Annotated in this window: 202 protein-coding genes, 5 tRNA genes, 1 other RNA gene, 2 pseudogenes and 2 riboswitches (1 of these 212 cut by a window edge); of the genes and pseudogenes, 139 read left to right on the forward strand and 71 right to left on the reverse strand. The window is 65.0% G+C overall.

What is annotated here, in order from left to right; genetic code table 11:
* From ftsX to J2808_RS02855, 5 genes are all read left to right on the forward strand, one after another.
* Nucleotides 1-77, forward strand: partial view of a permease-like cell division protein FtsX gene (gene ftsX / locus J2808_RS02835; protein WP_309811276.1) — the end only. The gene continues 838 nt to the left of window position 1, outside the view; only the last 77 of its 915 coding nucleotides appear in the window; its start codon lies beyond the left edge, outside the window; it ends in the stop codon at nt 75-77.
* Between the two features lie 27 nt (nt 78-104).
* Nucleotides 105-1,511, forward strand: coding sequence for a peptidoglycan DD-metalloendopeptidase family protein (locus J2808_RS02840; RefSeq protein ID WP_309811279.1), 1,407 nt, complete (start codon nt 105-107; stop codon nt 1,509-1,511).
* A gap of 87 nt (nt 1,512-1,598) precedes the next feature.
* Nucleotides 1,599-2,069 (forward strand): SsrA-binding protein SmpB, encoded by a 471-nt coding sequence (gene smpB / locus J2808_RS02845; RefSeq protein ID WP_309811281.1) that lies wholly within the window; start codon nt 1,599-1,601, stop codon nt 2,067-2,069.
* 105 nt (nt 2,070-2,174) lie between these two features.
* Nucleotides 2,175-2,543: a transfer-messenger RNA gene (gene ssrA / locus J2808_RS02850) on the forward strand.
* Between the two features lie 229 nt (nt 2,544-2,772).
* On the forward strand, nt 2,773-3,753 hold the full coding sequence (locus J2808_RS02855; protein ID WP_309811284.1) for a S1C family serine protease: 981 nt from the start codon (nt 2,773-2,775) through the stop codon (nt 3,751-3,753).
* Nucleotides 3,754-3,756: 3 nt separating this feature from the next.
* Here the strand turns inward: J2808_RS02855 and J2808_RS02860 are convergent, their stop codons facing one another.
* The 11 genes from J2808_RS02860 to J2808_RS02910 all read right to left on the reverse strand — a co-directional run bounded on the left by J2808_RS02860 (nt 3,757) and on the right by J2808_RS02910 (nt 12,530).
* Nucleotides 3,757-3,894, reverse strand: a complete 138-nt coding sequence (locus J2808_RS02860; protein ID WP_190989671.1) for a hypothetical protein — start codon at nt 3,892-3,894, stop codon at nt 3,757-3,759.
* A gap of 81 nt (nt 3,895-3,975) precedes the next feature.
* Entirely contained in the window at nt 3,976-4,344 is a 369-nt protein-coding gene (locus J2808_RS02865) for a hypothetical protein (RefSeq protein ID WP_309811290.1), read from the reverse strand.
* 68 nt (nt 4,345-4,412) lie between these two features.
* Nucleotides 4,413-4,853 carry a fluoride efflux transporter FluC gene (locus J2808_RS02870; protein WP_309811292.1) on the reverse strand — a complete coding sequence of 147 codons (441 nt, stop codon included), beginning with the start codon at nt 4,851-4,853 and terminating at the stop codon, nt 4,413-4,415.
* 13 nt (nt 4,854-4,866) lie between these two features.
* Nucleotides 4,867-5,265 carry a fluoride efflux transporter FluC gene (locus J2808_RS02875; protein WP_309811840.1) on the reverse strand — a complete coding sequence of 133 codons (399 nt, stop codon included), beginning with the start codon at nt 5,263-5,265 and terminating at the stop codon, nt 4,867-4,869.
* Nucleotides 5,266-5,293: 28 nt separating this feature from the next.
* Nucleotides 5,294-6,010, reverse strand: a complete 717-nt coding sequence (locus J2808_RS02880; protein WP_309811295.1) for a metal-dependent transcriptional regulator — start codon at nt 6,008-6,010, stop codon at nt 5,294-5,296.
* Nucleotides 6,011-6,041: 31 nt separating this feature from the next.
* Nucleotides 6,042-6,800, reverse strand: coding sequence for a class I SAM-dependent methyltransferase (locus J2808_RS02885; protein ID WP_309811299.1), 759 nt, complete (start codon nt 6,798-6,800; stop codon nt 6,042-6,044).
* Between the two features lie 92 nt (nt 6,801-6,892).
* Nucleotides 6,893-8,314 (reverse strand): aminotransferase class V-fold PLP-dependent enzyme, encoded by a 1,422-nt coding sequence (locus J2808_RS02890; protein WP_397427968.1) that lies wholly within the window; start codon nt 8,312-8,314, stop codon nt 6,893-6,895.
* A 35-nt stretch (nt 8,315-8,349) separates the two neighbouring features.
* Nucleotides 8,350-8,463: riboswitch (SAM riboswitch) on the reverse strand.
* 157 nt (nt 8,464-8,620) lie between these two features.
* The gene (hisN, locus tag J2808_RS02895; RefSeq protein ID WP_309811302.1) at nt 8,621-9,433 is read right to left on the reverse strand and encodes a histidinol-phosphatase; all 813 of its coding nucleotides are present in this window, start codon (nt 9,431-9,433) and stop codon (nt 8,621-8,623) included.
* A 54-nt stretch (nt 9,434-9,487) separates the two neighbouring features.
* A complete protein-coding gene (rsgA, locus tag J2808_RS02900) occupies nt 9,488-10,603 on the reverse strand; it encodes a ribosome small subunit-dependent GTPase A (protein ID WP_309811304.1) in 1,116 nt (371 codons plus the stop codon).
* Complete coding sequence (aroA, locus tag J2808_RS02905) at nt 10,587-11,987, reverse strand: 3-phosphoshikimate 1-carboxyvinyltransferase (protein ID WP_309811307.1); 1,401 nt, start codon at nt 11,985-11,987, stop codon at nt 10,587-10,589. The genes rsgA and aroA overlap by 17 nt, the downstream gene beginning before the upstream one ends.
* A gap of 6 nt (nt 11,988-11,993) precedes the next feature.
* Nucleotides 11,994-12,530: a DoxX family protein gene (locus tag J2808_RS02910; RefSeq protein ID WP_309811310.1), complete on the reverse strand. Its 537-nt coding sequence runs from the start codon at nt 12,528-12,530 to the stop codon at nt 11,994-11,996.
* Nucleotides 12,531-12,853: 323 nt separating this feature from the next.
* On the opposite strand from J2808_RS02910, the gene J2808_RS02915 reads away from it, so the two are divergent.
* Nucleotides 12,854-13,645, forward strand: a complete 792-nt coding sequence (locus J2808_RS02915) for a sigma-70 family RNA polymerase sigma factor (protein WP_397427969.1) — start codon at nt 12,854-12,856, stop codon at nt 13,643-13,645.
* Nucleotides 13,642-13,902, forward strand: a complete 261-nt coding sequence (gene rsrA / locus J2808_RS02920; protein ID WP_309811314.1) for a mycothiol system anti-sigma-R factor — start codon at nt 13,642-13,644, stop codon at nt 13,900-13,902. Before J2808_RS02915 ends, rsrA begins: the two co-directional genes overlap by 4 nt.
* A gap of 120 nt (nt 13,903-14,022) precedes the next feature.
* On the opposite strand, the gene J2808_RS22235 is transcribed toward rsrA, so the two are convergent.
* The 5 genes from J2808_RS22235 to J2808_RS02940 form a co-directional block, all read right to left on the reverse strand.
* Nucleotides 14,023-14,097, reverse strand: coding sequence for a 50S ribosomal protein bL37 (locus J2808_RS22235; protein WP_104061284.1), 75 nt, complete (start codon nt 14,095-14,097; stop codon nt 14,023-14,025).
* A 111-nt stretch (nt 14,098-14,208) separates the two neighbouring features.
* Nucleotides 14,209-14,823 carry a PadR family transcriptional regulator gene (locus J2808_RS02925; RefSeq protein ID WP_309811317.1) on the reverse strand — a complete coding sequence of 205 codons (615 nt, stop codon included), beginning with the start codon at nt 14,821-14,823 and terminating at the stop codon, nt 14,209-14,211.
* Nucleotides 14,823-15,665: a DUF4097 family beta strand repeat-containing protein gene (locus tag J2808_RS02930; protein ID WP_309811320.1), complete on the reverse strand. Its 843-nt coding sequence runs from the start codon at nt 15,663-15,665 to the stop codon at nt 14,823-14,825. The genes J2808_RS02925 and J2808_RS02930 overlap by 1 nt, the downstream gene beginning before the upstream one ends.
* 159 nt (nt 15,666-15,824) lie before the next feature.
* Nucleotides 15,825-16,424 carry a GDSL-type esterase/lipase family protein gene (locus tag J2808_RS02935; RefSeq protein ID WP_309811322.1) on the reverse strand — a complete coding sequence of 200 codons (600 nt, stop codon included), beginning with the start codon at nt 16,422-16,424 and terminating at the stop codon, nt 15,825-15,827.
* A gap of 120 nt (nt 16,425-16,544) precedes the next feature.
* The gene (locus tag J2808_RS02940) at nt 16,545-20,342 is read right to left on the reverse strand and encodes a multifunctional oxoglutarate decarboxylase/oxoglutarate dehydrogenase thiamine pyrophosphate-binding subunit/dihydrolipoyllysine-residue succinyltransferase subunit (RefSeq protein WP_309811325.1); all 3,798 of its coding nucleotides are present in this window, start codon (nt 20,340-20,342) and stop codon (nt 16,545-16,547) included.
* Between the two features lie 472 nt (nt 20,343-20,814).
* On the opposite strand from J2808_RS02940, the gene J2808_RS02945 reads away from it, so the two are divergent.
* From J2808_RS02945 to J2808_RS02965, 5 genes are all read left to right on the forward strand, one after another.
* Nucleotides 20,815-22,149: a hemolysin family protein gene (locus J2808_RS02945; protein ID WP_309811327.1), complete on the forward strand. Its 1,335-nt coding sequence runs from the start codon at nt 20,815-20,817 to the stop codon at nt 22,147-22,149.
* Nucleotides 22,146-23,216 carry a hemolysin family protein gene (locus J2808_RS02950; RefSeq protein WP_309811329.1) on the forward strand — a complete coding sequence of 357 codons (1,071 nt, stop codon included), beginning with the start codon at nt 22,146-22,148 and terminating at the stop codon, nt 23,214-23,216. Before J2808_RS02945 ends, J2808_RS02950 begins: the two co-directional genes overlap by 4 nt.
* A gap of 129 nt (nt 23,217-23,345) precedes the next feature.
* Nucleotides 23,346-24,332, forward strand: a complete 987-nt coding sequence (locus J2808_RS02955; RefSeq protein WP_309811331.1) for a metal ABC transporter solute-binding protein, Zn/Mn family — start codon at nt 23,346-23,348, stop codon at nt 24,330-24,332.
* On the forward strand, nt 24,329-25,144 hold the full coding sequence (locus J2808_RS02960; protein WP_309811334.1) for a metal ABC transporter ATP-binding protein: 816 nt from the start codon (nt 24,329-24,331) through the stop codon (nt 25,142-25,144). Before J2808_RS02955 ends, J2808_RS02960 begins: the two co-directional genes overlap by 4 nt.
* Complete coding sequence (locus tag J2808_RS02965) at nt 25,144-26,019, forward strand: metal ABC transporter permease (RefSeq protein WP_309811336.1); 876 nt, start codon at nt 25,144-25,146, stop codon at nt 26,017-26,019. The genes J2808_RS02960 and J2808_RS02965 overlap by 1 nt, the downstream gene beginning before the upstream one ends.
* A gap of 22 nt (nt 26,020-26,041) precedes the next feature.
* On the opposite strand, the gene J2808_RS02970 is transcribed toward J2808_RS02965, so the two are convergent.
* A complete protein-coding gene (locus tag J2808_RS02970) occupies nt 26,042-26,530 on the reverse strand; it encodes a Fur family transcriptional regulator (RefSeq protein WP_309811847.1) in 489 nt (162 codons plus the stop codon).
* Nucleotides 26,531-26,642: 112 nt separating this feature from the next.
* Between J2808_RS02970 and J2808_RS02975 the strand changes: the two genes are divergently transcribed.
* Nucleotides 26,643-27,299, forward strand: a complete 657-nt coding sequence (locus tag J2808_RS02975) for an MBL fold metallo-hydrolase (RefSeq protein ID WP_309811338.1) — start codon at nt 26,643-26,645, stop codon at nt 27,297-27,299.
* Between the two features lie 4 nt (nt 27,300-27,303).
* On the opposite strand, the gene J2808_RS02980 is transcribed toward J2808_RS02975, so the two are convergent.
* Nucleotides 27,304-28,383, reverse strand: a complete 1,080-nt coding sequence (locus tag J2808_RS02980; protein ID WP_309811341.1) for a PLP-dependent cysteine synthase family protein — start codon at nt 28,381-28,383, stop codon at nt 27,304-27,306.
* Nucleotides 28,384-28,494: 111 nt separating this feature from the next.
* Between J2808_RS02980 and J2808_RS02985 the strand changes: the two genes are divergently transcribed.
* The 3 genes from J2808_RS02985 to J2808_RS02995 all read left to right on the forward strand — a co-directional run bounded on the left by J2808_RS02985 (nt 28,495) and on the right by J2808_RS02995 (nt 31,005).
* A complete protein-coding gene (locus J2808_RS02985) occupies nt 28,495-29,349 on the forward strand; it encodes a sulfurtransferase (RefSeq protein WP_309811344.1) in 855 nt (284 codons plus the stop codon).
* A 73-nt stretch (nt 29,350-29,422) separates the two neighbouring features.
* Nucleotides 29,423-30,580, forward strand: coding sequence for an NAD(P)-dependent alcohol dehydrogenase (locus J2808_RS02990; protein WP_309811347.1), 1,158 nt, complete (start codon nt 29,423-29,425; stop codon nt 30,578-30,580).
* Nucleotides 30,577-31,005 carry an HIT family protein gene (locus tag J2808_RS02995; RefSeq protein WP_309811350.1) on the forward strand — a complete coding sequence of 143 codons (429 nt, stop codon included), beginning with the start codon at nt 30,577-30,579 and terminating at the stop codon, nt 31,003-31,005. Before J2808_RS02990 ends, J2808_RS02995 begins: the two co-directional genes overlap by 4 nt.
* Nucleotides 31,006-31,062: 57 nt before the next feature.
* Here the strand turns inward: J2808_RS02995 and hrpA are convergent, their stop codons facing one another.
* From hrpA to benA, 7 genes are all read right to left on the reverse strand, one after another.
* Nucleotides 31,063-35,013 carry an ATP-dependent RNA helicase HrpA gene (gene hrpA, locus J2808_RS03000; protein ID WP_309811353.1) on the reverse strand — a complete coding sequence of 1,317 codons (3,951 nt, stop codon included), beginning with the start codon at nt 35,011-35,013 and terminating at the stop codon, nt 31,063-31,065.
* Between the two features lie 13 nt (nt 35,014-35,026).
* A complete protein-coding gene (locus J2808_RS03005; RefSeq protein WP_309811355.1) occupies nt 35,027-37,969 on the reverse strand; it encodes a helix-turn-helix transcriptional regulator in 2,943 nt (980 codons plus the stop codon).
* Nucleotides 37,962-39,410, reverse strand: a complete 1,449-nt coding sequence (locus tag J2808_RS03010) for an MFS transporter (protein ID WP_309811358.1) — start codon at nt 39,408-39,410, stop codon at nt 37,962-37,964. The genes J2808_RS03005 and J2808_RS03010 overlap by 8 nt, the downstream gene beginning before the upstream one ends.
* Before the next feature lie 144 nt (nt 39,411-39,554).
* Complete coding sequence (locus J2808_RS03015) at nt 39,555-40,385, reverse strand: 1,6-dihydroxycyclohexa-2,4-diene-1-carboxylate dehydrogenase (protein WP_309811850.1); 831 nt, start codon at nt 40,383-40,385, stop codon at nt 39,555-39,557.
* A 2-nt stretch (nt 40,386-40,387) separates the two neighbouring features.
* Entirely contained in the window at nt 40,388-41,440 is a 1,053-nt protein-coding gene (gene benC, locus J2808_RS03020; protein ID WP_309811359.1) for a benzoate 1,2-dioxygenase electron transfer component BenC, read from the reverse strand.
* Between the two features lie 28 nt (nt 41,441-41,468).
* A complete protein-coding gene (benB, locus tag J2808_RS03025; RefSeq protein ID WP_309811362.1) occupies nt 41,469-42,005 on the reverse strand; it encodes a benzoate 1,2-dioxygenase small subunit in 537 nt (178 codons plus the stop codon).
* A 27-nt stretch (nt 42,006-42,032) separates the two neighbouring features.
* Nucleotides 42,033-43,400: a benzoate 1,2-dioxygenase large subunit gene (gene benA / locus J2808_RS03030; protein WP_309811365.1), complete on the reverse strand. Its 1,368-nt coding sequence runs from the start codon at nt 43,398-43,400 to the stop codon at nt 42,033-42,035.
* Between the two features lie 298 nt (nt 43,401-43,698).
* On the opposite strand from benA, the gene J2808_RS03035 reads away from it, so the two are divergent.
* The 3 genes from J2808_RS03035 to catA all read left to right on the forward strand — a co-directional run bounded on the left by J2808_RS03035 (nt 43,699) and on the right by catA (nt 46,650).
* The gene (locus J2808_RS03035) at nt 43,699-44,613 is read left to right on the forward strand and encodes a LysR substrate-binding domain-containing protein (RefSeq protein ID WP_309811367.1); all 915 of its coding nucleotides are present in this window, start codon (nt 43,699-43,701) and stop codon (nt 44,611-44,613) included.
* Entirely contained in the window at nt 44,610-45,719 is a 1,110-nt protein-coding gene (locus J2808_RS03040) for a mandelate racemase/muconate lactonizing enzyme family protein (RefSeq protein ID WP_309811370.1), read from the forward strand. The genes J2808_RS03035 and J2808_RS03040 overlap by 4 nt, the downstream gene beginning before the upstream one ends.
* Before the next feature lie 70 nt (nt 45,720-45,789).
* Nucleotides 45,790-46,650 (forward strand): catechol 1,2-dioxygenase, encoded by an 861-nt coding sequence (catA, locus tag J2808_RS03045; protein ID WP_309811373.1) that lies wholly within the window; start codon nt 45,790-45,792, stop codon nt 46,648-46,650.
* 114 nt (nt 46,651-46,764) lie between these two features.
* Here catA and J2808_RS03050 read toward each other — a convergent pair whose 3' ends face one another.
* Nucleotides 46,765-46,932, reverse strand: coding sequence for a hypothetical protein (locus tag J2808_RS03050; protein ID WP_309811375.1), 168 nt, complete (start codon nt 46,930-46,932; stop codon nt 46,765-46,767).
* A gap of 81 nt (nt 46,933-47,013) precedes the next feature.
* Between J2808_RS03050 and J2808_RS03055 the strand changes: the two genes are divergently transcribed.
* The gene (locus tag J2808_RS03055; protein WP_309811378.1) at nt 47,014-47,982 is read left to right on the forward strand and encodes a GlxA family transcriptional regulator; all 969 of its coding nucleotides are present in this window, start codon (nt 47,014-47,016) and stop codon (nt 47,980-47,982) included.
* On the opposite strand, the gene J2808_RS03060 is transcribed toward J2808_RS03055, so the two are convergent.
* The 6 genes from J2808_RS03060 to J2808_RS03085 form a co-directional block, all read right to left on the reverse strand.
* Nucleotides 47,979-48,278, reverse strand: a complete 300-nt coding sequence (locus J2808_RS03060) for a protealysin inhibitor emfourin (protein WP_309811381.1) — start codon at nt 48,276-48,278, stop codon at nt 47,979-47,981. The two genes, J2808_RS03055 and J2808_RS03060, sit on opposite strands and share 4 nt — an antisense overlap.
* Before the next feature lie 53 nt (nt 48,279-48,331).
* Nucleotides 48,332-49,336 (reverse strand): M4 family metallopeptidase, encoded by a 1,005-nt coding sequence (locus J2808_RS03065; RefSeq protein ID WP_397427970.1) that lies wholly within the window; start codon nt 49,334-49,336, stop codon nt 48,332-48,334.
* Between the two features lie 232 nt (nt 49,337-49,568).
* Nucleotides 49,569-49,641: transfer RNA gene (locus J2808_RS03070), tRNA-Arg, on the reverse strand.
* Nucleotides 49,642-49,776: 135 nt separating this feature from the next.
* On the reverse strand, nt 49,777-51,333 hold the full coding sequence (locus tag J2808_RS03075) for a ferredoxin--NADP reductase (RefSeq protein ID WP_309811382.1): 1,557 nt from the start codon (nt 51,331-51,333) through the stop codon (nt 49,777-49,779).
* On the reverse strand, nt 51,330-52,202 hold the full coding sequence (locus J2808_RS03080) for an FAD:protein FMN transferase (RefSeq protein WP_309811385.1): 873 nt from the start codon (nt 52,200-52,202) through the stop codon (nt 51,330-51,332). The genes J2808_RS03075 and J2808_RS03080 overlap by 4 nt, the downstream gene beginning before the upstream one ends.
* A 3-nt stretch (nt 52,203-52,205) precedes the next feature.
* On the reverse strand, nt 52,206-52,670 hold the full coding sequence (locus tag J2808_RS03085; RefSeq protein ID WP_309811389.1) for an FMN-binding protein: 465 nt from the start codon (nt 52,668-52,670) through the stop codon (nt 52,206-52,208).
* A gap of 171 nt (nt 52,671-52,841) precedes the next feature.
* On the opposite strand from J2808_RS03085, the gene argS reads away from it, so the two are divergent.
* From argS to J2808_RS03200, 23 genes are all read left to right on the forward strand, one after another.
* On the forward strand, nt 52,842-54,491 hold the full coding sequence (gene argS / locus J2808_RS03090; protein WP_309811392.1) for an arginine--tRNA ligase: 1,650 nt from the start codon (nt 52,842-52,844) through the stop codon (nt 54,489-54,491).
* A 5-nt stretch (nt 54,492-54,496) separates the two neighbouring features.
* Nucleotides 54,497-55,987 carry a diaminopimelate decarboxylase gene (lysA, locus tag J2808_RS03095; protein WP_309811395.1) on the forward strand — a complete coding sequence of 497 codons (1,491 nt, stop codon included), beginning with the start codon at nt 54,497-54,499 and terminating at the stop codon, nt 55,985-55,987.
* Nucleotides 55,988-57,304 carry a homoserine dehydrogenase gene (locus tag J2808_RS03100; RefSeq protein ID WP_309811397.1) on the forward strand — a complete coding sequence of 439 codons (1,317 nt, stop codon included), beginning with the start codon at nt 55,988-55,990 and terminating at the stop codon, nt 57,302-57,304.
* Nucleotides 57,305-58,411 (forward strand): threonine synthase, encoded by a 1,107-nt coding sequence (gene thrC, locus J2808_RS03105; protein ID WP_164199008.1) that lies wholly within the window; start codon nt 57,305-57,307, stop codon nt 58,409-58,411.
* Between the two features lie 2 nt (nt 58,412-58,413).
* Nucleotides 58,414-59,388: a homoserine kinase gene (gene thrB, locus J2808_RS03110; RefSeq protein ID WP_309811404.1), complete on the forward strand. Its 975-nt coding sequence runs from the start codon at nt 58,414-58,416 to the stop codon at nt 59,386-59,388.
* A 299-nt stretch (nt 59,389-59,687) separates the two neighbouring features.
* Entirely contained in the window at nt 59,688-61,880 is a 2,193-nt protein-coding gene (gene rho, locus J2808_RS03115) for a transcription termination factor Rho (protein ID WP_309811407.1), read from the forward strand.
* Nucleotides 61,881-62,074: 194 nt separating this feature from the next.
* A complete protein-coding gene (gene prfA / locus J2808_RS03120) occupies nt 62,075-63,148 on the forward strand; it encodes a peptide chain release factor 1 (RefSeq protein WP_309811410.1) in 1,074 nt (357 codons plus the stop codon).
* Nucleotides 63,149-63,168: 20 nt separating this feature from the next.
* Nucleotides 63,169-64,038, forward strand: a complete 870-nt coding sequence (prmC, locus tag J2808_RS03125; protein ID WP_309811413.1) for a peptide chain release factor N(5)-glutamine methyltransferase — start codon at nt 63,169-63,171, stop codon at nt 64,036-64,038.
* Nucleotides 64,039-64,053: 15 nt separating this feature from the next.
* A complete protein-coding gene (locus J2808_RS03130; RefSeq protein WP_309811416.1) occupies nt 64,054-64,941 on the forward strand; it encodes an L-threonylcarbamoyladenylate synthase in 888 nt (295 codons plus the stop codon).
* Nucleotides 64,938-65,711, forward strand: coding sequence for a WecB/TagA/CpsF family glycosyltransferase (locus J2808_RS03135; protein WP_309811421.1), 774 nt, complete (start codon nt 64,938-64,940; stop codon nt 65,709-65,711). Before J2808_RS03130 ends, J2808_RS03135 begins: the two co-directional genes overlap by 4 nt.
* The gene (locus J2808_RS03140) at nt 65,708-66,667 is read left to right on the forward strand and encodes a glycosyltransferase family 2 protein (protein ID WP_309811424.1); all 960 of its coding nucleotides are present in this window, start codon (nt 65,708-65,710) and stop codon (nt 66,665-66,667) included. The genes J2808_RS03135 and J2808_RS03140 overlap by 4 nt, the downstream gene beginning before the upstream one ends.
* Nucleotides 66,664-67,776 (forward strand): MraY family glycosyltransferase, encoded by a 1,113-nt coding sequence (locus J2808_RS03145; RefSeq protein ID WP_309811427.1) that lies wholly within the window; start codon nt 66,664-66,666, stop codon nt 67,774-67,776. Before J2808_RS03140 ends, J2808_RS03145 begins: the two co-directional genes overlap by 4 nt.
* A 93-nt stretch (nt 67,777-67,869) precedes the next feature.
* Nucleotides 67,870-68,352: a hypothetical protein gene (locus J2808_RS03150; RefSeq protein ID WP_309811430.1), complete on the forward strand. Its 483-nt coding sequence runs from the start codon at nt 67,870-67,872 to the stop codon at nt 68,350-68,352.
* Entirely contained in the window at nt 68,345-68,683 is a 339-nt protein-coding gene (locus J2808_RS03155) for an AtpZ/AtpI family protein (RefSeq protein ID WP_309811432.1), read from the forward strand. Before J2808_RS03150 ends, J2808_RS03155 begins: the two co-directional genes overlap by 8 nt.
* An 81-nt stretch (nt 68,684-68,764) precedes the next feature.
* A complete protein-coding gene (atpB, locus tag J2808_RS03160) occupies nt 68,765-69,565 on the forward strand; it encodes a F0F1 ATP synthase subunit A (protein ID WP_309811437.1) in 801 nt (266 codons plus the stop codon).
* A gap of 77 nt (nt 69,566-69,642) precedes the next feature.
* Complete coding sequence (gene atpE, locus J2808_RS03165) at nt 69,643-69,846, forward strand: ATP synthase F0 subunit C (RefSeq protein ID WP_009356484.1); 204 nt, start codon at nt 69,643-69,645, stop codon at nt 69,844-69,846.
* A 53-nt stretch (nt 69,847-69,899) separates the two neighbouring features.
* The gene (locus J2808_RS03170) at nt 69,900-70,451 is read left to right on the forward strand and encodes a F0F1 ATP synthase subunit B (protein ID WP_309811438.1); all 552 of its coding nucleotides are present in this window, start codon (nt 69,900-69,902) and stop codon (nt 70,449-70,451) included.
* A complete protein-coding gene (locus tag J2808_RS03175) occupies nt 70,451-71,278 on the forward strand; it encodes a F0F1 ATP synthase subunit delta (RefSeq protein ID WP_309811441.1) in 828 nt (275 codons plus the stop codon). Before J2808_RS03170 ends, J2808_RS03175 begins: the two co-directional genes overlap by 1 nt.
* 83 nt (nt 71,279-71,361) lie before the next feature.
* Nucleotides 71,362-72,999, forward strand: coding sequence for a F0F1 ATP synthase subunit alpha (atpA, locus tag J2808_RS03180; protein ID WP_309811855.1), 1,638 nt, complete (start codon nt 71,362-71,364; stop codon nt 72,997-72,999).
* A gap of 76 nt (nt 73,000-73,075) precedes the next feature.
* Nucleotides 73,076-73,969, forward strand: a complete 894-nt coding sequence (locus J2808_RS03185; RefSeq protein ID WP_309811444.1) for a F0F1 ATP synthase subunit gamma — start codon at nt 73,076-73,078, stop codon at nt 73,967-73,969.
* An 80-nt stretch (nt 73,970-74,049) separates the two neighbouring features.
* The gene (gene atpD / locus J2808_RS03190; RefSeq protein WP_309811447.1) at nt 74,050-75,504 is read left to right on the forward strand and encodes a F0F1 ATP synthase subunit beta; all 1,455 of its coding nucleotides are present in this window, start codon (nt 74,050-74,052) and stop codon (nt 75,502-75,504) included.
* 1 nt (nt 75,505) lies between these two features.
* Nucleotides 75,506-75,790: a F0F1 ATP synthase subunit epsilon gene (locus tag J2808_RS03195; protein WP_131131695.1), complete on the forward strand. Its 285-nt coding sequence runs from the start codon at nt 75,506-75,508 to the stop codon at nt 75,788-75,790.
* 10 nt (nt 75,791-75,800) lie between these two features.
* Nucleotides 75,801-76,232 (forward strand): DUF2550 domain-containing protein, encoded by a 432-nt coding sequence (locus J2808_RS03200; protein WP_309811452.1) that lies wholly within the window; start codon nt 75,801-75,803, stop codon nt 76,230-76,232.
* A 155-nt stretch (nt 76,233-76,387) separates the two neighbouring features.
* Here the strand turns inward: J2808_RS03200 and J2808_RS03205 are convergent, their stop codons facing one another.
* Together J2808_RS03205 and nucS are read right to left on the reverse strand one after the other, a co-directional pair.
* Nucleotides 76,388-76,591, reverse strand: a complete 204-nt coding sequence (locus J2808_RS03205) for a cold-shock protein (RefSeq protein WP_011692441.1) — start codon at nt 76,589-76,591, stop codon at nt 76,388-76,390.
* A 306-nt stretch (nt 76,592-76,897) separates the two neighbouring features.
* On the reverse strand, nt 76,898-77,593 hold the full coding sequence (nucS, locus tag J2808_RS03210; RefSeq protein WP_309811500.1) for an endonuclease NucS: 696 nt from the start codon (nt 77,591-77,593) through the stop codon (nt 76,898-76,900).
* Nucleotides 77,594-77,630: 37 nt separating this feature from the next.
* Between nucS and J2808_RS03215 the strand changes: the two genes are divergently transcribed.
* A complete protein-coding gene (locus tag J2808_RS03215) occupies nt 77,631-77,999 on the forward strand; it encodes an ATP/GTP-binding protein (protein ID WP_309811503.1) in 369 nt (122 codons plus the stop codon).
* Between the two features lie 77 nt (nt 78,000-78,076).
* Nucleotides 78,077-78,877 carry an alpha/beta hydrolase gene (locus J2808_RS03220; protein ID WP_309811505.1) on the forward strand — a complete coding sequence of 267 codons (801 nt, stop codon included), beginning with the start codon at nt 78,077-78,079 and terminating at the stop codon, nt 78,875-78,877.
* A gap of 46 nt (nt 78,878-78,923) precedes the next feature.
* Here the strand turns inward: J2808_RS03220 and J2808_RS03225 are convergent, their stop codons facing one another.
* Nucleotides 78,924-80,234 (reverse strand): AI-2E family transporter, encoded by a 1,311-nt coding sequence (locus tag J2808_RS03225; protein WP_309811507.1) that lies wholly within the window; start codon nt 80,232-80,234, stop codon nt 78,924-78,926.
* 217 nt (nt 80,235-80,451) lie between these two features.
* Here J2808_RS03225 and J2808_RS03230 point away from each other — a divergent pair, with 217 nt between their 5' ends.
* The 9 genes from J2808_RS03230 to J2808_RS03270 all read left to right on the forward strand — a co-directional run bounded on the left by J2808_RS03230 (nt 80,452) and on the right by J2808_RS03270 (nt 90,163).
* On the forward strand, nt 80,452-82,158 hold the full coding sequence (locus J2808_RS03230) for a hypothetical protein (RefSeq protein WP_309811510.1): 1,707 nt from the start codon (nt 80,452-80,454) through the stop codon (nt 82,156-82,158).
* 58 nt (nt 82,159-82,216) lie between these two features.
* A complete protein-coding gene (locus J2808_RS03235) occupies nt 82,217-83,221 on the forward strand; it encodes a tetratricopeptide repeat protein (protein ID WP_309811514.1) in 1,005 nt (334 codons plus the stop codon).
* Nucleotides 83,221-84,318, forward strand: a complete 1,098-nt coding sequence (locus tag J2808_RS03240; protein WP_309811517.1) for an NADH:flavin oxidoreductase/NADH oxidase — start codon at nt 83,221-83,223, stop codon at nt 84,316-84,318. Before J2808_RS03235 ends, J2808_RS03240 begins: the two co-directional genes overlap by 1 nt.
* Nucleotides 84,319-84,329: 11 nt before the next feature.
* Nucleotides 84,330-84,641 carry a DUF3253 domain-containing protein gene (locus J2808_RS03245; RefSeq protein WP_309811521.1) on the forward strand — a complete coding sequence of 104 codons (312 nt, stop codon included), beginning with the start codon at nt 84,330-84,332 and terminating at the stop codon, nt 84,639-84,641.
* Between the two features lie 99 nt (nt 84,642-84,740).
* Entirely contained in the window at nt 84,741-85,535 is a 795-nt protein-coding gene (locus tag J2808_RS03250; protein WP_309811524.1) for an ABC transporter ATP-binding protein, read from the forward strand.
* Nucleotides 85,517-87,088 (forward strand): transporter, encoded by a 1,572-nt coding sequence (locus J2808_RS03255; RefSeq protein ID WP_309811528.1) that lies wholly within the window; start codon nt 85,517-85,519, stop codon nt 87,086-87,088. The genes J2808_RS03250 and J2808_RS03255 overlap by 19 nt, the downstream gene beginning before the upstream one ends.
* A gap of 44 nt (nt 87,089-87,132) precedes the next feature.
* The gene (nagB, locus tag J2808_RS03260; RefSeq protein ID WP_309811531.1) at nt 87,133-87,915 is read left to right on the forward strand and encodes a glucosamine-6-phosphate deaminase; all 783 of its coding nucleotides are present in this window, start codon (nt 87,133-87,135) and stop codon (nt 87,913-87,915) included.
* A 122-nt stretch (nt 87,916-88,037) separates the two neighbouring features.
* Nucleotides 88,038-88,379 carry a DUF3039 domain-containing protein gene (locus J2808_RS03265; RefSeq protein ID WP_309811535.1) on the forward strand — a complete coding sequence of 114 codons (342 nt, stop codon included), beginning with the start codon at nt 88,038-88,040 and terminating at the stop codon, nt 88,377-88,379.
* Complete coding sequence (locus J2808_RS03270) at nt 88,379-90,163, forward strand: DEAD/DEAH box helicase (RefSeq protein ID WP_309811536.1); 1,785 nt, start codon at nt 88,379-88,381, stop codon at nt 90,161-90,163. Before J2808_RS03265 ends, J2808_RS03270 begins: the two co-directional genes overlap by 1 nt.
* A 93-nt stretch (nt 90,164-90,256) precedes the next feature.
* On the opposite strand, the gene J2808_RS03275 is transcribed toward J2808_RS03270, so the two are convergent.
* Nucleotides 90,257-90,889 carry an isochorismatase family protein gene (locus J2808_RS03275; RefSeq protein WP_309811539.1) on the reverse strand — a complete coding sequence of 211 codons (633 nt, stop codon included), beginning with the start codon at nt 90,887-90,889 and terminating at the stop codon, nt 90,257-90,259.
* Entirely contained in the window at nt 90,889-92,217 is a 1,329-nt protein-coding gene (locus J2808_RS03280) for a nicotinate phosphoribosyltransferase (protein WP_309811541.1), read from the reverse strand. Before J2808_RS03280 ends, J2808_RS03275 begins: the two co-directional genes overlap by 1 nt.
* A 111-nt stretch (nt 92,218-92,328) precedes the next feature.
* Between J2808_RS03280 and clpS the strand changes: the two genes are divergently transcribed.
* From clpS to J2808_RS03300, 4 genes are all read left to right on the forward strand, one after another.
* Nucleotides 92,329-92,712: an ATP-dependent Clp protease adapter ClpS gene (gene clpS / locus J2808_RS03285; protein WP_309811544.1), complete on the forward strand. Its 384-nt coding sequence runs from the start codon at nt 92,329-92,331 to the stop codon at nt 92,710-92,712.
* Entirely contained in the window at nt 92,705-93,271 is a 567-nt protein-coding gene (locus J2808_RS03290) for a DUF2017 domain-containing protein (protein WP_309811546.1), read from the forward strand. Before clpS ends, J2808_RS03290 begins: the two co-directional genes overlap by 8 nt.
* Nucleotides 93,272-93,407: 136 nt before the next feature.
* Nucleotides 93,408-94,415 (forward strand): glutamate racemase, encoded by a 1,008-nt coding sequence (gene murI / locus J2808_RS03295; RefSeq protein WP_309811857.1) that lies wholly within the window; start codon nt 93,408-93,410, stop codon nt 94,413-94,415.
* Nucleotides 94,412-95,209 (forward strand): MBL fold metallo-hydrolase, encoded by a 798-nt coding sequence (locus J2808_RS03300; protein ID WP_309811549.1) that lies wholly within the window; start codon nt 94,412-94,414, stop codon nt 95,207-95,209. Before murI ends, J2808_RS03300 begins: the two co-directional genes overlap by 4 nt.
* A gap of 12 nt (nt 95,210-95,221) precedes the next feature.
* On the opposite strand, the gene J2808_RS03305 is transcribed toward J2808_RS03300, so the two are convergent.
* The gene (locus J2808_RS03305) at nt 95,222-95,542 is read right to left on the reverse strand and encodes a globin domain-containing protein (protein ID WP_309811553.1); all 321 of its coding nucleotides are present in this window, start codon (nt 95,540-95,542) and stop codon (nt 95,222-95,224) included.
* A gap of 98 nt (nt 95,543-95,640) precedes the next feature.
* Between J2808_RS03305 and rph the strand changes: the two genes are divergently transcribed.
* Nucleotides 95,641-96,399 (forward strand): ribonuclease PH, encoded by a 759-nt coding sequence (rph, locus tag J2808_RS03310; protein ID WP_309811555.1) that lies wholly within the window; start codon nt 95,641-95,643, stop codon nt 96,397-96,399.
* Between the two features lie 2 nt (nt 96,400-96,401).
* Nucleotides 96,402-97,079, forward strand: coding sequence for an RdgB/HAM1 family non-canonical purine NTP pyrophosphatase (rdgB, locus tag J2808_RS03315; protein WP_309811860.1), 678 nt, complete (start codon nt 96,402-96,404; stop codon nt 97,077-97,079).
* A gap of 96 nt (nt 97,080-97,175) precedes the next feature.
* On the opposite strand, the gene J2808_RS03320 is transcribed toward rdgB, so the two are convergent.
* Nucleotides 97,176-97,946 (reverse strand): VTT domain-containing protein, encoded by a 771-nt coding sequence (locus J2808_RS03320; RefSeq protein WP_309811862.1) that lies wholly within the window; start codon nt 97,944-97,946, stop codon nt 97,176-97,178.
* A 118-nt stretch (nt 97,947-98,064) separates the two neighbouring features.
* Between J2808_RS03320 and J2808_RS03325 the strand changes: the two genes are divergently transcribed.
* From J2808_RS03325 to J2808_RS03345, 5 genes and pseudogenes are all read left to right on the forward strand, one after another.
* Nucleotides 98,065-98,475 (forward strand): GntR family transcriptional regulator, encoded by a 411-nt coding sequence (locus J2808_RS03325; RefSeq protein WP_309811557.1) that lies wholly within the window; start codon nt 98,065-98,067, stop codon nt 98,473-98,475.
* Nucleotides 98,472-99,403 (forward strand): annotated as a pseudogene (locus tag J2808_RS03330) (ATP-binding cassette domain-containing protein). The gene J2808_RS03325 and the pseudogene J2808_RS03330 overlap by 4 nt, the downstream one beginning before the upstream one ends.
* Entirely contained in the window at nt 99,400-100,086 is a 687-nt protein-coding gene (locus J2808_RS03335; protein ID WP_309811560.1) for a hypothetical protein, read from the forward strand. Before J2808_RS03330 ends, J2808_RS03335 begins: the two are co-directional and overlap by 4 nt.
* Before the next feature lie 113 nt (nt 100,087-100,199).
* A complete protein-coding gene (locus J2808_RS03340) occupies nt 100,200-101,213 on the forward strand; it encodes a 3'-5' exonuclease (protein WP_309811561.1) in 1,014 nt (337 codons plus the stop codon).
* 55 nt (nt 101,214-101,268) lie between these two features.
* On the forward strand, nt 101,269-101,787 hold the full coding sequence (locus tag J2808_RS03345; protein ID WP_309811564.1) for a DUF4395 domain-containing protein: 519 nt from the start codon (nt 101,269-101,271) through the stop codon (nt 101,785-101,787).
* Here the strand turns inward: J2808_RS03345 and J2808_RS03350 are convergent.
* Nucleotides 101,774-102,853, reverse strand: coding sequence for an ADP-ribosylglycohydrolase family protein (locus tag J2808_RS03350; protein ID WP_309811567.1), 1,080 nt, complete (start codon nt 102,851-102,853; stop codon nt 101,774-101,776). The two genes, J2808_RS03345 and J2808_RS03350, sit on opposite strands and share 14 nt — an antisense overlap.
* Nucleotides 102,854-103,032: 179 nt before the next feature.
* Here J2808_RS03350 and J2808_RS03355 point away from each other — a divergent pair, with 179 nt between their 5' ends.
* The 4 genes from J2808_RS03355 to J2808_RS03370 all read left to right on the forward strand — a co-directional run bounded on the left by J2808_RS03355 (nt 103,033) and on the right by J2808_RS03370 (nt 109,902).
* Nucleotides 103,033-103,998: an aquaporin gene (locus J2808_RS03355; protein WP_309811569.1), complete on the forward strand. Its 966-nt coding sequence runs from the start codon at nt 103,033-103,035 to the stop codon at nt 103,996-103,998.
* Nucleotides 103,999-104,076: 78 nt separating this feature from the next.
* The gene (locus J2808_RS03360) at nt 104,077-105,282 is read left to right on the forward strand and encodes an exonuclease SbcCD subunit D (protein WP_309811572.1); all 1,206 of its coding nucleotides are present in this window, start codon (nt 104,077-104,079) and stop codon (nt 105,280-105,282) included.
* Entirely contained in the window at nt 105,279-108,458 is a 3,180-nt protein-coding gene (locus J2808_RS03365; protein ID WP_309811574.1) for an SMC family ATPase, read from the forward strand. Before J2808_RS03360 ends, J2808_RS03365 begins: the two co-directional genes overlap by 4 nt.
* Before the next feature lie 148 nt (nt 108,459-108,606).
* Nucleotides 108,607-109,902: an MFS transporter gene (locus tag J2808_RS03370; RefSeq protein WP_309811865.1), complete on the forward strand. Its 1,296-nt coding sequence runs from the start codon at nt 108,607-108,609 to the stop codon at nt 109,900-109,902.
* Between the two features lie 90 nt (nt 109,903-109,992).
* On the opposite strand, the gene J2808_RS03375 is transcribed toward J2808_RS03370, so the two are convergent.
* From J2808_RS03375 to J2808_RS03385, 3 genes are all read right to left on the reverse strand, one after another.
* Nucleotides 109,993-110,640: a phosphoribosyltransferase gene (locus J2808_RS03375; RefSeq protein WP_309811577.1), complete on the reverse strand. Its 648-nt coding sequence runs from the start codon at nt 110,638-110,640 to the stop codon at nt 109,993-109,995.
* Between the two features lie 81 nt (nt 110,641-110,721).
* Nucleotides 110,722-111,549 carry an alpha/beta fold hydrolase gene (locus J2808_RS03380; RefSeq protein ID WP_309811579.1) on the reverse strand — a complete coding sequence of 276 codons (828 nt, stop codon included), beginning with the start codon at nt 111,547-111,549 and terminating at the stop codon, nt 110,722-110,724.
* Between the two features lie 273 nt (nt 111,550-111,822).
* Entirely contained in the window at nt 111,823-113,202 is a 1,380-nt protein-coding gene (locus J2808_RS03385) for an amino acid permease (RefSeq protein ID WP_309811582.1), read from the reverse strand.
* A gap of 257 nt (nt 113,203-113,459) precedes the next feature.
* On the opposite strand from J2808_RS03385, the gene J2808_RS03390 reads away from it, so the two are divergent.
* From J2808_RS03390 to J2808_RS03410, 5 genes are read left to right on the forward strand one after another with little or no spacing between them, the layout of a single operon-like run.
* Nucleotides 113,460-114,170 (forward strand): NUDIX hydrolase, encoded by a 711-nt coding sequence (locus tag J2808_RS03390; protein WP_309811584.1) that lies wholly within the window; start codon nt 113,460-113,462, stop codon nt 114,168-114,170.
* Nucleotides 114,167-115,489, forward strand: coding sequence for a quinolinate synthase NadA (gene nadA / locus J2808_RS03395; RefSeq protein ID WP_309811587.1), 1,323 nt, complete (start codon nt 114,167-114,169; stop codon nt 115,487-115,489). The genes J2808_RS03390 and nadA overlap by 4 nt, the downstream gene beginning before the upstream one ends.
* Before the next feature lie 35 nt (nt 115,490-115,524).
* Complete coding sequence (locus J2808_RS03400; protein WP_309811589.1) at nt 115,525-117,354, forward strand: L-aspartate oxidase; 1,830 nt, start codon at nt 115,525-115,527, stop codon at nt 117,352-117,354.
* On the forward strand, nt 117,347-118,219 hold the full coding sequence (gene nadC, locus J2808_RS03405; protein ID WP_309811592.1) for a carboxylating nicotinate-nucleotide diphosphorylase: 873 nt from the start codon (nt 117,347-117,349) through the stop codon (nt 118,217-118,219). The genes J2808_RS03400 and nadC overlap by 8 nt, the downstream gene beginning before the upstream one ends.
* Nucleotides 118,220-118,226: 7 nt before the next feature.
* Nucleotides 118,227-119,384, forward strand: coding sequence for a cysteine desulfurase family protein (locus J2808_RS03410; protein WP_309811596.1), 1,158 nt, complete (start codon nt 118,227-118,229; stop codon nt 119,382-119,384).
* A gap of 86 nt (nt 119,385-119,470) precedes the next feature.
* Here J2808_RS03410 and J2808_RS03415 read toward each other — a convergent pair whose 3' ends face one another.
* From J2808_RS03415 to J2808_RS03425, 3 genes are all read right to left on the reverse strand, one after another.
* Nucleotides 119,471-119,962 (reverse strand): GtrA family protein, encoded by a 492-nt coding sequence (locus J2808_RS03415; protein ID WP_309811598.1) that lies wholly within the window; start codon nt 119,960-119,962, stop codon nt 119,471-119,473.
* Between the two features lie 17 nt (nt 119,963-119,979).
* A complete protein-coding gene (locus J2808_RS03420) occupies nt 119,980-120,831 on the reverse strand; it encodes a fumarylacetoacetate hydrolase family protein (RefSeq protein WP_309811601.1) in 852 nt (283 codons plus the stop codon).
* Nucleotides 120,832-120,919: 88 nt separating this feature from the next.
* On the reverse strand, nt 120,920-121,582 hold the full coding sequence (locus J2808_RS03425; RefSeq protein ID WP_309811603.1) for a DUF1684 domain-containing protein: 663 nt from the start codon (nt 121,580-121,582) through the stop codon (nt 120,920-120,922).
* Between the two features lie 103 nt (nt 121,583-121,685).
* On the opposite strand from J2808_RS03425, the gene J2808_RS03430 reads away from it, so the two are divergent.
* Both J2808_RS03430 and J2808_RS03435 read left to right on the forward strand, forming a co-directional pair.
* A complete protein-coding gene (locus J2808_RS03430) occupies nt 121,686-122,495 on the forward strand; it encodes a hypothetical protein (RefSeq protein ID WP_309811606.1) in 810 nt (269 codons plus the stop codon).
* Between the two features lie 71 nt (nt 122,496-122,566).
* Complete coding sequence (locus J2808_RS03435; protein ID WP_309811609.1) at nt 122,567-123,373, forward strand: transglutaminase-like domain-containing protein; 807 nt, start codon at nt 122,567-122,569, stop codon at nt 123,371-123,373.
* 23 nt (nt 123,374-123,396) lie between these two features.
* Here J2808_RS03435 and J2808_RS03440 read toward each other — a convergent pair whose 3' ends face one another.
* The 8 genes from J2808_RS03440 to bcp form a co-directional block, all read right to left on the reverse strand.
* Nucleotides 123,397-123,867 (reverse strand): MarR family winged helix-turn-helix transcriptional regulator, encoded by a 471-nt coding sequence (locus J2808_RS03440; protein ID WP_309811612.1) that lies wholly within the window; start codon nt 123,865-123,867, stop codon nt 123,397-123,399.
* Nucleotides 123,867-124,976: an LLM class flavin-dependent oxidoreductase gene (locus J2808_RS03445; RefSeq protein WP_309811615.1), complete on the reverse strand. Its 1,110-nt coding sequence runs from the start codon at nt 124,974-124,976 to the stop codon at nt 123,867-123,869. Before J2808_RS03445 ends, J2808_RS03440 begins: the two co-directional genes overlap by 1 nt.
* A gap of 111 nt (nt 124,977-125,087) precedes the next feature.
* Entirely contained in the window at nt 125,088-128,309 is a 3,222-nt protein-coding gene (locus J2808_RS03450; protein WP_309811618.1) for an efflux RND transporter permease subunit, read from the reverse strand.
* A 102-nt stretch (nt 128,310-128,411) separates the two neighbouring features.
* A complete protein-coding gene (locus tag J2808_RS03455; RefSeq protein ID WP_309811622.1) occupies nt 128,412-129,914 on the reverse strand; it encodes a malate:quinone oxidoreductase in 1,503 nt (500 codons plus the stop codon).
* Between the two features lie 79 nt (nt 129,915-129,993).
* Nucleotides 129,994-131,667: an ABC transporter substrate-binding protein gene (locus J2808_RS03460; RefSeq protein ID WP_397427972.1), complete on the reverse strand. Its 1,674-nt coding sequence runs from the start codon at nt 131,665-131,667 to the stop codon at nt 129,994-129,996.
* Between the two features lie 198 nt (nt 131,668-131,865).
* Nucleotides 131,866-132,531: a fasciclin domain-containing protein gene (locus J2808_RS03465; protein WP_309811625.1), complete on the reverse strand. Its 666-nt coding sequence runs from the start codon at nt 132,529-132,531 to the stop codon at nt 131,866-131,868.
* Nucleotides 132,532-132,767: 236 nt separating this feature from the next.
* Nucleotides 132,768-132,849: transfer RNA gene (locus J2808_RS03470), tRNA-Leu, on the reverse strand.
* Nucleotides 132,850-133,005: 156 nt separating this feature from the next.
* Nucleotides 133,006-133,479: a thioredoxin-dependent thiol peroxidase gene (gene bcp / locus J2808_RS03475; protein ID WP_309811628.1), complete on the reverse strand. Its 474-nt coding sequence runs from the start codon at nt 133,477-133,479 to the stop codon at nt 133,006-133,008.
* Nucleotides 133,480-133,574: 95 nt separating this feature from the next.
* Between bcp and J2808_RS03480 the strand changes: the two genes are divergently transcribed.
* Nucleotides 133,575-134,030, forward strand: a complete 456-nt coding sequence (locus J2808_RS03480) for a MarR family winged helix-turn-helix transcriptional regulator (protein ID WP_309811870.1) — start codon at nt 133,575-133,577, stop codon at nt 134,028-134,030.
* 90 nt (nt 134,031-134,120) lie between these two features.
* Nucleotides 134,121-135,287 carry an acyltransferase family protein gene (locus J2808_RS03485; RefSeq protein ID WP_309811873.1) on the forward strand — a complete coding sequence of 389 codons (1,167 nt, stop codon included), beginning with the start codon at nt 134,121-134,123 and terminating at the stop codon, nt 135,285-135,287.
* A 112-nt stretch (nt 135,288-135,399) separates the two neighbouring features.
* Here J2808_RS03485 and J2808_RS03490 read toward each other — a convergent pair whose 3' ends face one another.
* From J2808_RS03490 to J2808_RS03505, 4 genes are all read right to left on the reverse strand, one after another.
* Nucleotides 135,400-136,191, reverse strand: a complete 792-nt coding sequence (locus tag J2808_RS03490; RefSeq protein WP_309811631.1) for an alpha/beta fold hydrolase — start codon at nt 136,189-136,191, stop codon at nt 135,400-135,402.
* Nucleotides 136,192-136,424: 233 nt separating this feature from the next.
* Nucleotides 136,425-136,500: transfer RNA gene (locus J2808_RS03495), tRNA-Lys, on the reverse strand.
* Between the two features lie 115 nt (nt 136,501-136,615).
* The gene (locus J2808_RS03500) at nt 136,616-137,707 is read right to left on the reverse strand and encodes a PQQ-dependent sugar dehydrogenase (RefSeq protein ID WP_309811633.1); all 1,092 of its coding nucleotides are present in this window, start codon (nt 137,705-137,707) and stop codon (nt 136,616-136,618) included.
* Nucleotides 137,708-137,792: 85 nt separating this feature from the next.
* Nucleotides 137,793-138,941, reverse strand: a complete 1,149-nt coding sequence (locus tag J2808_RS03505; protein WP_309811634.1) for a sunset domain-containing protein — start codon at nt 138,939-138,941, stop codon at nt 137,793-137,795.
* A 300-nt stretch (nt 138,942-139,241) separates the two neighbouring features.
* Here J2808_RS03505 and ilvD point away from each other — a divergent pair, with 300 nt between their 5' ends.
* The 12 genes from ilvD to J2808_RS03565 all read left to right on the forward strand — a co-directional run bounded on the left by ilvD (nt 139,242) and on the right by J2808_RS03565 (nt 156,328).
* The gene (ilvD, locus tag J2808_RS03510) at nt 139,242-140,963 is read left to right on the forward strand and encodes a dihydroxy-acid dehydratase (RefSeq protein ID WP_309811636.1); all 1,722 of its coding nucleotides are present in this window, start codon (nt 139,242-139,244) and stop codon (nt 140,961-140,963) included.
* Between the two features lie 424 nt (nt 140,964-141,387).
* Complete coding sequence (locus J2808_RS03515) at nt 141,388-143,295, forward strand: acetolactate synthase large subunit (protein WP_309811639.1); 1,908 nt, start codon at nt 141,388-141,390, stop codon at nt 143,293-143,295.
* A 2-nt stretch (nt 143,296-143,297) separates the two neighbouring features.
* Nucleotides 143,298-143,810 (forward strand): acetolactate synthase small subunit, encoded by a 513-nt coding sequence (gene ilvN, locus J2808_RS03520; protein WP_028271611.1) that lies wholly within the window; start codon nt 143,298-143,300, stop codon nt 143,808-143,810.
* A 98-nt stretch (nt 143,811-143,908) separates the two neighbouring features.
* Nucleotides 143,909-144,934 (forward strand): ketol-acid reductoisomerase, encoded by a 1,026-nt coding sequence (ilvC, locus tag J2808_RS03525; protein ID WP_309811644.1) that lies wholly within the window; start codon nt 143,909-143,911, stop codon nt 144,932-144,934.
* 124 nt (nt 144,935-145,058) lie between these two features.
* Nucleotides 145,059-146,648: a phosphoglycerate dehydrogenase gene (gene serA, locus J2808_RS03530; protein WP_309811647.1), complete on the forward strand. Its 1,590-nt coding sequence runs from the start codon at nt 145,059-145,061 to the stop codon at nt 146,646-146,648.
* Between the two features lie 204 nt (nt 146,649-146,852).
* Nucleotides 146,853-149,648 carry an ABC transporter permease gene (locus tag J2808_RS03535; protein ID WP_309811650.1) on the forward strand — a complete coding sequence of 932 codons (2,796 nt, stop codon included), beginning with the start codon at nt 146,853-146,855 and terminating at the stop codon, nt 149,646-149,648.
* Nucleotides 149,645-150,400, forward strand: a complete 756-nt coding sequence (locus J2808_RS03540; protein WP_309811652.1) for an ABC transporter ATP-binding protein — start codon at nt 149,645-149,647, stop codon at nt 150,398-150,400. The genes J2808_RS03535 and J2808_RS03540 overlap by 4 nt, the downstream gene beginning before the upstream one ends.
* A gap of 32 nt (nt 150,401-150,432) precedes the next feature.
* A complete protein-coding gene (gene metG / locus J2808_RS03545) occupies nt 150,433-151,992 on the forward strand; it encodes a methionine--tRNA ligase (RefSeq protein ID WP_309811654.1) in 1,560 nt (519 codons plus the stop codon).
* A 265-nt stretch (nt 151,993-152,257) separates the two neighbouring features.
* The gene (locus J2808_RS03550; RefSeq protein WP_309811656.1) at nt 152,258-153,076 is read left to right on the forward strand and encodes a hypothetical protein; all 819 of its coding nucleotides are present in this window, start codon (nt 152,258-152,260) and stop codon (nt 153,074-153,076) included.
* 118 nt (nt 153,077-153,194) lie between these two features.
* The gene (locus J2808_RS03555) at nt 153,195-153,962 is read left to right on the forward strand and encodes a class F sortase (RefSeq protein ID WP_309811658.1); all 768 of its coding nucleotides are present in this window, start codon (nt 153,195-153,197) and stop codon (nt 153,960-153,962) included.
* 75 nt (nt 153,963-154,037) lie between these two features.
* Nucleotides 154,038-155,090 (forward strand): 3-isopropylmalate dehydrogenase, encoded by a 1,053-nt coding sequence (locus J2808_RS03560; RefSeq protein WP_309811660.1) that lies wholly within the window; start codon nt 154,038-154,040, stop codon nt 155,088-155,090.
* A gap of 125 nt (nt 155,091-155,215) precedes the next feature.
* Nucleotides 155,216-156,328, forward strand: coding sequence for a branched-chain amino acid aminotransferase (locus J2808_RS03565; RefSeq protein WP_309811663.1), 1,113 nt, complete (start codon nt 155,216-155,218; stop codon nt 156,326-156,328).
* Between the two features lie 129 nt (nt 156,329-156,457).
* Here the strand turns inward: J2808_RS03565 and J2808_RS03570 are convergent, their stop codons facing one another.
* On the reverse strand, nt 156,458-157,057 hold the full coding sequence (locus tag J2808_RS03570) for a hypothetical protein (RefSeq protein ID WP_309811666.1): 600 nt from the start codon (nt 157,055-157,057) through the stop codon (nt 156,458-156,460).
* Between the two features lie 134 nt (nt 157,058-157,191).
* On the opposite strand from J2808_RS03570, the gene J2808_RS03575 reads away from it, so the two are divergent.
* Genes J2808_RS03575 through J2808_RS03590 form a run of 4 tightly spaced genes read left to right on the forward strand, consistent with a single transcriptional unit; the run spans nt 157,192 to nt 161,119 of the window.
* Nucleotides 157,192-157,989 (forward strand): MBL fold metallo-hydrolase, encoded by a 798-nt coding sequence (locus tag J2808_RS03575; protein ID WP_309811669.1) that lies wholly within the window; start codon nt 157,192-157,194, stop codon nt 157,987-157,989.
* A gap of 42 nt (nt 157,990-158,031) precedes the next feature.
* Nucleotides 158,032-158,808, forward strand: a complete 777-nt coding sequence (locus J2808_RS03580) for a fumarylacetoacetate hydrolase family protein (protein ID WP_309811673.1) — start codon at nt 158,032-158,034, stop codon at nt 158,806-158,808.
* A gap of 59 nt (nt 158,809-158,867) precedes the next feature.
* On the forward strand, nt 158,868-160,382 hold the full coding sequence (gene gltX / locus J2808_RS03585) for a glutamate--tRNA ligase (protein WP_309811675.1): 1,515 nt from the start codon (nt 158,868-158,870) through the stop codon (nt 160,380-160,382).
* Nucleotides 160,382-161,119 (forward strand): HAD family hydrolase, encoded by a 738-nt coding sequence (locus J2808_RS03590; RefSeq protein WP_397427973.1) that lies wholly within the window; start codon nt 160,382-160,384, stop codon nt 161,117-161,119. The genes gltX and J2808_RS03590 overlap by 1 nt, the downstream gene beginning before the upstream one ends.
* A gap of 89 nt (nt 161,120-161,208) precedes the next feature.
* Here J2808_RS03590 and J2808_RS03595 read toward each other — a convergent pair whose 3' ends face one another.
* Entirely contained in the window at nt 161,209-165,894 is a 4,686-nt protein-coding gene (locus J2808_RS03595) for a carboxypeptidase regulatory-like domain-containing protein (protein ID WP_309811681.1), read from the reverse strand.
* 201 nt (nt 165,895-166,095) lie between these two features.
* Here J2808_RS03595 and J2808_RS03600 point away from each other — a divergent pair, with 201 nt between their 5' ends.
* The 5 genes from J2808_RS03600 (at nt 166,096) to J2808_RS03620 (ending at nt 171,992) form a co-directional block, all read left to right on the forward strand.
* Entirely contained in the window at nt 166,096-167,988 is a 1,893-nt protein-coding gene (locus J2808_RS03600) for an O-antigen ligase family protein (RefSeq protein WP_309811684.1), read from the forward strand.
* A gap of 177 nt (nt 167,989-168,165) precedes the next feature.
* Nucleotides 168,166-168,237, forward strand: a tRNA-Gln gene (locus tag J2808_RS03605).
* A 144-nt stretch (nt 168,238-168,381) separates the two neighbouring features.
* A tRNA-Glu gene (locus J2808_RS03610) sits at nt 168,382-168,454 on the forward strand.
* 197 nt (nt 168,455-168,651) lie between these two features.
* Entirely contained in the window at nt 168,652-170,367 is a 1,716-nt protein-coding gene (locus J2808_RS03615) for a dynamin family protein (protein ID WP_309811687.1), read from the forward strand.
* Complete coding sequence (locus tag J2808_RS03620) at nt 170,364-171,992, forward strand: GTPase (RefSeq protein ID WP_309811690.1); 1,629 nt, start codon at nt 170,364-170,366, stop codon at nt 171,990-171,992. The genes J2808_RS03615 and J2808_RS03620 overlap by 4 nt, the downstream gene beginning before the upstream one ends.
* A 5-nt stretch (nt 171,993-171,997) precedes the next feature.
* On the opposite strand, the gene J2808_RS03625 is transcribed toward J2808_RS03620, so the two are convergent.
* Both J2808_RS03625 and J2808_RS03630 read right to left on the reverse strand, forming a co-directional pair.
* Nucleotides 171,998-172,537, reverse strand: a complete 540-nt coding sequence (locus tag J2808_RS03625; protein ID WP_309811693.1) for a DUF1697 domain-containing protein — start codon at nt 172,535-172,537, stop codon at nt 171,998-172,000.
* A gap of 62 nt (nt 172,538-172,599) precedes the next feature.
* On the reverse strand, nt 172,600-173,319 hold the full coding sequence (locus tag J2808_RS03630; RefSeq protein WP_190989795.1) for an IclR family transcriptional regulator: 720 nt from the start codon (nt 173,317-173,319) through the stop codon (nt 172,600-172,602).
* Between the two features lie 115 nt (nt 173,320-173,434).
* On the opposite strand from J2808_RS03630, the gene leuC reads away from it, so the two are divergent.
* The 6 genes from leuC to J2808_RS03660 all read left to right on the forward strand — a co-directional run bounded on the left by leuC (nt 173,435) and on the right by J2808_RS03660 (nt 180,032).
* A complete protein-coding gene (gene leuC, locus J2808_RS03635) occupies nt 173,435-174,889 on the forward strand; it encodes a 3-isopropylmalate dehydratase large subunit (RefSeq protein ID WP_309811697.1) in 1,455 nt (484 codons plus the stop codon).
* A gap of 9 nt (nt 174,890-174,898) precedes the next feature.
* The gene (gene leuD, locus J2808_RS03640; protein ID WP_309811701.1) at nt 174,899-175,501 is read left to right on the forward strand and encodes a 3-isopropylmalate dehydratase small subunit; all 603 of its coding nucleotides are present in this window, start codon (nt 174,899-174,901) and stop codon (nt 175,499-175,501) included.
* A gap of 227 nt (nt 175,502-175,728) precedes the next feature.
* On the forward strand, nt 175,729-177,054 hold the full coding sequence (gene murA, locus J2808_RS03645) for a UDP-N-acetylglucosamine 1-carboxyvinyltransferase (protein ID WP_309811707.1): 1,326 nt from the start codon (nt 175,729-175,731) through the stop codon (nt 177,052-177,054).
* A gap of 10 nt (nt 177,055-177,064) precedes the next feature.
* Nucleotides 177,065-177,832 carry a lysophospholipid acyltransferase family protein gene (locus J2808_RS03650; protein WP_309811708.1) on the forward strand — a complete coding sequence of 256 codons (768 nt, stop codon included), beginning with the start codon at nt 177,065-177,067 and terminating at the stop codon, nt 177,830-177,832.
* Entirely contained in the window at nt 177,829-178,881 is a 1,053-nt protein-coding gene (locus tag J2808_RS03655; RefSeq protein WP_309811711.1) for an NAD(P)H-dependent glycerol-3-phosphate dehydrogenase, read from the forward strand. The genes J2808_RS03650 and J2808_RS03655 overlap by 4 nt, the downstream gene beginning before the upstream one ends.
* Nucleotides 178,882-178,883: 2 nt before the next feature.
* Complete coding sequence (locus tag J2808_RS03660; protein ID WP_309811714.1) at nt 178,884-180,032, forward strand: D-alanine--D-alanine ligase family protein; 1,149 nt, start codon at nt 178,884-178,886, stop codon at nt 180,030-180,032.
* Nucleotides 180,033-180,184: 152 nt separating this feature from the next.
* Here the strand turns inward: J2808_RS03660 and J2808_RS03665 are convergent, their stop codons facing one another.
* Nucleotides 180,185-180,685 carry a DUF3515 family protein gene (locus tag J2808_RS03665; protein WP_309811718.1) on the reverse strand — a complete coding sequence of 167 codons (501 nt, stop codon included), beginning with the start codon at nt 180,683-180,685 and terminating at the stop codon, nt 180,185-180,187.
* 180 nt (nt 180,686-180,865) lie between these two features.
* Between J2808_RS03665 and thiL the strand changes: the two genes are divergently transcribed.
* Genes thiL through rsmD form a run of 4 tightly spaced genes read left to right on the forward strand, consistent with a single transcriptional unit; the run spans nt 180,866 to nt 185,760 of the window.
* Nucleotides 180,866-181,837 carry a thiamine-phosphate kinase gene (gene thiL / locus J2808_RS03670; protein ID WP_309811877.1) on the forward strand — a complete coding sequence of 324 codons (972 nt, stop codon included), beginning with the start codon at nt 180,866-180,868 and terminating at the stop codon, nt 181,835-181,837.
* A 22-nt stretch (nt 181,838-181,859) separates the two neighbouring features.
* Nucleotides 181,860-182,855 (forward strand): DAK2 domain-containing protein, encoded by a 996-nt coding sequence (locus J2808_RS03675; protein ID WP_309811720.1) that lies wholly within the window; start codon nt 181,860-181,862, stop codon nt 182,853-182,855.
* A complete protein-coding gene (locus tag J2808_RS03680) occupies nt 182,845-185,127 on the forward strand; it encodes an ATP-dependent DNA helicase RecG (RefSeq protein ID WP_309811723.1) in 2,283 nt (760 codons plus the stop codon). Before J2808_RS03675 ends, J2808_RS03680 begins: the two co-directional genes overlap by 11 nt.
* A gap of 9 nt (nt 185,128-185,136) precedes the next feature.
* A complete protein-coding gene (gene rsmD, locus J2808_RS03685; RefSeq protein ID WP_309811725.1) occupies nt 185,137-185,760 on the forward strand; it encodes a 16S rRNA (guanine(966)-N(2))-methyltransferase RsmD in 624 nt (207 codons plus the stop codon).
* 49 nt (nt 185,761-185,809) lie between these two features.
* Here rsmD and J2808_RS03690 read toward each other — a convergent pair whose 3' ends face one another.
* Nucleotides 185,810-186,598, reverse strand: coding sequence for a spermidine synthase (locus J2808_RS03690; RefSeq protein WP_309811728.1), 789 nt, complete (start codon nt 186,596-186,598; stop codon nt 185,810-185,812).
* Nucleotides 186,598-187,827: an aminotransferase class I/II-fold pyridoxal phosphate-dependent enzyme gene (locus tag J2808_RS03695; RefSeq protein ID WP_309811731.1), complete on the reverse strand. Its 1,230-nt coding sequence runs from the start codon at nt 187,825-187,827 to the stop codon at nt 186,598-186,600. The genes J2808_RS03690 and J2808_RS03695 overlap by 1 nt, the downstream gene beginning before the upstream one ends.
* Before the next feature lie 43 nt (nt 187,828-187,870).
* On the opposite strand from J2808_RS03695, the gene coaD reads away from it, so the two are divergent.
* The 5 genes from coaD (at nt 187,871) to mutM (ending at nt 190,974) form a co-directional block, all read left to right on the forward strand.
* Nucleotides 187,871-188,371: a pantetheine-phosphate adenylyltransferase gene (coaD, locus tag J2808_RS03700; protein ID WP_309811733.1), complete on the forward strand. Its 501-nt coding sequence runs from the start codon at nt 187,871-187,873 to the stop codon at nt 188,369-188,371.
* 124 nt (nt 188,372-188,495) lie between these two features.
* A complete protein-coding gene (locus J2808_RS03705) occupies nt 188,496-189,020 on the forward strand; it encodes a YceD family protein (RefSeq protein ID WP_309811736.1) in 525 nt (174 codons plus the stop codon).
* Between the two features lie 36 nt (nt 189,021-189,056).
* The gene (rpmF, locus tag J2808_RS03710; RefSeq protein WP_056738282.1) at nt 189,057-189,260 is read left to right on the forward strand and encodes a 50S ribosomal protein L32; all 204 of its coding nucleotides are present in this window, start codon (nt 189,057-189,059) and stop codon (nt 189,258-189,260) included.
* A gap of 20 nt (nt 189,261-189,280) precedes the next feature.
* Nucleotides 189,281-190,009, forward strand: a complete 729-nt coding sequence (gene rnc, locus J2808_RS03715; protein ID WP_309811744.1) for a ribonuclease III — start codon at nt 189,281-189,283, stop codon at nt 190,007-190,009.
* A gap of 8 nt (nt 190,010-190,017) precedes the next feature.
* Nucleotides 190,018-190,974: a bifunctional DNA-formamidopyrimidine glycosylase/DNA-(apurinic or apyrimidinic site) lyase gene (gene mutM / locus J2808_RS03720; protein WP_309811747.1), complete on the forward strand. Its 957-nt coding sequence runs from the start codon at nt 190,018-190,020 to the stop codon at nt 190,972-190,974.
* 56 nt (nt 190,975-191,030) lie between these two features.
* Here the strand turns inward: mutM and J2808_RS03725 are convergent, their stop codons facing one another.
* From J2808_RS03725 to J2808_RS03735, 3 genes are read right to left on the reverse strand one after another with little or no spacing between them, the layout of a single operon-like run.
* Nucleotides 191,031-192,029 (reverse strand): NAD-dependent epimerase/dehydratase family protein, encoded by a 999-nt coding sequence (locus J2808_RS03725; protein ID WP_309811880.1) that lies wholly within the window; start codon nt 192,027-192,029, stop codon nt 191,031-191,033.
* Nucleotides 192,026-194,743, reverse strand: coding sequence for an alpha/beta fold hydrolase (locus J2808_RS03730; RefSeq protein WP_309811750.1), 2,718 nt, complete (start codon nt 194,741-194,743; stop codon nt 192,026-192,028). Before J2808_RS03730 ends, J2808_RS03725 begins: the two co-directional genes overlap by 4 nt.
* Nucleotides 194,737-195,759 carry a 3-oxoacyl-ACP synthase III gene (locus J2808_RS03735; RefSeq protein ID WP_309811754.1) on the reverse strand — a complete coding sequence of 341 codons (1,023 nt, stop codon included), beginning with the start codon at nt 195,757-195,759 and terminating at the stop codon, nt 194,737-194,739. Before J2808_RS03735 ends, J2808_RS03730 begins: the two co-directional genes overlap by 7 nt.
* Nucleotides 195,760-196,062: 303 nt before the next feature.
* Between J2808_RS03735 and smc the strand changes: the two genes are divergently transcribed.
* Both smc and ftsY read left to right on the forward strand, forming a co-directional pair.
* Nucleotides 196,063-199,653: a chromosome segregation protein SMC gene (smc, locus tag J2808_RS03740; RefSeq protein WP_309811757.1), complete on the forward strand. Its 3,591-nt coding sequence runs from the start codon at nt 196,063-196,065 to the stop codon at nt 199,651-199,653.
* Between the two features lie 54 nt (nt 199,654-199,707).
* Nucleotides 199,708-200,910, forward strand: coding sequence for a signal recognition particle-docking protein FtsY (ftsY, locus tag J2808_RS03745; RefSeq protein ID WP_309811761.1), 1,203 nt, complete (start codon nt 199,708-199,710; stop codon nt 200,908-200,910).
* Nucleotides 200,911-200,974: 64 nt separating this feature from the next.
* On the opposite strand, the gene J2808_RS03750 is transcribed toward ftsY, so the two are convergent.
* Nucleotides 200,975-202,183 carry an MFS transporter gene (locus tag J2808_RS03750; RefSeq protein WP_309811883.1) on the reverse strand — a complete coding sequence of 403 codons (1,209 nt, stop codon included), beginning with the start codon at nt 202,181-202,183 and terminating at the stop codon, nt 200,975-200,977.
* Nucleotides 202,184-202,443: 260 nt separating this feature from the next.
* Between J2808_RS03750 and J2808_RS03755 the strand changes: the two genes are divergently transcribed.
* Together J2808_RS03755 and J2808_RS03760 are read left to right on the forward strand one after the other, a co-directional pair.
* Nucleotides 202,444-203,802, forward strand: coding sequence for an ammonium transporter (locus tag J2808_RS03755; protein WP_309811765.1), 1,359 nt, complete (start codon nt 202,444-202,446; stop codon nt 203,800-203,802).
* Complete coding sequence (locus J2808_RS03760) at nt 203,799-204,137, forward strand: P-II family nitrogen regulator (RefSeq protein WP_056349123.1); 339 nt, start codon at nt 203,799-203,801, stop codon at nt 204,135-204,137. Before J2808_RS03755 ends, J2808_RS03760 begins: the two co-directional genes overlap by 4 nt.
* Nucleotides 204,138-204,224: 87 nt before the next feature.
* Here J2808_RS03760 and J2808_RS03765 read toward each other — a convergent pair whose 3' ends face one another.
* Nucleotides 204,225-205,628 carry a glucose-6-phosphate dehydrogenase gene (locus J2808_RS03765; RefSeq protein ID WP_309811771.1) on the reverse strand — a complete coding sequence of 468 codons (1,404 nt, stop codon included), beginning with the start codon at nt 205,626-205,628 and terminating at the stop codon, nt 204,225-204,227.
* Between the two features lie 88 nt (nt 205,629-205,716).
* Here J2808_RS03765 and ffh point away from each other — a divergent pair, with 88 nt between their 5' ends.
* A complete protein-coding gene (ffh, locus tag J2808_RS03770) occupies nt 205,717-207,297 on the forward strand; it encodes a signal recognition particle protein (RefSeq protein ID WP_309811774.1) in 1,581 nt (526 codons plus the stop codon).
* 103 nt (nt 207,298-207,400) lie between these two features.
* A complete protein-coding gene (locus tag J2808_RS03775) occupies nt 207,401-208,135 on the forward strand; it encodes an alpha/beta hydrolase (protein ID WP_309811776.1) in 735 nt (244 codons plus the stop codon).
* Here J2808_RS03775 and thiC read toward each other — a convergent pair.
* Nucleotides 208,118-209,914: a phosphomethylpyrimidine synthase ThiC gene (gene thiC / locus J2808_RS03780; protein WP_309811778.1), complete on the reverse strand. Its 1,797-nt coding sequence runs from the start codon at nt 209,912-209,914 to the stop codon at nt 208,118-208,120. The genes J2808_RS03775 and thiC overlap by 18 nt on opposite strands.
* A 42-nt stretch (nt 209,915-209,956) precedes the next feature.
* Nucleotides 209,957-210,064: riboswitch (TPP riboswitch) on the reverse strand.
* A gap of 155 nt (nt 210,065-210,219) precedes the next feature.
* Here thiC and J2808_RS03785 point away from each other — a divergent pair.
* The 19 genes and pseudogenes from J2808_RS03785 to J2808_RS03875 form a co-directional block, all read left to right on the forward strand.
* Nucleotides 210,220-211,095, forward strand: a complete 876-nt coding sequence (locus J2808_RS03785) for a VOC family protein (RefSeq protein ID WP_309811782.1) — start codon at nt 210,220-210,222, stop codon at nt 211,093-211,095.
* 114 nt (nt 211,096-211,209) lie between these two features.
* Nucleotides 211,210-211,647, forward strand: a complete 438-nt coding sequence (locus J2808_RS03790; RefSeq protein WP_309811784.1) for a hypothetical protein — start codon at nt 211,210-211,212, stop codon at nt 211,645-211,647.
* A 211-nt stretch (nt 211,648-211,858) separates the two neighbouring features.
* Nucleotides 211,859-212,275 (forward strand): 30S ribosomal protein S16, encoded by a 417-nt coding sequence (rpsP, locus tag J2808_RS03795; protein ID WP_309811787.1) that lies wholly within the window; start codon nt 211,859-211,861, stop codon nt 212,273-212,275.
* Nucleotide 212,276: 1 nt separating this feature from the next.
* Nucleotides 212,277-212,519, forward strand: coding sequence for an RNA-binding protein (locus J2808_RS03800; protein ID WP_056349097.1), 243 nt, complete (start codon nt 212,277-212,279; stop codon nt 212,517-212,519).
* A 113-nt stretch (nt 212,520-212,632) separates the two neighbouring features.
* The gene (gene rimM, locus J2808_RS03805) at nt 212,633-213,178 is read left to right on the forward strand and encodes a ribosome maturation factor RimM (RefSeq protein WP_309811886.1); all 546 of its coding nucleotides are present in this window, start codon (nt 212,633-212,635) and stop codon (nt 213,176-213,178) included.
* On the forward strand, nt 213,179-214,015 hold the full coding sequence (gene trmD, locus J2808_RS03810; RefSeq protein ID WP_309811791.1) for a tRNA (guanosine(37)-N1)-methyltransferase TrmD: 837 nt from the start codon (nt 213,179-213,181) through the stop codon (nt 214,013-214,015).
* A gap of 252 nt (nt 214,016-214,267) precedes the next feature.
* On the forward strand, nt 214,268-214,627 hold the full coding sequence (gene rplS, locus J2808_RS03815; protein ID WP_131682513.1) for a 50S ribosomal protein L19: 360 nt from the start codon (nt 214,268-214,270) through the stop codon (nt 214,625-214,627).
* A gap of 84 nt (nt 214,628-214,711) precedes the next feature.
* A complete protein-coding gene (gene lepB, locus J2808_RS03820; RefSeq protein ID WP_309811792.1) occupies nt 214,712-215,389 on the forward strand; it encodes a signal peptidase I in 678 nt (225 codons plus the stop codon).
* Complete coding sequence (gene lepB, locus J2808_RS03825; RefSeq protein WP_309811793.1) at nt 215,389-216,300, forward strand: signal peptidase I; 912 nt, start codon at nt 215,389-215,391, stop codon at nt 216,298-216,300. Before lepB (J2808_RS03820) ends, lepB (J2808_RS03825) begins: the two co-directional genes overlap by 1 nt.
* A 2-nt stretch (nt 216,301-216,302) precedes the next feature.
* Complete coding sequence (locus J2808_RS03830) at nt 216,303-217,040, forward strand: ribonuclease HII (RefSeq protein WP_397427974.1); 738 nt, start codon at nt 216,303-216,305, stop codon at nt 217,038-217,040.
* 77 nt (nt 217,041-217,117) lie between these two features.
* Nucleotides 217,118-217,444 (forward strand): DUF2469 domain-containing protein, encoded by a 327-nt coding sequence (locus J2808_RS03835; RefSeq protein ID WP_111909356.1) that lies wholly within the window; start codon nt 217,118-217,120, stop codon nt 217,442-217,444.
* A 129-nt stretch (nt 217,445-217,573) separates the two neighbouring features.
* Entirely contained in the window at nt 217,574-217,930 is a 357-nt protein-coding gene (locus J2808_RS03840; RefSeq protein WP_309811796.1) for a YraN family protein, read from the forward strand.
* Nucleotides 217,931-218,182: pseudogene (locus J2808_RS03845) on the forward strand (magnesium chelatase domain-containing protein); the annotation flags it as partial.
* A gap of 21 nt (nt 218,183-218,203) precedes the next feature.
* Nucleotides 218,204-219,619, forward strand: coding sequence for a recombinase family protein (locus J2808_RS03850; protein WP_309811797.1), 1,416 nt, complete (start codon nt 218,204-218,206; stop codon nt 219,617-219,619).
* A complete protein-coding gene (locus J2808_RS03855) occupies nt 219,616-220,062 on the forward strand; it encodes a hypothetical protein (protein WP_309811798.1) in 447 nt (148 codons plus the stop codon). The genes J2808_RS03850 and J2808_RS03855 overlap by 4 nt, the downstream gene beginning before the upstream one ends.
* Nucleotides 220,063-220,208: 146 nt before the next feature.
* Complete coding sequence (locus J2808_RS03860) at nt 220,209-220,466, forward strand: hypothetical protein (RefSeq protein ID WP_309811799.1); 258 nt, start codon at nt 220,209-220,211, stop codon at nt 220,464-220,466.
* Nucleotides 220,467-220,708: 242 nt separating this feature from the next.
* Complete coding sequence (locus J2808_RS03865) at nt 220,709-222,697, forward strand: AAA family ATPase (protein ID WP_309811800.1); 1,989 nt, start codon at nt 220,709-220,711, stop codon at nt 222,695-222,697.
* Between the two features lie 826 nt (nt 222,698-223,523).
* Nucleotides 223,524-224,387 (forward strand): hypothetical protein, encoded by an 864-nt coding sequence (locus J2808_RS03870; protein WP_309811801.1) that lies wholly within the window; start codon nt 223,524-223,526, stop codon nt 224,385-224,387.
* Between the two features lie 155 nt (nt 224,388-224,542).
* Nucleotides 224,543-226,385 (forward strand): galactose oxidase-like domain-containing protein (locus tag J2808_RS03875; RefSeq protein ID WP_309811802.1); only part of this gene is annotated, 1,843 nt, incomplete at its 3' end.

Raw genomic sequence — 226,385 nt, forward strand, 5'->3', positions numbered from 1 at the left:
CGGCCCTGCTAATCCTTGGCGCATCCTTGGCAGGAATTTCGTCTCTCTTGACCTTACGCAGATATTTGAAGGTCTAGGCTGTGCAAACCGAACAAGGAATCCTGATGAACGCATTGCACCGAACTGCGCCCCGACACCGGGCCGAAAGCCTGGCACCTGCACGCCGCCGAACTGGCATACTCAGCGGCGTCCTGGCGCTGCTTCTTGCCGCAAGCCTGGGCGCGTCTGCCCCGGTGGCGCACGCTGATGAACTCGAAGACAAACGCGCCGCCCTCGAAGCCGAAGCTGCCCGCGTGCAGCAGTCCCTCGAGTTCGTGGACTCCCGCATCGCGAAGGCAGCCGGTGACCTGGTGATCTACCAGGGGCAGTTGCCCGGTGCCCAGCAGGCGCTCCTGGAAGCTCAGGGACGTGTCGCCAGTGCCGTCAAGGAAGTGGAAGCACTGACCGCGCGGGTAGATCTTGCGCAGCAGAACAAAGCCAAAATCACCCAGCAGCTTGAGGCCGATAAGCAAAAAATCGCCGACACCAAGAAGCTGATCGGCCAGATCGCCACGCAGGCCTACAAGTCCGGCGGCGTACCCTCGAACCTGACACTGTTTTTCGGTGCCAACAACGGCGGCAGCCTCACAGAGACCATGGACCTTGCGGACCAGGCCATGCGGAGCCAGAACGCCGCCATGGACAAGCTGTCACAGCAAAGTGCCACCAACGTGAATTCCCAGGCCCGGCTCGAAGCCGTCGAGGCGGAGATCAGGGACCTCAAGGCCAAGGCAGACGCCGCCCTGGAAAAGGAGAAAGCTGCCCGCGACGAGGCTGCTGCAAAGAAGGCGCAGGTTGACAAGCTGATCGCCGATACCACCCGCCTCGACGCCGAGCTCCAGGCGGCCAAACCCGGTATCCAGAGTCAGTTGGCGGCCGTTGAGGCCAGCCAGAACGCCGTTGCCAACGAAATTGCCGAACGCGACCGCAGGCTTCGAGAAGCCTGGGAGGCGGAACAGCGCCGCATCGCGGCGGCAGCTGCCGCCGCTGCCCGCGCGCAGGGCCAGGCCGCTAAGCCTTACGCTCCGGTGACCGGATCGCCGTCGGCCTTTGGCTTGCGGCACCCGTTCTCGGGTGGCGTGCCCATCACCTCCGGCTTCGGCTGGCGCTCCACCCCGCCGGGAACCATCGATTTCTACGGTCAGGGTGGCTACGTCCACACCGGCATCGACTTTGGAGCCGCCTGCGGCACCCCCGTCTATGCGGCGGCGGCCGGCGAGGTCTTCTCCACAGGCTGGAGTTCCGCCGACGGCGGCGGCTGGCGCGTGAAGCTGTCCCATGGAGTGGTCCAGGGCAATTCCCTGACAACGATCGTTTACCACAACAGCAGCGTGGTGGTCTCCAACGGCCAGCAGGTATCGCAGGGCCAGCTCATTGCCTACTCCGGCAACACCGGCAACTCAACGGGCTGCCACGCACACTTTGAAACCTGGCTCAACGGTGCTGCCGTCGACCCGATGCAGCTGCTGTAACGCCGGTCCGCGCCTGCCGTACACTGGTATGACTCCGCGCCGGACCGGCCGGAGCCAACCAGGATCCAAGAACTGAGGAGTTCCACCGTGCCCAAAGAAAGTGGCCGTAAAGTGGTGGCCACCAACCGCAAGGCCCGGCATGACTACCACGTGCTGGACACCTACGAGGCCGGCATTGCCCTGATGGGCACCGAAGTAAAATCTCTGCGCGAGGGGCACGCGTCCATGGTGGACGGATTCTGCACCTTCTACAACGACGAGTTGTGGATGGAAGGCATCCACATCCCGGAGTACAACCAGGGCAGCTGGACCAACCACGCCGCCCGCCGCAGGCGCAAGCTGCTGCTGCACCGCGAGGAGCTCATCAAGATCTCCCACAAGGTCAGGGAGTCCGGCTTCACCATCGTCCCGCTGCAGCTGTACTTCGTCGACGGACGGGCCAAGGTGGAAATCGGCGTCGCCCGCGGTAAGCGCGAATACGACAAGCGACAGACCCTGCGCGAACAGCAGGACAACCGGGAAGCGCTGCGCGAGATCCGGGAACGCAACCGCCGCTAGCGTGCATGCCGCCGGTAGGAATGATTTCTGCCGGACATGCGTTATGATGAATAGTCCGGCAGGGATTGGTGCTTGCACCGCCCAGTCGGTTTGATAACAAAATACGGGGATGATCGGTTTCGACGATGTTAGTCGCGACAGGTGAAGCGGGCCGAGGATGCAGAATTATCTCGTAAACGCTGTCTGCAAACCAATAAGTGCCGAATCAAAACGCACTGACTTCGCTCTCGCTGCCTAAGCAGTAAGACAGTCCGTCAGCCCGAGGTTGCTATTGCCCCGGATCCTGGCGTCATTTAGATAGCCACTGCTGTTTACCTCCGTCATCGGGGTAAACGGGACTCTTAGATGACTGGGCCCGGATCAGCCAGCTGTTTGCAGCATGGCTGGGGCCGAGAAAATCCGACGCAAACTGCGCCCGGAGAAGCCCTGACAACACGACATCGGACGGGGGTTCAATTCCCCCCATCTCCACATTTTGAATGTCGCAAGACATTACCAGAAGACCCGGACCTCGTGTCCGGGTCTTCTGGTATTTAAGGCCGGCGGCATACCATCCGGCCCGCAGCCGTCGTAAGCCGCTGTTCACCGACGGCGTAGCCGGTGCGGGACTACCCGCCGCCATGCCGTGGTTGTCCACAATAGGATCCGGCGCAGCGCTGATGTCTGGAAGCCGGAGTCATACAAGGCAGCCAGGAGGTGCGCCATGGAATCGGCCCGTAGACCCCATGCAGAAGAGTACGACGACGGTGCGCTGGACTCGTATTCGGCAACAGTGATGCGCGTGGCTGAGGCGGTCACGCCGCACGTTGCAGCCATTGAGATGACCAGCAACCGGCGGAACGGCCGGTTCCGCGTGGGTGCCGGCTCCGCGGTGCTTTTCACCGAAGACGGTTATCTCCTGACGAATTCGCACGTGGTGGCGGGCACGCACCAGGGCCATGCCGCCTTTGCCGACGGCAGCCGGACCGACCTTGAATTGGTGGGAGTGGATCCGTTGTCCGACCTTGCCGTGGTTCGCGGGAGGGCACCAAGAGTTGCGCCGGCTCAGTTCGGCGATGCCGAGACCTTGCGCGTGGGCCAGTTGGTCATCGCCGTGGGAAATCCGCTCGGACTGGCGGGTTCGGTCACAGCGGGTGTGGTCAGTGGCTTGGGCCGGGCCATTCCCGTGTGGCAAGGCAGTAACCGGCGGGTGATCGAGGACGTCATCCAGACCGATGCTGCCCTCAATGCCGGCAGCTCCGGCGGCGCCCTGGCCGATTCGCACGGAAGGATCGTGGGAATCAACACCGCCGTGGCCGGCGCCGGGCTTGGCCTGGCTGTACCCATCAACGCCACAACACGGCGGATCATCTCCGCGCTGCTGAAGGACGGCCGGGTCAGGCGGGCGTACCTCGGTGTTGTCAGCACTCCCAGCAGGCTCGGCGCCAGTGCGGTGATCAGGACCGGTCAACGGGACGGACTGAGGGTAGTGGAAGTGCTCGCGGGATCACCCGCGGACCGGGCCGGCCTTCAGGCGGGTGACTTCATCCTGACAGCCGGAAGCCGCCCCGTCAGCAACGCCGAAAGCCTTCAGAAGCTGCTGTTCGCCGACGCGATCGGCCAGCCGCTGCCGATCAGGGTGCTGCGGGACGGCAAGGAACTGGATCTTGTGGCACTACCGGAAGAAATGGCAGCAAACGGATAACTGCTACCGGCGCTTCTTCAGGTGCGCCACCGGATCCTGTGCGCCTTCGATCGGGTTCTTCGCCTTTTTCTCCGCGCGTTTTTCCTTGATGGTCTTGACTGGCTTTTTGTTCAGCTGCTGGTGTGGTGACTTGTCCGGCATTGCGTGCTCCTTACGACGCGGGACGGGATGCGTCCCACTTCGTAAAATACGCCTGATCGGCGCCGAATGAAATGCCCGGAATCAGGCCGGAGCGGAGACGTCGGCGATGCCCACAAAACGGGTCCCGACGCCGTCGAACTCGCTCCTGATGAAGCCCGTCCGGGGCCTCGGCACCTCATCCGGAGAGTGGTGTTCGCACACGACATAGGTGAAGTCCGGCCACCACTTCTTGGGACGCGCCGCTTCCTCGTAGCCGCAAACAGCGCATTCGAGGTGCACCCATACCGGGCGCTTGCCCGTGCGGTTGGCCCGCGACTGGACCAGCCAGGCCGGCGGGTTGTCCAGGATTTCGCCCAGCTCCGCCTCGGTGAGGCGTTTGGGGATGCCATGGCGCTGGGCCATTTCCATCGGTACATCAAGGGCAATTGCCGCGTCGCGTCTGCTAATCATCAGAGTCAACGATACGGGACGGGACCAAACCCGCCGGTTTGAACGCCGTCGCCACAGGGGTGGCCGGACTACGATGCGAGGGCCATGCCCACAGCCGCCGCGGCAAAGCCTGCAACCAGGTTGGCGCCGACATTGAGCACGGCGGCACCGAACCGTGACTCGCTCACAAGCCGGACCGTTGCCGTCGTCCAGGAACTGAAGGTGGTCAGCCCGCCGGCCAGACCTGTCGCGACGGCGCTCTGCCACTCGGGCGCCATGCCGAGTCTTCCCGTGATCCCGATGGACAGACCGATAATGAGGCAGCCCGTGACGTTAACCACCAGGGTGGCCCACGGCCAGTGCCGGGGCGTGCCGTCGCCGGCGCTTCCGCTGATACCGGCGCGACCGGTGCGTTCGGGGCGACTGCCAAGACCGGGCCGCCACGTGTGGTGGGCAAACCAGCTGTCGACGGCGAAACGCAACAGGGCTCCAGCCACACCGAAGACTCCCACCAGGACAGCACCGGTCACGGGACTGCGCCCATTACGAAGCCACCCGGTCAGCCATGAGCCGGCCTGTTCGCCAGCCTCCGGCCGCAGCGCCCAAACCTAGCAGCAGCGACAACCCCAGGTAGACAACCCATACCGGATGATCGCCGGCCCGCGCCAGTTGGTCAATCGAAAAAACCACCGCCGAAAATGTGGTGAAGGAACCCAGCAGCCCCGGTCCCAGGCCGGCCCGGAGCCAGAAGGCGGTGTGCGGCCGGGCGATCCACAGGGTGGTGAGGGCAGCCAGGACGAAACTCCCGGCAACGTTGATGCCCAGGGTGGTCCACGGTACGGCTCCGGCAGCGTCGGGGAAGGCGAGCCCCAATCCGTAACGAAGCTCAGTACCAGCCAATCCGCCAGCCGCCACGGCAAGCCAGGCGCGCCAGTCCGGCATGCCGGAGCTTGTCACGCAGCCGCGCCTGTCATTCAGCAGTGCCCAGGGTACAACCGTCGTGCGGGTGGTCGCTGTGGACCCAAAGCGCGGCCGTCACTTCATCGGCGAGGTCAAAGTCCTGCGTCTTGCCGGCGTTGCTGATCCGCACCACCAGGGCCCCGCCGAAAGGCTTGCGGCCCAAGACCTGAACATCTGCATCGAGGTCGATTCCCTCGGCTGAAAGGTAGCGGAGCAGGTCCGGATTCTCGTCGCTGATCCGGGTGATCCGGCCCGTGTGCCCGGTGTCGAGTTCACCAAGCAGGTGCGCCTCGGGCATGAGGACTGCCCCGTCCGCCGTCGGGATCGGATCCCCGTGCGGGTCACGCTGTGGGTCGCCCAGTTTTGCCGCCATACGCTCAATAAAAGTGTCCGAGACGGCATGCTCAAGGAGTTCGGCTTCGTCATGGACTTCGTCCCAGCGGTAGCCGAGTTCCTGCACGAGGTAGGTCTCAATGAGCCGGTGGCGGCGGACCATGGACAGTGCCAGCCGGATGCCGGCGGCTGTGAGGGTGATGGCGCTGTACGGTTTGTGGTCCACCAGGCCCTGGTCCTTGAGCTTGCGGACCATCTCCGAGACCGAGGAGTTGGCCACGCCGAGGCGCTGCGCCAGCTGGGAGGACGTGATGGGTTTGTCCTGCCACTCCGTGAAGCCGTAGATGACCTTGACGTAGTCCTCGATGGAGGAGGAGGGGGCGCTGGTCTTCACGATTCCAAGCCTACCCGGTGGTCCGCGGCGCTCACGCCTTGCGGGCCCGCCACGTCAGGGTCAGGTACGGCAAGCTGATGTCGTCTCCGGCGTTATGCCCCAGATGCTCGTGCAGGTACCAGTCGAGGTTTGCCAGGACCTTGCTCCGGGTGGCTTCGCCGGCACGCAGATAGTAGCTGCGTGACTTTGTCAGCTCCATGATGTCCGACGTGCTGAGGCAGTCCTCCCAGCGGGTCACATGGCTCTCAAGGCCCTTGAATTCCGGCCCCACCACTGGCCGGAAGCCAGGTTTGTAGACGTCGCCGGCATGCATAATGCGCGACATCCTGTGCACCCACGGCACCGACGTGTCCAGCTGGTTCCAGATCAGCCCCAGTGTTCCGCCGGGGCGGAGGATCCGCGCCAGTTCGGTACTGGCGGGCAGCGGATCGCACCAGTGCCACGCCTGGGCAACGCTCACGACGTCGAACGCTGAGTCCGCGAGGCCGGTGGCCTCGGCTGTTCCCTGGGTTGCCGCGACCGCCGGGTAATGGGTCCGAAGCTGTTCGAGCATGTCGGGGGACGGGTCCACAGCCGAGACGGCGAGGCCGCGTTCCAGGAGTAGTGCGGCGAACTTGCCGGTGCCGGCACCCACATCAACGGCATCGCGGGCTCCTGCCGGGACCAGCCAATCCGCGGAATCACCCGGGTAGCCCGGACGTACGCGCTGGTAGTGTTCGCCGCCGTCCTGGAAGCTCTGTCCGAGCTCCAGGCGGCGTCCGTGGTCGAGCTTTGGGCCACCCCGTGCCACGTGCGGCCTCCTTCAGCTGATGTCCATGGGTATCCTTCGAATTTACCGCATGGCCGGGCAGCGTCAGTCAGTGGCAGGGTCAGGGGCCGGGCTCAGTCGTCGAGGCAGGGAGCCGCGCCTGCGGTTCCGGGCGTGTTCGGTGCCCAGGCCGGATAAGTGCGGGTGTCGTTGGCCGGAACCCAGCGGCCGGAATCCACCACGTAGTCCCAGCCCAGGCCCGTGCGGCGGAGCTGTTCGAGGCCGGCGAGGAGCCGCTGGGCGTCTTCCAGCCGGGAGCCCACGCCGAAGCTGGCGCGCAGTGATCCCGACGGGAGGCCGAGTCGCTTCAGCAGCGGGTGCGCGCAGAAGCGGCCGTCCCGAAGGCCCACGCCGTGCTCGGCCGACAGATATGCGGCCACCAGTCCGGCGTCGTAACCCGCCACCGAGAAGTTCACTACACCGATGGTGCCGGTGCCGGGGTCGGTGTCCGAGAAGATCTGGTGGACGGTAACGCCGTCGATGTTCTGCAGGCCTTCCACCAGATGGGACCTGATGGCCGACTCGTGGGCGTGCCAGCGGTCCTGGTCCAGTGATGCGATGACCTCAGTGGCGCGGGCCAGTGTGGCCGCACCAAGGACGTTGGGTGAGCCCCCCTCGTGGCGGGCCGGGCCGGTGGCCCAGCTGACGCCGTCGAGCCTTGCTTCGCGCACGGCGCCGCCGCCTGCCAGGTGCGGAGTGCCGGCGTCGAGCCAGTCGGTGCGCCCCACCAGGACTCCGGCGCCGAACGGTGCGTACAGCTTGTGGCCCGAGAAAGCGAGGTAATCGACGTCGTCCGCGCTGATGTTGATGCGTCGGTGCGGGGCGAGCTGGGCGGCGTCCACCACGATGCGGGCGCCGTAATCATGGGCCAGCGCAGCGAGGGCACGGATCGGGAGGATCTCGCCGGTCACGTTGGAGGCGCCGGTGACAGCGAGCAGGCTCACCTGGCCCTGCTGAAGTTCGGCACGGAGTGCCTCGATGGTCCCCGCGATGGTGGGCGCGGCCACAACGCTCCGGTGCGGTACGCCCTGCCACGGCAGCAGGTTGGCGTGGTGTTCGATGTCCAGGTAGAGGACGTCGCCGGCAGGACGGCCGTCTGTGTGCGGCAGGCAGCCAGCGAGCAGGTTCAGCGAGTCAGTGGTGTTGCGCGTGAAGATGACGGAATCGTCCCTCCGCCCGCCCACGAAGTCCCGGACGATGTCGCGGGCGTTTTCGTAGACGGATGTGCTGATCTGTGACGCATAGCCGGCACCGCGGTGGACACTGGCGTAGTACGGCAGGATCTCGTTGAGGTAGGCCGACACCACTGAGAGGGCGGGGGCGGATGCGCCGTAGTCAAGGTTGGCGTACCGGACGTGCCCGCCCTGGATCAGCGGTGCCTGGATTTCCGCGCCGGTGACGGCGGACAGGGGGCGTCCTGCAATGGCGGCCAGTTCGCTGGAAAGAGCTGTGCTGTCGGGGTTCTGGATGGCGGGGGAGACGGTGGCAGTTGTCACGGAGACCTCACTTGAATAGGACTCCCGGTCCCGGGAATCCGCGCTTGCCGGGTCCGTTCCGGACCGGCCTGGTCGTCACCCGGGGCACCCCACCGCGAATGGAGGGTTGCCGGCCAGCAAACCGGGGTTTAGCGCTGGCACTCGTGACCTGTTAAAGAGCGTAGGACATTGCCGGGGCAGCGGAAAAGCCCGGCCGAATGTTAAGGACTTTGTTACGTGCATTTCGGCATCCGCATATTTGCCGAAGATACAACGGCGGGCACCCCCTTCAGGGGGCGCCCGCCGTCGATAATTCGGCAATCTGATCTAAAGCAGGTCGTCCAAGCCCGGGTTCAGCCGCTTGAGGACCTCGGAGTGCAGGATCGAGTTGGTGGCCAGCGCGTTGCCACCGAACGGACCATCCTGTCCCTCAAGCGACGTGAATCGGCCGCCGGCCTCCACCACGATGGGAACCAGGGCTGCCATGTCGTACAGGTTCAATTCGGGCTCGCAGGCAATGTCAACGGAGCCTTCAGCCACCATGCAGTAGGACCAGAAGTCACCGTATGCGCGCGTACGCCAGACGTCGTCGGTCAGGCCCAGGAACTCATCCAGGTTGCCGCGTTCCTTCCAGCCGCCCAGGCTCGAATAAGACAGTGACGCATCCGCAAGGTTGGACACATTTGAGACGCGGAGCCGGGTTGCCGCGGCGAGGGACCTGCCCATGTAGGCGCCGGCACCCTTTGCGGCCCACCAGCGCTTGCCGAGCGCGGGCGCACTGACTACACCCACGACGGGTTCGCCCTCGTCCACGAGGGCGATCAGGGTGGCCCAGACAGGGACGCCGCGGACAAAGTTCTTGGTGCCGTCGATCGGATCGATGATCCAGCGGCGGGAGCCGTGGCCCGAGCTGCCGAATTCCTCACCGAGCACGGCGTCCCGGGGGCGCGAGCGGGACAGCTGGCCTCGGATGGCTTCCTCGGCCGACTTGTCCGCGTCAGTGACCGGCGTCAGGTCTGGCTTGGTCTCGATGTGCAGGTCCAGCGCCTTGAAGCGGCTCATGGTCTGGTCATCCACGGAATCGGCCAGCACATGGGCCAGGCGCAGGTCATCGTTGTAGCTCGAAGCGGGTTGGATCATGTCTCCAAACTACCGTCTAACGGCCACGCGGGCGGGGACGTCGGCCCTAGGCCTCTAGCCTATGCTGCCCAGTTCCTTGGTTTCCTGGCCCACGAGGCGGGGATCGGTGCCCAGCAGCCGCCGCAGGGACGCGAGCCGGGCCGGGCCGGTGGGGCCCGCGTGGCCGGCAGCCACCCAGGCATCCACTCCGCAGTTGACGGCCGCGGTGTTGTGCTTGCAGCCACGCTCGCAGGCATCCGTGCCGGGCTCCAGGTCCGGGAAGGACCTCAGGATCCGGTCCGGGTCCACATGGGCGAGGCCGAAGGAGCGGATGCCAGGGGTGTCGATGATCCAGCTTCCGGCGGGAGCTCCCGTCAGCTTCAGGGCAAGGGCCGACGACGACGTGTGGCGGCCGCGGCCCGTCACCGCGTTCACGCCACCGGTAGCCCGTTCGGCCCCGGTGAGCGCGTTGACCATGGTGGACTTGCCCACGCCGGAATGACCCAACATCACCGAAACCTTGCCCACGAGGTGCGCGCGGAGCTGCGAAACCGCATCACTGTCCAGGCGGGCCGAGAGGCCGTCGTCGGAGCGGGCATCAATACCTGAGGCCTCGGAATCCGACGTGCGGCTGATGATCACCGGGAAGTCCAGGTGCTCATAGTTGGACAACAGCTCCGCGGGATCCTTGACGTCCGCCTTGGTGACGAGCAGCAGCGGCTCAATGCCGGCGTCGTACGCTGCCACCAGGGCGCGGTCGATGAATCCGGTGCGTGGCTCCGGGTTCGCGGCGGCCACCACCACCACCAGCTGATCGGCGTTGGCCACCACAGCACGCTCGATGGGATCCGTGTCATCTGCGCTGCGGCGCAACAATGTGCGGCGGTCCTGGATCCGGACCAGCCTGGCCAGGGTGTCGGGCTCGCCGGAGACGTCCCCCACGAGGGAAACGAAGTCGCCGGCCACCACGGGGGAACGGCGCAGTTCACGGGCCCGTGCGGCAATGATGATCCGCTCATCGCCCGAGTCCTCACCCACGACGGCGGTGTACCGGCCGCGGTCCACGGTGATGATGCGGCCCGTGACGGCGTCGTCGTGGCTGGGGCGGTCCTTGGTGCGCGGCCTGGAGCCTTTTTTGCTGGGTCGGACCCGGACGTCGGACTCGTCCCAGGAATCAGTGCTGCGAGCCACCGCTGGAACCTTCCGTTCCGGCACCGGACTCGGGGCCCTGTGCCAGCATGTCCGCCCACATCTGCGGGAACTCAGGCATGGTCTTGGCAGTGGTGGCGATGTCCTGCACTTCGATGCCCGGCACGGCCAGGCCCAGGATGGCTCCGGCCGTGGCCATTCGGTGGTCCGCGTACGTATGTACCACGCCGGCGCGCAGCTTGGCCGGGCGGATCACCAGCCCATCGCTGGTTTCCTCGGCATCACCGCCGAGCCGGTTGATTTCGGTGACCAACGCTGCCAGCCGGTCAGTCTCATGGCCACGCAGGTGGGCGATGCCGGTCAGCCGCGACGGTCCGCTGGCCAAGGCACACAGTGCCGCCACCGTGGGGGCGAGCTCGCTTGTCTCGTCAAAATCCGCACCCTGGATCTCGGGTCCGCCCGTCACGGTCAGGACGCCATCAGCCAGGCTGACTTTTGCGCCCATTTCCGGGAGGATGCTGCGCCAAAGATCTCCAACCTGGGTGGTGCCGGTGGGCCAATTCGGGATCCGCACCGTCCCGCCGGAAGCCAGGGCCGCAGCCAGGAACGGGCCCGCATTGGAGAGGTCCTGTTCGATGCGCTGATCAAAAGCACGGATGGGTCCCGGGGCCACTACCCAGTGGTTGGGGACGGAATTGTCCACAGACACACCCACTCCGCGCAGGACAGCCACGGTCATGTTGATATGGTCCAGGCTGGGCACCGGCCCGCCCGCATGTTCCAGGTGGAGCCCGTCGGTGAACCGCGCACCCACCAGCAGGAGGGCCGAAACAAACTGTGATGACGCGCTGGCGTCGATCACCAGGTGGCCGCCGCGGACTTCCCCAGTGCCTTCAACGGTGAACGGCAGTGCGGAGGGGGTCCCGCCGTCGTCCGCTGTCAGGTCCACACCGAGCGCTTGCAGCGCCTCGATGATGGTGCCCATGGGGCGCTTGCGGGCGTGGGGGTCACCGTCGAAAACGCTGGCACCCTTCCGCAGCGCCGCGAGCGGCGGCACGAAGCGCATGACCGTTCCCGCCAGGCCGCAATCGATGTGCGTCCGTGACGACGGTGCCTCCGGGCTCAAGGGTATGACTTCAAGGTCCGGCCCAAACGCGCCGTCGCCCGGCACCTCGGTAATGGTGGCGCCCAACTGGCGGAGGGCATCAATCATCAGGGCAGAGTCGCGCGAATGCAGGGGCGCCCGCAGCCGGGACGGGCCGTCAGCCAGTGCGGCCAGGACAAGGAACCTGTTGGTCAGGGACTTTGAACCCGGCACCGTAACCGTGGCATTGATGGGACGGTCGGCAAACGGCGCGGGCCAGTACGGGACGGCGTCGGCGGATCTGGTTGAGTCGGTGGCTGCAGGCGGGGTGGAACCGGTCATCCGTCCTTACGCTCCCGTTGCATGCTCTACTGCGCGGCGCACGGCCTTGTCCGCCTTGTGGATCTGCTTGCCGGTGGTCTTCTTGGCGCCGGCCGCGGTCTTCCGGGCATCGGCTGCAAGGTGCTCGGCACGCCAGGCCAGGCCCGGCTTGCCGGCGGTATCCACGGAGGCCAGCAGGGCGCCGCCACTCAGGGAAACGTTCTTAAGGAGCTGGTTCCGGCGCGCTTCGCGGCCTTCTTTGGTGCTGATGTCCGCGCTTCGCCATTCCACAAACGTGTTAAGAAGCGAGATGACGGTCAGCAGGGTCGCCGAGAGGCGGCTGAACTTGCCCAGGCCGAACAGGACGCCGGCACCCACCTGCGTGCCGCCGATAACCCGCGCCAGCATCTTTTCGTCAGCCTGAAACGGCAGGGAGGCGGCGGCCTTCTGCAGCAGGGGTGAGAGCTGCGTGGCGGTGTCGTCTGCGTTCTTGAGCTTATCCAGCCCGGCGATAATGAAACTGGAAGCCAGCATGGGGCGGGCGAGCGTGCGGACAAAGGACATGGGTTTCCTCCTGGGTGGACGAACCGCGTCGAATGCGGCGAAGTCCGTTCTAGTCTTGCACTTTTGAGGAATATTTGCCTGCCGCCGGAGGTTATGAATTGCGGGTCCGTCGAACAGCGGCCGGCCGTGGGGATGTCCGGCCAGATATTTACCTGGCGTGAGTTGGCCTGACTCATATTCGCCTGAAGAGAGTGGAGTTGCCCTTGAGGTTACTGAAGGACGGACTGGAGACGTCCGGCCCCGTAGCAATGCAGGCTCTGGAATCCGATCCTCCGGAGTACGGTACGCCGCGTGCCAAAGCCGTCACAGTAGACTTGAGCGCAATGAGTACCGTTGATCCGGCCGTTGAGGCCACGTATGAGGCCTCGCGACGCAACGAAAAACGTGGCGGCGATGCGCAGTCCGATGCGGCTGCGTCCGGGTCTGGCCAGAAGGAACCTGAAACCGAGGCGGCAGCGCCGGAACCTGGGGCGTCCGAGCAGGCCGTGGACACCGCCACTGAGACAGCCGAAGAACGCCGGATCCGTTTCGAGCGCGACGCCATGCAGTACGTGGACCAGCTCTACTCGGCTGCCATGCGCATGGCCAGGAATCCCTCAGACGCTGAGGACCTCGTGCAGGAGGCCTACACCAAGGCGTTTTCCGCTTTCCACCAGTACAAGCCGGGTACGAACCTCAAGGCGTGGCTGTACCGGATCCTGACGAACACGTACATCAATCTTTACCGCAAGCGCCAGCGCGAGCCGTTGCAGTCGAACTCGGACACCATCGAGGACTGGCAGTTGGCCCGGGCGGAGTCGCACACATCCCGCGGCCTGCGGTCCGCCGAGGCCGAGGCACTGGACCACTTGCCCGATTCGGACGTCAAACGGGCGCTGCAAGCCATTCCGGAGGAGTTCCGGCTGGCCGTGTATTTTGCCGACGTCGAGGGCTTCGCGTACAAGGAAATTTCGGACATCATGAACACGCCCATTGGTACCGTGATGTCCCGGCTTCACCGCGGCCGGAAAATGTTGCGGGACCTGCTGGCGGACTATGCCGCCGAACGAGGATTCAAAGGCGCCGTCGAATCACAGGACACGGCCGCGACCACAAAACAGGAGAACAGGAAATGAACGACTGCCAGGGATTGGGCGACTGCGATGACGCCCGGATGCAACGGATCTACGAGTACCTCGACGGAGCACTGACCCGCGAGGACATCACGGAAATCAAGCACCACCTTGACGACTGTCCTGAATGCACCGAAGAGTATGACCTGGAGTGCGTCATTCGCAACCTGGTCAAGCGGTCCTGCACCGAGGCTGCGCCGGCCAACCTGAAGAACGCGATCCTGGACCGGATCCACTCAATCCGGCCCGTGGACGCCTGACCTGGGCGGACATCCGCCCGGTGTGGCGGCCTGACACCTCATTGCAGGCATAGACGAAGGACCCCGGAAGCCGAGTGGCTTCCGGGGTCCTTCGCTTAAACCGATACTCCAAGCATTTGCTTAGGCGTTGGGGCGCTTCCCGTGGTTCGCGCCGCCACGCTTACGGTCACGACGTTTACGTGCACGCTTGCTCATAGCTGGCCTCCTTAAATGTTGTTACTCAAAAGAGCTGCCCTCAAGTCTCCCACACCATGGGACACGCTGCGAAACGCGAAACGCCTCCCGTAAACAACGGCGACCTGCGGCTTAGCCCGGCAGCGAGTTGCGGATGGAGATGCGCGCCTGGTCCAGCACGGTCCTGACGGTTTCCAGGGTGACGGGGCTGAGTGGGTGCCGGCTGGCTTGCAGGCGAAGTTCCACGCGGAGATCGTCCCGGAACGCCTGGAGCAGCATCTCGGCTTCCTTGAGTTCGCGAACCCCCTCGGAGGGCTGCCGGGTGCCAACCTTCCTGAAGTCGGCGGCGCGGGCCGTGGACCGGGCCGCTTCGGCGGTGGCGGCCAGATCGGCACGCAGCCCACGCATATTGGCGCGGATGTCCGCGCGCAGGTTGTCCGCCAGCCGGCGGACCGAGGCGGAGATGTCGTTTTCGACGCCGGCGAGTTCGTCCCGCCGCTTGTTCAGCTCCGCGAGCCCCGCCTCCGTGATGCGGTAGTTGGTGCGGCGGCCCGCTGACTCGGTGGCCACGAGCCCCTCCTCCTCCAGCTTCCCCAGGCGCGGATAGATGGTTCCTGCGCTGGGGGAGTAGGTGCCGCCGAAACGCTCACTGAGCGCCTTGATCAGTTCATAGCCATGCTTGGGCCCGGACTCCAGCAGGGCCAGAAGGTACAGCCGAAGCGCACCATGGGCGAACACCGGGGGCATTAGTGCCCAGCTTCCGGCTTTTGTGTTTCCTCGTTCCGGGCCGGCTGTCCGTGGAAGATGGACGTCTTGCCGGAAACGGAGTTGGTCCGGACCAGCATGAGCTTGCCGTCAGGGCCGGCAATGGTTTCCACCTTGCCGCCGGGTTGTGAGTACTGATGGTCATCGATCACTACGACGCCGCTGGCTGATTTCGCCACGATGTCCACGCCGACGTCATGGGGCAGCCGGATGGTGACGTCGCCCGAGACGGAATTGGCGCCGAAGTCATTGGTGAAGCTGAGCAGGTCGAAACTCAGGTCACCGCTGACGGTGTTGGCCCGGATGTTGGTGAACCGGCCGGACGCTGTCACCTCGCCGGAGACGCTCTTGGCGGTCAGGACGCCGTCGTGGTTCCGGGCGATGACCTCGCCGCTGACGGTGTTGACGTCCAGTTGCCCGGACGTACCATCTGCCATGACGGAACCCGAAACGGTGTTGAGCCGGGTGTGGCCGCTGACGCCGGAGACCAGACCGTCCCCGCTGACCGTGCCGGCTTCCACGTCGACGCCGGCAGGCACGGCGATGCTGATGACTGCCGAATTGTTGCTGTTGTGGTTGACCGTGCCCATCAGGTTTTTGAACCAGCCCTGCGGGCCGTGGAGCTGGTGGCGGACCTCGAGCCTTCCCTCGGTCAGCGAAACGGCCACGGGATCGCCCTGAACCTCGTTGATTTCCACGCGGGCAAAGGAATCGCCGTGCGTGACGACATCGAACCTCCCGCGGACCATGCCGAGCTTCAGGGACCTGACGTTATCGACGTCAATGACCTGCGGGCCGGTGACGGTCCAGTTGTTCTCTGACATGCATCCTCCAAGACCGCGATATATCGTGACTGACTACCTCAAGATACAACGCGGCCGGGGGCGGGTCAAGATATATCGCGATACAGCCCGATGGAGGTTGCCTTGAGTGCGGGAGGGTTAGCCGAAAAGCGACGTTAGGTGAGGGAGCGTTCGGGGGTGCTACTCGGGCGCGTCCATCTTCAGCCACTGGAACCAGCCACGGTGCAGGACAAGCCACGCCATCAGCCCATACCCGGCCTGCCCGGGAGTGCCGTTATTAGCGGCGAGGTCCTGCCGCCACTGTTCGTGGTTCAGGAGCGGGGAGAAGGTGTCCACGTACAGGTGCTTACGCCGGGTGGTGACGTCCGCGAAGGCGGTGTTCAGCTCGGCAAGGCGGCGGTTCTGGGCAGGATCCAGCGTGGGGGGCGGCCCCACCACAAAGACTTCGATCCGGTTCTGCGACGCCGTATCGAGGATGTTGGCCAGGTTCAGGCGGCTGCGGGCCGTCGAGAGGCCGAACTCGATGTCGCGGCCCGAAAGGCCGATCACGAGGCGGTTCTCGTGGTTGTCACCGAATCGGCGGCCGGCTTCTTCCAGCCAGCGGGCAGCGAGGCCCTCCGTGCCTTCCTGGGGACAGGGGAGGGCGTAGCTTTCCATGGCCAGGCCGTCCTGCGGAGTGCGGGCCAGCACGCGGCCCAGCCAGCCGAGCGCCCTGGGATCGCCCAGCCCGGCCAGCAGTTCATCTCCAACAGCTGCGAGCCGCAGCTTCCTGTCTTCCACAAGTCCCTCTTAACGTCCGTGCCGGCTGTTGCCAGTCGGCGTGGCTATGGTCCATCCCATTAAACAGAACTGCCCGGCCGGAGTCTGGTATTTCGACGTCCGGCCGGGCAGCCACTGGTACTACTTCCGTGCAAATGCCTGCTTCAGGAGCGTATCCTGCTCGGCGGCGTGCCGCTTCATGGAGCCGGCAGCCGTGGAGGCCGAGGCAGGCCGCGACACCAGGCGGACGCGCCGGTCCAGCGCCTCCGGGAGGTGCAGGCCCATAAACGGCCACGGTCCCTGGTTGGCGGGCTCGTCCTGTGCCCAGACAACCTCGGCGTTCGGGTACTTGGCCAGTTCCGCCGCGATTTCCTCGTGCGGCAGCGGGTACAGCTGCTCCACGCGGACAATCGCGGTGGTCTTGTCATCGGTCTTCTGCCGGGTGGACAGAAGGTCGTAGTAGAGACGGCCGGATACCAGCAGTACGCGTTCGACGGCGTCTGCGGCCAGTTGCTCATGGTCACCGATGACGGGGCGGAAGGTGCCGTTGGTGAAGTCCTCCACGGACGAGGCGGCAGCCTTGAGGCGCAGCAGCTGCTTCGGCGTGAAGATGATCAGCGGCTTGCGCGGGCGGCTGTAGGCCTGGCGGCGCAGAAGGTGGAAGTGCGATGCCGCTGTGGTGGGGTTGGCGACGATCATGTTCTCTTCGGCGCACATCAGCAGGAAGCGTTCGATCCGGGCCGAGGAGTGGTCCGGGCCCTGGCCTTCGTAGCCGTGCGGCAGCATCAGGACCAGGGAGGAGCGCTGGCCCCACTTCTGTTCGGCCGAGGAGATGAACTCATCGATGATGGTCTGCGCGCCGTTGACGAAGTCACCGAACTGCGCTTCCCACAGCACCAGGGCATCCGGGCGTTCCACCGAGTAGCCGTATTCGAACCCCATGGCGGCGTATTCGGACAGCAGGGAGTCGTAGATCCACAGCTTGGCCTGGTCGTCCGAAAGGTTGCCCAGGGGCAGCCATTCGTTGCCGTTGGCGCGGTCGTGGAACACGGCGTGGCGCTGCACGAACGTGCCGCGGCGGGAGTCCTGGCCGGCGAGCCGGACGGGGACGCCTTCCATGATCAGCGAGCCAAAGGCGGCGATCTCGCCGAAGCCCCAGTCGATGCCGCCTTCACGCGACATCTGCTCGCGCTTCTCGAGCAGCTGCTTGAGCTTGCCGTGGACGGTGAAGCCCTCGGGGATTTCGATGTGTGCGTGGCCGATCCGTGCCAGCATTTCCGCCGAGATGGCGGTGGAGGCCGGGGCGTTGGTGGCGAGATCGGTCTGCTGGGCGATGGGACGTTCAAGGTCCGAGACGGCGGCGGAATCCGCGGTGATGATCGGGATGGGCGACGTCTGGGCTGCGTGCGTTTCGGCGAAGACCCGCTCCAGGCGTTCCTGGTAGTCGCGGAGCAGCTGCTCTGCCTCTTCCTCGGTGATGTCGCCGCGGCCGATGAGGGCCTCGGTGTACAGCTTGCGGACGGAGCGCTTGGCTTCGATCAGGTTGTACATCATGGGCTGGGTCATCGAGGGGTCGTCGCCCTCGTTGTGGCCACGGCGGCGGTAGCACACCATGTCGATCACAACGTCCTTGTGGAAGCGCTGGCGGAACTCGTAGGCGAGCTGGCCAATGCGGACCACGGCCTCGGGATCGTCACCGTTCACGTGGAACACCGGTGCCTGGATCATCTTGGCGACGTCCGTGGAGTACGTGGACGAGCGCGATGAGGACGGGGCGGTGGTGAAGCCCACCTGGTTGTTGACCACCACGTGGATGGTGCCGCCGGTTCGGTAGCCGCGGAGCTGGGACAGGTTCAGCGTTTCGGCAACCACGCCCTGGCCTGCGAACGCAGCGTCGCCGTGGACCATGATGGGCAGGACCGGGAAGGCCGTGCCCTGGTCCAGGCGGTCCTGCTTGGCGCGGACGATGCCCTCGAGCACGGAGTCGACTGCCTCGAGGTGGGACGGGTTGGCGGCAAGGTAAACCTTGGTCTCGTTGCCGTTTTCGGAGGTGAACGTGCCTTCGGTACCGAGGTGGTACTTCACGTCGCCGGAACCCTGCACGGAGCGGGGATCCTGGGTGCCTTCGAATTCGCGGAACACCTGGGCGTAGGTCTTGCCTGCGATGTTGGTCAGCACATTCAGGCGGCCACGGTGGGCCATGCCGATCGCGACCTCGTCCAGGCCATCGTCAGCGGCGTCGGAAATGATGGCGTCCAGCAGCGGAATCAGGGATTCGCCGCCTTCGAGGGAGAAGCGCTTCTGGCCGACGAACTTGGTCTGCAGGAAGGTTTCGAAGGCCTCTGCGGCGTTGAGCCTGGACACAATGCGCAGCTGCTCTTCACGGCTGGGCTTCGAGTACTCGTGCTCCAGCTGGTCCTGGAACCACTTGCGCTCGTCCGGTTCCTGGATGTGCATGTACTCGATACCCGTGGTGCGGCAGTACGCGTCGCGGAGAACGCCGAGGATGTCGCGGAACTTGAGCATGGGTGCCCCGCCGAAGCCGCCGGTGGGCCACTCTCGGTCCAGGTCCCAGAGCGTCAGCCCATAGGTCAGGACGTCGAGGTCCGGGTGCTTGCGCTGGACGTACTCCAAAGGATCGGTGTCAGCCATCAGGTGACCGCGAACGCGGTAGGAGTGGATGAGCTGCTGGATCCGGGCAACCTTGTTGATTTGGTCTGCGGGATCCACCTGCAGGTCGGGGCTCCAGCGAACGGGCTCGTACGGGATACGCAGCGACTCGAAGATCTCGTCGTAGAAGTTCTGGGCGCCGAGGAGCAGCTGGTGCACCAGCTTCAGGAACTCGCCGCTGCCGGCACCCTGGATGACGCGGTGGTCATAGGTGGAGGTCAGCGTGAGGACCTTGCTGATGGCGTTGTGCGCGATGATCTTTTCGCTGGCACCCTGGAACTCGGCCGGGTAATCCAGTGCGCCGACGCCGATGATGGCGGCCTGGCCCTTGGAAAGGCGCGGCACGGAGTGGACGGTGCCGATGCCGCCGGGGTTGGTCAGGGACACGGTGGTGCCCGAGTGGTCATCAGCGGTCAGCTTGCCGTTGCGGGCGCGCTTGATCAGGTCCTCGTAGGTGTGCCAGAACTCGGAGAAGTTGAGGGTCTCCGCCTTCTTGACGTTCGGCACCATCAGCAGGCGGGTTCCGTCCGGCTTGGGCATGTCAATGGCGATGCCGAAGTTGACGTGGGCCGGCTGGACGGCAACAGGCTTACCATCAATTTCGTCGTAGTAGACGTTCATGGACGGGAACTGGGCGAGCGCCCGGATGACGGCGTAGCCAATCAGGTGCGTGAAGGAAACCTTGCCGCCGCGGGCGCGGGCAAGGTTGGAGTTGATGACAACGCGGTTGTCGATCAGCAGCTTGGCCGGGATGGCACGGACACTCGTGGCCGTGGGGACCTCGAGGCTGGTGACCATGTTGGTGGCAATGGCCTTGGCCGGTCCCCGGAGGACGGAGACGACGTCTTCTTCGGGGGCCGTCGGTGCCTTGACGTTCTTGGGCAGCTGCGCGGGAATGGGCTGTGCGCTGCTACCGGGCTCGGCCTTCTTCGCGCCATCGCGGGCGACCGTTGCGGGGGCTTTTTTGGCCGCTGCCGGGGCGGCGGCGGGTGCTGCAGGCTGTGCGGCCGGCGACGGTGCCGGGGCAGGTGCTGCAGGCGCCGCAGACGGAGCTACGGCAGGCATTTCACGTGTGGCGGGGTTGGCTGCGGCGGTTGCCGTGCTCCCGTTGGAAGACGATTCGCTGCCCGAGTCGAAGGATTCGAACAAAGGCCACCACTTAGTGTCCACAGTGTTCTTGTCCTTTTGGTACTGCTCGTACAGTTCGTCCACGAGCCACTCGTTTCCGCCAAATTCCTCTGGTAGACGGTGGCTAGGCTGCTCTGGCACTTGAATTACGCCTCTTCCATGAGTTTGGTTTTCTCTGGCCGCCAAGGTGCCTTAGCACAACAATCGAACCAGTCTCTGCGTCCTGAACCCGGACCTTTGCCAGTCTAATGAGCATTCTGTGTTAACTGCCAATAACGGTGACCCAAATCATGGAATGACGCAGAGATCACGAAATATGGCAGACCCGGGCCGTCCACGACCACACGGAAGGCGCAATCCGCTCCTGTAGACTGACCTTCTTATGGACAGTAAATCTAGGTGCCGGCCTGGGGGCTGTCAGCGGAACATAAACAACAGTTTCGCGCAGTCCACCCGCAGAGCCGGCAAACCCCGAACACGCGCCCATCACTCTCCCCCGGTTCACTCCGGCGGAGCCCTTAGGGAAACAGCGTCGGCTTCGGCCGACCATCCTCCGCCGGGCAGTTTCCCCCGGACCCACTCCGCTTCCCCCGGCCTTCAGGCGGGATGCTGAATGGAGTGGTTGCTCCTCGCAGCAGGCCTCCTGCTGATCGCCGGCACTGGCTTTTTTGTGGCCGTCGAGTTTTCCCTGATTGCCCTTGACCAGGCCACGGTCCAGAATGCCATCGACAACGGTGACACCGGCGCCGTGCCGCTGCTCAAGTGCCTGAAATCCCTCTCAACCCAGCTTTCCAGCTGTCAGCTCGGCATCACCCTCACCACGCTCCTGACGGGCTACGTGATGGAACCCTCCGTGGGACGCCTTCTCGAAGGCCCGCTGGCCGCCGCCGGAATTCCCGACGTCGCCGCGGCATCAGTCTCGCTGGTCATTGCGATGGTGCTGGCGACCCTGCTGTCCATGCTGCTCGGCGAACTGGTGCCGAAAAACATGGCCATCGCGCTGTCCTTTCCCATGGGTAAGGCGCTGGCGCGGCCGCAGCTGATTTTTACGGCCATCTTCAAGCCCGCCATCGTCCTGCTTAACGGCTTCTCCAACAAGGTCCTGAACGTCTTTGGCCTTGAGGCCAAGGAAGAGATTTCGGGCGCCCGCACGCCGGCCGAGCTCGCCTCCCTGGTGCGGCGCTCCGCCGCCATGGGAACGCTGGACGCCGGGACCGCGAACTTTGTGGCGCGCACCCTGAATTTCTCTGCCCGGACCGCAGCGGACGTCATGACACCCCGCATCAGGGTGGAAACCATCGATGCCGACCAGCCGGTCTCGGACATCCTGGACGCCGCACGGCGCACCGGGTACTCCCGGTTCCCGGTCATCGGGGACTCCGCCGATGACATCAAGGGACTGGTCCACGTCAAGAAGGCAGTGGCCGTGCCCTGGGACCGGCGCGCCAACCTGGAGGCCGGTGCCATCATGACGGACGTCCTCAGGGTGCCCGAAACCATCCACCTGGATGCGCTCCTGGCCGAGCTGCGGGAAGGAAACCTGCAGCTCGCCGTCGTACTCGATGAATACGGCGGAACCGCCGGCATCGCCACCCTCGAGGACCTCGTGGAGGAAATCGTGGGCGAAGTGTCCGACGAGCACGACAAGGTCCGTCCGGGACTGCTGCAGAGCGCTTCCGGGGACTGGTACTTCCCGGGACTGCTGCGGCCTGATGAACTATCCGAGCAGATTCCGGGGCTCACCGTCCCGGATGAGGCTGCCTACGAGACCGTTGGCGGCTACGTCATGAGCGAACTGGGCCGCATTGCCGCCGTCGGGGACACCGTCCCGGTGGGCGGCGGCATGTTGAGCGTGACGCGCATGGATGGCCGAAGGATCGAGCGGATCTGCTTCCACCCCGTTGCCCCTGCGCCTGAACCCGCTGCGGATGACAGGAGCACGCCATGAGTGACTGGGCAGGCATAGCCTGGCTGGTTGTCCTCCTGCTGGGCAACGCGTTTTTTGTCGGCGCCGAGTTTGCGGTGATGTCAGCGAGGCGCAGCCAGATCGAACCCCTCGCCGACGCCGGTTCCAAGCGGGCACAGACAACCCTGCGGGCCATGGAAAATGTGTCGCTGATGCTGGCCTGTGCACAGTTGGGCATCACCGTGTGTTCGCTGCTGATCCTGCAGGTGGCCGAGCCCGCCATCCACCATCTGATGGCTGCTCCGCTGGAGGCCGTTGGGCTGCCCGTGGAGATCGCCGACGTGGTGGCGTTTGCCATTGCCCTGATGGTGGTGACATTCCTCCACGTGACGTTCGGTGAGATGGTGCCAAAGAACATCTCGGTGTCCGTGGCGGACAAAGCTGCCCTGCTGCTCGCCCCGCCCCTGATGTTTGTGGCCCGGCTGGTGAACCCGGTCATCTTCGCGCTGAACTGGTCCGCCAACCACATCCTCAAACTCATGCGGATCGAACCCAAGGATGAGGTGAACTCGTCCTTCACTCTCGAAGAGGTCCAATCGATCGTGCAGGAATCCACCCGCCACGGGCTGGTGGATGACGACGCCGGGCTGATCACCGGTGCCCTGGAGTTCTCCGAATACACGGCGGCGGACATCATGGTGCCGGTGGAGAAACTGGTCATGCTGAAGGAAGCCACCACGCCGGTGGAGTTCGAAAAGGCTGTCAGCCGGACCGGCTTCTCGAGGTTCCCGATGGTGGACGGGGACGGCATTCTCTCTGGCTATCTCCACGTGAAGGATGTGCTCTCCATCCCGGACGGGGACTACCAGCACCCCATCGCCGAGAGCAGGATCCGCTCACTGGCCAACCTGGCCCTGGGCGACGAAGTTGAAACGGCCATGTCGGTCATGCAGCGCACCGGTTCGCACCTGGCCCGCGTCATCGGCGCGGACGGGCAGACCCATGGAGTCCTGTTCCTCGAGGACGTGATCGAGCAGCTCGTCGGCGAGATCCGGGACGCCACGCAGGCCACCGGCATCAGGCGGCTGGGCCAGCCCAACGGTGACTAGCCACGCGGGATGACGAAGCCGGGCCGGGACGAAAGTCCAGGCCCGGCTTTTCTAAATAGGAATCATTCCCATTTAGGCGTAGACTTTTTGGAGTCGAAAAAGTCCGTCCCATCCTGATCTGAGGTTTCCGTGCGCCACCCCGCTGCCATTCGAACGTCCCTTGCGGCCCTCGCAGGCTTTAGCCTCCTGCTGACCGCGTGCAGCCCAGGCGGCGGGCCGGTCCAGTCCGGGACAGAGGCGGAGGCGGGTGCCATCGAAGTTGTGGCCTCCACCAACGTGTACGGCGACATTGCCGGGCTGATCGGCGGCGATCATGTCAACGTCACCTCCATCATCACCAAGACCAGCCAGGATCCCCATTCCTATGAGGCCACCGCCCAGGACCGGCTGGCGGTCTCCAAGGCAGAAGTAGTCATCGAGAACGGTGGCGGCTATGACGAATTCCTCCACAAGATGGCCCATGACAGCAATATTCCGCACGGCAACATCCTGACTGCCGTGGAAGTGGCGGGCCTGGCGCCGGAGGAAGAGCCCAGCGAATCGGCCGCTGCGCACGACGAAGCGGGTCACGACCACCAGCACGGCGAATTCAACGAGCACGCCTGGTACAGCCTGGATGCCATGGGCAAGCTGGCAGATTCGCTGGCGGCCAAGCTGGGCGAACTGGAACCCGGATCCGCCGCCCAGTTCACCGCCAACGCCGCCACTTTCAAGGCCGGGGTGGATGGCCTGAGCGCCAAGCTCGCCGCACTGAAGGCCAAGGGTGCAGGCTCACCCGTAGCTGTGACGGAACCTGTTCCCGTCTACCTGCTCGAAGCTGCCGGGCTGGAGAACCGGACGCCGGCGGACTACACCGCAGCGATCGAGGAAGGCTCGGACGTGCCGCCTGCCGTCTTGAAGGCGGCAACCGATTTGGCAGGCTCACCGGACATCAGGTTCCTGGCCTATAACGAACAGACAGAGGGACCGCAGACGGAGGCGCTGAAGAAAGCGGCCGAAGCAGGCGGGGTTCCTGTGATTGATTTCAGCGAAACCCTGCCGGAAGGCAAGACGTACCTGCAGTGGATGACGGACAATGTGGACAACGTCAGCAAAGTTTTGGAGAAAAATAGTTGAAACCGGTGGTGAGCCTCCGCGGGGCGTCCCTGCAGTTCGGCAAACGGACGCTCTGGGAGGATCTCGACCTGGACATCCGGCCCGGCGAGTTCTTCGCCGTCCTGGGTCCTAACGGCAGCGGCAAGACCAGCTTCCTTAAAGTACTGCTTGGCCTGCAGGACCTGCAGTCCGGCAGCGCCACCCTGGGGGACCGGCCGGTGGAACGGGGGAGCAGCCTGATCGGCTACATCCCGCAGCAGAAATCGTTCGCTCCGGACACACCCATGCGGGCCAGGGACCTGGTGGGGCTCGGGGTGGACGGGCACCGCTGGGGCCTGCGGCTGGGAATGTCCAGGGTTAACGGCAGGATCGATGAACTCCTCGAACTTGTGGGCGCTACCGACTATGCCAAGGTTCCAGTGGGGCAGCTCTCCGGTGGCGAGCAGCAGCGACTCCGTGTGGCGCAGGCACTGGCCACCGACCCCCAGGTCCTCCTCTGCGACGAACCCCTGTTGTCCCTGGACCTGCATCACCAGCAGGCCGTCAGCGCCTTGATCAACAAGCAGTGCCATGACCAGAACAGTGCCGTGGTGTTTGTCACGCACGAAATCAACCCCATCATCGATTACGTGGACCGGGTGCTCTACCTGGCCGGCGGCCGGTTCCGGGTGGGAACACCGGAGGAAGTCATGACCACGGAGGTCCTCTCCGAGCTCTATGGCAGCCATGTGGAAGTCATCCACGCGAACGGGCGCATCGTCGTCGTCGGCCTGCCCGACGCAACCACTCACCACCACGCCGATGTCCACGCAACGGTGGGGGAGGTTGCCTGATGGATGCGGACAGCATCATTGCAGCAATCTTCAGCTTCGAGAACTACGGCGAACTCCTGGTCCTCGTCCAAAACTCCATCTGGGCAGGTGCCGTCCTTGGCCTGCTCGGCGGGCTGGTAGGCACCTTCGTCATGAAGCGGGACCTGGCCTTTGCCGTCCACGGCATCTCGGAACTGTCCTTCGCCGGCGCGGCCTTCGCGCTCCTGATCGGCTCGGACATAGTGTTCGGCTCTCTGATCGGTTCGGTGGCGGCGGCGCTGCTCCTGGGACTGATGGGGGTCAGGGCGCGGGACAAAAACTCCATTATCGGGGTGATCATGCCGTTTGGGCTGGGCCTGGGCATCCTGTTCCTCTCGCTCTACGAAGGCCGGGCCGCGAACAAGTTCGGCCTCCTCACGGGCCAGATTGTTTCTGTGGACACCGTGCAACTGCAGGTCCTGGCGGGCGCTGCCGTGGTGGTCATCGCCGCGCTGGTGCTGATCTGGCGGCCGTTGAACTTCGCCAGCGTTGACCCGGAACTGGCTGAAGCCCGCGGTGTGCCGGTCCGGACCCTTGCAATCGTTTTTATGGTGCTCCTGGGCGTGAGCGTGGCGCTGTCCATTCAAGTGGTGGGGGCGCTGCTGGTGCTGGCTTTGCTCATCACACCGGCGGCGGCGGCACTGCGGGTCACGTCCTCGCCCGTGGCGTTGGTGGTACTCAGCGTCATTTTTGCCGTCACGGCCACGGTGGGCGGAATCCTGCTGGCCCTGGGCGGACGTATCCCGATCAGCCCCTACGTCACCACGCTCTCATTCCTGATCTACGTGGTGTGCCGCGTCATTGGCAGTGTCCGGGCTAAGAGGGGCATCAACGGGCGGCTGGTGCACGCCCGCTGATCCGCCGGGAGCGCCGGAGCCGTCAGAGTTTTCCGGCGGCCCGGAGGGCAGTGCAGTCCGGGCACAGGCCGAAGATTTCCACGGTGTGTGCCACTTCGGTGTAACCGTGTTCGGCGGCAGTCCTCGCCGCCCACGTCTCCACGGCCGGGGCCTCGACTTCCACTGCTTTGCCGCAGTTCCGGCACAGCAGGTGGTGATGGTGCCCGGTTACGGCGCAGCGCCGGTAGACGGCCTCGCCTTCGCCGTTGCGCAGCACGTCCACCAGACCGTCGTCGGCAAGGGACTGCAGGATGCGGTAGGCCGTGGCCAGGGATACCGAGACGCCTTTGTTCTGCAGGATGCGGTAAAGCTCCTGCGTGCTGACGAAGTCATCCAGCTCGTCGAGGGCGGTGCTGACGGCGACACGCTGCTTGGTGACGCGCTGCTCTTTGCCTGGGTTGGATCCGGCCCCCGTGCCGGCGCCGGATGGAGCGTTCGACGGCGTCGCGTCAGCTTTGGTGCCGAACGGCATGGAAATACTCGCTTCCCTAAGGGACGGTGGCAAACATCAAGATTACCAGCCGGGACAGTCGGGCCGGCTGCGCCCCTTGGACACTCCCGGAGCGTGACCCTAGGCTGGCGCTATGAAGCTGACGAAATACACCCACGCCTGCGTCCGGCTCGAAAAGGACGGCCAGGTTCTGGTGCTTGATCCCGGAACCTTTTCCGAGACAGCCGAAGCCTTGGACGGTGCGCACGCCGTCCTCATCACGCACGAGCACGGGGACCACGTGGATGTGCCGGCCATGGTCACTGCGCTGGGCGCCGCCGACGGCCTGGCGGTGTTTGCACCGGCCGGAGTGGCCGCCCACCTGCGGGAGGAGGCGCCGCAAGCGGCTGAACGGATCCACGCGGTCGAACCCGGCTCCACGTTTGACGCAGCCGGATTCAGCATCCGAAGCTACGGCGGGCAGCACGCCCTTATCCACCCGCAGATTCCTATCGTGGCCAACATCGGATACCTGGTGGACGGCAACGTTTACCACCCAGGGGATTCCTTCATCATCCCGGATGGACTCAGCGTCCAGACGCTTCTCGTTCCCATCCACGCTCCATGGAACAAGGCGGGCGAAGTGGTGGACTTCGTGATTGGGGTCCGCGCGCCGCGGGCCTTCCAGATCCACGACGGTCTGCTGAACGGGACAGGCCTGAAAATGGTGGAAGGCCATGTTGCCCGGCTGGGCGGCAAATACGGCACCACCTTCACACACCTCGCCCCGCGGGAATCGGTGGAAGTCTGATCGGCTATGCGTTCCAGATACCGGTCTCGAAGAACCGGCGGATGACGTCCTCATGCGGCTCGGGGTCCAGGCCCTGGGCTGCGAGCCAGGCCGGATTGTAGTAGTTGCCCGCATAGCGGTCGCCGCCGTCGCACATCAACGACACAATGCTGCCGCGCTGTCCTTCAACGACCATGTCCGCCACGAGTTGCCAGACACCCCACAGGTTGGTGCCGGTGGACGGTCCGGCGTGCAGGCCGGCGAGGGTGTGCAGGTGCCGCATGGCCGCGATGGAGGCGGCATCGGGAACCTGGATCATGTGGTCGATTACGGCGGGCACAAAGCTCGGCTCCATCCGCGGGCGGCCGATGCCTTCGATCCGTGAGGGCAGGCCGGTGCTGGCTCCACCCGCAGTGTTCAGCCAGCCGGGGTAAAACGCGGAATTCTCGGGGTCTACCACCGCGAGGCGGGTGTCGTGGCCGCGGTAGCGCAGGTAGCAGCCGATGGTCGCGCTGGTGCCGCCGGTCCCGGCACCCACCACGATCCAGCGGGGGACGGGGTGTTCCTCCAGCGCCAGCTGCCCAAAGATGGACTCCGCGATGTTGTTGTTGCCGCGCCAGTCCGTGGCCCGTTCCGCGTAGGTGAACTGGTCCATGTAGTGTCCCTTGGATGTGGCAGCAACGTCAGCCGCCGCGGCATAGACCTCCGAGGCGTGGTCAACCAGCAGGCAGGAGCCGCCGAACTGTTCGATCAGCGCGATCTTCTCCGGGCTCGTCGTGCGGGTCATGACTGCGACGAACGGCAATCCCAGGAGCTGCGCGAAGTATGCCTCAGAGACCGCGGTGCTGCCGCTGGATGCCTCCACGATGGTGGTACCTTCGCGGATCCAGCCGTTGACCAGGCCGAAGAGGAACAGCGAGCGGGCCAGCCGGTGCTTGAGGCTTCCCGAACGGTGTGTGGATTCATCCTTGAGGTACAGCTGGACGCCCCAGTGCTCCGGGAGCGGTACCGAGTACAGATGGGTATCGGCGGACCGGTTGCTTTCTGCGTTGACTTTCCTGATGGCCTCGTCAGCCCATGCCCGGGCCGGGCTCGCATTCTTCACCGGACCAACTCTAGCTGCGACAGGGCGCCTGGCCCTCCGTGCCAGGTGCCAGCCCGAAGCTAGAGTTGGATCAGCGGCTGAACCTCATCAGCACAATTGCCAAGGAGAACAATGGGTCCACTGATGGATGTCCCTACCCTGGAGGCCCGGCTGGCCTCGGGCCATCGCACCGTCCTGCTGGACGTCCGCTGGGCCTTGGGTGACCCGCATGGCCGTGAACATTACCTTGAAGCGCACCTTCCCGGCGCAGTTTTTGTTGACCTTGCCACTGAGCTTGCGGCGCCTGCAGCTCCGGAGCGCGGACGCCACCCGCTTCCACCGACGCCGGAATTCCAGGCCAGCGCCCGACGCTGGGGGATCAACAACGGCGATGTTGTGGTGGCCTACGACAACAGCGGCAACATGGCTGCGGCGCGCGCCTGGTGGATGCTTCGCAACGCTGGGTTCCCGGAGGTGTATTTGCTCGACGGCGGCCTTGCTGCCTGGCAGGACGCCGGACTGCCGCTGGAATCCGGAAACGGGGACGCCGTACCGGGCAATGTTGCCCTCACAGAGGGCGGCATGCCTGCCATTGATGGAGCCGCGGCAGCGGACTGGGCCCAAACGGGCATCCTCCTGGATGCCCGGGCCGGCGAGAGATACCGGGGCGAATTCGAACCCGTTGACCCCCGCGCCGGGCACCTTCCGGGCGCTTTGAGTGCCCCGACTACGGAGAACGTGGACGGATCCGGGCGTTTCCTGCCGGCGTCCGAGCTGCGGCGCCGGTTCGAAAATTTGGGCGTCGGCGACAACGTTCCCGTGGCCGTGTATTGCGGCTCGGGGGTGACCGCGGCGCACGAGGTGGCTGCCCTCGAAATCGCAGGATTCCGGGCCGCGCTGTACCCGGGCTCGTTCTCGGAGTGGTCGAACAATCCTGCCCTTCCCGTGGCAACTGGAAGCACGCCCGGTACACCAGCAGGGCAATGACGGCGCTGCCCTGACGGCCGGGCCGACGGGCCCGAGTGGAAATGCCGCGGCCTGCGAGGGTAGCGTCGCAGGTATGACCCCAGGACGCCCCGTACCGCCGCCCCTTGCCCGCCCGGTTTTGCCCGCCGCTACCCCTGCGTCCGCTCAGGGCGCCGGACTGATGGCGGCCGCGTACGGCGCAGTCTCCGAAGACAGTGGCCTCGTGCCCCTGACGCTTGCCCGCCGGGCCCCGAAAGCCGACGACGTCGAGATCGCCGTCGAATTCTGCGGCCTGTGCCACTCGGATGTGCACGCCACACGCGGTGAATGGGGGAACCAGAAATATCCGCTCGTCCCCGGCCACGAAATCGTGGGAACGGTCAGCCGCGTCGGTTCCGCCGTGGATGAGTTCGCTCCGGGCGACCGTGTGGGCGTCGGTTGCATGGTTGATTCCTGCCGCGAATGCGACAGCTGCCTGGACGGCCTGGAACAGTACTGCGAAAACGGGCTGACCGGGACCTACGGCGCGAAGGATCCGCGTAACGGCGATGCCATCACGCAGGGCGGCTACTCGTCCGCCATGGTAGTGGACCGCCGCTACGTGGTCCGCGTCCCCGCGAACCTGGACCCGGCCGCCGTCGCCCCGTTGCTCTGCGCAGGAGTCACCACGTTCTCTCCCTTGCGGCACTTCGACGTGGAGCCAGGCGACGTGGTGGGCGTTGTGGGCCTCGGCGGACTGGGCCACATGGCCGTGAAGCTGGCCAAGGCCATGGGGGCCGTGGTCAAGGTCTTCACCACTTCCGAAGGCAAGGTGCCGGCCGCGCTGGAGCTCGGAGCTGACGAAGTGATCCTGTCCCGCGACGAGGACGCCATGGCCGCCGCGAACCGCAGCATCGACCTCATCATCGACACCGTGGCGGCTCCCCACGATCTCAACCCGTTCTTCCGCACCCTGCGCGTGGACGGTGCGCTGTTCCAGCTGGGCCTGCCTTCCGAGGCCATGCCTCCGGTGAATCCGGGGGCCCTGATCAGGCGGCGGATCGCGTATGCAGGTTCGCTGATCGGCGGCATCGCCGAAACGCAGGAGATGCTCGACTTCTGCGCCGAGCATGGAGTGGTGGCGGACATCGAACTGGTTCGCGCCGACCAGCTGAATGAGGCCTACGACCGAATGGTGGCAGGCGACGTCAAATACCGGTTTGTGCTGGACACCAGCACCCTGCAGGCTCCGGCCGAGGAGGCAGACGCATGAGCACCCTGTTCACCAAGATCATCAACGGCGAGATCCCCGGACGCTTCGTCTGGCGGGAGGCCGATGTTGCGGCCTTCCTGACCACCGGTCCGCTCGCCGACGGGCACACCCTGGTTGTCCCAACCGAAGAGGTGGACCGCTGGACGGACGCTTCCCCCGAAACCCTCGCAAAGGTGATGGAAGTGGCCCGCCGAATCGGCGCCGTCCAGCTGGAGATCTTCCCCGCTGAGCGGGCCGGCCTGATTGTGGCCGGGTACGAGATCAACCACCTGCACGTCCATGTGTGGCCGTCCCGGAGCATGGCTGACTTCGACTTTGCCTCGGCGGACCACAACCCGGACCCGGCAGTGCTGGATGCGAACGCGGAAAAGCTCCGCGCCGGGCTCCGGGCAGCGGGCTACGGGGAGTTTGTGCCCGCAACATAGGCCTGACGCCCGCGCTGGACCTTGCGCTGGCGCCGGCCGGCCTGACCTTCGACTCGTCTAGGCCGGTGCGAGTGCCTTGTTCAGGACGGCCCTGATCCGCTTTTCGGAGACGGAGTAGGCGGTTCCAAGTTCGACGGCGAAGAGGCTCACCCGTAGCTCTTCAATCATCCAGCGGACCTGGGTCAGCTCGGCACCCACCCGCCGCCCGGGCAGCAGGGCCGACACTGCGTCGTCGTAATCGTCTTCCAGACGCTGGACGGCGGCCATGTTCAGGGCATCCCGCTGGACGTTGCCGGGGAGGCGTTCGAGGCGTTTCTCGATGGCGGCCAGGTATCGGGGGAGCTGGCTCAGCTGGGCGAAGCCGGTGCGGGCCACGAATCCGGGAAACACCAGCTGTTCGAGCTGGCTTTTGACGTCGTTGAGCGCACTGATCAACGCCAGGCTGGTGGTTCCCTTCAGCTGCTTTTCGATCCGCCGGGTGCTTGCGAGGATGCGCTCCACCACGGCCGTTACGGTGAAGACGGTATCGATCAGTTCGGCGCGGACCTGCTCATAGAGGGCGTCAAAGGACTCGCGGTCCCACGGGAGGTCCGGTGGGGTCAGCTTGTCCACGGCGGCCAGTGCGCAATCGGCGATCAGTGCGGACACAGAACCGTGCGGGTTCTGGCTGAACGTGAGCTTTTCGGTGTTATTGAGGTGCTCCAGGACATAGCGGTCTGGCGAGGGAACGCGCAATGCCAGGAGCCGGATCACGCCGCCACGCATTGCTGCCAGCTGTTCCGACGACGTCTGGAACACCCGAAGTGCCACGGACGTTCGGTCGTCCACCAGCGCAGGGTAGCCGGTGACAGTGTGGCCATTAACGAGGTTGCTCACCTGCCGCTGGACAGTCCCGAAGGTCCACTCGGTCAGCCCGCTCTGCTCCCTGAAACCCGTGCCGGCGCCATTTCCGCCGGCGGAAGCAGCGGGTATGGTTCCGCCGGCTTTTCCGGGCGGCGCGGATTTCGCGCGTGACTGCGGAGCAGTGGTGCCGGGCGTCGCGCCCAGGGACTCCGCGATGGCGCGGCGCGTTGCCGGAGCCAGGCGCTCCTGCAGGGCTGCGAGGTCCTTGCCCTCGTCCAGCACCTTGCCCTTGCTGTCCACCACCTTGAAGCTCACGCGCAGGTGGGACGGCACGGCATCCCAGTTCCAGGACCCGGACGGAATGACGTGTCCGCGGATCCGGCGCAAAGCCAGCTCCAGGGAGGCTTCCAGCTCGTCCGTGGCGGGATCAAAGTCCGACTCGAGGGCAGCAACGGCCTGGCGGGCCACATCGGGCGCAGGCACAAAGTTCTTGCGGACCTGCTTGGGCAAAGACTTGATCAGGGCTGCAACCAGTTCGGCGCGCTGGCCCGGAATCAGCCACCGGAAGGCAGCATCATCGAGCTGGTTGAGGAAGAGCACCGGCACTTCGGCCGTAACGCCATCGGACGGGTTGGGCGGTGAACCGGGCGCCACCGGATGGAACTCGTAGGTGAGCGGCAGCTCGAAGCCCTTGTGCAGCAGCGTCTTCGGGTAGGCGGTTTCGTCCAGGTCATCGGCGTCGTCGTTAAGCAGCAGTGACTTGTCATAATCCAGAAGGTCCGGATTCTTCTGCCGGGCGTCCTTCCACCACTTGTCGAAGTGCCGCTCGGACACCACATCAGGGCCGATCCGCGCGTCGTAGAACTCAAACAGCGTTTCGTCGTCCACCAGCAGGTCGCGTCGGCGCATCCTCGCCTCGAGTTCCTCCACCTCGAGGAGGAGGGCACGGTTGCGGTGGAAGAACTTGTGGTGGGTCTTCCAGTCGCCTTCCACCAGGGCATGCCGGATGAACAGCTCCCGGGCCAGGACGGGATCCACGCGGCTGTAGTTGACCCGGCGCTGGGGGATGATGGGCACCCCGTACAGGGTGACCTTTTCGTACGCCATGACCGCGCCCATTTTGGTGGACCAATGCGGCTCACTGTAGGTGCGCTTCACAAGGTCCGGTGCCACCTGTTCGGCCCAGACGGGATCGAACTTGGCGGCCACCCTCGCCCAGAGACGGCTGGTCTCCACCAGCTCTGCCGCCATCACGAACGTGGGGGACTTCTTGAACAGCGCCGAACCGGGGAAGATAGCGAAGCGGCTGCCACGGGCGCCTGCATACTCGCGCTTGCGGTCATCGAGCATGCCGATGTGGCTCAGCAGCCCGGAGAGCAGGCTGATGTGGATACCATCGTAGTTGCCCACGGGATCGGCCAGCCGTTTGTTGTCAAGGCTGATGCCCAGCGGCCTAGCCAGCTGGCGGAGCTGCGCGAACAAGTCCTGCCATTCGCGGACGCGCAGGTAGTTGATGAACTCGTTGCGGCAGAGCCGGCGGAACTGGGTGGAGGAAAGCTCCTGCTGCTTCTCCTGGATGTAATTCCACAGGTTCAGGAAACCAGTGAAGTCCGAATTCTCGTCGCGGAAGCGGGCATGCTTCTCCGCGGCGAGCTGCTGCTTGTCCGTGGGACGCTCACGCGGGTCCTGGATGGTCAGCGCCGCCGCCAGGATCATCACTTCGCGGACGCAGCCGCGCTTGCCGGCCTCCACAATCATCCGGCCCAGCCGGGGATCCACCGGCAGTTGGGCGAGCTGCTGCCCGACGGCGGTCAGCCCGCCGCTCTTGGCGTCACCGGCCCTGACGGCACTCAAGGCCCCGAGCTCGCGCAGGAGCGTAACGCCATCGTTGATTGCCCTGGAATCCGGCGGCTCCACAAACGGGAAATTCTCCACGTCCTTCGGCCCGCGGGCCACGCCCATGGCGGTCATCTGCAGGATAACGGCGGCGAGGTTGGTGCGGAGGATCTCGGGATCCGTGAACAGCGGCCGCGATTCGAAGTCATCCTCCGAGTACAACCGGATGGCGATGCCGTCCGACACGCGGCCGCACCGGCCGGACCGCTGGTTCGCGGAAGCCTGGGATACGCGCTCAATGGGCAGCCGCTGGACCTTGGTGCGGTGCGAGTAGCGCGAGATGCGAGCGGTGCCGGTATCGATGACGTATTTAATGCCCGGAACCGTCAGCGATGTCTCAGCCACGTTGGTGGCCAGGATAATGCGGCGTTTGCTGCCCGGGTGGAAGACCTTGTGCTGCTCCTGCAGGCTGAGCCGGGCGAAAAGCGGCAGGACCTCGGTCCCGGCCAGCCGCCGGTTGGACTGGATCCTCGCGTTGAGGGCGTCGGCGGCGTCCCGGATTTCGCGCTCACCGGAGAAGAAGACCAGGATGTCGCCGGGCGCCTCGGCGGCGAGTTCGTCCACGGCGTCGCAGACGGCGTCCAGTGGATCGCGGTCTTCCTCCAGTTCGTCGTCGGACGAGTTGTCTTCATCATCGCCTGATACGGCGCCGCCCGCTGGCTGGGAAAGCGGCCGGTACCGGATCTCCACCGGGAACGTGCGCCCGGACACTTCGATGATGGGGGAGGGGGCCTCATCGGAGCCGAAGTGTTTGGCGAAGCGCTCCGGATCGATGGTGGCCGAGGTGATGATGATCTTCAGGTCCGGCCGCTGCGGCAGGATGCGCTTGAGGTAGCCCAGGATGAAGTCGATGTTCAGGCTACGCTCGTGTGCTTCGTCAATGATGATGGCGTTGTATTTACGCAGCAGCTTGTCGCGCTGGATCTCTGCCAGCAGGATGCCGTCGGTCATGAGCTTGACCTTGGTGGCGCGGCTGACTTCGCCAGTGAACCGCACCTGGAAGCCGACCTCCTGGCCGATCTCCACACCGAGTTCCTCGGCGATGCGTTCCGCGACCGTGCGGGCTGCGAGCCGCCGCGGCTGGGTGTGGCCGATCAGGCCGTTGTCGCCCAGGCCCAGTTCGAGGCACATTTTGGGGATCTGGGTGGTCTTGCCGGAGCCGGTCTCGCCGGCGATGATGGTCACCTGGTTCGCTGCAATGGCAGCCATCAGGTCCTCACGGCGCTCGGAAACGGGCAGCTCGGCAGGGTAGGAGATATGAAATGTCATGGCTGCAGCCAGTCTACTGGGGCGACGCCTGGTTCCGGTCCTCGCCGGGCTGCTCCGAAACGCCCGAATAGACGGCGGCCAGCCCCGAACGCGATGTGACGTTGAACTTGGCGTAGATCCGGGTCAGGTGGTACTGGACGGTCTTGACTGAGACGTACAGTTCCGCGGCGGCTTCCTTGTTGCTGGACCCGGCAGCTACCAGGTCCGCCACCGCTTTCTCCTGTTCCGTGAGTTCGGCATGCGGGACTGCAGCCAGAAGCGGGGCCGGGACCGACGACGGCCTCCCTGGCTCCGGCCGGCTGAGCGCGCCGGCACGGGGAGCGCCGCGGCTGCCTGCCCCCGAGGGAACTCCGCTGGCGCGCATCTCGCGGGAGCAGCGCTCCACGTACGCGCGGGCACCCAGTACCTCAAAAAGGTCACGGGCTTCCGCAAGCATGGTGGCTGCTTCACGCCTTTTTCCCGCCCGCCGGAACGACTGGCCGTAGGCGAACTTGACCCGGGCACGGGCGTAGGGCAGGGGCAATCCGTCCAGTTGCCTGAGTCCGCCCAGGAAACTGGTCCGGGCCGCGTCCAGGTCACCGCTCGCAGCATGGATCCTGCCACGGACATATGCGAGCCGCGCCAGGGTGGACCGGTGTGCGCGCTGCCCGGCAAGCTGCTCGAGGGGGACCAGGAAGGCGTCGGCTTCGTCCACCCGCCCGGTCATGACAAGCGCGTTGGCATAGTGGTCCTGCCAGGGCCAGAAACCCGGTTCGTCGATCCCCGTGGTGCGCGGCATCCGCAGCACGGGCACCAACGCCCGGAGGACGCCGTCGTAGTCTGCCTTGGTCTCCGCCACCTGGGCCTGGGCGAGGCAATAGGGCAAGAGCATCACGGGATAGCTGTCCGCCGGCGCGGCACCCTGTTCCAGATGACCTGCGGCGGCATCCCAGTCGCCCCGGATGGCATGGATCTGGGCTCCGGTCCAGTGGATCAGCGGCCGCAGCAACTCCATCCCGGATTCCTCCTGGGCGGAAGCGGCACTTTGGACGGTTCGGAGGGCGTCATCCCACGCCCCCAGCGCGAAGTCTGCCCGGGCCAGCCACCCCTGGGCCCACAGGGCGATGCGTTGTGAACCATGGGCGAAATCAGTGGATGCGGCCCCGGCGAGGGTATCCCGCGCTGTTTCCACGTTGTCCAGGGCCAGGTCCAGCCAACCCTTTCCCATGTCCCGCCTCATTCGCTGGGCTCCCTGCCACAACTGGCCGCTCTCATTCCGGTAGCTCAGTTGCGCCTCGTCGATGCGGCCCATGGCGCCCAGCCCCAGGCCCTCAATGGCCCGGGCTTCAACGGCTGCCGGACTGTCCGGTGCTGCGAGCTGGCGCGCGCGCTCGGCCCACATCACCAGGTCCCGGCCGTGGAAGCGGGCCAGGGCGTGCAGGACCTGGCGCTGGCAGATTCCGGCGGCCGTCTCCGGCGCGGTGGCGGGGTCGACGGCGGTCCAGGCCTTTTGGAGCAACGCGTCGGCCTGTGCGGGGCGGCCACGAAGGATGGCAAGGTATCCGCGGACGGCGTCACTAAGCGGCCCGGGGGCGAACGAGTCCAGCGTGTCCAGGGCGGTCAGCGCCCTGGCAAGGTCGCCGGCCCCCAACATGGCGTCCACGGTCCTGATGACCAGGGATTCGCGGGCCGCCGGCTGCGGGTGAAGGCGCGCCGCCTGGGTGTACGCCTCCGCGGCAGGACGCCAGGCGCCCTGGGCGGCGAACCCTTCGGCGGCCGCTTCCAGTTCGGCGGACAGCACGGCGTCCGGCAGCAGCGCGGCAGCTGCCCGGTGCCGGAGCCGCTGCGCCTCGGAAGCCATGATCCGTGACGCGGCCGTGTGCAGTTCGGAACGAAGCGCCGGCCCGAGGTGCTGATAGACGGCAGACCGCAGGACGGGAAGAGGAAACTCGAGCCTGGTTTCGGCTTCCGCCGTACTCAGCCGCAGCAGGCCGGCGGCGGCTGCCGAATCGACGGCTGCCACGGCATCCTTGATGCCGGCCAATTCCACCGCCACGGACAACTGCGAGCACCTGCCCAGGACAGCCGCGGCCTGGGTCAGCGCCATGGCATCGGCCGACAGCTGTTTGAGGGCGGCCGCGGTGGACGCCACGCAGCTGGCCGGTGCGGGCAGTGAATCGTGGTTGGCATACCAGGCTGATTGCGGGAATTCTGCCAGCAGGGACCGGACCAGGCTTGGGTCACCACCGGTGTGGTCAACCAGCGCGCGTGCCGCCGGCATGCTCAAGCCATGGCCGGGCCCGGCACGCCACATCGCCTGGACTTCCGCCGGGGTGAGGGCCCCGAGGACGATGGTGTGTGCGCCCGGAAACCGCAGCAGGCCTTCCAGTGCTTCGTTTCGCTCAGGCAGTTCCCTGTTTCGCTCAGGCCGGTCCGCAGGGTGATCCGGTTCGGGATCGAGGGTCAGAATGGTCAGCATCGGGAGCTGTCCAGCCCTGCGCAGCGCGTACAGGAGTACCCGGAGCGAGGCTGCATCTGCCAGTTGGATGTCGCTGACACACAGGATCAGGACGTGGCCGGGCGCCGTCACTGTGTCGATGAGGGCCAGGAGCCGGTCTCCGAATTCGCTCACTGTGCCCGGACTGCCGGCGTGGCCTCGGGGCCCGGCATTGTGCTGCGCGAGCAGCTGCTCAACCATCCCGAACGGAATGTGCTGCTCAGCCGCTGCGCCCGCTGCCCGGAGCACGGTGGCGTCCTGGCCGGCGGTCATATGGCTGGCGGGTCCACGGCGGTCTCCTTGGGGGGCGGTGCCCGCGCGCAGCAGCGACTCCACGAGCCGGGTCTTGCCCATGCCGCGGCCGCCGCTGATCACGGCAAGCGTAGGCAAACCGGAACGGGCGGCGCCCAGCAGCCCAAGCAATTGCCTGGTCTGCTGGGCGCGTTCGTCCGCTGCCGGTCCTGTGCTGGTGTCAGACATGGTTCCCAACACTAGCGGACGGGCTGACTGTTTCCGGTGCCTTGGCCGGGACGGTTATTGCCCGCGGGCTGCGGACCACCATGGTGACGCAGCCGCCGATCAGCGCCACTGCGGCGAACACCAGGAATGCCACGTTGGTGGGAGCCTGGGCACTGATCAGGAAGCCGCCCACGAGCGGTCCAAAAATCCCGCCGAGCCTGCCGAAACCGGCGCACCATGCCACTCCTGCCACCCGGGCAGGAGTGGGATAGAAGTTGGAGACAAAGCCGTACACCAGGACCTGCGTTCCCAGGCTGCCTACACCGGCGAAGGCAACGGCCGCCAGCAGGAGAGGCAGCGGGAAGCTCAGGGTGAGGAGGACCAGGGCCACGGCAGCGATCACAAAGGTAGTGGACACAATCGCCCTGGGTCCGAACCTGTCCGCAAACTTCGAGGCGACCAGGCCGCCCACCACGGCGCCGGCGTTCAGCGCCAGCAGGAACGTCAGGGAATAGGTCTTGCCATAGCCGTGCTGGCCCATGATCTCCGGCAGCCAGGTGTTCAGTCCGTAGGTCAGCAGCAGTCCGCAGAAACTCATCAGTCCGAGCAGGACGGTGGGCTTGCGGTAGGTGCCGGAGGCCAGTGCCGCGAATCCGGTGAGCGGGCTGCCATCCCTGCGCAGGGCAGGCGGTGGCGGCGTGACGGCGAGGGGGCGCAGGCCGGAAGCGCCGCCGTCGGACGCGGTTCCGGAAGCCGCCGCAGCCGCCATGCCGTCGGGTGTGCTGACCTCCAGGGCAATGCCTGTCCTGGCGGAAAGCCGGATGGCCTCGTCGGTGCGGCCGCGGGCCTGCAGCCAGCGCGGAGATTCGGGCAGTTTCCAGAGCGCCAGGGGGAACAGGATGACCAGGGGCAGCGCGCCGATCAGGAACAGGCCGCGCCAGTCGGTGACTCCGTTGAGCACAATTGCGAGCAAGGAGGCCAGGAGTCCGCCTGCGGGCACCCCCGAATACACAATCGCGTTGTAGAAATTGCGTTTGCCGGCAGGCGCGAACTCCGCCACGACGGCGCCGGCTGTGGCCACCAGCGCGCCTACCCCGATCCCGGTGAGGAAGCGGAGGATGCCGAACGCGGGGACGCTCGTAGCCAGCGACGTGAGCGCCATGCCAACGGAGAACCACACGATGTTGATCAGCATCATTTTGCGGCGTCCCAGGAAGTCGCCGACGGCGCCGGCCGTGAGCGCGCCCACCAGAACGCCCATCAGGGCGTAGCTGCCCAAGGCGCCGGCCTGGGCGGCATCGAGTGCCCCCAACTGGCTGGGATCGCGAAGGAGGGCCGGCACCACCGTCCCGTAGACCACGAGGTCGTAACCGTCAAAGATCAGGGCTGTGGCCGCAATGGCCATCACCCAGCGAACTGTCCTGGTTCCGGTGACATCACCGGATAGGGGGAGTGCTTTCATTGCGGGCTCCATTGCCTTGGGCCGCGTCGTCGCGGCCGGTGGGTACTGCGGATGAAACCGGGTAGCGCTAACTGTCGTTATGAAGGTTCAAAACGACAGTTAGCGCTACTAAGTTGGGGGCATAGCTGGGCTTGCCGTGGTTCTCTAGCCCAGGTCGCCGCCGGCGACTGCCAGGACGCTTCCGGTGATGTACGACGCCTCATCGGAAGCCAGGAAGGCGATAGGCCCTGCCTGTTCGTCCAGGGTCCCGTAGCGCTTCATCAGGGATGAATCGATGGTCTGGTCCACAATTTGCTGATACCAGGCCTTCTCCCTGTCGCTGTCCGGCTGGGGGCCGCGCACCACCTTACGTGGCGGCGCTTCGGTGCCGCCTGGCGCGGTGGCGACCACGCGGATTCCATGCGGGGCAGCTTCCAGGGCCAATGCCGCGGTGATGGCCTTCACCCCACCCTTGGCGGCAGCGTACGGGACACGGTTAACACCGCGGGTCGCTACCGAGGCGACGTTAACGATCACGCCGCCTTGCTGGCTGATCATGTGCGGCAGGATGGCCCGGCAGGCCCACAACGTGGGGAAGAGGGACCGCTGGATTTCCTTGGTGATCTCCTCCGGTCCGTAGTGTTCGAAGGGCTTGGCCCAGATAGTGCCGCCCACGTTGTTAATGAGGACGTCGATCCGGCCGCGCAGCTTGAGCGCTTCCTCGACGGCGGCGCTGGCACCTTGGAAGGTTTCCAGGTCCGCGGTAACCCCGACGGCGGTTGTTCCGTCTGTTGCTGCGCTTGCGGCCAGTTCCGCAGCCACCTCGTGGACCAGCTCAGCCCGGTCCACCAGGACAGTGTCTGCCCCCTCGGCGGCGACGCGTGCTGCCACGGCACGTCCGATTCCCTGGGCAGCACCCGTCACCACTACAACCTTCCCGGCGAACCGGCCCGGGCTGATGGCCCGGGCACCGGTGCCTTCCCGCGCACCGGTCACGCTCAAGCGCCGGCCCCGGCGAGGGCAGGCGCCGGCGCCGTGCTGCCGACGGCGAACCGCTCGTAGTAGAAGTTCGTCGGGGTGATGCCCTGTGTGTCCCAGTACTTACGGACAGCGTCCACCATGGCGGGCGGGCCGCAGAGGTAGACGTCCACGTCGCCGTCGTTCAGTTGCCCGGCGGTGATGTGCTGTGTCACGTAACCTTTGTTCGGGGCGGAGCTTTCGGGGTCGGCCACGCAGTAAGCGAACGTGAAGTTTTCGATCGCGTCGGCGTACTGCTGCAGCTTGTCCAGCTCCACGAGGTCCTTGTCGAACGTGACGCCGTAGACCAGGTGCACGGGGTGGGCGGGTGCTTCGGCCAGGCCGGTGGCGATCTTGTCCAGCATGGACAGCAGCGGGGCGATGCCGGTGCCGCCTGCGAGCATGAGGGCGGGCCGCTTGATGTCGCGGAGGAAGAAGCTCCCCATCGGGCCTGTCAGCGGGATTACGTCACCGACGGCCGCACGTTCCTTGAGGTAAGTGGTCATGGCTCCGTCCGGGGCCGTGCGGACGAGGAAGCGCAGCTCGTCCGCTGCGGGGCCGCTGCTGAACGAGTAGGACCTCACAGCATCGGTGCCCGGGACCGCAAAGTTCATGTATTGGCCGGGCAGGAAGTTCAGGCCCCCGCGGTTCTCGACGGTCAGGGTGAGGGCTGCGGTGTTGTCCGCAAACCAGCTGAGCTCCTTGACAGTGGCCTGGAACGTCGTCGCTCCTACCTTGGCCATCTCCGACGTGCCGGAAATCTGCAGGACAAGGTCTGTCTCCGGGACCATTTGGCAGGGGAGGCAAAAGCCCTTCTCGGCTTCATCCTCGGTGAGGGCCTCGTCAATGTAGTCGCCGCCGTCGTATTTTCCCGATTCGCAGAACGCTTTGCAGGTGCCGCAGGCGCCGTCGCGGCAGTCGAAGGGGATGTTGATCCGGTTTTTATAGGCTGCGTCGGCCACGGTCTCGTACTTGTTTGCCGTCACAAACCGGGTGACGCCGTCCTCAAAGCTGAGGGCAATCTGGTAACTCATGGGAACTCGATTCGACTCGTTCGAAAAATCAGATGTGGTAGATGTCCACGATGTGGTGGATGTAGTCGTTTTTCAGGACGACCTTTTTCTTTCGGATCACGGGCTGCGTGCCGGAGTAGTCGATCGTGTAGAACGACGTTCCGAAGTACGGATCGATGTTCTGGTAGCGGTAGTAGAGCGTGTGCCAGTTGAAGCGGATGTCCACCTGGTCGCCGTTCCATTCGATGACCTCAACGTTGGTGATGTTGTGGCCGGTCCGCGGTTCGGGCAGGCTGGTCGCGCTGGAGCGGTCGGTCTTAATACGGAACACGCGGTCCTCGAGGCCACCACGGTTGGCGTAGTAGATCAGCGAAATCTCGCGCTGCGGATCGCTGGTCAGTTCGTCGTCGTCCGCCCAGGCAGGCATCCAGAATTCGGCTTCGGGGTGGTAGCAATCAAGCCAGCGGTCAAACTCGCGGTCGTCGAGGAACCGAGCTTCGCGGTAAAGGAAGGCGCGGATTTCTTCCAGCGTGACGGGGCCGGCTGGTACGGCGACGGGCGTGACGACGTCGGTGGTCTGGGTCATGGGATTCTCCTCGGTCTCGGTGCCGGACTAGTTCCGGGCTGCAGCGTCTGCAGCTTCGGCGGACACGGCCTGGCGCATGGTCTCTACCCAGTAGCCGTGCTGGATGGGGTAGAGGCCTTCGTCTTCAGTCCGGAGACCACTGGAGATGGGCTCGAGGCCGATCTTGGCCGCGTTCTCGTCCGGGCCAGTGATCTGGTGCGTGACGCCGCGGCTGAGGTCGTTCCACGGCGCTGCTGTTGCCATGTAGGTCTTCTGGCAGGAGCGGAACTCCTCCAGGTCATCCGGGGTTGCCATGCCGGAAGCGTTGAAGAAGTCCTCGTACTGGCGGATGCGGTTGGCGCGGTTCTGGTCGCTTTCACCCTTGGGTGCGATGCAGTAGATGGTCACTTCGGTCTGGTCCACCGAGATGGGCCGGAAGTGCCGGATCTGGGAACCGAACTGGTCCATCAGGTACACGTTCGGGTAGAGGCAGAGGTTGCGGGAAATGTTGATCATCCAGTCAGCCTTGGCCTCGCCGTACTGCTCCACCAGCTCGTCGCGGCGGTCGAACAGCGGGCGGTTGGACGGGTCCAGCCATTCGGTCCAGAGCAGCAGGTGGCCGTGGTCGAAGGAGTAGTAGCCGCCCTTCTGCTTGGCCCAGCCGCCGGCGTCCATGTTTTTGGTTTCGTTGGCCGACTCGCCGGTGGTGCGGCGGGCGGTGGTGGCTGCGTAGTTCCAGTGCGTCGCGGACACGTGGTAGCCGTCGGCGCCGTTCTCGGCCTGCAGCTTCCAGTTGCCGTCATAGGTGTAGGTGGATGCGCCGCGCAGGACTTCCAGGCCTTCCGGGGATTGGTCCACGATCATGTCGATGATCTTGGTGGATTCGCCGAGGTGCTCCTCGAGGGGCTTGACGTCGGGGTTGATGCTGCCGAAGAGGAACCCGCGGTAGTTCTCGAACCTGGCGACCTTGGTCAGGTCGTGGGAGCCATCTTTGTTGAACTGCTCCGGGTAGCCGGCGTCGCGCGGGTCCTTGACCTTGAGCAGCTTGCCGGTGTTGTTGAACGTCCAGCCATGGAACGGGCAGGTGAACGTGGTGCGGTTGTCCGTCTTGCGCCGGCACAGCATGGCGCCGCGGTGGCTGCAGGCGTTGATCAGGGCGTTCAGTCCGCCCTGCTTGTCACGGGAAATGATGATCGGCTGGCGTCCGATGTACGTCGTGAAGTAGTCGCCCACGTTCGGGACCTGGCTTTCGTGGGCCAGATACACCCAGTTGCCCTCGAAGATGTGCTTCATCTCGAGTTCGAAGAGGGCTTCATCGGTGAAGATGCTCCGCTTCGCGCGGAACACGCCGTTCTCGTGATCCTCCACAAGGGCTTGGTCAAGGTGGGCACGAATGCCCGCCAGCGTCTCTGTCATGTTGGCTCCTCTCGGTATCGGGCTGCATCGCCCGGTCAGCAGGCGGTATCGCCCGGTTGCCGGGCTGCGTTGCCCGTGGACCGCCAAAATGAACGGCGGCCAAACTGAATGCAACCAACTCTGTCAGTGAGTGGCGGGCATCACACTAGGTGTTTACCTAGGCTCGCCTAGGGTCCCATTGAGACTTTAGGAGTCTGAAATGCTGTGAATTGTGTATTTGTTGAATACTAAATTTCCCCCTACGCTGTTGCCCAGCGACGACTTATGTTGTCCAGACCACACGGAAGGAGCGCCGGGAATGGAACTGCGGCATTTGCGCTATTTCGTTGCGGTGGCCGACACCTGTCACTTTGGCCAGGCTGCCGAGCGCCTGGAGATGGCCCAGCCGCCGTTGTCCCATCAGATCAGGCAGCTTGAAGCAGAGCTGGGCGCCGAACTCTTTGCGCGCACCACCAGAAGCGTGAGCCTGACCCCGGCAGGGGAGGCCTTTCTTATTGATGCGCAGCGCATTCTGCATAACGTCGAGGAGGCTGCCCGGCGCGTGCGGCGGTTCGCGGACGGAAAGGCCGGGACACTTCGCATCGGGCTGACGGGGACAGCGTCCTATGCCCAGCTGCCCATCCTGGCTCGGCTCGTCAAGGAGCAGCTGCCGGACGTCGTCCTGGATATCCATACAGAACTGCTGACACCCGCCATCGAAATGGCACTGGCCTCCGGTGACCTCGACGTCGGTGTGCTCCGGCCGCCGGTCCACGATGCGTCGCTGAACCTGCGGACCATAGCGCGCGAACAGTTCGTGGTTGCGTTACCGGAAGGGCACCGGCTCGCCGGCGCCGGCACCCTGGGTATCGGCGAGCTCCGGGCAGAGGGCTTCGTGACGTACCCGGCAGCTTCCCGCTCGGTGATCCGCGACGCCGTGGTGCGCGCCTGCCAGGCGGCGGGCTTCTACCCCCGGGTTGCTCACGAATCCAACAAAACGTCCACGCAGCTTTCCCTCGTTGCCGCCGGACTCGGGATCGCCGTCCTGCCGGAATCCGTCCGGGGAATCGCGCTCGCCGGTGTGCAATACAGGGCAGTCACGGGCGCGGACGACGTCGAGCTGGCGCTGGCATGGTGCCGCGGCGGCGAGTCGCCGCTGGTCGACTCATTCCTCGCCACCCTCGATGACAACAACCTATTTCTTGACTCAAGCTACTCCGGAGGACATCCGTGAAAATTACATCCATTGAGGCGATTCCATTCGCCATTCCCTACCTGAAGCCCCTGCGGTTCGCCAGCGGCGAGGTGCACACCGCCCTCCACGTTCTGGTGCGCGTGACGAGCGACGAAGGGATTGTGGGTGTAGCGGAGGCGCCGGCCCGGCCTTTCACGTACGGCGAGACGCAGGAATCCATCGTGGCGGTCATTCAGACGCTGTTCGCACCGCAGCTGTTAGGAATGTCCATCCTGGACCGCGAAGCAATGCATGCCGTGATGAACCGGACCGTCGGAAACCCAACGGCGAAGTCTGCGGTTGACATGGCTGTGTGGGATGTTATCGGGCAGACCCTCGGGCACCCGGTCTCGGCGCTGCTCGGCGGCTTCACCGACAGCATGCGGGTCAGCCACATGCTCGGCTTCGCTGAACCGGCCAAGATGGTGGCCGAAGCTGAGCGCATGCGCGACACGTACGGAATCACCACCTTCAAGGTAAAAGTCGGCCGCAGGCCCTTCGGCCTGGATGTCGACGTCTGCCGCGCCCTCCGTGAGGAGATGGGCGGAGACATCGACCTGTACATCGACGGCAACCGTGGCTGGACGCCGTCGGAATCCCTGCGTGCCCTCAACGCCATGGCGGACCTGGACCTCACACTGGCCGAAGAGCTGTGCCCCGCGGATGATGTCCTCGGCCGCAAGTGGCTGGTGGACCACTGCAACGTACCGTTCGTGGCGGACGAGAGTGCCACGAAGCCCGGCGAAGTAACCCGCGAACTGCTCAGCGGCGCGGCCAATGCCGTGAGCATCAAAACGGCGCGGACCGGCTTCTCGCACTCCCAGCGGGTGCTTTTCCAGTGCGACGGAATGGGCGCCGAAGTGGTGATGGGCAACCAGATCGACGGCCAGATCGGCACCCTCTGCACCGTCACATTTGGCGCCGCTTTCGAGTCCACCACGCGGCGGGCAGGGGAGCTGTCCAACTTCCTGGACATGAGCGATGACCTGCTGGCCGAGCCGCTGGAAATCGTCGACGGCCGGCTGTCCGTCCGCGAGGTCCCCGGCATCGGCCTGGACATCGACCCGTGGAAACTTGCCAAGTACCGCGTTGACCAAAGCAACTAAGACCAAATCCAACCCAACAAATTAGGCGCCGACCCCGCTGTCGGTGCCGCATGACGAAAGAGAGTCGACGATGACAAGCCTGACCGAATTTGACGCCAAAGCGGCAGAATCCGGCAATGCAGCAACCGAGCGCTTCCGCGACAGCGGCAAGACTGCAGCGATTGAGGTTCCCAAGGAACGCGTTTCCCTCCTTGCCAATGAGGTCCTGTCCGCGGTCTACGAGACCGTCCGCAAGCACAAGGTGAGCTATGACGAGTTCAACGCCCTCAAAGCATGGCTGATCAACGTGGGCGAGGACGGCGAATGGCCGCTGTTCATGGACGTCTGGGTGGAGCACGTCATCGAGGAAGTCTCCACGGAGGACCGCGAAGGAAACAAGGGCAGCATCGAAGGCCCGTACTACATTCCCGGTTCGCCGGAACTTGCGACGCCGGCAACCCTGCCCATGCGCGAGGATGAGGGCGGCACGCCGCTGCTGTTCCAGGGCCAGGTCCGGGCGGTTGACGGCACTCCGCTCGCCGGTGCCAAGATTGAAATCTGGCACGCTGACGACAACGGTTTCTACTCGCAGTTTGCCCCGGGTTTGCCCGAGTGGAACCTGCGCGGAGCCGTCATCGCCGATGCCGATGGTAACTTCGCGCTCAACACCGTGCAGCCGGCGCCTTACCAGATCCCCACTGACGGTGCCTGCGGCAAGCTGATTGCAGCGGCGGGCTGGCACGCCTGGCGTCCGGCACACCTGCACCTGAAGGTCACGGCCCCCGGCCACCAGCTGCTGACTGCCCAGCTCTACTTCGACGGCGACCAGCATCTCTCCGACGACATCGCCTCGGCAGTCAAGCCCGAACTCGTACTGAACCCCAGCGAGCGCACCGACGCAGCAGGCAACGAGGTCACCTACGACTTCGTCCTGGACGCAGCACGCTCCTAGTGTGACCGCAGCGGGCCCGGTGTGACCGCACAGGAAAGGACCCGGTTCTTCAGAACCGGGTCCTTTGTTGATTGATTCTGCTGTTTGCCCGCTGGCTTTCAGTGGGTCCTGCCGTCAGAAGATGCGCAGTGTGTAGTTGGTGCTGGGCAGGTCCAGGGCGGACCAGGCCTGGTCGGAGGTGACGGGCGGGGTGTGGCCGCGGCCATCGCGCAGGAGCGCTGAGACGGTCGCTGCGACAGCGACGAGGAGGAGGACTACGAGGATGATTCCGAAGGTTTCCATGCCTCTATGGTTCTCCGATTGCCATCCAATCAACAGTGGCAGAAATGACCAAAAAGGGTAAATTTCTGCCATAATGGAAGCATGCTGAAATCAGTGGCAGTCATCGTTGTCCCCAACTTTTCGATCTTCGAATTCGGCACGGCGTGTGAGGTCTTCGGTATCGACAGATCCGGGCGTGGCAGTGGCGTCCCGTCCTTCGACTTCCGGGTCTGCACGCCCGAGCCCGGTAACGTCAGGATGAAGTCGGGCCTCTCCATGAACGTGAGCCTGGGCCTGGAGGCCGCGGCTGATGCAGACTTGGTAATCATGACTCCGTTCGGTCGGGACGAAGACGTCCCCGAGTCCGTAATGGAAGCATTGCGCGCCGCGGACGCCCGCGGAGCGTGGGTGATGTCCATCTGTTCGGGGGCATTCGCCCTTGCCCGCGCAGGTCTTTTGAACGGTCGGCGTTGCACCACCCATTGGCACTACTCCCATGAGCTCGCAAGCCGGTATCCGGACGCTCAGGTTGATGAGAATGTGCTCTATGTGCAGGACGGCAACCTGATCACCAGCGCCGGCACCGCTGCGGGGATAGATGCCTGCCTTCACCTGGTCCGGGTTGAGCTGGGCGCAAATGTTGCCGCTGCGATTGCCCGCGACATGGTGGTTCCACCGCACCGCGACGGCGGCCAGGCGCAGTTCATCGACCGGCCCATGCCCGCTTGCGGATCAGCGCCGATGGAAGAGCTGCTCCGCTGGATGGTGGAGAACCTGGACCGGGAGCACACCGTGGGTGACCTCGCCACCCGGGTGCACATGTCGGCCAGGACCTTTGCCCGCCGGTTCCGCTCCGAAACCGGGGCAACGCCAGCGGCCTGGCTGAACTCCCAACGGGTCCTCCGGGCGCAGGAGCTGTTGGAGTCCACGGACCTGAATATTGACGAGGTCGCCAGGGAGTCTGGCTTCGGCCATCCGGTCCTGTTGCGGCACCATTTTGCCAAGGTGCTCGATACGAGCCCTCAGTCCTACCGCCGGGCATTTCGGGGCCAGCTGGAGGCCGTGGTCTAGCGGGAGTCTTCGGCTGCTGCCCTGGTGCTGTCGACGAGCACCCGCCACGGACCAGTGACCCTCTGCTCCGGCAGGGCCGCGCGCCGTTGGCCCGCCCGGATCGAATAGATAAACCGGTCCGGCTGGCTTCCCTCAGCCTCGGCGGCTGCTGCCCGGACAGTCTTGGGTACTGCATCCCAAGGGCACGCCTCGACGATGGGCTGCCACTCACTCTTGGCGCGCTCCGTCTCTGCTGTCACGGTCCACACCCGTGTCAGCGCGGCGATACCGCCGGTACGCTCCACACTTATTTTCATGGCCAGATTCCAGGGCTTCTCACAGCCCGGCTGGCCGGCAGCCGGGCATTGGCTTAAAGCTTGACCTTCACAGTTTCCCACGCCTTCCGTACGGCGTCATGCTCGGCGGAACCGGTACCGAAAAGTTCGACGGCGGCTGCCTCCGTCGCCCTCGCAAAAACACTGAAGGTGGCGGTGGCAGGCAGTGAACCGCCGGTGAGGGTGTCGTACCAGATCTGGCCTGGCGCTTCCCATGCGTTGCCGCCCAATGCCTCTGCAACAAGGTAAAACGCACGGTTGGGGATTCCGGAGTTGATGTGGACGCCGCCGTTGTCCGCGCTGGTCCGCACGTACGAGTCCATCGAGTCCGGTTGTGGATCCTTACCCAGCACGTCGTCGTCGTACGCAGTGCCTGGCGCCTTCAGCGACCGCAGGGCTGAACCTTCCACCTGCGCAGTGAAGAGTCCTTCGCCGATCAGCCAACTCGCATCGGTAACGGACTGTCTGTGCACGTACTGTTCCACGAGAGCGCCGAAGACGTCGGACATGGATTCGTTGATGGCCCCGGCCTGGTTCCGGTACGCCAGCCCGGCGGAGTACTGGGTGACCCCATGCGTGAGTTCGTGCCCGATGACACTCAGGGACCGCGTGAAGCGCTCAAAGACTTCGCCGTCGCCATCGCCGAAGACCATTTGCCGGCCGTCCCAGAAGGCGTTGTCGTAGAGCTTCCCGAAGTGCACAGTCGCATCGAGGGGGAGACCCCCGCCATCGATGGAGTTGCGGCCGAAGATCTCCGCAAACATGCGGTGGGTGTGTCCCAGGCCGTCATAGGCCTCGTCAGTGGACGGGTCCCCGGACTCCGGCTCGCCTTCCTTGCGCACTATCTTCCCGGGGAGGTTCTCGGAACCTGCGGCATCGTAAATGCTCCGGTTTGGCAGGCCGGGCTGGACGTCGCGAAGTCCCGGGGGAACGGCTGGCGCCGGTGCTGTGCGGGCCGATTGGACCGACCGTACGTGGCTCAGTGCTTCCTTGGCCGCCCGCGCGGCGGCTGAGAACTGCGGCGAATCCTGGCGGGCCAACCGCCGGAGCAGGTAGGGCGGAATGATGAAGCAGCGGCCCGTTGAATGATGCCGGGCTGATGGGCGTTCGTCTGGCGAATGCTGGTCTGGAGACTGAATGGCGTACCCCCTCGGATCGGTGAATCCAGCCTACGAGGGGCCACCGACAATCCCATGAAGGCGCACTCGGTCACACCCTGAAAGGCGACGCAGAAACCCCCGCAGCTTTTGCAAGCGGCGGGGGTTTCATTTGTGCCCTCGATAGGATTCGAACCTACGACCTTCTGCTCCGGAGGCAGACGCTCTATCCCCTGAGCTACGAGGGCAATTCAGGGATCCTGCCGTTGCTGGCGGGACGTCCTAGAGCTTAGCAGGATGTTGGCCCGCAATGAAAAACGTGGTCCCGCGAGCCGGCTGGGTGGGCCAAAATTCTCAGTTCCCGATCCTCCCTGCGCCGGACCTCAGTAGCCGGAAAACGAATCCACATGCACGCGTCGTGCGCCCGCTCTCCGGGCCGCCTGGCGCAGCGAAGCGACGCTCGCAGGCGACCCGGAGAGGTAGACGGTGCGGTCGGAAATGTCCGGAACAAGGGCTTTCAGTGTGGTGCCGTCCAGCCGCGCGCTTGGGGTGGCCCCACGCGAAACCGCAGCCCCGGCGTCGGTAATGAATGGCGGCGGGGCGGAACCGTCGGCGATGCGGGCCATGATCCGCGCGCCGGACGCCGCCAGCTCATCCGCATAAGCGATTTCTTCGGTGTTCCTCGCAAGGAGCAGGAGAACCACGTCCCGGTCACGGCCCGCGCCCGCGGCCAGATGCGCCAGGTACGGTGTGATGCCGATGCCGGCGGCGATGAGCAGCACAGGAGTCCGGGGATTGCGTGGCAGGACAAAGTCCCCGCCCACAGCCGTGGCTGTCACGTGATCGCCCGGCTTCAGGTCCAGAAGGACCTTCTTGGCGGCGGAAACCGGCTCGGATGTCCGCACACCGAACTTCACCGTCCCTGATCCGGGGGCGCTGGTCAGGCTGAAGACGCGGCGTCGGCCTTTCCCGTCGGACTTGGCGTGCGGCAGGTCCAGTTCCATGTACTGCCCGGGCGCAAAGCGGACGGGGCGGGACGGTTCAAAGGCGAACTCTGTGGTGCTGGGCGTCAAAGCCCGAGAGCCCGCGAACGTCAGCCGCAGCCCGCCCCGCTGGCCCATAAAAAATGCCAGCAGGTTGCCAACCAGCAGGGCCAGTTCGGGGGAGTTGGCGATGAAGCCAAAGTTGTAGGGCACCGCAAACACCACGCCAACAACTGCGGCAAGCGCGAGTTGCTGCCAGCGTCGCGGCGGAAGCGTGAGCGGCTCGGTCAGCATAAAACCGACGAAAAAGAGCAGCGGGCGTTGCGCCAGGGCCTGCCAGATGGCACCACCGAGGGTCATCCCTGCCTGCAGCAGTTCCGAAGTCACAATCGAGGTGGCCACCACGAGGAAGACGGCCGCCATGAGGAACTTCCTGGTGCGGTACACCACCAGCAGGATGCCTGGTACGAGCAGCAACAGCATGGCAGGTGTCGCGGCCCACCACGTGGCGACGTTCAGCCCGGTCAGCCCGGTCACAAAGGCGCCGGCGGCGGCAGGGTTGAAGATGTGCCGGCCGCGCCAGGCCAGAGCGTATTTGGAGGCTGAGGCCAGCACGCAGGCGAGCGCGACGCCGGCCACGTCCATGGGCATAAACGATGGCCAGAACAGGAAGTAAAGCAGCAGGCCAGTGATCAGCGAGGATTCCGAATGCGGCTGCACATGGAACAGCACGGCCAGCGCGCGGTTGGAGGCATAGGTCAGCCCAAGGCACAGTGCCAGATGCACCAGCATCTGCGGTATCCCGAACGTCAACCAGCCGAGTGCGTTCAGCAGGAGGCTGTACGCAGCAAGGGCCGCCAGGACCAGCAGGATCAGCCGGTACATCGTGTACCTACCCAGCAGGGTGTCCAGTCGACCTGCCGGTGTAACAGCCTTGGGGGTTGCAACGGGGCTCATGTGAACAGTGTCCCTTCAAATCCGGCCGAATACGCGGCACTGCCGTCTGAGAACACGGTCAGCCAGGAAAAATTGAAAGTCTTTTCCAGCTCCGCACCGGGGACGAAAAACAGGGCCGTCGCCAACGCATCAGCCAGCATGGTGCTCGATGCCATGGTCCACGTGGCCACTGCCGTGGTGACGGGCCGTCCGGAGGTGCCGTCCAGGACATGATGCAGGCCGTCGCCCCACACCCGGCGGTTTGAGGCAGAGGCGCACAAGGCGCCGCCCGCCAGGGCCACCGTGCCGATTGCCTTGGCTGGATCGTATGGATGCTCCAGCGCAACGGACACCGGATCAGGACCGCTGTGAAACAGGTCCCCGCTGGCGTCAATGAGGAAGCTGTCTTCGCCGCAGGAGCGCAGCTCAGCCGCCAGGAGATCCACCAGTTGGCCTTTCCCGGCGGCGCCGATGTCCAGGACGAGGGGCACGCTGTTGGTGAGGACGGTGCCGTCCCAGTCCAGGGAATCCTCCCAACGGGGTGCCGCCACCGCGGAACCTGCAGGGCGCAGGGAGTAGGCGGCGTCGTATCCCAGCTGTTCCAGGCTGCTGCCGATGAGGGGAGTCATGGCGCCCCCGGTGATCTCGTACAGCGAGCGGTAAAGGTGGCCAAGGGCCGCAGCCTCAGCAGGAAGCTCGTACTGCCCCGGCTCGCGGGCCATGGCACTGACGGTGGAATCCGGACGGAACCGTGACCACTCGCCGTCGTACCGTTCCACCTCCGCCAGCAACCGTGCGCGGGTGCTGGCGGAAAGTGGCCGGGACGTGGAAATTTCCCAACGGGTACCGATCCCGTCGAAGCGGAAGTCTTCCCACTCAGGATGCGGCACGGCCTACTGGGCCTCGGACTTGATCGTTTCTACGGCCTGGTTGAAGCCACCGCTGGTAAGGGAGGAGCCCGCAACCTTGGATACCTTCAGCTCGTCGATGCTTTTGCCCACCACTTGGGCCGCGATTCCGCCGGCGAATTCGCCCTGGAACTTGCGCGTGTTCGGGTTGGACGGGTGCTGGGTGATGTTGACGGCCGTGACCGTGCCGGAGGCGAGCGTAAGTTCAACTCCCACCGTTTCGGTGCCGTTCGGCGAGACATAGGTGCCGTCGGCACTGTAGGTGCCGTCCTGGTACAGGGAACCGCTGCCGGCCAAAGTTGATGATGTGTCCGACGGGTTGGAAGTGCCGGCGGAGCTGTTGTCGGAAGTTGGTGCAGGCGTGGCGGACGGCGCACAGCCGGCCACCGTTCCGGCGAGGGACAGGCCGGCGATCCCGGCGAAAACACTCTTGCGGACTGACGGTCTCATAGGGGGCTCGTTTCGTGGGCTGGGTGCTTACGGTGTACTCGACGTCGGTTTCAGCGTAATGGTTCACCCTGTGAATCAGCAGTGCGTCCGCTGTGCGCGATCAGCCGCCGCCGCGCGGTCACCTGCGGTGCTCAAGTTCGTTCACGTGGCGGCCGCCGGTAGGCTAGAGGGGTGACTCCCGAAGAACTCTCCCTCGCCATATCCGCCTGCCTGAAAGACGCCATCGCCGCCGGTGAAATCGGGCTCTCCGCATCAGCTGTTCCTGATGAGGTGCGCGTGGAGCGACCGAAGAACCGGGAGCACGGCGACTGGGCCACTAATATCGCCCTCCAGCTGTCCAAGCAGGCCGGCACCAACCCGCGCGAATTCGCTACGATCCTCAGCGCCCGGCTGAAGAGCATCGACGGCGTCTCTGCCGTGGACATCGCCGGTCCCGGCTTCCTGAACATCACCGTGGACGCCGGCGCCGCAGGTGCCCTGGCCAAAGCGATCGTCGAAGCCGGCCCGGCATACGGCACCAATACCGCGCTCGCAGGCCATGTGGTCAACATGGAATTCGTATCGGCGAACCCCACCGGCCCGCTGCATATCGGCCACACCCGATGGGCCGCCCTTGGCGACGCCATTGCCCGCGTGCTGCGCGCGTCCGGCGCCGAAGTCACGGCCGAGTACTACATCAACGACGCCGGCTCGCAGATGAACACCTTCGCCCAGTCGGTCTACAACCGGCTCCACGGCCTGCCCGTTCCCGACGGCGGCTACCCAGGCCAGTACATCGCGGACCTCGGCCATGAGGTGCTCACCGAACACCCGGACATCCGCGAACTGACTGAAGTTGCGGCGATTCCCGTGATCCGCTCTGCGGCCTACCAGGCCCAGATGAAGGACATCCAGGCCACGCTCGCGGATTTCGGCGTCGAATTCGACGTGTTCTTCTCCGAGCAGGAACTGCACGACGCCGGCGCGATCGGAAGTGCCGTTGCCCGCCTTCGCGAGCAGGGCCACGTGTTCGACGACGGCGGTGCAGTCTGGCTGCGCACCACGGACTTCGGCGACGACAAGGACCGCGTAATGATCCGGGCCAACGGCGAGCCCACCTACTTCGCCGCCGACGCCGCGTACTACCTCTCCAAGAAGGACCGTGGCTTCACCGAGAAGATCTACCTTCTCGGTGCCGACCACCACGGTTACATCAACCGCCTCAAGGCCATTGCCGCCTGCGCGGGCGACGACCCCGAGGTCAACATCGAGGTGCTGATCGGCCAGCTGGTCTCCGTCAACGGTGCCAAGTTGTCCAAGCGTGCCGGCAACATCATCGAGCTCAAGGACCTCATCGACTGGCTTGGCAAGGATGCCGTGCGTTACTCGCTGGCCCGATTCCCTGCGGATTCGCCGCTGACGCTGGACCCGGACCTGCTCAAGAAGCACAGCAACGAGAACCCGGTCTTCTACGTCCAGTACGCCCACGCGCGTACCCGCGGCGCGGCACGCAACGCGGTTGCTGCCGGTGTGGACCGCAGCGCTTTCGAGGCTTCCCTGCTCGATCATGCCACCGAAAATGAGCTGCTTTCCTACCTGGGCAGCTACCCCTCCATTGTGGCCAAGGCCGCCGAGCTGCGCGAGCCGCACCGCGTGGCACGCCACCTTGAAGTCATTGCCGGCGCCTACCACCGCTGGTATGACGCCTGCCGGATCGCGCCCATGGGTGACGAGCCCGTGACGGACGTCAACCGCACGCGCCTCTGGCTCAACGACGCCACCAGCCAGGTGCTGGCCAACGGCCTGCACCTCCTTGGCGTTTCCGCGCCGGAACGGATGTGACCCCTATGCCAGTACAGCCTGCAAACTCAGGTCATGCATCCCCGCTTGCCCCTGAGTGGCTTACCGTTCCCGCAGACCTGAACGCGCTCCAGGAACCGATGTGGGCACAGGGTGTGCAAAAAAACGACGCCGGCGAGCTCGCCATTGACGGCATCCCCGTCAGTGAGCTCAAGGCGCAGTTCGGCACACCGCTGTTCGTGATGGACGAGGCCGACTTCCGCGCCCGGGCCCGTTCCTTCAAGGATTCCTTTGACGCCGCCTTCGCTGACATCTGCGGGGGAGTGGACGTTTACTACGCGGGCAAGTCGTTCCTGTGTACCGCCGTGGTGAAGTGGGTGGAGGAAGAAGGCCTGCGCCTGGACACCGCCTCCGGCGGAGAACTGGCCGTGGCAGCACGCGCCGGCATCGATGGCGCCCGCGTGGCGCTGCACGGCAACAACAAATCGGACGCGGAAATCAACCGTGCCCTGGACATGGGACTCGGCCGCATCGTGGTGGACAGCCTCGATGAGCTGGAGCGGTTGGCCAAAATTGCAGCCGGCCGTGGCGAAACCGCCAAGGTCATGCTGCGGCTGACCCCCGGCGTGCACGCCCACACCCACGAGTTCATTGCCACTGCCCACGAGGACCAGAAGTTCGGCCTCTCCATGGCCGGGGACACCACCGAGCAAGCCGGACTGTCAGCCGCGGAAGAGGCCGTGGCCGCGGCGACAAGCTACGCCAGCATCGACCTGCTCGGACTGCACTGCCACATCGGTTCCCAGATTTTCGAGCCGGACGGCTTTGCCCTGGCCGCCGAGAAGCTCCTCCGCTTCCTTGCTGCCATGCAGAAAAAGTACTCCATCGTGATGCCCGAACTGGACCTTGGCGGCGGCTACGGCATCGCCTACACCCCGGTGGACACTCCCCGCCCCGCAGCGGAGATCGCGCAGGCGATGGCCGCCGTCGTGCGTTCCACCTGCGCGGACCTGGGCATTAAGTCACCCCGGATTTCCATTGAACCGGGCCGTGCGATCGTGGGCAGCACCACCTTCACGCTGTACGAGGTGGGCACCCTGAAGACCGTGCGCGTCGATGCACCGGCCACCGGAACAGCTGAATCAGCTGGAACCGGGCCGGAAAACGTTACGCACCCGCGCCGCTATGTGTCAGTTGACGGCGGGATGAGCGATAACGCCCGCCCGGTGCTCTACGACGCGGATTATTCCGCCATTCTTGCCTCCCGGACGTCGGAGGCGCCTCCGCAGCTGTCCCGCGTGGTGGGCAAACATTGCGAGAGCGGCGACATAGTTGTTAGAGATGTATATCTGCCCGAGGACGTGGCAGCCGGTGATCTGCTTGCTGTACCGGGGACCGGCGCCTACTGCTGGGCCCTCTCAAGCAACTACAACTATCTGGCCCGGCCGGGCGTTGTCGCGGTGCGCGACGGATCTGCCCGGCTGATTGTCCGCGGGGAAACCGAAGAAGATCTGCTCAACCGCGACATGGGAGTCTGAATGACTGAATTGCGAACCCTGAAAGTAGCCCTGCTGGGCTGTGGCAACGTTGGGGCCCAGGTTGCGCGGATTCTCATTGAGGACGCCGACGCCTTGGCCGCCCGCACCGGCGCACGCCTGCAGCTCAGCGGCATCGCCGTGCGCAACGTGAACTCCAAGCGCGATGTGGAGCTTCCGCAGGAACTGTTCACCACCGACGCCGAGACCCTGGTCAAGGACGCCGACCTGGTCATCGAACTGATGGGCGGCATTGAGCCGGCCCGCACGCTGATCCTCTCGGCGCTGAGCAACGGCGCCTGCGTGGTCACCGGCAACAAAGCCCTGCTGGCCCAGGACGGCCCCACCCTTTATGAAGCGGCTGACAAGGCCGGCGTGCAGCTGTCCTACGAAGCTGCCGTGGCCGGCGCCATCCCCATCCTGCGGCCCATCCGGGACAGCCTCTCCGGCGACCGGATCACCCGCGTGCTGGGCATCGTCAACGGCACCACCAACTTCATTCTTGACCAGATGGATTCCACCGGCGCCCAGTTCGCAGACGCCCTCGCCGAAGCCCAGCGCCTCGGCTACGCGGAAGCGGACCCCACTGCCGACGTCGAAGGCCACGACGCCGCCGCCAAGGCTGCCATCCTGGCCACGCTGTCCTTCCACACGCGGTTCGCGCTTGAGAACGTCCACTGCGAGGGCATCACGTCCGTCAGCGCGGCCGACATCGCCGCGGCCAAGGACGCCGGTTTTGTCATCAAGCTGCTTGCCATCGCAGAAAAACTTACCGATGCCGACGGCGGCGAGGGCGTTTCGGTGCGCGTGCACCCCACGCTGCTGCCGCGCGAGCACCCGCTGGCCGCCGTCCGCGGAGCGTTCAACGCCGTGTTCATCGAAGCGGAAAACGCCGGCGAGCTGATGTTCTACGGCCAGGGTGCCGGCGGCACCCCGACGGCGTCGGCAGTCCTTGGTGACCTCGTTTCGGCCGCCCGCCGCCTGGTCCTGGGCGGGCCCCAGCGCACCGAAACCACCACCGGCCACGTCCCGGCACTGCCCATCGAAGCGGCAACCACCAGCTACTACATCGGCCTCGACGTCGCCGATCAGCCCGGTGTCCTGGCCCGTATCGCCCAGCTCTTCGCGGAGCACGGTGTGTCCATCGAAATCATGCGGCAGACCATCCACAAGGACGCAGCGTCCAACGTGGAATCCGCCGAACTGCGGATTGTCACGCACCGCGCATCCGAGGCTGCCCTCGCAGCCACCGTCGAGGCCGTCAAGGGCCTGGACGTCATCAATTCAGTTACATCCGTTCTGCGGGTAGAAGGAGTCTAAGTGGCTCACCAATGGCGCGGCGTTATCCGCGAATACGCTGACCGTCTGCCCGTGACGGAATCCACCCGGGTGATCACCCTCGGCGAAGGCGGCACTCCGCTGGTGCACGCGCAGAAGCTCTCCGAACTGACCGGTTCCACCGTGTACTTGAAGGTCGAAGGGATGAACCCCACAGGTTCCTTCAAGGACCGCGGTATGACCATGGCCATGACTGCCGCCGTTGAATCCGGTGCCAAGGCCGTTGTCTGCGCGTCCACCGGGAACACCTCGGCCTCCGCTGCTGCCTACGCCACCGCGGCCGGCCTGAAGTGCGCTGTGCTGGTTCCCGAAGGCAAGATCTCCATGGGCAAGCTGAGCCAGGCCATCGCGCACGGTGCCACGCTGCTGCAGGTGGACGGCAACTTCGATAACTGCCTGGACATCGCGCGGAAGCTGGGGGAGTCCTATCCGGTATTCCTGGTTAACTCCGTCAACCCGGCCCGCATCCAGGGGCAGAAGACCGGTGCATTTGAGATCGTGGACTCGTTGGGCGACGCCCCGGACATCCACGTCCTGCCCGTAGGGAACGCCGGAAACATCACGGCGTATTGGAAGGGCTACAAGGAGTACTCGGCACCGTTCGAGTCGGCAACGGCCGGCACCCTTCCCGCCGTGTCCACCAAGACCCCGCAGATGTGGGGCTTCCAGGCCGCCGGTGCTGCCCCGTTCGTGGCGGGACACCCCATCACGGAACCGGACACCATCGCCACCGCCATCCGGATCGGCAACCCCGCTTCCTGGGACGGTGCCATTGCGGCCCGCGACGAGTCCGGCGGATTCATCGATGCCGTGACGGACGAGCAGATCCTGGACGCCCACCGCTGGCTCTCAGCCCGTGAAGGCGTTTTCGTCGAGCCTGGCTCCGCCGCCGGGGTGGCGGGCTTACTCAAGAAGCACGCCGCAGGGGAAGTGCCTTCCGGCAAGACCATCGTCATCACCGTGACGGGCCACGGACTTAAGGACCCCCAGTGGGCCCTGCGTACCGAAGACGGCAGCGAAGTGCAGCCGGTCAAGGTCTCCAACGACGTTGTCACCGTTGCAGCTGAACTGGGACTGGAAGAAAAGTAGCCTTGAAAACCACCGCGCCCACCACCGTTGGCCTGCCGCTCATCGATGCAGGACAGCGCGTCACCGTCAGGGTCCCGGCCACCAGCGCCAACCTCGGTCCGGGATATGACAGCCTGGGCCTTGCCCTCGCACTGCACGACACCCTGACGGTGGAAAGCCTCGAATCCGCTGAGCTCGTGTTTGAGCTCAGCGGCGAGGGGGCGGACAGCCTGCCACGCGACGCCAGCCACCTCGTGGTCCGGGCCATGGAGGCCGCCTTTTCGCGGCTGGGCTATCGGCATGGTGGACTCCGGATCACGGCGACGAACGTCAATCCCCACGGCCGCGGGCTGGGCTCGTCCGCGTCGGCCGTGGTGGCGGCTGTTTCTGCCGCCAATGCCATGGTGCCGGCCGAGGGGCAGCGCGGGCGGGACTGGATCCTGCAGCTGACCAGCGAGATGGAAGGCCACCCGGACAACGTCGCGCCCGCGATTTTCGGCGGACTGGCGCTGTCATGGCAGGACAGTGACCAGTACAGGAGCACGTGCGCCACAGTGGCGGGCTCAGTGATCCCCATCGTGGCAGTTCCTGACTTTGAATTGTCCACCGAAGCGGCCCGGGCGTTGCTGCCGGCATCCGTAGGCCACCACGCCGCAGCGATGAACTCGGGCCGGGCGGCGCTGCTTATCCACGCGCTGACGCAGAAGCCGGAATTCCTGCTCGCCGGCACCGAGGACTACCTCCACCAGAGCTACCGGGCAGAGGCCATGCGCCCCAGCGCCGCGCTTATCAGGGCCCTGCGCAACGCGGGCCACGCAGCAGTGGTTTCCGGTGCCGGACCCACCGTGCTGGTCCTCGCCAACGGCGAGGCCGAAGCAACTGACGTACTCGCGTTCATAGAGTCGTACACAACAGCGAACACGCCGGATATCGGCTGGCGTGTGCTGAAGCTGGCAGTGGACGTCGAAGGTGCTAAGGTGGACTTGCACCGGCGGTAATTCCGCCTATCTGATCTGCAGTTGCATTCAGCTGTTATTTGATCTCCTACTGCGCAATATTTTCCGGTGTCACCTGCTTGGTCTGTCGCAGGAATCTGCAGCAAGAAGTGTCTGCCCCTGAACCGTCAGTCCAGCGTTCCGTCATTAATCGGTGCGTGAGGTGAATCAGTATCCGGCCCTGCTGGCCGAAATCCAACCGGCAAGGCCGAAACTCCCGGCTGCAGATCTGAACTGCAGCCCAGATCAAATCATCGCGTCCAGCTCCCAGTCTGGACGCCGTCGAGGGGGAAGGATCCTTCGTGACCGAAACCACTGAGCTGTCTTCAGCTGTGGACACATCAACTTCTGCAGCCGGATCGTCAACGGCCGCACCCGCCAAGAGCAGTGGCCTCGCCGGCCTCAAGCTCGCCCAGCTGCAGGCTCTTGCCAGCCAGCTGGGGATCTCCGGTGGGTCCCGCATGCGCAAGGGGGACCTGGTCACAGCCATTTCCGCCCACCGCGCAGGCACTCCGGCCACCAAGGCTCCGGCCAAGGCTGCCGAAAAAGCGACTGAAAACCACGTGGCGGCTGCCGCTCCCGTGGCTGCTGCCAGCGAAACCACGGAGGCCCCGGCCGCCGAGGGAACCCGGGCCCGTGGCCGTGGCCGCAGCCGGCGCGCTGTCAGCGACGGCGTGGTAGCGGCTCCGGCCGCTGCTCCCGCTGAAGCCCCGGCCGCTGCCCCCGCCGAAGCTCCTGCCGCCGCACCCGCCGAGACCGGCGAAGCAGCCGAAGGTGCCGGCGAACGCCGCCAGCCGCGTACCCGCAACCGCCGCCGCGGTGAAGCAGCGGCTACCTCTGTGCAGGCTGCGGAGGCCACCGAAGCGACGTCCGAGCAGCCCGCCGCCGAACAGCGCCAGGCGGACCGCGCCGAAACCCGCACCGAAACCCAGCGGACTGACGCCCAGGGTGCCGAATCCGGCGACGGCCAGCGTTCCGACCGTCGTGAAGGCGGCCGCACCCGCGGTGCCCGGGACACCGGTGCCCGTGAGGCCAACGCCCGCGATACCAACGTCCGTGAAAGCACCGACGGCGGCCGCGACAACGCCGGCAGCCGCGACGCAGGCCAGCGTGAAGGCACCCGCCGCGACGACACGCGCGATGGCGACGATTCAGACGGCGGCAGCCGCAGGAACCGCCGCAACCGCCGTGACCGGAACGACCGCAGCGACCGTTCCGGCGGCCAGGACAGCCGGGACAACTCCCGCAACGACCGTTTCCGCGACCGCAACGACCGCCGTCGGGGACGTGCCCAGGGACCGGACGTCGACGACGTCGAGGTCACCGAGGACGACGTCCTGCTGCCGGTGGCCGGCATCCTGGACGTCCTGGAGAACTACGCGTTCATCCGCACCTCCGGTTACCTGCCGGGCCCGAACGACGTCTACGTGTCCCTCGCCCAGGTTAAGAAGTACAACCTGCGCAAGGGCGACGCCGTCGTCGGCGCCATCCGTGCACCGCGTGAAGGCGAGGACCGCAGCCAGCAGTCCGCCCGCCAGAAGTTCAACGCGCTGGTCCGCGTCACCTCCGTGAACGGCAAGACGCCGGAAGAGCTCAAGGACCGCGTCGAATTCGCCAAGCTGGTCCCGCTTTACCCGTCCGAGCGACTGCGCCTGGAAACCGACCCCAAGAAGATCGGGCCCCGCGTCATCGACCTGGTTGCCCCGATCGGCAAGGGCCAGCGCGGCCTGATCGTCTCCCCGCCGAAGGCCGGCAAGACGCTCATCCTGCAGTCCATCGCCAACGCCATCACCACCAACAATCCTGAGGTCCACCTCATGATGGTGCTCGTTGACGAACGTCCTGAAGAAGTCACGGACATGCAGCGCACGGTCAAGGGCGAAGTTATTGCCTCCACCTTCGACCGTCCCGCAGACGACCACACCACCGTGGCTGAGCTCTCCATCGAACGCGCCAAGCGCCTCGTGGAAATGGGCATGGACGTAGTGGTGCTCCTCGACTCCATGACCCGGCTGGGCCGCGCCTACAACCTGGCAGCACCGGCCTCCGGCCGAATCCTGTCCGGTGGTGTGGACTCCGCCGCGCTGTACCCGCCGAAGCGCTTCTTCGGTGCAGCCCGCAACATCGAAAACGGTGGCTCGCTCACCATCCTGGCAACGGCCCTCGTGGAGACCGGTTCCAAGATGGACGAGGTCATCTTCGAAGAGTTCAAGGGCACCGGCAACATGGAGCTCCGCCTGTCCCGCCAGCTGGCGGACAAGCGCATCTTCCCGGCCGTGGATGTCAACGCGTCCGGCACACGCCGCGAAGAGAACCTGCTTTCCCCGGAGGAAGTCAAGATCATGTGGAAGCTGCGCCGTGTCCTCTCCGGACTGGAAACGCAGCAGAGCCTTGAGCTGCTGACGAACAAGATCCGGGAGACCCAGAGCAACGTCGAGTTCCTGATGCAGGTCCAGAAGACGACGCTTGGTGCCAAGTCGGATAACGACAAGTAGCTACGCATAACCGCTCGAGAATTGGCGGCCCTTCCCGGGCCGCCAATTCCCTGGGCGGTTGTTGCGTTAACCCGGTTACTCCGCTTCAAAAGCAACGCGGGGTCACTTAAGGCCCTCCAAGGCCGCTGAATTGGGCGGTAAGTGACCCCGCGTTGCAGTTACTAGACTTGTAAGAGTCGAAAGAGGTTTTGAAAATGTTTGAGTCCGTACAGGGCCTGCTTGATGAGCATGATGCTATCCAGGCGCAGCTGGGGGATCCTGCTGTCTATGCTGACCAGCGGCTCGCCCGGAAGCTGGGGCGGCGCTCTGCGCAGCTGAACGGCATTGTTGAGGCCTATCACAAGTGGGAAGGCCTCCGCGATGACCTGGCTGCGGCCAAGGAGATGGCTGCGGAGGATCCCGAGTTCGCGGCCGAGGTCCCTGAGCTGGAGGTGGCCATGGAGGCTGCCTCGGCCAAGCTGCGCCGCCTGCTCATCCCGCGCGACCCTGACGACGCCCGCAACGTGATTCTTGAGGTCAAGGGCGGTGAAGGCGGCGACGAAGCTGCCCTTTTCGCGGGCGACCTCCTGCGCATGTACACCCGGTACGCGGAATCACGCGGCTGGAAGACCGAACTGATCTCTGCCACCGAGTCTGACCTCGGCGGTTACAAGGACGTCCAGATGGCCGTCAAGGGTAGCTCGAACGATCCTGCCGAAGGCGTTTACGCGCGGCTGAAGTTCGAGGGCGGCGTCCACCGCGTGCAGCGGGTGCCCGTGACCGAATCACAGGGCCGGATCCACACGTCCGCAGCAGGCGTCCTGGTGCTGCCCGAGGTGGACGAGCCCGAAGAGCTGGACATCAATCAGAACGACCTCAAGATCGACGTGTACCGGTCCTCCGGCCCTGGTGGCCAGTCTGTGAACACCACGGACTCCGCCGTCCGCATCACGCACCTTCCCACGGGCATCGTGGTGGCCATGCAGAACGAGAAATCCCAGCTGCAGAACCGCGAAGCGGGGATGCGAGTGCTCCGCGCCCGCATCCTGGCGCACCAGCAGGAGATCATCGACGCCGAGAACTCGGCCCAGCGTAAGTCGCAGATCCGCACCATGGACCGTTCCGAGCGCATCCGCACCTACAACTACCCGGAAAACCGGATCGCGGACCACCGCACCGGCTACAAGGCGTACAACCTGGACCAGGTCATGAACGGCGACCTCGAGCCGGTCATCCAGTCCGCCATCGAGATGGACGAACAGGCTCGCCTGGACGCCATCGGCGAATAGCCAACTACGGGAAGCCAGAGATGACACTCGGGCCGGAACAGTCGCTGGCGGCTGCCGTCGGGGAGGCCACCGCGATCCTTCGGGACGCCGGCGTCCCCAGTCCCCGCGTCGATGCCGAGCTCTTGGCGGACCACCTTCTGGGGGTAGGGCTCGGCAGGCTCAGGGCGATGATGCTGGGGGATTCCCCGGCGCCGGAGGGCTACGCCGAACTTGTGGCCGAACGGGCGCAGCGGATCCCGCTGCAGCACATCACCGGCGTGGCGCACTTCAGGTATCTCGAGCTCGCCGTCGGGCCAGGGGTGTTTATCCCGCGTCCCGAAACGGAATCCGTTGTCCAATTGGTCATTGACCACGTCAAGGGCATGGCGCATCCGCGGATTGTCGACCTGGGGACCGGCTCGGGCGCGATTGCCGGCTCGATCGCCCACGAGGTGCCGGGCGCCGAAGTCCATGCCGTGGAGTACAGCACGTTCGCGCACGCATGGGCCGAGAAGAACCTGGCCCCGCTGGGCGTCAGGCTCATCCTGGGGGACCTGCGCAACGCGCTGCCGGAACTTAACGGTACTTTCGACGTCGTGGTTTCCAACCCGCCCTACATTCCCGCCGAAGCCATCCCGAACGAACCCGAAGTTGCCCTCCACGATCCTGCCGAAGCCCTGTACGGCGGGGGAGCAGACGGCATGGAACTGCCGACGGCGGCGGCCGCCTCGGCAGCCCGGCTTCTGGTTCCCGGCGGCTACTTCGTGATGGAACACGCCGAAGTCCAGGCCGGCTGGATCGCAGGCATGATGAAGCGCGCCGGTGTCTGGACGGAGATCACCACACACCTGGACCTCAACGGCAAGGAACGCGCCACCAGCGCCGTGCTGGCCGGTCCGCGCCACGACTGATGAAAGAATAAGCCAGTGACCACAACCTACAACTGCACGTCAGAGGATCAGCGCGCCCTGGGGCTGGAGCATGCCCAGCGTGCCATCAGCGAAAAGAAGTGCGTGGTCTTTCCCACCGACACTGTCTACGGGATCGCGGCCGATGCCTTCTCGCCGCAGGCCGTCACCATGCTGCTGGTCTCCAAGGGGCGCAGCCGCGCCATGCCGCCGCCCGTGCTCATTCCCCGGATCAACGCCCTGGACGGACTGGCCACGGACATTTCCGCAGACGCCCGCAAGCTGGCCGAGGCGTTCTGGCCCGGCGGACTGACCCTGATCCTGCACGCCCAGCTGTCGCTCGACTGGGACTTGGGCGACACCCAGGGAACGGTGGCCCTGCGTATGCCGGCCGACGAGGTGGCGCAGGAACTCCTGACCCTGACAGGTCCACTGGCGGTATCCTCCGCGAACCGGACGGGCCAGGCACCCGCGCAGACCGCAGCCGAAGCACGTGCCCAGCTCGCCGACTCCGTGGAGGTGTACCTCGAAGGCGGCTTCCGGCCGCTGGAAGGAACGGCCGCGGTGCCTTCCACCATCGTGGACGCAACCGGGCCCATCCTGCGGGTGGTGCGCAACGGTGCGGTGTCCCTGGACCAGCTCCGGGAACATGTTCCGGGGGTACTGGGCCTGGGTGAAATTCCGCTGGCAGAGCCGGAGGACACTGCGCCCGAGGACACTTTGCCGGAGGGTGCTCCGCTTGGGGACGACGCAGGCCAAGATTCGAAGGATGCCGCGCCGGCCGGGGAATCTGTCGAATCCGGGGACGCCGGGGAGCCTGCGGCTACGGCTTCCGATGACGCCGGGGAAGGCACACCGGACGTGCGGAAACCCGCGGCGCCCGCCGAAAAGGATCCGGAGGCATGACCGTTGGCCGCGACCGCCTAAGACTCCTGGACGTCGAGGTCACCGCCGTGCCCGAACACGGCATGGCAGACGTTCTCAGTGGCCTTATCGCAGCGGGGGGCCGACGTACGGTGGTCGGTCATAACCTGCACAGCTGCTACCTGTACCACACCCTTCCCGATTTCAGGGCGCTGTACGACTCCGCAGATGTTGTGCTCCTGGACGGTGCTCCCGTCTACACGGTCTGGAAGCGCCAGGCGTCAGCGGGCGCGCCCGATTCCAGCTACAGGGTGGGTTCGACAGACTGGATCAAGCACCTGGGTTCCGTGGCCGGCTTGGACCGCGTGGCCGTGGTGGGCACCAATGAGCTCAGTAATGCCGAAGCGTGCCGCCGACTTGAGGTGCTCTTGCCCGGAGCGAAGGTGCTCGGCTGGGCCGGGCAGGACTGGGACGCGGACAGGGAAAGCGCTGTCGTCGACGAGCTCCAGGCTTTTGGGCCGAACCTCGTCCTCGTGGGCCTGGGGATGCCGCTGCAGGAATCTTTCCTGTGGCAGCGCCGTGATGACCTTCCCGACGCCGTTTATGGTGCGGTGGGCGGTGCGCTTGACCAGATTTCCGGACACCAGCGGCTCGCTCCGCGGTGGCTCGGCAGGCTCGGCTTTGAATGGCTGTGGCGCCTCATACTCTCACCCCGGAGGGTTTTCGGACGCGTATTCCTTGAGCCCTGGAAACTGGCCGCTGTCCTAGCCCGCCGGAAATTTCGATCGACGAAAACAGGGACCAGTAAATGAGCAAGAATGTCGTCGCCGTGGTTGTCACGTATAACCGGCGGGAGCTTCTCGAAACCACCCTCCGCGGCATCACCTCCGGAACAGTCCTGCCCTCCACCGTGGTCATCGTGGACAACGCCTCCACGGACGGCACTGCAGATTTCCTGGCCACCTACAACGGTCCAGTCGCCGCGGACACCGTCCGGCTCGACCAGAACCTGGGCGGCGCTGGGGGATTCGTCGTGGGAATGGAGCGCGCGGTCCTGGACCACGCCGCGGACTACGTGTGGATCATGGATGACGACACTGAACCGCAGCCCGGAGCACTCGAGGAGGCCCTGGCGGCGTCGCAGGCCTACGCCGCGGCTTCCGGAGATGAACCAAGTTTTGTTGCCAGCCGGGTGGTTTGGACCGACGGACGCGATCATCCGATGAACCGGATGCGTCCACGGCTGGGGGCCAGCGAAGAAGACCGTGAGACCGCCAGCCGGGCCGGGGGAGTCCAGATCAGGACGGCATCATTCGTGTCCATCCTCATTGATGCCGGGCAGATACGGCGCCATGGCCTTCCTATCGCCGACTACTTCATCTGGAACGACGATTTGGAGTACACGGCGCGGATCTCACGGCGACAGAATGCCATCTCCGTCGAGAAGTCCGTCGCAAACCACCACACCAAGTCTTTCGGGGACGCCGGCGCTGATCCTGGTGCGCGATTCTATTACGAGGTGCGGAACAAGTTGTGGGTCTACACGCGTTCGTCGGCGCTCACCCCTTGGGAGAAGGTGCTGTATTCAGGCGCCTCCATCCGTAACTGGAGCCGGACCATCGCCGGCTCGCCGAACAAGAGCCTCCTCGTCCAGGGACTCCTACGGGGGCTGCTGCACGGTCTGAAAGCGCCCCGCAGCAACGAGCAGGTCCTCAACGGGATCTATCCGCTCCGCGATGTGCGGCTGACCGGGGGACCTGTCGCATGATCATGTACCTGCTCATGGGGCTGACGGCTGCCGTCGTGTCCTATGGGGCCACCTGGGGTGCCCGCGTTGTCGGCAACCGGCTGGAACTCCATATGCCCATCCGTAGCCGTGACATGCATTCGACGCCGGTCTCCCGGTTGGGCGGTGTGGCGATCTTTCTCGGCGTGCTGGTGGCACTCATCGTGGCCAGCCAGTCCTTCTTCGTCAAAGACATTTACCGCCACAACTTTTCGCCCTGGGGCGTCCTGGCCGGTGCGACGCTGATCGTGCTGGTGGGCGTCGCCGATGACCTCCTGGACATCCGCTGGTGGGTGAAACTTATCGGCCAGAGCGCTGCAGCCCTGGTGGTGGCCATCTGGGGAGTCCGGATGACCATTGTCCCGTGGGTGCCGGAGCCGATTTTCCTTGAGAACGAGATGATCCGCATCGTGCTGACCGCCGGGCTGATTGTCACCACCATGAACGCCTTCAACTTCATTGACGGTCTGGACGGGCTGGCCGCCGGCGTGGCGATCATCGGCGGAACCGCGTTCTTCTTCACCGCGTACTGGGTGCACCGGAACGCAGTCCTGTTGGACTACTCGGACCTCGCCACGCTCCTCATGGCCGTTGTCGTGGGCAGTTGCATCGGCTTCCTCCCGCACAACTGGTTCCCGTCCAAGATCTTTATGGGCGATTCCGGCGCCATGCTTATCGGCCTGCTGTTCGCCGCCGCCGGCATCGTGTCAACCGGCCAGATCACCTCCGGGCTGTACGACAGGGCCAACGGTATTTCCACCGTCATACCCATCCTGTTGCCCTTCGCCGTGCTCTTCCTCCCTTTGCTGGACCTGGGGCTCGCCGTCGTCCGCAGAACGGCACGGGGACGTTCCCCATGGTCGGCAGACCGGGGACACCTCCACCACAAGCTGCTGGACATCGGTTACTCGCACCGCACCGCCGTGATCCTGATGTACCTGTGGACCGCTGTGCTGTCATTCGGTGGTTTGGCTTTTGCCGTGTTTCCGTGGCAACCCGTGTTGGCGGCGGACATCTTCGCCACGTTGTTAATGGGGCTGGTGACGGCATGGCCGTACCTGCGACGGGGGAGCGACGAGCCGGTCGCGTAACCGTGTACGGATTCATTTCTATCTCGTGTAGAATTTAGGGGCAGCCAAAGCTGCCCCTCCACCCAGCCCCAGGGCGCCGACGATTGGGATCTCATGACCTCCAACGCCGACCCCGGACCAGCGTCCGGCAACGGATCCGTTGGCGTCTCCGGTCCCACCGGGTCCCTGTGGCTTCGCCTCCTCGCCATCAGTTCAGCTGCCGGCGCGGGCGCAATCATTCTGGCTGGTATTCCCGCAGGCATCCTGAACGGGCCCGACGGCGTCCTGTCCAGTTCCTTGGGCGGCCTCCTGGTCATGGTCTTCTTCGCGATCAGTCTTCTGGTTGGCCACTTTATGGGGCGCAATAACCCGTCCGGTGCCATCGGAATGTTCGTGGCCACCTACTTTGTCAAGGTGGTGGGCTTCGCGGTGGTCCTGTTCCTGATCGGAGCACCTGCCTGGCTGCACGGACAATGGTTCCTTATTGGTGCCGTTGCCACCGTTGTATTGTGGCAGGCCGCCGAAATCTACGGCTTCAGCAAAGCGCGCCTGCAGATTTACAACGACCCGGAGCCGAAGGAGCCCAACGATGTCTGATCGGAAACGAACAGAAAGTAACGGCTCCCCGGAGTCCAGGAACAACCCCTCCACGCCGGGAGTGTCGGCCGAAAACAGCAACGGTGGATACAACGCCGGAATGGCCGTCTTCAGCTACATAATTGGCGGAATCATCGTCTGGAGTTTGATAGGGTGGGGTCTGGATTATCTGTGGGGAACCCGCTGGATCGTGCTCGCAGGCGCTCTGCTTGGAGCTGTCGGAGGATTCTATCTTTCTCACATGCACGGCCTTACCAGTTCCAGAAACTCGACAGGTAAGAGCGGCGCAGACAGCGGCCCGTCCGCGGACGGAAACACTAATGCCAAATAATTTCACAGGGGGACTTGCGGAGCAAACATCCGCCGATCCCCGACCAACGCCCAATGATGGACACTGCAGAGAGGAAACGCGTTGATCGCGCTTGCGCTCCCGGCCCAAGATTCAGGAGAGTTCACTCCTCCTGGAATTGAAGAAATGCACCTGCCGGCAATCCTGCCGTGGGGGGTGGCAGACGGATTCTCCAAGCAGATGCTCCTGGTGGTCCTGTCGGTCGTCATTATCGCTACGTTCTTTCTGCTAGCTGCGCGGAAGCAGCAGCTTGTCCCCGGCAAGCTCCAGTTCGCTGGTGAAATGGCCTACGGCTTTGTGCGTAACAGCATCGCCAAGGACATTATCGGCGGCAAAGACTTTATGAAGTATGTGCCGCTGTTGTTCAGCCTCTTCTTCTTTATCCTCGTAAACAACATTTACGGTGCAATTCCCGTGCTGCAGCTCCCGAGCTTCTCGCACGTCGGCGGCGCCTATGTCCTCGCAGGCATTGTTTACTTCACCTGGATTGCCATCGGCATCAAGAAGAACGGCCTGAAGTACTTCAAGCTGGCCACCGTACCCTCCGGCGTACCGGTCTACATCCTTCCGCTCATCATCCCGATCGAGATCATCTCCAACTTCCTGGTCCGGCCCGTCACGCACAGCCTCCGTCTGTTTGCCACCATGCTGGCCGGTCACCTGATCGTCATGATCGCAGGCTCGGGCATCGAGTTCCTGGTGATGCAGGAGAACATCCTGCTCAAGGGAACCTCGCTCCTGGTGCTGGGCGGCGCTATCGCCATGTACATGCTGGAGGCGCTGATCATGGCGCTCCAGGCCTACGTTTTCACGCTGCTGACTGCCATCTACATTGAAGGCGCGCTGCACGCGGACAGCCACTAGGCTCCCACAAACTTCCCCTCAGGGGATGAAGCAAACCAAACAACCTGCCACACAGATGGCATCTTGAAAGGAATAAAATGGAAGGCAATCTCAACCTCGTAGGTTACGGTCTGTCCGCAATCGGCGGTGGTATCGGTGTTGGTCTCGTGTTCGCCGCTTACATCAACGGCGTTGCACGTCAGCCGGAAGCCCAGCGCGTCCTCCAGCCGATCGCATTCCTCGGCCTCGCGCTGACCGAAGCTCTCGCCATCCTCGGCCTGGTCTTCGCTTTCGTTCTCTAAGTCTGACGAACCAAGCGAACATCCAGAACCGAGTAGAAAAGGACGGGTGAATTATGAACCAGGTGATCATCTCAGCCGCCACAGAGGGCGAGACTAACCCACTGGTACCCAACGTCTGGGAAATGGGCGTTGTCCTCGTCGGCTTTGCTGTCCTCATGTTCATCGTGGTCAAGTTCATTGTCCCGATGTTCGAGAAGACGTTTGCAGAGCGCGCTGAGGCAATCGAAGGCGGCATCGCCAAGGCTGAAAAGGCCCAGGCGGAAGCATCTGCTGCCCTCGAGGAGTACAAGCAGCAGCTCACTGATGCCCGCGCAGAAGCCAACCGCATCCGCGAGGAAGCCCGTGCCGAAGGCGCCCAGATCCTTGCTGATCTGAAGGAAAAAGCAGCTGCTGAATCGGCCCGCATCACGGCCCAGGCCCACGTGCAGATCGAATCGGAGCGTCAGGCGGCAGTTGTGTCCCTGCGTTCGGAGGTAGGCACGCTGGCTACCACGCTGGCAGGCCGCATTGTTGGCGAGGCGCTCAGCGATGACGAGCGTTCCGCCCGTGTGGTTGACCGTTTCCTGGCAGATCTGGAGACCCAGAACGCAGGTGCAGCTAAGTAATGTCAGGTGTATCGAGCGAATCGCTGACCACGGCCCTGACCACGCTGGAAGCTAAGCTTCCGCTGGCCTCGCTGCAGTTGGCTAAGGAACTCTTCGGAATCCTGGGAACGGTGGACAGCTCGGCTGGCTTGCGCCGTGCCTTGACTGACCCGTCCCGCAGCGGTGACGAAAAGTCGGCGCTGGTCAGGCAGCTCGTTGGCGGAAAAGTCTCCGCTGATGCTGCGGACATCGCGGGCGGACTGGCCAGTTCACGCTGGGCATCGGCCCGAGATATCGGCGATGCACTCGAGACGCTTGCCGCGACGGTGGTTATCGCCGTTGCTGAAAACAAGTCGGCCGTTTCTGCCTCCGGTGTCTCTGGGCTGGAAGAACTGGAGAACGATCTGTTCTCCTTCAACCAGGCCGTTGCCTCCAACCACGAGGTACAACGTGCTTTGTCGGAGCCGCAGGCAAGTGCTGCAGCGAAGATCGGTTTGGCGCAGAAGCTGGTACCCGGCGCAAGCGAGGAAGCAAAAGTCCTCATTGCCCAGGCAGTGTCCGCACCCCGCGGCATCAAGCCGACCAACCTGGTAGCCCGGTTCGCCGAGCTGGCAGCTAAACGGCAGCAGCGCTGGATTGCAACGGTCAGCGTCACGCGTCCCCTGACGGAGACGCAGTTTGCCCGCCTCCAGGCGGGGCTGAACGCCCTGTATGGTCGCGAGCTCAAGGTCAATATCACTGTTGATCCTGAACTGATCGGCGGAATCCGCGTCCAGGTGGGTGACGAAGTGCTTGACGCTTCGGTTATCACCCGGCTGGGCCAGCTCCACCGCCAACTGGCCGGTTAGCCGGACAAGCACAACTTAACGAAACGAAACCCCGGTCATCGTGAGCAACGATGATCACGAAAACAGGAGAGCAGGGACTGCAGATGGCCGAATTGACCATCAACGCCGACGACGTCCGTAATGCGTTGAACGAGTTCGCGGCGTCCTACGAACCCGGAAACGCTGAGCGCGTAGAGGTTGGCCGTGTAACAACCGCAGGTGACGGCATCGCCCGTGTTGAGGGCCTTCCCTCGGTCATGGCGAACGAGCTGCTTCGCTTCGAAGATGGCACCCTGGGCCTGGCCCAGAACCTGGACGTCCGCGAAATCGGTGTGATTGTCCTCGGTGACTTCACCGGAATCGAAGAAGGCCAGGAAGTCCACCGCACCGGGCAGGTTCTGTCCGTGCCGGTTGGCGATGCCTTCCTCGGCCGCGTGGTTGACCCGCTGGGCCAGCCCATCGACGACCTCGGCGAGATCAAGGCCGAGACCACCCGTGCGCTGGAACTCCAGGCACCGGGCGTGACCCAGCGTAAGTCGGTTCACGAGCCCATGCAGACCGGTCTCAAGGCTATCGACGCCATGATCCCGATCGGCCGCGGCCAGCGCCAGCTGATCATTGGTGACCGCCAGACCGGTAAGTCGGCAATCGCCATTGACACCATCATCAACCAGAAGGCCAACTGGGCTTCCGGCGATGTAACCAAGCAGGTGCGTTGCATCTACGTGGCAATCGGTCAGAAGGCATCAACCATCGCGGCTGTCCGTCAGACCCTCGAGGACAACGGCGCACTGGAATACACCACCATTGTGGCTTCCCCTGCGTCTGACCCCGCAGGCTTCAAGTACCTGGCACCGTACGCCGGTTCGGCCATCGGCCAGCACTGGATGTACGGCGGCAAGCACGTCCTCATCGTGTTTGATGACCTCTCCAAGCAGGCTGAGGCTTACCGTGCAGTTTCGCTGCTGCTGCGCCGCCCGCCGGGACGCGAAGCCTACCCGGGCGACGTCTTCTACTTGCACTCCCGTCTGCTGGAGCGTTGTGCCAAGCTCTCCGACGAGCTCGGTGCCGGCTCGATGACCGGCCTGCCGCTCATCGAAACCAAGGCAAACGACGTCTCGGCGTATATCCCGACCAACGTGATCTCCATTACCGATGGCCAGATCTTCCTGCAGTCGGACCTCTTCAACGCCAACCAGCGTCCGGCCGTCGACGTGGGTGTCTCTGTGTCCCGCGTTGGTGGTGCTGCACAGGTCAAGTCCATGAAGAAGGTTTCCGGTACCTTGAAGCTGGAGCTGGCTCAGTACCGCGACATGCAGGCGTTCGCAATGTTCGCGTCGGACCTCGACGCCGCATCGCGCCAGCAGCTGACCCGTGGTGCACGCCTCATGGAACTGCTCAAGCAGGGCCAGTACTCGCCGTTCCCGATCGAGAACCAGGTCGTTTCAATCTGGGCAGGTACCAACGGTCACCTCGATGAAGTTCCGGTTGAAGACATCAACCGCTTCGAGACCGAATTCCTGGAGCACCTGAAGCACAAGTCCTCCATCCTGACCACGCTGGCGCAGACCAACGTTATGGACGATGACACCGCTGAAGCACTGAAGACCGCGATCGTGGACTTCAAAAAGGGCTTCTTCGGCGAGGGTGACAACCGCCTGGTAGGCGCCGGCCACGAGGAGCACGACGCTATCTCGGAAACCGAAGTCGACCAGGAAAAAATCGTCAAGCAGAAGCGCTAGTTTCGCTGGCAGGGACTGCCGGGACCTTCACCGGTTCCGGCAGTCCCGGCCACCGGGATCTTAGGAAAGGATAAGTATGGGAGCCCAGATTCGGGTCTACCGCCAGAAGATCAGCTCGACAACGTCGATGCGCAAGATCTTCAAGGCGATGGAACTGATCGCTACCTCGCGCATTGGCAAGGCCCGCGCACGCGTAGCGGCTTCACTGCCTTACGCAAACGCGATCACGCGTGCCGTTTCTGCTGTCGCAAGCCAGAGCGAAATTGACCACCCGCTGGTCACCGAACCGGAGCAGATCCGCCGGGCGGCCGTGCTGGTCATTACCTCTGACCGAGGCCTCGCAGGATCGTACTCGGCGACAGTACTCAAGCAGGCCGAAGGCCTGATTGAGCTGCTGCACGGGGAGGGCAAGGAAGTTAAGACCTACGTGATGGGCCGCAAGGCGCAGGCGTACTTCGATTTCCGGAACCGTCCTTTCGAGCGCGCCTGGACCGGCAACACGGATGCTCCGCTGTTCGAGGTTGCCCGCGAGGTGGGGGCAGCACTGCTCGAAGACTTCGCGACCGCCTACGAAGAGGGCGGCGTGGACGAAATCCATGTTGTTTACACCCGCTTCAAGTCCATGGTGACCCAGGAGCCGACGGTCATCCGTCTCCTCCCGCTCGAAGTTGTCGAAGAGCAGGCTGCGTCTGAATCAGACCTGTTGCCGCTCTACGAATTCGAGCCGGAAACGGAGCAGGTTCTTGATGCTCTGCTGCCGCGCTACATCGAGTCACGTATTTTCGCCGCCATGTTGCAGGCCGCAGCTTCAGAGCTCGCAGCCCGCCAGCGGGCGATGAAGTCCGCCGGCGACAACGCCACGGACCTCATCAAGAAGTACACGCGTCTGCGCAACACTGCCCGCCAGGCTGAAATTACGCAGGAGCTTTCGGAAATCGTTGCCGGTGCCGACGCCTTGAGCGCGTCTTAGCCTGCACGGTCCGGTACGGCTGTACCTGCACCAAAGAACAAACTTAACCCCCACGCCATCTACTGAGTGAAGTGAGAGAGATGACTGCCACTGCTACCGAACACGTAGCCGCAACGTCCGGTGCCACCGGCCGTATTGCACGTGTTATTGGCCCGGTTGTCGACGTCGAATTCCCGGCTGACGCAATCCCCTCGATTTACAACGCCCTCACCACGGAGGTTACCCTCAACGGTGAGACCAGGACCATCACCTTCGAGGTTGCCCTCCACCTGGGCGACAACCTCATCCGTGCCATCTCGCTGCAGGCTACCGACGGACTCGTCCGCGGCACCAACGTAGTGGACACCGGTTCCCCGATCACCGTGCCTGTTGGCGACGGCGTCAAGGGCCACATCTTCAACGTCCTCGGCAAGCCGCTGGACGTTGATGAGTCCGAGATCCAGGCTTCGGACTACTGGCCGATCCACCGCAAGGCTCCCGCCTTCGCAACGCTTGAGGGTTCCACCGAGATGCTGGAAACCGGCATCAAGGTCATTGACCTTCTCACCCCGTACATCAAGGGTGGCAAGATCGGCCTGTTCGGCGGCGCCGGCGTGGGTAAGACGGTTCTGATCCAGGAAATGATCACCCGTGTGGCACGTAACTTCGGTGGTACTTCGGTATTCGCCGGTGTTGGCGAGCGTACCCGTGAAGGTAACGACCTCTGGGTTGAAATGGAAGAGGCAGGCGTCCTGAAGGACACCGCCCTTGTATTCGGCCAGATGGATGAGCCGCCGGGAACGCGTTTGCGCGTTGCACTGTCCGCCCTGACCATGGCGGAGTACTTCCGCGATGTGCAGAACCAGGACGTGCTGTTGTTCATCGACAACATCTTCCGCTTCACCCAGGCAGGCTCCGAGGTTTCCACCCTCCTCGGCCGCATGCCGTCGGCTGTGGGCTACCAGCCCAACCTGGCTGACGAGATGGGTCTCCTCCAGGAGCGCATCACGTCCACCAAGGGCCACTCCATCACCTCGATGCAGGCCATCTACGTTCCCGCAGATGACTACACCGACCCGGCTCCGGCCACGACCTTCGCACACCTCGACGCGACCACGGAACTTTCCCGTGAAATCGCCTCCCGTGGTCTGTACCCGGCCGTTGACCCGCTGACGTCGACCTCCCGCATCCTGGACCCGCAGTACATCGGCCAGGACCACTACAACACGGCTGTCCGTGTGAAGCAGATCCTGCAGAAGAACAAGGAACTCCAGGACATCATCGCCATCCTCGGCGTTGATGAACTCTCGGAAGAGGACAAGATCGTCGTGTCGCGTGCACGCCGCATCCAGCAGTTCCTCTCCCAGAACACCTACACCGCCAAGCAGTTCACCGGCGTGGAGGGCTCCACGGTTTCCATCAAGGACACCGTTGAGGGCTTCACCGCTATCTGCGACGGCGACCTCGACCACATTGCAGAGCAGGCGTTCTTCAACGTCGGCGGCCTGGATGACGTCGAGCGCCAGTGGGCCAAGATCCAGGAACAGACCAAGTAGTATGGCTGAGCTTGAGGTTGAGATTGTCGCAGCGGACCGGTTTATTTGGTCCGGAGCGGCCACGATGGTCAAGGCCCGCACCAGCGATGGTGAAATCGGAATCCTGCCCGGCCACTCGCCCCTGCTGGCGATCCTGGCCGAAGGTGAACTGGCTATCCAGCCGGTTTCCGGTGACCGTATTGCCGTAGTTGTTGACGGCGGATTCTTCTCCGTCGATAACAACCGCGTAGTGATTGTTGCTGACAACGCCCAACTGGGCGACGCGGCTACTGCTGGGATCCGCTAGCACCACCCTGATGGACGTCCAGACACTTCCGTTCATCGCCCTGGCAATCACTTTTGGATTGCTGATATTTGCACTGTGCCTCGTGGGGGTGCGCCGCTTCAATCTGCGGCGCGCCCTCGGCACGGTGGACGCCTCCATTTGCATGGCTGGAAACAGCTGGCAGATGGGGGTTTGTCGTTATCAGGACAACGACCTTGAATGGTTCCGCCTTGCTTCCCTGAGCCTCCGTCCCAAATACAAGTTCAAGCGCAGCTCGCTGGAGCTCCTGGGCCGGCGCAAGCCCACTGAAGCAGAGGCAGTCAAGGTCCAGCCCGACGTCGTGATCGTGGAGTTGCGCTATGAAGGCCAGGATCTGAGGCTGGCCATGAAGTTCGATGCGTACACGGGGTTGTCCTCCTGGCTGGAAGCCGGGCCGGTCATCGGCGTGGGCACCTGGCGCTAACCCGCCATAGCCTGAACATGGATCCGGCTGTCACTATGGCCTCCTGGGGCACCGTGTGCCCCAGCCCGGCGCCACCAGGCAAAAAAAGATCCCCGGCACGCATGCCGAGGATCTTTTCGCTGGAAGACGCAACGTGGCGGCCTCCGGGCGGGGTACTAGACCAGCGTTACGCCGGTAGCCTGGGGGCCCTTGGCGCCCTGACCGATTTCGAACTGAACGCGCTGGTTCTCGTCGAGAGTCTTGAAGCCACCGGTCTGGATCTCGGAGTAGTGAACGAAGACATCGCCATCGGAGTCATCCGGGGTGATGAAGCCGAAGCCCTTTTCAGCGTTGAACCACTTGACGGTTCCCTGTGCCATTTATTTCTCCTCATTATGGAACTTGTCTAAGTCCGGCACGCCTCGTGCTGGACTTGGTCACTCCGCGAGAAGAATCCTTCACTGCCGTCCCGATGGAACCGGCTGTGCAGGAGCTTCGCGCTCGCAACTTGTCTTGCGAGCATGAAAAAACACCTACACAAAGACTGATCTAAGAATTTCATGCCGTCCCCGTCTGGTCAACGGCCAAGCCGGGAAATTTTGGGTAAAAGCGGTATGAATCCCCTCGTCAGGCGCTATTTCCCGACGTCCGGTGCCTGCCGGGGTCGAACGGGGCCAGTCAGGGGGTCAGAACAGCCGGGATTCGGAGTCGTCCACGCCGCGCATGGCATCGTAGTCCAAAGTGATGCAGTCGATGCCGCGATCGTTGGCCAGCACTTTGGCCTGTGGCTTGATCTGCTGGGCGGCGAAGATCCCACGGACAGGGGCCAGAAGCGGATCACGGTTCAGCAGTTCCAGGTACCGGGTCAGCTGCTCCACGCCGTCGATATCGCCCCGCCGCTTCAGTTCGATCGCCACGGTGGCGCCGTCCGCGTCCCGGGCCAGGATGTCCACCGGCCCAATCGCGGTGAAGTACTCGCGGCGGATCAGCGAAAAGCCGGTGCCGAGGGTTTCAATCTGGTCAGCGAGCAGGCGCTGGAGGTCCGCTTCGACACCGTCCTTGATCAGGCCGGGGTCCACTCCCAGGTCGTGGGAGGACTCATGGATGTGCTCGTGGATGTTGATGATGAGGCGGTCATCGGTTTTGGCGGACTGGACGGTCCACTGCTCGGTGACGCCGAGCTCCAGGTCAACATCCTCCGGTGACGAGACCCGCAGGGTTGCCGGCGGGCTCATCCAGTTAAGCGGTTTATAGGAACCGCCGTCTGAATGGACCAGCACGGAACCATCGGCCTTGACCAGCAGGAGCCGGGTGGCAAGGGGGAGATGGGCTTTGAGCCGGCCAACATAATCAACTGAACATCGGGCTATGACAAGTCGCACGCCGTACACACTACCGGGGCTAAGGCAGAATGGAGGCATGCCGCGTTCCAACCGTCCCCGCCGCCCTGCCTCCGGTAAAGGCCCGGCTGCCAAAGGGAGCCTTGCTGGCAAGGTGGCAGGCAAGCGGGGCAACGGCGACGTTCCCGAGCTGGATCTGGAGCGTGCGCGGGCGGGAATTGCGCGGCGGGAAAGCGCTCCCGACGGCGAATGGATGGTCAGGACCATGACCGCCAGGAACGCGGAAAAGACCTATATCTGCCCGGGGTGTTCCACTGCCGTAGTTCCCGGTGTCGCCCACCTGGTGGTGTGGAAAGACGACCACCTGTTCGGCGCCGCGGCCGGCCTCGCCGAGCGCCGCCACTGGCACACCAACTGCTGGCTGTCTCGGACGTACCGTTACCGCTGACGCGAGGCGGCACGATTGGGGACAGTCACGCCCGGTCGCGGGGGCGTGGGCCGTCCGCAGTCGCTAAGCTGGCAGGCATGACTTTTGATCCGGCGTCGTACGAATTCAGCCAGCCTTCGGGCCCGTCACCCATCCGCGCTTCCACGGTCCTGCCGGCGAAGCGGGAGAATATCGAACTCCACACCGAGGACGGCCACAAGCTGGTGGGGGAACTTGCCCTGCCCGAATCCGGTCCCATCACCGCGACGCTGATCACCTTGCATCCACTGCCGACCCACGGCGGGTTTATGGACTCCCACGTCTACCGGAAGGCGTCCTACCGGCTCCCCGCCTTGGCTGGGGTCGCAGTGCTTCGCTTCAACACCCGCGGGACCGCATCGCCGCGGGGCACCAGCGCAGGTTCATTCGAAGAGGGGATCGGTGAACGCCAGGATGTCGAGGCGGCGGTGCGTTTCGCGGTAGAACGCGGACTGCCCAACCGCTGGCTGGTGGGATGGTCCTTCGGTACCGAACTGGCGCTGATGTACGGGGCCGTGGAACCGGTGGCAAGCCAGGTTGAGGGTGCCGTGCTTTTGTCGCCCCCGCTGCACCGGGCCACCGATGCGCACCTCCGGATGTGGGCGGAGGCTGCGAAGCCCCTGACAGTCCTGGTGCCCGAACATGACGACTACCTCCAGCCGGCGGCCGCTGCTGAACGCTTCAGCCTGGTGCCGCAGGCCCGGGTGGTAGGGGTCGACGGCGCCAAACACCTGTGGGTCGGCGAGAAGTACGCTTCCCGGGCCCTCAACGAGATCGTGGATGATGTGACTGAAGCAGGTTCCGGCCCCCACGGCCTGCCGACGGAGTGGAACGGTCCGGTGGCTACTGCTGCTGCCTAGTTTCGGCGCCCGGGCCGGGGTGTGGTGCCAGTCTGTGTCCTGCGAGTTAGTGCTTGTCCTGGCGGACGATGTAGATTTCCTTGACCAGCAGCAGGATGGCCGCTGCCGTCGGGATGGCGATCAGGGCGCCGAGCACGCCGAGCAGGCTGCCACCGGCAATGACCGAGATGACGGCCACGGCGCCTGGCACGGCCACGGCTTTCTGCATGATGCGCGGGGAGATGAAGTACGCCTCGAACTGCAGGTAGGCGAAGTAGCAGATCCCGTAGATGGCGGCCGTCTGCCAGCCTTCCGTCAGTGAGATCAGGACGACAACCATGCCTGCGATCATGCCGCCCACGAGCGGGATGAACGCCAGCAGCGCCACCACGAAGGCCAGCAGGAGGGCGAATGGGACGCCCACGATGGACATCACGATGAACGCGAACGTGGCATTTAACAAGGCCACGCAGGCCTGCCCGATCACGTAGTTACCCACGGACCGGGTGATCTCGTCGGAGAGCGCCTCCACACGGGCGCGGCGCGACCGGGGTGCCAGCCGGTAGCCCCATTTCTTCATGGCGGGAAGAGCCGCCAGGAAGTATAGGCTCAGCACCAGGACAATCAAGGTGCCAAAGAGCCCGTTCGCCAGTGTGGAGCCGAAACCCACCACCCCGCCGAATATCCCGCCCATGGCCTCGGGGTTGTTGACGAACTTGTCCAGTTCCTCGTTGATGCGGTCGCGCACGCCAAACTGGTCATCCACGCTGCGGAAGAACTCGGAATCGATGAAGTCCCGTACCCAGGTGGGTGCCTGCACCACGATTTCGGTGACTTGTTCCACGATGGTGGGGATGAGGGTGGCGAAAAAGCCTGCCACTGCGCTGATCAGGACAGTAACGGCAACCAGGATGCCGGCCGGGCGGGGGATTCTCCGGTTCTCCAGCCAGCCCACCACGGGTTCCAGGCCCAGCGCAATAAAGAGGGCTGCCACAATCCACAGGAGCAGCTGCGTGTTGTTGGAACCGATCCAGTAGACCAGCAATGCCAGGCCCACTCCTACGGTGCCCATGAATCCCATATACAGGGGGTGCTGCATGGACATCCGGGGACCGGGACGGCCGAACTGCGTTGCGGTTTCACCAGCGTCCGTCGTGTCCTGGTCCTCCGTGTGGATGTACTCCGGCGGTATCTCAAAACGAAGCCTGGGCTGGGCGCCGGGCAGTGGCTGGCGCAGGCGCCGCACTACCACTCCAAGAGTCTTCACAGCGGACCGTCTCTGCTTCGCAGGCGCAGGCGCTTCCGGCAGGGACGGGGCCGTGCCAGGGTCCGAGTGATTTTCGTGTCCTGTTGAGGACTCTTCCGTCTTGTCAGTCACTGGATTCTGGGGCCTGTTCCGTGCGTGGCGCCGCATTTGCGGGCGGGTGTGATGATCATCGCAAACACTATCAGCCGCCCTGTCAACAGGAGCGAGGGCGCCCGGCCGGGGCGTCAAAGGTCCGCCGTCGACGCGGGTTTGCAGGACCCCAACGGGGGTTCTGGTAACAAAACGGTTACTATTGAAAGCAAACCCCCGCTGATGATAGGTGTTTCCTTTGCGTTTCAAGACTGCAGTCGCACTCGTGCTGCTCGGCCTCCTGACACTTTTGGCCGGCGTCGGCCAGAAAACAATCTGGGCTCCCTCCTCGACCTTCACGGCTTCGGCGCCGTCAGATGCCGCCCAGGCGCCCCTGACCGTCATCGACCAGAATCTGCGTACCCAGCAGGGCGGAACGGTGAAGATCAATATCGAGGGCGACGGCAATTTCCTGCTTGCAGTGGGCCGGCCGGACGATGTGGATGCCTGGGTGGGCAAGACCGCCCACAACACCGTCACGGGTGTCTCGGAGGACAAGGAAGCACTGGTGGTGGAGCACGCCGACGGCGAGGCCACCGCACCGAATCCTTCCGGATCCGACCTGTGGGTTTCCACCGAAAGCGTGAGCGGCGAACTGGAATACGCCTGGACGCCTCCCGCCGACGGCGAATGGTCGCTGCTGCTGGCCGCAGACGGCACGAAGGCGGCCCCGTCGTCGATCTCCATGACATTCCCGAATGACACCTCCACGCCGTGGGCCGTTCCCCTGATGGTCATCGGCGGACTGCTGATCCTTGCCGGCATCGCCCTGGCGCTTCTCTCCGCACGCAAGCGCGACGGCGAAGGCACCGGCCAAGGCAGCCTGTTCGCACGACGTGCCCGGGCCAAGGCTGAGGCTGAGGCCAAGTCTTCCTCGCGTCTCGGTATGGTTTCCGGTGGCATGGTCACCGCGGCTGTGACTGCCGCCGTAGTGGCCGTATCCGGTGCTCCGGCGACCGCTGCCACAACGCCCGCCCCGGCTCCGTCCACAGAATCAGCTGCCGAGGCCCCCGCCCAGCCATCATCGCCCGTACTCCTGGACGCACAGTTCCGCCGGATCCTCGAGCAGGTCTCCAGTGCAACGGACGCCGGCGACGCCGCAAGGAACGCTTCAAAGCTCGCAGACCGCGTCGGCGGGACCGAACTTGAGGTCCGCACCAAGAACTACAAGATCCGGTCCCAAGTGAGTACGTACGAAGCCCGGATGCCTGTCCGCTCCACCAAGCTCCTCACCACGGTGGTCACCAGCGATCGCAGCTGGCCCCGCTCCGTCCTGGCTGTGACGCAGGGTGACGGCAACGTCGTCCCGCAGCTTCTCACCCTGGTTCAGCCCTCGGCACGTGAGAACTACAAGCTGACGCAGACCACCCCGCTGCAGCCGGGAACCACGTTCCCCGCCATCGGCCGGGATGGCACCCAGACGCTGGCCGCAAGCGACAAGGAGGGCCTGCTCTACAGCGGTGAAGAAGCCCTCGCCGGCCTGGCCGACCGCCTGATCAACCCCAAGTCCAGTTTCAAGGACAAGCTCGTGGAGGGCGCATCCTCGCCATACATCGCCGACACCCTGTCCTACCAGGCTGAAGTGGTCAAGTCGGGCGCGAACGGCAAATTCTCCTTTACCCACAGTGTGGTGCCGGAAAGTACTGTTGTGTTCCGTACCGCCGACGGCGGGGCGCTGGTGATGGGCCGGATCAACTTCGGTTTTGACGGCACGCCCAAGGCTTCCGGCGATAAACTCACCATCGGCGACGACGCCGCCGCGCTCGCCGGCGGCAAGGAAACCACCACAGGAATGGTGCTGAACTTTGCTGAGTCGATGGCCGTCTACGTGCCGCCGGCCGGTTCCACGGATCCCATGAAGCTGGTGGCCGCAACCCGCGGACTGGTGGGGGCAAGCATCAAGTAGCCCCGGAAGCGTACTTTCAGTACTCCTGGCAGCGGCCGGAGTGGCTAGAGTGGAAAGCATGAGTTCGCCAGCTTCCCGCCCAGTCCCTCCAGCCGCTGCCAGCCTGCTTAACCTGCGCGGCGCCGTCGACCTTTCAGCCCTGAAACAGCGCCAGGCGCCTCCTGCGGGTGCCGGCAATCCGTCGGTTCCCGGTGATGCCGGTGCCACCAACGGAACTGCCTCTGAAACTGCGGCTGCGGGCGCCGCACCGCTGCGGGTCAATGTCACCGAAGGAAACTTCCAAGAGCTCGTGGAGCTTTCGGCCCAGGTACCGGTGGTCTTCGCGCTGTGGGCCGCCTACTCGCCGGAGTCTGCCTCGATGGTGGACTCCCTGGAGCAGGTGATCAACGGCTATGGCGGCCGCCTTGTGCTGGCCGCCGCGGACATCGCCGCCTTCCCGCAGCTGGCCCAGGCCTTCCAGGTCCAGGCCGTTCCCACGGCGGTGGCCGTAGTGAAGGGCCAGCCCGTCCCGCTTTTCCAAGGCGGCGCCGACGACGCCCAGATCCGCCCGCTCCTGGATGAACTGCTGAAGGTGGCCGCCGCGAACGGCGTCACGGGCAGCCTCGGCGGAGGCGCACCAGCGGATGCCGAACCGGCTCCCCTTCCGCCGCTGCACCAGGCGGCCTTCGACGCCATCGAAGCAGGGGACTACGAGGCAGCGGCGGTGGCCTACCGCCAGGCCCTTTTGGAGATGCCCGCCGACAGCGAGGCCAAGGCAGGCCTGGCGCAGGTGGAGCTGATGGCGCGGCTTCAGCCGCTTTCTGCCCAGGAGACCGAAGGGCTGCGTACCCTCGCCGCCAATGAGCCCGACAACCTTGACGCCCAGCTGGGCGTGGCGGACCTGGACGTGGCCGGCGGCCATGTGGAGGACGCGCTGAACCGTGTGGTCAGTTTCATCGGGCGGAACTTCGGTCCCGAACGGGAGACGGCCCGCGTGCGTCTCCTGGAACTTTTTGACGTGGTGGGCACGCACGACGACCGCGTGGCCAAAGCCCGCCAGGCACTGGCCAGGGTGTTGTTCTAGTGTCGGCGCTGTTCCAGCCGCTGAAGCTCCGTTCGCTGGAGCTGACGCACCGCGGCTGGGTGTCGCCGATGTGCCAGTACAGCTGCGATCCCGACGCCGCCCCGGGGGTTCCGAACGACTGGCACCTGATGCATCTGGGTTCCTTCGCCGCAGGCGGTGCTGCCCTGATCGTCACCGAGGCCGCGGCCGTCAACGCGGCCGGCCGGATCAGTCCGCGCGACGCCGGACTTTACAACGACGAACAGGCCGAGGCCTGGGCGCGCATCAACACCTTTGTGCACCGGAACGGCGCTGCCGAAGCGAAGATCGGCGTCCAACTCGCGCACGCGGGCCGCAAGGCGTCCACCTACTGGCCGTTCTCCGGGCAGCGGGGGAGCGTGCCCGAATCCGACGGCGGCTGGACCACCGTGGGACCGTCGGCTTCGGCGTTTGATGGCTATGCCGAACCCGCCGCCATGACGGAGGCGCAGATCCAGGACCTCATCGCAGATTTTGCCGCGGCCGCAGTGCGGGCAGTTGACGCCGGGTTCGACACCCTGGAAATCCACGGCGCGCACGGTTACCTGCTGCACCAGTTCCAGAGTCCGCTGATCAATACCCGCGCCGACTCGTGGGGAGGGGATGAGGGCGGGCGGAACCGCCTGACCCTGGCCGTAGTGGATGCTGTCCGTAACGTCATTCCGGAGGGGATGCCGCTGCTGCTGCGGATATCGGCCACCGACTGGGCAGAGAACGGGATTGATATCGGGGCATCTGTCCGGCTGGCCAAGCAGGCCCACGAACACGGCGTGGACCTCATTGACGTCTCCAGCGGGGGAGCCGTGGCCCATCAGGACATCAAGCCCGGACCCGGCTACCAGACCGGATTCTCCGCGCGCATCCGCCGCGAAACCGGTGTTCCCACTGGAACCGTGGGCCTCCTGACCTCTGCCGGGCAGGCCGAACACGCTGTTGCGACGGCCCAGGCCGACGGGGTGTTCATTGCCAGGGCTGCCCTGCGTGACCCGCACTGGTGGCTGCGGGCGGCATTCGAACTGGGCCACGACATCAAGTGGGCACCCCAGTATGAACGTGCCGTAGCGCGGCATTCATTCTGACGGCCGCATCCGTGACCCACCGACGGCGCGAAGTGGCGCAGACCCCTGATGACAAGGCTGGTGGCCAGCCTGCAGGGAAAATCGACAAGCAACTGGAAGCGAGCATCCTGGAACTCCTGGCTGCCAGGGCCGAAACGTCCACCATCTGCCCGTCGGATGCCGCCCGTGCTGTTGGCGATGAGAATTGGCGCGGCCTCATGGAGCCTGCCCGAAGGGCCGCGCGGCGGCTGGTTGATGCGGGCGAGGTCCAGATCACCCAGGGTGGTTCGGTGGTTGACCCTTCCACTGCCAAAGGGCCCATCCGCATCCGCAAGGTTCAGTAGGAATATCCGGCCCAGTCCGCCGATACCGCGGTCCTACTCCTTTGTCCCTACTCCTGCGGGAGGACCCCGCCAGCAAAGCCGCGGGACTAGGCTGGCGGTATGACTGCTCCGCATCCCGATCCGGCGCCACACTCCGGCCCGGTCCCAGCCCTGTCCATCCGTGGCCTCGCCAAGCGGTTCGGCGGAAAGATTGCCGTGGACGGCATCAGCCTCGACGTCCCGGCGGGCTCTTTTTTCGGCATTGTTGGACCCAACGGCGCCGGCAAGACCACAACACTGTCCATGGCCACAGGACTGCTGCGGCCGGACTTCGGCACGGCAATAGTCCACGGGGTCGATGTCTGGGCCAGGCCGCTGGAGGCCAAGAAGCTGATGGGCATCCTCCCGGACGGCGTCCGCCTTTTTGACCGGCTGACCGGCGAGCAGCTGGTCACTTATGCCGGGCTGCTTCGCGGTATGGACAAGGACGTTGTGGCGGCCCGTGTGGGGGAACTGCTGTCCGCTTTTGACCTCGGCCAGGATGCCGGGACCCTGGTGGTGGACTATTCGGCAGGCATGACAAAGAAGATCGCACTCGCCTCAGCACTGATCCACGCGCCGAGGCTGCTGGTCCTGGACGAACCCTTCGAGTCCGTGGATCCCGTGTCGGCGTCAAACATCCGGTCCATCCTGGACAGTTATGTCGCTTCCGGCGGGACTGTCATCGTCTCCAGCCACGTGATGGACCTGGTCCAGCGCATGTGCGACCACGTTGCCGTGGTGGCCGCCGGGCGGCTGCTGGCTGCAGGGACGGTGGACGAGGTGCGGGCCGGAGTGTCCCTGGAAGAACGGTTTGTCCAACTGGTGGGCGGACGCAACCATACGGAAGGCCTGGAATGGTTGCGCACCTTCTAAGGCTGAAGCTGACCCTGCTCCGCAACGGCCTTCGCCGCAGTCCCTGGCAGCTGGTGGGGATGGCCATCGGTGGGCTGTATGCGCTGGGTCTGGTGGGCACCCTGGTAGTGGCCCTGGTCCTGCTGCGCAGTGCCGATCCGGAACTGGCGCACACCGTGGTGGTGCTGGGCGGCTCGGCAGCCCTCCTGGGCTGGGGAATTGTCCCCGTGGCGGCCTCCGCAGCGGACATGACCCTTGACCCTGCACGCTTCACCACCTACGCGGTCCCCATGCGCCAGCTCCTGGCCGGGCTGGCCCTTGGCGGACTGATCGGCATTCCCGGGCTGGCCACCGCTCTCGTAGCGCTCGCCACGGTGTGGACGTGGGCCCGCGGCCCACTGCCCGCGGTTGCCGCACTGGTGGGTGCCGCCGTCGGCGTCCTGAGTTGTATTGTCCTCTCCAAGGTAGTCACCACGGCCACAGCCAGCCTTGCCTCGTCCCGCCGGTTCAAGGACATCAGTGCCATCGCGTTTATGGTCCCGCTGGTCCTGATGGGGCCGATTGTTGCCGGCGTTGCCAGTGGCGTTTCCGCTTCGGCAGGCTTCCTGCCGGAGCTGGCGGCCACTCTGTCCTGGACGCCCCTGGGTGCCACCTGGTCCCTGGGCGGCGACCTGGCCGCCGGGAACCCGGGAGCGGCCGCCGTCAAACTCGTCATCGCCGTTGCCACCCTCGCTGCCTTGGCCTGGTTCTGGAAGCTGCTCCTTGAACGTGCACTGGTCAACCCGCCGTACGCCGGGAGCGGCAGCCGCAAGGCCGGAAAGCTGGGCTTGTTCGCCCTCCTTCCGGCCACCCCCGCCGGTGCCGTCACGGCGCGGGCGCTCACGTACTGGCTGCGTGACCCCCGCTATTCGGGGTCCCTCGTTGTTGTCCCCCTGCTGCCCGTCCTGCTGGTCTTCCAGGGCAGCCAGACCGGGGACTTCGGGATGCTGGCGGTGGCGGCACCCCTGGCGGCCTTCCTGCTGGCCTGGTCCATCTCGGCGGACGTCTCCTATGACAACACGGCGTTTGCCCTGCACGTGGCCACGGGTGTCCGGGGTGTTGACGACCGCCTGGGACGGGCGCTGGCATGCCTGGCCTTCGCCCTTCCCGTGGTCCTGGTTTTTGCGGTGGGCCAGTACTTCTTCACCGGCAGCTGGTCGGAACTGCCCGGCCAGCTGGGTCTGAGCCTGGGCATCCTGTTCACGGGCCTGGGCCTGTCCTCTGTGGTGTCGGCCCGCTATACCGTGGCCGTGCCCCTGCCCGGCGACAGCCCGTTCAAGAAGCCCCCGGGCAACGTGGGCCAGACCATGGCGGTGCAGTTTGGCGGCATGGGCGTGCTGACCCTGCTGGTCCTGCCCGAAGTGGGACTGTTCATAGCGCAAATGGTCACCGGCAACGCCGTCTTTGGGTGGGCCACCCTGGCCGTCGGCCTGATGCTGGGACTGGCGCTGTTTGGGGCAGGCATTCGGCTGGGCGGAAAATGGCTTGACGACCGCGGGCCCGAACTGCTGGCCCAGCTGACTGTGAACCGCTGACCCCGCAGGACAACAGAAAGCAAAACTCCAGAAAGGTGGCCGCAATGGAAGTTGTCATCCTCCCCGGCAACAGGCAGATCGGGAAGCTGGCGGCAGACGCCGTCGAAGCTCTGCTCCGGCGCAAGCCCAATGCTGTCCTGGGGCTGGCCACCGGGTCCTCGCCGCTGCCTGTCTACGACGAACTGGCTGTGCGGCACGAGCGTGACGGGCTGGACTTCAGCGCCGCACACGCCTTTGCCCTGGATGAATATGTGGGCCTGGTGCCCGGGCACCCCGAGTCGTACCGGGAGGTCATCGGGCGCGAGTTCACCAGCCGGGTGAACATCCTCCCGGAGAATGTCCACACTCCTGACGGATCGGCGGCGGATATCCCGGCGGAGTGCCGGGCCTACGAGGACCGGATGCGGGCGGTGGGCGGCGTGGACCTCCAGATCCTCGGCGTGGGCACGGACGGCCATATCGGCTTCAACGAGCCGGGCTCCTCGCTTGCCTCGCGGACGCGCATCAAGACATTGATCGAGCAGACCCGCCGCGACAACGCCCGGTTCTTCACCAGCCTCGCGGATGTGCCCCACCATGTGGTGACGCAGGGACTGGGCACCATTCTTGAGGCCCGGCATGTTGTCCTCATAGCCACAGGGGCGCAGAAGGCGCCGGCGGTCCGCGACTTCGTGGAAGGGCCGGTCTCCGCGGTTTGCCCGGCCTCGGTCCTGCAGTTCCACCCGCACGCCAGCATCCTGGTGGATGAGGCAGCGGCGTCGTCGCTGAAGCTCGCGGACTTCTACCGGCATACCCATGACCACAAACCTTCGTGGCAGGGGCTGTAACACGTGCCACATTGGGGCAGCCGCCAACCACCGGATTTACAGGGAAAGGCCGACGCCGGCCGGTGCGGTGGGAGCAAAACGGCACCGCCGGCGTCGAACGTCCACCGCCCCGGGACGCTAAGATGGATGCCATGACTAGCATGACGGACCCTCTCGAAAACGACCCGATGCGTGAGCTTTCCGGGGCTGGAACGTCCACGGCCACTATTGAGCGCGAAGAGTTGCGCCAGGAAGTGGAGCCCGGTGACCGGGAACGCTTCGCGCACTACGTGCGCAAGGAAAAAATCATGGAGTCCGCGCTGACGGGTGACCCCGTTATTGCCCTCTGCGGCAAGGTGTGGACGCCGGGCCGGGATCCGCAGAAGTTCCCGGTCTGCCCCATGTGCAAAGAGGTTTATGAAGGCCTCCGCCCGGGCAACGACGGCGGCAAGGGTCCCGGAGGGGACTCAGGCAACAACAAATAGTGACGGAGACGCTCTTTGGCGGCCCCACCCTGCCCCCGGCTTATCCGGAACGCGCAGCCTGGGGAACCGCTCAGAAACTCCGTGCCTGGCAGCAGGAGGCCCTTGACCTCTACTTCAGGACCGGCCCGCGTGACTTCTTGGCCGTAGCAACGCCCGGCGCCGGTAAGACCACCTTCGCCCTGCGTGTGGCGTCCATGCTCATCGAATCCGGGGCAGTCAACCGGGTCACCATCGTGGCGCCCACCGACCACCTGAAGCGGCAGTGGGCGGACGCTGCTGCCAAGGTGGGCATCGCCATCGACCCGAACTTCAAGAACTCCGACGGCCAGCACGGCCGCGGCTTCGTTGGCGTGGCCGTTACCTATGCGCAGGTGGCCAGCAAACCCATGCTGCACCGGGCCAAGACCGAGGCCGCCCGCACGCTGGTGATCCTGGACGAAATCCACCACGGCGGTGAGGCCCTGTCCTGGGGCGACGGTCTCCGCGAAGCGTTTGATCCTGCGGCGCGGCGGCTGTCCCTGACAGGTACACCGTTCCGTTCCGACACCTCTCCCATCCCTTTTGTGGAGTATGCGGAGGACCGGGACGGCATCCGACGCTCCAAAGCGGACTACACCTACGGTTACGGCAACGCCCTGCGCGACCACGTGGTGCGGCCGGTCATGTTTATGGCCTATTCGGGGCAGATGCGGTGGCGCACCAGCGCCGGCGAAGAGATGGCCGCCTCACTCGGCGAGGCCGCCGTCACCAAGGACATCACCTCGCACGCCTGGCGGACGGCGCTCAATCCGGCCGGGGAATGGATCCCTGCCGTACTCGCCGGGGCGGACAAACGCCTCAGTGAGGTACGCCGCACAGTTCCGGATGCCGGCGGGCTGGTCATCGCCACGGACCACGAGGACGCCAGGGCCTACGCCGGGCAGCTGAAGCGGATCACCGGCGAGTCGCCCACCGTGATTCTTTCCGACGACGCGAAGGCCTCCAGCAAGATCGAGGAATTCACCGTGAGCGAGAAGCGGTGGATGGTTGCTGTCCGGATGGTGTCTGAAGGCGTGGACGTTCCCCGGTTGTCAGTGGGTGTGTACGCGACGTCCACCTCCACGCCGCTCTTTTTCGCCCAGGCGGTGGGCCGTTTCGTGCGTGCCCGGAAACGTGGTGAAACAGCGTCGGTCTTCCTGCCGTCCGTGCCTCAGCTGATGGCGCTGGCGAACTCCATGGAGATGGAACGGGACCACGCCCTGGACCGCCCCGAAAAGGAAGACAGCGACGGACTCTTCAATCCCGAGGATTCCCTGATGGCCGAGGCCAACAGGGAGGACAAGGCGTCGGACAGCCTCACTAAGGGCAAGTTCGAGGCCCTCGATTCGCAGGCGTCCTTCGACCGTGTGCTGTTCGACGGCGGCGAGTTCGGTACGGGGGGAGAGGTTGGCTCGGAGGACGAACTGGACTTCCTGGGCATCCCCGGGCTTCTGGACGCCGAGCAGGTGGGGACGCTGCTCCGGCAGCGCCAGCACGACCAGCTCAACCGGAAGAACCGGCGCGCACCGGCGGCTGAACCGGTCACGGCGGCTCCGGCCATCCCGGACCACCGGATGCTGATGGACCTGCGCAACGAACTGGCGAAGAATGTGGCGGCCTGGTCCGCACGGACCGGCACCCCGCACGGTGTGGTGCACACCAAGCTGCGGACGGTGTGCGGCGGACCACCTGTGGCCCAGGCGAACGAGGAGCAGCTCCAATCGAGGCTGCGGAAGCTGCAGGACTGGTTCATCGGGCGGAAATAGCCGCAACAGAGACCAGCGGCGGCCTAAAGCAGCAGTGGCTTAAAACGGGAGCGGCCCGGTGCAGAGCGCCGGGCCACTCCTGCAATTAAGCGCTCAGGCGACGTCCACGCCGCCGAGCTCCATTTCGGCAACAGCGTCGTCAAGGTCCTCGGCAATGCCTGCGGTCAGTTGCCGCACAACCGTCACGGAGTAGCCGGCCTGGACCGCGTCCAGGGCCGTTGCCAGGACGCAGTAGTCAGTCGCGATCCCCACCACCACGACATCTTCCACATCGTGGCTTTGCAGCCAGTCGTCCAGGCCGATGGCGTCGTCGGCGGGCGCGTAGGCGTCCGCATCTGCGGGCAGGGAGCCGGGCTTGCGGTCGCCGGTGGGCACAGCATCCTCAGGAGCCAGCAGGCCTTCGAATCCGGAATAGGCCGCCGTGAACTGGCCCTTCTGGAAATAGGCCTGGATGTACTCGGTGTCCAGGTCCGGGTGGAGCTCCGCGCCGCGGGTGCCGGCAACGCAGTGCGGCGGCCAGCTGTCCTTGAAGTCGGGAGTCTCGGAGAAATGCGCACCGGGATCGATATGCCAGTCCTGGGTTGCCACGATGTGGTCGAACTCGTTGTGGTGGGCGTCCACATATTCGCTGATTGCTCCGGCCACATCGGCACCGCCGGCCACGGCGAGGGAACCGCCCTCGCAGAAGTCGTTCTGGACATCGACAATGATCAGGGCGCGGGACATCAGTTCTCCTCATAGATGGTGGGAATTGCTGCTTCGCCGCGCTGCAGGCGGTTCACCACGGCGGGCAGTTCGGCCATGGTGTCGGCGTGCCGTTGGCGGGCGCGCATCACGCCCTCGTGTCCGGTCCAGCCCGGCAGCAGTTCGCCGTTCTTCATGAACTGCTGAAGCAGCGGCCGGTCGTTGCCGTCGTCCTCGGGGCGGTGGCCGATGCCCACGATCTCCTGGGTGGCAATCCCGCGCTCGTTGAGCTTGCGCAGCGCATACTTGCGGCCGCCCATGCTGGTTTTGTTCTTGGCCGCCTTCGCCACGGAGATGAAGTTGCCGGCGTCGTCCGCGCGGCTCACCAGCTTGTAGACCATGCTGGCGGTGGGAGCCCCGGAACCGGTGACCAGCGAGGTGCCTACGCCGTAGGAATCCACCGGGGCGGACTGCAGCGCAGCGATGGCGAACTCGTCCAGGTCCGAAGTGACCATGATCCTGGTGTGCTCGTTGCCCAGCTCGTCCAGCAGTTGGCGGACCCACGAGGCCTGGGCAACCAGGTCGCCCGAGTCCAGGCGGACGCCGCCCAGCTTGGGCCCCGCCAACTCGACGGCGGCACGGACGGCAGTTTCGACGTCGTACGTATCCACGAGCAGCGAGGTGCCCACTCCCAGCGAGGCGAGCTGCGCCTCGAACGCCTCCCGCTCGGTGTCGTGGAGGAGGGTGAAGGAATGCGCGGCGGTGCCCACGGTCTTGATGCCGTAGCGGATGCCTGCCTCGAGGTTGGACGTGCTGTGGAACCCGGCGATCACCGCGGCGCGGGCTGCCGAGGCGGCTGCCTCCTCATGTGTTCGCCGGGACCCCATCTCGATGCAAGGCCGGGTGCCGGCTGCCGTGATCATGCGCGAAGCCGCCGAGGCGATGGCGCTGTCATGGTTCAGGACCGAGAGGAGGTAGGTCTCCAGCATGCAGGCCTCTGCGAACGTGGACTCCACAATGAGGATCGGGGAGTTGGGGAAATACGCCTCGCCCTCCGGGTAGCCCCAGATGTCACCGGTGAACCGGTAGTTCGCCAGATAGTCCAGGGTGTCCTGGTTGACCACACCGGTGCGGCCGAGGAAATCGAGCTCCGCTTCGCCGAAGCGGAAGTCGGCGATGCCTTCGAGGAGCCGGCCAGTGCCCGCCACAATGCCGTACCGCCGGCCGTCCGGCAGCCGCCGCGCGAAGGCCTCGAAGACCGACCGGCGGTGCGCTGCGCCCGAATGGAGCGACGCCTGCAGCATGGTCAGTTCGTAGTGGTCTGTATACAGGGACGCGCGGGGATGGTCCCAGCCGGCAGAGGTACTCACAAAATTCACTCTAGTCCCCACCGGCTCCCTCGTCTCGCTTCGCTTCGCCGCGGGGCCCTCGCCAGCGTGGGCCCATCCGGCGTGGGCCCATCCTCCCCATAGAATGGACAGATGACCTTAAGCGTTGCGCTCGGCCCTGACACCCAGGAGGGCACCCGGACCGGGACAGAGGCGTCCACAGACTCCCTGACCGCCCCGGACATCCCCTGGAACCTGGTGATCTGGAACGATCCCGTCAACCTGATGAGCTATGTCAGCTATGTTTTCCAGAGCTACTTCGGCTTTTCCGAGACGAAGGCCAACAAGCTCATGATGGAGGTCCACAAGAAGGGCCGGTCCATCGTTGCCCACGGCAGCAAGGAACAGGTTGAACGCCATGCGGTGGCCATGCACGGCTTTGGGCTGTGGGCCACTGTGGAGAAGGCCGCGGGTGGAAACGGCGGCAATTCAGGGAAATCCGGCGGGTCCGGGCAGGGCAAGGGGAAACGTGGCTAAGGCATTCAAATACGGGCTCAAAGGCATCACCGGATTCCTCGAACCGACCGAGCGTGAGCTGCTCCGCAGCCTGATCGACGACGTCATCTCCATGCTCAAGCCAGCCGAACACGCCAGCCAGGATCCGCTGGCCGCCCTGATCGGGCTGGACATGGATGTCCAGGAACCCACAGACCGTGCGGTTAAGCGCCTCCTTCCCAACGTGATGAAGAACGACGACGGCGCGTCCCTGGAATTCCGTCAGCTCACCGAGCGCTCGCTGCGGGAAACCAAGATCGGCGCGCTCCGGGCTGCGGCACTGGATCTGGACAAGGACGAAATCGTCCTCACCGCCGAGGGGGCCCGGCACTGGTCCATGGCCCTGAACGATGTCCGCCTGGTGCTGGCGGAGCGCCTGGACATCCGGGACGAGGAAGACGCCGAACACGTGCACCTCATGCAGGACTGGTCCCAGGCCGAGGACGTGGAAAGCTACCTCGCGCTGGTGTACAACTTCTCCACGTGGCTGCAGGAGTCCCTGGTGCAGGCCATGCTGCAGTCCCTGGATTCGCGCGCCTGAACTGCGGTCCTGCCGCCCGCTGATCCACAGACCAGGCTGCAGTGTGACAAATTCGACATGAGTTCGGCGCCACAATGTGATGGCTGCGGCCGCAGGGAAGACCTATCCTCGAATAATCATGACAACAGCCTCGAGCATGGACCCGGCAGCGACTGCAGCAGGGGAGTCCGCAGCCAGCAACAGCGCCGGCGTGGGATCCCGCCCCATTGGCGTCTTTGATTCGGGCGTCGGCGGACTGACGGTGGCACGGTCCATCATCGACCAGCTGCCCAACGAGTCCATCCTTTATGTCGGGGATACCGCCAACGGGCCGTACGGGCCGTTGCCCATCGCCGAAGTCCGGGCGAACGCCCTGGGCGTCATGGACGAACTGGTGGACTCAGGCGTCAAGCTGCTCACCATCGCCTGCAACTCGGCGTCGGCCGCTGTCCTCCGGGACGCCCGCGAACGGTATACCGCCAAGTACGGCATTCCCGTCATCGAAGTGATCCAGCCCGCGGTCCGCCGAGCAGTCGCGGCAACCCGCAGCGGCCGGGTCGGCGTCATCGGAACCTCAGCCACCGTAGGCTCCCGCGCCTACGAGGATACTTTTGCGGCCGCGCCGGACCTCACCATCACCTCAGTGGCCTGCCCCCTGTTCGTCAGTTATGTGGAAGCCGGCGTCACCACCGGACCGGAGCTGCTTGCCGTCGCGGAAGAGTACCTGGCCCCGCTGAAGGCTGCGGGCGTGGACACCGTGGTCCTGGGCTGCACGCACTACCCGCTGCTGACCGGTGTCATCTCCTTTGTGATGGGCGACGCCGTGACCCTGGTGTCCAGCGCCGAGGAAACGGCCAAGGACGTGTACCGGGCGTTGGTCACCCACGACCTGCAGCGCAACATCGCGGCACCGCCAGAGCATCACTTCATTGCCACCGGAGACGCCGCCCAGTTTGAGACGCTGGCCCGCCGGTTCCTGGGCCCGGAAGTGCTGTCCGTCGAACATGTGGACCACGTGGCCGCCCAGTACCCCACCGGCAGCCTGGCCCGCATCACGCCGGAGATGATCGAAGCCGCCCAGCGTGCCAGTGACCGTACCGGCAGGTCAGGGCAGCGGATTTCCAACTTTGTGGGTGCCCACCGGGCCGGAGGTCCTGCCCTGTGAAACTGACCATCGTAGGCTGCACCGGTTCCTTTCCGGGACCCGGATCCCCGGCGTCGTGCTATCTCCTGACCGCCAGCGACGGCGAGCGGACGTGGAAGATCGTGATGGATCTGGGCAGCGGAGCTCTGGGGGCCATCCAGCGCTACACCGACCTTGAGGACATCGACGCGATCTTCCTGACCCACCTGCACCCGGATCACTGCATGGACCTCTGCGGCCTGCATGTGGCGGTCCGCTGGAAGCCCGGCGGCTGGGGACGCGGCCGGATCCCGGTGTGGGGTCCCGCTGCCACCGCCGACCGGATGGCCACTGCCTACGGGCTGGACCTGGATCCGGGGATGCACGAAGAATTCGATTTCACCAACTGGACCGAACGCGAGCCCGTCACCGTGGGGCCGTTCACCGTGACACCATTTGCCGTCAACCATCCAGTGGAGGAAGCCTACGCCCTCCGGGTGGACGTCACCGAGCCGGACAAGGAAGGCAACCCGGTCAGCCGGGTCCTGACGTATTCGGGCGACACCGATTCCTGTGCGGGGCTGGAGGAAGCGGCCAAGGATGCGAACCTGTTCCTCTGCGAGGCGGCGTTCGAGGAAGGCCGGGACGACGCCATCAAGGACGTGCACCTGACCGGAAAACGCGCCGGGGAGGCAGCAGCGGCTGCCGGGGCCCGCAGGCTCCTGCTCACGCACATTCCGGTGTGGACCTCGCCGAGCACGGTTATGGCCGAGGCCCGGCCGGTCTTCGCGGGCGACGTGGCGGTTGCGGTGGCCGGAGTGCATTACACGGTTTAGCTTGGGCTCCCGTTAAGTCGGCTCCCGCTGCCTGGCGTCACCAGACCGTCCCAGGACCACTGCGGGATGGGCCCTGCGGTCCATTTCTTCGTGCGGGCCGTTGCCGCTGTGCATCCGGACCACCGAGGTTTCGTCGCCATAGGAGTTTGAATACAGGGGCGGACCGCCGAGCGCTTCGGCCCAGTAGGCGGCGAGACGCCGGCTGTGCCCGGGATGGAAGCCATGACTGAAGGCGTGGCTGACCACCTCGTCAGCCATCACCCTCGTATGCCACGCATCGGCCAGCCGCAGGAAAAAACCGGCACCGCCGGCAGCCTCGAACACCGTCTGCATGCTGCAACGATGGCATGCCCCTCCGCCGGGCGGAAGGGCTGGCGGAGGCAGGGCTGCCCGCGTCGAGTCTAAGAGCTGTGAGTCGATAAGCTTGCAGTATGACTTCTGAAGCCACAACTGTCCCCGTAGTGCGTGCCGATGGCCGCGCCCCCGACCAGCTCCGCCCCATCAGCATTACCCGCGGATGGTCCAAGCAGGCCGAGGGATCGGCCCTCATCGAGTTCGGCAACACCCGGGTCCTGTGCACGGCTTCCCTGACCGCCGGTGTGCCGCGCTGGCTCAAGGGCGAAGGCCGCGGCTGGGTGACGGCCGAATACGCCATGCTTCCGCGTGCCACCAACACCCGCTCCGACCGCGAATCGGTCAAGGGCAAAATCGGCGGCCGGACCCACGAAATTTCCCGCCTGATCGGCCGGTCGCTGCGTTCCATCATCGACACCAAGGCCCTGGGGGAGAACACCATCGTGCTGGATTGCGACGTCCTCCAGGCGGACGGCGGAACCCGTACGGCCGCCATCACGGGCGCCTACGTGGCCCTGGCCGACGCCATCCGCTTCGCCCGCGAGAACAAGCTGATCGCCAGGAATGCCCAGCCCCTCGTGGACACCATCGCGGCAGTGTCGGTAGGCATCATCGACGGCGTGCCCATGCTGGACCTGCCCTACGTTGAGGACGTCCGCGCCGAGACCGACATGAACGTTGTGGTTACCGGATCCGGGAAATTCGTCGAAGTCCAGGGCACCGCCGAGGGCGCTCCCTTCGACCGCGACGAGCTCAACCAGCTGCTGGACCTTGCCCTCCTGGGCACCACCCAGCTGGCGGCGATCCAGCGCGAAACCCTCGCGGACGCCCTGTGAGTCTGGCTGCCCCCGGCAGCGCGGCCCAGGGCGGGGCGGCCCAGGACGGCGTAGCGCCGCGGCTCGTCCTCGCGACACACAACAAGGGCAAGCTCCGGGAGCTCCGCGAGCTCCTGCGCGGCCAGGTTCCCGGGCTCGACGTCGACACCCAGGTGGTGGACGCCGCGGCGGCAGGTGCGCCGGACGTCGTCGAAACGGGCGTGACGTTCGCCGAGAATTCGCTCCTGAAAGCGCGGGCCGTCGCGGAGGCCACCGGCCTGGTGGCCATTGCCGACGATTCGGGGCTGGCAGTAGACGTCCTGGGCGGGGCACCGGGAATCTTCTCCGCCCGGTGGGCTGGCCGGCATGGCGACGACGCCGCCAACCTCAGGCTCCTGCTGGACCAGCTCTCTGACGTTCCGGACGCGCACCGCGGTGCGGCATTCGTCTGTGCCGCGGCGCTTGCTGTCCCCTCCGCGCGCAGCGCCGGCCACGAGGTAGTGGAGTACGGCCAGCTTGAAGGCACGCTGCTGCGTGAGCCGCGGGGCGACGGTGGCTTCGGCTACGACCCCGTCCTGCAGCCTGTGGGCGAGGACCGCAGCTGTGCCGAGCTCTCGCCGGAAGAGAAAAACGCGATCAGCCACCGCGGCAAGGCTTTCCGGGCACTCCTGCCTGCCATCGTCGAGGCCCTGGCACGGTAGTAGGGCATGGGCTGTCAGCCCCGCCGGGGTAACGACTGAGGGAGCCACACAGCGTGTGGCTCCCTCAGTCGTTACCGAAGATTGTGCTTGCTGGACTTAGTCCAGGTTGGTTTTACGTTCCTCGTGGGGAGCATGCTCTTCAATGAACTCGTCCACCGGATCTGTGCCGAACCGGGCGGCCTGGCGCTTGGCCGACAATCCCCTGAGGATCTCGATTCCGATCGGAATCACGGAGATCAGCACGATGGTGATGAAGATGATGTCGATGTTGTCGCCTACCCAGCTGAACTGGCCCAGCCAGGCACCCAGGAGCGTGACGCCGCCGCCCCACAGCAGCGCGCCGATGACGTTGTAGAGGAAGAATTTGCGCTTGTCCATCTGGGCCACGCCCACGATAACGGGCACGAAGGTCCTGATGATCGGGACGAAGCGGGCAAGAATCAACGCCTTGCCGCCGTGCTTCTCGAAGAACGCATGGGCACTTTCAACGTTCTCACGCTTGAAGAGCCGGGATTCGGGCTTATTGAAGATGGCTGGGCCGGCTTTGGACCCGATGAGATACCCGGTCTGGTTGCCCACGATCGCGGCGACGATGATCAGCCCGCACATGCCCCACAGGTTGAAGTCGATGGCGCCGGTGGAGACCAGCAGGCCAGCGGTGAACAGCATCGAATCACCGGGCAGGAAGAAGCCCACCAGAAGGCCGGTTTCGGCGAAGACGATGGCGCAGACCAGCAGGACCACCCACGGTCCGAGCGGGGAATCGCGGAGGAAGACGTCGGGGTTCAGCCAATCGGGCAGGAACGACGCCAGCTGTGGCTGGATGGGTCCCGCACCTCCCAGCATGGGCACGGCAAAGTCGCTGATCGCATGAAAGTTCACCTCCTCAGGGTACTTGACGCACCCCGACCAACAGGTCGTATGGTTAGTTACATAAGTAACTAACCAGTGAGGCTCGCTCGCCCGCTGGATCACAAAACGCGGGGTGGCAGCAGTGATAGACGACAGCAGGCCGATCTTCCTGCAGATCGCCGCCCTGATAGAGAACGACATCGTTGACGGGAACCTGCCGGAGGAGGCCCAGATACCCTCCACCAACGAACTTGCGGCGTTCCATCGGATCAACCCCGCCACGGCTGCCAAAGGAGTCAATCTGCTGGTGGAAGCGGGAATCCTCTACAAACGGCGGGGCATAGGCATGTTTGTCTCCACCGGTGCCCGGGCCGCCCTGCTCGCGCGGCGCACGGAAGAGTTCTTTGAACAGTATGTGCGGCCGCTGGCCGCGGAGGCCCGCAAGCTGGGAATCCCCGCGGACGAGCTCAGCCGCATGATTATCCGCGGCGCGAACGGTGCGGCGGCGGCAGATGGCACCAAGGAAAGGAGCGCGGCATTGTGAACGGAACAGTGGTTGAAGCGAGGAATCTCACAAAACGCTATCGGGATGTCCTCGCCTTCGACGACGTCAGCATCACCCTGTCCGCAGAGCGGATCTATGGCCTGCTGGGCCGAAACGGAGCCGGAAGACCACGCTGATGTCCGTGCTCACAGCGCAGGCGTTCGCGAGCTCGAGGGAGGCACGGGTCTTCGGCGAAGAAGCCTACGAAAACGATAGGGTCCTGTCGCGGCTCTGCTTCATCCGTGAATCGCAGAAGTATCCGGACGACTTCACCGCGGGCCATGCCTTCAAGGCCGCACGGCTGCTCTTCGGCAACTGGGACCAGGCGTTTGCAGAGCAACTCATCGACGAGTTCCGCCTCCCGGTCAAGCGGCGCATCAAGAAACTGTCCCGCGGGCAGCTCTCCGCCGTTGGCGTCATCATCGGGCTCGCATCCCGGGCAGAGATAACGTTCTTTGACGAGCCCTATCTGGGGCTGGACGCCGTGGCCCGCCAACTCTTCTATGACCGGCTCCTGGCCGATTTCACCGGGCACCCTCGGACCATCGTCCTGTCCTCACACCTGATCGATGAAGTGGCCAACCTGCTCGATCACGTGATCGTGATCGACGAAGGGAAGATCCTCATCGACGCCGAAGCCGAAGCGCTGCGGGGCTCGGCGGCGACGGTGATGGGCCCGGCGGCCAAGGTGGACGCGTTCCTCAACGGGAAGAAGCTCCTGCACCGTGAGTCGATCGCCTCGCTGGCCTCCGTCACCATCGAGGAGGTCCTCAGCCCGGCCGAGCGAGCCGAGGCGGCCACCCTGGGGCTGGACGTTATGCCTGTTTCGCTGCAGCAACTCGTTATCCGAAAGACGAGCGGCAACCACGGCGGCCGGCAATTACCGGCCAGCGGCACTGAACTCGATGCATTGGAGGCATCACGATGAGCAGGGTATTGGCCGTGGCGAGGATGCAGCTTGTCACCAAATGGACCTACCTGGGGAACCCGCTGATCATCCTCGCGGCGGCCTTCCTGCTGTCCCTCGCCATCTTCGCGCTGATCCCTGTGGACGAGGCCAAATACGGCGGCGGCAGCCAGGCGCCGCTCTGGTACTTCCTGGTGCTGGGCATCCAAAGCATGACGCTGGCCTTTCCGTTTTCGCAGGGCCTGAGCGTCAGCCGCCGGGCCTTTTACCTGGGGACTCTGGGCCTCTTCGCCGTTCTTGCGGCCGGTATGACCGCAATTTACCTTCTGGGCGGGATAGCCGAGCGGGCCACCGGCGGCTGGGGTGTCAACGGATTCTTCTTCCACATTCCCTGGATCTCCGATGGGCCCTGGTACGGCACGGCGGCGTTCTATTTCACGCTGATGATGCTGATGTTCATCGTCGGGTTCTGGTTCGCCACGGTCTACAAGCGCTGGGGCACTACGGGCATGCTCATTTCCCTGATCGGTTCGGCCGTGCTGCTGCTCGGCTGGGTGGCGCTGGCCACTGTCAATGGGTGGTGGGGAAGCATTGGGGGCTGGTTTGTCCAGCAGACCCCACTCACCACAGGTGCCTGGGCTGCCGCCCTGTGCGTGCTGCTGGCCGGCGGCTCCTACCTGACGCTGCGGCGGGCCACGCCCTGACCTGCCGGACCCCCTTTATGGACCCCCTTTATGGAGGAGGCGGCGGGTGATATCCACGACAGGGCCGCCCCGGTGACACGGGAACGGCCCTGTCCGGCGGTAAAGTATGGGCCGTGGGACTGGACTTTACGGCGATCGACTTCGAGACGGCAAACGGCTTCCGGGGCTCGCCGTGCGCGGTGGGCCTGACAAAGGTACGCGGCGGGCGCGTTGTGGAGGAAGCCTCCTGGCTGATGCGGCCCCCGGCAAACCACGACCACTTCGAATACCACAACGTCCGGATCCACGGCATCCGGTCCGAGGACGTTGCCGGCCTGCCCCGGTTCGGGGAACTGTTCCCTGAGATCGGCGCCTTCATTGGCGGGGACATCCTGGCAGCCCACAACGCCGCCTTTGACCTCGGCGTGATCCGGTCCGGCCTTGAAGTCTCAGGCCTGGCGGGGCCCGCCTACGAATATGTCTGCACCGTGATGCTGTCCCGGCGCTGCTATTCGCTGGTCTCCAATTCCTTGCCGTTCGCGGCCGAGGAAGCCGGTGTGCCGCTGGTCAACCACCACGACGCCGCGGAGGACGCCCGTGCCTGCGCCGGCATCCTGATTGACATTGCCGCCCGGAACAACGCCAACAGCATCGCCGAGCTTTACCTTTCCCTGGGCCTTGAGTTGCCCCGCCAGGAATCCTTCGACCCGGCGTATGATGACCTCTCCAAACCCAGCCTCGCCGCACTCTCCGGCGCCGCTGCCGGCCGCAGCGGCGCACCGGTGCGGCCGTTCCTCTCCGGCTGGCCGGAGGAGGGGGCCAACCCGCTTCCCAACGCCGACGCTGCGCCGTCCCACCCGCTGTACGGCCAGACTGTGGTCTTCACCGGCGAGCTGGCCATGGGCCGGCCGGAGGCCAAGGTGCGATCGGCCGAGCTGGGTGCCCGGCCGGAAAGCCGGGTGACTGCCCGCACCACCGTGCTGGTGGTGGGTGACGGGTTTGTGGCCTCGGACCTGCGGTCCGGACGGCTGACAGGCAAGGCGCGGCGGGTCCTGGAGCTCCACGACCGTGGCCAGCCCATTGAGGTTCTCTCGGAAGGCGAGTTCCTGCAGATGGTGGGCGGCTACGCCGGCGCAGCGGCCCTCTAGTTCATCCGGCGCAACAAATCTTCCCAGGCGTACAGGCGGCTCCTAGCCTTGCAGGATGAGCAAACCGACGCACGGCCCCGGCAGCGGTATCGACTGGTCCGCCGTGTTTGCCTTTCCCAACCCCGTCAATGAGTACGCTGCACGGATAACCGCCGGCCTGGTGGTGATCCTGGCAGGTGCCACACTGCTGACCGGATCCGGGTGGGGGCTGGTCCTGATCGCCGGTGGATTCTGGCTTCGGGTGCTGTTCGGACCACGGATTTCGCCGCTGGCTCTCCTGTCGGTGAAGGTCCTCGCGCCCCGGCTGGGCCGCGCACGCCTGGTTCCCGGGCCGCCGAAGCGTTTTGCGCAGGGAATGGGCACAGTGGTCTCCACCACGGCGCTGATCCTGTTCGCCGTTGGCGCCGCGCCGGCCGCCTGGATTGTCCTCGCGGTCCTCATCGCGGCGGCCTCGCTCGAAGCCTTCGCCGGATTCTGCCTGGGCTGCGTGATCTTCGGAGTCCTGCAGCGCCGCGGCCTGATCCCGGCGGAGATCTGCGAGGCCTGCAACAACGTGGCGCTCAGGCGGTCGTAACACCCACCAGCAGATCGGCCATGCCGCGGATGACTTCCGGCGCTTCGAGTGCTTCGAGCCATTCCTTGGGCAGGCACTCCTCGCCGTAGAAAGCGCCCAGGATGTTTCCCGCGATGGAACCCGTGGAGTCGCTGTCGCCGCTGTGGTTCACCGCCAGGGCGATGGCAGCCCGGAAGTGATCTTCCGGCGACAGTGCGGACTTAGATGCCGGTGCCGTGGCCAGGGCCGCGTAAAGCCCGACGGCGAATGCTTCCTCGGCGACCCACCCTTCACCCAGTTGCCGCACCAGCTCCTCCGGCGCCAGGACCCCTGCAGCGGCACACCGGATTGCTGCCTCAAGCCGTTCCGGGAGTTCCGCCGCCACATCCTTGAAGCCGCGCACCTCGTTCAGCACTGCCGTCGCCGCGTCCTGCAGGCTGTCGCCGGACACCAGGCGGTGAATCAGCAGGCTGAAGCCGCCGGCACTCTGCCGGGCGGAGGGATGGCCGTGGGTCAGGGAGGCGGCGTCGGCACTCAACTTATAGACGGCGTCGGACGCTATGTGGGGAATCAGGCCGAACGGCGCGGACCGCATCACTGTTCCGCAGCCCTTCGAGTCCGGGTTCACCGGCCGGTAAACGGTCCCCATTTCGCCGGTGGCCAGTCCGCTGATGCACGCGTTACCCGGTGCGCGGCGGTGCCTCAGGACCTCATGGCCGTCGATCCATCGCTTCGGCTGCACCGGGGACGACGACGGCACAGGTTCGCCCTGGGTGTCCAGCCATCGGAGGTAGGCCAGCCAGAGACAGGCGTTCACATCGGCGCCCACACCGTCGTTGGCCCATTCCAGCGCCTCCACCAATCCGTCCACCGTGTACAGCGTCATCTGGGTGTCGTCCGAAAAGTGACTGCCGCCGTCGAGCATCGCGGGATCCGTCACGCCTGCGGGGCCGAAGCGCCCGCGGATCGCCTCGATGGAATCGAACTCCACCGCGTAGCCCAGCGAGTCACCCAGGGCGCCGCCCAGCAGGCAGCCGTGGATTCGGGACGTCAGCGAGGGCGCGGCGGCGCCCGGATCAATGCTCATACCAGCCAATTTACCGTGACGCGAAGGCAGCCCGTGCCGCCTGCGGTCCAGGCCATCCACTAAGCTCAGACTCAGCCAACGCCCAGAATTCCTTGGCACAATGCAGAGGCCGCCGCGGACACCCCGCCGGCCCCAGACTTTGCCGCGCAGCGACGCTCCAACGATAAGGATTGCCCACTATGACCACGCCTGTTCCCGTCCATCACGATTCCGCCTCCGGGCCGGCAGCAGGCAACAGTACGGGCGTCCGGCACGGGCTGGTGTCAAGGCTGTCCGCAGAAGCGTTCGGCAGCCTCTTCATTGTGGTGGCGGGCCTGGGTGTGCCGCTGTTCTCCATTCCCCAGTCAAGCCCCCTGCCGGCCGCGCTCGCAGCAGGCCTGGCCGTGACTGCGGCCATGCTGGCTTTCGGTTACGTCTCAGGGGGCCACTTCAACCCCGCCGTGACGGTGGGCCACGCGGTGGCCGGCCGGATCCGCCTGGGGGACGCGGCGGCGTACATCGCCGCGCAGCTGGTGGGCGGGCTGCTGGGTGCCCTGGCATTGTTTGGCATCCTCCGGACCCTGCCGGGCATCCAGGACAGCAGGACTGCATTCGATACCGTGACTGCCGGCTTCGGCGAGCATTCGATCATTCAGGCGCCGCTGGCGGGTGTGCTGCTGCTGGAGGTACTCGGCGCCGCCATCGTGGTAGCTGTCTTCCTGGGCACCACCGCCCGCAACAACATGAATAAGGCCGCCGCTGCCCTTTCCGTGGGTCTCGCCTTCGCCGTTCTGCTGCAGCTTGGCCTCTCCGTGGGCAACGCCCCGTTCAACCCGGCGCGCGCCACCGCCTCCGCCGTGTTCAGCTCCAGCTGGTCCCTCGAACAGCTGTGGTTGTTCTGGGTTGCCCCTATTGTGGGTGCAGCGATCGCCGGCCTCGTCTTCCGCGGCTTCGCCGCCGGGGACGCTCCCGCCGCAGGTTCCGTTGCCGACACCGAAGCTGATGATGCTGCTGATTTTGACGATGTTGAAGATCGCGACGCCGAGGCTCACGACATTGAATTTTCCGATGCCGAGGCCCCCGAGGTCCCTGCTGCAGCCGCCGTGCAGGAGCAGGCCCGCCGCGACGAGGCCCAGGAGTTCTTCGACGGAAAGCGCGGCCAGTAGCACTGGCGCCACCCAAGCCAGGGACGGCCTGCTGCGGCGGTTGCCTAAACTGTCAGTGGCAGCCGATAGCGTAGGAATATGCGGTTATTGCACACATCGGACTGGCATTTGGGCCGGTCGTTCCACGGCGTCGGAATGCTGGACGCCCAACGGTCATTTGTTGATCAGCTCGTCAGCGCCGTCTCCTCGCAGGCGGTTGACGTTGTCCTGATCGCCGGTGATGTCTACGACCGCGCCCTGCCCGGCGTCGACGTCGTGCGCTTGCTGGATGACGCCCTGGTCCGGCTGACCGCGGCGGGTGCCCAGGTGGTGCTGACCAGCGGCAACCACGACTCCGCCATCCGCTTGGGCTTCGCCTCCCGCCTGCTGGAGCGTGGTGGAGTGCACCTGCGGACCAGGCTGGCGGACCTGGACCAGCCCCTGGTCCTGCCCCTGGAGTCGCACGCAGACGCTGACCTGGGGTCCAGCGGGAGCAAGGACAACGGTGCCGTTCTGGCCATCTACGGAATCCCCTGGCTGGAACCGCGCCTTGTCGCCGAGCAGCTCGGGGCAGAGCCCGCAAGCCACTTTGCGGTTACCCGCGCCGCTACCGACCGCATCCGGGCGGACCTCGCACTGCGCAGCGCCGGGGGAACCGTGCATTCCGTTGTGCTCGCCCATACGTTCGCCAGCGGCGGGATCAGCTCCGACAGCGAACGGGACCTCAGCATCGGGGGAGTGGGTGCCGTTCCGCTGGACCTGTTCGATGGCTTCAGCTACACCGCGCTGGGCCACCTGCACGGCCGGCAGACTCTGTCGCCGCAGGTCAGGTATTCAGGCTCGCCGCTGGCCTACTCGTTCTCCGAAGCCAAACACACCAAGGGAAGCTGGCTGATTGACGTGGGCCCGGAGGGCGTCACCAACGTCTCGGAACTGTCGTGGGACGCTCCCCGGAAGCTGGCGGTGCTTCGCGGCGGAATCACCGAGCTCCTGGAGTCCGAGGACCACGCCTGGGCTGAGGACGCCTATTGCCAGATCACGCTGACCGATGCGCAACGGCCGCAGCAGGCCATGGAGCGGCTGCGCGCGCGTTTTCCGGACACCCTGGTCCTCGGGTTTGATCCGCAGGGCGGCTCCGCCAAGGCGTCAACGAGCTACAGCACCCGGCTTGCCGAGGCCCAGGACGACCTGTCGGTCTGCTGTGGTTTCCTGGACCACGTCCGGGGACGGGACGCGGATGATGCCGAGCGGCTGGCCCTCGCCGGAGCGCTGGACAATGTGCGTCTCCGGGAGGCCTCGCTGTGAGGATCCACCGCCTGACTATTTCCGCGTTCGGGCCGTTTGCCGGCACCGAAGAGGTTGATTTCGACAGGTTGAGCGCCCACGGGCTCTTCCTGCTGAACGGGCCCACGGGAGCCGGCAAGACCAGCGTGCTGGATGCTGTCTGCTTCGCACTGTACGGATCCGTGCCGGGCGCCCGCCAGGAAGGCAAGCGCCTCCGCAGCGACCATGCCGAGCCGGCGCTTGAACCTTCTGTCACCTGCGAGTTTTCTGCACAGGGACGCCATTTCGAGGTCACCAGGTCTCCTGCCTGGGACAAGCCCAGCGCCCGCGGCAAAAACGGCTTCACCACCCAGCAGGCCAAAACCCTCCTGCGGGAACGCGTCGGCGGGGCCTGGACTGACAGGTCCGGACGCAACGACGAAGCCGGTGCTGAAATAACTGCCCTGCTGGGCATGGACCGGGAGCAGTTCACCCGGGTTGTTATGCTGCCCCAAGGCGACTTTGCCGCCTTTCTGAGGTCCAAGGCATCAGACCGCCTGGAATTGCTTCAGAAGCTTTTCGGCACGCAGCGGTTTGAGGCACTGGAGCTGGAACTGTCCGCCCAGGCCCAGGCCGCGCGGAACGATGTTGCAAAGCTCAACGGGGAGCTTGAACTGCTGGCCGCCCGTGCGGAAGCCGAGGCTTCGGCGCTGGCCATTGATGATGCTGCCCCCGCTGGCCCAGGCAGCGGCTCAAGCAATGGCTCCGGTGCCGACGCTGCCGCCCCTGGCGTGGCGGGCGCTTCCCCGGAGGAACCCGGCGCCCGGATCGGCTGGCTCCAGGCAGCGGCAGCACGGCGCGCGGCGGAACTGTCCGCAGCGGCGGAGGCCGCGGCGTTGGTGAGCCAACACGCATCAGGCACGCTGGAAAGCGAAACGGCGCGGCGGGAACGGCAACGCAGGCTGGCCGCCGCCAAGGCTCGGAAGGAGGCCGCTGAGGCGACTCTTCCGTCCTTGGAGGTACACGCCGCACGGCTCGAACAACACCGTCGCGCTGAGCTGCTCACCGGGCAACTGCAGGCCGTGCAGTCAAGCGAAACCCAGGTTCGGAACGCGGCCGGCGCCATGGAATCCGCCGTCACGCTGCTGCGGATGGCTGCGGGCGAAGACCCCGAACTCGAACACCTGGACCTTTCTGCTTTGGACCCTGGCGGGGATTTGGACTCGGCCGCAACCGCCGCCGGAGTGCATCCCGTGGGGAGCGTTGATGACGTCCCGGCCCTTAACATCACGGGTGAGCTCGGCCGCATCCGGTCACTGCTGGCCGTCGTTGAAGCCAGGTTGCCGGACGAAGAGCGCCTCCAGGCACTTGGCGCCAGACGCACGTCGCTCGCGACGCAACAGCAGGAACTGACCCAAACCGGTAGCGAACTGGTGGAGCGGCTGGGGATCCTGCGCGCGGAGCAGGAACACCTGACGGCCGGACTGAAGCCCCTGGAAGTGCTGGCCTCGGCCGCCGTCCTCCACTCGAAGGAGGCGGCTGCCGCGGAAGAACTCCTGGATGTGGTCCGCCAGTACACGGCGGCAGTCACGGCGCAGGAACAGGCCGCGCAGCGGCACTCGGCTTCCCGGGAGATCCAGCTCGAGACGAAGGCCCGCTGGCTGGACCTGCGTGAGGAAAGACTTGCCAATGCTGCCGCCGAACTCGCGGCCCAACTCGCAGAGGGGGATCCCTGCCCGGTCTGCGGCAGCCAGGAGCATCCGGCTCCCGCACAGGCTGGAGCGTCTGCGCTGGGACTCAGCCAGGCCGAAGAAGCCGCTCAACACGTCTATGAGGAAGCTGAGGCGAAGCTGGCAGCGCTCAACACCGCGCTGGGCGAGGCGAACCAGTTGGTGGCTGTCCTGGCCGGCCAGGGCGGTGACACTCCTGAGGACGAGGCTGTCCAGGCGGCGGCAGCCGCCCGCCACGCCGCCGGACAGTCCCAGCGCGCTGTGCAGGACCTTGCGGACCTCCGGAAGCAGATTGAAGCCGTGGAGGCCCGGATTGCAGCCGCGGAAACCGCCAGGAACAGCGGTGCGGCCGAGCTCGCGCAGGTTACCGCTGCGTCGGCGGAGGTTGCTGACAATCTGGCATCCCTGGACCAGGCTCTGTCCGGGCTGCGTGGGGGTCACCGCAGCCTTACGCGCAGGCTGCGGTCGTTGCAGGATGCCGCGGCCACACTGGAGAAGGCGGAGGAAGCACGGGACCTGCTGGAGAAGGCCAAAGCCCGGGCGGAGGAAGCCCGCCTCCAGCTTGAGAGGGCCTTGCCCGAATCGGGCTTCGGTAGTGCCGGGGAGGCCAGGGCCCAGCTCCTGGCGGGCTCAGAGGCAGCTGCCCTGCAGGCCAAGGTCAGGGCCGGCCACGATGAACAGGCACGGATTGCCGAGCTGTTCGCATCGGAGGAACTGCGGTTGGCCTTAAATGAAGCGGCTGCAGATCCCGTAGCCGACGAGGACCTGCTGGCGGAACTTCAGAACGCCGCCGCGACGGCCGGGCAGGAGGCGCGGGACGCCGACCTCGCCGCCGCCATGGCTGCACGCTGCGCTGGGTTGCTGGCCACGATCCGCCAGGACTACGAACAGCTCGCCGGAACCGGACGGGGACCGAGGGAGCACGCGCTGCTGCTCACAGCGCTGGCAGACACCGCTGCCGGACGTGGCGAGAACACGTACCGCATGAGCCTGAACAGCTATGTCCTCGCGGCACGGCTGGAGCAGGTGGCTTTGGCGGCCTCGGAACGCCTCGTAGCCATGAGCGACGGCCGCTACCTGCTGCAGCATTCCGATGCCAGGGCTGCACGCGGCGCCAAGTCCGGGTTGGGCCTGGAAGTGGTGGACCAATGGACCGGGCACCGGAGGGACACCTCCACCCTCTCCGGCGGTGAATCCTTTATGGCATCGCTCTCCCTCGCGCTGGGCCTGGCGGACGTGGTCCAGCAGGAATCCGGCGGCATCCAGATAGACACGCTCTTTGTGGATGAAGGCTTCGGCAGCCTGGATGAGCAGTCCCTGGAACAAGTCATGGATGCACTGGAAGGCCTCCGAGACGGCGGGCGCGTTGTGGGCCTCGTCAGCCATGTGGGGGAGATGAAGCAGCGCATCGGCACCCAGCTCCAGGTGCTCAAGGGCCGCGACGGTTCCACCCTCCGCATTTCGGACGCCGCCGAGGTGCTGGTGTGATCCGGCTATAATTGGACGGTTACCGGGTCGCGCGCATCGGGAGGAGGGACGATGCGCATTAGTGAACGAGCCCGGAATCTTGAACCCTTCGCCCCTGTCTGTTGACCCGCTGTACGTTGACTCCCTCGCTGTTGACACAGAAACCTTCCTGCCGGACCCGACGCCAGCGCCGCCAAGCGGCCGCTTCGCCAGGCTCCCGCACCTCGCCGGCCGCAGTTTCATTCCCATCGGCCTGTTCGCCCGGCTGCCTCTGGCCATGCTCACCGTTGGCGCCCTAACCCTGGTCGCGTCGGCCACGGGTTCCTATGCCTTGGGTGGGACCGCCGCCGGGGCTGTGGGGATCGGATCAGCCCTCGGGGCGCCGGTCATCGGCGCCCTGGCTGACCGCCACGGGCAGCGTCCCGTGCTTCTGGTGGCCGCGGTACTCAACGCCGTGTCTGTCCTGGCCCTGATCGGGACGGCCTGGGCTGTGCCGGCAACTGGATCCTTCCCGGCGGCCCTGCTCCTGGCGGCCTTCTTCGCAGGCGCAAGCTGCCCGCAGGTGGGCCCGCTTGCCCGCGTTCGCTGGATAGCCCTGACCTCCCGGGGGAAGGGCAAGGACGCGGACCGGGATCTCGATACCGCCTTGTCCTACGAGGGCACCGCCGACGAACTCACCTTTGTCCTCGGCCCGGCACTCGTGGGAATTCTTGCCAGCCTGGTGGCCCCCTGGCTGCCGCTGGCCTTGGCCGTGGTCATGACCATCACGCTTGTTCCGGCCTTTGCCGTTCACCGCACGCACAAGGCGGTGCCCCGGAAGGGGGTCACTGGAGCCAAGTCCACTGGAGCCAAGACCACGGGGGCCAGTGCCACCGGAACCAGTCCTGCTAAAACGCGTGCCACGAGGATTCCCCTTGCCGTGGCGCTTCCTGTCCTGGCCATGGTGGCAATGGGCACGTTCTTCGGATCCACGCAGACGGCCCTGAGCTCGTTCTCGGCCAGCTTCGCCACCTCCGAAATCGCCGGACTGCTGTATGCGGTGATGGGGTTGAGTTCCGCTGCTGCCGCCTTGTCCGTGGCTTACTGGCCTCGAAGCTTCAAACCGGCCGCCCGCTGGATGGTCAGCGCGGTTCTGATGGCCGGGCTCGCGCTGCTGCTTCTGGTGCCGGACTCCCTCGGTGGCATGGTTGGCGTGCTGCTGGTCCTGGGACTTCCTGTGGGGCCTGTCATGGTCACCGTCTTTGCCATCGGCGGAATCGTTGCGCCGGCCGAAAGGCTCGGAACGGTCATGACCGCCCTGGCCAGCGGAATCGTGGCGGGCACGGCGTTGGGAGCGTCTGTTGCTGGGCAGCTCGCCCAGCAGAACGGCTACCAGGCCGCATTCGTGGTGCCGGTTGCTGCCGCCGGAGCGCTGGTTGTCCTCGGCGTGGCCGCTGCCGCCGTGCTCCGGAAACGCGGCCGCTAAGGGGGACGCTATCCGGCAGGGCATCCTGGCACCGGTGGCACCGGTGGCGCCGTGGCTGCCGGGCTGGCAGGGCCCACCCGCCGCCACGGCCTACGGTTGCAGCAGGCTGATGGCGTCCTCGTCGGAAAGTTGCTCGAAATGCCGGTAGAAGCTGCCCACTGCGCGGAACTTGCCGGGCAGGTGCAGGCAGAGCACGGCGTCACAGACCTGGGAAACGGCGGTGTAGGCCTCCACCGACCCCACCGGGGCCGCGGCCACCACGCTGCCTGCCCCGGCTGACCGGACGGCCTCCACCGCGGCCCGCATGGTGGCTCCGGTGGCGAGGCCGTCGTCCACCAGCAGGACGGTCTTGCCATTGAGGTCGTTGCTGATTCCCGGGTAGGTCTCTGCCCTGCGGAGCAGTTCGGCGCGTTCGCGGTGCTCCACTTCATCCAGCCACTCCTGGCGGACACCATGGTCAAGGACGCGGAGCATCAGGGGGCGGTTGTGCAGCCGGACTATCCGTCCGGCTGACCACGCCAAGGCGCCGTACGCCGTTTCGTCGTGGCCCGGGATGCCGAGCTTCCGGACCAGGACGGCCCCGAGGGGCAGGTAAAGGGCCTTGGCAGCTGCAGCCGCCACGGGGATCCCGCCACGGGCCAGTCCCAGCACGATGACGTCAGGGCGTTCCCGGAACTGCGTGAGTACCGCCGCCAGTTGCTCACCGGCATCAGTGCGGTCTTCAAAACGCGTGTTCATTGGCACCTCTCCGGCATCTCGCCCCGCAATCCAGCCTACCGCCCGGTGCGTTGGTGAGGTACTGCTGCGGCGGGGTTGTTGTCAGACGCCGAGGAACGCGATGGCTCCCTGTTTGAACGCCCGGCTGGTGATGGCGTTGGTGTGGTTCCGGCCCGGCAGCACCAGCTGTTCCGCCATGGACCCGGCGCGGATGCCGAGCTCGGCAAGCTGGGCCATGGTGGTGGCGCGTTCGTCCTTGTCACCAGCCACCAGGAGCATCGGCATATGCGGCACGGCTTCGGCCGGGTCGAACGGCTCAGCCTTGATGGCCTCCACCAGTGACAGCAGCGCGAAGATGTTGTTGCTGGGCAGCAGCATGGCCATCTTCAACAGACCGGCTGTGGACTGGTCCGCAATGGGAGTGCCGTCGGCGAGATAGCGCTGTGCCGCGATGAGATCGAACTCAGCCAGCGGATCGGCAATGTTCGGTCCGCCCAGGACCAGCCGGTGGACCAGCTCGGGCTGGGTGGCGCCAAATTCCCACGCGAGCCGGGAGCCCAGCGAATAGCCCACCACGTCAACCCCGCTGGTGGGGTCACCTCCGTGCACAGGCCGCACGCCGGCGTCGAACGCTATCTGCAGCAGATCCGCCCGGATCCGGCTCGGAGAATAGGAGTCCAGGTCCTCAGGGGCACCGCTGCGGCCGTGGCCCGGCAGGTCCACGGTAATGACCCGGCGTCCTGCTTCCAGGAGGGCAGCCAGCCAGCCGGTGTCCTCCCAGTTCAGCTTGCTGGAGGAAGAAAAGCCGTGGATGAGCAGGACGGGCCGCAGCCCTGCGTCAGTGGCCGGATCATGCACCTCCACGTACAGCTGGGGGTCCGTGCCCTCAACAGTGTGCGAATGCATCTCGCCGGTGTGCCTGCCGCTCATAGTGTCAGTCCTCGTCAAGTACGGCGCTCAGGCGGACCCGGCGCGTCGGTGCGTCATCCTTCGGGACCGTGCCCATAATCGGCGGTGATGTCCGGCGCTTTGAACACGATCAACGGCTCGCCGACATTGATCCTGTCGCCTGCCCCCGTAGGTATGCACCACTTTACCTGCCTGCGGACCAGGCAGTTCAACTGCGGATTTACTTGTTCCGCAAGCCGCATCTGAGTAGCAATTGACGTCGGTATGAGAGCTCAAAGCGGCATCAACTGCTACCTACTTGGGGTGGCGCCCGCGGGCGGCGAACCGCGCGCCGAGCCAGCAGGCACCGGCGAGGCCTGCCACCAGGGCGAACGTGGAAAGAAGCTGGATGCGGCTGCTTTCGGCGCTGAAGCCGACGGCGAAGATCAGCGCCAGCAGCACCAGGCCGAAGATTGTCAGGCCCGGGAAGCCCTTCATCCGCAGCGGCAGTGCAGTCCCGTCCCGGTCCGCGCGGCGCCGGAGAATCAGCTGGGACACCAGGGCGGTGCCCCACACCACCAGGCAGGTGGAGCCCACCAGTTGGAACAAAGCCGGCAGGATCCGGTCCGGAAACAGCAGCTCAAGAACGGTGGCGAAGAAGCCGAAGGCCACCGAGATGCCCACCGCAACCATGGGTACGCTGGCGCCGCTCAGGCGCGACAGGAATCGGGGCGCCTCGCCGCGTTCGGCGAGCGAGTAGACCATGCGTGACGCACCATAGAGGTTCGCGTTCAGTGCGGAGAGAAGTGCGACGACGGCGACAAGGGTGATTGCCGTGCCGGCACCCGGAATCCTGGCTGCGTCGAGCACGCCGGCAAAAGGCGAGGCGAGGCCTTCGGAGCTGACCGGCAGGACGGCTGCGATGACAAAGACTGATCCGATGTAGAAGACCAGGATGCGCCACAGCACGGTCCGCACGGCCCTGCCCACGCTGTGCTCAGGATCCTCGGTTTCTGCGGCGGCCACGGCCACGATCTCCGTCCCGCCAAAAGCGAAGATCACCACAAACAGCGCCGTAGCGATGCCGCCGAGTCCGGCGGGGGCAAAGTCGGAGGTGATGTTTGCCAGTCCCGCCGAGGCAACATCGGGAAGGAGGCCAAGCAGGAGCGCGGCACCGACGCCGAGGAACAGGACGATGGCGAGAACCTTCAGGATGGCGAACCAGAATTCAAACTCGCCGAAGTTCCTGACGCCGGTCAGGTTGATGGCAGTAAATACCACCATAAAGATCAGCGCAAGCGCCCAGACGGGGATCACCGGCCACACGCTAAACAGGAGGCCTGCGGCGCCGAGGGCTTCGGCGGCGATGACCACCACCAGTTGGAGCCACCAGAGCCAGCCCACCGTGGCGCCTGCCGTTTTGCCCAATGCCCGCTCGGCGTACACGGAGAAGGCGCCGCTGGTGGGATTGGCGGCTGCCATCTCGCCCAGCGCCCACATCACCAGGATGATGAGCGTTCCGGCCACCAGGTAGGACACCAGGACTGCCGGGCCGGCCGCCTGCACGCCGGCCCCTGAGCCCAGGAACAGGCCGGCGCCGATCGCGCTGCCCAGGCCCATCATGGTGAGCTGCCTGGGTTTCATGGTGTGGCCGAGATGGGACTCCGGACGCACTGCCGTGGACTTCGCTGTCATGCCTGTGAACCTTCTTGCGGTAGGGGGTGTGCCCCTCGAAAGGGACCACTCGAATTTACCCTTTTGGCCGGGGGCTGCGCAGCGGGAGTGCAACCATGGTGCCCTTTGGAGGCCCAAGGGGGCTTTCAGGCTGGGCACCGGCCGCCGGCGAAACATTTTGAATCGCAGGAAAGTGCCCGTAGAATCAGTTCTAGTCAAAATGACTATAACTAGAGCTCCGGCGAAGAGGCCGTGACGCAGGAAGCGGGTGAGTGGCCATGTACAGCAGTTCAGCAAACGTTTCCGAACGCGCCGTCGCGGCACCGACGCTCGCCATCTCCACCGTCATCTTCGCACTGCGTCCGAGTGAATCCTCGGGCCGTCCCACACTCTGGATTCCACTGGTCCGCAGGATCCGGGAGCCGTTCAAGGACCTGTGGGCACTTCCCGGCGGCCCGCTGACGCACAACGAATCCCTGCAGGATGCGGCGTCACGGAACCTCCGGGAAACCACCGGGCTGGCCCCCAGCTACGTGGAGCAGCTCTACGCTTTTGGCGGCCTGCACCGCTCGCCTACCCAGCGCGTGGTGTCGATCGTCTACTGGGCCCTCGTCCAGCCCACCGAAGCCGCTCTGGCCGACGAATCGGAAAACGTGAAGTGGTTCAGGGCAGACAAGGTGGGCGAGCTGGCTTTTGACCACAACGCCATCGTGGACTACGCGCTCTGGCGGCTGCGGAACAAGCTGGCCTACGGTTCGGTGGCCTACCACTTCCTGGGGGAGTACTTCACGCTCGCCGAGGTCCGGGAAGTCTACGAAGCCGTCCTGGACACCCGGCTGGACCCGGCCAACTTCGGCCGCCAGCTCAAATCCACCCCGGAAATCGAAGAAACCGGCGAATACCTCCAGGGCGGCAAACACCGCCCGCCGCGTCTTTACCGCTTCACCGGCCGCCCCGGCCTTGACCCCGATAACAGGAGCACACCATGAGCAGCGTCAACACAGCCATCCAGCTGATCACGCGCGAACAGGCCGAAAGCGCGGCACGGCGCGCGGCTGCAGGCGAAACAGCCGGCACGTGCAGCCCGGCCCTGGCCAAGGGCCCGTGGGAGTACGATCTTGCCGAGGCGCTCGCTGGCGCCCCGGCCTATGGCCCCGGCGCCTCCAGTGCGGACATTGCCCCGGCCGCCACCCCCCGCCAGGGCCAGCTGCCCGGGGAGTACAAGCTCGCCAGCGATGCTGAGCTGGACGTGCGCATCCGCGCTGCCAAGGAAAAGCTGGGCGACCGGGCAGTGGTCCTGGGCCACTTCTACCAGCGCGACGAGGTCATCCAGTACGCCGACTTCGTGGGCGACTCCTTCCAGCTGGCCAACGCCGCCCTCACCCGGCCCGACGCCGAAGCCATTATCTTCTGCGGCGTGCACTTCATGGCAGAGACCGCAGACATCCTCTCAACGCCGGACCAGGCCGTCATCCTGCCCAACCTCGCCGCCGGCTGCTCCATGGCGGACATGGCGGACACAGACTCCGTGGAGGAGTGCTGGGAACAGCTTGAGGAGATCTTTGGCACGGAGGCCGACGCCGAGGGCCGCGTTCCCGTCATTCCGGTCACCTACATGAACTCCTCCGCCGCCCTGAAGGCCTTCTGCGGCCGCAACGGTGGCATCGTGTGCACCTCCTCCAACGCCAAACTTGTCCTGGAATGGGCCTTCGAACGGGGACAGCGTGTTCTCTTCTTCCCCGACCAGCACCTGGGCCGCAACACCGCCAAGGCCATGGGCGTGCCGCTGGAGCAGATGCCCATGTGGAACCCGCACAAGGATCTGGGTGGCAACGACGAGCAGACGCTGCTCGATTCACGGGTCATCCTGTGGCACGGCTTCTGCTCAGTCCACAAGCGGTTCAACGTCGGCCAGATTGAAAAGGCCCGCGCCGACTTCCCCGGTGTCAACGTGATCGTGCACCCCGAATGCCCCATGGAGGTGGTGGACGCTGCCGATTCGGCCGGTTCCACCGACTTCATCAAGAAGGCCATCGCTGCGGCCACCGAACCAACAACGTTCGCGATCGGCACCGAAATCAACATGGTCAACAGGCTCGCCGCCGAATACCCGCAGCACACCATCTTCTGCCTGGACCCCGTCATCTGCCCGTGCTCCACGATGTACCGGATCCACCCCGGCTACCTTGCCTGGGTCCTGGAAGAGCTGGTCGAGGGACGCATCGTCAACCGCATCACGGTGGACGGCGCCGTCCAGGACAACGCCAAGATTGCCCTCGAGCGTATGCTCGCCGCGCGCCCCCTTTGATCCCGCTGTAAACCCGGAACCGAAACGAGCCCGCCATGACAGCAGAGAGCCCAGCCCCCCGGCCGCGTCCCCAGCGGCTGATCGTCGTCGGAAGCGGCATTGCGGGACTCTACGCCGCGCTGCTCGCCGCTGACGCCGGCGCGGAGGTGGTGCTGCTGACCAAGGGTGCGCTCGCGGACAGCAACACGTACTTCGCCCAAGGCGGCATTTCCGCAGTGTTGGATGAGCCGGCGCCCGGGGACACCGTGGCAGCACACATTGCGGACACGCTCACGGCCGGGGCCGGCCACTGCAACGAAGCGGCCGTCCGGGTGCTCTGCACCGAAGCCCGCTTCGACATTGCAGGGCTGCAGCGCTTCGGCGTCCATTTTGATCTGGACGACGACGGCGATCCCGCTTTGGGGCTTGAAGCCGCGCACTCCGCGCCCCGGATCCTGCATGCCGGCGGTGACGCCACCGGCGCCGGGGTGGCCCGGGCGCTGATCCGCAGCGTCCTGGACGCCCAGGCCGCCGGGCGGATCCAGGTGACGGGGCACGCCCAGGTGACGGCCCTGCTGCAGGGCGGAGGCAGCGTGACCGGGGTGAACTTCCTCCATGACGGGCGCGAACTGGGCGTCCATGGCGACGCCGTCCTCCTTGCCACCGGGGGAGCAGGGCAGTTGTTCGCCCAGACCACCAACCCCGCCGTCGCCACCGCCGACGGCCTGGCGCTGGCCTGGCGGGCCGGCGCCGCGGTGGCGGACCTCGAATTCTTCCAGTTCCACCCCACCTGCATGGTCCGGCCCGATGACGCCCGCGAAGCCGAAGGCAACACGGACCCACTGCTGATCTCCGAAGCCGTTCGCGGCGAAGGTGCCATCCTGGTGGACGCCCACGGCGAACGCTTTATGCCCGCCTACCACCCCGACGCCGAGCTCGCTCCCCGGGACGTCGTCTCCCGGTGCATCGCCTTGCACCTAGCCGCACTCGGCGACCCCAATGGCCATGTCTTCCTCGACGCACGCGTGATCGAGGCCCACCGGGGCCAGGGCTTCCTCGCAAAGCGGTTCCCCACCATCACCGCCCGAACCCGCGAGGCCGGCGTCGACTGGACCCGCGAACCCGTCCCTGTGGCTCCTGCCGCGCACTACTGGATGGGCGGGGTTGTCACCGACCTCTACGGCCGGACCTCTGTACCCGGGCTGCTCGCCGCAGGGGAAGTTGCTTGCACCGGGGTCCAGGGGGCTAATCGGTTGGCCAGCAACTCTCTCCTCGAAGGACTCGTATTTGGGCGCCGGGCTGTTGCTGCTTTCCTTGAGGACGCGTTGGGTGGGGTGTCGCCCGACGCTGTTCCTCCGCTCGCTGTCTCGGCCGCTAGCGGCCTCCCCTTGACGCTCGCTTCCGGAACACCCTCGGGCGACGCTGATTCCCGCACGTTGGGTGCGTCCACCGAAAGCGGACCGGTTGCCATTGATGCGTCTGCCCCCGCGCCCGTTTCATGGCGGTTTGAAACTGTGCCGGCACCCGGGCCTCGGGAGATGTCGTTTGCCGCTTCCGGGGAGTTTTCCCGGGCCGCTCTTCGGCGGTTGATGACTTCGCATGCCGGGGTGATTCGGGATGGGGGGTTGCTTCGGGAGGCGTCTGGTGTGCTGGGGGTCTGGGCTGCTGACGTGGTTCCCTTGCAGGCGCCGGACTCGTTGGATGTGCGGGAGCATGAGGATGCCAATCTCTTGCTGGCTGCCCAACTGTTGGTGCACGCCGCGCGGGAGCGGCGGGAATCCCTTGGTGCGCACTACCGCAGTGACGGCATGACGCCAGCCGCCGCCGTCGAACCCTTTGACCAGCGTTACACCATGAGCCGGAAAGCGAGCCTCGTCAATGACTAGCCTGACCCTCCCCGCAGCACCCGTCCGGGACATCCTGGAACGGGCCTTTGCCGAGGACGCGCCCAGTGGCGACATCACCTCCCAGCTGCTGATCCCCGCCGAGGCCCGCGCCACCGCGGTGCTCAACGCCCGGGTGCCCGGTGTGCTCAGCGGCGGAACCGTGTTCCGCGACGCCATGAAGCTGGTGGACCCGGACACGGAGGTGGAGCTGCTGCTCGCCGACGGAGAAACGTTCGACGCCGGCACGCACCTCGCGCGCGTCACCGGCAGCGCCCGCTCGGTGCTGCTCGCCGAACGCGTCGGGCTCAACCTGGTCCAGCGCATGAGTGCCATCGCCACCAAAACGGCCGAATTCGTGGAGCTTGTAGGCGGCACGAAGGCCCGCATCACGGATACCCGCAAGACCACCCCAGGCCTGCGGGTACTGGAGCGCTACGCCGTACGCTGCGGCGGGGGAGCGAACCACCGCTACAGCCTGTCCGACGCCGTGCTGGCCAAGGACAACCACCTCGCCGTGATGACAGGGGGAGATCCCACCAAGCTCACTGCCATGCTGGCCGCGGCGAAGGCCCAGCTGGGGCACACCACCCACTTTGAGGTAGAAGTGGACAGCGCCGCGCAGATCGAACCGGTCCTCGCCGCCGGGGTGGACACCATCATGCTGGACAACTTCACCATCGATGAGCTCCGCGCCGGCGTGAAGCAGGTCGACGGGCGCGCCATCGTGGAAGCAAGTGGCAACGTCAACCTGGGCACAGTGGCCGAGATTGCCGCCGCCGGTGTGGACGTCATCTCCATCGGCGGCCTTACCCACAGCGTTGCCGCACTGGACCTGGGCCTGGACGTCGAACTGAGGGCCGGCTGACACGGCCATGATCTTCCTCGATGCCGCCGCCACCACGCCCGTCCGCCGCGAAGTCCTCGAGGCCATGTGGCCTTACCTGAGCGGCGAGTTCGGCAACCCCTCCAGCCACCACACCCTGGGCGAGGCCGCTGCGTCCGCGCTCGCGGACGCCCGCGCAGCCGTGGCCGGCGTGCTCGGCTGCCGCTCCGGCGAGATCACCTTCACGTCCGGCGGCACGGAGGCAGACAACCTGGCAGTCAAGGGCATCGCCCTTGCCCGGCAGGCTGTGGACCCGACACTCAACCGCGTGGTGATCAGCGCCGTCGAACATCCCGCGGTGGAGGAGTCGGCACGGTACCTGGCACGGTTCCACGGGTTCACCGTGGACGTGGTTCCGGTGGACAGCACCGGGCTGGTGACGCCCCAGGCGCTCGCCGCCCTGCTCCGGCCGGAGACGGCACTGGTGAGCATCATGTACGCCAACAATGAAGTGGGCACCATCCAGCCGGTCACGGAACTGGCGGAACTGGCACGCGCCCAGGGCGTCCCTTTCCATACCGACGCCGTCCAGGCCGCCGGCTGGCTACCCCTGGACGTCAAGGCGCTCGGCGTGGATGCCCTGAGCATTTCCGGCCACAAGCTGGGGGCTCCCAAAGGCTGCGGCGTGCTGTACGTCCGCGGCCGGACCCGCATCGAACCCCTGCTCCACGGCGGTGGCCAGGAACGCGGCAAGCGGTCCGGCACCGAGAACGTGGCCGGTGCCGTGGGCCTGGCCACCGCACTGACCCTGGCGCAGTCTGCTCAGTTACAGACTGCGGACCACGTGACGGCGCTGCGTGACGGCTTCATCCGGGACGTCCTCGGCGCCGTTCCGGGCGCCGTCCTGACCGGCCACCCCACCGAACGGCTGCCGTCCGTGGCGTCCTTCTGCTTCCCCGGCACCAGCGGGGAATCAGTCCTGCTGGAGCTGGAGCGGCAGGGCGTAGTGTGCTCGAGCGGCTCGGCGTGCGCTGCCGGTTCTGATGCGCCATCGCCGGTTCTGACCGCGCTGGGCATTGAGGCGGAAGTGGCGCAGACAGCGGTGCGGTTCAGCTTCGAGTCCACCATCACCGGCAGTGGCCTGGCGGCGGCCGCCGAAGCCGTAGGCACCGCCGTCGGGAGCGTTCGTACCCTCGGCCGCGGCTAACGTTCCCGCCAGCCCAACTGAGTAGCGCTATGTGTCGTTTGGGCCCTCAAAACGACAGATAGTGCTACTTACGTGGGAGCGGGTGGTTAGATGTGGCGGGCGCGGCGGAAGATCCAGTGCCGCAGCAGCGTGAACCGAACGGCCGTGGCAATAAAGCCGGAGAGTGTGGTGGTCCAGAGTTCATCGGCCACGGTGGCCTCCGGATGGAGCCAGTGCAGGATCCCCAGGCTGCCGCCGGTAATAACCAGCGCAATAACAATCACGATCAGCCCGTTCAGGTGGTCCTGCGCCCGCTTCCGGTTGGACGAGATTTTGAAGGTCAGCCGGCGGTTCAGGGCCGTGTTCATGATGGACGTGACAATCAGCGCTGCCGCGTTAGCGAGCTGCGGATCAATCCATGGGCGGAGCAGTGCGTACAGCGCCAGCGAGGTGGCTGTGCAGATAACACCCACTCCCGTGAAACGGATGAGCTGCCGCACCACCGGAAACCTGAAGATCCCAGGGTAATGTCTGGTGGCCGGAGCACCGCGGGTGGGCTGCTGCGTCAGCTGGGCGTTGGGCGCAGCAGGGGATTCCATGGGTCCAGCCTGACAGATCAGGCGGGCGTTTCCTCCCAAGACGCGGCCTTGACCGGGTTGGTGAGTTCGCCGATGCCCTGTACCCGGCACACCACGGTGTCACCCGGGTGGATGCGGGCGCACTCGGCAGGGAATCCGGTGAGTACCAGATCGCCCGCGCGCAGGGTCATGAAGGAGCTGAGGTAGACCAGGATTTCGTCGACTTTCCAGCCGAGGTCGGCGCTGCTGGCGGGTTTCAGTTTCTTGCCGTTGTGGACGATGCCGATGGACAGGTCTGCGTCATCGAGGCCGGTGACAATCCATGGGCCAACAGGCGTGAAGGTGTCCTGGCTCTTGGCGCTGATCCAGAGTTCGTCCGACTTCTGCAGGTCGCGGGCGGAGACGTCGTTGCCGATGGTGAAGCCCAGGACGGCGCTCCGGGCAGTTTCAGGAGTCAGGCCGCGGACCGTGCGGCCGACGACGACGGTCAGTTCAGCTTCCGGATCCACGTACCCCACGGTGGAGCTCAGTTCGATGGCGTCGCCCGGGCCGATCACGCTGGAGGCGGCCTTGTGGAACGCCTGCGGCGGGAGGTCGCGGCCGGGTTGGCCGGTGTTGTGGGCCATGCCCAGGACATTGACCGGGACCGATGGCGCCAGGAAGGTGAAGGAGTCCTGTTCCACCAGGTCGCCGACGGCCCAGCCGGTCCGCGCCGGGCTGTTGGCGTTTGCCCGGGATGCCGCGAACGGGGATTCGATAACAGACCATGACCGGCCGGCCCGGGAATCGAAGTCGGGGGCGTCATTGGCGACGAAGAAATGCTCATCAGAAGCAGCCGCCGCGGAGAGCGGACGGACACGGGCAAGGCGGCGGGAGGCGCTGGCAGTCATGATGACATCCTACGTCCTCCGGACCAGCCTTACCCGGATCTCCACAGGCTCGATCACCGGGTCGGCAGGTTGCGTGGCGGGAGCCCGGTCAGTACAGCTCGCCCACCGGAATCTCCACGGCCAGCCGGTTCGACGGTCCGGGCAGCGGGCAGGCCCAGGCTTCGTTGTAGGCGCAGGACGGGTTGTAGGCGAAGTTAAAGTCCAGGACGTACTCGGCGTCCGGCCCGGAGCCATGGACCCCATGGAACGCGCCTTTGATGGTGTCCAGGAGGTACCGTCCGGCGCCGTACGTTCCGCCGGGCTGGCCGGCCGTGGCGTCCCGGAACGGCACAAAAATGCCGCCGCCGTAGCCGTGGAGCTTCCACACGGCGAGCTGCCCCAGTTCGGGAAGGTCGAACGTCCCCAGCCGGACAAAGTGCACCACACCGTCGGTGGCCGTCTCAACGCTCATTTCGCGGCCGGCACCTTGCAGGGTCAGTGGCACGTAAAAGCGGTAAATGGGGTCGTAGTCGCCCGTTTTCAGGCCGGAGAACTGAGCCTTGTCCTGCGGAGTAAGGGCCGACGCCGGATGGGTCGCGAACATTCGGTCGCGTTCGTGCCGCCAATGGGAATGGGCTTCCTCGGGGCTTTCCGCGGCAATCTTCCGGACGGTGTCGTACAGGGCAAACGTCCGCAGCCGCCAGTCAGCAATGTCGAGGGCAGAGATGTCCGCCAGGGTCCCTTGGTCCACGCCATGCTGATCTTCCGACATAGCCACCAGCCTAGCCCCAAGTTGGGCGGGGAACTCCGACGGCGACACGCGGCTCCGGCCCCGCCACGCCGTGGTCCGCCGATAGGCTGGCTGCATGAGATGCATGGCGACATCGTGGGGGCTGCGGACGGCGGCGCTTCTGCTGGCCGGCGCCCTCGCGACGGGGTGCAGTGCCCCTGGCGGTGGCGGCCCGGCGATGACGGCGCAGCCTGGCACTTCCACCGGCACCGGCCCGGGCCCGTCATCTCCGGAAGATACTGCGCAGTCATCGGATCCTGCGGCCACGCCTGTCAACCCTGCCGCCTCGTCTTCCGCGGCTCCCAGCCAGGCCGCCACAGCGGCTGCCTGGAAAACCTTTGCCGATCCGGCCCGGACAGTCAGTTTTGACTTGCCCGAGGAATGGATTGCCCAGTCCGTCACCCCCGACGAGGGGACATTCCAGGGTGCGCTGAAGATCGAGGTGAAAAAGCAGGACGGCACGTTTGTAGCTGCGCTGCGGACAGGACTGCCGCCGTCGGAGTCCGTTTGTCCGGATGCGGGGAAGAAGCCTTACATTGTCATCAGCAGCGTGCCGGTGGATCTTCCGGGCGCGACGGGAGAAAACATCATCGCGCCGCACGCAGTGTTCCGCGTGATCCAGGGCTACCGGTACTTCGGCTCGTATGGCATCACCAACATTGTGGGCGGAGTGGACGGGAAGGCCTGCGAGTTGCGGAACGTGGTCCGCGGTCCGGCCGGGAAAGGGGACTACTCGTTCGGCGACGTGGGTGTTATCAAGGCCTTTGCCCCGGATGAAAAAGTGGCCCCGGCCAAGGCGTTTGACACCCTTGGCCAGGCCGCAAAGTACGTTGACGAGAGCTCGGACTTCGCGAATGTGCAGCGGATGCTAATGTCTCTGGAGATCAAAAACTAGTCCCGCCCCCGGCTCCATCAATGCCGGGCCAGAGCGGGAAGCTCTGCCACTACCTCACACCCCGGAGATACATGGAACGCACCGTTGCCGCACGCATCGTCTTTATGACCGTGGCTGACACCAAGGCAGCCCTGGCCATCGCCGTGGCCAAAAATCCCGGCTACACCTCGTTTGAAGAATCCCTGACGGTCATGGCCGGCGCGGACCCGGTTCCGGTGCGTGAACTTGCGGACCACCACGGCGGCCGCCTCCATTACATGGAGTTTTCCGAGCCTGCCGAGGTGACGGTTGAGTATACGGCGACGGTGGCGGGTAAGGCCGAGCCCGAGGAGGTCACGCTGGCGGACCTCATCCGCTACGTCCGGCCGAGCCGCTACGCGGAGTCCGACAGGCTCCTTCCCACCGCATACGCCGAATTTGGCGGCCTGCACGGTGTGGAACTGCTCCAGGCCGTGCGGAGCTGGGTCTATGGCGAGTTGAGGTACGTCAGCGGTTCTTCCCGGGGCACGGACGGGGCGGTGGAGACGCTCCTGCACCGCCGCGGAGTCTGCCGGGATTTTGCACACCTGGCCATCGCGCTGCTCCGCTCCAAGGACATCCCGGCACGGCTCAGCGCGGTCTACGCGCCGGGACTGACGCCGATGGATTTCCACGCCGTGGCAGAAGCGTATGTCAACGGCGCCTGGTACATCATCGACCCCACGGGGCTGGCCCCGCGGGAGTCGATGCTGCGGATCACCGCCGGCCGGGACTCATCCGACACGGCGTTCCTGTCCACTGTGGGCGGCCGCCTGACGTTGAACGAGCTCCGCGTCACCGCTGTGGTCAACGGCCAGTTGCCGTCCGAAGATCCCGCCCGGCTGGTGGTTCTGGGCTAGAGCGCCGACACTCCCAGGAGCTGTCACTTTCCCGGCCGGGCTCCCACGGAATTGCGGAGCTTGTCCGTCAGGCGCTGCAGCTCCTTCTGCTCGGCGGCTGTCAGGGCGGGCCCCACCAGGCTGGAGATGTCCCGGACGTGCTCCCGGCCGATCTCCTTCTGGAGTGCGGCGCCCTCATCAGTCAGCTTCAGGAGCACACCCCGGCCATCGTCCGGGGCGGGCTGCCGGACCACGAGTCCGCGCTTCTCAAGCCGCTCCACCAGCCGGCTCAGGCTCGACTGGCTCAGCAGGACGTGATCATTGAGTTCGTTGAGCCGCAGCCAACCGGACGGGCACCGGGAGAGCGTGAACAGGACGTCGTACTCGTTGATGGCCACATTCTTGAAGGCCTTGCCCGCCTGGAGCTTTCGCATGACCGCAACCTGTGCCCGGAACAGGGATTCCCAGGTTTCAGCGGCCAGGCGGGTCGGAGCTTCGGTTCGCTCGGCAGCCATCACGCCTCCGAGGAAGCTGTCTCGTTGGCCTGGGATGCCAAGAGGGTAGCCACGCGGCCTGCGTGGGTGGGGGGATCCGGCACGTGGGCCGGCTTCTTGGCGGCATACTCCTTGCGCAGGACCGGGAGGACTTCCTCGCCGAAGAGGTCCAGCTGTTCCAGGACGGTCTTCAGCGGCAGGCCTGCGTGGTCAATCAGGAACAGCTGGCGCTGGTAGTCGCCGAAGTACTCGCGGAACGTCAGAGTCTTTTCGATGACTTCCTGCGGGCTGCCCACCGTGAGCGGGGTCTGCGAGGTGAAGTCCTCCAGCGACGGTCCGTGGCCGTAGACCGGCGCGTTGTCGAAGTAGGGGCGGAATTCCTTGACGGCATCCTGGGAGTTCTTACGCATGAAGAACTGGCCGCCGAGACCAACGATTGCCTGATCCGCCGTGCCGTGGCCGTAGTGCTCGTAGCGCTCACGGTAGAGGCCGATCAGATGCTGGTAGTGCTCCTTCGGCCAGAAGATGTTGTTCGCGAAGAAGCCGTCGCCGTAGTAGGCGGCCACTTCGGCGATCTGAGGCGTGCGAATGGAACCATGCCACACAAAGGGCGCCACGCCGTCCAGCGGCCGCGGGGTGGAGGTGAAGTTCTGCAGCGGGGTGCGGAACTTGCCGGACCAGTTGACGGTGTCCTCGTCCCAGAGCCGGCGCAACAGGCTGTAGTTCTCGATGGCCAGTTCCACACCGTCCTGGATGTTCTTGCCGAACCACGGGTACACGGGCGCCGTGTTGCCGCGGCCCAGGACCAGGTCCACACGGCCGTCGGCCAGATGTTGCAGCATGGCGAAGTCTTCGGCGATCTTGACCGGATCGTTGGTGGTGATCAGCGTGGTGGCCGTTGAGAGCGTGATCCGCTCGGTCTGTGCGGCGATATATGCGAGCGTGGTGGTGGGCGAAGAGGAGAAGAACGGGCGGTTATGGTGCTCGCCGATAGCGTACACATCCATGCCGATTTCTTCGACCTTCTTGGCGATCGCCACGGAAGCCTTGATGCGTTCGTTCTCCGTGGGCGTCCGGCCGGTGGTGGGGTCAGTGGTGATGTCGCTGACGCTGAATACGCCGATCTGCATGGTGTGCCTTCCGTTCCTGGACTTCTCTGGGATTACTTCCACTATACCTGATCTTCATGCATTTGCATGTATCGCAGGGTACAACAAACCCAGGAGGGGAATATTCCCTTCTTATTCGGGGTCGCCTGAAGCGGTGCCGCGGCCTTTGACATTGGGGGTGACGCCGGCGGCCCAGTCGCTGAACTCGGCGTCGACGTCGTCCGGTTCTGAAAACTCCGGGCGCTGATGCATGGCACGCAGCAGCGCTTTGCGTTCCCGACGCCCCTCGACGAGCCGGTACAGCACCGGAACCAACACCAGCGTCAGGGCTGTGGAGGACACGAGGCCGCCGATCACCACTACTGCCAGCGGCTGGGAGATGAAGCCGCCGCCCCCGGTCAGCCCCAGCGCCATGGGGGTCAGCGCGAACACGGTGGCAAGTGCGGTCATCAGGATGGGGCGCAGGCGCTGCCGGGCGCCGTGGGTGATGGCGTCCGCCACGGACATCCCGGGCAGGCCGTTGCGGGGCTGCCGGTACTGGTTGATGAGGTCGATGAGCACAATCGCGTTGGTGACCACGATTCCCACGAGCATCAGCATGCCAATCAGCGAGGGCAGACCCAGGGGAACGCCGGTTGCCAGCAACAGGGCCACGGCGCCGGTGGCTGCAAAGGGAACGGAGACCAGCAGGATCAGAGGCTGGATCAGGGATTTGAAGGTTGCCACCATGATGACGTAGACAATCGCGATGGCCGCGAGCAGTGCCAGGCCCAGCTGCTGGAAGGACTCCGCCTGCTGCGTTGTGGCGCCGCCGAGTTCGGCGCTGACTCCCGCGGGGAGGCTGACTTCCACGAGGCGCTTTTGGACCTCGGCGTTCACCGCGCCAAGGTTGGAGCCCGACGGCGTGACTGACACTTTCGCGGTCCGCTGGCCGTTGCTGGCGGTAATGGAGACAGGGACGTCCACCTGCTCCACGGAAGCTATGCTGCCGAGGGTAACCGGCCCGGCCGCAGCCGGCAAAGCGATGTCGCGCACGGCATCGATGCTGGTGAACCGGGTTCCCTTGCCGATCTGCACTGGGAAGTCGTTGGTGTCAATCCGGACGGTCCCGGCCGGGATGGGGCTGATGGTGGCAGCGAGGACGCCGGCCACTTGTTCCTCGTTGAGTCCTGCGGCGGCGGTTTTGGCCCGGTCCACCTTGACCTGGACCACGGGCTGGCTGGCCGCGAGGTTGGTGGTCACTTCGCTGGTTTCCGGGACGCCGGTCATGGCTTCCAGCACGGCGTCGCTGGCTGTGCGCAGGTCCTCGGAGGTGGCCGCCTTGATGGTGATGTCAACCGTGGAGGACGTCCCGAAACCGCCTTGCTGGGAGCCGACGGTGAGCTTCCCGGAATTGGGCACCCTGCCCAGTTCCGTCCCCACGGTTTCCTGGAGTTCGGCCTGGTCCCCCTTTTCATCTGTCACCACGGTGAATGTGGAGTTGGAAGAGCCGGAGGAGGTCAGGGCGGCAAAGCCCGCCTGCGCGTTGCCGGAAGTCACCTGGACATTCTTGACGCCCTCGATGCCGCGGAGGACTTCCTCGAGCCTCACGGCAGCAGTGCTCGCGTCGGTCAGGCTTGTCCCTGCCGGCATCACCTGGCGGATGGTCATGCTGTTCTGGCCGGAATCGCCGAGGAGGTTTGTGGCCAGCAGGGGTGTCATGGCGCCCGTCCCGCCGAGGACCAGAAGGGCGGCGACGAGCGTCCACACCGGATGCTTCTGGGTCTTGCTGAGGACCGGCAGGTATGCGCGCTGGAGCGGGCTTTTCTGTTCCGCATCGTGTGCCCTGGCCCGGGCAGCGGCCGCAGCTTCGCGGGCAGCGGGGGATCCGGGAGCGGCAACGGCCGGGCACTTGAGGAACCAGTAGGCGAGGACCGGGACGATGGTCAACGAGACCAGCAGGGATGCCAGTAGCGCCATGGTGACCGTCAGGGCGAAGGGGCGGAACAGCTCGCCGGCAAGCTCACCCACAAAGGCGATGGGGAGGAAGACCGCCACGGTGGTCAACGTCGAGGCGGTGATGGCTCCGGCCACCTCCCGGATGGCGGTCAGGATGGCGGTGACTTTCTCCTCGCCATAGCTGAGGTGGCGCTTGATGTTCTCGATCACCACAATGGAGTCGTCCACCACGCGTCCTATCGCGATGGTGAGTCCGCCCAAGGTCAGGATGTTCAGCGAGTAGCCCGTGGCAGAGAGCCCGATAAAAGTCACCAGCAGGGAGAGCGGTATGGACACCGCTGTCACGAGGGTGGAGCGCGTTGACATCAGGAACACCAGGATGACGGCGACCGCGAAGCCGAGCCCGAGCAGCCCCTCCGTGGTGAGGTCCTTGATGGACTTCTCGATGAACGGGGCCTGATCGAACACGGCCGTGAACCTGGCGTTGGATCCCAGTTCCGCCTCGAGCTCATCCAGCGAATCGGCCACGGCGTGCGAAATCCCCACAGTGTCGCCCTCGGGCTTCTTCGTGACCGAAACCGCCAGCGTTTCCTCGCCGTTGGTCCGGGTGATGGAGGTGCGTTCGTCGTCCCGCAGGCTGACGTCCGCCACGGTTCCGATGGTGGCGGCCTTGGTGGCCCCATCAAGAGGCAGCGCCCTGATGGTGTCCAGGGAATCCACCGGGCTGCCGATCTGCAGGGACAGTGTCTTGCCCTGCTCCTCAATGGTTCCGGCCGGGATCAACGCGCCGTTGTTTCCCAACGCGTTCCGGATGGACTCGATGGTGGCGCCGGACGCTGCCATCGCCGCGGGCCGCGGAAGGACCTCGATGTGCTGGGACGCTCCGCCGGTCACATCGGCGCCGCGGACGCCGTCGATCTTCTGAAGCCGGGGGACGGAAAGGCGCTGCAGGTCCGCATTCAGTTCGCTCAGCGGCTTGTCCGAGGACACTGCCAGGAACACGATGGGGAAATCACTGATGCTGCCCGCGAAAGCCTGCGGCTGCACATCCTCCGGCAGGGACCGCTTGGCGTTGGAGATGGCCCGGTCGATCTGGTTCCGCGCACGGTCGAGGTTCGTCCCATAGGTGAAGACCATGGTGATCTGCGAGGTGCCGTTGCGGGACGTCGAGGAGGTGGACTCGAGGCCCTCAACCCCGTTGAGCGCCGTCTCCAGCGGAGCGCTGACCTGCTTGTCCACTACTTCAGGTGAAGCGCCGGGCATGGGGGTCAGTACCGTGATCTGCGGGAACTCGATGGAGGGGATGAGTTCCTGCTTCAGCGATGACATGGTAATCACGCCGAACACCGATGCGAAGACGGTGATCAGCGCGATCAGTGCCCGGTTTGCCAGTGAAAGTTGTGCCAGCCGGAACATCGCTTGGTCTCCTGTGGGTTGACGTACTGCTAAGGGCCGGACCTGAGTGCCGCCAGGCCTGAATAGCCGCCAGGCCAGATTAGCCGCCAGGCCAGCGATGCATCAGTGGTTGGCAGGAATGCTTTCCAGCTGGAGTGCCTTGGCGGTTGCCGTCTCGAGCTCTGCAGCCAGGTCCGGGTTGTCGTCGAGCTTTACGCCGTAGCCGGGCATCATGTCCTTAAGCTTGCCCTGCCAGCCCTTGAAGCTCTTGGGGAAGGCCTTCTGCAGCAGTTCGATCATGATGGGCACCGCAGTGGAAGCACCGGGCGAGGCGCCCAGGAGCGCACCGATCGAGCCGTCGCGGCCGGCGATGACTTCAGTCCCGAACTGCAGCACGCCGCCCTTCTTCGGATCCTTCTTGATGATCTGTACACGCTGTCCGGCGGTGATGAGTTCCCAGTCGCCGTCCTTGGCCTCGGGGTAGTACTCGCGGAGTGCTTCCACCTTGTCGCCGTGGCGCTTGGCCACCTCTTTAACGAGGTAGGCCGTGAGGTCCATGTTGTCCTTGGCCACGGCAAGCATCGGAATGATGTTGCTGGGGCGGATGGACAGTGGCAGGTCCAGGTACGAACCGTTCTTCAGGAAGTTGGTGGAGAAACCGGCGTACGGGCCGAACAGGAGCGAGCGCTTCCCGTTGACGTAGCGGGTGTCCAGGTGCGGCACGGACATGGGCGGGGCCCCAACGGAAGCCTGTCCATAGACCTTGGCACTGTGCTGGGCCGCGAGGGTTTCATCGGTGCAGCGGAAGAACTGGCCGGACACGGGGAATCCGCCGTAGCCCTTGCTCTCAGGGATTCCGGAGGCCTGCAGGAGGTGCAACGCGCCGCCGCCGGCGCCGACAAACACAAACTTGGCGTGGATCTTGCCGTGCTCGCCGGAATTCGGATGCTTCAACGAAAGGTCCCAGCCGCCGTCGGACGCCTTCGAAATGCCCGTGACGTCGTGGCCGTAATTAACTTCGACGCCGTTGTTCCCGAGGTACGTGGTCAGCTCGCGGGTCAGTGCCCCGAAGTCGACGTCGGTGCCTTCCGCTGCGCGCGTGGCCGCGATGCGCTGCTTCGGGTCGCGGCCCTTGACGATCAGCGGCGCCCACTTGGCGATCTGCGCGTGGTCCTCGGAGTATTCCATGCTGCGGAACAGTGTGTGGGACTTCAACGCTTCGTAGCGGGTCTTGAGGAAGTTGGTGTTGTTCTCGCCGATCACAAAACTCATGTGCGGAACCGTGTTGATGAAGCCCTTCGGCGAACCGATCAGCTGCTCTTCGACCAGGTGGGACCAGAACTGCCGGGACAGCTGGAACTGTTCGTTGATCAGCAGGGCCTTAGCGGGGTTCACCGAGCCGTCTTTGGCTGCGGGGGAGTAGTTGAGCTCGCACAGTGCGGCGTGGCCGGTTCCGGCGTTGTTCCAGGGGTCGGAGCTTTCCAGCCCGGGCTGGTCCAGGCGCTCGAACAGGGAAATGGTCCAGTTCGGCTCAAGCTGCTTGATGAACGCCCCCAGCGTGGCGCTCATGATGCCGCCGCCAATCAGTACGACGTCGGCATGTTGGGTCTTTGATATGAAGGTCACAATCAGTCTCCGATAGCAGCGGCTCTGGCTGTCAAAGAATATCCCTGCTCAGCCCGCATACTGAAATTGGGCCCGGCCGTCAAGGCTTTAGCTGCACCTTCGTGAAAACTTCATTCAAGACCGGCGAGGCCGGATAGCTGCTGACGCGGTCGGACAATGCAAGGGCCGAGATGGGGAAGGCGATGGGAACAGCCGGGACCGTGGCAGCGATCTGGGCGTTGATGGTGTGGTACTGCTCGTCCCGTTCCTTTCCCGCGGGCAGGCCGCGGGCCCGGTTGATCTTCGAGAAGACCTGCGGGTCCTGGTAACCGAATTCCCCGTTCTTCTCGCCGAACAGCGGGCCCACGAAGTTATCGGCGTCGGAATAGGAGCCGTTCCAGCCGAGCAGGTGCAGGGCATGGTCGCCGGGGGACTGGACCTTCTGGAGGTAGCCGTCGGACCAGTCCACGGGGACGGGCTTGATGTTAAGCCCGACTGCGGTCAGTTGCCGGCTGAGCTCCGCGTAGATTTTCTCTGGCGTGGGGAGGTAGGGGCGGGTGGCGTTGAGCGGGTAGTAGAACTTGAGGACTTCGCCCTTGTAGCCCGCCGCGGCGAGGTAGGCCTTGGCCTTGGCCGGATCGTGGCCCAGCGCGGGGGCGTCATTGTTGAAGCCGCTGATCTTGGGCGGGACGAACTGTGAAGCCTTGGCCGTGTTGTCAATGAAGAATTTGCGGATCAGGGTGTCTTTGTCGATGGCCAGCTCGATGGCCTGCCGCACTTTTTCGTTCTGCAGGACCGGGATTTCCTGGTTGATGCCCAGGTACATCACGGAGAACGGATCACGCTGGACAATCTGCATGCCGCGCTTGACCAGCTGATCGAAGTTGCCCACCGTGACGGCGTCGTACCCGTCGATCTTGCCGTCCAGCAGGGCCTGGAGCCGCGTCTGCGGGTGGTCGTACGTGACGAAGTTGATGGTGGCGATCTGTCCGCGGTCACCCCAGTAGTCCTTGTGGCTGACCAGACGGACGCTGGTTTCGTCCCAGGCCGCCAGGCTGAACGGTCCGGTTCCCACGGGGTTGGCGGCGAACGCGGAGACGGGGTTGCCGTGCCGCGTCTGGTTCAGGACATCCGCAGTGCCCGCGGCAAGGGCTGTGGGGGAGGCGATGGCAAAGGCCGGCAACGTGAGTGCTTGGAGGAATGCGGTGAAAGGCTGGGTGAGGTCGATCCGGACAGTGTCCGGGGACAGGGCGGTGCAGCTCTTGAAAATGGACAGCGGGGCGTCGTCGGAGTGCGCCTTGAATACGCTCTTGAACGAAATTCCCGGCGCCTTCTTCCGAAGTTCCGCGGAGAAAGCGAACCAGCGGTTGAAGTTGTGGCGAACGGCATCGGCATCAAACGGCGTTCCGTCCTGGAAAAAGACGCCGCTGCGGAGCTTGAAAGTGTAGCTACGGCCTTCGTTGGACTCGGTCCACTCCGTTGCCAGCAGCGGCGTGGGTTTGCCGGTGGTCTGGTCTACCCCCACCAGGCCTTCGAGGATCTGCCGGGTGACCCGGTAGCTTTCCACATCGCTGGAGAGCGCCGGGTCCAGCCCCAGGGGCTGGGACGCTGTGCCGAAGGTGAACGTTTCGGTGGGTTCCGACCCTGCAGAAGGGGCCGAGGGAGAAGTCGACGAAGGTGACGGCGACGGGGTGCCGGTACAGGCCGTCAGGCCTAACGCCATAAAAACGGCGCCGGTCTTGATGACCGTTCGCCGCGATGTACTGCTGGGCACTCGACTATCACCTCTGGGCTGCTTCCGGCCGGCACCGCCGACTGCGGGCCAAGGACACAGTCTAATTGACCAGTCTTGGTGTTCCCTGTAACCGCGCGGGAGGCGATTGCACGCCGCAGTGGCCCGTTCCTGCTGGAACGGGCCACTGCTTTCCTTGGTGCCCCCGGGTGCCAGCCCGAAGGCTTTCCGGTGGCCGGCCTACTTGGGCATCAGCACCGAGTCGATCAGGTAGACCGTAGCGTTCTTGGTCTGCACGCCGCCGCAAATGACGCTGGCGCCGTCAACCTTGAGCGCATCCCCGCTGCCGGTCACCGTGACCGAATCGCCCTGGACCGTGGCGTGGGTGCCGGCGATCTTGTCAGGGGTGATCTGGCCGGGAACAACGTGGTAGGTCAGGATCTTGCTGAGGAGGGCGTCGTCGGTCTTGAGAGTGTCGATGGTGGCCTTGTCGATTTTGGCAAACGCGTCGTCCACCGGTGCGAAGACCGTGAACTCGGCACCGTTGAGCGTGTCCACCAGGTCAACCTTCGGGTTCAGCTTGCCGGAGACAGCCGCCGTGAGGGTGGTCAGGATGGGGTTGTTGGACGCCGCGACTGCTACCGGGTCCAGCGCCATGCCGGCCACCGAACCGGCGCCAGTGGGGACCTTCTCGGCGTAGCCGGCGCAGCCTGCACCAACCAGGTTCGCCGCGGGATCCATGGCGCCGGCGCTGGCGGACGGTGAGGGCGCCATGCTGGAAGGTGCCGCGGAGGGAGCGGAGGAGCTCGGCGTCGTGGTGGCCGATCCACCGCACGCGGTAAGGCCCAGCAGGGCTGCAGCTGCAACGCCTGCGACGGTGAAGGATGTGCGCTTGAATGACTGCATTTCGGTTCTCCTTGGTTGTGCCGATTTCTTGCCTGCCGCAGACCTGATGCCTGCTGCCTGGCCTGTTCCGACTGTCGGGCACCTGCCCTTGGCTGGTGTCTCATGGGGTATTCGGGCGGAGCGCCGAAATGGATGGGTGGATCCTAAAATTTTTACAAACCCAGACTCTTCGTCCTCATGACCTGGGGTTAAACGGCAGAGATCCCGGCCGTGGGGCCGGGATCTCTGCATATGTGTGCGCAAGGGGGGACTTGAACCCCCACGCCCGAAGGCACAGGAACCTAAATCCTGCGTGTCTGCCAATTTCACCACTCGCGCTTGGCAGTTACTGAGGCACTTTCCCTCCCGACCGGCTTGACCGGGGACCAGGAAGAAAAACGTACGACGGCGGATGCCAGTTTCCATTGTAGCCTCGGGCGGGCGGGGAACCTGTCAGCCCCTGCCGCCTCTGTGTCGCCGCAGCGGGCCGCTGCGCTACCCGTCCAGTTTGAGGTCGCGCCGCAGTTTTGCCACGTGCCCGGTGGCCCGGACGTTGTACTGGGCCAATGCCACCTTGCCGTCGGGGTCGATCACGATGGTGGAACGGATCAGTCCTTCGTAGGTTCGTCCGTAGTTTTTCTTCTCACCCCAGGCCCCGTAGGCCTCCGCTACGGCATGGTCCTCGTCAGAGAGCAACGGGAAACTGAGATCTTCGTTGACGGCAAAAGCGGCAAGCTTTTCCACAGAATCGGGGGAGACCCCCAACACGCGGTAACCGGCCGACGTGAATGACGCCAGGTTGTCGCGGAAGTCGCACGCCTGTTTGGTGCAGCCGGGCGTGGAAGCGGCGGGGTAGAAGTAGACGATGGTGCTTGTGCCGCTTCCGGAGGCCAGGTTCACGTCCTGACCCGATGAATCCTTCAGGGTGAAGCCGGGCGCCACGGCACCGGTCAAGAGTCTGTCAGCCAATGTTGATCTCCTCGTTGCAGGCGGGACACACCACTCTAGTAAGCATCCAGAATCCGGGCGAACCTCGCTTGGCTATACTTGCAGGTATGCCTGACATGGATCGCTGGCCCACGGGGCGCTTATTGTCCACTGCGGCGCGCCTTGTGGAACATTCCTGGAACGAAAAGCTCAGCGCTATCGGCCTGACACATGCCGGTGTGATCGCCATCGAAGTCCTCGCAGCCCAAGGTCCCATGACCCAGGCCCAGCTGGCCCAGTTTGTGCGCGTCCAGGCCCAGACCATGGGAAAGACGCTCACGCGGCTGGAGTCCCACGGACACATCGCCCGCGTGCGCAGCACTTCTGACCGCCGCAGCCAGGTGGTTTCCCTCACCGACAGTGGCCGTGAAGCGGCAGCCGCGGCCGTGGAAATGGAGCGGGCAGTGCTCGCCGCGGCAACCATCGATCCCGATATCCTCCGCCAGGAGCTTCAGGCCGTGGTCCGCGAGCTCGCCCGCCAGTTCGCATCGCCGGCTACCCGTTCGCTGGTGGACGGCGCGCCGCTCGGCTAAGAAATCAAACCTCCCCAGGGAGGGCTTCAGCAGGACCGGGCAGCGTCGAAAACAAACGCCCTGACGCCTTGATGGTAAATTTGCCCGGTGATGTCTCGCCTAACTAGCCCTAACCCTGTCCAGAGCCAGCAGGAAGAAAGACTGCACTGGGTAGACACCGCCAAAGCCTCCGCCATACTCCTCGTAGTGCTCTACCATGCGGCCGGCACCGGCGTAAGCATGTTGTTCCCCGGCGCCACAAGTACCGCCATGACCGCGTGGAATGAATTCAGCCGCATGCTGTTGCCCGTGCGGATGCCCCTGTTCTTTCTGGCGGCCGGCATGCTGGCTTCGAAAGCTGTTCACCGGCCTTGGAGGGCTGCCTGGCGTTCCCGGTTCGCGGACATTCTCTGGCCGTACATCCTGTGGAGTGTGGTGTTTGGTCTGGTGGCGGGCTTCGCCTACCGGCCTGCTGATCCGTGGGGGTACACGGAGTTTAGTTTGGGGACGATTCTTCAGGGTGGCACGGCGTACTGGTTTCTGCCTGTGCTCGTGGTGTTCTTTGTCACCGCCAAGTTGTTTCGCGGGCATCCACACCTCACCACCTTGGTCGCGTTCCTGCTGTTGGTTGCGCAGCCGGCTGTTGCACGGCAAATCCCCGAGTTCGTTCCTGACGCACTGGCAACGAACATCGGCCGTCTCGGTACCTTTGCACTCTGGTACTTCATCGGGTGTTACGCAGCAGCGTATGTGAGGCGCCTGGCTGTCACGGGGACACGTGCACTGATGGTGGGATCAGTCGTCATCTACGGTGGGATGGCTTACTTGGTATATGTCCGGGGCACCGAGCTGCCGTTGCTGGTTGTGGTGACTGTTACCGGGTTGATGGCGGCGATCACCCTTTCGGTCTGGGCGTCCCGTTTCGCCCCTGTGCGGGCAGCGTCAAAGTACTTGGCGGCGCGGACCTTGCCTATCTACTTGGTCCACCCTGTGCTGTTGAGTGTCCTGGGTGGGCTCGCCATCTTCCTTGGTGGTGGGAGAAGTCCTATCCCTCAGGATCTGCTCATTCTCAATGTGGTGGCTGTGCCAGTCATGGTTGCGGTTATCACTGCTGGTTCCCTTGTGGCTTATGACTTGGCTGTTGGTTCGCGGTTCCGGTGGTTGTTCAAACCTCCGCAGCGGGCAGTGAAAGCGGAAGTGGGGGCGGCCGCTAAAGGTGGCAGTGCCGAAAAAGAATCCCACCAACCCCTGCTGACTAGTCCCCAGAAGTCGGACTGACCAAGTAAGGGACTAGGCCGCGAGGGCCTGAGAACGGTATTCCACCGGGCTCAGGCCCTCGAGCTTTGTCGTGATCCTTTTGGGGTGCTGTACCAGCCGCCGTATCGTTCGGTCACCCGTCTTTTGGTCGAGCTCGTTCGAGCCAGTCGCCAAACAGCGCGGCGAGCAGTTCGGGCCGCTCGTGCATAAGCGCATGGCCGGCGTCGTCGATAACAGCCAGGGTGGCGTGCGGGTAGCGTTCGAGCAATTCGGCCGCGTCGGCAAACCCGACGACCGAATCGCGTCGTCCCGCCACGAGTAAGGTCGGTGAAGAGAACGTGGTCGACCCGACGCCGACCGCCCACCCGGTGAAGATGCGCCCCAGCGCAGCCTCGTCCACAAGCGCCGTACCCGGCGCCACGTGGTCGCGGTACCTGCGGGCCGTGGCCTGTGTGCGCCAGACAAAGTAGTCCTCAAACCCGGCCCGTTGCGCAGGTTCGAGTTCGTCGTACGCGTGGGCGTCCTGGCGAACCACTTCGTGCTCAGGCACGCTTCGCGCCTGCTCGGCGACGGGGCACAACAACGCCAGGCCGAGCACGGCACCTGGCCGCCGTGCGGCCACTCCACGAGCCAGGTAGGCGCCGTAAGAGTGCCCCAGCAGCATCACCGGTCCCGCGCCCAGGTGGTCAATGAAATCGCCGAGCAGCGTCACCACATCGTCGTTGCAGGTCAAGCCCTCGGCCGTCGAGAGACCCATCCCCGGCAGATCCGGATAGATCCGCCGGTAGCGCGTGTCGGGAACGATGGCCTCGATCGCCGCCTCGATCTCCCGATGATCAACACCGGCGCCGTGTAACGCAACGAGCGGCACGCCGACGCCATGCTCGACGTAATGGACCAGGACTTCGTGGATCCGGCACTCCATACCGACACCCTAATCCATACCGACGACGCGAACCGCGCGAGGAATAGCCGGTCAACTCTGAGGGCCGTACGGAATGGGCCGCTGCAGCCAGGCGCACCGGATACAGAGGACGCGGCTTGAACTCGGATGGCCCCAGAATCAAGCGGAACTAGCCCGAAAATGTCCCCGGAGTGATTTCAAGGCAAAGCGAAACCCCGCCTTCAGGCTTGTGGCCAATGAAGACGGGGTTTCTGTGGTGCACCCCCCGGGACTTGAACCCGGAACCCATTGATTAAGAGTCAATTGCTCTGCCAATTGAGCTAGAGGTGCATCTCTTTGCGGTGATCTCCGTGGCTTTTTCTTTCCCCGTTGATCTCCGCAACGACATGAAACTCTACACGAACTTCCGGTGCATGTGAAATCGACGAGGCAGGGCCCATATGGATCAGGCCGGAGGGGCCAGAATCAGCACAAAATCAGGGTTTTGGTTGTTGCTGAGCAGCCAAAAGCCGCCTTCGGGTGTGCGGATGACGTCCCGGATCCGGCCGTACTTGCCTGTGAAATAGGCCACAGGCGCGTGGGCTTCGTCGCCGCTGAGGGCAACAGACCAGAGGCGCTGGCCTCGCAGGGCACCGAGGAAGGCTGTGGATCCCACGATCTCCAGACCGCTGGGGGAGGAGTCCGCCGTCGAAGGCCAGACGACTTTAGCGTCGCGGTACTCGGCGCGGTGCGGCGCGCCGGTCACCGCCGGCCAGCCGTAATTGCCGCCCGCCACGATCAGGTTGAGCTCATCGTTGACGTTCGGGCCGAATTCGCTCGCCCACAGCCTGCCGTCGCTGTCCCAGGCAAGGCCTTGGACATTTCTGTGGCCCAGGCTGTACACGGCGTTGCCGAAGGGGTTGCCAGGTGCCGGGGCGCCGTCCGCCGTGAGCCTCAGGATCTTTCCGCCCAGCGCATTTGGGTCCTGCGGCTGGTCCCGGCGCTGGGAGTCCCCAGTGCCCACGTACAGGAAACCGTCCGGGCCAAACCGGATCCGGCCGCCATTATGGGTCCCTGCCTTCGGGATGCCGGTAAACACGACGTCCGGATCGCCAAAGACCAGGGACCCATCAGGTTCTTCCGTCAGCTTGACCCGGGCGATGCGATTGTCCTGGACGGACGTGAAGTACAGGTAGAGGTAGTTGTCGGTGGGAAAGTCGGGGGACAGCGCGAGCCCCAGGAGTCCGCCTTCGCCTCCCGGGGTGACACCGGGGACCTGCCCGATGGTGGTTGCGCGGCCATCCTTGACTGCCTTGAGAAGCGCCGAATCACGCTCGGAGATGACGGCCGTGCCGTTCGGCAGGAATACGGCCGCCCACGGAATATTGAGCTGCAGGTCAAGCCGGGCTTGAATTTCCGGTGTTGTGGCGCCTCCGGTCCCGGGCGTGGGCCCCGTTGTTCCTGGACCAGGCTCCGTAGCCCCTGGGCCTGTCCCTGTAATGCTGCCGGTTGGCGCGTCGGTGCCCTCTCCCGTGCAGCCGGACAGCGCGATTGCCACGCAAAGTGCCACGGCGCCCGCTCGGGGAGTGGCAGCCAGTAAGAACCGGCCGGCAACGAAGAACCGGCTGGAGATGCCGGTGGGGTCAGAGGCGGGTTCGCCGGGGAGCCCGGAAGCCGGCGGCCTCGGCGTGGGCCGCTGACTCGAACCAGACGTCGGCCGTGGTCTGCTCATAGTCCGGGTGCCCTTCTTCGTAGTAGACCATTGCGTTGGCGTCACCCTTGACGTCAAAATCGGCCGGGCCGCTGCCATCCGGGCCGGGGGACGCAGAGCCGGCGCCGTAGGGCTGGTCCGCGGCCAGGTGGCCGGCAGGTTCTGTTGCCGGTTCGTAGCCTGCGGTGGGAGCTGCCGGTTCGGCCATCGCCTCGTCGCCTGTCGGTGGCGTCACCAGGGCATCCGCTGCGGCGTCGTCCGCTGTCAAGGCGTCTGCGGCGGCTGTTTCCGCGCCGGGAAGAGTCGGGGCGTGCGGGTCCGTGTACTCCGCATGATGAACGTAGCCGGTGTCCTGGCCGGCGTCGGGAGTGGCTCCGGAGACCTCCGGCGCGTCCGCGTTCAACGCGGCTGCAGAGCCGGCAGCTGCGTCGGGGGCAGGTCTGTGGCTCGCCGCCGGGGTTGACCCGCTTGCCTCTGACCACTGCGTTTCCCACTCGTCTTCCGCCTGCCGCGCCGCAGTCTCTCCGGTCCCTCCAGCCACGCCGGCATCCTCGCGTGCAGCGTCATCGCGGGGCGTCGGGGGTTCCTGCGGCGCCACAGGCTCCGCCGCAACCTCGGCCGGTCCGGAGGTCAGCGGCTCCTCAACTGGTGTGGCTTCTTGGACCGCTGGGGCCTCCGGCGCCGCCGCTGCCCCGGGGACACTGATGGCATCCTGTTCGGCAGTGGCCCCCCGCTGGATACCAGTTCCGTGCAGGCCCCCTTCCGGCGCGGCCGCAGCGTCCGGACGAGCAGCGGTTTCCGGGGGAGCCACGAACCCCTGTTGACCGGCTGTTCCGGGCCGCTCGGTCTCATCGTCCGCCGTCGTCGGGGGCTCCGGTTCCGCTGCGCTGCCGAAGCCGGCCGCGCTGGGGAGGCCGGCAGTTCCGGCAGCGTCCGCCGAGGCGGCCGCACTGCCGCCAGCCACGCCGTCCTTCCGGAGGGGGTTTGAGCCGCCAGTGTTGGCGGAGCTGCTTCGGTTCAGCAGCCACCACACAACGCCCACAATCAACACAATCGCAATGATCCAGAAGACAAAATCCATAACAGGGCCTTTCAGTCCGGATGGCATGGTTGCCGTTCCCTGACGGTACGTCGGCGTGAACGGGACTGTCTAGGTCGCAGCAGGTCAGGACGCCAAGTGGCAAGAGGCAGAGGGATGTTGAGTCGACGGTGGGCCCGCCCTCGGGTTCTGGTGACGGCCGGCACATGGAGGTTCCCGCAATGGCCGCATCTCCATATTTGAGACGCAGGTCCACAATTTGATCGAAAATATTCCCGAAATTGGGCCTTGGTTAGCGGTTCCTGGTCGTTCCGTTGCGATCGGAGTCATAGACTTTGACCCATGAGTGCCGACAGCCAAACGACAACTGAGAACAAGCCCGACATCAAGCCCCGCAGCCGGGTCGTCACCGACGGGATCCACGCCGCCCCTGCGCGTGGCATGTTCCGTGCCGTGGGCATGGGCGATGACGACTTCGCGAAGCCCCAGATCGGCGTCGCAAGTTCATGGAACGAAATCACTCCCTGCAACCTGTCCCTGAACAGGCTGGCCCAGGGCGCCAAGGAAGGCGTTCACGCCGGCGGCGGGTTCCCCATGCAGTTCGGCACCATCTCCGTCTCGGACGGCATCTCCATGGGCCACGAAGGCATGCACTTCTCCCTGGTATCCCGCGAAGTCATCGCCGACTCCGTGGAAACCGTGATGCAGGCCGAGCGCATTGATGGCTCGGTGCTCCTGGCTGGCTGTGACAAGTCCCTGCCCGGCATGCTCATGGCTGCAGCCCGCCTGGACCTGGCCAGCGTGTTCCTCTACGCCGGTTCCATCATGCCGGGCTGGGTCAAGCTCGAGGACGGTTCCGAAAAGGAAGTCACCCTCATTGACGCTTTCGAGGCTGTGGGCGCCTGCGCCGCAGGCAAGATGAGCCTCGGCGACCTGGAGCGCATCGAAAAGGCGATCTGCCCCGGTGAAGGCGCCTGCGGCGGCATGTACACGGCCAACACCATGGCCTGTATCGGCGAAGCCCTCGGCATGTCACTCCCCGGCTCCGCCGCTCCGCCCTCGGCAGACCGCCGTCGTGATGAATTTGCCCGGAAGTCCGGCGAAGCAGTGGTGAACCTGCTCCGCCTCGGCATCACCGCGCGCGACATCATGACGAAGAAGGCCTTCGAGAACGCCATCGCGGTCACCATGGCCTTCGGCGGTTCCACCAACGCCGTCCTTCACCTGCTGGCCATCGCGCGTGAGGCCGAGGTGGAACTGAGCCTCGAGGACTTCAACCGCATCGGCGACAAGATCCCGCACCTCGGTGACCTGAAGCCCTTCGGCCGCTACGTCATGACCGACGTCGACAAGATCGGCGGCGTGCCGGTCATCATGAAGGCACTGCTCGACGCCGGACTGCTGCACGGCGACTGCCTCACCGTTACCGGTAAGACCGTCACCGAAAACCTCGAAGCGATCAACCCGCCGGATTTGGACGGCAAGATCCTCCGCGCCATGGACAACCCGATCCACAAGACCGGCGGCATCACCATCCTGCACGGATCGATGGCCCCGGAAGGCGCCGTGGTTAAGAGTGCAGGCTTCGACGCCGACGTCTTCGAAGGTACTGCCCGCGTGTTCGAGCGCGAGCAGGGCGCCCTGGATGCGCTCGACAACGGCAAGATCAAGGCCGGCGACGTCGTCGTCATCCGCTACGAAGGCCCCAAAGGCGGCCCGGGCATGCGCGAAATGCTTGCCATTACCGGCGCCATCAAGGGCGCCGGCCTGGGCAAGGACGTCCTGCTGCTGACCGACGGCCGCTTCTCCGGCGGAACCACCGGCCTGTGCATCGGCCACGTAGCACCGGAAGCGGTCGACGGCGGCCCCATCGCCTTCGTCAAGGACGGCGACCGGATCCGCGTGGACATCGGCGCCCGCAGCTTCGACCTCCTGGTCGACGAAGCCGAGCTCGAGTCCCGCAAGGTCGGCTGGGAACCGCTCCCGGCCAGGTACACCAAGGGCGTGCTCGCCAAGTACGCCAAGCTCGTCCACAGCGCCTCCACCGGCGCATACTGCGGGTAACAAACCTAAGCCCTACCGCTCAGGCGGCAGGGCTTAACAAGGAAGCTCCGAGGGCCCCAAGCGAGCGGCGTCCGCGCCGCTCGCTTGGGGTAGGAGTCTTCTGCCTGCCGCCTAGGATGGTAGGCAGGCGTCTCCGCGCGTTAGATGCGGAGGCGGCCAACTGGTGGACAATGAAGTCCATATGGTGAGATGCGCACCACCCTCGTTGACAGGCATCTCACCAAGAGGGAAAACTGAACGCATGATCGCATACGTTACTGTCGGCGCCGCTTCGGGTGTATCCGTCGTCCTTACCAAGCGCGTGGCAGAATAGCCCGACTGGTAACGTACCGTCACGCGCAACCCCTCGAAGAGCCGCCAGGCTGAGGGGTTTTTTTATTTTCCGCAGTTTCGAGATAACAAATGATCCACAAGGAAGAGTCCGATGAGCAAAGGATCGCCGATCAGCCCCTCGCTGATGGCTACTAAGTCCGCTGGAGCCCCCAAGGCTCCGGAACGTGCCGACCGAACGGCTGACCACGCCGCTGTCGTCACTGATCTTGCCGCTGTCTCTCCTGTCCTTGGGCCGAACACTGTTGTACCCCCAACGGTGATGACCGGCTCAGAAGCTATTGTCCGCTCGCTCGAAGAACTCGGCGTGGACGATATTTTTGGTTTGCCTGGTGGCGCGATCCTGCCTACCTATGACCCCTTGATGGCCTCCAGGATGAATCACGTCCTGGTCCGTCACGAACAGGGAGCCGGCCACGCCGCGCAAGGCTACGCAATGGTTACCGGCCGGGTGGGCGTCTGTATCGCCACCTCCGGCCCGGGCGCCACCAACCTCGTTACCGCCATCATGGACGCCCACATGGACTCCGTGCCGCTGGTGGCCATCACCGGCCAGGTATCCAGCGGTGTGATTGGCACCGATGCCTTCCAGGAAGCCGACATTGTTGGCATCACCATGCCGATCACCAAGCACTCCTTCCTGGTGACGAACCCCAACGACATCCCGCATGTCATGGCCGAAGCGTTCCACCTCGCCTCCACGGGCCGTCCCGGTCCGGTGCTGGTGGACGTGGCCAAGGATGCCCAGCAGGGCCAGATGACGTTCTCCTGGCCGCCGAAGATCGACCTCCCTGGCTACCGTCCGGTGACCCGCGGCCACAACAAGCAGGTGCGGGAAGCAGCCAAGCTGATTGCTGCTGCCAGCAAGCCTGTCCTGTATGTGGGCGGCGGTGTGGTCAAGGCCCACGCTGCTGCCGAACTCCGGGAGTTGGCCGAACTAACAGGCGCCCCCGTGGTGACCACGCTGATGGCCCGCGGAGTGTTCCCCGATTCCCACCCTCAGCACGTGGGCATGCCGGGCATGCACGGCACGGTTTCGGCCGTGACGGCGCTGCAGCAGTCTGACCTGCTGATCACCCTCGGTGCACGGTTCGACGACCGCGTCACCGGTGTGCTGAAGACGTTCGCCCCGAACGCCAAGGTGATCCACGCGGACATCGATCCCGCGGAAATCTCGAAGAACCGTGCGGCCGACGTGCCCATCGTGGGATCGGTCAAGGAGATCATCCCCGAGCTCTCCGAGGCCATCCGTGCGCAGTTCGAAGCGTCCGGCACCCCGGACCTCACCACGTGGTGGGCCTTCCTGAACAACCTCAAGGAAACCTACCCGCTGGGCTGGACCGAGCCGGACGACGGGCTCAGCGCCCCGCAACGCGTCATCGAGCGCATCGGCGCACTGACAGGCCCCGAAGGCATCTATGTTGCCGGCGTGGGCCAGCACCAGATGTGGGCCGCACAGTTCATCAAGTACGAGCGCCCGCATGCCTGGCTGAACTCGGGCGGTGCCGGCACCATGGGCTACGCCGTGCCGGCTGCCATGGGCGCCAAGGTGGGGGAGCCGGACCGTGTGGTCTGGGCGATCGACGGCGACGGCTGCTTCCAGATGACCAACCAGGAACTGGCCACCTGCGCCATCAACAAGATTCCCATCAAGGTTGCCATCATCAACAACTCCTCGCTGGGCATGGTCCGCCAGTGGCAGACCCTGTTCTACGAGGGCCGCTACTCCAACACGGACCTCAACACGGGACACGAAACCGTCCGGATCCCGGACTTCGTCAAGCTGGCGGACGCTTATGGCTGTGCTTCGTTCCGCTGCGAACGGGACGAGGACATTGATGCCACCATCCAGAAGGCCCTCGAAATCAATGACCGCCCCGTGGTCATCGATTTTGTGGTGAGCCCCGACTCCATGGTGTGGCCGATGGTGCCCGCCGGCGTGAGCAACGACCAGATCCAGGTTGCCCGCAACATGACCCCGGAATGGGAAGAGGAGGACTGATCATGACCCGCCACACACTGTCCGTTCTGGTTGAAGACAAGCCCGGTGTACTGACGCGCGTTGCGAGCCTGTTCGCCCGCCGTGCCTTTAACATCAATTCCCTGGCCGTTGGCCCCACGGAAGTCCCGGGAATGTCCCGGATGACCGTCGTCGTCGACGCCGATGGTGACCTCATTGAACAGGTCACCAAGCAGCTCAATAAACTGGTCAACGTGATCAAGATTGTTGAGCTCACCTCCGAATCTTCCGTACAGCGAGACCACATCCTGGTCAAGGTACGTGCGGATGCCGCAACTCGTCTGCAGGTGACCCAGGCTGCAGACCTGTTCCGTGCTTCAGTGGTTGACGTCTCCACAGACTCCGTCGTCATAGAAGCAACTGGCCACCCCGAAAAGCTCACGGCACTGCTCTCTGTGCTTGAGCCCTTCGGCATCCGCGAAATTGTGCAGTCCGGCACCCTGGCCGTTGGACGGGGATCCCGCTCCATGAGTGACAGGGCATTGCGCAGCGCTTAATACGCAGGCGGGGCCCGGCCCCCTCTGTGGCGCAACGCCCGTGCAGTACCGCAGCAACACATTAACACCAGAGAATCCACTCAAAAGGAGTTACGCAAGTGACTGAAATGTTTTACGACGACGACGCCGACCTGACCATCATCCAGGGCCGCAAAGTCGCAATCGTCGGCTATGGCTCGCAGGGGCACGCCCACGCCCTGAACCTGCGCGACTCCGGCGTTGAAGTAACCATCGCCCTCAAGGAAGGCTCTTCCTCGATCGCCAAGGCACAGGACGCAGGCTTCACGGTCAAGACGGTCGCTGACGCTGCCGAATGGGCCGACGTCATCATGATCCTGGCTCCGGACCAGCACCAGCGCGCCATCTACAACGACTCCATCAAGGACAAGCTGACCGCCGGCAAGGCCCTGGCCTTCGCCCACGGCTTCAACATCCGCTTCGGCTACATCGAGGCGCCTGAAGGCGTTGACGTCATCCTGATCGCTCCGAAGGCTCCGGGCCACACCGTCCGCCGCGAATTCGAAGCCGGCCGTGGCATCCCGGACATCATCGCTGTGGAGCAGGACGCCACCGGGTCCGCCTGGGACCTGGCCAAGTCCTACGCCAAGGCCATCGGCGGCACCCGTGCAGGCGTCATCAAGACCACCTTCACCGAAGAGACCGAAACCGACCTCTTCGGCGAGCAGTCAGTCCTGTGCGGCGGCGTGTCCCAGCTGGTCCAGTACGGCTTCGAAACCCTGACCGAGGCCGGCTACCAGCCGCAGATCGCCTACTTCGAGGTTCTTCACGAGCTCAAGCTCATCGTTGACCTCATGTGGGAGGGCGGCATCGCCAAGCAGCGCTGGAGCGTTTCTGACACCGCCGAGTACGGCGACTACGTCTCCGGCCCGCGGGTCATCACCCCCGAGGTGAAGGAAAACATGAAGGCTGTCCTCGCGGACATCCAGAGCGGTGCCTTCGCCAAGCGCTTCATCGATGACCAGGACAACGGCGGCGCCGAGTTCAAGGCACTGCGCGCCAAGGCTGAGCAGCACCCGATCGAGGGCGTCGGCCGCGAGCTGCGCTCCCTGTTCGCCTGGCAGCAGCAGGATGCGGACTACGTAGAGGGCTCAGCAGCCCGCTAAGGCTGCTGTCCCGGTACCCTGCAGGGTGCCATCGTGAGGCCGGGTTCACTTAACAATGTGAGCCCGGCCTTTCCGTCCGCCTAGACTTGTTACATCCCAAGGACTGCAACGCAGAGGATCACCCGTGTCAAAACCCGTAGTACTGCTCGCCGAAGAACTTTCGCCCGCCACGATCGAGGCCCTGGGCCCGGACTTCGAAATCCGCCAGACTGACGGTTCCGACCGCTCCCAGCTGCTCGCTGCCATCGTCGACGTAGACGCCATCCTGGTCCGCTCCGCCACGCAGGTGGACGCCGAAGCCATCGCCGCGGCCAAGAACCTCAAAGTCATTGCCCGCGCAGGCGTCGGCCTGGACAACGTGGACATCAAGGCCGCCACGCAGGCCGGTGTGATGGTGGTCAATGCCCCGACGTCGAACATCATTTCGGCAGCGGAACTGACGGTGGGCCACATCCTGAGCCTTTCACGCCACATCCCGCAGGCCAGCTCGGCGTTGAAGAACGGTGAATGGAAGCGGTCCAAGTACACCGGCATCGAACTCTTCGAGAAGAAGGTCGGCATCATCGGCCTGGGCCGCATTGGCGCCCTCGTTGCTGCCCGCCTCCAGGGCTTCGACACCGAGATCCTCGCCTATGACCCGTACATCACCTCAGCCCGTGCAGCACAGCTCGGCGTCAAGCTCGTCACCCTCGATGAACTGCTGAGCCAGTCGGACTTCGTCACCATCCACATGCCCAAAACGCCGGAGACGGTAGGCATGCTGGGTGCGGACGCCTTTACGAAGATGAAGTCCACGGCGTACGTGGTCAACGTCGCACGCGGCGGCCTCGTGGATGAGGAAGCCCTCTACACCGCCCTGCAGGACCGCCAGATCGCCGGCGCGGCAGTTGACGTCTTCGTCAAGGAGCCCAGCACGGACCTGCCGTTCTTTGCCCTGGACAACGTGGTGGTGACCCCGCACCTGGGTGCCTCCACCGACGAAGCCCAGGAGAAGGCAGGCGTCTCGGTTGCCAAGTCCGTCCGGCTCGCACTGGCCGGGGAACTGGTTCCGGACGCCGTCAACGTCGCCGGCGGTGTCATCGCTCCGGATGTCCGCCCCGGCATCCCCCTGATCGAGAAGCTTGGCCGGATCTTCACGGCACTGACCCACGCCTCCCTGACCCAGATCGACGTTGAGGTTGCCGGCGAAATCGCTGCCCTGGACGTCAAGGTCCTGGAACTCGCAGCGCTCAAGGGCATCTTCGCCGACGTGGTCACCGAGCAGGTTTCCTACGTCAACGCACCTGTCATTGCTGAGCAGCGCGGCATCAACACCCGCCTGATCACTACGCCGGACGCCGAGGACTACCGCAACGTCCTCACCCTTCGCGGAGCCCTCAGCGACGGCTCACAGATCTCCGTGGCGGGCACCCTGACCGGGCCCAAGCAGGTTGAGAAGCTCGTGGGCGTCAACGGCTACGACGTCGAGATCCCCATCAGCGAGCACCTCGTGGTGGTCTCCTACGCCGACCGGCCGGGTGTGATCGGAACGATCGGGCACATCCTGGGCATGAACAACATCAACATCGCCGGCATGCAGGTGGCACGCCAGGCTGAGGGTGGCCAGGTGCTTGCCCTGCTCACAATCGACACGTCCGTGCCGCAGCAGGTGCTCGACGCCATCAAGGCAGGCATCGGCGCCGAGATGGTCCGCGAGGTCGATCTCGAAGACTGAGATCCTCACCACCATGAACAACGCGTGACCGCAGCTTAACCTCGGCCACGTATGATTGGCCGGTCTGCTTACAATGGCTAGGTCCTGTTTAAGGACAGCGCCGGCAGACCGGCCAATACTTTTTGCACACCCAGCAGGAAATCCATGATGTCCGCCGTCCGCGGACCGTGGTGTGCGCACGCAATCCAGGTTTCAGGGAGCCCAATGAACGCCGTCCAGAGGTTCATCAGAAGCAAAGTGCTGCTGCTGACCGCGGCCATCTTGATCGCAGCAATGTGCTTGTCGGTCCTTGTCCAAGGCCAGTCGCAAGCAGCGCTTAACCGAACGGTGGATGAGAACTCGCGGGGGCTCTACGACGTCCTCGTCCAGGCCAAGGCCGGATCCTCGGCGCTGATGCAGCCCGAGATCGCCAACGGCGGCGGAGGCATCAGCTTCGAACAGCTTGAGGCGATCCGCAAGCTTTCCGAAACCTCGGTTGCCGCCCCCATCAGCCTGGTCTCCCGGGTGACGCAAAACCTGGAAGCTCCACGGCTCGATGCCATGGACTTCCTGGGCTACAACGCAGGGCTGGCCGGCACGGCCACCACCGACCAGGCGGCCGGCGCCACTGAGCCCGCCAAATGGCCGGCGGCTGAGTCAGTGCTGAGTGATACACCGAAGAACTACCGGCTGACCGCCAGCGCAGTCAGCTCCGACGGGGTCTCGGAGCAGGTCCTGTTCAAGTCCACCGCCGAGGGCACGCTCGGCAAGGCCCGGCTCGTCGAGGAGCAGACAGAAGGCGGCAAGAGCATCCGGATCGCCGCGCCGGAGGGCGAGACGGGCATCAAGTTTCCCGCCCCGGCAGGCGGTTCCGAACACAACCTCTTCAACCTCTCCGTTTCCCTGCCACTCTCGCCTGAGGTAACCGAGTCCGTGGTCGCCGTCGACCCTGTGGCCGAGCGGGCACTGTTGGGTTCCGCAGGCGACTTCCTGGCTCCGCTGGAGAAGGCACCGCCCGCCGACGCCCGCAACGCGGGGGCCATCGGACGCCACTTCGAAAGCCTCTTCACCAACGGCATCAGCACGGAAGAGCTGGAAGAAGGTCCCGACTTCCTGGGCGTCAAGCTCAAGTACTGGGCGCCGTTGATGACCCAGTACCAGCAGGCCAAGCGCAGCGGCCAGCTCACCGCCGACTCCCAGGGCATCCCGCTGATCGTGCGTTCCGGCACGTCCCTGGACCTGAAATACAACGTCAAGATCGAGGAGGTCGACGCCTCCGGCAAAGTAGTCAAGGACGTCGGCACGGCCTCGCGCTCCTTGGGCAAGGACTACCTCCCCTTCGTTTCCAAGGACCCTTTCGCGCTGTCCTGGCCCGGTTCCACCGACCACTCGTCGCTTCTCGGCGCCCAAGGCAACTTCAACCAGGGCCTCTACACCCCCGCCACATGGAGCACCGACTTCGCTGCCGCGCCGAAATACACTGACGGCGAGGCCGCTGCCAACGGGGCCGTCCAGAAAACGGCGACCCCGGGGGATTGGGTCACGGTCAACCGGCTGCCGGAGAAGGGCGCCAACGGTGCCCCGGTGGACCAGACCCAGCGTGAACCCGTGGATGAAAGGTCCTACCGGGAGAACCTGGCAACAGGGGAGACGCTTGCCGCTCCGCTGGCCATGGTCTATGGGACGTTCGACCCCGCGGCCGTTGAAGCAGCCGCCGGCGACGTCAACCGGCTCCCCCTGGGTGGCTACGATCCCACGCCGCTGACGCTCACCAAGGATGCCGACGGCAAGGCTGTGGCCGCCACGGACCTCAAGCCCTCGCTCAGCGCCACCGGGCTGGCCAGCCAGTCGGCCGGAGCCATCACCGACTACTACGGCCTGGCTGCTGCCCGCGGCTACAAGGACAACGCGGCCGTGATCGATGCTGTCCGCGTTCGGGCGAAAGCGCCCGGCAGCTGGAAGGAAGCCCAGCCCGACGTCGAAAAACTCGCCGGTGAGATCCGGGAGATGGGCCTCGAAGCTACTGTGGTGGCCGGTTCAGCACGCGAGGACGCCAGCATCTTCGTCCCCGGATACTCAAAGGACGGCGCCGGCAAGGAGTCGGCGCTGGGCACTGTCCAGCAGTCCTGGGTCCGGCAGAACGCGGCCGACGCCGTCACGGGCTCCCTGACCGGCACAAACGTCACGTTGCTCTTCCTTACCCTGTGCGGAGCCGCGCTGCTGACCGGCGCCTCCACCGTCAGCTACATCCGGAAACGCAAACGCGAAGCCGGTACCCTGCGCGCCATGGGCTGGACCCAGCGGCGGATCCGCACCTGGGTGCTGGAGGAATTCGGGGTCGGTGCGGCACTGCTCGCGGTAGCCGGGATCGTGCTGAGCCTGGTGAGCTGGAGCCTGAGCACAGCCATCGTTTCCGCTGCCGTCCTGGCTCTCTATGCGGCAGCGGCCTTCTTCGCGGCACAGCAGCTGCGGCACCGTGACGAGGTGGACCAGGAGCCGCAGCACGATGAGCGGCTGATCCCGGTGGATTCACCGCTGACCTTTGCCAACCGCCAGCTCAGCACCAACAAGTTCAACACCTTGTCCCTGGCTGTCGCAGTGGGCGTCTTCGGCGCCGCCGTGGGTGGGCTGGTGGCCCTGCTGATCGACATTCCCCGTGCTGCGGGCGCGAGTGCACTTAGCGGGCTGGCAGCGGCCAGCGTCGCACTGCCGAGCATGATGCTGGCCCTCGCCGGCGTCCTGGTGGGCCTGGTCCTGACCCTTGTCACCGGCCGGTTTGAGCTCAACGCCAAACGCCAGTACCTGGGCATCCTCGAGGCGATGGGCTGGAACCCGGACATGCTCCGCCAAGTCCGCCTCTTCGAGAATGCGCTCGTGGGGACCGTCGCCCTGCCGCTGGGCGTCCTGGGCGCGCTGGGCATCGGGCTTCTCCTCGCCCCGTATGCCGCGCTGTGGGCCGGCGTCGCCGGCCTCGTGGCTGTACTTTGCTGGATACCGATTGCAACGAAAGTGGTCCAATGACAAACCAGACGAATGTTCACCGGAGCCGGAGGTCCGGCTCCGCGGAGACGCCCCTGCAGACCCGTGCCAACACCATCGTCAAGGCCGCGGACCACGAGACCCCGCTGGAACTGAGCGATATCACCATCCGCTACGGCGGGGGCAAGGGCGGTGCGGAAGCCGTCAGCGTGGTGGAGGGCTTTGACCTCACCCTGCACGCGGGCGAGATGCACTGCGTTGCCGGCCGAAGCGGCTCCGGCAAGACCAGCATCCTTACTGTCGGTGCCGGACTGACGCTGCCGACGTCGGGCCGCGTCTTCTGGGAAGGCGATTCGCTGGAGAGCATGGGCGACGACGAAATCGCGGACCGCCGTCGTGCCTTGATCGGCTACGTAGACCAGGGCGGCGCCCTGATTGACGGCATGAGCGCCCTGGAAAACGTGCTGCTGCCCGCAGTGCCCGACGGCGAGGTGGACCAGCGCCGCGACATGGCCAAGGACCTCCTGGACCTGGTGGGCCTGGGCCGCCGGATGCGTCACCGCCCCGCGCAGCTCTCCGGCGGTGAACGCCAGCGTGTGGCGATCGCCCGGGCACTGATCCTGGGTACCCGCGTCCTGGTGGTGGATGAGCCCACTGCCAGCCTCGACAGGGCCTCCGCCAACCGCATCATCAGCATCCTCAAGGACACCACCTCAGACGGCATCGCAGTGCTGGTCGCTTCGCACGACCACGAGCTGGTCCGCCTGAGCGATACGCTGACTGAACTCATCTAGCCCGCCCCTCCGCACCGAAGGTACGTCCGCACGTGACTGCAACAGAAAAATCCCCGTTCTACATCACCACGGCCATCACCTACCCGAATGGCGTGCCGCACATCGGCCATGCCTACGAGTACATTGCCACCGACGCCATGGCCCGCTTCAAGCGGCTTGACGGGCACGAGGTCATGTTCCTGACCGGCACGGATGAGCACGGCATGAAGATTGCGCAGGCGGCCGAGAAGGAGGGCCTTTCGCCCAAGGAACTGGTTGACCGCAACGCCGAGGTGTACAAAGCGGCGCACGCAGCCCTGGGCATCACGTATGACCGCTTCATCCGGACCACTGACGTTGACCACTACGCGGCGTCGCAGGCCATCTGGAAGAAGATGGAAGCCAACGGGGACATTTACCTGTCCAAGTACGAGGGCTGGTACTCCGTCCGCGACGAGGCCTTCTACGTGGAGGACGACACCGTGGTCAAAGACGACGGCGTGCGCTACTCGAAGGAGACGGACACCGAAGTCACGTGGACGGCGGAGGAGAGCTACTTCTTCCGCCTGTCCGCCTACCAGGACCGTCTCCTGGCGCTCTACGAGGCCCAGCCGGAATTCGGTGCCCCGCAGTCCAGGTTCAACGAGGTCATCAGCTTCGTCAGGCGCGGCCTGGAGGACCTGTCCATCAGCCGCACCACCTTTGACTGGGGCGTCCCCGTGCCCGGCAACGACAAGCACGTCATGTACGTCTGGGTGGACGCACTGACCAACTACCTGACCGGCGTGGGCTACCCGGACGTTGATTCGGAATCCTTCAAGAAGTTCTGGCCGGCGGACGTGCACGTGATCGGCAAGGACATTTCCCGGTTCCATGCCATCTACTGGCCGGCGTTCCTGATGAGCGCCGGCATCGAACTGCCCAAGCGCGTCATGATCCACGGCTTCCTGCACAACAACGGCGTGAAGATGTCCAAGTCCCTGGGCAACGTGGTGGCACCGGCCGACTTCGTGGCGCAGTACGGCCTGGACCAGGTGCGCTTCTTCTTCCTCCGCGAGGTGCCGTTCGGCGCCGACGGCAGCTACAACCACGAGGCAATCGTGGGGCGGATGAACTCGGACCTGGCCAACAACTTCGGCAACCTGGCGCAGCGTTCGCTGTCCATGGTGGCGAAGAACTGCGAAGGCAAAGTCCCGGTGCCGGGCCCCTTCACTGCTGAGGACACCGCCATCCTGGCACAGGCCAACGGACTGCTTGAGACGGCCAGGGCTGCCTTCGAGAAGCAGGAATTCAGCCGCGCACTCGAAGCCATCTGGGGCGTCCTGGGCGATACCAACGCATACTTCGCCGACCAGGCACCGTGGGTGCTGCGGAAGACCGACGTCGAACGCATGAACACCGTTCTGTACGTGACGCTGGAAGTGCTGCGGATTGTGTCCATCCTGGCGCAGCCTGTCATGCCTGGCGCCACGGCGGCACTGCTGGACACCCTGGGCCAGCCTGAGGGCGAAGCACGCCAGTTCGCCGCGCTGACCACGCCAATCGCGGCCGGAGCGGTGTTACCTGCGCCCACGCCCGTGTTCCCCAAGTATGAGGAACCCGCCGAAGCCTAGGTAATTCGGGCGGGCTACTTGTTTGTACCTGGACTGAGTAGGGTTCGGGAAAAGCCAGTACGGACAGTCCCGGAAAGTGGGTAATGAGTACTGGAGACACGCCGGTAGCCGTTTGCATAGCCTTAGCGGGTTAGCAAACTGATGATTCGCATCTGGGAGAACCGTCGCCTCCGATGCTGTCTGTTTGCCATTTTCGCCCTTGCGTCGGGGCGCCGTTTTTCCACACGTCTGATCAGTTAAAACCAGACAATGGATGGAGACGGAAATGAAACGGATCCTTGCCGCCTTAGGTGTCACCGGCCTCGCGTTACTCGGTGCCACGGCTCCGGCTGCAGCAAATGACAATGCAAAATCCGATCACAAGATCACTATTTGCCACGCCACCGGCTCGGCGACCAACCCCTACGTATCGGTGACAATCGACGTGCACGCGCTCAAAGCACATGTTGGCCACCAGCACGAAGGAGACATCATTCCGGCCAACGACGGAAAGGTTCTCAAGGGTGGGCAGAACCTTGACAAGGTGCACTTGATTGCGTCCGGCTGCCGGGTACCCGACAAACCGGGGAACGGCGATGATGATGACGACGATGACGACGACAATGGCAACGGCCATGGCAACCGCAAGATCACCATCTGCCACGCCACCGGGTCCGATAGGAACCCGTACGTGCAGATCACAGTTGACCTTCACGCGGTGAAGGGCCATGCCCACCACCAGAACGGCGATGACATCATTCCTCCGAACGATAAGTTGGAGGACGGCAACAACTGGACGGGCGAGGGTCGGGAAACTTACCACAACGATTGCGAGCCCGTCGACGAGCATTCGGTCAAACCGCCGGTAGAGAAGCCGGAGAAGCCGGGCAAGAAGCCCGTCGGAGCGGTCGTCGAGAAGCCTGCAGGCGCAGGCGCCGTGGTTGTCAACAACCCGGGCTTTAACGTCCAGACCGCCGTGGCAGCGTCTGACACGGCACTTGCTCCCTGGGCAGGTGGCCTGATCGTGATGTTGCTCGCAGCGGCGGCAGTGGCAGCCCGCAAGGTGCTGCCGGAGGCCGGCGTGTCCCGGCATCGCAAGGACTGACCCCGGTCCCTGGCGCCCGCAAGGGCGTCAGGCAACACCTTGGCAGGCGCCGTGGCCGGAAGGGCACGGCGCCTGCCGCCAACCAAGCAGATTTCCCACCCATGTGCGAGGGGGAACCATGGACAAAGGCAGCCAGTACTCCGCCGATCCGCCACCAAGCCCAGATTCACAACCGTCGGATCCGCCCCTGCCGGCCCCGGACCTCGCGCGGCGCAGGACCTTCACCCCCAGGAGCATCCTGTTTGTGCTCCTCTGCGGACTCCTTGGGTATTTCGCCTTCGCTGCGCTTCCCCTCCTCAACGGGCAGTGGACACCCAATGCGGAGTCCGGAATTGTCCAGCAGACACCGGCGGCTACCGCGACCGCCACCCCCACGCCGGAACCACGTGAGACACCTACGTTGGCAGCCCCGGCTATTCCCGCAGGTCCAGCCGCGGCACCGCCCCAGCGGCTGATTTACCCCGCGGCGGGCATCGACGTGGTGATCCATCCGCTGAAACCCAGTGGCGCGGACCAGGCCACCCAGACCATCGTGCCGCCGCCCACCATGGACGGCTACTGGCTCACACCCTACGGAATTCCCGGCGCGGGCTCCCGCAACACCACTTATGTGGCGGGTCACAGCTGGGTGGACAGGGACGCACCCTTCAACCGGCTGAGCAAAAAGGCAGCGGTGGGCGACAAGCTCACCCTGACCACAGCCACCGGCAAACTGGCCTACCGGGTGGATTCCGTTAAGACCTACGTCAAGTCGGGCCTGAAGGACAGTCCCATCTGGCAGGTGGCACCCAACCGGCTCGTGCTCATCTCCTGCTACACGGGTGACTTCTGGGGAACCAACGTGGTGGTGGTAGCTTCACCTGTCCCGGTTATCTCTTCGAAGTGACTTCCCCTTCGTCACTTCATCTCAATAAGTGAGACTGATTGTCCGGCATGCGGATTCAGTTAATATTCTTGGACCATGAGCGCATCCACGATCAATCTCGCAGTTATTCCCGGTGACGGCATTGGCCCCGAGGTCATCGCCGAGGCCCTGAAGGTCCTCGAGAAGGCCGTGGCCGCCGAAGGCGTGGACCTCCAGCAGACCCACTACAAGCTCGGTGCCGAGCACTGGCTGGCCACAGGCGAGACCCTGCCGGACGAGGTCCTGGCGGACCTCCGCACGCGGGACGCCATCCTGTTCGGTGCAGTGGGCGCCGCCCCCGGCGACACCAGGATTCCGTCGGGGATCATTGAGCGTGAAATGCTCCTCAAGCTCCGCTTTAGTCTGGACCACTACGTCAACCTGCGGCCCTCACGTCTGTACGGCACGGTCGGCAGTCCGCTGGCCAATCCGGGCGTCATCGATTTCATCGTGGTGCGCGAGGGTACCGAAGGGCCGTATGTGGGCAACGGCGGCGTACTGCGCGCCGGCACTCCACACGAGGTGGCCACCGAGGTTTCGCTGAATACGGCGCATGGCGTGGAACGAGTAGTCCGCGATGCCTTCCGTCGCGCCAGCGCCCGGGAACGCAAGCACGTAACCCTTGTACACAAGCACAACGTCCTGGTCTACGCGGGCCACCTCTGGAAGCGCACCGTCGAAGCCGTTGCCCAGGAATTCCCAGAGGTCACTCACGATTACCTGCACGTCGACGCGGCCACCATTTTTATGGTCACCGACCCGTCCCGCTTCGACGTTATTGTCACGGACAACCTCTTCGGCGATATCCTCACCGACCTCGCCGCTGCCATCACCGGCGGCATCGGGCTGGCCGCCTCCGGCAACATCAACATGGACAGGACCGCCCCGTCCATGTTTGAACCGGTCCACGGTTCCGCCCCCGACATCGCCGGCCAGCAGAAGGCCGATCCCACCGCGGCCATCCTGTCGGCAGCGCTCCTGCTGGACCACCTTGGCTACACCGCCGCGGCCCGAAAGATCGAGGCCGCGGTGGTAGCCGACGTCGAAACGCGCGACGGCGGCGCCCGCAGCACCAGCGCCGTTGGAGACGCTATCGCCGCAGCGCTTTAGGGCCTGCTCAGCCGGAACTGCCCGCGGGACCCAGTACGCGGGCGTAAGCTTGTTTCGAATCACCAAATGCTGCCCTGCGGTTCAGTGCTGAACCATGCTCATGGGCAGCCGATCGTGGAGGAACCATGACTCAGACTGCCCATGGCGTCGAATTTACCCAGCAGCTCTCGGATACCCCGAAGTCAGCTGAGGAGCGTGCAGCCATCCTGGCGAACCCGGGATTCGGCAACTACTTCACCGACCACACAGCCGTCGTGGACTACGCGGTCGACGAACAGGGTGCCGGCGGGTGGCACAACCCCCGGATTGAAGCGTACGGACCCATCTCCCTGGACCCGTCTGCGGCGGTGCTCCACTATGGCCAGGAGATCTTCGAAGGACTCAAGGCCTACCGTCATGCCGATGGGTCAGTCTGGACGTTCCGTCCCGAGGCGAACGCCGCACGGCTGAACAAGTCCGCGCGCCGGCTGGCATTGCCAGAGCTCCCTGTTGAATACTTCCTGGGCGCCATCCGCGAGCTCGTGGCGGCAGACAAGGACTGGGTCCCTGCCGGGGACGGCGAGGCCCTGTACTTGCGCCCGTTCATGATCGCCACTGAAGCGTTCCTGGGCGTCCGCGCCGCGCGTGAAGTTTCCTTCCGCGTGATCGCATCCCCCGCCGGCAACTATTTCGGCGGCGAGCTCAAGCCCGTATCCATCTGGATCTCGCGCGAATACGCCCGTGCCGGCCGCGGCGGTACCGGCGCAGCGAAGTGCGGCGGCAACTACGCCGCATCCCTAATCGCGCAGCAGGAAGCCGAAGCCAACGGCTGCAAGCAGGTGCTTTTCCTGGACCACTTCAATGACGATGCCGTTGAAGAACTCGGCGGCATGAACGTGTTCTTTGTGATGAAAGACGGCTCGCTGGTCACTCCCGCGCTCACCGGCACCATCCTGGAGGGCGTCACTCGTTCGTCGGTAATGCAGGTGGCCAAGGACATGGGCCGTGAAGTCACCGAGCGTAAGATCACGCTGGCCGAATGGCGCGACGGCGTGGCCTCGGGCGAGATCACCGAAGTCTTTGCCTGCGGCACGGCGGCAGTGATCACCCCCATTGGAGTCCTGAAGGACACTACCGAGTTCATCGGATCCGAGGACGCGAAGGCGGGGGAGGCCACCATGGCCATCCGCGAGCAGCTCCTGGGCATCCAGACCGGAACCGTGCCGGACCGCCACGGCTGGATGACCCGGCTCGCCTAAGCCCTATACCGTCTGATCCTCCCAACGCGGGGTCACTTGGTGCCCGTTTCCGCCATCGGAATGGGCACGAAGTGACCCCGCCTTGCTGTTTGCAGGCCACTGGATACTGAACGTGCGGCGTTCGCCTGATCAGCGCCGGGCGGCTTTGCGGGCAGCGTTCTTGAGTGCCTTGCGGGAGACCGGCTTCAGGGCCTTGCGTGCGGCTTCGTCTGCCAGGGCCCGGTTGCGGCGGGCATCGATGATGTCGTTCCACAGTGTGGTTGCAAAGGCGCCGCCGTCCTGGGCGTAAACGTCGTACGGGTAGCCGGCAAAGATGGACGGCATGGGACTGCCGGTGGGCAGATCTTTCCCTGTTATCTCGGCGACCGCGTCGGCCACAGCCCAGGTCCGGGTCAGGTGCCTGGTCAGGTTCTCCTGGACAAAGAGGTTCGCATCGCTGGCCGCGGCGGCGCGCTTCAGAAGTGATTCCAGCTCGCCGGCTACGGAACGGGCCGCCACCTTTTCCACCAGCGTTGACCCCGATTTGAGGTCCCCGGCGAACGCATCGACTTCCTCACGCCAGTCGGTGGTTTCACGGTATTTCTTCCACGTGGGAAACCAGACAATGCTGCCCGTCGCATGGTTATGGATGTGCTGGAGGCCGCTGTTCTTCTCCGTGGCGGCATGGTCATGGCCCGCGGCGTCTGCCCCGGCCAGGAGATCTGCAAGGCTAATGGATGTGGCGCTCATGGTGTCTGGTTCGGCTTCCTGCTCGGGATCGTGGGGTTCACTGTGGTCAACCCCGCCCGTGCTCTGTTCTATTCCGGCAGCCGGACACCGGTAACGCTGCCCTCGATGCAAAGAGTCGATGCAAAGATAGGACGGTGACTTCAGCTTCCAGCCCCGTCCTCCAGCGCAGCTCAGCCCTGACGCAGTTCGTTCTGGCACCCAACCCCGGACCGATGAGCCTGGAGGGTACCAATTCCTATGTGATCTCGGCACCACGTGCCAATGCTTCGGTAGTGGTGGATCCGGGGCCAGCGGACGAAGGACACCTCCGCCGGCTGGCGGACACCGGCCCGGTGGAATTGATCCTGGTGACGCACCGCCACGCAGACCATACGGCGGGCTCGCTGCGGCTCCATGAGCTCACCGGCGCCCCCGTCCGGGCGGCAGATCCCAAGCACTGCCATGGCGGCGGCGAACCGTTGCGGGACGGTGAAACCATCCACGCGGCCGGAGTGTCCATCCAGGTGGTCGCCACGCCGGGACACACTTCGGATTCCGTGTGTTTCCAGCTTCCCGACGACGGTCCGCACGGCTCTGTGCTGACTGGTGACACCATCCTGGGCCGCGGGACCACGATGCTGGACTACCCCGATGGAACCCTTCGCGATTACCTCATGTCCCTTGACCGGCTTGAAGCCATCGGCGACGCCACGGTCCTGCCGGCGCACGGTCCCGGGCTTCCCTCCCTGGCGGCCATCGCCCGTGACTACCGAGCCCACCGCCTCGAGAGGCTGGGGCAGATCCGGGAGGCACTGGAACGGCTTGGCCGGGACGCAACGGTGACTTCGGTCGCCGATGCCGTGTACGCCGACGTCGAACCCTCTGTCAGGAGGGCGGCCGAAATGTCTGTTGCCGCGCAGCTTGATTACCTGCGCGGAGAGTTACGTAGCTGACCTGAGCGAGGGGCAGCGTGGCAAGACTGTAGGCTAGGAACCATGCGTATTGCCCGGTTTGTAGTCGATTCTGATCCCCTCTACGGTGTTGTTGAAGGAGAGTCCGGCAGTGAGGAAATCACTGTCATCAACGGCGACCCCTTCTTTAATGGAGTGGAGCGGACCCATGTCAGGCACAAGCTCGAGGATGTCCGGCTGCTGGCTCCCATCATTCCCCGCAGCAAGGTGATCGGCGTCGGCCGCAACTTCGTGGAGCATGCGGCTGAACTGGGCAATGAAGTGCCCGCCCAGCCGCTGCTGTTCCTGAAACCCAACACCGCCGTAGTGGGGCCTAACGATCCCATCGTGCTGCCGGACTTTTCCGAGGAGGTCTCCTTCGAGGCCGAGCTGTGCGTGGTTATCGGCCGGATCTGCAAGGACGTGCCGGAAGAGCGCGTTGACGACGTGATCTTTGGTTACACCTGCGGTAACGATCTCACAGCCCGCGACGTCCAAAAGACGGACCTGCAGTGGGCCCGAGCCAAAGGCTTCGATACCTCAGCGCCGCTGGGCCCGTGGATCGAAACCGAACTGGACACCGAGGACCTGGCTATCCAGGGCCGGCTTAACGGCGAACTGCGGCAAGACGGCAGCACCAGCCAGATGATCCGCGGCGTCCGCGAACTCGTCTCCATCGTCTCGCAGGCTTTCACGCTGCTTCCCGGCGATGTCATCATGACCGGCACACCGGCGGGTGTGGGTCTTGTCCAGGCGGGCGACCGCTACGAAGTCGAGATCGAAGGCATCGGACGCCTGTCCAACCCTGTGGTCCGCCGCTGAAGCGCCGCGCCTGAACCGGACGGGGACAGCCCGCGGCAAGCGGTAAAGTTGAAGCCACTATGACTACTGCTTCTGCCTCGAACGCTGCCTCCGTCCCGTCCGTCACTGCCGATACCCCGGTGCGCGTCAGGTTCTGCCCATCGCCCACTGGAACACCGCACGTTGGCCTCATCCGGACGGCCCTGTTCAACTGGGCCCACGCCAAGCACACCAAGGGCACGTTCGTGTTCCGGATCGAGGATACGGACGCGGCACGTGACTCGGAGGAGAGCTACCAGCAGTTGCTGGAGGCCCTCAAATGGCTGGGAATCACGTGGGAAGAGGGCGTGGAGGTTGGCGGCCCGCACGAGCCATACCGGCAGTCGCAGCGGCTGGACCTCTACAAGGACGTCGTCGGAAAGCTCCTTGAAGCCGGCTACGCCTACGAATGCTATTCCTCTCCGGAGGAAGTCGAAGCGCGCCACCGTGCCGCCGGCCGCGACCCCAAGCTCGGCTATGACAACTTCGACCGCGAACTTACTGACGAGCAGCTCTCGGCTTTCAAAGCCGAAGGACGCAAGCCTGTCCTGCGCGTCCGGATGCCTGACGAAGACGTTGTGTTCACCGACCTGGTCCGGGGCGACATCACGTTCAAAGCCGGCAGCATCCCCGACTACGTCATCGTCCGCGCCGACGGCTCACCCCTGTACACGCTCGTTAACCCCGTAGACGATGCCCTGATGGGGATCACCCACGTGCTGCGCGGTGAGGACCTCCTTTCCTCCACTCCCCGGCAGGTGGTGCTGATCCGCTACCTCATCGAAATCGGCGTCGCCAGCTACCTTCCCCTCTTCGGCCACCTCCCTTACGTCATGGGGGAGGGCAACAAGAAGCTCTCCAAGCGTGACCCGCAGTCCAACCTTTTCCTGCTGCGCGACCGCGGGTTCATTCCCGAGGGCCTGCTGAACTACCTCTCGCTGCTGGGTTGGAGCCTGTCCGCGGACGAGGACATCTTCACCGTGGACCAGCTGATTGAATACTTTGATGTCAAGGATGTGCTGGCAAACCCGGCGCGGTTCGACATCAAAAAGGCGGAGGCCATCAACGGCACGCACATCCGCATGCTCAACCCGGAAGACTTCCGTGCCCGTCTGGTCCCGTACCTGCGGACCGCCGGCTTCGTGGGGGAGGAGCTCACGGCACGGCAGGAGGAGATCCTCACCGAAGCCGCACCCCTGATCCAGGAACGAGTCACCCTCCTGGGCGAAGCACCGGAAATGCTCGGGTTCCTGTTCAAAGCCGATGATGCAATCGACATTGCCGACGATGCACGCAAGGGACTGCCGGCGAACCTGGCCGAAGTCCTGGACGCCGCCTTGGCAGCCCTCGAGCCCGTTCAGGACTGGACTCCGGACAACATCCAGGCGGCCCTGAAGCAGGCGCTCGTGGAGGACCTCGGCATCAAGCCCCGGCTGGCTTTTGGGCCGGTGCGCACTGCCGTCTCCGGACGCCGCATCTCACCGCCGTTGTTTGAATCCATGGTGATCCTGGGCAAGGACTCGTCCCTGAGCCGGCTCCGTACCTTCCGCGGCTGATGATCGTGACAGGCACGGCAGTGGACGGCGTCCTGAAGACACGCTTCGGGACCATCCGGGGTGTCCTTTTCGATATTGATGACACCCTGGTTGACCTCGAATACGCCATGACCACCGCACTCCGCGAGGTCAGTGAACACCTGCTGCCCGGCCTCGACCAGCCCGGGTGGGAACGTTTCGGCAGGATCTTCACGCACGAAACGACGCACTACTACGACAGGTACCTGGCGGGCGAACTGACGTTCAACGACCAGCGACTGCTGCGGGGCCGGGCCGCCCTGGGGCACTTCGGGGTGGACCTTGCCGACGGCGAAGAGGCACACAAATGGCTGACGGCCTACAGTCAGCTCCAGCCGTCATACGTCCGGGCCTTCGAAGACGTGCAGCCGCTCCTTGACCAGCTGGAAACCGCCGGCGTCCCGTACGGTGCCGTCAGTAACAACGTCCACGACTACCAGCGGGCCAAGCTGGACAGCGCGGGACTGGAACGCGTGAGCCGCCTGGTGGGCACGGACACCGTAGGAGTGGCCAAGCCGGAGCCCGCGATTTACCTCGAAGGCGTCCGTCTCCTGGGGACCGCTCCGGGAGAGACGCTGTACGTGGGGGACAACAGGCTGCTGGATGCTGAAGGGTCGACGGCGGCAGGACTGGTGGGCGTCTGGCTCAACAGGGCGGGGGAGACTGCCCTTGGGTTTGAAGGTCACGAGATCGGCTCGCTGGCGCAGTTGCTGACCTGACGCCGCCCACTGGATTGACAAAAGAAAGGAGTCCGTCAGCGTTTGCTGACGGACTCCTTTCCGTGTGAGCCGTTCCTGGCGGTTGCGGCCTACTTGACCGCGGCGGTTGCCAACGAGGTTTTTGCCGCGGTGGTGTAGCCGGCCTTGGTTCCGGTCACCGTGACCGTGATGGTCTTACCGATGTTGGCCGTTGCCAGGGTGTAAGTGCGGGCTGTGGCGCCGGTGATGGCGATGCCGTTGGCCTTCCACTGGTAGGCCAGGGCCACCGGTGACGGTCCCCATGTGCCGGGAGCCGCCGTCAGCAGCGAGCCGACCTTGGCCGTCCCGGCGACGGTGGGCACCGGTGCGGTGAGTACCGGGTTGAGGGCCATGACCGTCCGCGTTGCCACCGAGGTTTTCGCGGTAGTGGTGTAGCCGGCCTTGGATCCGGTCACCGTGACCGTGATGGTCTTGCCGGTGTTGGCCGCAACCAGCTTGTAAGTGCGGGCTGTGGCGCCGGTGATGGCGATGCCGTTGGCCTTCCACTGGTAGGCCAAGGTCACCGGGCTGGGTCCCCAGGTGCCCGGAACTGCTGTCAGCAGCTGGCCGACCTTGGCGGTGCCCGTGATGGTGGGCGCCGGTGCGGTCAGGGTTCCGCGGGCCACTGCTGCTGTTGCCACCGAGGTTTTTGCCGCGGTGGTGTAGCCGGTTTTGGTTCCGGTCACGGTGACGGTGATGGTTTTGCCGACGTTGGCGGCGGCCGGCCTGTAGGTGCTGGCTGTGGCGCCGGTGATGGCGATGCCGCTGGCCTTCCATTGGTAGGTCAGTGTCACCGGTGACGGTCCCCAGGTGCCCGGAACTGCCGTCAGCAGCGAGCCGACCTTGGCGGTGCCCGTAATGGTGGGCGCCGGTGCGGTCAGGGTTCCGCGGGCCACCGCTGCTGTTGCCACCGAGGTTTTTGCCGCGGTGGTGTAGCCAGCCTTGGTTCCCGTCACCGTGACCGTGATGGTCTTGCCGGTATCGGCCGCAACCGGCTTGTAAGTGCTGGCTGTGGCGCCGGTAATGGCGATGCCGCTGGCCTTCCACTGGTAGGCCAGAGTGACCGGACTGGGTCCCCAGGTGCCCGGAACTGCCGTCAGCAGGGAGCCGACCTTGGCGGTGCCCGTGATGGTGGGCGCCGGTGCGGTAAGTACCGGGTTGAGGGACATCACCGTGCCCGTTGCAGCCGATGTTTTCACCGCACTGGTGTAGCCGGTCTTGGTGCCGGTCACCGACACCGTGATGGTCTTGCCGGTATCGGCCGCAACCGGCTTGTATGTGCTGGCTGTGGCGCCGGTAATAGCGATGCCGCTGGCCTTCCACTGGTAGACCAGAGTCACTGGAGACGGTCCCCAGGTGCCTGAAACCGCTGTCAGGACCGAGCCGACCTTCGCGGTGCCTGTAATAGTGGGCACCGCCGTGGTGAGCGACGCCGTTGCGTACTCAAGGTTGAGCGCGGTGGACTTGCCCGCGGTGACGGCGACGGGAGTGGCTGCTGCTTCGGAGGTGGAGTTGCCGGAGTAGAGATCGCCGGGCAGGGGAGTGCTTCCCCACAGCTTCACCAGGTATTGACCCGTGCTGAGGCCTGGGATTGAGTATTTGCCCGCGGCGTCCGTGACGCCCGTTCGGGCTACCAGCGATCCGTTCGAGGTGTAGGCCTGGATTCCCGCGCCTGCTATGGGCTTGCCGGCCTGATCCGTTGCGGTACCAGTAATGGACCCGCCCTGTACCAGCGTGGCATTGACGTTGGGAACAGACTGCCCGGAGCTAACAACAATGGACTGGGCCTGGGCAACGCCTGCCGACTCCGGTTTGTTGTTGTAGAACTGGGCTTCCTCGGTGGTGTAGCCGCTGGAACGGTTAAAGGCCACCTTGTAGGATCCTGCGGCCAGGCCCTGGACGCTGTAAGTTCCGTCGCTGTTTGTATACCTGTTCATGACAGTGTTGCCGGCTGAATCAAGGATGTCGACGGGATAGAAGTTCGGCGCAGCGCCGCTGACTTTGCCGGTGAGCGTTGCGCCGGCAACGGTTGTCATATCGATCGAGGACCGGGTCTGGCTCGTGGCAAGCGTCAGGGATGTTGCGCTCGACTCGCTGGAGCCGCCGTACCAGGTTTGGGCCGCGCCGCTTCCACCGCCGTCGAACTTCACCTTGAAGTTTCCGGCGGGGAGTCCTGTAATGCTGTACTCGCCGTTGGAGTTGACGGGGCTGTTGAACTGTCCGTTGGGGGTTGACCCCGTCATGTAGGCGAAGACGCGGGCGGCGGAAAAGTCAGTTCCCGCTGGTGCTGTGATCTTCCCGGTGATAATGGCACCCTTTACCAGCGTCGTATCCGCTATGGTCAGCTTTTGGCCGGCGGCCACGGCAATCGTTGCGGCCGCAGCAAAGGTTTCACTTCCTCCGTACCAGCGGGATACCGCTCCAGTGTTGAAGGACGAAAAAAGGACCTTGTAGTTTCCAGCGGGGAGGCCCCGCTGGCTAAAGCTGCCGTCCGGGGCAACGCCTGGATAGGCTACGGCCGAGGTGCCATTGTCGGCCTTAAAAATCGTCGCGTAGGTGTGGCCGGTGGACAGGTTGACACCGGCTGCGGCGACGACCTTACCGCTGATGGTTCCACCCTCGGCCAGGGTGGCGTTGACTCCGGTCCGCTCCTGTGCCGTTGTGAGGACGATGGTTGTGGCCGCAGCAGCATCGGCTGCATTGTCGAACCACTCATCGAGGGCACCGGACCCGTTGCCCTCGAACTGGATCTTATATTTGCCGGCGGCCAGGCCACCAACCTTGTATGTCCCATCCGGAGCGACGGTGCCCTGCGAGGCGTAGGTCCTGCCGTCCTCCAGGTAGGCGTTAACCCTGAGTGAGGTGACGTCCACGCCGGTGGAAACGGTGAGCTTGCCACTGACGGCAGCCCCTGTCGCCATGGTGGTGTTGACGCCGGTCATGTCCTGCCCTGCCGCGAGGACGATGGCTTTGCCGTCCGTCCCCTGCTGGGTGAGAAGCCCGGTTCCATTGCCGAAGAATTCAACGCTGTATGCGCCAGCGGAGAGTCCAAGAAATTTGTAGGTTCCGTCGACGTTTATGGATGTTGACGTCCCATACGCCCGTGGAACGTCAGTACGCCTGATTTGGACCGCCAGCGCTGTCATATCGGTGCCGGCAGGGGCAGTGATCTTGCCGGCGACTGACGATCCCTTCACCAGCGTGGCATCCACTCCGGAGAGGTCCTGGCCGTCCGAAAGGCTCACAGTGGCGGCGGCATCCTGCGACATAGCGGCGGGATACCACTGGTTCAAGGCACCCGACCCAAAGGCGTTAAACATGACGGTGTAATTTCCCGCCGGGAAGCCAGTGACTTTATACGAGCCGTCGGGCGCGATGCCGGAGTACTTGACGGTGAGGCCAGAGCCGCCCACCGGCCTGACAGCGACGCTTACCCAGTTTCTGTCCACACCTGCTGGGACGGTGACCACTCCGCTGATGGATGCGGACTTGACCAAAGTGGCATTTATCCCGCCGAGGGCCTGGCCGGCAGCGACCTGCACCTCGGTGGCGGTTTCGAAGGACGTACCGTTCGTGTACCACCGGTCCAGGGCGCCACTGTTATTTGAGCCGAATTCGATTCTGTAGGTTCCCGTGGTGAGTCCCGGAATGCTGTAGTTGCCGTCGGCGTCCACCTGCCCAAAACGCGAGCTTGCCCTGTCGGCCGAGTGGGCGGCGGCGTAAACCGAGGCCAGGTCAACTCCGGCGGGAGCGGTGAGCTTGCCGCTGATTGACGCGCCATTATTAAGCTCAGCGTTGATTGCTTCCACATCCTGGCCGGCGGACATTGTCAGTACCGTAGCGCTCTCAAAGGACTCAGCGTCTTCGTACCATGTGTCCAGAAGCCCGGAATTAAACGAGGAAAACTGCACTTTGTAGCTTCCGGCTGGCAGGCCTTTAACCGAGTAATCGCCGGTTTCGTTGGCATAGCCATATCCGGTGAAAGACATGCTTTCCGCACCGCGGATGGACACGTTGATGTTCGAAAGGTCAACGCCGGGCGGCGCTGTCACGCGGCCGCTGATGGACGCACCCTTGACGAGCGTGACGTCGATGCCCGGAAGGTCCTGGCCCGCAGCAAGCGTTAGCGGGGTCGCGGCCTGGAACGACCCGGCGTTGCCATACCATTGGTCCATTGCCCCGGAATTCGAACCGGAGAAGTGGACTCTGTGGGCACCGGCCGGAAGTCCCACGATCTTATATGTGCCATCAGGATTGATCTGACCGTATTGGTAATTGGACTGTTCATCCTCTTGGGCGTAGACGTTGACGTACGTTATGTCCACTCCGGGCGGGAAGCTGATTTTTCCGGCAATCGACGCCCCTTTGACCAAGACGATATCGATGCCGGTAGCACTCTGGCCGGCCGTAACAATGACTTCCGTGGCGGTCTCGAATGATGTGCCGCCGTACCACTGTTCCAGGGCGCCGCTGGCATAGCCTTCGACTCGCACCTTGTAACTGCCGGCCGGAAGATCGGTGACGACGAATGTTCCGTCATCGTTGAGTTGTCCCCAGCTGTGATGGCCTTCGGGGGACTGCGCAATGATGCTCAGATTGCCCCGCGCAACGCCGGCAGGCACGGTGACCGTGCCGCTGATCGATGCATTGTTCAGGTCAGCGGCATTAGCCGGCGTAAACCCGAAGAAAAGTAAACCCGAAAGTACCGCAAGCGCAGTCAAAAACCGCGCGCGGAAACGTATGCTCTGTTCGAGCATTTCTATCCCCCCAAATAAAAGTGCCTCCAGCAGCGCATGCGCCGTGCCAGCATTCAGTTGTCAAATAACGCCTCAGTCTAACTATCCGGTAGCGTTTGAAACGAAGGTAATCCGCAATTTTGGCTCAAGATTGGGAAGCCCTAATTGATAGTGCTGTGCCAAATATGGTGTGAATTATTGAATTTCAGGATTGGGGCTCACTTGGGGACAAATTCACGCGGGGCTGCCGGGCGGCGCACCCGGTGGGCAGCAGGGTTGCCGGCCGCGTCCATCGCCCTGGTTGCCGCTTCCGTGTTGGCATTCCAGCCCGGAGGGCTGTTCCGGTTTGTATGGGTCAAACTGTTGATCCTGCTGGCGGCGCTGGTTTGTGCGGCCCTTTCGCCCGGTGCCGCGCGCCTGCCCAGAGGGGTGACTTTGACCGTTGGAGCGGGGGCTGCCTGGATCGCGGTGACCATGCTGTTGTCCGCGGCGCCGCTGGCAAGCATCGCAGGCCGGTGGCCCAGGTATGAGGGGATCCTCACAATTGGCGTCTACATCGCGCTGTTTGCGGCAGGAGCAAGGCTTCTTGGTGGAGACGGTGCCGGCGAAGCGTGGGGCCGTCTGCGCCTGTCCCTCGCAATCGTGGCGATGGTCCTGGTAGTCATCAGCGGCCTGGAGGCCGCCGGCCTCCGCCCCTTGGGTGGCGTGGAGGACGCCCGCCCGGGAGCCACGCTCGGCAACGCGACGGAACAAGGACTCATCGGATTGGTGATCGCTGGTGTCATCTCGGCCTTCCCAAGGGAACCCGGTCCGCTTCAGCGGTGGATCGCGCGCGCCGGATTCCTTGCTGCCCTGGCGGTGGTGGTCCTTTCCGGTTCGCGGGCTGCGCTGATGGGAGCTGCGATGGTTGTTGTTGTCGCCTCGGTCCTGTGGCTGAAGAACCGGCCGGGCAGGGCGCGCTGGTCACTCGGTGCTGCCACCGCTGTTGCGGCCCTCGCGGCATTTACAGGTGCAGCTGTGCTGATTCCGGCTACCCGGACACGGCTCTTCTCAGCAGAGACCGTTGATGGCCGATGGATGCTGTGGGAGCGGACCTGGGCTCTGGTCCAGGAACGTTTATGGTTCGGGGCAGGCCCCAGCGGCTTTGTCGATGTCTTGCCGGGCTACCTGGACAGATTATGGTCTGAACGAACAGGCGATGGCTTTCCTACGGATTCGCCCCACAACCTGCCACTTCAGCTTCTCGCCGCTGGAGGAGTGCCGCTGCTCCTTATCGCTGCAGTGTTTGCCTGCCTGTTCTTCAAATCGGCGCTGGCGAAGATCCGGGATTGCCACGAGGTGCCGCAGCGCCGGCAGCTGATCGTCGCGCTGGCGGCGGTGACTGCATATGCTCTCGCGGTCCTGACACATTTCACGTCCCCGGGGACCACCGCATTGGTGGCCTTTATTTGTGGCGGACTCGTGGGGGTGGAACTGCAGCGAAGGGCACAGTCCGGGGTGCCGCCGGTTGCCTGGGCGGCGAGGCGGCGTGCAGCGGCGTTGGTGCTGGCAGTAGCAGCGCTCGCCGTGGTTGTGCCGGCCGCCGCAGCCGAGTGGCCCATGGCGAACGGTGCCCGTGCTGCCCGCCTGGGCGACATTGCCGGCGCAGAGGCCTCGTTCCAAACGGCCCTCCGCCTCCGCCCCTGGGACAGTGACGTCAGCCTCCTGGCGGCGCAAGCCTTCGCGGGCCCGGCCACAGGCGGAAACACGGAGGCTGCACTTGCGGCCGTGAAATGGGGTGACCAGGCACTGGAAGCGACCCCCCATTCGCTGGAAGCCGGTATTGCGGCCGCCATTGGCTGCATCTACAGCGGGAGCCTGTCGGAAGCCAAAACCCGTCTGGACGGGCTTGCTAAGCTGGCGCCCTTTTCGGCCGGTGTCTATGTCCATCGCGGGGTGGCGAACTTTGGTCTCGGCAATGCAGGCGAAGGCATCGCCGATCTGCACGTCGCCGCGTCATTGGAACCATCCTCGGACACGCCGTGGCTTCTCCTGGCCGGAATCTACGAGCGGCTGGGGGACGGGGAGAATTCCCGGCAGGCCCTCCTGCGGGCCCGCGAACTCGCTGCCGGCTAGGCGCCGCCCCTGCGGTTGCTCGAAAACCTGGCCACGCAACCTGTGCTCCGCACGGCAGCTCAACGAGCGTCTTGGCGGCCGATTTGTGCCAACGAAAAGTCTCGGGTAGAGTAATTTCTCGTGCTGAGGCGCACGGAGCACAGGTTGAGGCCTGAAACTCCGGCCCAAAAGTATCATTGGGATATGGTGTAATTGGCAACACTACGGTTTCTGGTACCGTCATTCTAGGTTCGAGTCCTGGTATCCCAGCTCTGGTTCAGGCACTGAAAATGTGTTGGAAATCAGGGGTTTCAAGCCGGTCCGCCGATTTGAAACACTCGCTGAGTGTATGAAATACTCACTTAGCACACCGGCTAAAACCCGGTTGGAAGTGTGAGCTTCCTGGAAGTACGCGGCCCCATCGTATAGCGGCCTAGTACGCTGCCCTCTCACGGCGGTAACGCGGGTTCGAATCCCGCTGGGGTCACAATAGGACGGTCCCGGGCATTAGCCCGGGGCCGTTTTTGTTTGTGCAGCCGCAGAATAGCCGGACCGCATCCCGGGCTGAACTGGCATGATGATGCTGTGACCTCATCTGACGGTTTTACATCACCACCTCCGCCGCGGCCACCCCGCGCACCAGGCAGCCAGTCTGCCCGCCCCGCAGACCAGTCGCAGGCTGCCGTGGACCTGCTGGAGGTGGTCCGGGGAGAACTTTCTGCCGTGTCACTGCCGCTTGCCCTGCCCGGCGCCGGGCAGGCCCGGACGGAGGTCCGGAACGCCGTAGCCCAACTCGACGACTACATCCTGCCGCGGTACCGCAGCCTGGACGCCCCGCTGCTCGCCGTCGTCGGGGGGTCCACAGGCGCCGGCAAGTCAACACTGGTCAACGCCCTGGTAGGGCACCCCGTCACCCGCTCCGGAGCCATCAGGCCCACCACCCGGCAACCTATCCTTCTTCACCATCCGGCCGATGCCGACTGGTTCGAGGGCCAGCGCGTGCTTCCCACGCTGAGCCGGATCCGAGGCACTGTTTCCGCGGAGCCCGTCCCGGCCAGCCGGGCCGGTGCAACACCGGACGCAGAAGCCATTTCCTCACTCGTCCTCGTGGCGGATCAAGCAGTCCCGCAGGGCATCGCACTGCTGGACGCCCCCGACGTGGATTCCATCTCTGACGACAACCGCAGGCTCGCTGGACAGTTGCTGGCCGCCGCGGACCTCTGGGTCTTCGTCACCACAGCCAACCGCTACGCAGACGCGGTGCCCTGGAAGCTCCTCCTCGACGCGTCCTCAAGGGACATCATGGTGGCCGTCGTGCTGGACCGCGTTCCGGCGGACGCTGAAGCCGAAGTCAGCGCCGATCTCCGAGCGTTGCTGCAGAAAGAGGGCCTCGGGGCTGCCGGGCTGTTCATCGTGCCTGAGACGGATCTGGACAGTCTGGGCATGCTGCCGCCGTACTCCGTGGAGCCGCTGCGCGATTGGCTGCGCGACCTGGCAGCTGATGCCGCGGGACGTGCTGAAATAGCCCGCAGGACGCTCAATGGGACCGTCAAGGCCTTGGCCGGCCGGGTGGGCGCTGTGGCGGAAGCTGTCCAGGAGCAGGAGCGCGTTGCGGACTCGCTAAGATCCGACGCCGAGGCGGCCTACCGCGCTGGCGTCGCCCGGATTCTGGACGCCACCAAAGACGGCGCACTTCTTCGCGGCGAAGTCCTGGCGCGATGGCAGGACTTCGTGGGTACGGGGGAGTTCTTCAGGACCCTGGAGCAGAACATCGGGCGGTTTCGGGACCGGGTGGGCGCATTCTTCCGCGGTGAGCCAACACCCGCCGTCCGGGTGGAGGTGGCCATCGAAACGGGCCTGCAAGCCGTCATCGTTGATGAGGCCGCAAACGCCGGTGAAGAGACGGACCAGCGGTGGCGCTCGGATCCCGCCGGCCGGCACCTGCTGGGCACCGATGACTTGTCCGGAACCAGCCCCGGATTCGCTGACGTGGCGGCTGCCGAGATCAGGGCCTGGCAGGCCGGCCTGATGGAGCTGATCCGCACCGAGGGGCAGGGCAAACGCACCCAGGCCAGATGGCTCTCCTTCGGCATCAACGGGCTGGGCGCCGCGCTGATGATCGTGGTTTTTTCCATGACTGCGGGCCTCACAGGCCTGGAGATCGGCGTGGCAGGCGGCACGGCCGTCGTTGGCCAGAAACTGCTCGAAGCAGTATTTGGTGAGGACGCCGTCCGCAGGCTCGCCCAGAGGGCCCGGGACGACCTCCATACGCGCTGCCAGCGACTGCTGCAGGCGGAGCAGCAGAAGTTCCTCGAGCGCCTCCCGGCCGGCGCCGCCGATGCCTCCCGCGTCCTGGCTGACCGCGCCGCCGCCCTCGCCCGGCTGGCGGACCGCACGTGAGCCGCCACGGCGCCGCCCGTGAAGCGTCGCAGCTGGACCGCAGGCTGGCGGCCCTCAACGACGCCCGTGAACTGGCAGAGGGCGTCCTTCCCGATGCTGCCCTGGAGGACGTGTTCCAGCTCCTCGAACGGGCGGGCTCCCGGCGCTCCCTGTCCGCCGATCACACCGTGGTGGGCTTCTTCGGTGCCACCGGCAGCGGGAAGTCGTCACTTTTCAATGCGGTCAGCGGCGCAGAAATTGCGACGGCGGCGGCCCGGCGGCCCACCACATCGGAGCCTTTGGCGGGCGTTTGGGGTGCGGACGGCAGCGAGCCGTTGCTGGACTGGCTTGAGGTTCGCAACCGGCATCATGCCGTTCCCGTTGCCGGTTTCGCGGACGAGGGCACGGGCCTGATCCTGCTGGACCTGCCGGACTTCGACTCCACCCGGGCGGCCAACCGCGCGATTGTGGAGCGCATGGTGGGCCTCGTGGACGTCCTGGTCTGGGTGCTGGATCCGCAGAAATACGCTGACGCCGCCGTGCACAACGACTTCCTCAAGCCCATGGCCGCACATGGGGCCGTGACCCTGGTGGTACTGAACCAGATAGACCGGCTGCCAGAACGGGACGTGGAGCCGGTGCTTGAGTCCCTTAGGGGGATCCTGGCCCGCGATGGACTGGGCAAGGTGCAGGTCCTGGGCGCGTCTGCGCTGAAGGGTACGGGCGTGGACGCGGTCCGGAGCGCCATCAGGGGCGTCGCAACGCGGCGGCAGGCTCTCTCACAACGGCTCGCTGCGGACGTTTCCCGGGCCTCACAACAGCTCAGCGACGTCTCAGGCGTTGGAGAAGCAGCTGGCGTCAGGCCCGCGTCAACATCGCGGCTCACCGATGAACTGGCTACGGCAGCCAATGTTCCCTTGGTGGTGGACGCCGTCGCCACGTCCTACCGGCTGGAATCGACGCGCCGCACCGGCTGGCCGGCCACCCGGTGGCTGCTGCGCTTCAAATCGGATCCGCTGCGCCGGCTCAACCTGAAAAGTTCCTCTCCATCCCAACTCAACCGCACCTCGCTTCCGCCCGCCGGTGCCCCGGAACGCGCCCGGACGGATGCGGCCGTCCGGGAATTCGCGGACGCTGCCAGCGAGGGCGCCCCGGGACCGTGGCGGGCGGCCATCCGCGGCGCAGCCCGTGAAGGCCGCGACGCACTGCCTGACGCCCTGGACCAAGCCATCGCCGGGACAGACCTGATGACCTCCCGGAAGTCGTGGTGGTGGGGGATATTCAACGTGGTCCAATGGCTGGCGCTGGCCACCGCAGTGGGCGGACTGGGCTGGCTTGGCGTGCTCGCAGGGCTCGCCTACCTCCAGCTGCCGGTCCCGGAGGTGCCGCGCATGGAAGGCTGGCCCGTCCCCACTTTGATGATCGCCGGCGGCGGGGTGCTGGGGATTTTCCTGGCGATCACAGGAAAATTCATCGGCGCGGGGGCCGCGAGGGCACGGGCCGCCAAGGCGCGGAGACGCCTCGGCGCCGCCGTGGGTGGCGTGGCCAGGGATCTGGTTGTGGAGCCGGTGGAAGTTGAAGTGAGCCGGCTGAGTTCCTTCAATGCCGCACTGAAGGCCGCACTGAAGACCGCAGGCGGAGGGTAAGGCGCCTATGCCAAGGCGGCTGCGGCGTCCCGGACTTTAATCAGCGTCCGGAGGTTCCGGGTGGTGGTGCTCGCTTTGAACTTCGTCTTGGCCGAGATCTTGCTGAACGGGCTGTCGAGGGTTCCACCCGCAGGAGCCAGCCAGGCCAGGGCCTCCGGGCCAAGCCGCAGCTGTTCCGCTCCGTCCAGCGCCGCCCCGGCCGCGTCCAGTTCATCGAGCCTGGCGGTGTCTGAGGACAGTGTGATGTATGTGTGGGTGGCCTTGTCGTCCTCTGGATAGGGGCACGAGTCCACCAGCTCGGCCACCCGTTGTGCGGTCAGCACAACCACCCAGGCGTCGTACCCGAAAGTATCCCGCAGGCATCTTTCAAACTTCTGCTTGACCGCCGCCGGGTTCGCCTCGCTGGCAAGCACAACGTTGCCGCTCGCAAGGAGGGTCTTAACGCCCTCGAACCCGGCAGACGCGAGGGCGTCCCTGAGCTCCGCCATTTTTATGTTGATCCCGCCCACGTTGATGCCGCGGAGAAAGACTGCATAGCTGTTCATGCGGACAGCTTAGCCATGGCGGGCCGGCCGTGATGCCTGCCGGTGCTGAAGCTTGCGGTGTGTCAGTCGTTGGTCTTGCGCAGCGCCTCGGTCAGGAGCCGCCCGGCGTTGCAGACCACCTCGGCGTGGAGGCGGCCCGGCTGGCGGGTCAGGCGTTCGATCGGCCCGGAGATCGAGACTGCGGCGATCACGCGGCCGGACGGTCCCCGGACGGGGGCCGAGACTGACGCAACCCCGGGCTCGCGTTCGCCGAGGCTCTGTCCCCAGCCCCGGCGTCGTACGCCTGCCAGAACGGTGGGCGTGAACCGGGCTGCCTGCAGTCCCTCAAGGAGCCGGTCGTGGTCTTCCCAAGCCAGCAGCACCTGGGCGGCGGAGCCGGCCTTCATGGACAGCTGGGTGCCTACGGGAATGGTGTCGCGCAGGCCGATGGGGCGTTCGGCGGAAGCCACGCAGACACGCCATTCGCCCTGGCGGCGGAAGATCTGGGAGCTTTCACCGGTTGCGTCGCGCAGTTGCATCAGGATGGGGCCGGCGGAAGCGATGAGCCGGTCCTCGCCGGCGGCGGAGGCCAGCTCCACGAGGCGGCTGCCCAGGACGAACCTGCCCTGGATGTCCCGGCTGACCAGGCGGTGGTGGATCAGGGCAAGGGCAAGCCGGTGGACCGTGGGCCGGGCCAGTCCTGTGGCGGCCACCAGCTGTGCCAGAGTGGTGGGCCCGGCCTCGAGTGCGTCAAGCACATGGGCCGCTTTATCAATGACACCGACTCCACTAGAATTGTCCATGTAATGATATTGCCGTCTCATTATCTGAGATGCAAATCTTTTGAGTGGCACATTGCACAGCCCTGCTGGTTCAGTGGAGCTTACAGCCAAAAAACAGCAGTGAAGGGAGATGGTCGTGGCACAAACACTGGCCGAGAAAGTCTGGGACGCACACGTGGTGCGCAAAGGCGACGGTGAGGGAGCCAACGCCCAGCCCGATCTGCTCTTCATCGATCTCCACCTCGTCCACGAGGTAACCTCCCCGCAGGCTTTTGAAGGCCTGCGCCTTGCCGGCCGTAAGCTGCGCCGCCCTGACCTCACCATCGCCACCGAGGATCACAACACGCCGACGCTGGACATCGACAAGCCCATTGCCGACCTCACCAGCCGCACCCAGATCCAGACCCTGCGGAACAACTGCGCGGAGTTCGGCGTCCGCCTGCACTCCCTCGGCGATGCCGAGCAGGGCATCGTGCACGTGGTCGGCCCTCAGCTGGGCCTCACCCAGCCCGGCATGACCGTGGTCTGCGGCGACTCCCACACCTCCACCCACGGTGCGTTCGGTGCCCTGGCCATGGGCATCGGCACCTCCGAGGTGGAACACGTCATGGCCACCCAGACGCTGTCCCTCAAGCCGTTCAAGACCATGGCCATCAACGTTGAAGGCACGCTGCGTCCGGGCGTCACCGCCAAGGACATCATCCTCGCGGTCATTGCCAAGATCGGCACCGGCGGCGGCCAGGGCTATGTCCTGGAATACCGCGGTTCCGCCATCCGCGCGCTGTCCATGGAAGCCCGGATGACCATCTGCAACATGTCCATCGAGGCCGGTGCCCGTGCCGGCCTGGTGGCCCCGGACCAGACCACGTACGACTACATGTTCGGCCGGCCGCATGCTCCCCAGGGAGCGGACTGGGACGCCGCCGTCGAGTACTGGAACACGTTGCGTACCGACGACGACGCCACCTTCGACGTCGAGGTGGACCTGAACGCCGACACGCTGGAGCCGTTCGTCACCTGGGGCACAAATCCGGGCCAAGGCGTCTCGCTCTCTTCATCGGTACCGTCACCGGAGGACTTCGGCGACGAGAACGCCAAGGCTGCCGCCGAGCGCGCCCTCCAGTACATGGGCCTGACGGCCGGTACGCCCATGAAGGACATCCGCGTGGACACCGTCTTCCTGGGTTCCTGCACCAATTCGCGCATGGAGGACCTCCGGGCCGCCGCGGACATCATCCGCGGGCGCCAGAAGGACCCCAACATCCGGATGCTGGTGGTTCCTGGCTCGGCCCGCGTGCGGCTCGAAGCCGAAGCTGAAGGCCTGGACAAGGTCTTCAAGGACTTTGGCGCCGAGTGGCGCTTTGCCGGCTGTTCCATGTGCCTGGGCATGAACCCGGACCAGCTGGAAGTGGGGGAGCGTTGCGCGTCAACCTCAAACCGTAACTTCGAAGGCCGGCAGGGCAAGGGTGGCCGCACGCATCTCGTTTCGCCGGTGGTGGCAGCCGCCACGGCCATCCGCGGCACGCTGAGTTCGCCGTCGGACCTTGATCCGGCCCCCGAATCCGCCGCCATCCGCACCGACGCAGCCTAGGAGGCCGCCATGGAAAAGTTCACCACCCACACCGGCATCGGCGTGCCGCTGCGCCAGAGCAACGTTGACACGGACCAGATCATCCCCGCCGTGTACCTCAAGCGGATCACGCGCACGGGCTTTGAAGACGCGCTCTTCTCGGCCTGGCGAAAGGATCCCGCCTTCATCCTGAACCAGGCGCCATTCAACGCCGGCTCAGTCCTGGTGGCCGGGCCCGACTTCGGCACCGGGTCCTCCCGTGAGCACGCCGTCTGGGCCCTGAAGGACTACGGCTTCAAGACCGTTCTGTCGTCCCGGTTTGCGGATATCTTCCGCGGCAACTCCGGCAAGCAGGGCCTGCTGGCCGCCGAGCTTGCCCAGGACGACATCGAACTGATCTGGAAAGAGCTCGAAAACGCCCCCGGCACCGAAGTCACCGTTGACCTGGTGTCAAAAACGGTCAGCTGCGGCAATATTGTGGCGCCGTTCGAGATCGACGATTACACCCGCTGGCGGCTGCTGGAAGGGCTCGATGACATCGGCCTGACGCTCCAGCACGAAGAGGACATTACGGCTTACGAGGCCACCCGGCCTGCCTTCAAACCCAAAACGCTTCCGGCCCGGCTTTCCTAAGGCCCGCTAAGGCGACGCGGGGTCATTTACTGCCCATCCCGAGTACTGGGAGCAGCCTTAAGTGACCCCAGGTTGCTGCTGTCGTGACGGGCACGCCCCGCAAGCAGTGAGGACGCCGCGCCGCAGGCTTTGACGCCTCCGTATTTCGGTTCGGTAACGCAACCTCCTATGCTTAGCTGGAGCCTTTGCAAGGATTTGGGGGCGAGTAATCGTAAGGAAACCGGTATATGAGTAGTGTTCTGACAATCCGCGGCGGAGTCCCGCTTACAGGCCGCGTCAGCGTCCGGGGGGCCAAGAACCTGGTTCCGAAGGCGATGGTGGCAGCATTGCTGGGCAACGAACCGTCGGTGTTGCGGAACGTTCCGGAAATCAAGGACGTGGAGGTTGTCACGTCCCTGCTGCAGCTGCACGGCGTGACGGTGGTCAAGGATCCCGTCACCGGTGATCTCACCTTGGATCCGAAAGGGGCCAAGACCGCCCCGAGCACGGCGATCGATGCGCATGCAGGGGATTCACGGATCCCGATCCTCCTGTGCGGACCGCTCATCCATGCGATCGGCGAGGCCTTCATCCCGGACCTCGGCGGCTGCAAGATCGGCGACAGGCCCATCGACTACCACCTGAACGTGCTGCGCCAGTTCGGCGCCGTCGTTGAGAAGCGCCCCGGCGGCATCCATATCTCCGCCCCCAAGGGCCTCCACGGGGCCAAGATCTCCCTGCCGTATCCCTCGGTGGGCGCCACGGAGCAGGTGCTGCTCAGTGCGACCCGCGCCGAAGGAATCACGGAGCTCGCCGGCGCTGCCACCGAGCCCGAGATCATCGACCTCATTGCCGTCTTGCAGAAGATGGGCGCCATCATCAGCGTCCAGACGGACCGCACCATCCGCATCGAAGGCGTCCGGGACCTGGGCGGCTACAACCACCGCGCCCTCTCGGACCGCAACGAATCGGCGTCGTGGGCCTCGGCGGCGTTGGTCACCCGCGGTGACATCTTCGTTGAGGGTGCCTCGCAGCGGGACATGATGACGTTCCTGAACACCTACCGCAAGGTGGGCGGCGGAATGGACATTGGCGAGGACGGCGTCCGCTTTTACCACCGCGGTGGCAAACTCAATCCGCTGGTCCTGGAAACCGATGTGCACCCCGGGTTCATGACCGACTGGCAGCAACCCCTGGTAGTGGCACTCACCCAGGCGGAGGGCGTCTCGATCGTGCACGAGACCGTTTATGAAAACCGGTTCGGCTTCACCGACGCGCTCATCCGGATGGGCGCCAGCATCCAAGTACACCGTGAGTGCCTGGGCAGCGTGCCATGCCGGTTCGGGCAGCGGAATTTCCTCCACTCAGCCGTTATCTCCGGCCCCACCCAACTCAAGGGCGCCGACATCGATGTCCCGGACCTGCGTGGGGGCTTCAGCCACTTGATCGCTGCGCTTGCCGCCACCGGCACGTCCCGCGTGACCGGGATCGACATCATCAACCGCGGGTACGAACGGTTTACCGAAAAGCTGGCCGGCCTCGGCGCCGATTTCGACATCTCCTCGACAAAGTAGCGGTGGGCACGTGAAGGAAACGGCCAAGAGCCAGGCCACATTTGTTGTGGTCGCAGCCATTGTGCGCACCCTGCTCAACGGCATGATGAACAAAAAGTGGGAGGGCCTGGAAAACCTCCCCGCCGGCGGTTTCATTGCCGCGCCCAACCACTGCACGGAAATTGATCCGCTCATCGTGGGCCACCTGCTGTACAACAACAAGCGGGCTCCCCACTTCCTGGCCAAAGCCGGGCTTTTCAAGGTTCCGGTCCTGGGAGCGATCCTGCGGGCCACCCGGCAGATCCCGGTGGAACGCTCGACGGCGGGAGCGAACCGGTCGCTGCAGCTCGCCCAGGAAATCGTTGCCGACGGTGGGGCCATCATCATCTATCCCGAAGGGACGCTCACCCGCGATCCTGACCTGTGGCCGATGAAGGGCCACACCGGTGCCGCCCGCCTGGCTCTCGAGGGGGGAATTCCGGTGGTGCCCATCGCGCACTGGGGCGCCCACGAGGTGTTCCCGCGTTATGCGAAGCGGTTCCACCTTTTCCCGCGCAAGACCTCGCGCGTTGTGGTGGGCAAACCCGTGGACCTCAGTCCTTTTATGGGCGGACCGCTGGACAAAGCCACCCTGACGGCTGCCACTGGTGCCATCATGGATGCGGTGACTGATCTGCTGGCCGGTATCCGGGGCGAAGAACCTCCGGCAGAGCGCTGGGATCCCGCCAAACACAACCAGGCCACGCATGGCCGCTTCGTGGACCGGAAACGGCCCGATGACGCGGCGGATGCCACGTGACCGCTGACGGAAGCCGTCCCGGTTCGGCCCGGTCCGTTGCCGTCCTGGGAGCCGGTTCCTGGGGAACCACGTTCGCCAAGATCCTCGCTGATGCCGCCGGCGCTGCCGGCGACGAGCGAAGCATCCGGCTGTGGGGCCGGCGCAGCGAAGTAGTGGAACAGATCAACGTCTCCCACCGCAACGTCCAGTATCTGAAGGACACCGTACTTCCAGCCAGCATCACGTCGTCCGTGGACGTGCGGGATGTCTTGGCCGGCGCGGACCTGGTGGTGCTGGCGGTCCCCGCGCAGTCACTGCGCCTCCAGCTGCGTGAATGGAAAGCCCTGATCGCACCGGACGCCGTGGTGGTGTCCCTGATGAAGGGCCTCGAGCTCGGTACGGATGCCCGCATGAGCGAGGTCATCGGCGACGAACTGGGGATTCCGGATGATCGGATTGCCGTGGTTTCCGGTCCCAACCTCGCCATGGAGATCGCGCGTGAGGAGCCGACGGCCTCCGTGGTGGCGTGTACCGATGAGGCGACTGCGGGCTGGATCGCCCGGAGCTGCACGGCACCCTACTTCCGCCCGTACACCACCGGGGACGTGGTGGGCGTCGAGATCGGTGGCATCGTCAAGAACGTCATCGCGCTGGCCGTTGGTATCTGTGAGGGCAAACAGATGGGCGACAATACCAAGGCCTCCGTCATCACCAGGGGGCTGGCCGAAACGTCCAGGCTGGCCCTTGCCCTCGGCGGTGAAGCCCGGACCATGGCCGGACTGGCCGGCCTCGGAGATCTGGTGGCCACCTGTTCCTCGCCGCTGTCCCGAAACCACACTGCCGGCCGGCTGCTGGGTGAGGGCCTCACCCTTGAAGAGCTGGCCCTGAAGATGACGCAGACCGCCGAAGGCATAAAATCGGGCCAGGCCGTGCATGAACTCGCGGGGAAGCTGGGTGTCGAAATGCCCATTACCGCCGCCGTTGTAGCCGTCCTCGCCGGCAAACTTTCCGTTGACCAACTGGGGCCCCTGTTGCTGTCCCGGGACCTGAAACCTGAAGGCGATTACTGACAATGTCTGACCAAAACCTGGCCGCACCGAACTCGGCCCCCCACGCTAAACCCCGCGTGGCGGTGCTTTTTGGCGGCCGGTCCAGCGAACACGCGGTGAGCTGTGTGACGGCTGCCGGTGTGCTGGGCGCCATCAACAAAGACAAGTACGACGTCATTCCCATCGGCATCGCCAAGTCCGGGCAATGGGTCCTGGCCGCGGCGGACACAACCCAGTGGTCGCTGTCCGCGGCGTCGCTGCCGGAAGTTCCGCCGTCGTCCGAAACAGTGACGTTGGCCGAAATCGGCGGGGAACACCAGCTCATAGTGGCCTCCCCGGACGCCGTTCCGCGCGAACTAGGCACCGTTGATGTGGTGTTCCCGCTGCTCCACGGGCCGTTCGGTGAGGACGGCACCATCCAGGGACTCCTGGAGCTGTCTGACACCCGCTATGTGGGCGCCGGCGTGCTCGCCTCGGCTGTAGGCATGGACAAGCACTACATGAAGGTTGTCTTCGAGGCCGCCGGCCTTCGGGTCGGGCCCTATGTTGCCGTCACTGACCGTCAGTGGCTCAACGACGCGGAAGCGGTCCGCAAGCAGGTGGACCGGCTCGGCTTCCCGGTGTTCGTCAAGCCTGCGCGGGCCGGATCATCCATGGGCATCTCCAAAGTGGATTCACTGGATGAACTGGATGCTGCCATCGAGGAAGCCCGGCGCCACGACCGGAAACTGGTCATCGAGGCCGGCATCGTGGGACGGGAAATCGAATGCGCGGTCCTCGAAGGCCGCGGAACCTCGGCGCCACGAACCTCCATGCCCGGCGAGATCTCCGTGGCAGGGGGCGGACATGAATTCTACGACTTCAACGCGAAATACGTTGAGGACGATGCCGCATCGCTCAGCTGCCCGGCCGACATCCCCGAGGAAGCAATTGCCCGGGTGCGTGAGCTCGCCGCTGCCGCGTTCGACGCGGTGGGAGCCGAAGGCCTGAGCCGGGTGGATTTCTTCTACACTCCAGACGGCGAACTGATCATCAACGAGATCAACACCATGCCGGGGTTCACGCCCAAGAGCATGTACCCGCAGATGTGGGCTGCCTCCGGCCTGGACTACGCGGACCTTATTGACGAGCTGATCTACCTGGCACTGAACCGGAAGACCGGCCTCCGCTGATCCCCACCGGCACCCTAACCTTGCTCCGCTTCGGCCAGGGAACCCTGCCGGCGTGGGCCCATCCACCGGCACCCTAACCTTGCTCCGCTTCGGCCAGGGAACCCTGCCGGCGTGGGCCCACGCCCCTGCTGGTTTGAGCCTGTCGGAACCTATTAGCTCTTGGGCAGGTTCTGCAGTTCTTCCTGGCCCACGCAGTTCCGCGTAGCCGGGACCTTGGCGGCGGAGGCGGAGAGGTCAGCCAGAACCGTCGCGGAACTGATCTTTTCCGGATCCAGCAGGATTTCCGTGGCGGGCTCCCGGCCGAAGGTTGTCAGCGTCCACACCGGGTTGCCCTCCTTGATGACCCAGTCGATGCCGTTGACGCTCACGCAGCGGTCCGTGGTGGGGCCTGGCACGTTGACGCCGCACCGCAGGATTACTTTGGAAGGATCCCCCCAGGCCGCCGTGGCCTGGCTGTTTGTCTTCCGCAGCGCCGCATCGCCGATGGCATCCGGAAGGGCAACCATCATGGGGGCGCAGGCCGGATTGGCAGCATCAGCGGCGGGAGCAACATCCACGGCGGGTGCGCAGCCGGACAGAACAGCGCCGGACACGGCGGCGGCCAGCAGGCCCACGGACACACGGACAGGCAAGGGCAAACGGGGATGGTGCATTCTTCAAGCCTAGCCCCGCCGCGAGGTACCCCAGGCCGCCGGCCGGGCGATCCAGCCCCTGCCGGGCGGCGCAAGACCTGCATTGTCGGTGCCGCGCTGTAGCGTAGGGGCGTGCCTGAAAATCCGCTGACCGAAGAAACACTCACCGTCGCTGCGCTGTCTGAGTCCGAGTTGCTGGCCATGATCTTTCCCCGGCTTGCCCTGGGCGGGCCCCACGGCGCGGCCACCCTGCTAGGCCCGGGAGACGACGCTGCACTTGTGGCGTCCCCGGACGGCAGGACGCTGATCAGCATCGACACCCAGGTGCAGGACCAGGACTTCCGGCTCCAGTGGGCCAACGGCTACCAAACCACGGGGTTTGATGTCGGGTGGAAGGCGGCAGCCCAGAATCTCAGCGACATCAACGCCATGGGCGGCAAGGCCACGTCACTGGTGGTCAGCCTTACGCTTCCGCCGGGGACGCCTGTCAATTGGGTGGTGGACCTCGCGGACGGACTGACCGCGGCTATCAGGGAACTCGGGGCCACGGACTGTTCGGTGGCTGGCGGCGATCTTGGCCGCGGCAGGGAAATTTCCGTGTCTGTGGCTGTGCTGGGAACCTTGGCCGGCGGAAGTGCCGTGTTGCGCTCCGGTGCCCGCGCTGGCGATATCCTGGCCCTGGCAGGAACGGTGGGCCGGGCCGCGGCCGGGCTCGCGCTTTTGGAATCGGATACCCCCGTGCGTTCCCTGGCAGCAGCACAGCGCGCACTCGTGGAAACGCAGTGCCGACCGCGTCCGCCCCTGTCCGCCGGCCCCCTTGCCAGAGCCGCCGGCGCCACCGCCATGATGGATATCTCGGACGGGCTGGTGCGTGACGGCCGCCGCCTGGCCGCCGCCAGCAGCGTGGTGCTGGACCTCGACCCGCTGGAACTGAAGCGGCACACGGAAGGACTCAGCCCGGCGTCGGACATCCTCGCAAGGGACCCCATGGAGTGGGTGCTGGGCGGGGGAGAGGACCATGGACTGCTGGCCACATTCCCTGCCGGCATTCAGCTGCCTGCCGGATTCACTGCGATAGGCTCAGTACAGGCCCCCGGAAACGACATTAACCCGGGCGTCACAATTGCAGGCCGCGTCGCTGGCGCAACGGGATGGGATCACTTTGCAGACTAAGGTTGCCGCCAATGCTCAAGCGATGAAGCGGTGGTTGGATAAGGCTGAAACGGCCATTGGCAACCACAGCGACCGCATCAACGCCATCAACATTTTCCCCGTCGCTGACGGCGACACCGGCACCAACCTATACCTCACTGTCCGCGCAGCAGCGCGTGCCCTGCAGGGCACAGCCCCGGGCAACACCGACGCCGGACAGACGGATGTGGGCGCCTGCCTCGCAGCGGCAGGCCAGGCAGCCATGGAGCAGGCACGGGGCAACTCGGGCACCCTGTTTTCCGTCTTTCTGTGCGCCGCCGCCGAGCCACTGACAGGCCATCTCCGGCTCACGTCCGCCCTTCTTGCCGCAGCCCTGAACCGGGCACAGATCCGGGCCTGGTCCGCCTTGAGCGATCCCGTCCCGGGCACCATGCTGTCCGTCATGGAAGCGGCAGCCCGCGCCGCCGCCGCAGTGGACGCCGGGAAAAACGGTGACGACAGCAACCACGCCCTGGGCCTTGCCCTTGACGCGGTGGTGGAGGGGGCCCTGGCGGCGGTTGTCCGCACCGAAGGCCAGCTGGACGCCCTCCAGGCAGCACACGTTGTGGATGCGGGAGGAGTAGGCATGCTCCTGATCCTCGACTGCCTCCGCTCGGCGGTCCTGGGAGTAGAGCTGCAGAGCGAACTCCTGGACGGGCTGCACGGCTATGACGTCCAGGATCCGCACATCCACACCAGCCTGCCCGACGACGACGGCGTCGAGGTGATGTGCACCATCAGCCTCTCGCCGTTGAACGCAGCCACCCTCCGTCAACGGCTGGACGAGATCGGGGACTCTGTCATCATGAGCCAGGTGGGCAACGCCGCGGATCCGGACGGCAGCTACCGCTGGCGCGTCCATGTCCACGTCGCTGAGGCCGAACCTGCAGTCCGGCTTATCCGCTCGTTGGGGGAACCCTCGCACATTACTGTCAGCGAGCTGGCTTTGCCGCGCGATCCTGAAGCAGATCCAGTGGGCTCCAACGGGTATGAGCGCTGAACTTGAACTGGGCCTGGAACGCCTGATCGGAAAACGGTCAGCTTCGGCCATTGAGAAACACCTGAAGATCAGCACCGTCGGTGGACTGCTGAACTACTTCCCCCGCCGTTACCTGAACCGGGGGGAGCTGACGCCCATCGGCGAGCTGCCCGTCGACGAGGAAGTCACCCTCATTGCGCGGGTCCTCTCCACCAGCACCCGCAAGATGCATACGCGCCGCGGGTCCATCACTGATGTCATCATTACCGACGACGCCGCATCCCATGGCCGTCCCCGCCTTGCCTCCGTGGGCCCCGGCAGCGGGCACGGCACCCTCAAGATCACCTTCTTCAGCGGCTTTCGGGCACAGGCTGAACTCCTGCCCGGCCGGCGCGTGATGTTCTCCGGTAAAGTGAGCCGGTACGGAACGTCCCTGGGCCTGACCAACCCGGATTTCAACCTCCTGGACGAGGACCCGGACATGCCCGGTATGGACCCCGAAAAGCTGGCTGCCATGCCCGTACCGGTGTACCCGGCCACGGCCAAGCTCACTAGCTGGTCGATCCAGAAAGTGATCGCCACGCTGCTCCAAACAGTCGATCTGGAGGCGCTGCCTGATCCGCTGCCGGACGCCGTGGCCCGCCGGGAAAAGTTCCTGCCGGTGGCCGAGGCCTACCGGCTCATCCACCGGCCCGAAACGGCGGCGGACTGGAAGAGCGCCCAGGACCGTCTCCGTTACCAGGAGGCCCTGGTCCTGCAGGCGGCACTTGCACGGCGCCGTGCCCAGCTCGCAGCGGAGGAAGCTACTGCCCGCCGCCCTGCCGCCGATGGACTGCTGACCGCTTTCGACCGGCAGCTGCCATTCACCCTGACTGCCGGACAGGCGGCCGTGGGAAAAACACTTGCTGCCGAACTTGCGCAGGACAGCCCCATGAACCGGCTCCTGCAGGGCGAAGTGGGCTCCGGCAAGACCATCGTTGCGCTCCGCGCCATGCTGCAGGTGGTGGACGCCGGCGGGCAGGCGGCGCTGCTGGCGCCCACAGAGGTCCTCGCGGCCCAGCACTTCGAATCCATCCGCCGCACCCTGGGCGCCCTGTCCCGCGATCCCATGCTTTCCCCGGACGGGTTGCTCGGCAGCCTCGCCGAAGGCGCAGTCCAGGTCAGCCTCCTCACCGGCTCCATGCCCGCTGCCGCCCGGAAACGCGCCCTTCTGGATGCCGCCTCCGGCACGGCCGGGATCGTGATCGGCACCCACGCGCTGCTCAGCGACAACGTTGCATTCTATGACCTCGGCCTGATCGTGGTGGACGAACAGCACCGGTTCGGCGTGGAGCAGCGGGACGTTCTCCGGTCGAAGGCCAACAAGCCGCCACACCTGCTGGTCATGACGGCCACGCCGATTCCCCGGACCGTTGCCATGACGGTCTTTGGCGATTTGGAAACCTCCGTCCTGGACGAGCTGCCCGCAGGCCGGGCGCCGATTTCCACCCACGTGGTGGGCCTCGCCGAAAACCCGGGCTGGGCCGGTCGCATCTGGTCCCGTTCCCGGGAGGAGATCGACGCCGGGCACCAGGTGTTTGTTGTGTGCCCCAGGATCGGGACGGACGACGACGGCGATTTCAGTCCGGGGGAGGCGGAACCTTCCGCGGCGGACCTGGCAGGCGACGGCGGCGCACGTGAACTCGCGTCAGTGACCGCCGTCGTCGAACAGCTCCAGCAGGAGCCGGCCCTTGCCGGTGTGCCGCTGGGGACGATGCACGGCCGGCTGGACCCTGCGGTGAAGTCCGCCGCGATGGCGGATTTCACGGCCAACCGGACCAAGCTGCTGGTTTCCACCACGGTCATCGAAGTTGGCGTCGACGTCCACAACGCAACGCTGATGGTGATCCTCGACGCCGACCGCTTCGGCATTTCGCAGCTGCACCAACTGCGTGGGCGGGTGGGCCGCGGTGGCTTCACCGGAACGTGCCTGCTGGTCACCAGCCTGGAACCCGGCCACCCGAGCCGGCGCAGGCTGGACGCCGTGGCGGCAACCACCGACGGCTTCGAGCTGTCCCAGGAGGACCTCAAGCTGCGGCGCGAGGGCGACATCCTGGGCGCGTCGCAGTCCGGCGGCCGTTCCACCCTGAAATTGCTGCGCGTGCTGGAACATGAAGACATCATTGCCCGAGCCAGGCAGGACGCCCAGGACGTGGTGGGCAAAGATCCGTCACTGGAGCGGCATCCCCGTTTGGCTGAGGCCATCGACGAATACCTGAACCCCGAGAAGGAGGCGTTCCTTGAACGCGGATAGTAGGCGGGCATGAGCCGCATCATTGCGGGCGCCGCAGGCGGGACCCCGCTGGTCAGCGTCCCCGGTTCCCTCACCAGGCCCACCACGGACCGTGTCAAGGAGGCGTTGTTTTCCCGGCTGGACGCCTTCGGGATCATTGCCGGTGCCCGCGTCCTGGACCTTTACGCCGGCTCCGGAGCGCTGGGCGTGGAGTCCGGCAGCAGGGGCGCCGACGCCGTCGACCTCGTGGAATTCGATGCCAAGGCAAGTGCTGTGTGCCAGCGCAACGCCGATCTCATCAATGGTGTGCTGGCACGCAAGTCCGTGACGGTCCACCGTTCCAAAGTGGAGTCCTTCCTGGAGCGCACATCAGAAGAGGTCCGCTGGGACCTCGTTTTCATGGACCCGCCCTATCCGTTGGATGAGGCTGCGGTGTCCGCGGTGCTGGCCAAACTTGCTGACCATCTCACTCCAGCGGCACTGGTGGTGGTAGAGCGGTCCTCGCGTTCGCCCGAGCCAGGCTGGCCGGCAGCCCTTGAGCGGTTTGCGGAGAAGAAGTACGGCGAAACCCGGCTCTGGTTCGCCGAGCCCTCCGTGCCGGACGCCATCACCCCGGACGTTTTCATCGACGGGCAGGCCGCAGGCGAGCCCTGAGACGCGGGCTGTAGGAAGACCGAGGCGCGGTCCGCGACTCACCGACAGCTCAGTCTGCGAGGGCATCCAGGTCCACGCCCGCCAGCACCTTGGCGGGGTGCGGGCCGCGTGCTGTCAGTTCGGCGGTCCAGCCCTCGGGCCACGCGGTCTGCGTGCCGGTGAGGATGATGTTGCCGGGGTAGCGGCCGGCGAACATGCCGGTTTCTGCGAACGCCGCCACGTCGGTCATGGCGCGGCGCATGGCGGCAGCCTGGCTGCGGACCAGCGTGAGGCCTGGTTCATCGCCGACGTTGACAATTAGCAGGCCGCTGGGGCTGAGGCGCGCACGGGCCTCCTCGTAGAACTCCGTGCAGGCGATGTGCGCCGGGGCTTCGGGCCCGGAGAAGATATCCAGGATGACGACGTCGAACTGAAGGTCCGGATCCAGCTCCGCCAGGGCGTCGCGGGCATCGCCGATGATGGTGTGCAGGTTGGTTCCGTCGGGCAGGGGGAGTTGCTGCAGGACAAAGTCGAGGAGCTCCCGCTCCAGCTCCACGGCGTACTGGACAGAACCGGGCCGCGTCGCCTGGATGTACCGGGCAAGGGTCAGCGCCCCGGCGCCAAGGTGCAGCGCTGTGATCGGCCGACCCGCGGGGGCCGCAAGGTCCACGAGGTGGCCGATCCGCCGCAGGTACTCGTAAAAGATCTCCTCCGGGTGGGCCACGTTGACGTGGGACTGTTCGGCGCCGCCGATCCTGAGGACGTAGGCGCCGTCTGTGAAGGCATCGGGCTCGATTGCTGCGTGCTGTCCGGTGGTCCTCAGGAACCGGCTGGACCGTGTTCTGCCGGTATCCGCCATCACAGCTTTCCGCTGAGCGTGGCCAGCCGGGCCGCGGCCTCTTCGAGGACTTCCACCTTCTTACAGAACGCGAACCTGAGCAGGCTGCGGGTCCGTTCCGCCCCTTCCGGATGACAGAACACGGGGACGGGGATAGCGGCCACTCCCACCATTGCGGGAAGCCTGCGGGCAAGGTCCACGGAGTCGGCGATCCCAAGGGGCGCGGTGTCCACGTTGACGAAATACGTGCCCTGCGGGGTAAAGACGTCGAATCCGGCGGCACGGAGGCCTTCGCTCAGGATGTCCCGCTTGTTCTGCAGAGTGGCTGAAATGCCGTGGTAGAACTCATCCGGCAGTGCCAGGCCTGTCGCAATCGCGGCCTGGAAGGGCGTGCCGGAGCTGTACGTCAGGAATTGCTTGACGGTGCGGACTGCTGCCACGAGCTCTTCGGGACCGGTCAGCCAGCCGATCTTCCAGCCGGTGAAGGAGAAGGTCTTTCCTGCCGAGGAGATGGTGAGGGTCCTGTCGGCGGCGCCCGGCAGCGTGGCCACCGGAATGTGCTTGGCGCCGAAAGTCAGGTGCTCATACACCTCATCGGTGATGATCAGGCAGTCATGTACGCGGGCGAGTTCGACGACGCGCTGAAGTATGTGCTGCGGGAAGACCGCACCGGTGGGATTGTGCGGGTTGTTTACCAAAACCACCCGCGTGCGGTCGGTGAACGCCGATTCCAGGGCTGCCAGGTCCGGGAAAAAGTCGGGCGCCAGCAGCGGTGCCGTGATGTGGGTGGCGCCGGACAACCCGATGACAGCGCCGTACGAGTCATAGAACGGCTCGAACGTCAGCACGTCGTCTCCCGGACCGACAAACGCCAGAAGGGCGGCCGCGATGGCCTCGGTAGCTCCGGTTGTGACGATGACCTCGGTCTGCGGGTCCGGGGCAAGTCCGTAGAACCGTTCCTGGTGCGAAGCAACGGCCTCGCGCAGTTCCAGGATGCCCTTCCCCGGTGCGTACTGATTGGCCCCTGCTCCGATGGCGGCCATGGCTGCGGCCTTGATTTCCTCGGGTCCGTCCTCATCCGGAAAGCCCTGCCCCAGGTTGATGGCGCCGGTCTGCGCCGCCAGCGTGGTCATCTCCTCGAAGATGGTGACGCCCAGTTGGCCGGAGGGGCCCAGGAGGTTGGCGCCGGCCGCGGTGCGCTGCCATGGAGCCGGTGCGGCGGGCAGGGAAAGTTCCCGTGGTGGATGCATGCAGTCATGGTATCCCGGCGGTCCCATGGGGTAGGTTCGGTGCATGAGACGCGCTGTCTGCCCCGGATCCTTTGACCCCATCCACAACGGTCATCTCGAGGTCATCGCCCGTGCTGCGGGCCTTTTTGATGAAGTGATTGTGGCTGTTTCCACCAACTACGCCAAGAAGTACAGGTTCAGCCTGGGGGACCGCATCGACATGGCGCGCGAAACCCTGGCATCGCTCAAAGGCATCGTGGTGGAACCTGTCGGCGAGGGGCTCCTGGCGGAATACTGCCGCCAGCGCGGAGTGTCCGCGATCGTGAAAGGCCTCCGCTCGTCGTCGGACTTCGACTACGAACTCCCGATGGCCACCATGAACCGCCAGCTCAGCGGGGTGGAAACGGTATTCCTGCCGGCCGAGGCGCATTACCTCCATTTGTCGTCCACGCTCATCAAGGAAGTGGCGGGCCTGGGCGGCAGCGTCTCCGATTATGTGCCCCGGTCGGTGCAGAAAAGGTTGCTTGCGGGCGAGCCTTCACCGGGTCAGCTCCCGAGGGGGTAGGCTAGTTCGGTACTTCGACGGCTGTCCGCCGCCTGGTTTGAGTCCCTGCGGCTCTTCAGGCTAAGATGGTACGTCGGTCATATGTTCAACAGGAGTTCTCATTAAACGAGATGCTAGTTCGCCCTTGGCGTTCGACGTCAAGGATCTCGGGCGCAGCCCGGGCAGCATGCGGACACTGAAAGAACATGTACCCGCACCAGGTGATCTTGGTGTGGCACTTATTGGCGTTCAGGAAGGCTCGGATATCGAGCTGGACCTGAGGCTTGAGGCCGTACACGAAGGAATTCTGGTATCAGGAACCGCGGTCGCCGAAGTAACTGGCGAATGCGGCCGATGCCTGGATCCCCTTGCGTATGACCTTGAGGTCAATGTGCAAGAACTTTTCTTCTACGAAGGTGTCGTGCTTTCGGATGAAGAAGACGAAGAAGAGCAACGTCGAGTCGAGCACGATCTGATCGATCTTGAGCCGGTGTTGCGGGACGCAGTCATAACCATGCTGCCGTTCCAGCCGGTGTGCCGGGAAGACTGCCAGGGCCTTTGCTCCGAATGCGGAGTACGCCTGGAAGACGAGCCGGGGCATCACCACGAGGTTGTAGATCCTCGCTGGGCCGCCCTAGCTGACTTGGCTAAGCCTGACCGGCAAAACTGATTTGTACGTGTTTGTCTAGAGAGAAATGAGTTAGCCGTGGCTGTCCCGAAGCGGAAAATGTCTCGCTCGAATACCCGCGCCCGCCGCTCCCAGTGGAAGGCAACTGCCCCCCACCTGGTGAAGACCGTAGAGAACGGCCAGGTTGTTTACAGCCTGCCGCACCAGGCAAAGGTCGTTACCGACTCGGCTGGCACTGCGCTGTTCCTTGAGTACAAGGGCCGCAAGGTCGCAGACGTCTAATCGGCCCTTAGGCTGACATGATGTCTTCAACTGAAGAGCTTCTGAAGCGTCTCGGTGTCTCTATTGACGCCGGGACGCTTCGTCTTGCTCTGACGCACCGTTCCTACGCCTACGAAAACGGCGGCATCCCCACCAACGAGCGGCTTGAGTTCCTCGGCGACTCCATCCTGGGATTCTCCGTAACGGACGCCCTGTACCGGGATAACCCCACGCTGCCCGAGGGCGACCTGGCTAAGCGTCGTTCCGCGGTGGTCAGTACGCGCGCCCTCGCCGGTATCGGCCGGAGTCTCGGCATCGGGGACTACATTTACCTCGGACAGGGCGAAAAGCTCACCGAGGGCAAGAACAAGGCCTCCATCCTGGCGGACACTATGGAAGCCCTTATCGGTGCTACCTATGTGTCCAACGACATCGAGACCGCCCGCCAGCTGGTTATGCGCCTGATCGGCCCGCTCCTGAAGGACGCGGCCGCCCTCGGCGCCGGAACCGACTGGAAGACCAGCATCCAGGAACTTGCCGCCAGCCGGCAGCTCGGGACCATCTTCTACGCAGTTGAGGGAGCCGGCCCTGATCATGCCCGTACCTTCAAGGCTGTCCTGAACATCGGGGGCAAGCCGTACGGCAATGGCTCCGGCCACTCCAAGAAGGAAGCCGAGCAGGAAGCTGCCGCCGACGCCTGGCGTGCGCTTTCCGGAACCAAAGAATCAGCCGCGGCGGGCGGCACATCCGAACCCGCTCCCGGCGCCTAGGTCAAGCTTTGCCCGAACTGCCTGAAGTTGAAGTGGTCCGCCGCGGGCTGGTGAACTGGCTCCGCGGCCGGACCATTATGTCAGTGGACGTACTGGACCCACGATCCCTCCGCCGTCATGCGCTGGGCCCGGAGGATTTCGCGGGCAACCTCCGAGGCGCCACGGTGGTCGATGTGGTGCGGCGCGGAAAGTTCCTGTGGATGCCACTGCGTGAAGCCACGGATGCCGCCACAGTTTCCCCTGCACCCACCGTCGCCCTCATGGCGCACCTCGGTATGAGCGGCCAGCTGCTGATGCAGGATCCGGCGGTACCGGACGAAAAGCACCTGAAAGTACGGCTCCGGCTGAGCCCAAGTGCGGGCATGCCGGACGAGCTCCGCTTTGTGGACCAGCGCATTTTTGGCGGGCTGTTCGTGACGGACCTGGTCCCTACGGACGACGGCGGCCCCGGCGGCCTCGCTGAGTCGCCGCTTCCCCTCATTGCCGAAGAGGCATCCCACATCGCCCGTGACCCGCTGGACCCGGCGTTTTCCTTCGACTTGTTCTACAGCCGGCTCAAAAAGCGCAGGACAGGCCTCAAACGCGCACTCCTTGATCAGGGACTGGTCTCCGGAATAGGCAACATCTACGCCGACGAGGCACTCTGGCGGGCCGGCCTGCACTACGCCAGACCCACTGACAAACTGCGCCGCGCCGACGCTGAACGCGTTCTCGCGTCCGCCCGCGAGGTCATGCTTGATGCCCTCGCGGCCGGTGGGACCAGCTTCGATTCGCTGTACGTCAACGTCAACGGAGCCTCCGGCTACTTTGACCGCTCCCTTAATGCGTACGGCCGGGAAGGGCAGCCCTGCCACCGGTGCGCCGCCGTCGGAATCAACTCTACGATCCGCCGCGAGCAGTTCATGAACCGTTCCTCCTACACCTGCCCTGTATGCCAGCCGCGCCCGCGGAACGGACGCTGGTAGGGGAGTCCGAGTGCCGCGAAACCCAACTTGTGGCAATGGCGATCATCACCTGATATTCACAAACCGCGTGAAACCCGAGCCGTTGACGGCGAACCGTAGTGTTCGGCCAGCCTCGCCAGGCCTTCGTCAAGCGAGACGGCAGGGGTCCAGTTCAGGAGTTCGCGGGTCTCGCGCTGGTCGAACCAGTGGGCGGTGGAGAGCTGCTCAGCGAGGAATCGGGTCATCGGCGGCTCCTCTTCCCGGCCGGCCCAGATCCAGATCTTCTCCACCAGCGATCCTGCCGTCCGCGCAAGCCTGCCCGGCACCCTCCAGGAAGGGGCGGGCATGCCGCCCGCTGCGCAGATGCCGGCCAGCAGCTCGCCGACCGGGCGGGGTTCGCCGTTGGTGACCACAAGTGCCCGGCCGTGGATGTGCTCCATGCGGCCCAGCGCGGCCACTATGGCCGAGGCGGCGTTGTCCACGTAAGTGGTGTCGATCAGGGCGGCGCCGGCGTCGAGCAGCGGCAGCCGGCCGCCGCCGGCACGCTCCAGCACGCGTTCCACCAACTGCGTGTCGCCGGGGCCCCAGACGATGTGCGGGCGCACCGCGGCGACCCGGAACTCCGGCACGTCCGCGGCCAGCGCCAGCAGCTCGGCCTCGGCCTTGGTGCGGGAGTAGTCGCCGTGCGCCCGGGCTGGGTCCGCCGGCTCGGCGCCCAGACCGGCGATGGCGGTTCCGGAGTTGGCCACGGACGGGGAGGAGACGAACACCAGGTCCCGCGCCCCGGCCTCGCGGGCGGCACGGAGGAGGCGGCGCGTCCCTTCGACGTTGACCGCGTCGAAATCTGCGGCGCGGCCGGTGAATGAGACCTTCGCGGCCAGGTGGATGACGCCCTCGGCGCCGGCGACGGCCTGGTGTACGGCGTCGTCGTCCGCGATGGAACCGGTGAGGTCCCTGGCGCCGTCGACACCCGCGGGACGGCGCTGGAACGTGGTGACGTCGTGGCCCTGCCGGACCAGCAGCCGGGCGACTTCCCCGCCGAGCAGGCCGCTCGCGCCGGTAACGAGGACCTTCACGGCGTGCCCGGCCGGCCGCCGGCCAGCACCGTCGACGCCCATCTGGCCAAGCGGGTCCTGTCTATCTTGGCGTTGTGGCGGATATCGGTGGGCTGGGCGGGGACTGCGAGCACGGCAGAGACGCTGACCCCTGCCTGACGGGCCGCTTCGCGGACACGCCCTGCGAGCTGCGGCGCGGCGGGTCCTGCCCGGCGGGCACGAGGTACAGTCTCGACGACGGCGACGACGGCTTGAGTCCCGGCCGGACCGATGCCGACGACTGCGGCGAGCCCCACGTCGTCCAGGCGTTCGATGGCCTGCTCGGCGCCCACAGGCGTCACTACAGAACCCGGCGCCGTGACGATGTGCGCGAGGCGTCCCTCCACCCACAGCCGGCCGGCGGCGTCGAAGTGCCCAACGTCGCCGGTACGGTGCCAGCCCGCCGTGCGGACGCTCTCGCGCTGCATCAGCCAAAGCCTGTCGTACGCGTCCTTCACATGCGGGGCGCTGACGAGGATCTCGCCGGTCACTCCGGTGTCTGTGACGGGGTTGTTTCCTGGTGCACTGCCGTCCGCGGCGAGCGGGATCACGGCGACGCGGGCGCCGTGCACCGGGAGGCCTACGCACACACCGTTGCCGGCCCCCGCCGCGGTTCCTGCACCTGCGTCGGCCTGGGCAACGCGGATCTCTTCGAGGCTGATGTCCGTGACGGGCAGCGCTTCGGTCATCCCGTATGGAGTGTGCAGCGAGGCCCGGGGCAGCAGCCGTTGCAGCTCCGCAAGGAGGGGTTCGGGGACGGGCGCCCCCGCGGAGAGCAGCAGCTCCACGCGCCCCAGGGCCTCGTGCCCGGCGCGGCTAAGGCTGCCTTTAGTCGCGAGGACGTTGCGCAGGGCAGCTGGCGAGGCGAAGACCACGGTGGCCTCAATGGCCGCGGCTGCGTCCGCCAGCGCGCCGGCCGTCAGGGTGCGGGGCGCGGTGACGTCCATGGCGGGTGTCACCGAAACCGCTCCGAGCGCAGGTCCCAGGAGGGCGAACGGCGCGAAGCCCGCCACCAGGCGTGCGCCCGGACGGATCCCCAGCGTCGTGGCCACCGTATCCCGCATCGCGGCCAACTGCCGGTGGGTGTAGAGCACGCCCTTGGCAGGACCGGTGGAACCGGACGTGAAGAGTACCGCGGCGGGCGCGTCCGGGCCTGGAGCCGCGTCCGGATCCTTAACGTTCGACGTCGGGTCCTGGCTGAGGCTGCTGCCGCGGCGGGCGAGGGAAGCCAGGGAGGTTTCGACGCCGAGGAGGCGGCGGCGGGTGGCCGACAGCTCCCGCACACTGATGCGCCGTCCCGGCCAGCCGAGCACCGAGGCAGCGGCCAGCGCCTTATCGATTCCAATCAGGAAATCCGGGGTTGCGCCCTTCACTGCACGGCTCAGGCCACGCGTGCCCAGCCCGGCGTCGGCCACAACAACCACCGCACCGAGCCGCAGGCAGGCATAGAGCACCACGGTCAAATCCACACCCGGCGGCACCATCAGGCTCACACGGCTGCCATGGCCTACGCCGCCTTCCCTCAGCCCCGCCGCGAGGACGGCGACGTTCTGTTCCAGCTCCCGCCAGTTGAGGGAACGGGAGACGCCACCGTCAGGGGCCATTTCCGCGACGGCGGTGTCCCCGCCGGACGTTCCCGTTGCCAGCGCGGTGAGCGGAGCCCAGAGTGGCGGGATACTGGTGCCGGCCTGATGGGTCCCGGCCTCGGCCGCGACTGCAGAGCCGCCGGTCAAGGCGTCCGTCCGCTGCAGGACAGGGCCGGCGCCTTGACCGAGCTCGGCAAGCCACTCGAAAACAGGGGAAGCGATGTCCCGGTCTTCGGCAACCAGATGGCCGGCCCCTTCGAAGCGGTGCACTTTCGCGTGTGGCAGCCGGCCCATGAGGTCCTTGAGGTACCGGTCGGAAAAGATCGGGTCCCGCGGGCCCCAGAGCATCAGGGCCGGAACCCTCAGCCCGCGCAGCCCTTCCGCGACTCGGCTGAGTGCCGGGAAGCTGGGGTGGGAGGGGTCCGCTGGAATGTCCGCGACGAAGTTTCCGACGCCGGCCCGGCGGTCGGAGCCGCGGTATGGGGCCATATAGGCTCTGCGTACTTCCGCGGCCAGGGGCGGATGGGCCAGGGCGTGCGTCACCCGCAGGAAGGTGTCCGACGTCGTGGTTCCCCAGCGGTGCACGGCAGGGTGCAGTGCAAGCCGCAGCGCCGGCGGCATGCGGGATTCGGCCGGTTGGTGGACTGCGGTGTTGGTCAGCACCACACCGGCTAGCTGCTGCGGATGCGCCAGGGCCCAGCCGAGGCTGATCACGCCGCCCCAATCGTGGCCGACAGTGACGACCGGGCCCTCCAGGGCCAGGGCGGCGGTGAGGTCGCCAAGGTCGTTGATCCGGTCCTCCAGCCGGCGGAACGTGCCGGTGCGCTCGGAGAAACCCATGTCCAACTGGTCCACCGCCACCACGCGCCACGGATGTGCGGGGTCGGATCCGGCGGCCAGCAGGGTCCGCCACAGGAAGGACCAGGTTGGGTTGCCGTGCACGCACAGCAGGGTGCCGGCAGGACTCAGGCCACGGCGGGCGAGCTCTGCACCGTTGTCGAGCAGGTGCCAGCGGCGCACGGCTCCGGGCTCATCCGCGGCGGAGGTGGAAGCCACCTCGATTTCGCGCGACCACTCGGGGTCCACACCGGGCCAGTCGGCGGCTACCACACGATTTCCATGAGGGCGGTGTTCAGGCCGGACCCGACCCCCATGCACAGGACGCGGTCCCCGGCAACGAGAGTCTGCGCTTCGGCGGCGAGGGTCATAGGGAGCGAAGCCGGGCCCACATTGCCCCAGTGCGGAAACGTAATGGGGACTTTGTCCGGATCGAGGTCGATTGCCTTGATGATGGCCTGCGTGTAGGCGTTGCTCACCTGGTGCGTGACGTAGCGGTCCATCGAACCCCAGTCCCACTCCGGCTGGGCCTCGCGCCAGGCGTCGACCACAAGCTGCAGGCCGCCGTCGAGCAGGCCCTTGGTGTCCGTGGCCATGCCGTCGATGCCGCCCACGCACAGTTCATGGTGTTCGGTGCCGGCGCGCATCACGCCGCCGACGATCCGGTGCGCTCCGGGGTGCTGGTCGGCCGGGCCGAGGACGGCAGCGGCGGCTCCGGACCCCAGCGTGAGCGTGGCGAACTCACGGCCAAAGTCCTCGCGGGTGGTTTCGGGCCGCTGCAGCCGGGCCAGTGTTGCCTCCTGCGTGGCCTGGGCGTCCTCGCCGTTGACGATCATCGCGTACTTAATCTGGCCGGAGTCGATCATGTTCGCCGCCAGTGTCAGACCGTTGACGAAGCCCAGGCAAGCGTTGGCCAAGTCAAAGTTCATGGCCGACGACGGGAGGCTCAGTCCGTGATGAATCTTCACCGCAACAGAAGGTTCGAGGCTGCGCCGCGTGACCGACGTGTTGATCAGCAGGCCCACCTCGGACGCTTCGACGCCGGACTCGGCCAAAGCCTTCGCACCGGCCTCGATAGCGGCGTCGTCGAACGAAGTCCCCGGCGCCCACCACCGCCGGTGCGTGATGCCCGCGACGCGTTCAAGCAGCTTGGGCGGAAACTTCAGCCGCCGCAGGGTTGGAGCCAGCCTCCGGTCGAAATCCGCGGAACTGACGATCTTTGGAGCTTCCACGCTGCTCACCGCCAGCAATGCGGTGTTCCCGTGCCGGAATGTTGCATTCCCTGTCAAAACAAGCCCCTGTTCGTGTCCGTCCTGCGCTCCGGAGGTTGACCGCATCATCCGGCACAAGCCCAAGTGCTTAACTATGCCCGGTGCGGGCCAGTTCCCGCACATGCTGCCAGCGGTGTCCGCGGCAGCTTCGAAAGGATCTGCGCGGAATTGTCGCAGCCCCGCAGTAGATTGTATGTAGCCGGGACCGTCCCCCGGACATCGGGCCTGCTTGAAACCAGGCCGTCAAACACCCGAGCCCGTCCGAATCGTATTTCCGATGAACAGCGGGCCCGGTCCGCCGAGCAGGAGATCCGAACCACCTTGCACCTCAAGAGCCTTACCGTCCGGGGATTCAAGTCGTTCGCGTCGGCAACGACCTTCGATTTCGAGCCCGGTGTCACGGCTGTGGTGGGACCAAACGGCTCCGGAAAGTCCAACGTGGTGGATGCCCTGTCCTGGGTGATGGGGGAGCAGGGAGCCAAAACCCTGCGGGGCGGCAAAATGGAAGATGTTATTTTTGCCGGGACGTCCGGAAGGCCGCCGCTGGGGCGGGCCCACGTCTCCCTGACAATCGACAACGCTGACGGGGCCCTGCCCATTGAATACAGCGAAGTCACCATCTCACGGACCCTGTTTCGCACCGGCGGATCCGAATACGCCATCAACGGGGCAAGTTGCCGCCTGCTCGACATCCAGGAACTGCTTTCTGATTCAGGCCTGGGCCGGGAAATGCATGTCATTGTGGGCCAGGGACAGCTCGACAAAGTCCTGCATGCCACGCCAGAGGACCGCCGCGGTTTCATCGAGGAAGCCGCCGGGATCCTCAAACACCGGCGCCGCAAGGAAAAGACAGTCCGCAAGCTGGAAGCCATGCAGGCGAACCTGCAGCGCCTGACCGACCTGACCGGCGAGATCAGGCGCCAGCTCACGCCGCTCGGTAAACAGGCTGACGTGGCCCGCCGCGCCCAACGGGTTCAGTTCGATGTCCGCGACGCCCGGGCCCGGTTGCTGGCCGACGATCTGGTCCGGGAGCAGGACTCCCTTGAGCAGGACGTGGCGGATGAAGCTGCCCTCAAAGCCCGCAGGTCGGTGGTGGAGCAGGAACTGGAAGCCGGGCGCCGGCAGCAGGCAGCCCTGGAGCAACTCGCCGCCGGGGCCACGCCCAGGCTTAATGCGGCACGGGACTCCTGGTACAGGCTGACCGCGGCGAGGGAACGCCTCCGTTCCCTCGGCTCGCTGGCCCAGGAACGCGGCCGGCTGCTCGGCGCGGTTGACGCCGAACCGTACTCGGGACGGGATCCCGAACAGCTCGAACGGCAGGCCGCCCGGGTTCGGGACGAAGTGACGGGGCTTGAACGCCACATCCTTGACCGGCGCAGCGCCCTCGAGTCGGCCACGGCCGCCAAATCGGAGGCCGAACGCGCCGCCGCAGCCGAAGACAAACGGCTCACGGCCGTCCTCCGCGCCGCAGCGGACCGCCGCGAAGGGCTCGCCAAGCTCGCCGGCCAGGTAGGCGCGGCACGATCGCGCGTAGAGTCCGCCCAGGCCGAACTGGGCAGGCTCCGCGAGTCACTCGCCGCCGGGCAGGAACGCCGGCGCCAGGCCCAGATCGAATTTACCGCTTTGGAAACCCAGGTGGCGGGAGTCGAGGAGGGGGAGGAAAGCCTCGACGCCGACTACGAGGACGCCAGCGCAGAACTCGACGCCGTGGTCCAAGAGATTGCCGATCTGAAGTCGGCCGGGGGAGAGGCTGTCCGCGAACGCGACGCCCTGGTGGCCCGCCGCGATGCCTTGCAGCTTGGGCTCAACCGCAAAGACGGCGCGGCCCACGTGCTCAACTCAGGCCTCGACGGGATCGCGGGAACCTTGGCCTCTGCGCTCGCCGTTCAACCGGGCTACGAGACAGCCATTGCTGCAGCCTTGGGGGATGCTTCCGAAGCGATCGTGGTACGGGACCCCGCAGTGGCCGCGTCTGTCGTGCAGCTCCTGAAGGACGACGACGCCGGGCGGGCCGCCCTGCTGCTGGGCTCTGCGCTGCCGTTGACGCAGGCAAAGCCCTCGCCGGGCGGGCCTTTGCCCCCGGGCGCCCGCTGGGCCATTGACCTCGTCACCGCCGACGACGGCCGCGGCCCGGCGGTGGCAGCGCTGCTGGCAGGGTTCGCCGTCGTCGATAACCTGCCCGGCGCCGCCAAGCTCGTGGCAGGACGGCCTGAGTTGACGGCTGTGACCGGCGCAGGGGATGTCCTGACCGCGCTGACGGTCACCGGAGGTTCCGCGAAGGCGCCGTCGCTGCTCGAGGTACAGGCCGCCGTCGACGACGCCGAAACCCGGCTCGCCGCCGTGACCGCCGATCTCGAGCGGAACCGGTTTGCCCTCGCCGGCGCTGAAGCGCGGCGCACCAAAGCCCAGACGAGAGCCGAGGCCGCCCTGGACAGGCTCCATGACTCGGACGCCAGGCTGGCAGCCGTCGCGGAACGCCTGGGGCACCTGAACTCGGTCCTGCGCAGTGCTGTAGGCGAGAGCGACAGGCTGGCCGCCTCGCTGGCCAGGGCTGAGGCAAATGTGGGCACAGAGGAAGAGGCGCTGGCCGCCATAGCCGCGCGGCTCGGCGCGGCGCAGGAAGCACCAGCCGAAGAGGAGCCATCCACGGAGCAGCGCGACTCCCTTGCGCTGGCGGCATCCCTGGCCCGGTCCGCGGAGATGGAAGCCCGGCTGTCACTCCGCAGCGCCGAAGAACAGCTGACAGCCACCCGGAACAGGGCCGTCTCGCTGGAGCGGGCCGCCGCCGCTGAGCGCAAGGCCCGGGAAGAGGCTGCGGAACGGGCCCGCCGCCGTCGGCTCCAGGCACGGCGCGCGGCCGCCGTAATGGCGGGCGTGGGGCTGGCCCTACGGTTCATCGACGTATCCGTGGAGCTGGCACGCGAGGAGCGCGATCTCGCCGAAGAGAACCGGGAGCAGCGGGACCGGGAACTGCGGGAGATCAGGACCGGCAACGATTCGTTGGCCCGCGAGTTGGCGGAGCTGACCGATTCGGTCCACCGCGACGAACTGGCCCGCGCCCAGCACCGCGCACGGATTGAGGCCCTGGAAACCCGGTCCATCGACGAACTCGGCATTACCCCGGACGTGCTCGTGGCCGACTACGGCCCCGGCGTGCCGGTGCCTGTCCCCGCGGAGGAAAGCGGGGACAAATGGGCTGCCCTCCGGACACCGGTGGATGAGAGCGGCGCCCCGGTGATTGAAGGCAGGCCGTTCGTGCGCGAAGAACAGGAGAAGCGCCTGCGGAAAGCCGAGCGGGACCTGTCCGCCTTGGGCAAGGTCAACCCGCTGGCGCTGGAGGAATTTGCGGCCCTCGAGGAGCGGCACCAGTTCCTCAGCACCCAGCTTGAGGACCTGAGGTCCAGCCGCAAGGACCTGCTGGACATCATCAAGGAAGTGGATGACCGGGTCCAGCGCGTCTTTGCCGAGGCCTTTGAGGACACCCAGGCCCAGTTCGTCCGCGTTTTTGGCCGGCTCTTTCCCGGCGGGGAAGGCCGTCTGGTCCTCACCGACCCCTCGGACATGCTCACCACCGGCATCGAAGTGGAAGCACGGCCGGCCGGCAAAAAGATCAAGCGGCTTTCACTGCTCTCCGGCGGGGAACGCTCCCTCACCGCAGTCGCCCTGCTGGTTGCCATCTTTAAGGCCCGCCCCTCGCCGTTCTACGTGATGGATGAGGTGGAGGCCGCCCTCGATGACACCAACCTGGGCCGGCTCATCACCATCTTCGAGGAACTCCGGGAGTCCAGCCAGCTGATCGTGATCACGCACCAGAAGCGGACCATGGAAGTGGCTGATGCGCTATACGGCGTCACAATGCGCGGCGACGGCGTATCCACCGTCATCAGCCAGCGCCTGGGGGCTGACGTCTAGAGTCGCCGCAGGGGCAGCCCCAAGGGCCCGCCACGTTTGTGAGAAGCTAGGGGAGTGAATGACATCCTCCCCATTATTCTGTCCATTGTTGCTGCTCTGGCGGTTATTGGCGGGCTGATCCCGGTCCTGATGAAGACGCGGAAGAACATCAACCAGTACCCCGGGACCCGCGACGCCAACGACCCCGTCGCCGGCGGCGGAACGCTGCTGGAGGACGCCCCCGTGGTTCCGGCCGAGCGGCATGCCCCGGCCGGCGTCGACCTCGAAGACCTCGAAACCACTGACGTTCCCGACGACGCGGCGGGCCTTGAAACCATCCAGGTGGAAACGCCCCTGCCGGTGGCCGGCCGCCTCACCCGGCTGCGCGAGCGCCTGGTCCGGTCCAACAACATCCTGGGCAAGGGCTTGCTCGCACTGCTCTCCAGCGACAAGATCGACGAAAATGTCTGGGACGAAGTTGAGGAAACCCTCCTCCTGGCAGATCTGGGCACCGAGCCGACCATGCAGCTGGTTGACGCCCTGCGGGAACGCGTGAAGGTCCTCGGGACCCGCACTCCCGAGCAGGTCAAGGCATTGCTCCGCGAGGAACTTATCAAGCTCGTGGATCCCACCATGGACCGCAGCCTCAACACTCAGAGGCACGCCGACAAGCCAGCCATCATCCTGGTGGTGGGCGTCAACGGCGTGGGAAAGACCACCACCGTGGGCAAGCTCGCCCGCGTGCTCGTGGCCGAGGACAAGGACGTCCTGCTGGGCGCGGCGGACACGTTCCGCGCTGCGGCGGCCGAGCAGTTGGCCACGTGGGGACAGCGTGTGGGCGTTCCCACGGTGAAGTCCGACGTCGATGGTGCGGACCCGGCGTCAGTCGCCTATGAGGCGGTCAAGGCAGGCATCGATCAGGAAGTCGATGTCGTCATGATCGACACCGCCGGCCGCCTCCAGAATAAAACCGGCCTGATGGACGAACTCGGCAAGGTCAAGCGCGTCATCGAGAAGCTCGCCGAAGTGGACGAGGTCCTGCTGGTGCTGGATGCCACCACCGGCCAGAACGGGCTCAACCAGGCCCGGGTCTTCGCCGAGGTAGTGAACATCACCGGCATCGTCCTCACCAAGCTGGATGGCACGGCCAAAGGCGGCATCGTGGTTGCCATCCAGAAGTCACTGGGTGTACCGGTCAAGCTCATTGGCCTTGGCGAAGGTGCCGATGACCTGGCTCCCTTCGAAGCCGAAGGCTTTGTGGACGCGCTGCTTAACTAGGGGCGGCTCGCCAGAATGGAGGGGTGGGATCCCACCGCTAAGCTCACGCTTTAGCGGTGGAATCTCACCCCTCGATGCGTTTTAGGGGTTCGCGTGTGACCGACCAGCAGACGGCGGCCAGCACCAGGACGCCGCCGGTGACGCCGAACGCCCAGCCGTACCCCAGCTGATCCGCGAGGAAACCCACCAGCACCGGCCCCGCAATGGCCCCGATGTCTGACGTCATCTGATAGGCAGCCAGGACCTTTCCGCCTGACCGCTCGTTCCCGATGACATCGGCCACGGCTGCCTGTTGGGCGGGCCCCAGGAGGCCGGACCCCACCCCGGCCACCGCGGAGGCCGCCAGGAACCAGCCCAGGTGCGATGTGAAGCCAATAGCGGCTGTGGCGAGCCCGGCCACAAGGAGTCCGGTAATCAACATCGGCTTCCGGCCCAGGCTATCGGCCAGCCGCCCGGAAAAGGTCAGCGCGGCGGCGTTCCCCGCGGCAAACACGGCAAGCGCCAGGCCGGCAGCTTCAGGACCGGCACCGAGCGCGGCAACAGCGAAAAGCGGCACTGTGGCCATCCGCACGCCGAAGGTTGCCCAGCCGTTGGCGAAGCTGGAAACCAGCGCCGAGCGGTAGGCGCCGTCCCCAAGGGCCTCCGCAAAGCGCATGGCCGGAGCACGATCCCCGGAGGACCGCGCAGAAGAGGGCGTGTGGCTGAGCTGGGTCTGGACCACGATGGCAGCAAGGACAAGGGCGGCGGCGTAGCAGAGGAACGGCACGCGCAGCCCGAAGCCGGCGAGAAGGCCGCCTACCACGGGGCCCAGGACACTGCCGATGAGGAAGGCGGACGCGTAGGCTCCGGACACCCTGCCCCGGCTTTCCGGCGGGGCCAGCCGGACCACCAGGGCCATGGAGGCCACGGTGAACATAACGGAGCCCACCCCGCCGAGCCCCCGGAAGACCAGGAGCTGTACGTAGTCCTGTGCGAAGGCGCACGCCGCCGTGGACACCGCCACGATGAGCAGTCCGGCGACATACACAGGCCGTTCCCCGAGCCGGCCAATAAGGGCACCCCCGGCCGGCGCGAACACCAGCCGCATCAAGGCGAAGATGCTCACGATCACCGCTGCGGCCGTGGCCCCCACGTCGAAGGTTGTTGCGAATTGCGGAAGCACGGGCGCAACCAGCCCGAAACCGAGCGCAATAAGGAAGGCAGCCGCCAACATCACCTTCACGTCGCGCGGGAGTCCAGGCCGTTGGGGGCGGAAGACGGACAGAATCCGCATTGTGGCGCGGCTCACAGGTGGGGGTGCCGTCATAGGGCGGTAATCCTTGCATGGTTGGCAGCCGGGAGGCGGCGACAGTGGAGAAACATAACCGTAACAAGCCAGATATGCACCATTTACTTCCAAGAGGTTCTTGTAACAAACCAGCAATGTAAAACCTCTGCGGGCGAAACACTGCACGGACAAACTCATCTAAGGACGCAAAAGGCGTTGGCAGGCGGAACGAATCCGCAGCATCGATTAGAGGGAGGACGTGCACCATGGAACTTACAGCAGGTCACGTATGGCTCATGGTGGCGGCAGCACTCGTGCTGTTCATGACACCGGGTCTGGCATTTTTCTACGGCGGCATGACGCGCGCCAAGGCTGCACTGAACATGATGATGATGAGCTTCATCTCCATCGGCATGGTCGGCGTGGTCTGGGTGCTCTGGGGTGCGTCGATGAGCTCCGGCGAAGGATTCCTTCAAATCGTCGGAAACCCGTTCGCCACCTTCGGCCTTGAAGGCATCGACACCCCGGACGGTCTGATCAAGGTGGGCTACGCAGCCACCTTCGCCATCATCACGGTCGCCCTGATCAGCGGTGCGATCGCTGACCGCGCCAAGTTCGGCGCCTGGACCGTCTTCGTGCCCGTCTGGGTCACGCTCGTTTACTGCCCGCTGGCTTACATGGTGTGGGGCGGTGGCTTGTTCGGTCCCGAAGGCGCGATCGGCCAGGCACTCGGTCCGGCCATCGACTTCGCCGGCGGCACCGTGGTCCACATCAACGCCGGCGTTGCAGCCCTCATCCTCGTCCTGATCATCGGCAACCGCCGCGGCTTCGGCAAGGACCCCAACCACCGCCCGCACAACGTTCCCTTCGTTATGCTCGGCGCAGCCATCCTGTGGTTCGGCTGGTTCGGCTTCAACGGTGGCGCCGCCACCACTGCTGAGCAGGGCGGCCTGATCTGGGTCAACACCCTCGCAGCCCCGGCAGCGGCCATGCTCGGCTGGCTCGTCACGGAACGCATCCGCGACGGCCACCCCACCTCCCTTGGTGCTGCTTCCGGTGTTGTTGCCGGCCTGGTTGCCATCACGCCGGCCTGCGCCAACGTCAGCCCGCTGGGTGCCCTCGGCCTCGGCGTCGTCGCCGGTGTTGCCTCCGCCCTGGCAGTCGGCCTCAAATTCCGTTGGGGCTTCGATGACTCCCTGGACGTTGTCGGCGTGCACCTGGTGTCAGGCATCATCGGCACCGTTGCCCTCGGCTTCATCGCCCTCCCCACGGACGGTGTGGGCGGCGGCCTCTTCTATGGCGGCGGACCCGCCCAGCTCTGGGCGCAGCTCGCAGCAGCCGGCATCGCCATCGCCTACTCGGCAATCCTGACCTCGCTCATCGCCTTCGCTATCCACAAGACCATGGGCTTCCGCGTCTCGCAGGAGCAGGAAACTGTTGGCGTGGACCTCAGCCTGCACGCTGAGACGGCGTACGAGTTCGGCGTGGGTGGCCACGGCGGAAGCTTCCAGCCGCTTCACGAACTGATCACCGGCAAGGCACCATCCACGGAGGGCTCCACCAACGCAGCGTCCGACGCCAAGAAGACTGAGCCGGCTGCCGGCAAGGAAAGCGTAGAAGCATGAAACTGATCACAGCCATTGTCCGTCCGGAGAAGCTGGAAGCCATCCGCGAAGGCCTGGAGTCATACGGGGTCCAGGGGCTGACGGTCAGCGCGGCCAGCGGCTACGGCCGCCAGCGCGGCTACACGGAGGTCTACCGCGGCGCGGAGTACAACGTGGACCTCCTGCCCAAGATCCGGGTGGAAGTGCTCGCCACTGACGAACAGGCGGACGACATCCTGGATGTCATCATCGCCAGCTCCAACACCGGACGCGCAGGCGACGGGAAGGTGTGGACCGTGGATGTCTTCGAGGCAGTCAGGGTACGCACCGGCGAACGCGGCGTAGCAGCGATTTAGCAGCCAGAACTCGTCAGGCACTGACGACAACGACAGAGAGAGCGGGCAGGGAACCAGGTTCCCTGCCCGCTCTCTCTGTCGCCGGTGCTACTCCGCCGGTGCCGGACCGGACCAGCCTGCGGGACCTGACGACCCGGCGTCGTACTCCTCCAGCGGCACCGTCCCCCGCTGCCAGGCCTTCAGCACAGGTTCGATGATCCGCCAGCAGTCCTCCGCAGTGTCCCCGCGGACCGACAGCAGGGGGTCACCGCTCAGCACTCCCTCCAACACTTCCCCGTAGGGCAGCAGCTCCGACGCGCTGAGCTCGGCATCCAAGGTCACGCGGCTAAGGCTGAAGATGCTGCCGGGGCCGTTGACGTCGACGTCAAACTGGAGCGTGTCCGGCCCGAACCCGATCCGCAGCTGGTTGGGGGAGTCCACCCCGGTAAATCCGGCCGGCAGGTGGGGGACCGGGAGGAAAGTGATCACGGCCTCTTTTCGTTTCACGCCCAAAGCCTTGCCGGAGCGAAGGATGAAAGGAACGCCCTGCCAGCGCCAGTTGTTGATGTCCACCCGGACCTCGGCCAGGGTTTCGGTGCCGAGGTCCGGGTCCACGCCGTCCTCCTTGGCATAGTCCGGGACTTTCCTGCCCTCGATCGAGCCCGCCGTGTAGCGGGCCCGGCGCGTGGATTTGGCGTAGGGAGCGGTGATGCTGCTGGCGCGCAGGACCGTTGCCACCGCATCGCGAAGGTCGCGCTCGCCGATGGTGGCCGGCGGCTCCATGGCCACCAGCGCCATGATTTGCAGCAGGTGGCTCTGGATCATGTCCCGCAGCGCCCCGGCACGGTCGTAGTAGCGGGCCCGCCCTTCCAATGCCAGGTCCTCGTCGAAGATGATCTCCACCTTCGCCACGTGCTCACGGTTCCAGACCGGTTCCAGGAAATTGTTCGCGAACCGCAGCCCGAGGATGTTCAGCACGGTGGCCTTGCCAAGGAAATGGTCCACCCGGTGGATGTGGTCTTCCGGCACGAGGGCCGCCAGCGTCCGGTTAAGGGACCGGGCCGACTCTTCGCTGGAGCCAAACGGCTTTTCCATCACCAGCCGGGTCCCTGCCGGCACCTGTTCAGGCCGCAGGGATTCACAGGCCAGCTGGCTGATCCGCGGCGGCAGGGCGAAGTAGATGGCGGTTGGACCCTCCAGCCCCGCCAGCAGCGAGGCCAGTGCACCCTCCGCGGTGACATCGAGCTGGTGATAAACCGTGGCCTTTTCAACGGCGGTGAGCTCTTTGCGGCCGGCCGGATCCGCCGTCTCCGCCGCCGCCGCGAAGGCTTCGTGTACGCGGGTCTGCCACTGGTCCGGGGTCCAGGCATCCGAGCCGGCGCCCACCAGCGTCAGATCTCCGGCCCGGCCCTTCGCCACCAGCCGGGCCAGGCCGGGGAGCAGCAGGCGGCCGGTCAGGTCCCCGGAGGCCCCCAGGATGAGCAGGGTTTTTACACTCGTTTGGCTCGTCACCTTGCCAGCATGCCATCATGCATGCCCGACTTGGTACCCTAGATAGTCGAGTCCCCCCTGTAACTCCACTGAAAGAAGTGCGCGGCGCGTGTTCAATTCACTCTCTGACCGGTTGACAGCAACCTTCAAGAATCTCCGTGGCAAGGGCCGCCTCACCGAGGCAGATGTTGATGCCACAGTCCGGGAGATCCGCCGCGCCCTCCTGGATGCCGACGTCGCTGTTCCCGTAGTGCGCGAGTTCACGGCCAGGGTCCGGGAACGTTCCCTGGGTGCCGAGGTCTCCGGGGCGCTGAACCCCAGCCAGCAGATCGTCAAGATCGTCAATGAGGAACTGGTTGAGATCCTCGGTGGCGAGACGCGCCGCATCCGCCTGGCCAAGACCGGCCCCACCATCATCATGCTTGCGGGCCTCCAGGGCGCCGGTAAGACCACTCTCGCCGGCAAACTGTCCAAATGGCTCAAGGCGCAGGGCCACAGCCCCATTCTCGTGGCGTGCGACCTCCAGCGCCCCAACGCGGTCACCCAGCTCCAGGTAGTTGGCAAGCGTGCCGGCGTGCCCGTCTTCGCGCCGCACCCGGGGGCCACCTCCGAACTGGAGCACCCGGCCGGTGACCCTGTCGCCGTCGCACGCGCCGGCGTCGAGGAAGCGCGCCAGAAGCTGCACGACGTCGTGATTGTCGATACGGCTGGCCGCCTCGGTGTGGACGCCGAGATGATGGAGCAGGCGAGCCAGATCCGCCGGGCCATTGTCCCCAACGAAGTGCTGTTCGTCATCGACGCCATGATCGGCCAGGACGCCGTGAACACGGCGATGGCCTTTGACGAGGGTGTGAACTTCACCGGCATCGTGCTGTCAAAGCTCGACGGCGACGCCCGCGGCGGTGCCGCGCTTTCGGTTGCGTCGGTCACCGGCAAACCCGTGATGTTCGCGTCCACCGGCGAAGGCCTGGACGACTTTGAGCTGTTCCACCCGGACCGCATGGCCTCCCGCATCCTGGACATGGGCGACGTCCTCACCCTGATCGAGCAGGCCGAGAAAAACTGGGACAAGGACGAAGCGGCCCGGATGGCGAAGAAATTCGCCGACCAGGAAGACTTCACCCTGGACGACTTCCTGGCCCAGATGCAGCAGATCCGAAACATGGGCTCCATGAAGAAGATGCTCATGATGATGCCGGGCGCGCAGAACATCCGCCAGCAGCTGGAAAACTTTGACGAGCGCGAGATCGACCGCGTCGAGGCGATCGTCCGCTCCATGACGCCGCACGAGCGCGTAGCACCGAAGATCATCAACGGCTCCCGTCGCGCACGCATCGCCCGGGGCTCCGGCGTCCACGTGTCCGAGGTCAACGGCCTGCTGGAGCGTTTCGCCCAGGCCCAGAAGATGATGAAAAAGATGGCCCAGGGCGGCGGTATGCCGGGAATGCCCGGGATGCCCGGCATGGGTGGCCCCGGCGGCGCACGGAAGGGCGGTAAGAACGCCCCGAAGAAGAAGGCACGTTCAGGCAACCCGGCCAAGGCTGCCCAGGAGCTCAAGGACGCCGAAGCCCGCCGTGCCGGTGCCGCCAAGGCGCTCCCGACTGGCGCCGCTTTCGGCCAGCAGTCCGGTGACTTCGATCCTTCGCAGCTGAACCTGCCCAAGGGCTTCGACAAGTTCCTCGGCAAGTAATCACCGCCCCCAACTGGATAGCAGTAAGTGTCGTTTTGAACGCTCAAAACGACACTTACTGCTATCTGGTTGGGTTGTCATTGCCGTCGAATAGGGTTGGGTCATGTTCAAGCAGAGGGTAGTTTTCGTGCACGGCGCCGGACCGTTCGGCGCGGCGGCGTGGCCGCGGCAGCACGGAATGGCGCTGAACTACGATGCTCTGTTCCTGCGGCGGCATGGCTTCGATCCTGTGGCCGAACCGGTGGAATCCTCCTTTGACGAGGACACCGCCATTGTGCTGAGGTCCCTGGCGGATGACGGCCGGGGTGCCGCGGGCGGCCATGTGGTGGCGCACGCCCAGGGCGCTATTGCAGCCATGATGGCCGCCGTCGAACGCCCTGACCTCGTGTATTCGCTGACCCTGGTGGAGCCGGCGTGTCTGTCGCTGACCGCTGAACTGCCGGCCACTGCCGCCCATCGTGCCCTGATGCAGCCGCTTTTCGATGTCCGGCATCAACTGGGAGATGAGGATTTCCAGAGAGAATACGTCCGGCGTATGTTCGCCGTGGACCTCCATGAACCGGTGTCCCAGGAGGAAATGCGTTCGGCGAGGAGGCTGCGGCTGCAGGCGCCGGCCTGGGAAGCTCCGCTGCACATTGTTCCAGGCGTCCCCACCATGGTGCTGACCGGCGGCTGGGAACCGCTCTACGAGGAAATTGCCGGATACCTGCGTGAGACCGGCGCCCTGCACCGCATTGCTGCGGGCGGGCACCGGCCTCAGGATTCACTTGAAGGTGACCGCGCCATCCGGTCCTTCATTGCCGACGTCGGCAGGTCCCGCTCAGTCCAGGCCTCCTGAGGGCGCTGCCTCCGCCGCAGCGGGGAGCCGCAGTTCGGGCAGGTAGACCTTTCCGCCATTCGCCAGGAATTCCTCGCTTTTTTCGCGCATCCCGCTGTAGATCCCGGCGATGGCTGCCTGCGCCTCGGCGGAACCGTACTCATCCCGGATGTCCTGGCTGATCTTCATGGAGCAGAACTTCGGGCCGCACATGGAGCAGAAGTGGGCGGTCTTGGCGGGCTCGGCCGGCAGCGTCTCGTCATGGAACGCTTCCGCAGTCACCGGATCCAGGGACAGCGCGAACTGGTCGCGCCAGCGGAATTCGAACCTCGCCTTGGACAGGGCATCGTCCCGTTCGTGGGCACCGGGGTGGCCTTTGGCAAGGTCGGCGGCGTGAGCGGCGATCTTGTAGGTGATGACGCCGGTTTTAACGTCGTCCTTGTTGGGCAGGCCCAGGTGCTCCTTGGGTGTGACGTAACAGAGCATGGCGGTGCCATAGCGGGCGATTTCCGTGGCCCCGATGGCCGAGGTGATGTGGTCATAGCCCGGGGCGATGTCGGTGACCAGCGGGCCCAGCGTATAGAAGGGGGCGCCCTTGCAGAGTTCCTGCTGGCGCTCGACGTTCTCCCGGACCAGGTGGAACGGGACGTGGCCGGGGCCCTCCACCATCACCTGCACGTCGAATTCCCAGGCCCGCTGGGTGAGTTCGGCCAGGGTGTCCAGTTCGGCGAACTGGGCGGCATCGTTGGCGTCTGCTGTCGCCCCCGGACGCAGGCCGTCACCCAAGGAAAACGCGACGTCGTACTTGGCGAAGATTTCGCACAGCTCGTCGAAGTGCGTGTACAGGAAGTTCTCCTGGTGATGGGCGAGGCACCAGCCGGCCATGATGGACCCGCCGCGCGAAACGATGCCCGTGACACGGTTGGCGGTCAGCGGCACATAACGCAGCAGGACTCCGGCGTGGATGGTCATGTAATCCACGCCCTGCTCGCACTGTTCGATCACGGTGTCGCGGAAGATCTCCCAGGTCAGCTTGTTGGCCTCGCCGTTGACCTTCTCCAACGCTTGGTAGATGGGCACTGTGCCGATCGGGACCGGGGAGTTGCGGATGAGCCATTCACGGGTGGTGTGGATGTCGTCGCCGGTGGACAGGTCCATCACCGTATCTGCGCCCCACTGGGTGGCCCACTGGAGCTTGTCCACTTCCTCGGCGATGGAGCTGGTGACGGCGGAGTTGCCGATGTTGGCGTTGATCTTCACCAGGAATGCCTTGCCGATGATCATGGGTTCGGATTCCGGGTGGTTGATGTTGTTGGGAATGATGGCGCGCCCGGCGGCCACTTCGCTGCGGACCAGTTCCACGTCGCAGTTTTCGCGGAGGGCAACGAACTGCATCTCCGGCGTCACCATTCCGCGCCGGGCATAGTGCATCTGCGTGACGGATTTGCCGTCGACGGCGCGGCGGGGCACCGGCTGTGCCCCCTTCCACTCTGCGGAGGCGGCTCCGCGGCGTACGGCCGACTTGCCGTCGTCGAGCAGGTTCCGCTCCCTGCCGCTGTACGGTTCGGTGTCGCGGCGGGCAGCGATCCACTCCGACCGGAACGGGTTGAGGCCAACTACCGGATCGCTGCCGGGACCCGCGGTGCGGTAGGTCCGGAACGGCCCGTTCGCTTCGCCGTTCGGCGACGCTTCCAGCGCGATTTCCGTCACAGGAACCCGGATCCCCGTGGCTTCATCGGTGACGTACGCCAGCGAATGGGACTTCAGCGACTGGGTTTCAGGGCGGAGCGTTTGATCCACGTCGGTTTCATTTTGGGCAGGGATCAGCTGTGTTTCTTGTGCATTCAATGAATACTCACTTCCTTCGCCGGCATTACCCGGACAGGTTCAACGGTCGCAGGCTGCGTCAGCCCGATCTCAGCCCGTGCAAGGGCTCCCGTGTGGTCAAGTCGAAGCTACCACAGGGCGAGGGTGGCTCGGTGACAGCAATCACGGGATGTGCCCACAGTCTGAGTTCCCGGGCGCTTGAATTAAATTGAAGCTTCAAGTAAATTAGATGCATAGTGGCCCTCAATTCCGAAGGCCAGCGGACCGGGAGCGTTCACATGACTGCAGAAGCCACCAGCCAGGATCTTCTACCTGCCGATCTCTCCATGGGCACTGTGATGCTCAAGGTGGGCGACATGAAGCTGATGACCGACTACTACCAGCGCGCACTCGGCCTTGAGGTTGTCGCCGAAGAGGATGGCGGTGTCTACCTCGGCCGCCTCCACCGCCCCTTGGTTCATCTGGCGTCGGCCCCTGCCTTGCACCTGCCGGGCAGGGGAGAGGCCGGGCTGTTCCACACGGCGCTGCTCTTCGATGACCAGGCTGCACTGGCTGCCACGGTGGCCACCGCCGCCCAGTTTGATCCCCGGCTCTTCACTGGCAGCGCCGACCACCTCGTTAGCGAGGCTTTCTACTTCAACGACCCCGAGGGCAACGGCATCGAGCTCTACTGGGACCGCCCCCGCAAAAACTGGTCCTGGAACGGCACTGAAGTTGTGATGGACAGCTTGGCGCTGCCGCCGCAGCGCTACCTGGAGCAGCACCTGTCCCAGGAATCTCTGGACGGCCAGCTGGGCACCGAAGCAGGCGTGGGTCACGTCCACCTCCAGGTTGGAGACGTCCAGTCAGCGCACGATTTCTACGTCGGCACCCTGGGATTCGAAAAGACCGCCGGCTGGCACGGGCAGGCCCTGTTCGTTTCGGCGGGCCGGTACCACCACCACATGGCCATGAATGTCTGGAACAGCCGGGGTGCCGGTCCACGCAAGGACACTTTGGGCCTGGGCGAAGTGCTCATCGAAGTGGCTTCCGGTGACGACGTCGGAGCGCTCGCTGACCGCCTGAAGGTCGCCGGTGTGGTCTCCCACCATACGGGCGCCGAGCTGCGGTTCGAGGATCCGTGGCGCAACAGCATCCGGGTTGCCGTCCGCTGAGTGCCGGTGGCCGGAAGTGCGGCCCGCCATGCACTAGGCTGATTCCGAACGGCCGGGGCGGCACCCTAAGCTGCCCGTCTGGGCCGCACCGTCGACGGAATGAGGGCTGTTCCCATGGGCTTCACTGAAATCTTTGTAGCTACCCACGACGCCGCGCTGAAACGCGCCGCTGTCCTTGACGCCGGCGGCTCGCCGTCCGGACCCGCGCTGCGGATACCTGGAGTCAGTGATTTCGAGATTGAACAGCTCGGCGACCTCGCCGGGGCTGCGGTCCACGCCGGTGGCGAGGGCTATGAACTGGCCATGGTTGACGTTTCCAGCGATTCACTCCTCGGCGTCCCGCCGGCAATGGTGCGCGCGCTGGCGGACCTCCTCAGCTACGAAACTGAGGGTGAAGGCAATGTCCTGGACGATGTCGCAGAAAAGTGGGCTGCCCAGGACGATATGCCGTTCGGCGCGGCCGACGCCCGGAACTATGTGCAGCAGCTTGCCGAGCTGGCCGGTGGAATCGACGACACCGAGCGCACCGGGTTGTATGTCTGGTCGTCCTAGGCCGGCAGCGGCCTTCCGGGCTTCCCGCCGGCCGCATCCAAACGTGTCAAGTCGAAATCCTGACGCTGATCTGGCACAATAAACAGGTACTCGATCTGCGTGGCCCCTCTCTCCGCGTCCGGATCCTGTCCTTCGAACCCTCAAGTATGGCCCGCCCCACGGGTGCAGAACGTCGGTTCAACCCTTTTCTGAAACAGGAGTGACCACAAAAGTGGCCGTAAAGATTCGCCTTAAGCGCTTTGGCAAAATGCGCGCACCGTACTACCGCATCGTCGTCATGGACGCACGCTCCAAGCGTGACGGCCGTGCCATCGAAGAGATTGGCAAGTACCACCCCACCGAAGAGCCCTCATACATTGAGGTCGACACGGACCGTGCCCAGTACTGGCTCGGCGTTGGCGCACAGCCGTCCGAGCAGGTTGCCGCGATCCTCAAGATCACCGGTGACTGGCAGAAGTTCAAGGGCCTCCCGGGCCAGGAAGGCACCCTGAAGACCAAAGCTCCCAAGGTTGCCTTTGTTGCCCCGGAAAAGGGTTCCGTGATCATCCCGGAAGCCATCACCAAGAAGGCAAAGCAGTCTGACGCAGCCGAGGCCCCGGCCGAAGCAGAAGCCACCGAGGCTGAGTAGATTGCTGGCAGAAGCGCTCGAACACCTGGTCCGGGGAATCGTTGATTCGCCGGAAGATGTCAAGGTCAGCTCGAAGAACAACCGCCGCGGGGACACCCTCGAGGTTCGCGTTCATCAGGATGACCTAGGCCGGGTGATCGGCCGTCAGGGCCGCACCGCACGTGCACTGCGCACCGTTGTGGCGGCGCTGGCAGACGGCGAACCGGTAAGGGTCGACGTCGTCGACACCGACCGCCGCCGCTAAGCGCTCGGCAATATCAGTTTTTTGCTCCGGCCCTTCCACCCGTCAAGGTGGAGGGGCCGGAGTGCTTTCATCACAACACTGTGGATACTCCCACAACCGGAACAGAGGAACAGATGCAGCTTCAGGTGGCACGAATCGGCAAACCGCACGGAATCCGCGGGGAAGTGACGGTCCAGGTTTTGACCGATGCTCCGGCGGACCGGTTTGTGCCGGGCACCGAGTTTGTCGTGGAGCCGGTTTCGGCGGGGCCCCTGACGGTTGAGAGCGCCCGCTGGAACAAGGACATCCTCCTCCTCGCGTTCGAGGGAATCGAAACCCGCAACCAGGCAGAGACTCTCCGCGGCGCCAAGCTGTTCATCGAAACCGAAGAGTTGGAGGGGGACGACGACGAAGGCTGGTACGAGCACGAACTGGTGGGACTCGAAGCGCGGGTGGGCTCACAGGTGGTGGGCAAGATCGCTGCCCTGCACACCATGCCGGTCCAGGACCTGCTGGTGGTCGAGGACGCAGACGGCAAGGAAATCCTCATCCCCTTCGTGGAGCAGATCGTGCCGGAAGTCAATGTGGCCGAGGGGTTTGTCCTGCTCACGCCGCCGGACGGACTTTTTGACATTAACTCCGACGACGCTGCTGCCGGCGGACCCGAGGGCAACGCGTAGATGAGAATCGACGTCGTCAGCATCTTCCCGGAGTACCTGGCGCCCCTGGAGCTGTCCCTCATTGGCAAAGCCCGCCAGGACGGCCTGCTGGACCTGCACGTCCACGATCTGCGCGGGTTCACTACAGACAAACACCGCTCAGTGGATGACACGCCGTACGGCGGCGGCGCCGGCATGGTGATGAAGGCGGAGCCATGGGCGCAGGCGTTGGCTTCCGTGGCCGGTGCCGACGAAGCCAAAGCAACCAAGCCGGTCCTGATCGTGCCGTCGCCGGCGGGGGAGCGCTTCACCCAGGCACTGGCACATGAGCTCGCCGAAGAGGAGCAGCTGGTTTTTGCCTGCGGACGCTACGAAGGCATCGACGAGCGCGTCATCGAATGGGCGGCTGAACATTTCACCGTTCGGCCCATGAGCCTGGGCGACTACGTGCTCAACGGCGGTGAAGTGGCTGTCCTGGCCATGGTTGAGGCTATCGGCCGGCTGCTGCCCGGCGTCGTGGGCAACCCCGAGTCACTGGTGGAGGAGTCGCACTCCGATGGGCTGCTGGAGTACCCGGTATACACCAAGCCCTCCAGCTGGCGTGACCGGGAAGTGCCGGCAGTACTGCTGAGCGGCAACCATGGGAAGATCGCGCAGTGGCGGCGCCACCAGCAGTACCAGCGGACGGCGGAGCGGCGCCCGGACCTGCTCGAAACGTTCGACGCCGGTAAGCTGCCACGTGCCGACCGGACCGCTCTCTACGACCTCGGGTACGACGTCGTCGATGGCCGCCTCCGTGCCCGGCGTGGGGTTGATAGTCAAACCGGTGCCGGTACCAGCGAGGGCGCCTCCACCTGAGCTGACAGGTCTGCCCGCTGCGGCAATTGGCTGAAGTCCTGTCAGTGTGGCAAAATTAGTCTTTGTGTCTGCTGGGTCCGCACCTGCCACAGGGGGAGCGCAACCAACAGCTGGACACCCCGGTACTTTCAAACATTGAACGGACCGGACCACTTAACTTTCGGCGGTAATCTCCGGGTGCGTCCTGCGCTTCCGGGCTTGGCCGCCGTGACCCAAAGTGAATGACCTGTGGCGTTCACCAGGAGTGCAATTATGCATATTCTCGATTCCGTAGATGCAGCCTCGCTGCGCACCGATGTTCCCGAGTTCCGCGCGGGTGACACCCTCAAGGTTCACGTGAACATCATCGAAGGCAAGAACTCCCGTGTCCAGGTGTTCCAGGGCTTCGTCCTGGGCCGCCACGGCGATGGCCTTCGCGAAACCTTCACCGTCCGCAAGGTCTCCTTCGGCGTCGGTGTGGAGCGTACCTTCCCGGTACACTCCCCGATCATTGAAAAGATCGAGGTCGTCTCCAAGGGTGACGTGCGCCGCGCGAAGCTGTACTACATGCGTGATCTGCGCGGCAAGGCTGCAAAGATCAAGGAAAAGCGCGACTTCCAGACCAAGAAGTAAGTCCCCCGGGACCTACAAAACAGGCCCCAGCCGTACCAGGCCAGCGCCGGAGCCCTTCGCAACAGCGCCCCAGGAATACGGATCATGGACCAGTCAAAACGCCAGCCCAGAAAAATGGGCTGGCGTTTTGCGTTCCTGGCGCTTCTCCTTGCCGTGCTTGTCAGCGGCCTGGTGCGTTCGCTGTGGCTGGATGTGTATTTCATCCCGTCCAACTCCATGGAGCCCCTCCTTGAAGGCGGCGACCGCATCCTGGTCTCCAGGACCGGCTTCAACAATGAGCCGGTCCGCCGGGGCGACATTGTGGTCTTTGACGGCAGGGGATCCTTTGCTCCGCTGAACAGCGGGAAGGGCCCCTTGCTGGATTCCGTCGCTGCGGCGGGCCAATGGCTGGGCCTGGCCGGCAGCGACACGACCTACGTCAAACGGGTCGTCGGACTTCCGGGGGATACTGTGATCTGCTGCGATACGGACGGAAAGGTCACCGTAAACGGGACAGCGCTTGACGAGCCCTATCTCTACGAGGGTGACAGGCCAAGCACGCAGGTCTTCACCGCAGTTGTTCCCGACGGAAGGCTGTGGCTGCTGGGTGACCACCGTTCGGTGTCCGCTGATTCGCGCAGCCTGCTCGGCGCTCCGGGCGGCGGCATGGTGCCGCTTGCCAGGGTCATCGGCAGGCCGGTCCACATCATCTGGCCAATTGATAGATTTGCTGAAGTACCACGGCCGCACGCGGCAGGACCAACGACACAGGACGGACCGTAATGCCCGAGAACGAAGCCCGGACTCCCGAGCCGCCCCGTGATGGTGCCACCGGCTTTTCCGCCGACCACAAGGCTGCCGATGCAGCGGGTTCCAGCCGCGCCAGTTCCGACGGCGGCGCTACCGCCCACATCGCGTCCGACGGCGGCCGTACCGTGCCCGATCCGGCCGACGACGACAACGGCGATGCTAGGCCGGCAGTGCCGGAACCCGGGCGCCGCTCCGCCGCGCCTAAGGCTGGAGCGCCCAGCCCGATTTTCATTTGGTTGAAGGAAGTTGCCACAGTTGTGGTGATCGCCGTGGTGCTGTCCTTCCTGATCAAGACTTTCCTGTTCAGGGCGTTCTATATTCCGTCTGAGTCCATGGTCAGCACCCTGGACGTCAACGACCGGATCTTTGTGAATCTCCTGGTGCCCGAGCCGCTCGCGCTCTCACGCGGCGACGTGGTGGTATTCCGGGATACCCAGGGCTGGCTTGCCGAGACGCCGGAGAAGGAGATCGGACCGTTCACCTGGGTCCAGGACGGTCTGACGTTTGTGGGCTTGCTGCCGGACAACTCCGAGCAGCACCTCGTCAAGCGAGTTATCGGGCTTCCCGGAGATAAGGTGATCTGCTGTGACAACGGCGGTAAACTGACCATCAACGGATCTCCTCTTGATGAAACCTACGTCAACGCCGCTGAGACGCCGCTCATCCGTGCCTTCGATGTTGTCGTTCCGGAAGGGAAAGTATGGGTGATGGGCGATAACCGCAACCACTCCGCTGATTCCCGCTCCCATCTGGATTCCAACGGCGGATTCGTCGATCTGGAGGATGTAGAGGGCAAGGCAGCCGTCATCGCATGGCCGCTGAACCGGATCACCGTCCTGGACAACTATCCCGACGTTTTCCGGAACGTGCCCGCGGGGAAATAGCAGTGCCAACAGTCACGCCAGCCCCTCTTGCCGCGGCGCCGGCCCGCCAAACTGCAGGTCCGCGTTCCAAAGCTCCTACTCTCCGGCACGAGCGGACCTTCAAGGCGCAGGGTGCCCGTTACCTGGCCGGCGTCGATGAGGTGGGGCGCGGCGCCCTGGCCGGGCCTGTGAGCGTCGGGATCGCCGTCGTCGACCTCCACACCCAGAAGCCCCTGTCCGGGGTGCGGGACAGCAAGCTGCTCAGCCCCGCGGAGAGGGAGCGCCTGGAACCCCTGGTTCGGAGCTGGAGCGTGGCATCCGCTGTGGGGCATGCTTCTGCCCATGAGATCGACGCGCTGGGCATCATCGCCGCGCTTCGGCTCGCCGGGACGCGCGCCTGGCTGGAGATCCTAGCCGCAGGAGTCAGTCCGGATGTGGTGTTGCTCGATGGCAGCCACAACTGGCTCACGCCGCCCGGGCAGCTTTCCCTGTTCGACGAGCCCGCCTTGGAGCCCGGCTGCGCTGCCCCCGTCCACACTAAGGTCAAGGCGGACATGCAGTGCCTCAGCGTGGCAGCCGCCAGCGTGATTGCCAAGGTGGAACGCGATCAGCAGATGCGCGGCCTGCACATCGAATATCCGGATTTTGGCTGGGACGTCAACAAGGGATACGCCACCGTAGTCCACCGCGAGGCGCTGCGCGCCGCCGGCCCTACCCCCTACCACCGGGTGAGCTGGAACCTCCTCGGCGGCGATCTCTGATGCCTGGCGCCGGGCGGTAGCACTCATGAAGCGCTGCTGCCGCGCCGGTGGTGCCTTGGATGGTGCAAGATGGAAGCATGAGTGCTGAGGATCTTGAGAATTATGAAACCGACATGGAGCTGCAGCTCTACCGTGAATACCGGGACGTCGTCGGGCTCTTCAGCTACGTTGTCGAGACGGAACGCCGCTTTTACCTGGCCAACCACGTTGACCTTCAGGCGCGCAGCGCCGACGGCGAGGTGTATTTCGACCTGACGCTGCAGGACGCCTGGGTGTGGGACGTCTACCGCTCGGCCCGCTTCGTCAAGACGGTCCGGGTGCTGACGTTCAAAGACGTCAATGTCGAAGAACTGCCGCGCAACGAGGAACTCGCATTGCCCAAGGACGTTGACCTCGGCAACTGACGGCCCCTGCCCCGCCACTAGTCCTCCACACGGCCGCTGAGGCAGGGGTTTGCCAGGTTTACCCACATAGGCGTCCGACTTTTCACGCTCCGCTGCCCTGCCCCTGCAGGCTGGTTGCGGAGGTAGAAAATGAAAGCCAAAGACCTGTTGGGCCAGCGCGGCGAGGAGCTTGCCGCCGGCTATCTTGAATCGCTGGGCATGCTGGTGGTGGAGCGGAACTGGCGCTGTGCCGAAGGTGAAATAGACATTGTGGCGCTGGACGGGGATGCCCTGGTGATCGCCGAAGTGAAAACCCGGCGCAGCCTGGACTACGGCCACCCGTTTGAGGCCGTCGGGACCGCCAAACTCGCCCGCCTGCATCGGCTCGGATCGGCCTGGTGCAGGAACCGGGAACTGCGGATGCCGTTGCGGCGCGTGGACATCGTGGCCGTGGTGGACGACGGCGGCGGAGACCCCTTGGTGGAACACCTCAGAGGGGTGGGTTAGATGGCTCTGGGCAGGACCTACTCGGTAGCACTGGTGGGGTTGAACGGGTACATCGTCGAGGTCGAGGCTGACATCGGCCAGACTTTGCCTGCATTTGTCATCCTTGGCCTGCCGGACGCAGCCCTCAATGAAGCCAAAGAACGGATACGGTCGGCGGCCAAGAATTCCGGTATCCCGCTGAGCCGCCGGAAGATCACTGCCAACCTGATTCCGGCATCGCTGCCCAAGCGCGGTTCCGGCTTTGACCTGGCGAAACTGTAGGCTAGACACACTGTGAATACCCAAAGGAAAGCCGGGATCTACACCCGGATCAGCAACGATAAAGAAGGCGCGGGCCTCGGCGTCACCCGTCAGGCTGAGGACTGCCGGGAACTGGCCGCCCAGCTCGGCTGGGACGTAGTTACCGTCTACGAGGACAACGACATCAGCGCGTACCAGCGCAAGAAAGCCCGAACCGGTTACCAGCAGATGCTGGCCGATCTTGAATCCGGCAGGATCAACGCAGCCGTTGCCTGGCACACCGATCGGCTTCACCGCCGTAACGCCGAGCTGGAAAAGTTCATAGACATCATTGAGCGCACCGGAGCCAAAGTCTCCACCGTCCGCGGGGGACAGCTCGACCTGGCAACCCCTGACGGACGCATGATGGCCCGCATGCTTGGCTCAATCGCCCAGCGGGAAGTTGAGCACGGTCAGGATCGTGTCAGGCGCGCTAAACAGCAGGCAGCCCAGGCGGGGAAGTGGCGCGGAGGGCCGCGCCCGTTTGGCTATGAGGCGGACGGGCTGACCATTCGAAAGGCGGAGCAGACTGCCGTGAAGCAGGCGTCGGACAAGCTCATTGCGGGCCAGTCGCTCCGCTCCATCGCCGCAGAGCTAACCGCTCGGGGTTTCCGCACCACTTCTACCAAGTCGCTGCCGCTGGACGAGATCAACCTCCGCAACATCCTGCTCCGCCCACGCAACGCAGGCTTCGCCGAATACCGCGGCGAAATTATCGGCGAACCAGCGCAATGGCCGGGCATCCTGACAGAGGAGACGTGGCGCGCCGTCGTGTCCATCCTCAAAGATCCTTCCCGCCGCACCACCACCGGCAGCACACCCAAATGGCTGGGATCCAATCTCTACCTTTGCGGGGTTTGCAAAAAACCGCTCCGCGCCAGCATGTCCAGCGACCGTCGGCGCGTCTACCGATGCACCAACGGTTCCCACGTCGCGCGGACGCTAACCGCCGTCGATGGAGTCGTGACGGGCACCATCGCCGAATACCTCAGGCAGCCGAAAGCAGCCGGGCTGCTCATAAGCGAGAGCACGGACGACGTAGGCCCGCTCCGGGAGGAAGCCGCCGTGCTACGCGCCAGGCGTGACCAGCTGCCGCTCGACCACGCAGAAGGCAACCTGACGGCCCAGCAGGTCAAGATCGCCACCGCGCACCTTGACGCACGGATTCTCGATTTGGAGTCCAAGCTCGCAGAGGCGGGTCGCGGCGCCGGACTCGCTGACCTGCTCGCGGCCCCTGACACAGGACAGGCCTTCCTTGGCGAGACCTTGGGACGCCGCCGCGCCGTCATCAACCGCCTGGCAACGGTGACCCTTCTTCCGCAACGGAAGGGCAGGCCGAAGGGCTGGGTCTCCGGAGAGGACTATTTCGACCCGGCCACAGTAACGTTCCAGTGGAAGGCCCAGACATGACCGACCCCAACGAGGAATACCACGCACTGAGGTTTCACCCTGACGCCGTTAAGATAGTCCGCGCAGGGCAGCGGCGAGAGGGCCGCGCACTCCGAATGCCTCTGCACTGCTCCGCCGGTCACCGGACGGGGGTGGCCCTCGAGCTGGTAGTCAGCGAAGACAACGGGTTGGACGATGAGGACTATCGGTCCGTTCCTCCCCAGATTGTGATGTCCTGGGGTCGTGACCTAGCCGTCACGGCCAATCCTGGGAAGGCAGTCCGCGCCGATCCCTACTGGGCCGGTGACGGAACGGGCAAGGTCTGGCCGGAGGTCACCACTATCCATTGCCGCTGCGGCTGGTCGGCACAACGCCAGCATCTGAAACTCCTCCGTGCGGCAATCGAACGCATTGTCAAGGTTCGCCAAGGACAGCAGAGCAGTTACCGGATTACCCTCACATGAACAGCAAGACTTTGTTAGTATTGAGCCAAATTGGTGGTGGCGACCATCTCCCGCAGACGCACGTACAGGGCCCCAGAAGGGGAAGTAGCGTAAACAGCTCCCGGTGAAGCGACAGCTTGCTGCTGTCTTCACATGGGAGCTTTTTCATGCCCAAGCTGGACCCCCTCGAACCTGCCAACAAAGTCGTTTTCGCGCGCAACAATCTCGGAGTAGCGACCCGCCGCGCCGACCCGGAGGCCGTAGCAGCAGCACGGCAGAACCTCGCCGCGGCCAAGCTCGAAGCCTACATAGCGAAAGTCGTCGCCGAGGCGCCGCCGCTGGATCAGTCCCAGCTAGATGCAATAGCGGTCCTGCTCCGCCCGGTCCCTGCGGACAAGCCCGCCTCCGGCGGTGATGCTGTATGAGAGCAGAGATAAGCCGCCCAGCGGGAACTGGGCGGCCACAACCTCAACACACAACAAGAATATCAAGCGCCGCCGCCTCGGCCCGGCTGGTCGCAGCGCTCGAAGCCAACGGACACAGGGTCAAGCAGACCAGCGCGAGCACGTGGATGGCGCAATGCCCTGCGCATCCAGACAGGACGCCTTCACTGTCAATCAGCCAGGGCGAGGGCCGAGTGCTGGTCAAGTGCTTCGCGGGATGCGCGGTGGAGGACGCTCTCGCACCCCTCCACCTCCGACTGGCGGACCTCTTCGACGCACCCGAAGCCAAAGCCCCCGCCAAGGTCGAGGTGGCACGCTATCCGTACACAGACGCGGACGGGACCGTGCTCTTCGAAAAGATCCGCTACGTCCCCAAGTCATTCATCATCACCCCACCCGGTGCGGTCGGGAAGCTGGGGAAGAAACCCCTCTACCGGCTGCCCGAGCTGCAGCCCGCAATCCAGGCCGGCAAAATCGTCCTTCTGGTCGAAGGCGAGAAGGACGCTGACCGGCTGAGATCAGAGGGGTACACGGCGACATGCAACTTTGACGGTGCCGGTAAATTCAACAAACCCGAATACGCCGAATATCTGCGAGGCGCCAAGGTGCTCCTCATCGCCGACAACGACGGCGCCGGACACCGCCACGCCGACCAAGCCAAAGCACTCCTGGAACGCGCCGGAATTGCGGTGACCGTGAAAATCCCTGCGGCGGGAAAGGACGTTTCCGACCACTTAGACGCGGGCTTCGGCATAGACGACCTACAGCCCTACCCGGGCCCACGCACGGATGAACTCAAGCCGGATACCAAACTGGTCGACGACAGTGGTGATACTGGCAAGGGACTGAAACTGCGGACAGCCACGGATTTGGAGCTCCCACCACCGCCAAAGTGGCTGGGAGTAGGTTGGCTCCCCAGAAGCGCGCTCACCGTCATGGTCGGCGAAGAGGGCATTGGCAAGTCCCTGCTCTGGGTCCGTATGGCTTCACACGTCACCACCGGGAAGCCCTTCGCCCCCTTCGGAATGCCAGCCCGAGAGCCGGCCGACGTCGTCATCATCGTCACGGAGGACTCTCCGTCCGAAGTCATGTCACGCCTGCATCTCGCCGGCGCTGACCCGAACAGGATCCACTTCTTCGCCGCCGAGAATGACGGAACTGGAACACCGGTCTTCGGTAGCGGATACCAAGGCGACATGCTCCTACTTGACGCTCTCCTCGACGAACGGGATACCAAACCGGCAATGTTGGTGGTGGACGCCTGGCTGGACACTGTCGCGGGAAACCTGAACATCCGGGACACCCAACAAGCTCGCGCAGCCCTGGATCCCTGGAAGCAACTGGCGACCAAGCACAATCTCGCCGTGCTCCTCGTGACCCACACCAACCGTACGGAGTCCACCAACATCAGGGACCTCATGGGTGGCACCGCGGCGCTTCGGCAGAAGGCCAGAATGGTCCTTTTCGCCGCACGGCCCAAGAGTGACCACGACAGTCCAGTGCAGCACCTTTGGGTTGGACCGGACAAATCCAACGTGACTGGCCTTGTCGATGCAGTGAAGTTCCAAGTCAGGGTGGAGCAGGTCCGGGACAGGAGCAACGAGGACCCGGGCACGTCAGCCCATCTGACAGCCCCGGCATCCGCTCTGATGACGATCAGGAACCTACTGGTGCAGTGGAAACAGGAAGAGTCGGAGGCCAACAGGAAACCAACCAAAGCCGAAGAATGCCAGGAGGCCATACGCGACTACCTATCGGAGGGGGACGGACAATGTCGTACCCGTGACCTCAAGGACCATCTGCAGCAGAGCGGCTACGGGAAGACCGTGGCTGAAATGGCCATGTCCAACCTCGGGGAATCTGTTCGGAACGCCGAGTTCGGCGGGGAATTCACGTTTAGGCTTAAGGGCTCGCAACCTTCCTACGAGGAGCCTGTACCCCAGGAAGTTAGTGAGGTTAGGAAGGTTGCAAAGGATGGCAGTTCACCTCCCATACTTCCTAACCTTCCTATTCTCCCTGCCTCCTACTTGTCTGGACCGGAGATCAGGAAGCAAGCGTCAGACGGTTTACAGGCCGGCGACCTATGCACAAACTGCCACGCGGGCCGCCTCACTGACGCCAACGCATCAAAGGGCATCAGCCTTTGTAACCAATGTCTTTTTGAAGAACCGAGTCACACGGGTTTCCATGGGCGGACACCACTTATGAACTGAACCAATAGATGTCCCTACCCTGTGGGCTCGTCGTGAGGACCCGCAGGGTAGGGGCGTTCGGATCGCTAAGGACCCCGGACGGAAGCGCGCCCGGGTAGCCATTCGCACAAAGTTTCAAAATTGTGAATGACCCCTTGAGCATTTTGAGCAAAGTGGAAGGAAAGCAAGTGGAAAAGCAATACCTCAAGGAATGCGCCCAATGCGAACGGCACATGCTGGCTACTAACCCTGACACGCTTTACTGCGGGCGCCGATGCGCTAAGCGTGCCCGCTTCACCTACGACCCGGCACGCAGCCGCCGACCAATCGTGGCCTGTGCTGTGTGTGGTCGTCGGTTTGCCCAAGCGGCTGCAATGGGGAGGCTCAGGGTCTGTTGCCCGCTTCATTACGGTGGCTACCGAGACTGCTTAGAGTGTGGCGCACGGTGTCGTCCCCGGCCTGGTGGAAAATTATGCCGGAAATGCAAAACAGGGACCAGCCATCTATCTGAATGAGAATGGGTCGGAGCTGATCAGCTGTTGGTGCTGGACGCAATTCGTTGTAGGTAACGTCGAACAGATGTTTCTAATGGAGTCCTGCATAAACAAGTAGGTGTCTGCGGTCGCTTCTATATCTTTATGCAGCCGCGCTTTTGCCTGTTTGAGGTGTCGTTCCAAATCGACGAGCGCGTTAGATAGTGAATACGCAGTCGAGCTGCAATTACTTTTTGGACAAGCGGCAGCTGCAGGTGCTGTAACGTCCCAGTAACGCGCTGGATTCAACAATACGGGTTGAGAGTAGTGCACCCGGCGGTTGAACTGCTTTCAGACGGCGAGGAGGAGGAGACGTGGCCGGTTGGGCCGTGAATGCGGGGACGAAAATAGGGAAGCTGCGTGAGGAACTGGAAACCCTTCCGGCTTCGCAGGATGCAGCGAAAAAGCGCATGCAGTCTACGCTCGATGACGTTGAGGACGAGCTCAGGCTTCCAAACCGTCTAAAAAGCGTGTTGCTGGCGAATGGTGCACAGAAGGTTTGGGGTGCTATACACACAGTCGAAGAGGTGCTCCTCTCTTTGGAACAGGACCCGAGCCGTGCAGAGGACCGGGCAATACGTTGCGGCCGCAGCAGCCTCTCCAGCAGGCGCGTGGAAGTCTGTAAGAGGGAATTTGATAAGGCAACCGCCGCTGCTGACAAGTTGCGTTTAGCACGGAATTTCCAAGCTGAAGCGCACGGTGCAGCGCAGGACCGTCACAACTCGGAACGGAACAAGCAGAGAGGGATGCTTATCATTTGCGTCGTTCTGCTCGCGATTGCGGGTGTGGTTGCAATACTTCAGGCCAACAGTCGATCCTCTTTTCTCCCGTCGCCAGAAGACGGAAGCGTGTCGGGATTTACTCTTCTATCTCTTGTTATGTTCTTTGGCCTGTTAGGAGGCCTGCTGAGCGGGTTTGTAAATCTCTACATTCGGCCCACCAGACTAGACCACACTCAATGGTTCGACATCAAACCGGTATCCATGTGTGTCAACGCAGCGTTTGGACTCTGGACCTCATTTATCGGGGTGATGGCAGTGGGAACAGGGTTAATAGTCGGAAAATATCTATCGCTACCGGCAGTGCTGTTGTTGGCGCTTATTTTCGGTTACGGCCAACAAGCCGTGGCTAAGTTGTTGGAACGAAAGGCATCTGACATTATCGAGGCGACCAAATGATTCATGGAGCCAGCAAGTTGTGCGATGCGTGCGCGGCTCGCACCAGCGAGAAGTAGATCGCCGTTCTGAGAGGTCATTTGTGCTGCATTCCACTGCCTAAACAGCGGCCACAAGCCCACTGCGGGTGGGTAACTTGAGGATTCAAGAATGGAATCATGGTGTCAGCATTTGAATTATTACCTGCACAACTGGAAATGTCTGGCACTCATGCCGCCGTAACGCCTAAAGGAGACGTCCTCTACTTCTCATATGACCCAGCAGCCGAGAACGAGGTTGGGACCTGCAAGTGGCAGATGTGGAATATAGAGCGCGGAGCTTTCGGTCCCTCCGGTGACGTCCAGAGGAACATATTCTGTGCAGGCCACACCTGGCTAGGCAACGGGCTCCTTCTGGTTGGAGGTGGACAATCATGGAACTGGGCTGGACCAGGCGTGGGGGCTGACCATGATGTTCATACTTTTGACCCAGCCAACGCCACTTGGACCAAACATCGGCCAATGCCTTGGGCAAGGTACTACCCCACTTGCGTCACACTGCCCCGAGGCGACGGACTAATCGTTGGCGGCGCCGCCAACCGATATTTCCCGACTTTCACCAATGTCCCCAATGATAAGGCGGAAATATTCTCACTGACTGAGAAGCAGGCCGGCAAACCCTTCGAGTTCAACCCCGGTCACATCGTCGATATGTACCCCTTCCTGCACGTCGTACCTTCGGTTGATGGCAAGAACGGACTACTTTGGGTATTTTCCCGCAACGCGTGTCGCCTGTGGGACATAGAAACACGGAAATGGCTATCCCAGCATTGGAAGATGGCTCTCGTGGGACGCCGAAGCTATCCCCACCAAGGAGCAAGCGTCCTGCTCCCGCTGCGTCATGATAACCCTCAATATGTCCGCATTCTTACGGTCGGAGGAGCGGGGGAAACGTCACTCTATCCTTTGCCCCATGAAAAGATAATCGCAGCCGCTGACTGTGAAATCTTTGAAATCAACACAAACGATTCCACAAAGAGTTTTTGGCGCTCCCCGCACGGTGGCAACATGTCACATGCCCGGTTTATGTGTGACGCCACACTCCTAGCCGACGGCACCGTGCTCGTAACGGGAGGGGCCGGAGCCGGCGTAGCCGACCACTCCCACCATCCGGTGCTGGAGGCCGAATTATTCAACCCAGAGAACGAGTCCTGGGCACCAGCAGGCACACTCAACCGCAATCGCATGTACCACTCCACAGCAGTACTGCTGCCTTCAGGAGCCGTTGCAGTCGCCGGAAATACTGAGCACTGGAACCCAGCAAATCCCGTTGAGGACTCAAGCATCGAAATTTATCGACCGGGTTACATGGCTAGCAGTGACAGGCCTCGAATCACCGCTGCAACGTCAAACTTCCTCGCCCTAGGGTCAATAAATGTCGAGATAACCGTCGAAGCCAGTGCAGAGATAGAGCGTGTGGCGCTTGTCCGGTGTTCGTCCGTGACGCACAGCATTAACTCCGACCAGCGATACGTCACCTTGGACTTCAAAAGGCACAGCCATTCCAAGCTGCAACTTCTCATGCCCGGGTCCGCCAGCGTCGCTCCGCCAGGACCCTACATGCTGTTCGTCCTTGACGTGCACGGCATTGCCTCTGAAGCCGCCATGGTTACGGTTCGCCATGCTGAACCTACTGGGCCGCGCTGGATCGGTCTTCCGGGTTCGGCCAGGGACATAGGCGTTGGCGCCAACGGCACTGTTTGGGTCATTGGTACCGATTCCACGCCGGGCGGACACGGAGTTCATTTCTGGACCGGGAGCGGGTGGCAAGGCATTGACGGAGGGGCCGAAAGAATCGCAGTCGACCATCAGGGGCTGCCTTGGGTAGTCAACAACGCGGGAAAGATCTTCCGACGCGAAGGAGACGCCTGGATCGGTCTTCCGGGTTCGGCCAGGGACATAGGCGTTGGCGCCAACGGCACTGTTTGGGTCATTGGTACCGATTCCACGCCGGGCGGACACG

The organism is Pseudarthrobacter sulfonivorans, assembly GCF_031454915.1.
In the GTDB taxonomy this organism is placed as follows: domain Bacteria; phylum Actinomycetota; class Actinomycetes; order Actinomycetales; family Micrococcaceae; genus Arthrobacter; species Arthrobacter sulfonivorans_C.

Bases quoted from the DNA above. Each gene is read 5' to 3' on its own strand.
- atpA (WP_309811855.1), top strand. From the start codon at position 71,362: ATGGCCGAATTGACCATCAACGCCGACGACGTCCGTAATGCGTTGAAC.
- J2808_RS03560 (WP_309811660.1), top strand. From the start codon at position 154,038: ATGAGCGCATCCACGATCAATCTCGCAGTTATTCCCGGTGACGGCATT.
- J2808_RS03595 (WP_309811681.1), bottom strand. From the start codon at position 165,894: ATGCTCGAACAGAGCATACGTTTCCGCGCGCGGTTTTTGACTGCGCTT.
- J2808_RS03665 (WP_309811718.1), bottom strand. From the start codon at position 180,685: ATGCACCATCCCCGTTTGCCCTTGCCTGTCCGTGTGTCCGTGGGCCTG.
- J2808_RS03550 (WP_309811656.1), top strand. From the start codon at position 152,258: ATGAAACGGATCCTTGCCGCCTTAGGTGTCACCGGCCTCGCGTTACTC.
- J2808_RS03390 (WP_309811584.1), top strand. From the start codon at position 113,460: ATGTACAGCAGTTCAGCAAACGTTTCCGAACGCGCCGTCGCGGCACCG.
- J2808_RS03565 (WP_309811663.1), top strand. From the start codon at position 155,216: ATGACTCAGACTGCCCATGGCGTCGAATTTACCCAGCAGCTCTCGGAT.
- J2808_RS03445 (WP_309811615.1), bottom strand. From the start codon at position 124,976: ATGCAGATCGGCGTATTCAGCGTCAGCGACATCACCACTGACCCCACC.
- J2808_RS03480 (WP_309811870.1), top strand. From the start codon at position 133,575: ATGGATCGCTGGCCCACGGGGCGCTTATTGTCCACTGCGGCGCGCCTT.
- J2808_RS03220 (WP_309811505.1), top strand. From the start codon at position 78,077: ATGACTTTTGATCCGGCGTCGTACGAATTCAGCCAGCCTTCGGGCCCG.
- prmC (WP_309811413.1), top strand. From the start codon at position 63,169: ATGACACTCGGGCCGGAACAGTCGCTGGCGGCTGCCGTCGGGGAGGCC.
- thiL (WP_309811877.1), top strand. From the start codon at position 180,866: ATGATCTTTCCCCGGCTTGCCCTGGGCGGGCCCCACGGCGCGGCCACC.
- rsmD (WP_309811725.1), top strand. From the start codon at position 185,137: ATGAGCCGCATCATTGCGGGCGCCGCAGGCGGGACCCCGCTGGTCAGC.
- J2808_RS03430 (WP_309811606.1), top strand. From the start codon at position 121,686: ATGGCGACATCGTGGGGGCTGCGGACGGCGGCGCTTCTGCTGGCCGGC.
- J2808_RS03835 (WP_111909356.1), top strand. From the start codon at position 217,118: ATGAGTGCTGAGGATCTTGAGAATTATGAAACCGACATGGAGCTGCAG.
- murA (WP_309811707.1), top strand. From the start codon at position 175,729: ATGAGTAGTGTTCTGACAATCCGCGGCGGAGTCCCGCTTACAGGCCGC.
- J2808_RS03135 (WP_309811421.1), top strand. From the start codon at position 64,938: ATGACCGTTGGCCGCGACCGCCTAAGACTCCTGGACGTCGAGGTCACC.
- J2808_RS03450 (WP_309811618.1), bottom strand. From the start codon at position 128,309: ATGTTCCGGCTGGCACAACTTTCACTGGCAAACCGGGCACTGATCGCG.
- J2808_RS03630 (WP_190989795.1), bottom strand. From the start codon at position 173,319: ATGGACAATTCTAGTGGAGTCGGTGTCATTGATAAAGCGGCCCATGTG.
- J2808_RS03085 (WP_309811389.1), bottom strand. From the start codon at position 52,670: ATGAGACCGTCAGTCCGCAAGAGTGTTTTCGCCGGGATCGCCGGCCTG.
- J2808_RS03435 (WP_309811609.1), top strand. From the start codon at position 122,567: ATGGAACGCACCGTTGCCGCACGCATCGTCTTTATGACCGTGGCTGAC.
- prfA (WP_309811410.1), top strand. From the start codon at position 62,075: ATGTTTGAGTCCGTACAGGGCCTGCTTGATGAGCATGATGCTATCCAG.
- J2808_RS03785 (WP_309811782.1), top strand. From the start codon at position 210,220: ATGACTGCAGAAGCCACCAGCCAGGATCTTCTACCTGCCGATCTCTCC.
- hisN (WP_309811302.1), bottom strand. From the start codon at position 9,433: ATGATCCAACCCGCTTCGAGCTACAACGATGACCTGCGCCTGGCCCAT.
- J2808_RS03060 (WP_309811381.1), bottom strand. From the start codon at position 48,278: ATGAAAATAAGTGTGGAGCGTACCGGCGGTATCGCCGCGCTGACACGG.
- J2808_RS02910 (WP_309811310.1), bottom strand. From the start codon at position 12,530: ATGTCCTTTGTCCGCACGCTCGCCCGCCCCATGCTGGCTTCCAGTTTC.
- J2808_RS03440 (WP_309811612.1), bottom strand. From the start codon at position 123,867: ATGGCTGCCGAGCGAACCGAAGCTCCGACCCGCCTGGCCGCTGAAACC.
- J2808_RS03515 (WP_309811639.1), top strand. From the start codon at position 141,388: ATGAGCAAAGGATCGCCGATCAGCCCCTCGCTGATGGCTACTAAGTCC.
- coaD (WP_309811733.1), top strand. From the start codon at position 187,871: ATGAGACGCGCTGTCTGCCCCGGATCCTTTGACCCCATCCACAACGGT.
- nadC (WP_309811592.1), top strand. From the start codon at position 117,347: ATGACTAGCCTGACCCTCCCCGCAGCACCCGTCCGGGACATCCTGGAA.
- J2808_RS03760 (WP_056349123.1), top strand. From the start codon at position 203,799: ATGAAACTGATCACAGCCATTGTCCGTCCGGAGAAGCTGGAAGCCATC.
- J2808_RS03265 (WP_309811535.1), top strand. From the start codon at position 88,038: ATGGATGCCATGACTAGCATGACGGACCCTCTCGAAAACGACCCGATG.
- J2808_RS03375 (WP_309811577.1), bottom strand. From the start codon at position 110,640: ATGAACACGCGTTTTGAAGACCGCACTGATGCCGGTGAGCAACTGGCG.
- J2808_RS03185 (WP_309811444.1), top strand. From the start codon at position 73,076: ATGGGAGCCCAGATTCGGGTCTACCGCCAGAAGATCAGCTCGACAACG.
- J2808_RS03400 (WP_309811589.1), top strand. From the start codon at position 115,525: ATGACAGCAGAGAGCCCAGCCCCCCGGCCGCGTCCCCAGCGGCTGATC.
- J2808_RS02930 (WP_309811320.1), bottom strand. From the start codon at position 15,665: ATGTCAGAGAACAACTGGACCGTCACCGGCCCGCAGGTCATTGACGTC.
- J2808_RS03490 (WP_309811631.1), bottom strand. From the start codon at position 136,191: ATGGAGTGCCGGATCCACGAAGTCCTGGTCCATTACGTCGAGCATGGC.
- J2808_RS03505 (WP_309811634.1), bottom strand. From the start codon at position 138,941: ATGGATTTTGTCTTCTGGATCATTGCGATTGTGTTGATTGTGGGCGTT.
- J2808_RS03215 (WP_309811503.1), top strand. From the start codon at position 77,631: ATGCCGCGTTCCAACCGTCCCCGCCGCCCTGCCTCCGGTAAAGGCCCG.
- J2808_RS03235 (WP_309811514.1), top strand. From the start codon at position 82,217: ATGAGTTCGCCAGCTTCCCGCCCAGTCCCTCCAGCCGCTGCCAGCCTG.
- rsrA (WP_309811314.1), top strand. From the start codon at position 13,642: ATGAACGACTGCCAGGGATTGGGCGACTGCGATGACGCCCGGATGCAA.
- J2808_RS03155 (WP_309811432.1), top strand. From the start codon at position 68,345: ATGTCTGATCGGAAACGAACAGAAAGTAACGGCTCCCCGGAGTCCAGG.
- J2808_RS03005 (WP_309811355.1), bottom strand. From the start codon at position 37,969: ATGTCTGACACCAGCACAGGACCGGCAGCGGACGAACGCGCCCAGCAG.
- lepB (WP_309811792.1), top strand. From the start codon at position 214,712: ATGGACCAGTCAAAACGCCAGCCCAGAAAAATGGGCTGGCGTTTTGCG.
- hrpA (WP_309811353.1), bottom strand. From the start codon at position 35,013: ATGACATTTCATATCTCCTACCCTGCCGAGCTGCCCGTTTCCGAGCGC.
- J2808_RS03675 (WP_309811720.1), top strand. From the start codon at position 181,860: ATGAAGCGGTGGTTGGATAAGGCTGAAACGGCCATTGGCAACCACAGC.
- J2808_RS02915 (WP_397427969.1), top strand. From the start codon at position 12,854: ATGAGTACCGTTGATCCGGCCGTTGAGGCCACGTATGAGGCCTCGCGA.
- J2808_RS02875 (WP_309811840.1), bottom strand. From the start codon at position 5,265: ATGCCGGACTGGCGCGCCTGGCTTGCCGTGGCGGCTGGCGGATTGGCT.
- J2808_RS03205 (WP_011692441.1), bottom strand. From the start codon at position 76,591: ATGGCACAGGGAACCGTCAAGTGGTTCAACGCTGAAAAGGGCTTCGGC.
- ilvN (WP_028271611.1), top strand. From the start codon at position 143,298: ATGACCCGCCACACACTGTCCGTTCTGGTTGAAGACAAGCCCGGTGTA.
- lysA (WP_309811395.1), top strand. From the start codon at position 54,497: ATGCCAGTACAGCCTGCAAACTCAGGTCATGCATCCCCGCTTGCCCCT.
- J2808_RS03750 (WP_309811883.1), bottom strand. From the start codon at position 202,183: ATGCGGATTCTGTCCGTCTTCCGCCCCCAACGGCCTGGACTCCCGCGC.
- aroA (WP_309811307.1), bottom strand. From the start codon at position 11,987: ATGACCGGTTCCACCCCGCCTGCAGCCACCGACTCAACCAGATCCGCC.
- gltX (WP_309811675.1), top strand. From the start codon at position 158,868: ATGACTACTGCTTCTGCCTCGAACGCTGCCTCCGTCCCGTCCGTCACT.
- J2808_RS03555 (WP_309811658.1), top strand. From the start codon at position 153,195: ATGGACAAAGGCAGCCAGTACTCCGCCGATCCGCCACCAAGCCCAGAT.
- J2808_RS03305 (WP_309811553.1), bottom strand. From the start codon at position 95,542: ATGCAGACGGTGTTCGAGGCTGCCGGCGGTGCCGGTTTTTTCCTGCGG.
- J2808_RS03625 (WP_309811693.1), bottom strand. From the start codon at position 172,537: ATGAACAGCTATGCAGTCTTTCTCCGCGGCATCAACGTGGGCGGGATC.
- J2808_RS03775 (WP_309811776.1), top strand. From the start codon at position 207,401: ATGTTCAAGCAGAGGGTAGTTTTCGTGCACGGCGCCGGACCGTTCGGC.
- J2808_RS03175 (WP_309811441.1), top strand. From the start codon at position 70,451: ATGTCAGGTGTATCGAGCGAATCGCTGACCACGGCCCTGACCACGCTG.
- J2808_RS03695 (WP_309811731.1), bottom strand. From the start codon at position 187,827: ATGCATCCACCACGGGAACTTTCCCTGCCCGCCGCACCGGCTCCATGG.
- atpE (WP_009356484.1), top strand. From the start codon at position 69,643: ATGGAAGGCAATCTCAACCTCGTAGGTTACGGTCTGTCCGCAATCGGC.
- rimM (WP_309811886.1), top strand. From the start codon at position 212,633: ATGCAGCTTCAGGTGGCACGAATCGGCAAACCGCACGGAATCCGCGGG.
- J2808_RS03535 (WP_309811650.1), top strand. From the start codon at position 146,853: ATGAACGCCGTCCAGAGGTTCATCAGAAGCAAAGTGCTGCTGCTGACC.
- J2808_RS02945 (WP_309811327.1), top strand. From the start codon at position 20,815: ATGGAGTGGTTGCTCCTCGCAGCAGGCCTCCTGCTGATCGCCGGCACT.
- J2808_RS03540 (WP_309811652.1), top strand. From the start codon at position 149,645: ATGACAAACCAGACGAATGTTCACCGGAGCCGGAGGTCCGGCTCCGCG.
- J2808_RS03420 (WP_309811601.1), bottom strand. From the start codon at position 120,831: ATGACTGCCAGCGCCTCCCGCCGCCTTGCCCGTGTCCGTCCGCTCTCC.
- J2808_RS02840 (WP_309811279.1), top strand. From the start codon at position 105: ATGAACGCATTGCACCGAACTGCGCCCCGACACCGGGCCGAAAGCCTG.
- J2808_RS03380 (WP_309811579.1), bottom strand. From the start codon at position 111,549: ATGAGCGGCAGGCACACCGGCGAGATGCATTCGCACACTGTTGAGGGC.
- J2808_RS03170 (WP_309811438.1), top strand. From the start codon at position 69,900: ATGAACCAGGTGATCATCTCAGCCGCCACAGAGGGCGAGACTAACCCA.
- J2808_RS03010 (WP_309811358.1), bottom strand. From the start codon at position 39,410: ATGAAAGCACTCCCCCTATCCGGTGATGTCACCGGAACCAGGACAGTT.
- benA (WP_309811365.1), bottom strand. From the start codon at position 43,400: ATGACAGAGACGCTGGCGGGCATTCGTGCCCACCTTGACCAAGCCCTT.
- nagB (WP_309811531.1), top strand. From the start codon at position 87,133: ATGGAAGTTGTCATCCTCCCCGGCAACAGGCAGATCGGGAAGCTGGCG.
- J2808_RS03860 (WP_309811799.1), top strand. From the start codon at position 220,209: ATGCCCAAGCTGGACCCCCTCGAACCTGCCAACAAAGTCGTTTTCGCG.
- J2808_RS03140 (WP_309811424.1), top strand. From the start codon at position 65,708: ATGAGCAAGAATGTCGTCGCCGTGGTTGTCACGTATAACCGGCGGGAG.
- J2808_RS02985 (WP_309811344.1), top strand. From the start codon at position 28,495: ATGGGTCCACTGATGGATGTCCCTACCCTGGAGGCCCGGCTGGCCTCG.
- J2808_RS03145 (WP_309811427.1), top strand. From the start codon at position 66,664: ATGATCATGTACCTGCTCATGGGGCTGACGGCTGCCGTCGTGTCCTAT.
- J2808_RS02975 (WP_309811338.1), top strand. From the start codon at position 26,643: ATGAAGCTGACGAAATACACCCACGCCTGCGTCCGGCTCGAAAAGGAC.
- J2808_RS03790 (WP_309811784.1), top strand. From the start codon at position 211,210: ATGGGCTTCACTGAAATCTTTGTAGCTACCCACGACGCCGCGCTGAAA.
- J2808_RS02855 (WP_309811284.1), top strand. From the start codon at position 2,773: ATGGAATCGGCCCGTAGACCCCATGCAGAAGAGTACGACGACGGTGCG.
- J2808_RS02965 (WP_309811336.1), top strand. From the start codon at position 25,144: ATGGATGCGGACAGCATCATTGCAGCAATCTTCAGCTTCGAGAACTAC.
- J2808_RS03590 (WP_397427973.1), top strand. From the start codon at position 160,382: ATGATCGTGACAGGCACGGCAGTGGACGGCGTCCTGAAGACACGCTTC.
- J2808_RS03855 (WP_309811798.1), top strand. From the start codon at position 219,616: ATGACCGACCCCAACGAGGAATACCACGCACTGAGGTTTCACCCTGAC.
- J2808_RS02970 (WP_309811847.1), bottom strand. From the start codon at position 26,530: ATGCCGTTCGGCACCAAAGCTGACGCGACGCCGTCGAACGCTCCATCC.
- J2808_RS03580 (WP_309811673.1), top strand. From the start codon at position 158,032: ATGCGTATTGCCCGGTTTGTAGTCGATTCTGATCCCCTCTACGGTGTT.
- J2808_RS03465 (WP_309811625.1), bottom strand. From the start codon at position 132,531: ATGCAGTCATTCAAGCGCACATCCTTCACCGTCGCAGGCGTTGCAGCT.
- J2808_RS03250 (WP_309811524.1), top strand. From the start codon at position 84,741: ATGACTGCTCCGCATCCCGATCCGGCGCCACACTCCGGCCCGGTCCCA.
- J2808_RS03690 (WP_309811728.1), bottom strand. From the start codon at position 186,598: ATGGCGGATACCGGCAGAACACGGTCCAGCCGGTTCCTGAGGACCACC.
- J2808_RS03150 (WP_309811430.1), top strand. From the start codon at position 67,870: ATGACCTCCAACGCCGACCCCGGACCAGCGTCCGGCAACGGATCCGTT.
- leuD (WP_309811701.1), top strand. From the start codon at position 174,899: ATGGAAAAGTTCACCACCCACACCGGCATCGGCGTGCCGCTGCGCCAG.
- clpS (WP_309811544.1), top strand. From the start codon at position 92,329: ATGACCTTAAGCGTTGCGCTCGGCCCTGACACCCAGGAGGGCACCCGG.
- J2808_RS02995 (WP_309811350.1), top strand. From the start codon at position 30,577: ATGAGCACCCTGTTCACCAAGATCATCAACGGCGAGATCCCCGGACGC.
- rplS (WP_131682513.1), top strand. From the start codon at position 214,268: ATGCATATTCTCGATTCCGTAGATGCAGCCTCGCTGCGCACCGATGTT.
- J2808_RS03360 (WP_309811572.1), top strand. From the start codon at position 104,077: ATGCGGTTATTGCACACATCGGACTGGCATTTGGGCCGGTCGTTCCAC.
- J2808_RS03345 (WP_309811564.1), top strand. From the start codon at position 101,269: ATGAGCAAACCGACGCACGGCCCCGGCAGCGGTATCGACTGGTCCGCC.
- J2808_RS02925 (WP_309811317.1), bottom strand. From the start codon at position 14,823: ATGCCCCCGGTGTTCGCCCATGGTGCGCTTCGGCTGTACCTTCTGGCC.
- J2808_RS03050 (WP_309811375.1), bottom strand. From the start codon at position 46,932: ATGGAAACCTTCGGAATCATCCTCGTAGTCCTCCTCCTCGTCGCTGTC.
- ilvD (WP_309811636.1), top strand. From the start codon at position 139,242: ATGAGTGCCGACAGCCAAACGACAACTGAGAACAAGCCCGACATCAAG.
- J2808_RS03195 (WP_131131695.1), top strand. From the start codon at position 75,506: ATGGCTGAGCTTGAGGTTGAGATTGTCGCAGCGGACCGGTTTATTTGG.
- J2808_RS03425 (WP_309811603.1), bottom strand. From the start codon at position 121,582: ATGTCGGAAGATCAGCATGGCGTGGACCAAGGGACCCTGGCGGACATC.
- J2808_RS03415 (WP_309811598.1), bottom strand. From the start codon at position 119,962: ATGGAATCCCCTGCTGCGCCCAACGCCCAGCTGACGCAGCAGCCCACC.
- J2808_RS03570 (WP_309811666.1), bottom strand. From the start codon at position 157,057: ATGAGCGCCACATCCATTAGCCTTGCAGATCTCCTGGCCGGGGCAGAC.
- J2808_RS03350 (WP_309811567.1), bottom strand. From the start codon at position 102,853: ATGAGCATTGATCCGGGCGCCGCCGCGCCCTCGCTGACGTCCCGAATC.
- rph (WP_309811555.1), top strand. From the start codon at position 95,641: ATGACTTCTGAAGCCACAACTGTCCCCGTAGTGCGTGCCGATGGCCGC.
- J2808_RS03410 (WP_309811596.1), top strand. From the start codon at position 118,227: ATGATCTTCCTCGATGCCGCCGCCACCACGCCCGTCCGCCGCGAAGTC.
- J2808_RS02860 (WP_190989671.1), bottom strand. From the start codon at position 3,894: ATGCCGGACAAGTCACCACACCAGCAGCTGAACAAAAAGCCAGTCAAG.
- J2808_RS03275 (WP_309811539.1), bottom strand. From the start codon at position 90,889: ATGTCCCGCGCCCTGATCATTGTCGATGTCCAGAACGACTTCTGCGAG.
- J2808_RS03385 (WP_309811582.1), bottom strand. From the start codon at position 113,202: ATGACAGCGAAGTCCACGGCAGTGCGTCCGGAGTCCCATCTCGGCCAC.
- J2808_RS03355 (WP_309811569.1), top strand. From the start codon at position 103,033: ATGACCACGCCTGTTCCCGTCCATCACGATTCCGCCTCCGGGCCGGCA.
- trmD (WP_309811791.1), top strand. From the start codon at position 213,179: ATGAGAATCGACGTCGTCAGCATCTTCCCGGAGTACCTGGCGCCCCTG.
- J2808_RS03485 (WP_309811873.1), top strand. From the start codon at position 134,121: ATGTCTCGCCTAACTAGCCCTAACCCTGTCCAGAGCCAGCAGGAAGAA.
- rnc (WP_309811744.1), top strand. From the start codon at position 189,281: ATGTCTTCAACTGAAGAGCTTCTGAAGCGTCTCGGTGTCTCTATTGAC.
- J2808_RS02990 (WP_309811347.1), top strand. From the start codon at position 29,423: ATGACCCCAGGACGCCCCGTACCGCCGCCCCTTGCCCGCCCGGTTTTG.
- J2808_RS03035 (WP_309811367.1), top strand. From the start codon at position 43,699: ATGGAACTGCGGCATTTGCGCTATTTCGTTGCGGTGGCCGACACCTGT.
- atpD (WP_309811447.1), top strand. From the start codon at position 74,050: ATGACTGCCACTGCTACCGAACACGTAGCCGCAACGTCCGGTGCCACC.
- J2808_RS03075 (WP_309811382.1), bottom strand. From the start codon at position 51,333: ATGAGCCCCGTTGCAACCCCCAAGGCTGTTACACCGGCAGGTCGACTG.
- J2808_RS03755 (WP_309811765.1), top strand. From the start codon at position 202,444: ATGGAACTTACAGCAGGTCACGTATGGCTCATGGTGGCGGCAGCACTC.
- catA (WP_309811373.1), top strand. From the start codon at position 45,790: ATGACAAGCCTGACCGAATTTGACGCCAAAGCGGCAGAATCCGGCAAT.
- J2808_RS03680 (WP_309811723.1), top strand. From the start codon at position 182,845: ATGAGCGCTGAACTTGAACTGGGCCTGGAACGCCTGATCGGAAAACGG.
- J2808_RS02950 (WP_309811329.1), top strand. From the start codon at position 22,146: ATGAGTGACTGGGCAGGCATAGCCTGGCTGGTTGTCCTCCTGCTGGGC.
- J2808_RS03055 (WP_309811378.1), top strand. From the start codon at position 47,014: ATGCTGAAATCAGTGGCAGTCATCGTTGTCCCCAACTTTTCGATCTTC.
- J2808_RS03335 (WP_309811560.1), top strand. From the start codon at position 99,400: ATGAGCAGGGTATTGGCCGTGGCGAGGATGCAGCTTGTCACCAAATGG.
- benC (WP_309811359.1), bottom strand. From the start codon at position 41,440: ATGAGTTACCAGATTGCCCTCAGCTTTGAGGACGGCGTCACCCGGTTT.
- lepB (WP_309811793.1), top strand. From the start codon at position 215,389: ATGCCCGAGAACGAAGCCCGGACTCCCGAGCCGCCCCGTGATGGTGCC.
- murI (WP_309811857.1), top strand. From the start codon at position 93,408: ATGGACCCGGCAGCGACTGCAGCAGGGGAGTCCGCAGCCAGCAACAGC.
- benB (WP_309811362.1), bottom strand. From the start codon at position 42,005: ATGACCCAGACCACCGACGTCGTCACGCCCGTCGCCGTACCAGCCGGC.
- J2808_RS03100 (WP_309811397.1), top strand. From the start codon at position 55,988: ATGACTGAATTGCGAACCCTGAAAGTAGCCCTGCTGGGCTGTGGCAAC.
- J2808_RS03255 (WP_309811528.1), top strand. From the start codon at position 85,517: ATGGTTGCGCACCTTCTAAGGCTGAAGCTGACCCTGCTCCGCAACGGC.
- J2808_RS03200 (WP_309811452.1), top strand. From the start codon at position 75,801: ATGGACGTCCAGACACTTCCGTTCATCGCCCTGGCAATCACTTTTGGA.
- J2808_RS03840 (WP_309811796.1), top strand. From the start codon at position 217,574: ATGAAAGCCAAAGACCTGTTGGGCCAGCGCGGCGAGGAGCTTGCCGCC.
- nadA (WP_309811587.1), top strand. From the start codon at position 114,167: ATGAGCAGCGTCAACACAGCCATCCAGCTGATCACGCGCGAACAGGCC.
- J2808_RS03660 (WP_309811714.1), top strand. From the start codon at position 178,884: ATGTCTGACCAAAACCTGGCCGCACCGAACTCGGCCCCCCACGCTAAA.
- J2808_RS02865 (WP_309811290.1), bottom strand. From the start codon at position 4,344: ATGATTAGCAGACGCGACGCGGCAATTGCCCTTGATGTACCGATGGAA.